The 230,686-nt window shown below is 40.7% G+C and carries 233 protein-coding genes, 1 other RNA gene, 1 pseudogene and 2 riboswitches (1 of these 237 running past the window's edge); of the genes and pseudogenes, 196 read left to right on the top strand and 39 right to left on the bottom strand.

Translation table 11 applies throughout. The features are described 5' to 3' along the window. Positions 1 to 118: 118 nt before the first annotated feature. From DFO73_RS08160 to DFO73_RS08080, 16 genes are all read left to right on the top strand, one after another. Complete coding sequence (locus tag DFO73_RS08160) at positions 119 to 538, top strand: hypothetical protein (protein ID WP_110064284.1); 420 nt, start codon at positions 119 to 121, stop codon at positions 536 to 538. 31 nt (positions 539 to 569) lie between these two features. After that, entirely contained in the window at positions 570 to 1,058 is a 489-nt protein-coding gene (locus DFO73_RS08155; protein WP_110064283.1) for a YpuI family protein, read from the top strand. Positions 1,059 to 1,374: 316 nt separating this feature from the next. Continuing rightward, complete coding sequence (locus DFO73_RS08150) at positions 1,375 to 2,265, top strand: superoxide dismutase (protein ID WP_110064282.1); 891 nt, start codon at positions 1,375 to 1,377, stop codon at positions 2,263 to 2,265. A gap of 328 nt (positions 2,266 to 2,593) precedes the next feature. Continuing rightward, a complete protein-coding gene (locus DFO73_RS08145; RefSeq protein WP_110064281.1) occupies positions 2,594 to 3,745 on the top strand; it encodes a D-alanyl-D-alanine carboxypeptidase family protein in 1,152 nt (383 codons plus the stop codon). Continuing rightward, positions 3,738 to 4,325, top strand: a complete 588-nt coding sequence (locus DFO73_RS08140; protein ID WP_110064280.1) for a nucleoside recognition domain-containing protein — start codon at positions 3,738 to 3,740, stop codon at positions 4,323 to 4,325. Before DFO73_RS08145 ends, DFO73_RS08140 begins: the two co-directional genes overlap by 8 nt. A 7-nt stretch (positions 4,326 to 4,332) precedes the next feature. Beyond that, positions 4,333 to 4,869: a spore maturation protein gene (locus DFO73_RS08135; protein WP_110064279.1), complete on the top strand. Its 537-nt coding sequence runs from the start codon at positions 4,333 to 4,335 to the stop codon at positions 4,867 to 4,869. Positions 4,870 to 5,125: 256 nt separating this feature from the next. Next, positions 5,126 to 5,851: a 23S rRNA pseudouridine(2605) synthase RluB gene (gene rluB / locus DFO73_RS08130; protein WP_110064278.1), complete on the top strand. Its 726-nt coding sequence runs from the start codon at positions 5,126 to 5,128 to the stop codon at positions 5,849 to 5,851. A 236-nt stretch (positions 5,852 to 6,087) separates the two neighbouring features. Further along, a complete protein-coding gene (gene resA / locus DFO73_RS08125; RefSeq protein ID WP_110064277.1) occupies positions 6,088 to 6,612 on the top strand; it encodes a thiol-disulfide oxidoreductase ResA in 525 nt (174 codons plus the stop codon). A 20-nt stretch (positions 6,613 to 6,632) separates the two neighbouring features. After that, positions 6,633 to 8,264, top strand: a complete 1,632-nt coding sequence (gene resB / locus DFO73_RS08120; RefSeq protein WP_110064276.1) for a cytochrome c biogenesis protein ResB — start codon at positions 6,633 to 6,635, stop codon at positions 8,262 to 8,264. A 12-nt stretch (positions 8,265 to 8,276) separates the two neighbouring features. Continuing rightward, a complete protein-coding gene (gene ccsB / locus DFO73_RS08115; RefSeq protein WP_110064275.1) occupies positions 8,277 to 9,458 on the top strand; it encodes a c-type cytochrome biogenesis protein CcsB in 1,182 nt (393 codons plus the stop codon). A 91-nt stretch (positions 9,459 to 9,549) separates the two neighbouring features. Beyond that, positions 9,550 to 10,266 carry a response regulator transcription factor gene (locus DFO73_RS08110; RefSeq protein WP_110064274.1) on the top strand — a complete coding sequence of 239 codons (717 nt, stop codon included), beginning with the start codon at positions 9,550 to 9,552 and terminating at the stop codon, positions 10,264 to 10,266. Next, positions 10,263 to 12,047, top strand: coding sequence for an ATP-binding protein (locus DFO73_RS08105; RefSeq protein ID WP_110064273.1), 1,785 nt, complete (start codon positions 10,263 to 10,265; stop codon positions 12,045 to 12,047). The genes DFO73_RS08110 and DFO73_RS08105 overlap by 4 nt, the downstream gene beginning before the upstream one ends. A gap of 197 nt (positions 12,048 to 12,244) precedes the next feature. Continuing rightward, entirely contained in the window at positions 12,245 to 12,796 is a 552-nt protein-coding gene (gene sigX / locus DFO73_RS08100; protein WP_110064272.1) for an RNA polymerase sigma factor SigX, read from the top strand. Further along, positions 12,771 to 14,036, top strand: a complete 1,266-nt coding sequence (locus DFO73_RS08095) for a hypothetical protein (protein ID WP_110064271.1) — start codon at positions 12,771 to 12,773, stop codon at positions 14,034 to 14,036. The genes sigX and DFO73_RS08095 overlap by 26 nt, the downstream gene beginning before the upstream one ends. 238 nt (positions 14,037 to 14,274) lie before the next feature. After that, positions 14,275 to 15,216 (top strand): M23 family metallopeptidase, encoded by a 942-nt coding sequence (locus DFO73_RS08090; protein ID WP_110064270.1) that lies wholly within the window; start codon positions 14,275 to 14,277, stop codon positions 15,214 to 15,216. Positions 15,217 to 15,699: 483 nt separating this feature from the next. After that, positions 15,700 to 15,865: riboswitch (FMN riboswitch) on the top strand. 161 nt (positions 15,866 to 16,026) lie between these two features. Beyond that, positions 16,027 to 16,611 carry an ECF transporter S component gene (locus tag DFO73_RS08080; RefSeq protein WP_110064268.1) on the top strand — a complete coding sequence of 195 codons (585 nt, stop codon included), beginning with the start codon at positions 16,027 to 16,029 and terminating at the stop codon, positions 16,609 to 16,611. A gap of 155 nt (positions 16,612 to 16,766) precedes the next feature. Here the strand turns inward: DFO73_RS08080 and DFO73_RS08075 are convergent, their stop codons facing one another. Continuing rightward, entirely contained in the window at positions 16,767 to 17,015 is a 249-nt protein-coding gene (locus tag DFO73_RS08075; RefSeq protein WP_026584182.1) for a ferredoxin, read from the bottom strand. A 296-nt stretch (positions 17,016 to 17,311) separates the two neighbouring features. Between DFO73_RS08075 and DFO73_RS08070 the strand changes: the two genes are divergently transcribed. From DFO73_RS08070 to DFO73_RS08050, 5 genes are all read left to right on the top strand, one after another. Beyond that, a complete protein-coding gene (locus tag DFO73_RS08070; protein WP_110064267.1) occupies positions 17,312 to 18,373 on the top strand; it encodes a helix-turn-helix domain-containing protein in 1,062 nt (353 codons plus the stop codon). Further along, complete coding sequence (locus DFO73_RS08065; RefSeq protein ID WP_110064266.1) at positions 18,370 to 19,869, top strand: RecQ family ATP-dependent DNA helicase; 1,500 nt, start codon at positions 18,370 to 18,372, stop codon at positions 19,867 to 19,869. Before DFO73_RS08070 ends, DFO73_RS08065 begins: the two co-directional genes overlap by 4 nt. A gap of 6 nt (positions 19,870 to 19,875) precedes the next feature. Next, the gene (locus DFO73_RS08060) at positions 19,876 to 20,499 is read left to right on the top strand and encodes a CPBP family intramembrane glutamic endopeptidase (protein ID WP_110064440.1); all 624 of its coding nucleotides are present in this window, start codon (positions 19,876 to 19,878) and stop codon (positions 20,497 to 20,499) included. 72 nt (positions 20,500 to 20,571) lie between these two features. Further along, positions 20,572 to 21,294, top strand: coding sequence for a LysM peptidoglycan-binding domain-containing protein (locus tag DFO73_RS08055; RefSeq protein ID WP_110064265.1), 723 nt, complete (start codon positions 20,572 to 20,574; stop codon positions 21,292 to 21,294). Between the two features lie 158 nt (positions 21,295 to 21,452). After that, entirely contained in the window at positions 21,453 to 21,911 is a 459-nt protein-coding gene (locus DFO73_RS08050; RefSeq protein WP_110064264.1) for a YpbF family protein, read from the top strand. Positions 21,912 to 21,959: 48 nt separating this feature from the next. Here the strand turns inward: DFO73_RS08050 and DFO73_RS08045 are convergent, their stop codons facing one another. The 3 genes from DFO73_RS08045 to DFO73_RS08035 all read right to left on the bottom strand — a co-directional run bounded on the left by DFO73_RS08045 (position 21,960) and on the right by DFO73_RS08035 (position 23,125). Then, the gene (locus DFO73_RS08045) at positions 21,960 to 22,529 is read right to left on the bottom strand and encodes a manganese catalase family protein (RefSeq protein ID WP_110064263.1); all 570 of its coding nucleotides are present in this window, start codon (positions 22,527 to 22,529) and stop codon (positions 21,960 to 21,962) included. 108 nt (positions 22,530 to 22,637) lie between these two features. After that, the gene (locus DFO73_RS08040; protein WP_110064262.1) at positions 22,638 to 22,898 is read right to left on the bottom strand and encodes a spore coat protein CotJB; all 261 of its coding nucleotides are present in this window, start codon (positions 22,896 to 22,898) and stop codon (positions 22,638 to 22,640) included. Then, complete coding sequence (locus DFO73_RS08035; RefSeq protein ID WP_110064261.1) at positions 22,895 to 23,125, bottom strand: spore coat associated protein CotJA; 231 nt, start codon at positions 23,123 to 23,125, stop codon at positions 22,895 to 22,897. The genes DFO73_RS08040 and DFO73_RS08035 overlap by 4 nt, the downstream gene beginning before the upstream one ends. A 145-nt stretch (positions 23,126 to 23,270) precedes the next feature. Between DFO73_RS08035 and DFO73_RS08030 the strand changes: the two genes are divergently transcribed. The 7 genes from DFO73_RS08030 to DFO73_RS08000 all read left to right on the top strand — a co-directional run bounded on the left by DFO73_RS08030 (position 23,271) and on the right by DFO73_RS08000 (position 29,629). Beyond that, positions 23,271 to 23,903: a CBS domain-containing protein gene (locus DFO73_RS08030; RefSeq protein WP_110064439.1), complete on the top strand. Its 633-nt coding sequence runs from the start codon at positions 23,271 to 23,273 to the stop codon at positions 23,901 to 23,903. A 60-nt stretch (positions 23,904 to 23,963) separates the two neighbouring features. After that, a complete protein-coding gene (locus tag DFO73_RS08025; protein ID WP_110064260.1) occupies positions 23,964 to 24,359 on the top strand; it encodes a hypothetical protein in 396 nt (131 codons plus the stop codon). A gap of 24 nt (positions 24,360 to 24,383) precedes the next feature. After that, entirely contained in the window at positions 24,384 to 25,154 is a 771-nt protein-coding gene (locus DFO73_RS08020) for a metallophosphoesterase (protein WP_110064259.1), read from the top strand. Between the two features lie 82 nt (positions 25,155 to 25,236). After that, positions 25,237 to 26,142, top strand: a complete 906-nt coding sequence (locus DFO73_RS08015) for a MerR family transcriptional regulator (RefSeq protein ID WP_110064258.1) — start codon at positions 25,237 to 25,239, stop codon at positions 26,140 to 26,142. Between the two features lie 128 nt (positions 26,143 to 26,270). Continuing rightward, a complete protein-coding gene (locus tag DFO73_RS08010; RefSeq protein WP_110064257.1) occupies positions 26,271 to 26,849 on the top strand; it encodes a genetic competence negative regulator in 579 nt (192 codons plus the stop codon). Positions 26,850 to 27,214: 365 nt separating this feature from the next. Beyond that, positions 27,215 to 28,489 carry a Glu/Leu/Phe/Val family dehydrogenase gene (locus DFO73_RS08005; protein WP_110064256.1) on the top strand — a complete coding sequence of 425 codons (1,275 nt, stop codon included), beginning with the start codon at positions 27,215 to 27,217 and terminating at the stop codon, positions 28,487 to 28,489. A gap of 159 nt (positions 28,490 to 28,648) precedes the next feature. Next, the gene (locus DFO73_RS08000; protein ID WP_110064255.1) at positions 28,649 to 29,629 is read left to right on the top strand and encodes a YpdA family putative bacillithiol disulfide reductase; all 981 of its coding nucleotides are present in this window, start codon (positions 28,649 to 28,651) and stop codon (positions 29,627 to 29,629) included. A 306-nt stretch (positions 29,630 to 29,935) separates the two neighbouring features. Here DFO73_RS08000 and DFO73_RS07995 read toward each other — a convergent pair whose 3' ends face one another. After that, entirely contained in the window at positions 29,936 to 30,904 is a 969-nt protein-coding gene (locus DFO73_RS07995; protein WP_110064254.1) for an asparaginase, read from the bottom strand. Between the two features lie 154 nt (positions 30,905 to 31,058). Between DFO73_RS07995 and prsW the strand changes: the two genes are divergently transcribed. The 9 genes from prsW to fni all read left to right on the top strand — a co-directional run bounded on the left by prsW (position 31,059) and on the right by fni (position 39,427). Then, positions 31,059 to 31,748 carry a glutamic-type intramembrane protease PrsW gene (prsW, locus tag DFO73_RS07990; protein ID WP_110064253.1) on the top strand — a complete coding sequence of 230 codons (690 nt, stop codon included), beginning with the start codon at positions 31,059 to 31,061 and terminating at the stop codon, positions 31,746 to 31,748. Positions 31,749 to 32,007: 259 nt separating this feature from the next. Continuing rightward, the gene (gene sleB, locus DFO73_RS07985; protein WP_110064252.1) at positions 32,008 to 32,838 is read left to right on the top strand and encodes a spore cortex-lytic enzyme; all 831 of its coding nucleotides are present in this window, start codon (positions 32,008 to 32,010) and stop codon (positions 32,836 to 32,838) included. 14 nt (positions 32,839 to 32,852) lie between these two features. Continuing rightward, on the top strand, positions 32,853 to 34,202 hold the full coding sequence (ypeB, locus tag DFO73_RS07980) for a germination protein YpeB (RefSeq protein WP_110064251.1): 1,350 nt from the start codon (positions 32,853 to 32,855) through the stop codon (positions 34,200 to 34,202). Between the two features lie 146 nt (positions 34,203 to 34,348). Continuing rightward, a complete protein-coding gene (locus DFO73_RS07975; protein WP_110064250.1) occupies positions 34,349 to 35,008 on the top strand; it encodes a flagellar brake protein in 660 nt (219 codons plus the stop codon). Positions 35,009 to 35,100: 92 nt separating this feature from the next. Beyond that, the gene (locus DFO73_RS07970; RefSeq protein ID WP_110064249.1) at positions 35,101 to 35,283 is read left to right on the top strand and encodes a YpfB family protein; all 183 of its coding nucleotides are present in this window, start codon (positions 35,101 to 35,103) and stop codon (positions 35,281 to 35,283) included. A 397-nt stretch (positions 35,284 to 35,680) separates the two neighbouring features. Beyond that, positions 35,681 to 36,361 carry a (d)CMP kinase gene (cmk, locus tag DFO73_RS07965; RefSeq protein WP_110064248.1) on the top strand — a complete coding sequence of 227 codons (681 nt, stop codon included), beginning with the start codon at positions 35,681 to 35,683 and terminating at the stop codon, positions 36,359 to 36,361. After that, positions 36,358 to 36,939, top strand: a complete 582-nt coding sequence (locus tag DFO73_RS07960; RefSeq protein WP_110064247.1) for a lysophospholipid acyltransferase family protein — start codon at positions 36,358 to 36,360, stop codon at positions 36,937 to 36,939. The genes cmk and DFO73_RS07960 overlap by 4 nt, the downstream gene beginning before the upstream one ends. 274 nt (positions 36,940 to 37,213) lie before the next feature. After that, positions 37,214 to 38,353 (top strand): 30S ribosomal protein S1, encoded by a 1,140-nt coding sequence (gene rpsA, locus DFO73_RS07955; protein WP_110064246.1) that lies wholly within the window; start codon positions 37,214 to 37,216, stop codon positions 38,351 to 38,353. A gap of 12 nt (positions 38,354 to 38,365) precedes the next feature. Beyond that, positions 38,366 to 39,427 (top strand): type 2 isopentenyl-diphosphate Delta-isomerase, encoded by a 1,062-nt coding sequence (gene fni, locus DFO73_RS07950; RefSeq protein ID WP_110064245.1) that lies wholly within the window; start codon positions 38,366 to 38,368, stop codon positions 39,425 to 39,427. A gap of 45 nt (positions 39,428 to 39,472) precedes the next feature. Here fni and DFO73_RS07945 read toward each other — a convergent pair whose 3' ends face one another. Continuing rightward, entirely contained in the window at positions 39,473 to 39,616 is a 144-nt protein-coding gene (locus DFO73_RS07945; RefSeq protein ID WP_110064244.1) for a YpzI family protein, read from the bottom strand. Between the two features lie 150 nt (positions 39,617 to 39,766). Between DFO73_RS07945 and DFO73_RS07940 the strand changes: the two genes are divergently transcribed. From DFO73_RS07940 to DFO73_RS07785, 32 genes are all read left to right on the top strand, one after another. Continuing rightward, positions 39,767 to 40,378 carry a YphA family membrane protein gene (locus tag DFO73_RS07940; RefSeq protein WP_110064243.1) on the top strand — a complete coding sequence of 204 codons (612 nt, stop codon included), beginning with the start codon at positions 39,767 to 39,769 and terminating at the stop codon, positions 40,376 to 40,378. Next, positions 40,371 to 41,258 carry a YIEGIA family protein gene (locus DFO73_RS07935; RefSeq protein ID WP_110064242.1) on the top strand — a complete coding sequence of 296 codons (888 nt, stop codon included), beginning with the start codon at positions 40,371 to 40,373 and terminating at the stop codon, positions 41,256 to 41,258. Before DFO73_RS07940 ends, DFO73_RS07935 begins: the two co-directional genes overlap by 8 nt. 5 nt (positions 41,259 to 41,263) lie before the next feature. Beyond that, on the top strand, positions 41,264 to 41,449 hold the full coding sequence (locus tag DFO73_RS07930) for a capping complex subunit for YIEGIA (RefSeq protein WP_110064241.1): 186 nt from the start codon (positions 41,264 to 41,266) through the stop codon (positions 41,447 to 41,449). A 243-nt stretch (positions 41,450 to 41,692) separates the two neighbouring features. Continuing rightward, on the top strand, positions 41,693 to 43,003 hold the full coding sequence (gene der, locus DFO73_RS07925) for a ribosome biogenesis GTPase Der (protein ID WP_110064240.1): 1,311 nt from the start codon (positions 41,693 to 41,695) through the stop codon (positions 43,001 to 43,003). Between the two features lie 142 nt (positions 43,004 to 43,145). Continuing rightward, positions 43,146 to 44,216: an NAD(P)H-dependent glycerol-3-phosphate dehydrogenase gene (locus DFO73_RS07920; protein WP_110064438.1), complete on the top strand. Its 1,071-nt coding sequence runs from the start codon at positions 43,146 to 43,148 to the stop codon at positions 44,214 to 44,216. A gap of 233 nt (positions 44,217 to 44,449) precedes the next feature. Then, complete coding sequence (locus DFO73_RS07915) at positions 44,450 to 44,653, top strand: DUF2768 domain-containing protein (protein ID WP_110064239.1); 204 nt, start codon at positions 44,450 to 44,452, stop codon at positions 44,651 to 44,653. Between the two features lie 25 nt (positions 44,654 to 44,678). After that, on the top strand, positions 44,679 to 45,392 hold the full coding sequence (locus DFO73_RS07910) for a hypothetical protein (protein ID WP_110064238.1): 714 nt from the start codon (positions 44,679 to 44,681) through the stop codon (positions 45,390 to 45,392). Positions 45,393 to 45,749: 357 nt separating this feature from the next. Further along, positions 45,750 to 47,228, top strand: coding sequence for a stage IV sporulation protein A (gene spoIVA / locus DFO73_RS07905; RefSeq protein ID WP_110064237.1), 1,479 nt, complete (start codon positions 45,750 to 45,752; stop codon positions 47,226 to 47,228). A gap of 503 nt (positions 47,229 to 47,731) precedes the next feature. Continuing rightward, on the top strand, positions 47,732 to 48,004 hold the full coding sequence (gene hbs, locus DFO73_RS07900) for a non-specific DNA-binding protein Hbs (RefSeq protein ID WP_009332755.1): 273 nt from the start codon (positions 47,732 to 47,734) through the stop codon (positions 48,002 to 48,004). A 379-nt stretch (positions 48,005 to 48,383) separates the two neighbouring features. Then, a complete protein-coding gene (folE, locus tag DFO73_RS07895; RefSeq protein ID WP_110064235.1) occupies positions 48,384 to 48,950 on the top strand; it encodes a GTP cyclohydrolase I FolE in 567 nt (188 codons plus the stop codon). A gap of 136 nt (positions 48,951 to 49,086) precedes the next feature. Continuing rightward, the gene (mtrB, locus tag DFO73_RS07890) at positions 49,087 to 49,323 is read left to right on the top strand and encodes a trp RNA-binding attenuation protein MtrB (RefSeq protein WP_053434574.1); all 237 of its coding nucleotides are present in this window, start codon (positions 49,087 to 49,089) and stop codon (positions 49,321 to 49,323) included. 316 nt (positions 49,324 to 49,639) lie between these two features. Then, positions 49,640 to 50,449 carry a heptaprenyl diphosphate synthase component 1 gene (locus DFO73_RS07885; RefSeq protein ID WP_110064234.1) on the top strand — a complete coding sequence of 270 codons (810 nt, stop codon included), beginning with the start codon at positions 49,640 to 49,642 and terminating at the stop codon, positions 50,447 to 50,449. Positions 50,450 to 50,452: 3 nt separating this feature from the next. After that, complete coding sequence (locus DFO73_RS07880) at positions 50,453 to 51,160, top strand: demethylmenaquinone methyltransferase (protein WP_110064233.1); 708 nt, start codon at positions 50,453 to 50,455, stop codon at positions 51,158 to 51,160. A 76-nt stretch (positions 51,161 to 51,236) separates the two neighbouring features. Beyond that, complete coding sequence (hepT, locus tag DFO73_RS07875) at positions 51,237 to 52,199, top strand: heptaprenyl diphosphate synthase component II (RefSeq protein ID WP_110064232.1); 963 nt, start codon at positions 51,237 to 51,239, stop codon at positions 52,197 to 52,199. Positions 52,200 to 52,655: 456 nt separating this feature from the next. Next, positions 52,656 to 53,102, top strand: a complete 447-nt coding sequence (ndk, locus tag DFO73_RS07870) for a nucleoside-diphosphate kinase (RefSeq protein ID WP_110064231.1) — start codon at positions 52,656 to 52,658, stop codon at positions 53,100 to 53,102. 128 nt (positions 53,103 to 53,230) lie between these two features. Then, positions 53,231 to 54,004 (top strand): CheR family methyltransferase, encoded by a 774-nt coding sequence (locus DFO73_RS07865; protein ID WP_110064230.1) that lies wholly within the window; start codon positions 53,231 to 53,233, stop codon positions 54,002 to 54,004. 333 nt (positions 54,005 to 54,337) lie between these two features. Further along, a complete protein-coding gene (gene aroC / locus DFO73_RS07860; protein ID WP_110064229.1) occupies positions 54,338 to 55,510 on the top strand; it encodes a chorismate synthase in 1,173 nt (390 codons plus the stop codon). Beyond that, complete coding sequence (aroB, locus tag DFO73_RS07855; RefSeq protein ID WP_110064228.1) at positions 55,510 to 56,595, top strand: 3-dehydroquinate synthase; 1,086 nt, start codon at positions 55,510 to 55,512, stop codon at positions 56,593 to 56,595. Before aroC ends, aroB begins: the two co-directional genes overlap by 1 nt. 82 nt (positions 56,596 to 56,677) lie before the next feature. Then, a complete protein-coding gene (gene aroH / locus DFO73_RS07850) occupies positions 56,678 to 57,052 on the top strand; it encodes a chorismate mutase (RefSeq protein WP_110064227.1) in 375 nt (124 codons plus the stop codon). A 248-nt stretch (positions 57,053 to 57,300) separates the two neighbouring features. Next, on the top strand, positions 57,301 to 58,401 hold the full coding sequence (hisC, locus tag DFO73_RS07845; RefSeq protein WP_110064226.1) for a histidinol-phosphate transaminase: 1,101 nt from the start codon (positions 57,301 to 57,303) through the stop codon (positions 58,399 to 58,401). Positions 58,402 to 58,522: 121 nt separating this feature from the next. Next, a complete protein-coding gene (locus tag DFO73_RS07840; protein WP_110064225.1) occupies positions 58,523 to 59,629 on the top strand; it encodes a prephenate dehydrogenase in 1,107 nt (368 codons plus the stop codon). 49 nt (positions 59,630 to 59,678) lie between these two features. Continuing rightward, positions 59,679 to 60,968: a 3-phosphoshikimate 1-carboxyvinyltransferase gene (gene aroA, locus DFO73_RS07835; protein WP_110064224.1), complete on the top strand. Its 1,290-nt coding sequence runs from the start codon at positions 59,679 to 59,681 to the stop codon at positions 60,966 to 60,968. A 115-nt stretch (positions 60,969 to 61,083) separates the two neighbouring features. Then, entirely contained in the window at positions 61,084 to 61,989 is a 906-nt protein-coding gene (locus DFO73_RS07830; protein WP_110064223.1) for a hypothetical protein, read from the top strand. A gap of 19 nt (positions 61,990 to 62,008) precedes the next feature. Then, positions 62,009 to 63,277 (top strand): tetratricopeptide repeat protein, encoded by a 1,269-nt coding sequence (locus DFO73_RS07825; protein WP_110064222.1) that lies wholly within the window; start codon positions 62,009 to 62,011, stop codon positions 63,275 to 63,277. 104 nt (positions 63,278 to 63,381) lie between these two features. After that, positions 63,382 to 63,927 carry a ReoY family proteolytic degradation factor gene (locus tag DFO73_RS07820; protein WP_110064221.1) on the top strand — a complete coding sequence of 182 codons (546 nt, stop codon included), beginning with the start codon at positions 63,382 to 63,384 and terminating at the stop codon, positions 63,925 to 63,927. Positions 63,928 to 64,074: 147 nt separating this feature from the next. After that, on the top strand, positions 64,075 to 64,539 hold the full coding sequence (locus DFO73_RS07815; protein ID WP_110064220.1) for a YpiF family protein: 465 nt from the start codon (positions 64,075 to 64,077) through the stop codon (positions 64,537 to 64,539). Positions 64,540 to 64,688: 149 nt separating this feature from the next. Next, positions 64,689 to 65,195, top strand: a complete 507-nt coding sequence (locus DFO73_RS07810) for a ubiquinol-cytochrome c reductase iron-sulfur subunit (protein WP_110064219.1) — start codon at positions 64,689 to 64,691, stop codon at positions 65,193 to 65,195. A gap of 3 nt (positions 65,196 to 65,198) precedes the next feature. Continuing rightward, positions 65,199 to 65,873, top strand: a complete 675-nt coding sequence (gene qcrB, locus DFO73_RS07805) for a menaquinol-cytochrome c reductase cytochrome b subunit (protein WP_009332736.1) — start codon at positions 65,199 to 65,201, stop codon at positions 65,871 to 65,873. A gap of 177 nt (positions 65,874 to 66,050) precedes the next feature. Continuing rightward, positions 66,051 to 66,818, top strand: a complete 768-nt coding sequence (locus DFO73_RS07800; protein WP_110064218.1) for a menaquinol-cytochrome c reductase cytochrome b/c subunit — start codon at positions 66,051 to 66,053, stop codon at positions 66,816 to 66,818. A gap of 122 nt (positions 66,819 to 66,940) precedes the next feature. Beyond that, positions 66,941 to 67,534: a DUF1405 domain-containing protein gene (locus DFO73_RS07795; RefSeq protein WP_110064217.1), complete on the top strand. Its 594-nt coding sequence runs from the start codon at positions 66,941 to 66,943 to the stop codon at positions 67,532 to 67,534. A 112-nt stretch (positions 67,535 to 67,646) separates the two neighbouring features. Then, positions 67,647 to 68,441 carry a sporulation protein YpjB gene (gene ypjB, locus DFO73_RS07790; RefSeq protein ID WP_110064216.1) on the top strand — a complete coding sequence of 265 codons (795 nt, stop codon included), beginning with the start codon at positions 67,647 to 67,649 and terminating at the stop codon, positions 68,439 to 68,441. Positions 68,442 to 68,623: 182 nt separating this feature from the next. Next, on the top strand, positions 68,624 to 69,304 hold the full coding sequence (locus DFO73_RS07785; protein WP_110064215.1) for a zinc metallopeptidase: 681 nt from the start codon (positions 68,624 to 68,626) through the stop codon (positions 69,302 to 69,304). A 90-nt stretch (positions 69,305 to 69,394) separates the two neighbouring features. On the opposite strand, the gene DFO73_RS07780 is transcribed toward DFO73_RS07785, so the two are convergent. Further along, positions 69,395 to 70,267, bottom strand: a complete 873-nt coding sequence (locus DFO73_RS07780) for a YitT family protein (protein ID WP_110064214.1) — start codon at positions 70,265 to 70,267, stop codon at positions 69,395 to 69,397. Positions 70,268 to 70,718: 451 nt separating this feature from the next. Between DFO73_RS07780 and DFO73_RS07775 the strand changes: the two genes are divergently transcribed. From DFO73_RS07775 to DFO73_RS07685, 19 genes are all read left to right on the top strand, one after another. Continuing rightward, a complete protein-coding gene (locus DFO73_RS07775) occupies positions 70,719 to 71,051 on the top strand; it encodes a nucleotide pyrophosphohydrolase (RefSeq protein ID WP_110064213.1) in 333 nt (110 codons plus the stop codon). 14 nt (positions 71,052 to 71,065) lie between these two features. Continuing rightward, positions 71,066 to 71,869, top strand: a complete 804-nt coding sequence (gene dapB, locus DFO73_RS07770) for a 4-hydroxy-tetrahydrodipicolinate reductase (RefSeq protein ID WP_110064212.1) — start codon at positions 71,066 to 71,068, stop codon at positions 71,867 to 71,869. A gap of 14 nt (positions 71,870 to 71,883) precedes the next feature. Beyond that, on the top strand, positions 71,884 to 72,309 hold the full coding sequence (gene mgsA, locus DFO73_RS07765; protein ID WP_110064211.1) for a methylglyoxal synthase: 426 nt from the start codon (positions 71,884 to 71,886) through the stop codon (positions 72,307 to 72,309). Beyond that, positions 72,296 to 73,012 carry a bacillithiol biosynthesis deacetylase BshB1 gene (bshB1, locus tag DFO73_RS07760; protein ID WP_110064210.1) on the top strand — a complete coding sequence of 239 codons (717 nt, stop codon included), beginning with the start codon at positions 72,296 to 72,298 and terminating at the stop codon, positions 73,010 to 73,012. The genes mgsA and bshB1 overlap by 14 nt, the downstream gene beginning before the upstream one ends. Continuing rightward, positions 73,009 to 74,154 carry an N-acetyl-alpha-D-glucosaminyl L-malate synthase BshA gene (bshA, locus tag DFO73_RS07755; protein ID WP_110064209.1) on the top strand — a complete coding sequence of 382 codons (1,146 nt, stop codon included), beginning with the start codon at positions 73,009 to 73,011 and terminating at the stop codon, positions 74,152 to 74,154. Before bshB1 ends, bshA begins: the two co-directional genes overlap by 4 nt. Next, a complete protein-coding gene (locus tag DFO73_RS07750) occupies positions 74,151 to 75,362 on the top strand; it encodes a CCA tRNA nucleotidyltransferase (protein WP_110064208.1) in 1,212 nt (403 codons plus the stop codon). The genes bshA and DFO73_RS07750 overlap by 4 nt, the downstream gene beginning before the upstream one ends. Continuing rightward, on the top strand, positions 75,335 to 76,318 hold the full coding sequence (locus DFO73_RS07745) for a biotin--[acetyl-CoA-carboxylase] ligase (protein WP_110064207.1): 984 nt from the start codon (positions 75,335 to 75,337) through the stop codon (positions 76,316 to 76,318). The genes DFO73_RS07750 and DFO73_RS07745 overlap by 28 nt, the downstream gene beginning before the upstream one ends. Before the next feature lie 463 nt (positions 76,319 to 76,781). Continuing rightward, a complete protein-coding gene (panB, locus tag DFO73_RS07740) occupies positions 76,782 to 77,618 on the top strand; it encodes a 3-methyl-2-oxobutanoate hydroxymethyltransferase (protein WP_110064206.1) in 837 nt (278 codons plus the stop codon). Continuing rightward, the gene (gene panC, locus DFO73_RS07735) at positions 77,615 to 78,472 is read left to right on the top strand and encodes a pantoate--beta-alanine ligase (protein WP_110064205.1); all 858 of its coding nucleotides are present in this window, start codon (positions 77,615 to 77,617) and stop codon (positions 78,470 to 78,472) included. Before panB ends, panC begins: the two co-directional genes overlap by 4 nt. A 12-nt stretch (positions 78,473 to 78,484) precedes the next feature. Further along, on the top strand, positions 78,485 to 78,868 hold the full coding sequence (gene panD / locus DFO73_RS07730) for an aspartate 1-decarboxylase (RefSeq protein WP_110064204.1): 384 nt from the start codon (positions 78,485 to 78,487) through the stop codon (positions 78,866 to 78,868). Between the two features lie 182 nt (positions 78,869 to 79,050). After that, complete coding sequence (gene dinG / locus DFO73_RS07725; RefSeq protein ID WP_110064203.1) at positions 79,051 to 81,855, top strand: ATP-dependent DNA helicase DinG; 2,805 nt, start codon at positions 79,051 to 79,053, stop codon at positions 81,853 to 81,855. 303 nt (positions 81,856 to 82,158) lie between these two features. Further along, the gene (locus tag DFO73_RS07720; protein WP_110064202.1) at positions 82,159 to 83,010 is read left to right on the top strand and encodes an ATP-dependent DNA helicase; all 852 of its coding nucleotides are present in this window, start codon (positions 82,159 to 82,161) and stop codon (positions 83,008 to 83,010) included. 263 nt (positions 83,011 to 83,273) lie between these two features. Beyond that, positions 83,274 to 83,444 (top strand): YpmA family protein, encoded by a 171-nt coding sequence (locus DFO73_RS07715; RefSeq protein WP_110064201.1) that lies wholly within the window; start codon positions 83,274 to 83,276, stop codon positions 83,442 to 83,444. Positions 83,445 to 83,460: 16 nt separating this feature from the next. Next, complete coding sequence (locus DFO73_RS07710; protein ID WP_110064200.1) at positions 83,461 to 83,934, top strand: cell wall elongation regulator TseB-like domain-containing protein; 474 nt, start codon at positions 83,461 to 83,463, stop codon at positions 83,932 to 83,934. 54 nt (positions 83,935 to 83,988) lie between these two features. After that, a complete protein-coding gene (locus tag DFO73_RS07705; RefSeq protein ID WP_110064199.1) occupies positions 83,989 to 85,179 on the top strand; it encodes a pyridoxal phosphate-dependent aminotransferase in 1,191 nt (396 codons plus the stop codon). Between the two features lie 173 nt (positions 85,180 to 85,352). Beyond that, positions 85,353 to 86,648 (top strand): asparagine--tRNA ligase, encoded by a 1,296-nt coding sequence (gene asnS / locus DFO73_RS07700; RefSeq protein WP_110064198.1) that lies wholly within the window; start codon positions 85,353 to 85,355, stop codon positions 86,646 to 86,648. A gap of 232 nt (positions 86,649 to 86,880) precedes the next feature. Continuing rightward, positions 86,881 to 87,591: a DnaD domain-containing protein gene (locus DFO73_RS07695; RefSeq protein WP_110064197.1), complete on the top strand. Its 711-nt coding sequence runs from the start codon at positions 86,881 to 86,883 to the stop codon at positions 87,589 to 87,591. Between the two features lie 50 nt (positions 87,592 to 87,641). Continuing rightward, complete coding sequence (nth, locus tag DFO73_RS07690; protein WP_110064196.1) at positions 87,642 to 88,301, top strand: endonuclease III; 660 nt, start codon at positions 87,642 to 87,644, stop codon at positions 88,299 to 88,301. Next, positions 88,294 to 88,827: a YpoC family protein gene (locus DFO73_RS07685; RefSeq protein ID WP_110064195.1), complete on the top strand. Its 534-nt coding sequence runs from the start codon at positions 88,294 to 88,296 to the stop codon at positions 88,825 to 88,827. The genes nth and DFO73_RS07685 overlap by 8 nt, the downstream gene beginning before the upstream one ends. Before the next feature lie 591 nt (positions 88,828 to 89,418). Here DFO73_RS07685 and DFO73_RS07680 read toward each other — a convergent pair. Both DFO73_RS07680 and recU read right to left on the bottom strand, forming a co-directional pair. Then, on the bottom strand, positions 89,419 to 92,112 hold the full coding sequence (locus DFO73_RS07680; protein ID WP_110064194.1) for a penicillin-binding protein 1A: 2,694 nt from the start codon (positions 92,110 to 92,112) through the stop codon (positions 89,419 to 89,421). Positions 92,113 to 92,153: 41 nt separating this feature from the next. Continuing rightward, positions 92,154 to 92,765, bottom strand: coding sequence for a Holliday junction resolvase RecU (gene recU / locus DFO73_RS07675; RefSeq protein ID WP_110064193.1), 612 nt, complete (start codon positions 92,763 to 92,765; stop codon positions 92,154 to 92,156). A gap of 298 nt (positions 92,766 to 93,063) precedes the next feature. On the opposite strand from recU, the gene DFO73_RS07670 reads away from it, so the two are divergent. From DFO73_RS07670 to DFO73_RS07660, 3 genes are all read left to right on the top strand, one after another. Continuing rightward, positions 93,064 to 94,056 carry a DUF2515 domain-containing protein gene (locus DFO73_RS07670; RefSeq protein WP_110064192.1) on the top strand — a complete coding sequence of 331 codons (993 nt, stop codon included), beginning with the start codon at positions 93,064 to 93,066 and terminating at the stop codon, positions 94,054 to 94,056. A gap of 394 nt (positions 94,057 to 94,450) precedes the next feature. Then, positions 94,451 to 94,714 (top strand): hypothetical protein, encoded by a 264-nt coding sequence (locus DFO73_RS07665; protein ID WP_110064191.1) that lies wholly within the window; start codon positions 94,451 to 94,453, stop codon positions 94,712 to 94,714. Positions 94,715 to 94,786: 72 nt separating this feature from the next. Then, complete coding sequence (locus tag DFO73_RS07660; RefSeq protein WP_110064190.1) at positions 94,787 to 95,164, top strand: YppE family protein; 378 nt, start codon at positions 94,787 to 94,789, stop codon at positions 95,162 to 95,164. A 19-nt stretch (positions 95,165 to 95,183) separates the two neighbouring features. On the opposite strand, the gene DFO73_RS07655 is transcribed toward DFO73_RS07660, so the two are convergent. Continuing rightward, the gene (locus DFO73_RS07655; RefSeq protein ID WP_110064189.1) at positions 95,184 to 95,399 is read right to left on the bottom strand and encodes a YppF family protein; all 216 of its coding nucleotides are present in this window, start codon (positions 95,397 to 95,399) and stop codon (positions 95,184 to 95,186) included. Positions 95,400 to 95,778: 379 nt separating this feature from the next. Here DFO73_RS07655 and DFO73_RS07650 point away from each other — a divergent pair, with 379 nt between their 5' ends. The 3 genes from DFO73_RS07650 (at position 95,779) to DFO73_RS07640 (ending at position 99,971) form a co-directional block, all read left to right on the top strand. After that, positions 95,779 to 96,402 (top strand): YppG family protein, encoded by a 624-nt coding sequence (locus tag DFO73_RS07650; RefSeq protein WP_110064188.1) that lies wholly within the window; start codon positions 95,779 to 95,781, stop codon positions 96,400 to 96,402. A gap of 301 nt (positions 96,403 to 96,703) precedes the next feature. Next, positions 96,704 to 97,567 (top strand): ABC transporter permease subunit, encoded by an 864-nt coding sequence (locus DFO73_RS07645; protein WP_110064187.1) that lies wholly within the window; start codon positions 96,704 to 96,706, stop codon positions 97,565 to 97,567. Next, positions 97,560 to 99,971, top strand: a complete 2,412-nt coding sequence (locus DFO73_RS07640) for an ABC transporter permease subunit (RefSeq protein WP_110064186.1) — start codon at positions 97,560 to 97,562, stop codon at positions 99,969 to 99,971. The genes DFO73_RS07645 and DFO73_RS07640 overlap by 8 nt, the downstream gene beginning before the upstream one ends. A gap of 152 nt (positions 99,972 to 100,123) precedes the next feature. Here the strand turns inward: DFO73_RS07640 and DFO73_RS07635 are convergent, their stop codons facing one another. Both DFO73_RS07635 and DFO73_RS07630 read right to left on the bottom strand, forming a co-directional pair. Next, positions 100,124 to 100,600: an Hsp20 family protein gene (locus DFO73_RS07635; RefSeq protein WP_110064185.1), complete on the bottom strand. Its 477-nt coding sequence runs from the start codon at positions 100,598 to 100,600 to the stop codon at positions 100,124 to 100,126. Positions 100,601 to 100,714: 114 nt separating this feature from the next. Next, positions 100,715 to 101,407 (bottom strand): Crp/Fnr family transcriptional regulator, encoded by a 693-nt coding sequence (locus DFO73_RS07630; RefSeq protein ID WP_110064184.1) that lies wholly within the window; start codon positions 101,405 to 101,407, stop codon positions 100,715 to 100,717. A gap of 337 nt (positions 101,408 to 101,744) precedes the next feature. Between DFO73_RS07630 and DFO73_RS07625 the strand changes: the two genes are divergently transcribed. The 9 genes from DFO73_RS07625 (at position 101,745) to DFO73_RS07590 (ending at position 111,699) form a co-directional block, all read left to right on the top strand. Next, positions 101,745 to 104,045 carry a DEAD/DEAH box helicase gene (locus tag DFO73_RS07625; protein ID WP_110064183.1) on the top strand — a complete coding sequence of 767 codons (2,301 nt, stop codon included), beginning with the start codon at positions 101,745 to 101,747 and terminating at the stop codon, positions 104,043 to 104,045. Next, positions 104,035 to 105,288: a ribonuclease H-like domain-containing protein gene (locus tag DFO73_RS07620; protein WP_110064182.1), complete on the top strand. Its 1,254-nt coding sequence runs from the start codon at positions 104,035 to 104,037 to the stop codon at positions 105,286 to 105,288. Before DFO73_RS07625 ends, DFO73_RS07620 begins: the two co-directional genes overlap by 11 nt. 348 nt (positions 105,289 to 105,636) lie before the next feature. After that, positions 105,637 to 106,023, top strand: coding sequence for a CotD family spore coat protein (locus DFO73_RS07615; protein ID WP_110064181.1), 387 nt, complete (start codon positions 105,637 to 105,639; stop codon positions 106,021 to 106,023). A gap of 186 nt (positions 106,024 to 106,209) precedes the next feature. Next, positions 106,210 to 106,779, top strand: a complete 570-nt coding sequence (locus DFO73_RS07610) for a DUF1273 domain-containing protein (protein ID WP_110064180.1) — start codon at positions 106,210 to 106,212, stop codon at positions 106,777 to 106,779. 77 nt (positions 106,780 to 106,856) lie between these two features. Further along, positions 106,857 to 107,156, top strand: a complete 300-nt coding sequence (gene gpsB / locus DFO73_RS07605) for a cell division regulator GpsB (RefSeq protein WP_110064179.1) — start codon at positions 106,857 to 106,859, stop codon at positions 107,154 to 107,156. Positions 107,157 to 107,237: 81 nt separating this feature from the next. Next, positions 107,238 to 107,627, top strand: an RNA gene (gene rnpB, locus DFO73_RS07600) — RNase P RNA component class B. A 502-nt stretch (positions 107,628 to 108,129) separates the two neighbouring features. Further along, positions 108,130 to 109,269 (top strand): THUMP domain-containing class I SAM-dependent RNA methyltransferase, encoded by a 1,140-nt coding sequence (locus DFO73_RS07595; protein WP_110064178.1) that lies wholly within the window; start codon positions 108,130 to 108,132, stop codon positions 109,267 to 109,269. 85 nt (positions 109,270 to 109,354) lie between these two features. Beyond that, a complete protein-coding gene (locus tag DFO73_RS28530; RefSeq protein ID WP_181395954.1) occupies positions 109,355 to 109,522 on the top strand; it encodes a hypothetical protein in 168 nt (55 codons plus the stop codon). A gap of 242 nt (positions 109,523 to 109,764) precedes the next feature. Next, positions 109,765 to 111,699: an ATP-dependent DNA helicase gene (locus tag DFO73_RS07590; protein WP_110064177.1), complete on the top strand. Its 1,935-nt coding sequence runs from the start codon at positions 109,765 to 109,767 to the stop codon at positions 111,697 to 111,699. 42 nt (positions 111,700 to 111,741) lie between these two features. On the opposite strand, the gene DFO73_RS07585 is transcribed toward DFO73_RS07590, so the two are convergent. Genes DFO73_RS07585 through DFO73_RS07565 form a run of 5 tightly spaced genes read right to left on the bottom strand, consistent with a single transcriptional unit; the run spans position 111,742 to position 114,468 of the window. Then, complete coding sequence (locus DFO73_RS07585; RefSeq protein WP_110064176.1) at positions 111,742 to 112,041, bottom strand: metal-sulfur cluster assembly factor; 300 nt, start codon at positions 112,039 to 112,041, stop codon at positions 111,742 to 111,744. A 12-nt stretch (positions 112,042 to 112,053) separates the two neighbouring features. Next, complete coding sequence (locus DFO73_RS07580) at positions 112,054 to 113,304, bottom strand: hypothetical protein (RefSeq protein WP_258309310.1); 1,251 nt, start codon at positions 113,302 to 113,304, stop codon at positions 112,054 to 112,056. 4 nt (positions 113,305 to 113,308) lie between these two features. After that, positions 113,309 to 113,515: a DUF2249 domain-containing protein gene (locus DFO73_RS07575; RefSeq protein WP_110064174.1), complete on the bottom strand. Its 207-nt coding sequence runs from the start codon at positions 113,513 to 113,515 to the stop codon at positions 113,309 to 113,311. Next, on the bottom strand, positions 113,512 to 113,754 hold the full coding sequence (locus DFO73_RS07570) for a DUF2249 domain-containing protein (RefSeq protein WP_110064173.1): 243 nt from the start codon (positions 113,752 to 113,754) through the stop codon (positions 113,512 to 113,514). Before DFO73_RS07570 ends, DFO73_RS07575 begins: the two co-directional genes overlap by 4 nt. A gap of 24 nt (positions 113,755 to 113,778) precedes the next feature. Next, positions 113,779 to 114,468 (bottom strand): Crp/Fnr family transcriptional regulator, encoded by a 690-nt coding sequence (locus DFO73_RS07565; RefSeq protein WP_110064172.1) that lies wholly within the window; start codon positions 114,466 to 114,468, stop codon positions 113,779 to 113,781. A gap of 215 nt (positions 114,469 to 114,683) precedes the next feature. Here DFO73_RS07565 and DFO73_RS07560 point away from each other — a divergent pair, with 215 nt between their 5' ends. Beyond that, positions 114,684 to 117,050, top strand: coding sequence for a nitric-oxide reductase large subunit (locus DFO73_RS07560; protein WP_110064171.1), 2,367 nt, complete (start codon positions 114,684 to 114,686; stop codon positions 117,048 to 117,050). A gap of 327 nt (positions 117,051 to 117,377) precedes the next feature. Here DFO73_RS07560 and DFO73_RS07555 read toward each other — a convergent pair whose 3' ends face one another. Then, positions 117,378 to 118,538 (bottom strand): MFS transporter, encoded by a 1,161-nt coding sequence (locus tag DFO73_RS07555; RefSeq protein ID WP_110064170.1) that lies wholly within the window; start codon positions 118,536 to 118,538, stop codon positions 117,378 to 117,380. Between the two features lie 171 nt (positions 118,539 to 118,709). On the opposite strand from DFO73_RS07555, the gene DFO73_RS07550 reads away from it, so the two are divergent. The 3 genes from DFO73_RS07550 (at position 118,710) to DFO73_RS07540 (ending at position 121,625) form a co-directional block, all read left to right on the top strand. After that, a complete protein-coding gene (locus DFO73_RS07550) occupies positions 118,710 to 118,943 on the top strand; it encodes a DUF2249 domain-containing protein (RefSeq protein ID WP_110064169.1) in 234 nt (77 codons plus the stop codon). A gap of 183 nt (positions 118,944 to 119,126) precedes the next feature. Then, positions 119,127 to 120,638, top strand: coding sequence for a carboxypeptidase M32 (locus DFO73_RS07545; protein WP_110064168.1), 1,512 nt, complete (start codon positions 119,127 to 119,129; stop codon positions 120,636 to 120,638). Positions 120,639 to 120,704: 66 nt separating this feature from the next. Then, a complete protein-coding gene (locus DFO73_RS07540; protein WP_110064167.1) occupies positions 120,705 to 121,625 on the top strand; it encodes a DMT family transporter in 921 nt (306 codons plus the stop codon). 50 nt (positions 121,626 to 121,675) lie between these two features. Here the strand turns inward: DFO73_RS07540 and DFO73_RS07535 are convergent, their stop codons facing one another. The 3 genes from DFO73_RS07535 to DFO73_RS07525 are packed head-to-tail and all read right to left on the bottom strand — an operon-like array spanning position 121,676 to position 123,980. Then, positions 121,676 to 123,331, bottom strand: a complete 1,656-nt coding sequence (locus DFO73_RS07535; protein ID WP_110064166.1) for a b(o/a)3-type cytochrome-c oxidase subunit 1 — start codon at positions 123,329 to 123,331, stop codon at positions 121,676 to 121,678. Then, a complete protein-coding gene (locus DFO73_RS07530) occupies positions 123,331 to 123,807 on the bottom strand; it encodes a cytochrome c oxidase subunit II (protein ID WP_110064165.1) in 477 nt (158 codons plus the stop codon). The genes DFO73_RS07535 and DFO73_RS07530 overlap by 1 nt, the downstream gene beginning before the upstream one ends. A 23-nt stretch (positions 123,808 to 123,830) precedes the next feature. After that, a complete protein-coding gene (locus DFO73_RS07525) occupies positions 123,831 to 123,980 on the bottom strand; it encodes a cytochrome c oxidase subunit 2A (protein WP_110064164.1) in 150 nt (49 codons plus the stop codon). Positions 123,981 to 124,352: 372 nt separating this feature from the next. Further along, a riboswitch (purine riboswitch) is annotated at positions 124,353 to 124,454 on the top strand. Positions 124,455 to 124,592: 138 nt separating this feature from the next. On the opposite strand from DFO73_RS07525, the gene DFO73_RS07520 reads away from it, so the two are divergent. The 12 genes from DFO73_RS07520 to DFO73_RS07470 all read left to right on the top strand — a co-directional run bounded on the left by DFO73_RS07520 (position 124,593) and on the right by DFO73_RS07470 (position 137,133). Further along, positions 124,593 to 125,195 (top strand): xanthine phosphoribosyltransferase, encoded by a 603-nt coding sequence (locus DFO73_RS07520; protein WP_110064163.1) that lies wholly within the window; start codon positions 124,593 to 124,595, stop codon positions 125,193 to 125,195. After that, positions 125,192 to 126,502: a nucleobase:cation symporter-2 family protein gene (locus tag DFO73_RS07515; protein WP_110064162.1), complete on the top strand. Its 1,311-nt coding sequence runs from the start codon at positions 125,192 to 125,194 to the stop codon at positions 126,500 to 126,502. The genes DFO73_RS07520 and DFO73_RS07515 overlap by 4 nt, the downstream gene beginning before the upstream one ends. A 111-nt stretch (positions 126,503 to 126,613) precedes the next feature. After that, complete coding sequence (locus DFO73_RS28525; RefSeq protein WP_181395953.1) at positions 126,614 to 126,760, top strand: hypothetical protein; 147 nt, start codon at positions 126,614 to 126,616, stop codon at positions 126,758 to 126,760. 76 nt (positions 126,761 to 126,836) lie between these two features. Beyond that, entirely contained in the window at positions 126,837 to 127,610 is a 774-nt protein-coding gene (locus tag DFO73_RS07510; RefSeq protein ID WP_110064161.1) for an SDR family NAD(P)-dependent oxidoreductase, read from the top strand. Between the two features lie 231 nt (positions 127,611 to 127,841). After that, complete coding sequence (locus DFO73_RS07505; protein WP_110064160.1) at positions 127,842 to 128,927, top strand: type III polyketide synthase; 1,086 nt, start codon at positions 127,842 to 127,844, stop codon at positions 128,925 to 128,927. A 4-nt stretch (positions 128,928 to 128,931) separates the two neighbouring features. Next, the gene (locus tag DFO73_RS07500) at positions 128,932 to 129,495 is read left to right on the top strand and encodes an isoprenylcysteine carboxyl methyltransferase family protein (protein WP_110064159.1); all 564 of its coding nucleotides are present in this window, start codon (positions 128,932 to 128,934) and stop codon (positions 129,493 to 129,495) included. Between the two features lie 390 nt (positions 129,496 to 129,885). Beyond that, positions 129,886 to 133,560, top strand: coding sequence for a dynamin family protein (locus tag DFO73_RS07495; RefSeq protein ID WP_110064158.1), 3,675 nt, complete (start codon positions 129,886 to 129,888; stop codon positions 133,558 to 133,560). Positions 133,561 to 133,585: 25 nt separating this feature from the next. Then, a complete protein-coding gene (locus tag DFO73_RS07490) occupies positions 133,586 to 134,335 on the top strand; it encodes a nucleotidyltransferase domain-containing protein (protein ID WP_110064157.1) in 750 nt (249 codons plus the stop codon). A 32-nt stretch (positions 134,336 to 134,367) separates the two neighbouring features. Further along, positions 134,368 to 134,559 carry a hypothetical protein gene (locus DFO73_RS07485; RefSeq protein ID WP_110064437.1) on the top strand — a complete coding sequence of 64 codons (192 nt, stop codon included), beginning with the start codon at positions 134,368 to 134,370 and terminating at the stop codon, positions 134,557 to 134,559. Beyond that, positions 134,556 to 135,392: a sulfurtransferase gene (locus DFO73_RS07480; RefSeq protein WP_110064156.1), complete on the top strand. Its 837-nt coding sequence runs from the start codon at positions 134,556 to 134,558 to the stop codon at positions 135,390 to 135,392. The genes DFO73_RS07485 and DFO73_RS07480 overlap by 4 nt, the downstream gene beginning before the upstream one ends. A 90-nt stretch (positions 135,393 to 135,482) precedes the next feature. Beyond that, positions 135,483 to 136,085 carry a hypothetical protein gene (locus tag DFO73_RS07475; protein WP_110064155.1) on the top strand — a complete coding sequence of 201 codons (603 nt, stop codon included), beginning with the start codon at positions 135,483 to 135,485 and terminating at the stop codon, positions 136,083 to 136,085. Positions 136,086 to 136,242: 157 nt separating this feature from the next. Next, positions 136,243 to 137,133: a 5'-3' exonuclease gene (locus DFO73_RS07470; protein WP_110064154.1), complete on the top strand. Its 891-nt coding sequence runs from the start codon at positions 136,243 to 136,245 to the stop codon at positions 137,131 to 137,133. Between the two features lie 137 nt (positions 137,134 to 137,270). On the opposite strand, the gene sspL is transcribed toward DFO73_RS07470, so the two are convergent. After that, the gene (gene sspL, locus DFO73_RS07465) at positions 137,271 to 137,408 is read right to left on the bottom strand and encodes a small, acid-soluble spore protein L (protein ID WP_026581140.1); all 138 of its coding nucleotides are present in this window, start codon (positions 137,406 to 137,408) and stop codon (positions 137,271 to 137,273) included. Positions 137,409 to 137,637: 229 nt separating this feature from the next. Here sspL and DFO73_RS07460 point away from each other — a divergent pair, with 229 nt between their 5' ends. Next, positions 137,638 to 138,099 (top strand): divergent PAP2 family protein, encoded by a 462-nt coding sequence (locus DFO73_RS07460; protein WP_110064153.1) that lies wholly within the window; start codon positions 137,638 to 137,640, stop codon positions 138,097 to 138,099. A gap of 151 nt (positions 138,100 to 138,250) precedes the next feature. Further along, a complete protein-coding gene (locus tag DFO73_RS07455) occupies positions 138,251 to 138,514 on the top strand; it encodes a DUF6123 family protein (RefSeq protein ID WP_110064152.1) in 264 nt (87 codons plus the stop codon). Between the two features lie 43 nt (positions 138,515 to 138,557). Here the strand turns inward: DFO73_RS07455 and DFO73_RS07450 are convergent, their stop codons facing one another. The 3 genes and pseudogenes from DFO73_RS07450 to DFO73_RS07440 form a co-directional block, all read right to left on the bottom strand. Further along, positions 138,558 to 139,478, bottom strand: a complete 921-nt coding sequence (locus DFO73_RS07450) for a DMT family transporter (RefSeq protein WP_110064151.1) — start codon at positions 139,476 to 139,478, stop codon at positions 138,558 to 138,560. 20 nt (positions 139,479 to 139,498) lie between these two features. After that, the gene (locus tag DFO73_RS07445) at positions 139,499 to 139,885 is read right to left on the bottom strand and encodes a reverse transcriptase-like protein (protein WP_110064150.1); all 387 of its coding nucleotides are present in this window, start codon (positions 139,883 to 139,885) and stop codon (positions 139,499 to 139,501) included. Between the two features lie 151 nt (positions 139,886 to 140,036). Next, positions 140,037 to 140,711, bottom strand: a pseudogene (locus DFO73_RS07440) (queuosine precursor transporter). A 186-nt stretch (positions 140,712 to 140,897) separates the two neighbouring features. Here DFO73_RS07440 and DFO73_RS07435 point away from each other — a divergent pair. Continuing rightward, a complete protein-coding gene (locus DFO73_RS07435; RefSeq protein ID WP_110064149.1) occupies positions 140,898 to 141,554 on the top strand; it encodes a ribonuclease H family protein in 657 nt (218 codons plus the stop codon). Between the two features lie 26 nt (positions 141,555 to 141,580). After that, entirely contained in the window at positions 141,581 to 141,757 is a 177-nt protein-coding gene (locus DFO73_RS07430; RefSeq protein WP_110064148.1) for a zinc-finger domain-containing protein, read from the top strand. Between the two features lie 67 nt (positions 141,758 to 141,824). On the opposite strand, the gene cspD is transcribed toward DFO73_RS07430, so the two are convergent. Beyond that, positions 141,825 to 142,025 (bottom strand): cold-shock protein CspD, encoded by a 201-nt coding sequence (gene cspD / locus DFO73_RS07425; protein WP_009332654.1) that lies wholly within the window; start codon positions 142,023 to 142,025, stop codon positions 141,825 to 141,827. 318 nt (positions 142,026 to 142,343) lie between these two features. Here cspD and DFO73_RS07420 point away from each other — a divergent pair, with 318 nt between their 5' ends. From DFO73_RS07420 to mntR, 4 genes are all read left to right on the top strand, one after another. Next, positions 142,344 to 142,634, top strand: a complete 291-nt coding sequence (locus DFO73_RS07420) for a hypothetical protein (protein ID WP_110064147.1) — start codon at positions 142,344 to 142,346, stop codon at positions 142,632 to 142,634. A 160-nt stretch (positions 142,635 to 142,794) separates the two neighbouring features. Continuing rightward, entirely contained in the window at positions 142,795 to 145,692 is a 2,898-nt protein-coding gene (gene pulA, locus DFO73_RS07415) for a type I pullulanase (RefSeq protein ID WP_110064436.1), read from the top strand. Between the two features lie 151 nt (positions 145,693 to 145,843). Next, positions 145,844 to 148,006 carry a DNA topoisomerase III gene (locus DFO73_RS07410; protein ID WP_110064146.1) on the top strand — a complete coding sequence of 721 codons (2,163 nt, stop codon included), beginning with the start codon at positions 145,844 to 145,846 and terminating at the stop codon, positions 148,004 to 148,006. A gap of 651 nt (positions 148,007 to 148,657) precedes the next feature. Beyond that, on the top strand, positions 148,658 to 149,083 hold the full coding sequence (gene mntR / locus DFO73_RS07405; RefSeq protein WP_110064145.1) for a transcriptional regulator MntR: 426 nt from the start codon (positions 148,658 to 148,660) through the stop codon (positions 149,081 to 149,083). A gap of 198 nt (positions 149,084 to 149,281) precedes the next feature. Here mntR and DFO73_RS07400 read toward each other — a convergent pair whose 3' ends face one another. Beyond that, entirely contained in the window at positions 149,282 to 149,500 is a 219-nt protein-coding gene (locus DFO73_RS07400; RefSeq protein ID WP_110064144.1) for a DUF3892 domain-containing protein, read from the bottom strand. Positions 149,501 to 149,652: 152 nt separating this feature from the next. Here DFO73_RS07400 and DFO73_RS07395 point away from each other — a divergent pair, with 152 nt between their 5' ends. After that, entirely contained in the window at positions 149,653 to 150,357 is a 705-nt protein-coding gene (locus tag DFO73_RS07395; protein ID WP_110064143.1) for a class I SAM-dependent methyltransferase, read from the top strand. Then, complete coding sequence (locus tag DFO73_RS07390) at positions 150,354 to 151,046, top strand: AIM24 family protein (protein ID WP_110064142.1); 693 nt, start codon at positions 150,354 to 150,356, stop codon at positions 151,044 to 151,046. The genes DFO73_RS07395 and DFO73_RS07390 overlap by 4 nt, the downstream gene beginning before the upstream one ends. A gap of 163 nt (positions 151,047 to 151,209) precedes the next feature. Here the strand turns inward: DFO73_RS07390 and metA are convergent, their stop codons facing one another. Continuing rightward, entirely contained in the window at positions 151,210 to 152,118 is a 909-nt protein-coding gene (gene metA / locus DFO73_RS07385) for a homoserine O-acetyltransferase MetA (protein ID WP_110064141.1), read from the bottom strand. A 181-nt stretch (positions 152,119 to 152,299) separates the two neighbouring features. Between metA and DFO73_RS07380 the strand changes: the two genes are divergently transcribed. The 11 genes from DFO73_RS07380 (at position 152,300) to DFO73_RS07325 (ending at position 168,604) form a co-directional block, all read left to right on the top strand. After that, positions 152,300 to 153,988 carry a formate--tetrahydrofolate ligase gene (locus tag DFO73_RS07380; protein WP_110064140.1) on the top strand — a complete coding sequence of 563 codons (1,689 nt, stop codon included), beginning with the start codon at positions 152,300 to 152,302 and terminating at the stop codon, positions 153,986 to 153,988. Positions 153,989 to 154,100: 112 nt separating this feature from the next. Next, entirely contained in the window at positions 154,101 to 154,634 is a 534-nt protein-coding gene (locus DFO73_RS07375; protein WP_110064139.1) for a hypothetical protein, read from the top strand. Between the two features lie 486 nt (positions 154,635 to 155,120). Next, a complete protein-coding gene (locus tag DFO73_RS07370; RefSeq protein ID WP_258309303.1) occupies positions 155,121 to 158,201 on the top strand; it encodes a GNAT family N-acetyltransferase in 3,081 nt (1,026 codons plus the stop codon). A gap of 11 nt (positions 158,202 to 158,212) precedes the next feature. Then, positions 158,213 to 159,067 (top strand): amidohydrolase family protein, encoded by an 855-nt coding sequence (locus DFO73_RS07365; protein WP_110064137.1) that lies wholly within the window; start codon positions 158,213 to 158,215, stop codon positions 159,065 to 159,067. Between the two features lie 100 nt (positions 159,068 to 159,167). Further along, complete coding sequence (locus tag DFO73_RS07360; RefSeq protein WP_110064136.1) at positions 159,168 to 160,016, top strand: DegV family protein; 849 nt, start codon at positions 159,168 to 159,170, stop codon at positions 160,014 to 160,016. 334 nt (positions 160,017 to 160,350) lie between these two features. Next, positions 160,351 to 160,998: an HD domain-containing protein gene (locus DFO73_RS07355; protein ID WP_110064135.1), complete on the top strand. Its 648-nt coding sequence runs from the start codon at positions 160,351 to 160,353 to the stop codon at positions 160,996 to 160,998. Further along, positions 160,995 to 162,875 carry an ABC-F family ATP-binding cassette domain-containing protein gene (locus tag DFO73_RS07350; RefSeq protein ID WP_110064134.1) on the top strand — a complete coding sequence of 627 codons (1,881 nt, stop codon included), beginning with the start codon at positions 160,995 to 160,997 and terminating at the stop codon, positions 162,873 to 162,875. The genes DFO73_RS07355 and DFO73_RS07350 overlap by 4 nt, the downstream gene beginning before the upstream one ends. Before the next feature lie 383 nt (positions 162,876 to 163,258). Next, a complete protein-coding gene (locus DFO73_RS07340) occupies positions 163,259 to 164,395 on the top strand; it encodes a conserved virulence factor C family protein (protein ID WP_110064132.1) in 1,137 nt (378 codons plus the stop codon). Between the two features lie 354 nt (positions 164,396 to 164,749). Further along, positions 164,750 to 166,420, top strand: a complete 1,671-nt coding sequence (gene ilvD, locus DFO73_RS07335; protein WP_110064435.1) for a dihydroxy-acid dehydratase — start codon at positions 164,750 to 164,752, stop codon at positions 166,418 to 166,420. 416 nt (positions 166,421 to 166,836) lie between these two features. Next, positions 166,837 to 167,271, top strand: coding sequence for a BrxA/BrxB family bacilliredoxin (locus DFO73_RS07330; protein WP_110064131.1), 435 nt, complete (start codon positions 166,837 to 166,839; stop codon positions 167,269 to 167,271). A 559-nt stretch (positions 167,272 to 167,830) separates the two neighbouring features. Beyond that, the gene (locus DFO73_RS07325; protein ID WP_110064130.1) at positions 167,831 to 168,604 is read left to right on the top strand and encodes a class I SAM-dependent methyltransferase; all 774 of its coding nucleotides are present in this window, start codon (positions 167,831 to 167,833) and stop codon (positions 168,602 to 168,604) included. A gap of 33 nt (positions 168,605 to 168,637) precedes the next feature. On the opposite strand, the gene DFO73_RS28520 is transcribed toward DFO73_RS07325, so the two are convergent. Continuing rightward, complete coding sequence (locus DFO73_RS28520; protein WP_181395952.1) at positions 168,638 to 168,799, bottom strand: hypothetical protein; 162 nt, start codon at positions 168,797 to 168,799, stop codon at positions 168,638 to 168,640. 122 nt (positions 168,800 to 168,921) lie between these two features. Here DFO73_RS28520 and DFO73_RS07320 point away from each other — a divergent pair, with 122 nt between their 5' ends. From DFO73_RS07320 to DFO73_RS07245, 15 genes are all read left to right on the top strand, one after another. Further along, a complete protein-coding gene (locus DFO73_RS07320; RefSeq protein WP_110064129.1) occupies positions 168,922 to 170,100 on the top strand; it encodes an LL-diaminopimelate aminotransferase in 1,179 nt (392 codons plus the stop codon). 22 nt (positions 170,101 to 170,122) lie between these two features. Next, complete coding sequence (locus tag DFO73_RS07315; protein WP_110064128.1) at positions 170,123 to 170,710, top strand: YpjP family protein; 588 nt, start codon at positions 170,123 to 170,125, stop codon at positions 170,708 to 170,710. A 110-nt stretch (positions 170,711 to 170,820) separates the two neighbouring features. Then, the gene (locus DFO73_RS07310) at positions 170,821 to 171,402 is read left to right on the top strand and encodes a TerD family protein (protein WP_110064127.1); all 582 of its coding nucleotides are present in this window, start codon (positions 170,821 to 170,823) and stop codon (positions 171,400 to 171,402) included. An 81-nt stretch (positions 171,403 to 171,483) separates the two neighbouring features. Next, complete coding sequence (locus DFO73_RS07305) at positions 171,484 to 172,254, top strand: TerC family protein (RefSeq protein WP_110064126.1); 771 nt, start codon at positions 171,484 to 171,486, stop codon at positions 172,252 to 172,254. Positions 172,255 to 172,390: 136 nt separating this feature from the next. Then, positions 172,391 to 173,602: an HpcH/HpaI aldolase/citrate lyase family protein gene (locus DFO73_RS07300; RefSeq protein WP_110064125.1), complete on the top strand. Its 1,212-nt coding sequence runs from the start codon at positions 172,391 to 172,393 to the stop codon at positions 173,600 to 173,602. Further along, entirely contained in the window at positions 173,529 to 174,905 is a 1,377-nt protein-coding gene (locus tag DFO73_RS07295; RefSeq protein WP_258309299.1) for a phosphoribosyltransferase family protein, read from the top strand. The genes DFO73_RS07300 and DFO73_RS07295 overlap by 74 nt, the downstream gene beginning before the upstream one ends. After that, entirely contained in the window at positions 174,883 to 176,016 is a 1,134-nt protein-coding gene (locus DFO73_RS07290) for a cysteine protease StiP family protein (protein ID WP_110064123.1), read from the top strand. The genes DFO73_RS07295 and DFO73_RS07290 overlap by 23 nt, the downstream gene beginning before the upstream one ends. Positions 176,017 to 176,018: 2 nt before the next feature. Further along, complete coding sequence (locus DFO73_RS07285; protein ID WP_258309351.1) at positions 176,019 to 176,813, top strand: hypothetical protein; 795 nt, start codon at positions 176,019 to 176,021, stop codon at positions 176,811 to 176,813. Positions 176,814 to 177,390: 577 nt separating this feature from the next. Beyond that, positions 177,391 to 179,034 carry a YceG family protein gene (locus DFO73_RS07275; protein ID WP_110064120.1) on the top strand — a complete coding sequence of 548 codons (1,644 nt, stop codon included), beginning with the start codon at positions 177,391 to 177,393 and terminating at the stop codon, positions 179,032 to 179,034. A gap of 2 nt (positions 179,035 to 179,036) precedes the next feature. Further along, positions 179,037 to 180,143: a toxic anion resistance protein gene (locus tag DFO73_RS07270; protein WP_110064119.1), complete on the top strand. Its 1,107-nt coding sequence runs from the start codon at positions 179,037 to 179,039 to the stop codon at positions 180,141 to 180,143. Between the two features lie 52 nt (positions 180,144 to 180,195). Then, positions 180,196 to 180,807: a TerD family protein gene (locus tag DFO73_RS07265; RefSeq protein ID WP_110064118.1), complete on the top strand. Its 612-nt coding sequence runs from the start codon at positions 180,196 to 180,198 to the stop codon at positions 180,805 to 180,807. Positions 180,808 to 181,066: 259 nt separating this feature from the next. Further along, positions 181,067 to 181,768 (top strand): anthrax toxin lethal factor-related metalloendopeptidase, encoded by a 702-nt coding sequence (locus DFO73_RS07260; protein WP_110064117.1) that lies wholly within the window; start codon positions 181,067 to 181,069, stop codon positions 181,766 to 181,768. Between the two features lie 135 nt (positions 181,769 to 181,903). Further along, a complete protein-coding gene (locus tag DFO73_RS07255) occupies positions 181,904 to 182,698 on the top strand; it encodes a thymidylate synthase (protein ID WP_110064116.1) in 795 nt (264 codons plus the stop codon). Next, positions 182,695 to 183,180 (top strand): dihydrofolate reductase, encoded by a 486-nt coding sequence (locus DFO73_RS07250; protein WP_110064115.1) that lies wholly within the window; start codon positions 182,695 to 182,697, stop codon positions 183,178 to 183,180. Before DFO73_RS07255 ends, DFO73_RS07250 begins: the two co-directional genes overlap by 4 nt. A gap of 451 nt (positions 183,181 to 183,631) precedes the next feature. Then, positions 183,632 to 184,363, top strand: a complete 732-nt coding sequence (locus DFO73_RS07245; RefSeq protein ID WP_110064114.1) for a lysophospholipid acyltransferase family protein — start codon at positions 183,632 to 183,634, stop codon at positions 184,361 to 184,363. Positions 184,364 to 184,424: 61 nt separating this feature from the next. Here DFO73_RS07245 and DFO73_RS07240 read toward each other — a convergent pair whose 3' ends face one another. Then, a complete protein-coding gene (locus DFO73_RS07240) occupies positions 184,425 to 184,661 on the bottom strand; it encodes a hypothetical protein (protein WP_110064113.1) in 237 nt (78 codons plus the stop codon). Positions 184,662 to 184,834: 173 nt separating this feature from the next. On the opposite strand from DFO73_RS07240, the gene ilvA reads away from it, so the two are divergent. The 9 genes from ilvA to DFO73_RS07190 all read left to right on the top strand — a co-directional run bounded on the left by ilvA (position 184,835) and on the right by DFO73_RS07190 (position 193,358). Next, on the top strand, positions 184,835 to 186,103 hold the full coding sequence (gene ilvA, locus DFO73_RS07235) for a threonine ammonia-lyase IlvA (protein ID WP_110064112.1): 1,269 nt from the start codon (positions 184,835 to 184,837) through the stop codon (positions 186,101 to 186,103). 147 nt (positions 186,104 to 186,250) lie between these two features. Continuing rightward, positions 186,251 to 186,442: a twin-arginine translocase TatA/TatE family subunit gene (locus DFO73_RS07230; protein ID WP_110064111.1), complete on the top strand. Its 192-nt coding sequence runs from the start codon at positions 186,251 to 186,253 to the stop codon at positions 186,440 to 186,442. 325 nt (positions 186,443 to 186,767) lie between these two features. After that, complete coding sequence (gene tatC, locus DFO73_RS07225) at positions 186,768 to 187,499, top strand: twin-arginine translocase subunit TatC (RefSeq protein ID WP_110064110.1); 732 nt, start codon at positions 186,768 to 186,770, stop codon at positions 187,497 to 187,499. A 321-nt stretch (positions 187,500 to 187,820) separates the two neighbouring features. Continuing rightward, positions 187,821 to 188,072 (top strand): DUF2535 family protein, encoded by a 252-nt coding sequence (locus DFO73_RS07215; protein WP_110064108.1) that lies wholly within the window; start codon positions 187,821 to 187,823, stop codon positions 188,070 to 188,072. A 169-nt stretch (positions 188,073 to 188,241) separates the two neighbouring features. Beyond that, on the top strand, positions 188,242 to 189,087 hold the full coding sequence (locus tag DFO73_RS07210; protein WP_110064107.1) for a DegV family protein: 846 nt from the start codon (positions 188,242 to 188,244) through the stop codon (positions 189,085 to 189,087). A 231-nt stretch (positions 189,088 to 189,318) separates the two neighbouring features. Further along, positions 189,319 to 190,935 carry a sensor histidine kinase gene (locus tag DFO73_RS07205; protein ID WP_110064106.1) on the top strand — a complete coding sequence of 539 codons (1,617 nt, stop codon included), beginning with the start codon at positions 189,319 to 189,321 and terminating at the stop codon, positions 190,933 to 190,935. 303 nt (positions 190,936 to 191,238) lie between these two features. Next, entirely contained in the window at positions 191,239 to 191,817 is a 579-nt protein-coding gene (locus DFO73_RS07200) for an SCO family protein (RefSeq protein ID WP_110064105.1), read from the top strand. 121 nt (positions 191,818 to 191,938) lie between these two features. Next, complete coding sequence (locus tag DFO73_RS07195) at positions 191,939 to 192,784, top strand: SGNH/GDSL hydrolase family protein (RefSeq protein ID WP_110064104.1); 846 nt, start codon at positions 191,939 to 191,941, stop codon at positions 192,782 to 192,784. Next, positions 192,774 to 193,358, top strand: coding sequence for a YpmS family protein (locus DFO73_RS07190; RefSeq protein WP_110064103.1), 585 nt, complete (start codon positions 192,774 to 192,776; stop codon positions 193,356 to 193,358). The genes DFO73_RS07195 and DFO73_RS07190 overlap by 11 nt, the downstream gene beginning before the upstream one ends. 75 nt (positions 193,359 to 193,433) lie before the next feature. On the opposite strand, the gene DFO73_RS07185 is transcribed toward DFO73_RS07190, so the two are convergent. Continuing rightward, positions 193,434 to 194,204 carry a DUF4397 domain-containing protein gene (locus tag DFO73_RS07185; protein ID WP_110064102.1) on the bottom strand — a complete coding sequence of 257 codons (771 nt, stop codon included), beginning with the start codon at positions 194,202 to 194,204 and terminating at the stop codon, positions 193,434 to 193,436. Positions 194,205 to 194,591: 387 nt separating this feature from the next. Here DFO73_RS07185 and rsgA point away from each other — a divergent pair, with 387 nt between their 5' ends. The 4 genes from rsgA to DFO73_RS07165 all read left to right on the top strand — a co-directional run bounded on the left by rsgA (position 194,592) and on the right by DFO73_RS07165 (position 197,281). Next, positions 194,592 to 195,650: a ribosome small subunit-dependent GTPase A gene (rsgA, locus tag DFO73_RS07180; protein ID WP_110064101.1), complete on the top strand. Its 1,059-nt coding sequence runs from the start codon at positions 194,592 to 194,594 to the stop codon at positions 195,648 to 195,650. A gap of 138 nt (positions 195,651 to 195,788) precedes the next feature. After that, positions 195,789 to 196,328 (top strand): peptide-methionine (S)-S-oxide reductase MsrA, encoded by a 540-nt coding sequence (gene msrA / locus DFO73_RS07175; RefSeq protein WP_110064100.1) that lies wholly within the window; start codon positions 195,789 to 195,791, stop codon positions 196,326 to 196,328. Continuing rightward, on the top strand, positions 196,325 to 196,765 hold the full coding sequence (msrB, locus tag DFO73_RS07170; protein ID WP_110064099.1) for a peptide-methionine (R)-S-oxide reductase MsrB: 441 nt from the start codon (positions 196,325 to 196,327) through the stop codon (positions 196,763 to 196,765). Before msrA ends, msrB begins: the two co-directional genes overlap by 4 nt. An 18-nt stretch (positions 196,766 to 196,783) precedes the next feature. After that, entirely contained in the window at positions 196,784 to 197,281 is a 498-nt protein-coding gene (locus tag DFO73_RS07165; RefSeq protein ID WP_110064098.1) for a PTS sugar transporter subunit IIA, read from the top strand. Positions 197,282 to 197,333: 52 nt separating this feature from the next. Here the strand turns inward: DFO73_RS07165 and DFO73_RS07160 are convergent, their stop codons facing one another. Further along, a complete protein-coding gene (locus tag DFO73_RS07160; protein ID WP_110064097.1) occupies positions 197,334 to 197,933 on the bottom strand; it encodes a DUF502 domain-containing protein in 600 nt (199 codons plus the stop codon). Between the two features lie 37 nt (positions 197,934 to 197,970). Beyond that, on the bottom strand, positions 197,971 to 199,062 hold the full coding sequence (locus DFO73_RS07155) for an SGNH/GDSL hydrolase family protein (protein ID WP_110064096.1): 1,092 nt from the start codon (positions 199,060 to 199,062) through the stop codon (positions 197,971 to 197,973). Between the two features lie 193 nt (positions 199,063 to 199,255). Here DFO73_RS07155 and DFO73_RS07150 point away from each other — a divergent pair, with 193 nt between their 5' ends. From DFO73_RS07150 to DFO73_RS07090, 13 genes are all read left to right on the top strand, one after another. Further along, the gene (locus DFO73_RS07150; RefSeq protein ID WP_110064095.1) at positions 199,256 to 199,417 is read left to right on the top strand and encodes a YjcZ family sporulation protein; all 162 of its coding nucleotides are present in this window, start codon (positions 199,256 to 199,258) and stop codon (positions 199,415 to 199,417) included. A gap of 395 nt (positions 199,418 to 199,812) precedes the next feature. After that, positions 199,813 to 201,279 carry an NAD(P)/FAD-dependent oxidoreductase gene (locus DFO73_RS07145; protein ID WP_110064094.1) on the top strand — a complete coding sequence of 489 codons (1,467 nt, stop codon included), beginning with the start codon at positions 199,813 to 199,815 and terminating at the stop codon, positions 201,277 to 201,279. A 540-nt stretch (positions 201,280 to 201,819) separates the two neighbouring features. Beyond that, positions 201,820 to 206,022: a tetratricopeptide repeat protein gene (locus DFO73_RS07140; RefSeq protein ID WP_181395951.1), complete on the top strand. Its 4,203-nt coding sequence runs from the start codon at positions 201,820 to 201,822 to the stop codon at positions 206,020 to 206,022. A 240-nt stretch (positions 206,023 to 206,262) separates the two neighbouring features. Continuing rightward, positions 206,263 to 207,639, top strand: coding sequence for an aspartate aminotransferase family protein (locus DFO73_RS07135; protein ID WP_110064434.1), 1,377 nt, complete (start codon positions 206,263 to 206,265; stop codon positions 207,637 to 207,639). Further along, positions 207,623 to 208,315, top strand: a complete 693-nt coding sequence (locus tag DFO73_RS07130) for a CoA transferase subunit A (protein WP_110064092.1) — start codon at positions 207,623 to 207,625, stop codon at positions 208,313 to 208,315. Before DFO73_RS07135 ends, DFO73_RS07130 begins: the two co-directional genes overlap by 17 nt. Beyond that, positions 208,300 to 208,962 carry a 3-oxoacid CoA-transferase subunit B gene (locus DFO73_RS07125; RefSeq protein ID WP_110064091.1) on the top strand — a complete coding sequence of 221 codons (663 nt, stop codon included), beginning with the start codon at positions 208,300 to 208,302 and terminating at the stop codon, positions 208,960 to 208,962. Before DFO73_RS07130 ends, DFO73_RS07125 begins: the two co-directional genes overlap by 16 nt. 54 nt (positions 208,963 to 209,016) lie before the next feature. Beyond that, positions 209,017 to 210,294, top strand: coding sequence for a peptidase (locus DFO73_RS07120; RefSeq protein WP_110064090.1), 1,278 nt, complete (start codon positions 209,017 to 209,019; stop codon positions 210,292 to 210,294). Between the two features lie 232 nt (positions 210,295 to 210,526). Continuing rightward, complete coding sequence (gene ablB, locus DFO73_RS07115) at positions 210,527 to 211,384, top strand: putative beta-lysine N-acetyltransferase (RefSeq protein WP_110064089.1); 858 nt, start codon at positions 210,527 to 210,529, stop codon at positions 211,382 to 211,384. A gap of 640 nt (positions 211,385 to 212,024) precedes the next feature. Then, the gene (locus DFO73_RS07110; protein ID WP_110064088.1) at positions 212,025 to 213,452 is read left to right on the top strand and encodes a sigma-54 interaction domain-containing protein; all 1,428 of its coding nucleotides are present in this window, start codon (positions 212,025 to 212,027) and stop codon (positions 213,450 to 213,452) included. A 195-nt stretch (positions 213,453 to 213,647) separates the two neighbouring features. Then, positions 213,648 to 215,078 (top strand): lysine 2,3-aminomutase, encoded by a 1,431-nt coding sequence (gene ablA / locus DFO73_RS07105; protein WP_110064087.1) that lies wholly within the window; start codon positions 213,648 to 213,650, stop codon positions 215,076 to 215,078. Positions 215,079 to 215,088: 10 nt separating this feature from the next. Then, positions 215,089 to 215,373 carry a YokU family protein gene (locus DFO73_RS07100; protein ID WP_110064086.1) on the top strand — a complete coding sequence of 95 codons (285 nt, stop codon included), beginning with the start codon at positions 215,089 to 215,091 and terminating at the stop codon, positions 215,371 to 215,373. Between the two features lie 387 nt (positions 215,374 to 215,760). Then, on the top strand, positions 215,761 to 215,982 hold the full coding sequence (locus tag DFO73_RS07095) for a YozE family protein (RefSeq protein ID WP_110064085.1): 222 nt from the start codon (positions 215,761 to 215,763) through the stop codon (positions 215,980 to 215,982). A 231-nt stretch (positions 215,983 to 216,213) separates the two neighbouring features. Beyond that, positions 216,214 to 216,909 (top strand): hypothetical protein, encoded by a 696-nt coding sequence (locus tag DFO73_RS07090; protein WP_110064084.1) that lies wholly within the window; start codon positions 216,214 to 216,216, stop codon positions 216,907 to 216,909. Positions 216,910 to 216,945: 36 nt separating this feature from the next. On the opposite strand, the gene DFO73_RS28515 is transcribed toward DFO73_RS07090, so the two are convergent. Continuing rightward, positions 216,946 to 217,110: a hypothetical protein gene (locus DFO73_RS28515; protein WP_181395950.1), complete on the bottom strand. Its 165-nt coding sequence runs from the start codon at positions 217,108 to 217,110 to the stop codon at positions 216,946 to 216,948. 194 nt (positions 217,111 to 217,304) lie between these two features. Between DFO73_RS28515 and DFO73_RS07085 the strand changes: the two genes are divergently transcribed. Beyond that, positions 217,305 to 217,478: a YozD family protein gene (locus DFO73_RS07085; RefSeq protein ID WP_009332582.1), complete on the top strand. Its 174-nt coding sequence runs from the start codon at positions 217,305 to 217,307 to the stop codon at positions 217,476 to 217,478. 415 nt (positions 217,479 to 217,893) lie between these two features. Then, a complete protein-coding gene (locus DFO73_RS07080) occupies positions 217,894 to 218,667 on the top strand; it encodes a sporulation protein (RefSeq protein WP_110064083.1) in 774 nt (257 codons plus the stop codon). 60 nt (positions 218,668 to 218,727) lie between these two features. Here DFO73_RS07080 and DFO73_RS07075 read toward each other — a convergent pair whose 3' ends face one another. Next, positions 218,728 to 219,597: a glycerophosphodiester phosphodiesterase gene (locus DFO73_RS07075; protein ID WP_258309295.1), complete on the bottom strand. Its 870-nt coding sequence runs from the start codon at positions 219,595 to 219,597 to the stop codon at positions 218,728 to 218,730. A gap of 352 nt (positions 219,598 to 219,949) precedes the next feature. Between DFO73_RS07075 and DFO73_RS07070 the strand changes: the two genes are divergently transcribed. Further along, positions 219,950 to 220,258 (top strand): YodL domain-containing protein, encoded by a 309-nt coding sequence (locus DFO73_RS07070; RefSeq protein WP_110064082.1) that lies wholly within the window; start codon positions 219,950 to 219,952, stop codon positions 220,256 to 220,258. A gap of 65 nt (positions 220,259 to 220,323) precedes the next feature. On the opposite strand, the gene DFO73_RS28510 is transcribed toward DFO73_RS07070, so the two are convergent. Both DFO73_RS28510 and DFO73_RS29205 read right to left on the bottom strand, forming a co-directional pair. Further along, entirely contained in the window at positions 220,324 to 220,473 is a 150-nt protein-coding gene (locus tag DFO73_RS28510; RefSeq protein ID WP_009332577.1) for a hypothetical protein, read from the bottom strand. A 14-nt stretch (positions 220,474 to 220,487) separates the two neighbouring features. Next, the gene (locus tag DFO73_RS29205) at positions 220,488 to 220,616 is read right to left on the bottom strand and encodes a hypothetical protein (protein ID WP_258309294.1); all 129 of its coding nucleotides are present in this window, start codon (positions 220,614 to 220,616) and stop codon (positions 220,488 to 220,490) included. Positions 220,617 to 220,768: 152 nt separating this feature from the next. Here DFO73_RS29205 and deoD point away from each other — a divergent pair, with 152 nt between their 5' ends. Both deoD and DFO73_RS07060 read left to right on the top strand, forming a co-directional pair. Then, positions 220,769 to 221,473: a purine-nucleoside phosphorylase gene (gene deoD, locus DFO73_RS07065; RefSeq protein ID WP_110064081.1), complete on the top strand. Its 705-nt coding sequence runs from the start codon at positions 220,769 to 220,771 to the stop codon at positions 221,471 to 221,473. Positions 221,474 to 221,674: 201 nt separating this feature from the next. Next, positions 221,675 to 222,565 (top strand): M15 family metallopeptidase, encoded by an 891-nt coding sequence (locus tag DFO73_RS07060; RefSeq protein ID WP_110064080.1) that lies wholly within the window; start codon positions 221,675 to 221,677, stop codon positions 222,563 to 222,565. 22 nt (positions 222,566 to 222,587) lie between these two features. Here the strand turns inward: DFO73_RS07060 and DFO73_RS07055 are convergent, their stop codons facing one another. Beyond that, complete coding sequence (locus DFO73_RS07055) at positions 222,588 to 222,833, bottom strand: hypothetical protein (protein WP_110064079.1); 246 nt, start codon at positions 222,831 to 222,833, stop codon at positions 222,588 to 222,590. 419 nt (positions 222,834 to 223,252) lie between these two features. On the opposite strand from DFO73_RS07055, the gene DFO73_RS29795 reads away from it, so the two are divergent. From DFO73_RS29795 to DFO73_RS07035, 4 genes are all read left to right on the top strand, one after another. Next, positions 223,253 to 223,411 carry a GNAT family N-acetyltransferase gene (locus tag DFO73_RS29795; RefSeq protein ID WP_110064432.1) on the top strand — a complete coding sequence of 53 codons (159 nt, stop codon included), beginning with the start codon at positions 223,253 to 223,255 and terminating at the stop codon, positions 223,409 to 223,411. Between the two features lie 409 nt (positions 223,412 to 223,820). Next, complete coding sequence (locus DFO73_RS07045) at positions 223,821 to 224,027, top strand: heavy-metal-associated domain-containing protein (RefSeq protein WP_110064078.1); 207 nt, start codon at positions 223,821 to 223,823, stop codon at positions 224,025 to 224,027. A gap of 180 nt (positions 224,028 to 224,207) precedes the next feature. After that, on the top strand, positions 224,208 to 225,704 hold the full coding sequence (locus DFO73_RS07040; RefSeq protein ID WP_110064077.1) for a S41 family peptidase: 1,497 nt from the start codon (positions 224,208 to 224,210) through the stop codon (positions 225,702 to 225,704). A gap of 135 nt (positions 225,705 to 225,839) precedes the next feature. Continuing rightward, positions 225,840 to 226,778 carry an LCP family protein gene (locus DFO73_RS07035; RefSeq protein WP_375137307.1) on the top strand — a complete coding sequence of 313 codons (939 nt, stop codon included), beginning with the start codon at positions 225,840 to 225,842 and terminating at the stop codon, positions 226,776 to 226,778. A 122-nt stretch (positions 226,779 to 226,900) separates the two neighbouring features. Here the strand turns inward: DFO73_RS07035 and DFO73_RS07030 are convergent, their stop codons facing one another. Then, the gene (locus DFO73_RS07030; RefSeq protein WP_110064075.1) at positions 226,901 to 227,515 is read right to left on the bottom strand and encodes a class I SAM-dependent methyltransferase; all 615 of its coding nucleotides are present in this window, start codon (positions 227,513 to 227,515) and stop codon (positions 226,901 to 226,903) included. A 116-nt stretch (positions 227,516 to 227,631) separates the two neighbouring features. On the opposite strand from DFO73_RS07030, the gene DFO73_RS07025 reads away from it, so the two are divergent. The 6 genes from DFO73_RS07025 to DFO73_RS07000 all read left to right on the top strand — a co-directional run. Next, positions 227,632 to 228,033, top strand: a complete 402-nt coding sequence (locus DFO73_RS07025) for a hypothetical protein (protein WP_110064074.1) — start codon at positions 227,632 to 227,634, stop codon at positions 228,031 to 228,033. Further along, on the top strand, positions 228,026 to 228,958 hold the full coding sequence (locus tag DFO73_RS07020; RefSeq protein WP_110064073.1) for a CobW family GTP-binding protein: 933 nt from the start codon (positions 228,026 to 228,028) through the stop codon (positions 228,956 to 228,958). The genes DFO73_RS07025 and DFO73_RS07020 overlap by 8 nt, the downstream gene beginning before the upstream one ends. Positions 228,959 to 229,039: 81 nt before the next feature. Continuing rightward, positions 229,040 to 229,204 (top strand): hypothetical protein, encoded by a 165-nt coding sequence (locus tag DFO73_RS28505; protein WP_181395949.1) that lies wholly within the window; start codon positions 229,040 to 229,042, stop codon positions 229,202 to 229,204. 105 nt (positions 229,205 to 229,309) lie between these two features. Then, complete coding sequence (locus DFO73_RS07015) at positions 229,310 to 229,624, top strand: hypothetical protein (protein ID WP_110064072.1); 315 nt, start codon at positions 229,310 to 229,312, stop codon at positions 229,622 to 229,624. Then, complete coding sequence (locus tag DFO73_RS07010) at positions 229,621 to 229,998, top strand: DUF2085 domain-containing protein (protein ID WP_110064071.1); 378 nt, start codon at positions 229,621 to 229,623, stop codon at positions 229,996 to 229,998. The genes DFO73_RS07015 and DFO73_RS07010 overlap by 4 nt, the downstream gene beginning before the upstream one ends. A 358-nt stretch (positions 229,999 to 230,356) precedes the next feature. Continuing rightward, a protein-coding gene (locus DFO73_RS07000) for a hypothetical protein (protein ID WP_110064069.1) crosses the window boundary here: on the top strand, positions 230,357 to 230,686 show its 5' end (the start). 507 nt of this gene lie beyond the right edge of the window; the window shows 330 of its 837 coding nt (coding positions 1–330); it begins with the start codon at positions 230,357 to 230,359; its stop codon lies off the right edge, out of view.

Raw genomic sequence — 230,686 nt, 5'->3', positions numbered from 1 at the left:
TTTCTGACACATTACAATGGAAGTATGGTAAAATAAACTTAAATTTTTCCCTTTTCTTTTCTAAATAGCTGTTATACATATTTTGTGAAAACCACCGAGGGAATTAGGAGGGTTTTACTTGCTAATTAAATATTGCAGGGGATACGAACTTGAAAAAGAAAAGCCGAACACATCTGAAGACTTCTTTAATCGAAGTGAAGTTGTGTTTGAAGAAGATGGACAGGAAAAGACCTTTCATGTTTTATATGTCCGCTTCTTTGAAGAATCCATGAATGAGTTTACACCATATGAGAGTGATCCGATCTTTGCTGCGGGTTCCAGAGAAGTGGAATTCAAGGATATTGTTGCACTTTCATGTTTATTAAAAAATCCGGGTTTCCGGCACCGCAAACGAATTTATATTAATTCAAAGGCTGACTTTGCATCCTATTTTCAGGATCTAGACTTTTCCAAGCTTCCCTCTATTTTTGAGGCACTGGAGAATAAAAAATCCTATGACATGCGATCTCCTTTAGAATTTATTATTCAACCGCAATAAAAGCCAGTGTACAAATATGGGGGTGTGGTAATTGGGAAATTCAATAGTTAAATCACAAATGGAAGATGTGAAAAATTTCCTCGGTAATAGCGTTAAAGTTTTTGAAGACTTTTTAAATAATACAACTATTAAGGACTTAGAGGCAGAAAAACAGGGAAATGTAGATTATTATAAGAGTATTCTATCCCATGTTAGAAAGCTGCTTGTCTTTTGTGAAGAAGGGCTCGATACATGCAATATTATTTCGAAAAGCGATCCTTTCCAAAAAGGCGCTGCAGAGAAAACTTTATATCGAATCTATCATCAATGCATTGAAGAGTTTTTCTCTCCTAAAAATGATGCATGGTTCGAGAATAGCCGTTCAGCTTATACAGGCAAAAACTCCATCCAGTTCCATGAGGAAGTTCCTGATAGCCTAAAAGCTGTTTTCCGTCAATTGGAAGGAGAGTTCCAAAGGATTAGGGAAGAGCTTGAATATTACGAAACAGATTACCGTACAAAAATGATTCAATCTAAATAGAAGTGTACAGAAAGAACAGCAGCCTGCTGTTCTTTTTTTGCGGTCTGGATTTTTGACGCATAAACCACTCAGTAGAGCCTGCGAGAAAAAGTGGTTGGAGGAAGGACAAACAAACAATAACGACGCAAAAAGCAAACTGGAACCGCTTAAATACAATTATGGACGCAAAACAAAACTGAAACCGGACTCATTTTAGGTTATTAAACTCAATTACCAAACCTCCACGTAGCCTTTCTTAATATTCCTAGGAAATCGTACAAACTTCCGTTCATACAAATAGAAAGGGAGCCAAATAAGGAATTGAGTGAGGGATTGTATGGGGAAAATGGAAGACTACATTAGCGAAGTGTCAAAATGGAACAAGGAGCTGAGAGGTTTTTTGGAATCAGAGGATGTTGATAAAAATAATGAACTTTGGCAGAGGCTGGATCATTTTACGGACATAATGGAAGGAATCACAGGCCCGCTTAATATTCAGGAATTGGAAAAAATTCAGGAACAGGTGGATGGGCTGCACTCTGACATGGAGAATTATTTTACAAATAGGCAGCGGGTTGGGAATGTCTATATGAACGAACCTTATATCGCTGCCGGCAAACATGTTCTGCCGCCCCTGCCTTATGACTATAAGGCACTGGAACCTCATATTTCAGGCGAAATCATGAAGCTCCATCATGACAAGCATCATCAATCCTATGTGGACGGATTAAATAAAGCGGAAAATATGCTGCAAACTGCAAGGGACAAAGGTGATTATAGTCTGGTAAAACACTGGTCCCGCGAACTGGCTTTTCATGGTTCAGGGCACTATCTCCATACGATTTTTTGGAATAACATGAGTCCAAAGGGAGGCGGGAAACCATCTGGGGCTTTATTGAAGGAGATCAATAAGTACTTTGGAAGCTTTGATCGGTTCAAGGCTCATTTTTCGGAGGCAGCAAAGCAGGTAGAAGGTGTAGGCTGGGCAATTCTTGTGTGGTCGCCAAGGGCCCGCAGGCTTGAAATTCTTCAGTCAGAAAGGCATATGCTCCTGACCCAATGGGATACGATTCCATTGCTTGTTTTGGATGTATGGGAGCATGCTTATTATCTTCAGTACAAAAACAATCGCGGCGATTATGTGAAGAACTGGTGGAATGTTGTGAACTGGAAGGATGTGGAGGACCGGTACCTGAAGGCATCAGAACTGAAATGGAAGCCATTTTGAATAAGTAAACGGGAAACAGAAAATACTGTTTCCCGTCTTTTTTTAAAAGCTATTTTGATTGATTGGAACGGACCGCCCGTGGAAAGCGAGCTTCCAGAGCGGAAATCAACAGATAAGGTCTTTGAAAAGAGGACAAGCTTATGTGTGCTTCAATAGCATCAGGGCAAGTTTTACTTAATAGTCATATCACTACTTGTCCTGCATAAACTTGTACAAACAAAAGAAAAGTACATCGGCATCCTTTTCAAGCAGCATTTTTATTATGCAATGGGTTTCCCGAGCTTTTCTGAGAAAATTGACATCCATAAAAGGAGACGGGGTTTGTGCAATGAAAATCTTACACAGGCTGATGGCCATAACGTTAGTTGCCGGATTGGCAATCATGAATATTCCGCAGAAGGCAGAAGCTTCTGTTTCAGTTAGTGCTCGAAGCGCTATATTAATGGAGCAGGATTCAGGGCGGATCCTTTTTGAGAAGGAAGCAAATAAAGTCAGAAGAATTGCGAGTATTACAAAAATCATGACTGCCATCCTGGCGATAGAATCCGGAAAGATGGATGAAATGGTTAAAGTCAGTGATCGGGCTGTAAGAGCTGAAGGTTCATCGATTTATCTGCAGCCGGGTGAAAAAATAAAGCTTGAGGACTTGGTATACGGACTTATGCTTCGTTCAGGGAATGATTCTGCAGTTGCCATTGCAGAGTATGTTGGCGGGAGCCTGGAAGGGTTTAGCTTTTTAATGAACCAAAAAGCAGAAGAAATTGGTATGAAAAATACCCATTTTGCCAATCCGCATGGACTGGATGACCATGAAGACCATTATTCAACAGCCTATGACATGGCCTTGTTAACAAGATACGCCATGAAAAATGAAATGTATCAACAGATTGCAGGTACGAAAGTGCACAGGGCTCCAAATCCGAATGAAAGCTGGGACAGAGTATGGAAAAACAAGAACAGGCTGTTGACAGAGTTATATGAGTATTGCACCGGCGGAAAGACAGGTTATACGAAACGGGCAAAGAGAACCCTTGTCACTACTGCTTCGAAAGGTAATTTGAACCTGATAGCTGTAACTTTAAATGGACCTGATGATTGGAACGACCATATCAATATGTATGAGACTGCATTTAAAAGTTACGATGTTGTAGAGGTTCTGCCCCAAGGGACTATTAAGGATATAGAAGATAGTTTTTATAAAAATAAAGTGTATTTGAAACAAGCATATACCTACCCAGTGACAAAAGAAGAAAAAAATCAGTTTGAAATTGACCTCAAGCTTCAAAAGCCAAAGGAGGAGTGGGAAGACAGCCGGGAAATACCGGAAGTTGTAGGACAGGCAACCGTCTATTTTGATAACCAGCCTGTAAAAAAACTTCCTATATACTATAAATTGGAAAAGGAAAACAAAGATAAGTCTCTATTAGACTATTTTAGAAGTCTGTTTACTTCCATCGCCGGAGTGAAGAAAAATGGTTAATATTATTTGGGTAATGCTGACTGCTATTGGAATCATTTTTGCGATGATTAATGGCACCATGAATGAAGTGAATGAAGCGATTTTTAATGGTGCAAAAGAAGCAGTCACATTATGTATCGGGTTGATCAGCATCCTTGTTTTTTGGCTTGGCATGATGAGAATTGCTGAAGATGCCGGACTGCTAAAAAAGCTGGCAGCCCTTTTCAGGCCGATTGTAAAAAAGCTTTTTCCAGAGGTGCCAAATGACCATCCGGCGATGGGATATATACTTTCCAATATGATGGCCAATATGTTTGGTCTTGGAAATGCTGCAACACCGCTCGGCATTAAAGCTATGGAGGAACTCAAAGAATTGAATGGGGGCAAAAATGAAGCGAGCAGGTCAATGATTACTTTTTTGGCTATCAATACTTCCAGCCTCACTTTAATACCTACAACCGTGATAGCGATCCGGATGAATTATAACTCCGCCTCTCCGACTGATATCGTGGGACCTACTTTAGTGGCTACCTTTTGCTCTACATTGGCGGCAATAATGATCGACCGTTATTTCTATTATCGAAGAACCCGTAAAGGATGAGGTAAAAATGGAGATCGTATCGGTTATCTCACTCTGGTTTATTCCAGTCTTAATAGGTTTTATATTACTTTATGGCACCTTTAAACAGGTTCCTACATATGAAAGCTTCGTAGAAGGCGGAAAAGAAGGCATTAAAATTGCGGTATCGATTATTCCTTTCCTCGTCGGCATGCTTGTAGCAATCTCGGTTTTCAGGGCGTCTGGAGCACTTGAATATTTTATGGATTTTATCAGACCAGGACTTGAAGCAATCGGAGTTCCTCCAGATATCGTGCCTCTGGCTATTATTCGTCCTATTTCCGGAACTGCTGCACTGGGGATGACCAGCGATTTAATAGCGGTCCATGGACCGGACTCTTTTGTTGGAAGGCTTGCTTCAGTCCTGCAGGGAAGCACTGATACGACCTTCTATGTATTAACCGTTTATTTTGGGGCGGTTGGAATCAAGAAAATGGGGGACGCTTTAAAAGTTGGCCTGCTTGCCGATTTGGCAGGTATCATTGCTGCAATCATTGTTGTAACGCTTGTGTTTGGAAGTGTATAAGATTCAGCTGCTTTCCTGGCCGGGGGATTTTTAGGAAATTAATAAGTTCTTAATAAATCAGTATTATAAAGAAGATACCTGCTGAAGGTATCTTCTTTGCTTTTGGACTCATATCCGAACTTCAGGCTAATACACCCTCGCTGCGAACTCATCTTATTTAATCATGGCTGCTTTGAAAACATGGCGAATTGTGTCATAATTCATTAGGAGTGAAAAAAGAATGAAAATCTGTTATTAAATCTATGAGGTGACATAAATGGAAAGATTGCAAAAAGTTATTGCCCATGCAGGGATTGCTTCACGAAGAAAAGCTGAGGAGCTTATGGCTGAGGGACGTGTAAAGGTAAACGGAAAAACAGTTAGAGAGTTGGGTGTAAAGGTGTCGGCATCAGATCGCATAGAAGTCGATGGAATCCCTGTAGAAAGGGAAGAGCCTGTTTACTATCTCCTTTATAAGCCGAGAGGTGTGATTTCAGCTGTATCCGATGATAAGGGAAGGAAAGTCGTCACAGATTACTTTGAAGGAATAAAACAAAGAATTTATCCTGTAGGAAGGCTGGATTATGATACATCAGGCCTCCTGGTTCTTACCAATGATGGTGAGTTTGCAAATCTGCTAATGCATCCAAGCAATGAAATCGAGAAGGTGTATGTTGCCAAGGTGAAAGGAATTCCGTCCAGGGAAAGTATTAAGAACCTTCAAAGAGGGGTTATTTTAGAAGATGGAAAAACAGCGCCTGCACGGACAAAGCTTTTATCAATGGACAAGAAAAAACAAACAGCCATTATTGAGATCAGCATTCATGAAGGGCGTAACCGCCAGGTAAGAAGAATGTTTGAAGCTATAGGGCATCCTGTTCTGAAGCTTAAAAGGGAAAGATATGGCTTTCTGACTTTGCAGGGATTATCAGCTGGTGATGCAAGGGAATTAACAGCACATGAGGTGAAACAGCTTCGTGCACTTGCGATGAAGAAAAAGTGATAAATAGCTGTCAGCTTCTGAAAAATTCATAGAAGTGTCACAGTTACTTACGATTGTTAACAATGTCGGGATGTTGAAAAATGATATAATAGTAAACAGCTGTGCAGGCAATTCATGATCTTAAATTGCTACATAGTAACCTGATAAATTGCTAATACTGAAGAAATTTGATTTTTTAGACTCCTTTTCCCGATTTGATTTAATCGTAAGGGGTTGGCTTTGGGAGGGAATTTTATATGAAAAAGAAGCGTCTGGTAATTAGAACGGTCATTCTGCTTGTCCTTGGTGCTGCCGTGGCATATACCTTATACGCTAATTTTACAAAAGATCAGGTGCAAAAGGTCGCTGTCGGAGAAAAAGCGCCTGACTTTGTTCTGACAGATATGGATGGGGAAAAACATCGGCTTTCGGATTATGAAGGGCAAGGGGTTTTCCTGAACTTCTGGGGAACATGGTGCAAGCCTTGTGAAAAAGAAATGCCATATATGAACAACCAATATAAACAATTTAAAGACCAGGGGGTTCAGGTTCTGGCTGTCAATGTAGGGGAAACCGACCTGGCAGTAAATAAATTTTCTGACCGTTACAACTTGTCGTTTCCAATTGTAACAGATAAGGATGGCCAGGTTCAATCAGCGTATGGGATTAATCCTCTTCCTGCCACTTTTCTTATTGATAAAGAAGGAAAGGTGATCAAGTATATAACAGGAGAGATGACGGAAGCGACGATTAAGGACTATATGGAACAGATTAAACCATAAGTTACGGGGAGTTTTTATATATGAAAGAAGTAAAATGCGACTGCGGCCATGTAAATCCGCATGGAACGGTTCTCTGTGAATCCTGCGGCAAGGTACTGGAAGAAAAAGAAAGAGATAAGAAACTTCTGGATATGCGATATGAAGGAAGTGCCCGCCGTTCGCAAACCTATAATAAAACGATTATTGATAAAATATGGAATTTCTTTTCATCCGTAAAAGTCGGGGTCTGGCTTATTGTAATTACGCTGGTTGCTTCAGCACTTGGCACGATCCTGCCCCAGGAAATGTATATTCCGCCAATTATGCCTGCTGCCGAGTATTACGAAGATCAGTATGGCTGGATAGGCAAGCTATACTATGATCTAGGATTCCATAATCTTTATAGCTCCTGGTGGTATCTTATTTTGATTGCCTCCATTGGAATATCGCTGGTAATATGCAGCCTTGACAGGGTTGTCCCTTTATACAGGGCTTTGAAGAAGCAGAGGGTCAGCCGGCACGAAAGCTATCTGCAGCGCCAAAGGGTTTTTGGAGTTTCAGAAGTAGAAGAAACAGACAAGGCTTTTTCAATGGCAAAAGAAAAATTAAAAGAAAAAAAATACAATATAAGAGAAGAAGATGGAAACCTTCTTGCCGAGAAAGGCCGTTTTTCAAGATGGGGCCCATATGTTAACCATGTTGGACTTATCATATTTCTAATAGGCGGAATGCTGCGTTTTGTTCCCGGCATGTATGTAGATAAAATTCTATGGATTCGGGAAGGCGAGACAAAGGTCATTCCTGAAACCAATGGAGAATACTACCTGAAGAATGATGCATTCATTCTTGAAGTGTACGATAAAGAGAAAGATAATGAAGTGTTTGGGGAAGCCATCGATAAAGCCGGTATGGTAGCCAAAAATTATCAGTCAAACGTCACTCTTTATAAAAAACAGGGTGATGCAGTTGCTGGGGAAGAGGCAGACCTAGAGAAAGTTAAGGACTATGAAATTAGAGTAAATGAGCCTCTTAAGTTTGATAAATTTGCCTTATACCAAGTGGATTACAAACTTAATGAATTAAATAAAATGTCTTTCGCCTTGACCAATAAACAGACGGGTGAAGAGTTTGGCGATTTAACAATTGATTTAAATGATCCAAAGGATGTTTATGATCTCGGAAATGGATATAAAACTGAAATTGTCAGCTATTTCCCTGACTTTGAATTTGATGAAAACGGGGAGCCGGTTACAAAATCAAGAATTCCAAATAATCCTGCCTTTGTTTTTAAGATGTTTACACCGGATAAGCCTGATGGTGAGATCAGTTTTGTTGCTATTAGGCAGACAATTGAGCCATTTGGCGATAATGAATACAAGATGGCATTTAAAGGAGTAGATACTAAGAATGTATCGGCTCTGACGGTCCGGAAAGATTTAACTCTGTGGATTATCGCATTGGGCGGTGCCATTTTCATGATTGGGGTTGCTCAGGGGTCTTACTGGAACCATCGCCGCATTTGGCTTCGCCGTGTTAATGGCGAAGTGTGGGTAGCCGGCCACACAAATAAAAACTGGCATGGACTTAAAAGGGAAATTGAAGCAGTTCTGGATGGAACCGGTATTAACGAACCTGAAGACCAGCTGCAAAATCAAAGTGAGAAGAAAAGCTAAGGAGGAATCGGAGTGGTTAATTTAAGCAGCAATTTACTATATACAGCTTTTATCCTCTATTTAATTGCTACTGTCTTTTTTGCTGGCTCCATTAAAGATAAGAAAAACCCTAAAAAAGGGCCAAACAAGTGGGCAACCCTCGGACTTTGGATTTCTATAATTGGTTTTATTGCCCAGCTTGGATACTTTATTACACGATGGATTGCTGCCGGGCACGCGCCAGTCAGCAACTTATTTGAATTTACAACATTCTTTGGAATGTCCCTTGTAGGTGCATTTATTGTTATCTACCTAATTTATAAAACACCAATTTTGGGAGTTTTTACGCTTCCGGTAGCATTGCTTATGATCGCGTATGCAAGCATGTTTCCAAGGGAAGTTTCACCGCTGATCCCGGCTTTGCAAAGTGACTGGCTCCATATACACGTCACAACTGCTGCCGTTGGGCAAGCAATTTTGGCTGTGAGTTTCGCAGCAGGAATTATTTATTTAGTAAAGTCTGTTGACCAAACCAAACAAAGCAAACAGAGATTCTGGCTTGAAGCTGTTATGTTCGGATTGGTTTGTACACTTGGCTTTGTCATCATCAGCTCAACCTTCTCGGCTATGGGCTATAAAGCAGAATTTAATTGGATCGATAAGAACGGGCAGGAAGCCGTTCTTGAATATCATATGCCTGCTTTAACAGGTCCGAATGAAGGGCAGCTCCTGACTAAAGGGAAATTTGAACCATTAGCGGAAATGCCAGCAATAATTAATGCAAAAAAATTAAATACGGTTATATGGTCATTGGCTTCAGGAATCATTCTATATCTGCTTTTAAGAGCGATTCTCCGAAAACGGGTTGGTGCAGCGCTACAGCCTCTTGCAAAAAATATCAATCTTGATTTAGTGGACGAGATTGGCTATCGTTCCGTATTAATCGGATTTCCGGTATTTACGCTCGGAGCACTGATTTTTGCCATGATATGGGCACAGATTGCCTGGACACGTTTTTGGGGATGGGATCCGAAGGAAGTATGGGCGCTTATTACGTTCCTATTCTATGCAGCTTATCTTCATCTACGCCTTTCTAAAGGCTGGCATGGCGAAAAGTCGGCCTGGCTTGCTGTAATAGGATTTATCATTATTATGTTCAATCTTGTTGCTGTTAACCTGGTCATTGCTGGTCTGCACTCCTATGCCGGATCATAATTGGAAAATATGAGCCTTCACTTCACTATAGTGAAGGCTTTATTTAAAACTTCATTTATTTCTTTATTAAATCATTTGGGGGATTTGTGAAATGAAAAACGAAGTAAAGATTTTAGTAGTGGATGATGAGGAAAGAATTCGCCGATTATTAAAAATGTATCTTGAACGCGAGAATTATACAATTGATGAAGCAGAAGATGGGAATCAGGCTTTATCAAAGGCATTGGCAAACGATTATGATGTCATTCTTCTTGACTTAATGATGCCTGGCAAGGACGGGATTGAAGTATGCAGGGATCTTAGAGAAAAAAAAGCTACTCCTGTTATCATGCTGACAGCCAAGGGTGAAGAGGTTAATCGTGTTCAGGGGTTTGAAGTAGGAACTGATGATTACATTGTAAAGCCGTTCAGTCCTAGGGAAGTTGTTTTGCGCGTAAAGGCCTTATTGCGCAGATCTTCGAAAACGACTTACCTTCAAACAGAAACCACAGCCAAAGATGTCATTGTGTTTCCGCATTTAACCATTGATAATGATGCCCACAGGGTATTGGCTGATGGGAAAGAAGTAAGTTTGACTCCAAAAGAATATGAATTGCTCTACTTTCTTGCAAAGGCACCGGATAAGGTCTTTGACCGTGAGCAGCTGTTAAAAGAAGTATGGCACTATGAATTCTTTGGGGATTTAAGAACAGTAGATACACATGTGAAACGCTTGCGTGAAAAGCTAAACAAAGTTTCCGAGCTGGCTGCCCGAATGATTGTGACAGTATGGGGCGTGGGCTATAAGTTCGAGGTTGTCAATGAATGATGCTCTGGCGGAGTGTAGTAGGTAAGCTTTGGGGTACAATTCTCTTATTGGTTTCCTTTGTACTGCTAATATTAACAGTGATGCTTCTGGAGTTTTTTGAGAATTACCATATAAATGAAACAGAAATAGGGCTGACCAATACAGCCCATAAAATTACCAGGATTTTGAAAGAGCATGACCGGGATGTTGGTTTGGAAATTTCCTGGGAGCTCGTTGATGATGTTACAAAAGTCGTCATCATTAATACGCCATCAGAATATTATTATTCTCCCAACCATACAGATTCATTAAAGCTTCCGGTTTCTTATTTGTTAGAGGAGAAAGACTTAAAAGAAGTCCTTACGAAAAATAAAACGGTTAAGAAAGTATCCTCCGTTAATCCCGAATATACGGATGCAGCCGCTGATGATGAAAGCAGGATTCTGATAATTGGTGTCCCGCTTGAGTTGGGTAACAGCAATGGAGCAGTCTTTATCTACCAGTCTATTGAGGTTATGCAGGAAACCACAAGATCAACAACAAAATTCATTTTGCTTGCTGCGGGTGTTGCGATCATCTTAACGACGATTTTTGCGTTTTTCTTATCAACAAGAATTAACGCCCCGCTCAGAAAGATGAAAGAGGCTGCTTTTGAGGTGGCGAGAGGGAAGTTTGATACAAAAGTTCCGATTCTAACAAATGATGAAATTGGTGAATTAGCTACTGCATTTAATCAAATGGGCAGGCAGCTGAAATTTAATATGAATGCCCTTAGCCAGGAAAAAGAACAGCTTGCAAGCATTCTAAGTGGTATGGCTGATGGTGTTATCACGTTTAATAGAGATGGTACCATTCTCATTACAAATCCTCCTGCAGAACGCTTTTTACAAAGCTGGTTCTACGAGCAGGATGAGGCAGATAAGAATACAGAGGCTGTTCCATCCAAAGTAATGGAGCTTTTTCAGCTGGCTGTTAACACGGAAAAAGAGCAGATCGGGGAAATCTCCATTCAAGGCCGTTCCTGGGTGATAATTGTAAGCCCTTTGTATAATAATAAGTTTATAAGAGGCGCTGTCGCAGTAATCAGGGATATGACGGAAGAACGGAAACTTGATAAACTCCGCAATGATTTCATTGCGAATGTTTCACATGAATTAAGGACGCCTATTTCCATGATGCAGGGATATAGTGAGGCAATCGTTGATGATATTGCCGGAACGGATGAAGAGAAAAAAGAAATGGCAAGTGTCATTTATGACGAATCCTTAAGAATGGGACGGCTTGTAAATGAACTTCTTGACCTCGCTAGAATGGAAGCGGGGCATATTCAACTGACAATGGAAGAAATTGAAGTGAATTCTTACCTGCAAAGGATCATCCGGAAATTTCAAGGCCTGGCAAAAGATAAAGATATCAGCCTTGATTTTGATTTGATGAGCAAAGAAACGTTTATACCTTTTGATCCGGACAGGATTGAACAGGTAATGACGAACCTGATCGATAATGCTATCCGCCACACACCAGAGAAAGGCGTAGTAAAAGTGACGGAACACAGTGACGAACGCGGGTTGTTTATTGAAGTCAAAGACTCAGGATCAGGCATACCTGAAGAAGATCTGCCATTTGTTTTTGAGCGCTTTTACAAAGCAGATAAAGCAAGGACCAGAGGGCGATCGGGAACCGGACTTGGACTGGCTATCGCAAAAAATATTATTGAGGCACACAAAGGCCATATCACCGTTCAAAGCAAGCTGGGACAAGGTACGACATTTTCTATTTTTATACCTCGAAATGAAGGATAAAATTGAGAAATGTGCCGATTCTTCTTGATTCACGGGAAACATTTGCAGATACAGTATATCATCTGAAAATTATATAGAATTCTTGGGGAAGGAGATATCCGAATTATCCTTCCTTTTTTTTATGAATAATAATATGATTAAATTGTAACTTTTTTTAGAAAGATAACGACTATTTAATTGAACGGGGAGGGGAATCCATGGACTCCGTTTTTGATGAACTTTATAAAAAATACCATCATGACGTATTTCAATTTCTTTTTTATATGGTCAAAAACAAGGAACTGGCTGAGGACCTGGTCCAAGAAGTCTATATAAGAGTATTAAAATCGTACGAACGTTTTGAAGGAAAAAGCAGCGAAAAAACATGGCTTTTTTCAATAGCACGCAATGTTGCCATAGATTCCTTCCGAAAACATAAAGGGTGGAAGCAAAGAATAATGGAAAAATTTGACTGGTCAATCCAGCAGGTAAAGGATGAGCTTCCCCTGCCTGAAGAAATCGCCATGCAAAGGGAAGAAATTCAGCTGATATACCGGTGCCTGGATTTATGTACAGTTGACCAGCGGCTGGTTATCATTATGAGATATATTCACGAACTTACCATTACAGAGACAGCCGATGCATTAGGCTGGACTGAAAGCAAAGTTAAGACAACTCAGCATAGAGCGTTAAAGGTTTTGAAAAAGTATATGGAAGACATAATGGTAAAGGAGGGGATGAATAATGAGGAAGTCAAAGTGGAGCGATGAGCAGCTGGAAGAATTTTTGAGCCAGATGCCAAAAATAAAAGATAACCGTGATCCAAGAGAAATCTATCAAAACATTGAAATGAAGTTCGGGAGACAAAAACAAAAAACATGGATCCTGCCTGCTGCAGCGGCGGCCGCTGCCTTGCTTCTATTTTTTATTCTTGCCCCAAGCCTTATGAATTGGCAGGAGTCTGCTGATAAATCAGTTGAGATTAAAGCCGATAAATCCTCATCATCTGCAGAGAGTGCCGGTGAAAATAACACTTTTGAAGCCAATGACGATAAGGCTGAATTAAAAGCAGAGGAAGAAATAGAAGAGAACAAAGCTGAACAATTTGATGATGTTTCTAAAAATGATGCGGAAAAAGAATCAAATGATCAATTAAGAATGCAATCTGTAGCTGCTGATACGAGTGCAACTGCTGTTTATGAGGAAGATTTGGCCGGGAAGGAAGTATTAACGTATGCTATTCCGGATCAGACTGCTCAAAACATCGTTCCGGTCAGTGTTCTGGTTGAAGAGGATCCCGCTAAATCCAAATTTGACTTATTCGAAGAGAACATGAGCAAGCTTACTGAAAAAGATTGGGGATTAGACGACTATTACCCTTTAAAAGCAAGCTTTGACTATGACGAGGAAAATAGAACATTAACAGTCGATGTCCCACAAAACCACCCTTACAGTATGTCATCTACTACTGAACAGCTGCTTGAAAAGGTGCTTGGAAATGTTATGCATAATCTAGATATAGAAAAGGTTAATTTGACAACCGAGGGACATGATGGCATTGAATTTAGCCATTTCGGATATAGAGAAAACTTTGTGCCGGAACAAGGGGCTGGAAACTTAATATATTATTTTCTGTATCCGAATGGAACGGAATCCAAGCCCTTCATGGTTCCACTGAGGGAAAAGCTTAATTCTATCAAAGATGCTCTAAAGGCTATGAAAGAGAACCGTGTTGAAGACAATTTGCAGGCATCCATTCCTGAAGATATCAATTTTGAAGCAGAGGAAATACAGGAACGGAAGCTGCTGATCCGCTTCGAAAATGAATCGGAAATTATTGATAATGAACCAACACTACATGCCATTGAAGCGATATTGCTGACTGCAAAGGAGTTTAACTTTGAGACAGTTAAGCTGGAAAATGCTGATGTTAATAAGATTGGCAACTTTGACCTTTCTAATGAATTAAAAGTGCCGGTTGCGGCAAATAAACGTGAATTGCCAAACTAAAAAGGCGGCCCAATGAGGCCGTCTTTAATTTTGGCAAACTACGAAATTTCCTCCTTTTGCATAAAAAACCACAGGCAGGAAGTATACTAACAAATGTGCTTTTGGAACCAAAATCCAGAATGTTTTTCGGTTCTAAAAAAGTACAAGCTGTCATAGGGTGAAAAAGAGGGCGGCTGAGGATATTCAGATGGCTCAAAATTCAGCTAGTGATTCAAGCTAACAATTTAGGAGGAAAAGAATGAGGGATTACATAAGACGTTTCTTTATTGCAGGGATAATGGCTCTTTGTGTCGGTCTATTATTTCTGGGAGGGAAGCATTCTAAAGCTGCAGAACTTAATGTTGAAGAGCTTACACAGGACTGGATGTGGCCTGCAGATGGGGTGATTTCAGATATTTTTGGGACAAGGCATGGCCATCATAAGGGAATCGATATTGCTGCCGAATCCGGCTCGCCAGTTTATTCAGTTGACTCTGGAATTGTATCAAAATCGTATTACTCGCAAACTTATGGACATGTTATTTTTATTAAGCACAGCAACCAAACGGAAACGGTTTATGCACATATGAACGAACGCTTGGCCGGCGAAGGGCAGCAAGTTAGTCAGGGCCAGAAAATAGGAACAATGGGGAGTACAGGTGACTCTTCCGGGGTGCATCTCCACTTTGAAATACATAAACGAGAATGGACAGTTGATAAAGAAAATGCGGTCGACCCTTTTGTCGCTTTTGGAAGGGAAGAAATTGGACAGCCCGTGTATGCAACATTAAATGAAGAAAGTGCGCATGAAGTATCCGCTCAATTATCTCAGCTTGGACCAGGGCAGACTCGAATACAGGACCACACATCTGCCAATGCTGAATTAGCTGAACCAGGTCATGGCGAAGAGGCGATACATATTGTGCAGCCGGGTGAAACACTATGGGGAATTGCAGCGGTGTATAATTTATCAGTTAACGAAATTGCGAGTGTGAATAATATTGAACAAAATAAAATTGTTTCTGGCCAAAAACTAAGAATTAAATTAGAAAACTATGAGCGATATGCTGTGAAAAAAGGTGACACCCTTACAGCCATTGCAAATAAATATAAAACTACTGCAGAATCAATCAAAGAAATAAACAAACTGGATGCGGATTTTCTTAAAGTTGGACAAGTGCTAATAATCCGCCAAAAATGAGTAGGTTTTGTTTGTGCGACTTTCCCACTTAAAAAACTGGTAAAAAACTTGGGGGGTAGGAAAAATACTGACAGATTATCATAATCTTGAATGGCACAAGAAGTCGCGAAGAACCTGCCATCGTCCGCGCGTAGTCACGTACAAAAGGGGTTTAAGAGCATAAAAGGCCTGAACCTTCGAGTAAAGCCTAATTTGTTAGGGAATATCTCAAAAATCCATAGAGCTTACGGGGATGGAATTACTTTGTTCGAATATAATTCACTTCCCCTCTTTCACAAAAAAACTTTTTCAAAATGAAAATCTATTGGCCGGTCAACATATAAAAGCAACGAACTTAAAGCAGGAAAACAACAAACTTAAAACGCTTAAAACTCTAAAAAGTTACAATCTCCTGAATGACTCCGCCTGCATTGTCACAGAAAGATATATCCCTTCCCATTACATCTTTTTTTCAGTATAATAAGAGATGTAAACATTAATACGGTCTATCTTCGGGGCAGGGTGAAATTCCCGACCGGCGGTGATGAGTTTATATGACTCTAAGCCCGCGAGCCTGAGAGTGAAGTTTTTCCATACTTTACGCTTTAATTGGGCAGGATTTGGTGCGATTCCAAAGCCGACAGTACAGTCTGGATGGGAGAAGATGGAGGTTCTGCAGACGTTCAAAAAATGCAGGTTTTGAACGTTTTTAAGCATGTCTTTGTAATTCTCCCTCAAGTGAATTGGCTTGAGGGGTTTTTATTGCTGAGACATTTGCTTTGCCGAACCTTTCTTCTATAGGAGAGATAGTCCTAAAAAGGAGAGAGGAACATGAAAAAACTTAATATTAAAGCTTTAGTATCAATCGGAATGCTTAGCAGTATTGCTTACATTTTAATGCTGCTGAATTTTCCAATCCCGCCATTTCCGCAATTTTTAATGATTGACTTCAGCGATATCCCTGCATTGATCGCAGCGTTAATCTTTGGTCCAGCGGCAGGAATTTTAGTTGAATTAATTAAAAATATCCTTGATTATTTTATGACAGGAAGCGCAACGGGAGTCCCTGTTGGCCATATTGCGAACTTTGCAGCTGGCATTTTGTTTGTCTTGCCAACCTACTATGTATACAATAAGCTGAACACAAAAAAAGGCATGACCTTTGGATTGGTCGTTGGCACAATGTTTATGGCTGTAATCATGAGTGTGCTAAATTATCTGATTATCCTGCCAGCCTATACCTTCTTCCTAAACTTCCCGGCAATGTCGGCACCGGAGATGCGAACGATGATCGTGACAGGTATTTTGCCATTTAACATTGTCAAAGGATTGCTTATCTCCATCGTATTCATGCTATTATTTACACGGATGGGAACTTGGTTGAACAAGCAGGCAACTTTTAAAAATGCAGCTTAATTAAATTATAAATATAAGAAGCAACGGCTATGTGTACCGTTGCTTTTTTGCTGTCTCCAAGCTGAACCCTCGCTATCAGATTCAGGGCAAATAAAAACTCCCTTTCATTCATGAAAGGGAGCAGTAGCTTAACATGGTAGAATATAATTGAAGATCTATTCGTATTTAAGCGGGTCGCCGTCAAAAGCATCGTCAGCTACTTTAATTGAATCAGTTGGGCATCCTTCGAAAGCATCCATCATATCATCAATTAATACATCCGGAATTTCAACGATTCCCTGGTTATCATCAAGGGTAACGAATGCAATGCCTTCGTCATCGTAATCATAAATGTCTGGTGCAGCTGCTCCACAAGCACCACATGCGATGCATGTTTCTTTGTCAACAATTGTATACTTTGCCATGAAAAAAAACCTCCCAAGATTTAAACAAATAATCTTCCATCATTTAGATGGTAACGCATTCCTCATATCTATTGTAAAACTGTATGGGCAACTTTTCAATAGAAAATGTATTGAGAATGCTTATCATAACTGGGTTTGAGCTTTAATTTACCCTAAAAAAATTATTTAAAACGATTTGCTTATTTCTTTCATGATAAAATGGAAAGGAACACAAATTGTCTTTATGTACATAATTCCTTAAAAGCATCAAGAAAGGTGCTTAAAAATAAAACCAGCAGCCAATAAGGTGAAAAAACATGGAAAGTTCTTATTTAAAAATAGTCATTTTATATTGTATAAAAGAACTGCAGGGCCAAAGGACGATTTATTCTATTCTGCACTTGTTAAATGGGAAAAAGTCTTCTCAAACGATCCAGGATGCCCACTTATTCCAATTAACCCGTCTTTTTAAAACATTTGGACAATTAACCCGATCAGAGCTTGAACAGCTTGCTGCAGAAATGGAAAACGCCAATTGGATTGGCCAGGATGAAAATGGCCATTTTGAATTAAGAGTAAATGGAGAGAAGTATTTGCAAAGTGCTCTATTAGAATACCCGATCCCATCTTCCTTAAACGGCTGGAAATACCATACGTCAACAGGCGTTCTTTGGGAGAGGATCTCACTCCTTGTACAGGTTATTTCGCATTTGAATTATAATCATGCAAAGTATCTTCCAATTCAAAGAAAGCGGAATGTACTATCTTGGCTTAAAGACTTTTTAAAAACATCTGGAGCTGACAGGAATGAACTTGGAATTCTTTTGAATAAAGAACTGCAGCACTGTCTCGGAAGTCTAAGTGATATTAATCCTGCTGTTCTAACCCTGAGGCTAACAGGCTATAATCATATTGGCCTTACCGCTGTGCAGGCTGCCAAGCAGCTGGGGGTAGGCCAGGATTATTATCACCATCAATTTCTTGGTGTACTCCATTATATGTTGGATTGCATTAAACACAGTCCTTCCCAATATCCTTTGCTGGGAAAACTGGTTTCTGGATCTGAGGATTCTGTTCCGCTAACTTTCTCAACGAAAAAAACTTACTCATTGCTAGACGAGGGCTTTGGTTTAGACGAAATAGCACGTATTAGAAATTTAAAAAAAAGTACAATAGAAGATCACGTAGTAGAAGTGGCTTTAAATATGAGCAGCTTTGATATCACACCGTATGTTGCGAATGCCAGGCAGAAATCAATTCTTGAGGCAGCAAATAGCTCTAAGTCACGGCAGCTAAAACAAATTCGTAAATTGGTGCCGGAAGCGGATTACTTTGAAATAAGATTAGTTTTGGCGAAGTTTGGAGAAGAAGAAAGATGAATTTAGAAACTATTTTACAAAAAACATATGGTTATACATCCTTCAGACCTGGCCAAAAAGAAATCATTGCAGCAGTGCTTTCCGGAAAAGATACTGTGGCCATGCTTCCCACAGGAACAGGCAAGTCTCTCTGCTATCAGCTTCCCGGATACTTGCTTGAAGGACAAGTAATTATCATATCTCCCTTGCTGTCCCTGATGCAGGACCAGGCAGAGCAGCTTATGCTAAACGGGGAGAAAAAGGTGATTGCTTTTAATTCATTTTTGACACATGAAGAAAAGAGACAATCGCTAATGAATTTAAGGCACTATAAATTTATCTTTATTTCACCGGAAATGCTTCATTTTGAAGCTGTATTGTCTCAGTTGAAGAAATTGAGGATTGCTTTATTTGTGGTGGATGAAGCGCACTGTATATCCCAATGGGGCTATGATTTCAGGCCTGATTATTTAAAACTTGGAGAAGTCAGAAAGAGGCTCGGAAATCCGCTTACATTAGCTTTAACGGCTACGGCTACTCCCGCGGTTAAGGAAGATATAAAAAAATCACTTGGCATAACAGAAGGCAGCGAATTTATTTATTCCGTTGACCGGCCCAATATCTCACTGTCAGTAGAAAGGTTAAATAGCTATCGGGATAAAATTGAAAGACTTGTTGAACTTACTGAAACCCTTGAGGGTCCTGGAATCATTTATTTCTCCAGCAAAAAAGTGGCGGAGCAGACTGCTGAGCTCCTTAGAGACAGTGGAGTTGGCAGTGTTATGGCTTACCATGGGGGAATGGACCAGGAAAGCAGGATTTTGGTACAGCAGCAATTTATACATGGACAGCTAGACCTAATTTGTGCAACCAGTGCATTTGGCATGGGGATTAATAAAGAGAATATTCGTTATGTCATTCATTTTCATATGCCGCTGCAGATTGAATCGTATTTGCAGGAAATTGGACGGGCCGGAAGAGATGGAAAGAAAAGTATTGCCATTCTCCTCTTTGCTCCTGGGGATGAACAGCTTCCCTACCAGCTCGCAGAAAGCGAATTGCCTGATGACGTGCAAATTGATTGGATAAGGGGATGGCTGGAGGTAAATCGGGAGGTTATGTCAAGTCTATCTCAATACGAAGAGCAAATCAGGCAGATATCTGGTTTAACAGACACACAATGGAGAGTTTTTGAAGACTTTTTTCAACGAAAAAGCAATCAAGGAATCCCCCTTGAACGGGTTGTGGAGGAGATCAAGGTCTATAATCAGAAAAGGCTTGAGTCAAAGAGGCAGAGTATTGAAGAAGTATATAGCTGGATTAGTATGAACGTATGCCGCCGAGAGCATATTCTATCTCATTTTAACGAGGAAAAAAAAGTGGCTATCCGAAACTGCTGTGATGTATGCGGTCTGGAACTAAACGCTTTTACAAAAAAGAGTAATAAAGAAAATCAGGAGAACCTGCTATATGATTGGAAGAATCATTTAGATGCGCTTCTGATTCCGGGTGAGTGAATGAAAATGAAAAAGAAGTATGCGGATATTATTAAGGGCCTGACTGACAAAGAACTGTTATTTCACCTCTATATGACGCAAATTCTGCTATTAATTATTTCTTTTATATTAGGTATTATATTATTTGATAGTCTGAGCGTTTTTTTAGATCTATTCAGGTGGAATGATGTTAATATCCTTTTGATTGGGGGGACTGCGGGAGCTGCTATTGTAGTTGTGGATCTAATCCTCATGAAGCTGCTTCCTCAATCCCTATATAATGATGGAGGGGTGAATGAAAGGATTTTCCGAAGCCGAAATCTATTGCATATAGCATTGATAGCGGCAGTAGTAGCCTTCAGTGAAGAACTGTTATTCAGGGGAGTCATTCAAACGCATTTTGGGCTGGCCGTTTCAAGCATTATCTTTGCACTTGTTCATTATAGATATTTATTTAATTGGTTTTTGTTTTTAAATATTATTACATTAAGCTTTTTTATAGGTTATATTTATCTTGTAACCGAAAATTTGCTTGTTACCATCGTTATGCATTTCCTGATTGATTTTTTATTGGGAGTCATTATCCGTAACCGCCATTCCAAAAATGCGAAAAGGAATGAACAGGACGGTAATGTGATACATAACGAATAGCAGATCCATTAATAAAAAAATTTATTTTAAAAAATAGCTTCTTATGAATATTATTACAGGAAGGGATGTTCCATGAATAAAGAAGGCCCTTACAGAGATCAGGCGGAACGGCTCCGTAAGAAGATTGATAGAAAGCAGGAATCGGACACGGGTGGATCAAAATCAGCTCTGCCGCCAAGGAGCAGGGTGCATCAGGAAAAGAGAAAAAAGAATAAATGGAAGCTTAAATATCCTGTCATCCGCTTGCTCGCTATGTTTTTTATCCTTCTTCCCATTACTATTTTCAGTATTTATAATTATTTGAGCAAAGAAAAAGGCATGGGTGCTGCAGAAGAAGCTGGAGCTATCGAGACAGGCTTTGAAACAGTTGGGTATGAGACAAACGATACTAATAAAGGGACTACGATAGAAGTAAGAAAAGATAATATAGCATCAGAATCAACAGAGCCTGAGAATTCTCCTGCACAGGGGGAAAGCACAGCCAATTCTGAAACACAAGCTTCTCAAAAGGAAGATTCAGAAGCTGAAGGTTCTGCAGCCCAGCCAGAGCAGGAAGAGCAGCCAAAAGAAGCAGAAAAATCTGTACCTGAAAAAGCGGCTGAACCCAAGAAGCAGGAAGAGCCCAAAACAGAAGGAAAAATCGTCTATCATACGGTTAAGCCAAAGGAAACAATTTTCAGAATAGCGATGACCTATTATAAGTCACAGGCTGGAATTGATATAATAAAGAAAGCCAATAACTTGCAGTCCAACGAAATCATGACTGGCCAGGTTTTGCAAATTCCACTGAATTAAGAGCAGGCAGGAGTGGACTTTAATTGTTTCGAGATTAGGTTTTAAAGGACAAAAACCTTTAATGAAGTTGTTTTTCACACTTTACATGCTTACTTCGCTCTCTTGTCATATAATGTTGTACAAGCTCATACATTATTATGAAAAGAGGAGGGAGAATCATGGAGGCGCCGATTAAAATGCTTGATGATCGAACAGACCAGGCTACACGAAAGATGCTTGAAAAAGTAGTGGAGAGAAAGCAAAAGTTTGATAAGTTCAAGTCATGGCATTTGGTTGCCATGTGGGCAACAGTGTTTATATCTTTCTTATATTTTTTCTATATTTACAAAACGGTTATGCAGCCTTTTTCGTATTCATTTGCCTCTATGTTTTCAGCCTTTGTCAACCAATCTGGTAATTTCTATTTGCTTGTTTTTACGGTTGGATTATATGGGCTAATGAATCTGCTGAGAGAAAAAAGAGAAAAAGCAGAAAAGGAATTTCACGCATTAAGATGTGAAATCATAGATAAGAGCAAGGATCTATGGAAAAAAGAAGAAGAATGGAAAAATCGGCATACCGTTTTCGAAATGATGAAAAAAAATTACGACATTAACCTCTACCATGAGAATAAATAATAAAAAGAAGCAGCCCGACTGCTTCTTTTTTAATTTTAAGTATAAAAGTTAGAAGAATTTCTTCTTATCCCGTTCTTCTTTAAGAATTTCTACTGCTTCCCTGAATCGCTGCGAATGGACGATTTCCCTTTCCCTTAAAAAGCGCAGGCCATCATTTAAATCCGGATCATCACTCATGTTAATGATCCACTGATAGGTTGCTCTTGCTTTTTCCTCTGCCGCTATATCTTCATATAAATCCGCAATCGGATCACCCTTGGCCTGAATATAAGTAGCTGTCCATGGTACACCGCCTGCATTTTCATAGAATAGTGCATTATCATGGTTTGCATAATGTGCGCCAAGACCCGCTGCTTTCATTTGTTCAGGTGTAGCATCCTTTGTTAATTTATAAACCATTGTTGCAATCATTTCCAAATGTGCAAATTCTTCAGTTCCTATATCTGTCAAAAGTCCGATTACTTTATCCGGTATTGTATAGCGCTGGTTTAAATATCTTAGAGCGGCAGCAAGTTCTCCGTCGGCACCGCCGTATTGTTCGATTAAAAACTTTGCCAGCTTCGGATTGCATGAGCTAACCCGGACTGGATATTGCAATTTTTTTTCATATACCCACATCTTTCTTCAACCCCTCCCTGAAATTCTGGCTTCGGCTAACGTTATCCATAGAAAAGAATATTTCCAGTTATCAGCGCCTCCGTTATGGAAGGCGCCAGCTTACAAATATTACACCTGCCAGGGCCATGGAGCGTCATCCCAATTCCAAGGATGACCAGAGTAGCTATGTCCGTATTGCATTAATGGGCCATATTTGCTTTCAATTGCATTTCTTAGTTTTTTACGTTCCTTCGCATAGTGGTTGAACTGCTTAATGGCTTCTGAATCATCGTTATGAGTGTCAAGATACAGAGTCAAGTCAACTAATACAAAATCGACTGCTTGCAGCTGTTCGAGAAGCTGGTAGTACTCTGCTGGCAATTGTTTCATGGCTGCTGCCCCTCCCTGGCCTTTTCATATGGGCTATACCAAGGGTCATAGAAAGCTTTCCATAAAGTGCCTGTTCGTAAGGCTTGCATTGGTGTAAATTGCTCAAGACCTGGCGGCTGGAACCCCATATATAGATTTGGAGGAGTTGAATATGATTTAACGGTAATCGGTTTACAAGGGTCAAAAGGGCTTACATAAGGATGCCAAGTTTTACGGAGTGTGTTCATGTTTAATCCCTCCTTATTTGTGCGTCATTGAATCTTATGAGAAATCCTTGGTTTTCATGTTAAATTTATTTAACAAAAAGAGGGGATAACGGAAGTGATGGCGAAATATAAGCGGGGTCTTATTAATTACTCTGAGGTGATGGCAATGTTTGTGAAAAGTATCATGATTCCAAAGCACACATGTTATACAGTTGATCAGGATGAAACATTGAAAAAAGCATTAGCAGTGCTTGAGGAGCATCAAATTGACGGGCTTCCAGTATTGGAGGGCGATAAATACGTCGGCATTATCACTAGATATGGAATATATGAGAACTTCTTTTCATCAGGAAAATTAAAAGAGGATTTTTTGGATGCAACGCTGGTTAAAGATATTGCCACACATCAGGAGAACTACCTTGAGGGAAATGAAATTTTCGAAAAAACTTTATTGGCCTTAAAGGACTTTCCTTTGCTTGCGGTTTTAGGAGAAAATCGAAAGTTTCTGGGTATAGTCACCAGATTTGATGTACTTGCACAATTCCAATCTGCATTTGGCACCAATCGTTCAGGTGTAAGGATCGCGTTTACATCTGTAGAAACGGAAGGGCGGATAGCAAGATTGGCAGAAATTGCCCACTACTTCCATGAACACATCATTTCCCTGGTAACTTTTGATGAAACAGATAAGCTGGTACGCCGGATTGTTATGAAAGTGGAGAAAAATAACAACCTGGATAAGTTCATTAGCAAGCTTGAAAAATCGGGCTTTCGCGTTCTCGACATTACAGAAGATTAATTTTGAAAATAGTCAACAAAACAAATCCTTCTCATACAATTTGTATAGGAGGGATTTTTTGTGTATTATCAATTACTGAAACTACTGACTGGCTTAATAAGCGGTTTTTTATTTATAAAGTTTTTTCCGGTCTCCATCCCGATGAGTATTTCAGATATGATTGTCATATTCGTACTGGAGCCGGGCGGTTTTTTTTTAGGCATGATTTTTTTTATTATTGCCTTTATTGCCAATGCAGAGATGATCAGAAGCGCCATAGAATTGACTGCATTGCTTGTAAAATATAAAAAAACACATTTCTTTGAACTTCTGCTGAGTTTATTAATTATCGGAAGCTTTTTTATTTTGTCTGCGATTTCTCTTTGGGAAACGATTGCCCTTTTCTGTTTTTCGGTAATCTATGGTATTATTTCTTTAGATTTTAAGAAACTGAAATTTGCTGAAGACTATGAATAGAGGCAATGTAGTGCAGGAGGAATTATGATTTATATAGCGGCTTTTGCCTTAATTGGCGGTGCGGGATTACTTATTTATATGCTCAAGGAGGCATTCGCGGATCGAATTATATATAAAGAGCTTTCTTTTTCCGAATTCCCGGAAAGCTTCGGAGAAGTAAAGCTTTTTTTTATTTCTGATATTCATAGGCGGCTGATTTCCGATAAGATAATTGCGGAGATTAAAGGGAAAGAACCGGATTTGGTGATTATCGGTGGAGACCTTATGGAAAAGGGAGTTCCTTTTGAAAAAGTGAAGAAAAACGTTTTATTGTTAATGGAAGTCGCACCTGTTTATTTTGTTTGGGGAAATAATGATTATGAAGTAGACTTTCACCAGCTCGATGCCCTTCTTTTGGAATGCGGTGTGAAAATCCTTGATAACACAGCACTTTCCTTTGAATCTCAGAAAGGGGATCGCTTTGTATTAATTGGAACAGACGATCTAAGCAAGGATAGGGAAAGACTGGATCTTGCTCTGGAAGATGCAGGAACAGGCGGCTTTCGGGTTTTAGTAAGCCATGATCCCAGAATCGCAAAACAGATAAAAAAAGAACACAACATTCACCTTGTGCTAAGCGGACACACGCATGGTGGCCAAATTCATATCTTAGGTTATAGCCCATATGAAAAGGGGCGGATCAAAAAGCTTCCCGAAACAACGATTCTGATAAGCAATGGATACGGAACAACTGGTGTGCCACTGCGTCTGGGCGCAAAGGCCGAAACTCATTTCATTACTCTAAAGAACAGCTGATCCATGATGTTATTCAAAACATATACAGAGTTTACACACTTATTGGTAACTTCTATAATCGGTAATGAATGGAGGGCTGAGCATGTCAAATGAAGAAGGAAAATACAATATTAAGGCAGTTTCAAGAATGCTCGGCATTCAGCCAGGTACTTTAAGAGCATGGGAAAGGCGTTATCAAATTGTTGCCCCTAAAAGAAATGAATCAGGCCACAGGCTCTATACAGAGGAACATGTAAGAATTTTAAAATGGCTGCTGATGAAGGTTAATCAGGGTTTTTCAATAAGCCAGGCCGTTTCTCTGCTGGAAAACAATGAACTGAATACAGAGCCCATTCAAATGGAAAAAGAAGGAGACAGGTCCAGTATCTTAGCAAATGAGCTGCTGGCGTCTCTTCTTCAATTTGATGAACCAAAAGCGCATGATTTGATCAACCAGGCGTTTAGTTTGTATACAATTGATAAAGTGCTTGTTGATATATTAGGCTTATTGCTTGTTAATATTGGCACTCTTTGGGAAAATGGCAAGATTACCAGCGCACATGAGCACTTTGCTTCGTCTATTTTAAGGTCAAGAATCGGAATGATCCTCCATTCTTTTCCGCATAATTCTGTTTTGCCAAAAGCGATAGCAGTATGCGGGCCCGGTGAGGCCCATGAGCTTGGCCTTCTGATATTCACTCTCTTTTTAAGGCGAAAGGGCTTTGAGGTGGTTTATCTTGGGACAAGCATTGCAGACGAAGATATCTATAAAGTAATTGATATTGTAAAGCCTAAGTTTTTATTTTTTTCCTGTACCATGAAGGCAAATGTATACGAAACCCTTAAACTGTCCGAGAGGCTGGTTGAATCTTATGGGACGCTCAATGTAGGGATTGGTGGATTCGCAATTGACAGCCTGACAGAAGAAGAAAAAAAGAAATATAAGGAATTTATTCCCGGAAGCTCAAAGGGTGAATGGGAAAAATGGATAAAAGAAAATTTATATTAAATTAAATGAGCCGGCACGTGTTGCCGGCTCATTTAATTTTTGGTCTTCATTTAGAAGGAGACGACTCACAAACTTCTTTTATCTTCATACACTAAACCAAAGAGTTGGTTCAGGGCAGGGGGCTTATTATGCGCTTAGAACGTTTGAATTATAATAAGATCAAAATCTTTCTTACATTAGACGATTTAACGGACAGGGGACTTACAAAGGAAGATGTCTGGAAAGACTCTTTAAAATGGCATCAGCTTTTCCATGAGATGCTCGAAGAAGCAAGTGAAGAATTTGGAGTTGACATTCAAGGAACAGTCGCTGTAGAAATTTTTTCAATGCAGGCTCAAGGAATGGTCATGATTGTAACGATGGAGGAGCAGCGGGATGATGAGCTCCTTGAGGATGGTTTTATTGAAATGCAAGTAACTGTTGATGGCAGTGAAGATATCTTGTTCGAATTTCAGGATTTTGAGGATGTAATTCAAATGGCCAAAAGGCTGAACCTTGTTCATATTGAGAACGGAAGCCTCTATTCCTATAAAGGACAATATTATTATTATGCCGCCGATATTTGCGGTGAAGATATCCATCGGGCAGTTGCCATATTAGCTGAATTCGGTAATCCCTCATTTGTCAGCATCCATCTCATTGAAGAATATGGCAAAATTATTATAAAAGACAAGGCTGTTAAAAAACTAGTGTGTTTTTTTTCATAAAATAAGAGGAGGGAAAGGTTCCTCCTCTTCCTTATTTTAAGGAATTTCTCTTAATTACTCATGAACAAAGTAAAAATTGGGTAAAACAATGTTAAGTTCATGCGCCGTAAAAGCCACCGAAAAAGCAGTTGACTTTCATGTATATCGGAGAATGAAAATAGATGTTTTCTTTGCCTATGAGCGGGAAAACATGTAATAAGAATAAACAGAAAATTCCTTTTAAAATCAGCAATGACAACGGTTTCATAAAAAAATCAAAAAATGCGGAAAAGTGTATTTTTCTTCTTGCATAAATTAGGCAAAGGTGTATACTATGTCATGGAAGCGGACAACTAATGAAAGTGATTTTTCTAGGAGGTTTACAAATGGTAGCCGAGAAAGGTACTGATTCAAATAAAGCTGAAAAACTAGATGTTTTAAAGTCGACACAAACTGTCATACATAAAGCTTTGGAAAAGTTGGGATATCCAGATGAAGTATTTGAACTTCTAAAAGAGCCAATTCGCATGATGACAGTGAAAATTCCTGTACGGATGGATGACGGAACAGTAAAAGTCTTTACTGGCTACCGGGCCCAGCATAATGATGCTGTTGGTCCTACTAAAGGCGGAATTCGTTTTCACCCGAATGTAACTGAAAAGGAAGTAAAGGCACTGTCTATTTGGATGAGCTTAAAATGCGGAATTGTCGATCTTCCATACGGAGGGGGCAAAGGCGGGATTGTCTGTGATCCGCGGGATATGTCCTTTGGAGAATTAGAACGATTAAGCCGGGGATACGTACGAGCCATCAGCCAAATTGTTGGCCCTACTAAAGATATTCCGGCACCTGATGTTTTTACAAATTCCCAAATTATGGCGTGGATGATGGATGAATACAGCCGGATTGATGAATTTAACTCACCTGGTTTCATTACCGGTAAACCTCTTGTACTTGGCGGTTCCCATGGCAGGGAATCTGCAACAGCTAAAGGCGTTACGATATGTATCCGTGAAGCTGCAAAGAAAAAGGGTATCAATTTGGAAGGTGCAAGAGTTGTAGTGCAGGGCTTTGGAAATGCAGGCAGCTTCTTGTCAAAGTTCATGCATGATGCTGGTGCGAAGGTGGTCGGCATTTCGGATGCATATGGCGGTTTGTACGATCCAAACGGTCTTGATATTGACTATCTTCTTGATCGCCGTGACAGCTTTGGTACTGTAACTAAACTTTTTAATGATACAATTACAAATAAAGAGCTGCTTGAACTTGAGTGCGATATCCTTGTTCCTGCTGCGATTGAAAACCAAATAACAGAAGAAAATGCCCATAACATCAGAGCCGGCATCGTTGTGGAAGCTGCCAATGGGCCAACTACCCTTCAAGCAACACAAATCCTCACAGAGAGAGGGATTTTACTTGTGCCTGATGTATTGGCATCTGCCGGAGGAGTAACGGTTTCTTACTTTGAATGGGTACAGAATAATCAGGGCTACTACTGGACAGAAGAAGAAGTGGAAGAAAAGCTAGAGAAGGTAATGGTTAAATCATTCGATAATATTTATCAGACAGCCCAGACACGCAGAGTGGATATGCGTTTAGCTGCTTATATGGTTGGTGTGCGGAAAATGGCGGAAGCCTCAAGATTCCGGGGCTGGATTTAAGAATAGAAGTCCCTTCTTATAGTAGATGGAAGTAATACATTTGAATAATCATAAAAAATCTCCTATCATAGATTGATGGGAGATTTTTTTACACAAAACATATAGTTATGGAAGTGTGACATTGCTTCCTTTGGTTTTGAACTAAGGAGTGAGAATATCTTGACAATAGACGCAATTATAGTTGGAGGTGGCCCGTGCGGATTGGCAGCAGCCATTGCCCTGCAGGAAATGGGCAAAAAACCGCTTGTTATCGAAAAAGGCAATATTGTAAATGCGGTTTACAACTATCCAACACACCAAACCTTTTTCAGCACCAGTGAAAAGCTTGAAATAGGTGGAGTACCCTTTATTACAGAAAACTATAAGCCAAAAAGAAATCAGGTGCTTACTTATTTCAGAGAAGTTGTGAAAAGAAAAGGGATTAAGATTAACGCGTATGAAAGAGTATTGGAGATAGCCAAAAAGGATGAGGGGGCTTTTGAAGTTAAAACTGATAAGGGCCAATATGCTGCAAAGTATGTAGTCATTGCTACAGGCTATTATGATCACCCGAATTTTATGGAAGTCCCAGGAGAAGGCTTGCCGAAAGTATACCACTATTTTAAGGAAGCCCATCCTTATTTTGATAAGGACGTAGCTGTCATTGGCGGAAAAAACTCCAGTGTGGATGCCGCAATTGAATTGGTTAAAGCTGGGGCAAGAGTGACAGTCATCTATAGGGGAAGGGACTATTCCCCGAGCATAAAACCTTGGATTTTGCCGGAGTTTGAAGCATTAGTCCGCAATGGGACTATTAAGATGGAATTTAATGCTCATGTGAAAGAAATTAGCGAGGATAAACTGACTTACACGAAAGAAAATCAGCAATATGAAATAAAAAATGATTTTGTGTTTGCGATGACAGGCTATCATCCTGATCATGAATTTTTAAAAAGTATGGGGATTCAGATTGATGAAGAAACAGGACGTCCTCTTTTCGACCCGGAAACAATGGAAACAAATATTCAGGGGATTTTTATTGCAGGTGTTATAGCAGCCGGCAATAACGCTAACGAAATCTTTATTGAAAATGGCCGCTTCCACGGTGGTTTCATAGCCCAGGCCATTAATGAAAAAGAAAACAAAGCAAAAAAAGGCTGACCCTTACTTGGGATCAGCCTTTTTAAATTTGGCTCTGTTAAAGCTTATCGTTGTTTTTTAGCACCCTGTTGATCGGTGCGGAAGGCACGAGCTCCTCGAAAATGCATTCGTATTTTCTTCGTGCGGTGTTTATTCGAGGATGCTTATTCAACGTCCTGCGGGAGTGCGGATCAAAAAACCCCGCAGGAGCAAAGCGACGAGGAGCGTCGGACCGCCCGCGTTCGCTGAGTGCCTCGTGCTGAAATCAACAGGCAAATTTAATAGAGCCTAAAACTTAAACACTAATCAGGTCATTTTCGCTTTGGTTTAAAGTTGAAAAATCTTTTCAATGCTTTGCTCGCTTTCAAGTCCAATCAGCAGCTTAATCCTGGCTTTTTGTCCGTTAAGGCCATTGGAAAAGATGACGCCCATTTCTTTAAGGTGCTTCCCGCCTCCATCATAACCGTAAACATCCTGGGCAATTCCATTAAAGCTTCTGGATACAAGAACAATTGGGATCTTTTTCTCGGTAAGTGCTTTAATACCCTTAATAGTAGCAGGAGGGAGGTTACCTTGTCCAAGTGCTTCAATGACTACTCCGTCGACATCCAAATCCCTAATCGCCAAAAGAAGGGAGGAATCCATCCCGGCGTGGGCCTTTATAAGGATGACATGTTTGGAAACATCTTTAATCTGATAATACTCTCTTTTTGTTGGTGCATGGTGAAATAATACGCCCCGTTTTGTGACGATTCCAATGGGGCCGTATTGCGGGCTTTGGAATGTTGAAACATTGCTAGTGTGTGTCTTAGTGACATTCTCAGCAGTATGGATTTCATCATTCAACACCACGAGGACACCTTTGTCTTTAGCTTCGTCACAAACAGCGACCCTGATGGAAGAGATAAGATTATACAAACCATCAGAACCAATTTCGTTGCTGGACCTCATCGCACCAGTAACAACAATTGGCAGAGACGTCTTAACAGTTAAGTCCAAAAAGTAGGCCGTTTCTTCCAGGGTATCTGTTCCATGTGTAATGACGACTCCGCATATATCTTCTTTTACAATGTATCCCTCAATAATTTCTTTCAGTTTAAGCATTTCCTTCGGTGTTATATGCGGTGAAGGAAGATGGAAGGGCTCTTCAATTAATAATTCTGCCAGAGATAAAAGTTCCTTTGTCTTTTCAGTTAAAGGATTGTAATCTGTTGGTTTTACAGAGCCTGTTGCGGCATCCTCGCTCATTGAAATGGTGCCGCCGGTATGAATAACAAGAATTTTTTTCTTCTCCATAATAATCCCCCGAATAATTGCATTTTTGTCTTTCTAATGGCATGAAAAATAAAAGGTAATCAAAGGTATTTCTTTTTCCAAAATTTGAATAATCATTTAAATTCTCTCTATATCATGATACGATTAAGAAAACAGATTGAAAAGAGGACAGCGCATGCTGGGTATATTATCTGCGGGCATCGCCCCTGGATTGGCATTATTAAGCTATTTTTATTTAAAAGATCAATATGAGTCTGAGCCTATCTCAATGGTATTTAAAACCTTTTTGTTTGGTGCTTTGCTCGTATTCCCCATCATGTTTATCCAATATGTTCTTGAAACAGAAAGTGTACTCCAATCAAGCCTGCTGGATGCTTTTCTTTCTTCCAGCCTTCTTGAGGAATTTTTTAAGTGGTTTATATTGTTCTATACGATCTATCAGCACATAACCTTTGATGAGCCTTATGATGGCATTGTATATGGTGCTTCTGTCTCACTTGGCTTTGCTACTGCGGAAAATATCTTTTATCTGCTGGCTCTGGGAGTCGAGCATGCAATTGGAAGGGCTCTGCTCCCTGTTTCCAGCCATGCTCTTTTTGGTGTCATCATGGGCTATTATATAGGAAAAGGAAAATTCACGGCAACTGCTACTAAAAAATGGATAGCCCTTTCGCTATTTGTACCCTTCCTCCTACATGGCATTTACGACTACATCTTAATTTCCCTTGAACATTGGATTTATATAATGTTCCCATTTATGATCTTCCTTTGGTGGCTTGGCCTTAGAAAGGTTAAGAAAGCAAGGGCACACAGTGTCAATCATATTGATAATCAATTGGATTTCCAGAAAACTCTCCATTCCTGATGGAGAGTTTTTTATTTTTAAGAATATGAAATTTGAACTTCGATAACTTTCTAGGTCCATAAGTAATGCTTTACCAGAAATTCCTTCGCACGACTAAAGCGGGAGCAATTTGGAGGAGGCGATTGGCTTGAGGGACCTTGTCGCCAGTATGCGGGCACCTTGCCTTTTATTATAAAAACCCTCAAGTTATTGAATAAAAAACCAAAGACTACAAAAAATAGGGTCAATGATAAAAGATGACTTTTGGAGGTTATAATCCATGAAAAAGAATTTTTTGGCAGCGAAGGCTTTACTCATAATCTCCCTTTGTGTCCTGGTAATTCCCATGAGCGGAAGTGTGGATAAAGCAAGCGCATTTTCCAATCAGGTTATCCAGCACGGAGCGGTAGGGGATGATGTTATTGAACTCCAATCCCGCCTGCAGTATTTAGGATTTTACAATGGAAAAATCGATGGTGTCTTTGGTTGGGGAACCTATTGGGCATTAAGAAACTTCCAGTATGAGTTTGGGCTTCCGATTGACGGGCTGGCTGGCCAGGAAACAAAAAATAAGCTCGTAAAGGCAACACAATATAATGAACAATATGTGAAAGAACAGATTAATAAAGGCAAAAAATTTACCCACTATGGCGGAGTGAATTTGGAACAGCAGAAAAAGCCACAAGGGGGAGCCGCAGCCCCCGGGCAGCAGGAGAAGCCGAAGCAGCCAACTGCAACAAACATGCCTAATGGCTTTTCTGAAAATGACATTCAGCTAATGGCCAACGCTGTATATGGTGAAGCAAGGGGTGAACCATATACAGGCCAGGTGGCGGTAGCAGCGGTTATTTTAAACCGGGTAAACAGTGCAACATTTCCAAATACAGTTTCGGGTGTAATATTTGAACCCCGGGCTTTCACGGCAGTTGCTGACGGACAAATATGGCTGACGCCAAATGAAAAAGCAAAGGAAGCTGTCCTTGATGCCATTAATGGCTGGGATCCAACCGGAAGCGCTCTTTATTATTTCAATCCTGATACCGCGACAAGCGGCTGGATCTGGACACGGCCGCAAATCAAGCGAATTGGCAAGCACATATTCTGTAAATAGAGGGGTGAAGAACTATGCTTAGAGGAATTCTAATTGTTGTACTTGCGTTGGGTGTCGCCGGCACTGCGTTTTGGGGATATCAGGAACATCGCGAGAAAAATGCAATTCTTATTAATGCTGAAAACAATTATCAAAGGGCATTCCATGATTTAACTTACCAGATTGACCTATTGCACGATAGAATCGGAACTACTTTGGCGATGAACTCCAGATCCTCTTTATCACCGGAACTGGCAGAGGTTTGGAGAGTAACGTCGGAAGCGCATTCAGATGTAGGTCAGCTGCCATTAGCGCTTCTTCCGTTTAACAAAACAGAAGAATTCCTGTCCAATATCGGAGATTTCAGTTATCGTACAGCGGTTAGAGACTTGGACAAGGAGCCTTTATCAGACAAGGAATACCAAACGCTTCAAAAACTATATAAGCAGGCTGCTGATGTACAGCAGGACCTACGAAAGGTCCAGCATATGGTTCTGGAAAAGAATCTCCGGTGGATGGATGTTGAAATGGCACTTGCATCTAATCAGGAAGCTGCTGACAATACAATTATTGATGGATTCAAGACGGTGGAAAAAAACGTTGAAAGTTATGGAGAAACAGACTTTGGCCCTGCTTTTGTAAATATGCAGAAGAAAGATGAGAATTTTAAATATTTAAAGGGCGATGAAATTTCGGAGGATGAAGCTGTCCGCATAGCCAAGAAATACGCAGCACTTGGAAATAATGTGAATATTAAAGTTACCGAAAACGGCAAAGGGTCTGACTACGGTTTTTTCAGTGTAAGCGTACAAAATAAGAAAACTAAAGAAGAAGCAGACATGGATATCACGAAAAAGGGCGGCTACCCGATTTGGTTTATACTGGACCGTGAAGTCGCACAGCAAAAAATTAGCCTCAACGAAGCAAGCAACAATGCAATAAAATTCCTTAAACAAAATGGCTTCCAGGATCTTGATTTGTTTGAAAGCGCTCAATATGACAACCTTGGGGTGTTTACCTTTGTTTCCAATCAAAATGGTGTAAGAATCTATCCGGATGCCATTCGTGTGAAAGTGGCACTTGATAATGGCAGAATGGCTGCTTTTTCAGCAGAGGATTATTTAAAGTCCCATCACCAGAGGGATATACCAGAACCTGCAATTTCCAAGGAAGAGGCAAGAACAAAAATTAATCCCCAGGTAAAAGTCATGGAAGACAGGCGGGCAGTTATCATGAATGATCTCAATCAGGAAGTTTCCTGCTATGAATTCCTTGGCACAATGGGTGAAGATACCTACAGGATTTATATTAATGCTGAAACAGGCCAAGAAGAGAAAGTAGAAAAGCTCAAAAATGCTGAACCAGTCTATGAAGATGTTGTGTAGAGAAAGCTGAAGAGGCTTTCTCTTTTTTTATTTATTTATAGGTCTTTTTGCTCATTTTTATAGTGAATTGCTGTTGCACGAATGTTTTAAAACATGTCATAATTAAATGACAAGATTATCCTTTTGAATAGGGAAGTGTAGCCAGCATGATAAAAATTGGAGAAGTACTAATATTGGAACTGAAGTATTCTGATAAATCAGAGAAGTATAAATGCAAGCTTGTCGAAAGGAAAGGAAGTAACCTTTATATTGATTATCCCATAAATCTGGAAACGAAAAAGACTGCTTTCCTGCTGGACGGAACTCAGCTAAAAGTAACTTTTATCGCAGCTGATGGTTCCGTTTACCTTTTTGAAAGCGAAGTCCTTGGCAGGGTAAAGCTTAAAATTCCTATGATGGTCATTTCATATCCAGGGAATGAACATTTAATGAAGGTTCAGCGCCGCCAGTTTGTCAGGATTGAAACGTCCGTTGACATAGCAGTACACCCGTTAAGAGACGAATTTACACCGTTTGTGTCTGTTACAGAAGATATCAGCGCAGGAGGTGCCGCAATTATTGCAGGCAAATCCTGTTCGTTAAAAGCGAATAGACAAATCCATACTTATTTTGTATTGCCTATGCAAAATGGTGAATCCCATTTTTTGAAGCTAAAAAGCAAGGTAATAAGAATCTCGGAAATTTGTAATGGAAAGTCCTTAATTTCCGTTCAGTTTTTGGATGTTAGTCCCCAAGACCGGCAATTGCTGCTGCGCTTTTGCTTTGACCGGCAATTGGCCATGAAGAAAAAAGGGCTTGAAATTTAAAGGGAAGGGAATATTTTTAATGCACTGCTCTCATAATAGTTGAAGAAGTCAAATAGACTTGAACTTATTTTTAACTATGGAGAGATGGCAATATGAAAGCGATAGAGAGGATTCTCTTAAAATTAATCATTGTGCAGTTTATTTTTTTGCTGATTACTCAATTATTCTTTCATCATATGAATGCGTTTCCTGAATTAAAGCAGCTGACACAATATGAGGGTGTTACGGACCAGAATTTTACTGAGCTGCTGGAAACGTTCAAGGAACATTACTAGCAGGCAGCCGCCTGCTTATTTTTTATTTTTAGGCTATGTTAAAGCTCAATGTTGATTTTAGCACACTGCTGATTGGAGCGGAAGGCGCGAAATCCTCGGAAATCCATTCGCATTTCCTTCGTGCAGTGGTTATTCGAGTATGTTCATTCAATGTCCTGCGGGAGTAGCGAGTCAAAGGAGACCCGGCAGGCCTATTGCTTGAGGAGCGTCGGACGCCTGGGGTTCGCTGAGCTTGCCTGAGCTTAAATCAACAGACATGTTTAACTAGCCTATTTTTAAGAGAATTGTTAATGGTTAAAAAAGCTGTATAATATGACCTGAAATCAACTTAATATGTTAAAATAAAGCTGAAGGAACCTGGTCTGAAAGAACCTGGCCAGGCAGTACAGGAGGAACTATGAACAGACAAATATCGATAGCAATAGATGGGCCTGCTGCTGCTGGCAAAAGTACAGTAGCCAAGATTGTGGCAGAAAAATTATCATACATTTACATAGATACGGGAGCCATGTATCGTGCCTTGACATATAAAGCCATTCAACAGCAGGCGAGCCTTGAAGATGAAGCAGCATTGATGGAAATATTGAACAGTACCACTATCGATTTGCAGCCTGGCACAGAAGGGCAAGTAATCTATTTGGACGGACAGGATGTGACCAATCAAATCAGGTCATCAGAAGTTACAAATTCCGTTTCGATTGTTTCAAGGCATAAGCTTGTAAGAGAAGAAATGGTATTAAGACAGCAAAGCTTCGCCCAAAATGGAGGAGTAGTAATGGACGGACGGGATATCGGAACACATGTCCTGCCTGGAGCAGAAGTAAAAGTATTCCTTTTGGCTTCAGTCGGTGAAAGAGCGATTCGCCGCCATACTGAAAATGTCCAAAAAGGTTATCCATCGGACCTTGAAAAGCTGAAGGAAGAAATTTCTCTGAGGGATAAGCTTGATTCAGAGCGCGAAGTTGCTCCATTAAAAAAAGCAGAAGATGCTGTAGAAATTGATACGACCTCACTATCAATTGTACAGGTAGTAGAAAAAATAATGGACCTGGCCTATGAAAGGATCGGATCAAAGTGAACCTCTATTCTTTTGCTAAAGCAGTTGTCTACGGTGCTTTAAAACCAGTTTACAGATTCGAAGTGATCGGAAGGGAGCACTTTCCTACTGATGGCGGGGTACTTCTATGTTCCAACCACATTGATAATCTCGATCCGCCCGTTGTAGGCATTAATGCACCGCGGCCTGTGCACTTTATGGCCAAGGAAGAGCTTTTTAAAGTGCCTGCTCTTGGTAAAATCTTGCCCCATCTTAATGCTTTTCCCGTCAAAAGGGGAATGAGTGACAGGGAAGCTCTAAGAAAAGGCCTTGGAACCTTAAAGGAAGGAAAGGTTTTAGGACTGTTTCCAGAGGGTACTAGAAGCAAGACGGGGCAATTGGGGAAGGGGCTGGCAGGTGCTGGATTCTTTGCCCTTAGATCCGAAGCGCATGTTGTGCCATGTGCTATCATTGGCCCATATAAACCCTTTTCCAAGCTGAAAGTAGTTTATGGAAAGCCTATTGAGATGAAAGAGCTTCGGGATCGGAAAGCTTCAGCGGAAGAAACGACCGAATTCATCATGGCAGAAATCAGTAAATTAATTGAGGAGCATTCCTAAACCTTCTTGCTTGACAAAAAACTTCTTTTGTAAGAAGTTAGTAAAAAGGCATTTTTTAAAAAGGCGAGAATATTCGAAAAAATAAAGAGGCTGTCCTTTGCTGACAATTCTCAAATTAGGGCAGAAAAGAGACATTCAACACAGTTGAAAATAGCCTGCATGAAAAAGCCATTCGAGTATTTCTGCTGCTGACACAGGGTTCTTGCCTGGATGGCAGGCAGTTGAATACAGATTAAAAATTTGAAAGCAGCCATTGGATTAAGGAGGAATACATATGTCAGAGGAAATGAACCAAGTAGAAGTCAAAAATTTTGAGGTTGGTGACAAGGTAAAGGGCCAAGTTACCAAAGTAGAAGAAAAGCAAGTCATTATTAACATTGCTGACAGCAAGCTGGATGGTATTATTCCGATCAGTGAGCTTTCAAGCCTTCATATTGAAAAAGCAAGTGATGCTGTTTCTGAAGGGGATGAGCTTGAGCTTGAAGTGTTAAAAGTGGAGGAAGAAGCACTTATACTTTCTAAACGTAAAGTAGACGCAGAAAAGTCCTGGGAAACACTGGAGAAGAAATTCAATGAAGGCGAAGTCTTTGAAGCTGAAATCAAAGATGTTGTAAAAGGCGGATTAGTTGTAGACTTGGGTGTGCGCGGATTTGTTCCTGCTTCCCTTGTAGAAGCTCATTTTGTTGAAGATTTTACTGATTATAAAGGCAAAACAATGACATTTAAAATTGTTGAGCTGGATAAAGAAAAGAATCGCCTGATTCTTTCCCATCGAGCTGTTATTGAAGAGGAAAAAGGCAAGCAAAAGCATCAGGTGCTTGAATCCCTTCAGGCAGGTCAGGTTCTGGATGGGACAGTCCAAAGAATCACAGACTTTGGCGCTTTCGTAGATATTGGAGGAATCGATGGCCTAGTCCATATTTCTCAGTTATCCTATGAGCATGTGGAAAAACCTTCCGATGTTGTAGAAGAAGGGCAAAAGGTTAAAGTTAAAGTATTAAGCGTGGATCGCGATAATGAGCGCATTTCCTTATCTATTAAGGAAACGCTGCCTGGGCCATGGGATAATATCAGTGAAAAGGCGCCTAAAGGAAGCACTCTTGTTGGTACAGTCAAAAGACTTGTCTCATACGGTGCATTTGTTGAAGTTTTCCCTGGAGTAGAAGGCCTTGTCCATATTTCGCAAATTGCCCATAAGCATATCGGCACCCCTCATGAAGTATTGAGGGAGGGACAGGAAGTTCAAGTAAAAGTACTTGATGTAAATGAGCAGGATCAGCGCTTGTCATTGAGTATTAAGGATCTTCAGGAAAAAGAAAATGAAGAAGTGACTGACTATGAACTTCCTGAGGAAACGAAAGGCTTCCAGCTTGGCGAAATGATTGGGGATCAGTTAAAGAATTTAAAAAAGTAATGGTGATAACTTGTGTCTAGATCAAAACGAAAATGGGACCACATTCAGTATGCTTTGGCAACAGGCCAGAGAAGCCTTACCGGTTTCGAGGATATAGCCTTTATCCACCAAAGTCTGCCTGATACTTTTCTGCATCAGGCTGATTTAGGCACTTCAGTTGGCGAACTTTCATTAAGTTCGCCAATTTTTATAAATGCGATGACTGGCGGCGGTGGAGATAGAACAATCCAAATAAACCGGGACCTTGCTTCTGCTGCCAAGACAGCAGGCTTGGCAATGGCGGTAGGATCTCAAATGTCCGCGCTGAAAGATCCGAATGAGGTGGAATCATACAGAGTGGTTAGAAAAGAAAATCCCAAAGGAATCATCTTCGGAAATTTAGGCAGTGAAGCCACAATCGATCAGGCGAAAGCAGCTGTTGATATGATAGAAGCAAACGCATTGCAAATTCATTTAAATGTCGTTCAAGAACTGACCATGCCTGAAGGAGATAGGGATTTTCGTGGAGCGTTGAAAAGGATTGAACAAATAGTTTTGCATTCTGAAGTTCCTGTGGTCGTGAAGGAAGTAGGCTTCGGAATGAATAAAGAAACCGTATCAATGCTGGCCTCTATTGGGGTATCGGCTGTAGACGTTGGAGGATTTGGCGGTACAAATTTTTCGCGCATTGAAAACGCAAGAAGAGATAGGCTTTTAAGTTTCTTTGATGAATGGGGAATCCCCACTGCTGTATCTATTGCTGAAGCTGTCATCCAGAAAGATGAAATCGCTGTAATTGCTTCTGGAGGCATTCAAACAAGCCTTGAAATAGCCAAAGTCCTTGCGCTAGGTGCCGGAGCTGCAGGCATGGCCGGTTATTTTTTAAAAGTTCTTATTAAAGAAGGGCTTGAACCATTAATAGAAGAAATAAACATTATACATAATGAATTAAAAATGATTATGACAGCGTTGGGGGCCTCAAATATCAGGCAGCTGCAGCAGGCTCCAGTCATCATTTCCGGAAAGACCCATCACTGGTTAAATGAACGAAACATTGATACAAAAGCATTCAGCCAGAGGATAATCCAAAAGTAAAGCTCTCGTCAAAGACGAGAGCTTTTTGTTGTCTAAGGATATATCTTAACTGTATTTTGAATCATTTAAGGATCTTGCTTCTTCGGGACTCTGCAGTTTGGAAGCTCCCGGGTAATGAAGCGCCTGATCGCGATCTGATTCCACTCTTCTGCTTTCTTTCAATTTCCTCTCCTGGCGGTCTTTGCCCATAATTACACACCTCCCTCTTCTTAAGATGAAGTCAGCTTTAAAGATTTATACAGAGCAAAGGCATTATCATTGCATTCCATTAAACCTTTTGAACTGGCAGGGTTAAAGTACATATCAAAAAGCCATAATGGAAATGATAGGAGGAAGAGGATGGAAGGGATAATTTTTTATTGGGTTTCATGGATATTTTGGATTATGGCGACTTTCTTTCTAGACCGAAAAAATAAGGATAGGGCCAAATTTTCGGCCTGGCTTCTGCTATTAATCATTTTATCACCCTATACTTTTAAAGTTTTTAATGTGGAAACAAGCACGGCAGGAGTTTATTTAATGGGGACTGTATACATATTAGCGAGCAGGCTGGAAAGATTAAAAAGGGCTTATTTTCTTTTTTGCGCTTTTATCATGATGATGGCATATGTGAGCTTTCATTTATTTGAACTGTTTGATCCTGTATGGGTAATATTTTCACGGAAGTGGATGCTGGCCTTTCTGCTGGTTTATATGGCTGTCCTCCTGCAGAAAAAAAGAGTGCTTCGCTTGCCTTTAATACTGCTTGGGGGAATTCAGGGGGAGGTTTTGTATGCTCTTATTCTTGAGCAATATTCCTTTCCTTATATAATCGGTTCTTTGGCCTTCTTTGATATTATGGCCCTCTCGGCTTCAATTGTGGCTGCTTGGAGTGCAATGCAATGGACCGCTTCTTATTTTGAAACGAACTTCAAACATTTTGAAAGGGAGAAGCAAAATTATCATGAGTGAATATACATACCCAATACTTTTTGGACTTGCAGTAGGTACCTTGACTCGTGTTTATATGCTTAGAACAGATTACCGGCAATATCCTACCTATTTGCATGGGAAAATCATACACGTTGCATTGGGATTTATTGCAGCTGGATTAGGCACTGTTGCAATTCCTTCCATAATGGAAGAACAATTTACCGCTGTAACTTTTCTGACGCTTGCAGCCTCTCAATTCAGGGAAGTAAGAAATATGGAAAGAAATACATTGACTGAACTGGACAGCTATGAATTGGTATCAAGAGGGAAACCGTATATAGAAGGCATAGCAATTGCTTTTGAAAGCAGAAATTATCTTGTTATCTTCACATCCTTAATATGTACGCTTGGTTATCTGCTTTTCAATATTTTGGGCGGACTTGCGGCAGCTATAATAGCCGTTGTTATTTCGAAATTGCTTATGTCAGGGGGAAGGCTGAAGGATATTGTTGATGTGGAATATGTTGAGCCTCGTTTTGATGGTGCAGGTTTGTATGTGGATAACATTTATATAATGAATATTGGACTCCCAGAAAGACAGGAGGAGGTACTTAGATATGGGATGGGCTTCATTTTAAAGCCCAAAAACTTTAATGCCAGGTCAACCATAGCTAATCTCGGGCAAAGACAGGCCATTTTGCATGATGTTTCAACCGCTTTGGGCGTTTATCGTGACTCGGGAACACCGGCTCTTGTGCCACTGGCGAAAAGAGACCTCGATGATGGGCGGGTAGGGGTTTTTGTATTGCCGCAGGAAAAGGATATCGATAAAGCTTTAAAAATTATCGGAGCGGTTCCAACCCTTGAGAACGCAATAAGGATGCCGTCTGAAAGGCATACGAATGGGAAAGGAAGTTAAGGCAAATGGTACTTGAAAAATACATACTTGCTGTTATTACAACAAATCCTTCCAAAGCACCTTCAGGAGCGGCAGTTTTTCATTGTGAAGATAAAAAAGAAATGGAGATTATAGCAGCCAATCTTGAAGCCATACTTGATGGAATTGCCCACGCTTTAACAGAAGAATTATACGTTATTGTTAAGCATTGAAGGTGTTTCCAAGTTTTTCATTGCTAGGAAGGTTTCTCTTTGTTAAAATATCTAAGTTAGACCCTTCTACCTTTGAGAAGGGTTTATTTTATAAATGTATAGCGGTATAGATGGTATGGTTTTTGAAAGTTACATCTAAATTAAGGACAGCCATCTTCTTGCTTAAAAAAGGAATAGACATTTCTAGAACAAAAATGGGATGTTGAAGCATATTAAGAATAAAGAATTGAAAGGGTGATGTTCATGGCAAAACCGGTTGTGGCTATTGTCGGGCGTCCAAACGTTGGAAAATCAACGATATTTAACAGAATTGTAGGAGAACGGATATCGATTGTCGAAGATATTCCTGGAGTAACAAGGGATCGGATTTATAGTTCGGCAGAATGGCTGACACATGATTTTAATATTATCGACACAGGTGGAATCGATATTGGTGATGAGCCATTCCTGGAACAAATCCGGCTTCAGGCTGAGATTGCCATAGATGAAGCAGATGTGATTATTTTTCTTGTAAATGGAAGAGAAGGAGTTACATCTGCAGACGAAGAAGTCGCAAAAATTTTATATAAAGCCAAAAAACCTGTTGTGCTGGGCGTAAATAAAATTGATAATCCGGAAATGAGAGATCTGATTTATGATTTTTATGCTCTCGGATTTGGGGAACCATTCCCTATTTCAGGATCGCACGGACTAGGGCTGGGGGACTTGCTGGATGAAGCAGCCAAACACTTTCCGAAACACGGACAGGGTGAATATGGTGAAGAAGTAATTAAGTTTTCATTAATCGGCCGTCCAAATGTCGGAAAATCGTCTTTGGTAAATGCCATCCTTGGGGAAGAACGTGTTATTGTCAGCAACATCGCAGGAACCACAAGGGATGCAATTGACTCCCAGCTGAAGGTTGACGGACAGGAATATGTCATTATTGATACTGCCGGAATGCGGAAAAAAGGAAAAGTTTATGAAACAACAGAAAAATACAGTGTTCTACGGGCATTGCGGGCAATTGAGCGTTCAGATGTCGTTCTGGTAGTCATTGATGGAGAAGAAGGCATTATTGAACAGGATAAGCGTATTGCCGGGTATGCGCACGAAGCAGGAAGAGCAGTTGTTATCGTAGTAAACAAATGGGATGCTGTCGAAAAAGATGAAAAAACAATGAAAGCTTTTGAACAAAATATTCGAGATCATTTTCAATTCCTCGACTATGCACCTATTGTTTTCCTTTCTGCAAAAACGAAGAAGCGGATCCATACGCTTATCCCAATGATTAACACAGCGAGTGAAAATCATGCACTGCGTGTAGAGACAAGCGTGCTGAATGATGTGATCATGGATGCTGTAGCGATGAATCCGACACCTACAGATAAGGGAAGGCGACTGAGAATTTATTACACTACACAGGTGGCGGTGAAGCCGCCAACCTTTGTAGTATTTGTAAATGATCCCGAGCTTCTTCATTTTTCATATGAACGTTTTCTTGAAAACAGGATAAGAGATGCTTTTGGTTTTGAAGGCACACCTATTAAGATATTTGCAAGGGAAAGAAAATAGCACGAAGGACAGATGTCTTTGTTTAAACAGAAAGCATAACATTAGGAGTATATCGGTACCTTTTATATGATCATACTTCGTATTGCTGACTGAGCCGGATGGTGTTTTGAAACATCCAAATAAATTAAAAGGCAGTGATCAAATGGAGCGGAAAAGAGAAAGTGTTGCAGTTGTAGGAGCGGGCAGCTGGGGAACAGCTTTGGCTATGGTCCTGGCCGATAATGGGCATGATGTTAGGCTTTGGGGCCATAATCCCGAGCAAATTGAAGAAATAAATACGCAGCATACCAATAAAAAATACTTATCAGAAATTCATCTGCCGGAAGAGATCAGAGGATATTCGTCACTTGAAGAGGCTTTATCCGGAACAGAAATCATGATATTGGCTGTACCAACAAAGGCAATTCGGGAAGTTCTCGGCAAAATTAGGGAAATCAGGACAGAGCCTATCATAATTGTTCATGTCAGCAAGGGAATTGAGCCAGACTCACTATTGCGGATTTCAGAAATGATTGAGGAAGAAATGCCCGAAAACCTTTTGGATAGTGTTGTAGTGCTTTCAGGTCCAAGCCATGCTGAAGAAGTAAGCCTGCGGCATCCGACTACTGTTACAGTTTCTTCAAAAAATATGAAAGCTGCTGAGAAAATTCAGGACTTGTTTATTAATAACAATTTTAGAGTGTATACGAACCCGGATATCATAGGAGTGGAAATTGGCGGTGCCCTTAAAAACATTATTGCACTTGCTGCAGGAATAACAGATGGTTTGGGGTATGGCGATAATGCAAAGGCTGCCCTAATTACTAGAGGGCTTGCAGAGATTGCCCGTCTTGGAATGAAGATGGGGGCCAGTCCGCTTACCTTCTCCGGATTGGCTGGTATAGGCGACTTGATCGTTACATGTACATCAGTCCATTCGCGCAATTGGAGAGCCGGCAATCTTCTTGGAAAAGGGCATAACCTTCACGAAGTACTTGATAATATGGGCATGGTTGTAGAAGGGGTAAGAACTACGAAAGCAGCCCATCAGCTTGCTAAAAAGTATGATGTAAAAATGCCAATTACAAATGTTCTTTATGATGTCTTATTTAATAATGTTAATGCCAAGGATGCAGTTGATCTTTTGATGGGACGAGGAAAAACACACGAAATGGAAGACCTTGCAAATGTCCTGGAGGATCAAAGAGGAAACAAAAATCAGGAAAATCTTTAATAATTGAAAAATATAGGCATTAGATGATGCGAGTTGGCAGGTTCCTGCATACAATGCAACGAAGCAAACTAGTGAAATGAACAGGGTGTTGGGTTATTTAGTCAACTGGCTGAGGTAAAGAATTGCCCCTTCTTTACCTCAGTTTTTTTATGCCTGAAACTTTGATGAGGAAAAGCTTTTAGATTTTTCCCATTGGTATGTTATAATACTTTTCGGAAAAGGGAGTTGATTAAATGTCACCGGCTTTAATGAAAATGTGGATATCACTGGCTTCAATGGGGTTTATGTTTTTATCTATAATTCTGATTTATCTTAGCCGCTTTAAACTGAAAGCTGGGATATTGAAGCTTATTACGGCAATTATTGCTTATATTTTGATGATCATAAGCGGAATTATTATTGTGCTTGTCGTGTTCAGCGGCCCGACAAGCAGCTAGCTATATTACATAAAGGGTTGATTAGATGAGAAAAGCATGTAACACATTCTTGCTACTTTTGCTTACAGGGATGGTCCTGACTGGCTGTATGTATCCTAAAGAGAAGCTATCCCAAAATCAGATAGCCTATAAGGACCAATTGCAGTCTGTCCAATCGGCTGTAGATCAGTACAGAGAAGATAATGACGGCCTTCTTCCGATCAAGACAAAGGATCAGACAACCCCAATTTATCAAAAGTATCCGATTGACTTTAAAAAGATTGCGCCTCAATATATGGCTGAGCCTCCTGGAAATGCATTTGAGTCTGGTGGCGTATTCCAATATGTGATAGTTGATGCAGAAACGGAACCGAAAGTAAAGATATTCGATTTGAGAATCGCAGAAACGATCAGGGACATTAATCTGAGGATTAAAGCACATGGTTTCCCGCCTTACAAAGAACAAATTGCTGATAATGTTTTTACAATGGATTTTAAAAAAATAGGATTTAAAGAAGATCCAAAAGCACTTAGCCCTTATAGCGGCCAAAACCTTCCGTTTGTTGTAACCGGCAATGCCGATGTATATGTTGATTACCGGATTGATCTCTATCAGGCGCTGAAGGAAAAGGAAAACAAGTATAAGCCTGGAGAAGATATCAGGGATATACTAGTTGAAGATTCTGCTTTTGTTCCCTCCTACTCTTTACCATATACAATAGATGATGAAACAAGTGAACCAATCTTTTTGGTGAAATAGTCATAACCTTTCTTCTGCAAAATATATTGTAGGAGAAGGGTTTTTTTTTATTATTATTTTTCATAAAGACACTCTTCAACCTGACCAATAGCATAAAGAAAAAGAAATAAAGCCGTAAAGGGAGTTATTAAATTCTAGAAAGGGAAATTTGGGATCGGCCAGCTGTCCATTCCACGCAGGATGGCCTGGAGAACTTCTTCGGCGGCCGGCGGGTGTGCTGAACTTTCCTGACAAGGGGGTAAAAATTTTAAAAAAACTGTCATAACAATGTAGGACAACATCATACACATATAATGTCCAAACATAATAGATAGGATAATATTATCCCACTAACTCTATGATTCGGGAGGGGATCACTTGGAAAAGGTTGATATTTTTAAAGATATTGCCGAAAGAACTGGCGGCGATATATATTTTGGAGTAGTTGGTGCAGTTCGCACCGGCAAATCCACATTTATAAAGAAATTTATGGAGCTTGTTGTATTGCCGAATATGGACAATGAAGCAGAACGTGCTCGCACTCAGGATGAACTTCCGCAAAGTGCTGCCGGCAAAACGATTATGACCACAGAACCGAAATTCGTGCCTAACCAGGCTGCTACGGTCCATGTGGCAGAAGGTCTGGATGTAAACATAAGACTGGTTGACTGTGTAGGCTATACAGTCCCTGGAGCTAAGGGATATGAAGATGAAAATGGCCCAAGAATGATCAATACACCTTGGTATGAAGAGCCGATCCCTTTCCATGAAGCTGCAGAGATAGGTACGAGAAAAGTTATTCAGGAGCACTCAACTATCGGCGTCGTGATTACGACAGATGGAACGATTGGCGAGATTCCGCGTGCCAATTATCTGGAGGCGGAAGCAAGGGTTATTGATGAACTGAAGGAAGTCGGTAAGCCTTTCATCATGATTATAAATAGCGTACAGCCTCACCATCCGAATACAGATGCGCTTAGAAATGAGCTTTCTGAGAAGTATGATATTCCTGTACTTGCCATGAGTGTAGAAGGCATGAGGGAAACGGATGTTATGAATGTAATGCGTGAAGCTCTATATGAATTCCCGGTGCTTGAAGTCAATGTAAACCTTCCAAGCTGGGTGATGGTGCTGCGTGAAGATCATTGGCTTCGTGAAAGCTATCAGGAAGCAGTAAAAGAAACTGTTAAAGACATTAAGAGGCTTAGAGATGTAGACCGTGTAGTCCATCAATTTAGCGACTTTGAGTTTATTGACCGTGCCGGACTTGCTGGCATTGAAATGGGGCAGGGTGTAGCAGAAATAGACTTGTACGCCCCGGATGATCTTTATGATGAAGTACTAAAAGAAATTGTCGGTGTGGAAATCCGCGGAAAAGACCATCTGCTTGAACTGATGCAGGAATTTGCCCATGCTAAAGCAGAATATGACCAAATCTCCGATGCTTTAAGAATGGTGAAGCAAACAGGCTATGGAATTGCCGCTCCATCCCTGGCTGATATGAGCCTTGATGAACCGGAAATCACACGCCATGGGTCACGCTTCGGAGTGCGTTTAAAAGCAGTAGCACCGTCTATCCATATGATTAAAGTTGATGTTGAATCCGAGTTTTCGCCGATTATCGGTACAGAGAAGCAAAGCGAAGAACTTGTCCGTTATCTGATGCAGGATTTTGAAGATGATCCACTATCCATCTGGAACTCTGATATCTTTGGTCGAAGCTTAAGCTCTATTGTGAGGGAAGGAATTCAGGCAAAGCTTTCACTAATGCCTGAGAATGCAAGGTATAAGCTTAAAGAAACTCTGGAAAGAATCATTAACGAAGGCTCTGGCGGATTAATAGCGATAATCCTTTAAATGAAGGCTCCTTTTGGAGTCTTTTTTTATTTTTAGAATATGTTAAAGTGCATTTTTGAAGTGCCTTGCTGGTTAGATCGTAAATCCTCATTCAAGTTTAACAGACATCATGGATGGAAAAGTTATCACTGATTTCAGGATTTAGCTATTAAAATTCCTTTTTTATGTTTATTAGAGCGCCTTTAGGGTAAGAAAAATAGGTCAACTTATTACAAATATGTTGCAAAGAAGAAAAGATTCCCATTAAATCATGAAATATTCTTGATAAGAGTAAATGATTGTGATAATCTTTTAACAGAATTACCGTTGTGGCGGCCGAAACCCTTATTATCAAAGGATTTTAGATAATTTATGGATTGAAATTTTTCTGTTCATAATTTATTATTAGGCTTGTTAAATAAAAACACGCCATAACGTATAGAATTCAGTAATTTTGTTTACAAATGAATGTAAGGATTCTTATTTTACTGGGTTTTATCGATATTTGGGAGGAGGTGAAAGGCATGAACAAGACAGAACTAATTAACGCAGTTGCTGAAGCTGGCGAACTTTCTAAAAAAGACGCAACTAAAGCAGTTGATGCTGTTTTCGATACAATCTTAGATGCTTTGAAAAATGGTGATAAGGTACAACTAATTGGTTTCGGAAACTTCGAGGTTCGCGAACGTGCTGCCCGTAAAGGACGTAACCCGCAAACTGGTGAAGAAATCGAAATCGCTGCAAGCAAAGTTCCTGCTTTCAAACCAGGCAAAGCGCTTAAAGATGCAGTTAAGTAATCTACATAGAGTGAAACATCATTCAGGGCAGGCATTATTCTGAACTGAATGTTAGTTGAACCAATCGGGCGTTAACCGGCAGTTTTTCCTTCTCATAGGAGGAATTACCTGCCGGTTAACAAGCGATAAAAGTGCTTGAAGCTTATGCTTGAGCTAAAAACCGCGATTCTTTCGCGGTTTTTTCTATTTTAAAATTAGGCTATGTGAAAGCTCAATGTTGATTTTAGGACCCTGTTGATTGGAGCGGAAATAACCAGGCAAGTTTAACAGACCCGGCTCATGCTCTATGCCATACAGTCTCTGCTTTGCGCAGCCCAAAGGGTTATGCTAATATGAACATATTATTAAACACAGTGTTATAGCATAGGAGGAAGCAATTATGGCAGACGTAAATCGTGCCCAGATAGAAGATGCGGTACGTTTAATATTAGAAGCAATCGGTGAAGATCCAAACCGGGAAGGGCTCCTTGATACACCAAAACGAGTAGCAAAAATGTATGAAGAAGTTTTTATGGGATTAAACCAGGATCCTAAAGAGTATTTTGAGACAGTATTTGGCGAAGATCATGAAGAACTTGTCCTGGTGAAGGATATTCCTTTTTATTCTATGTGCGAACATCACCTTGTGCCATTTTTCGGTGTAGCCCATGTCGCTTATATTCCAAGGAACGGAAGGGTAACTGGATTAAGTAAACTTGCCAGGGCTGTAGAGGCAGTAGCAAAAAGGCCGCAGCTTCAAGAACGCATTACATCCACAGTTGCTAACTCAATTCTCGAGAAGCTTGAGCCTCATGGTGTAATGGTCGTTGTAGAAGCGGAACATATGTGTATGACAATGCGGGGAGTTAAAAAGCCAGGTTCTAAAACCGTTACTTCCGCCGTTAGAGGTGTGTTTGCAAATGATGCAAGAGCACGGGCAGAGGTTCTTTCATTAATCAAACAATAAGCTTGGAAGCTAGACTAAAATATACGTTTCATTCTTAGAGAAGAATAAGAATTCGGAAAGGCTGAAAGATAACTACTTTTGGCCTTTTTTTGTAAGAAATTATTTTTGCCAAAATATATAGTAAAGGATGTTTTCAATGGAAAAGAAAAGTCCATCGGGAAATGATTATATAGTTATTAAAGCAAAAGAAGACGGTGTAAATGTCATTGGTTTAACGAGGGGTTCTGATACAAGATTTCATCATTCCGAAAAGCTGGATCAGGGTGAAGTTATGATTGCCCAATTCACAGAGCACACATCTGCTATAAAGGTGCGGGGAAATGCAAGGATTATGACCTGTTATGGTGAACTGGAAAGCGAAGCGAAAAAATAATAGTAAAAACGGACCTAATTGTTTTTCAAGATAATGTCCTGACATGTTTCTGTAATTTATGATATAATTGTCTCTGCTTAATTAATAATGCATTTGAAAACAAGATACCAGTAAAAAGGGCTTTTTTTTGCCCGATTTATATATATTTCATACTAAACGATTAATAGGTCAAAAATAGACTATATAATCTTTAAAGATAAATGTTTTAACAATTTTGATAAGGCTTCTCCTGTCTTTTTCCCTTTAGCTTGCATGCTCAGGGAGCAAGGAGGCTGCTGCGGGAAATAGAAAACTTAGGGGAAACAAGGGTGATTGCATGCATGACGTGAAGATTAAATTGGCAGATATTAAAGAACAGATTGAGAAAAAGGTACACCACCCTTATCTGCTCAGGTATATCGATTCTCCCGTAATAGACGAAGATAAGCTTCTGCTCTTAATTTCTATCCTGGATGAATTAAAACTTTCAGAAACTAGGGCAGAAAAATATGCCATAACGGCTATGCTTATCCAAATCGCCCTTGATACCCATGAACTTGTAATGAACGATGAGTCTGAAGGCGAAGACCTTAAACATAGACAGCTTACCGTCCTTGCAGGCGTGTATTACAGCGGCTTATATTATAAAATTCTTGCCGCATTCGATGATATTAACATGATTCGTGCACTGGCTGACGGGATTAAAGATGTGAATGAGCATAAGATATCCCTCTACCAGAAAGCCCCTGAGGCTGTTGACCACTTAATGAATACCGTCAAGAAGATTGAGGCGGCTCTCTTTGAAAAGTTGACGGATGCTTATTCCAAGACTGATTGGAAAGAGGTTGCATCCAATCTGCTATTTATTAAGCGGCTAATTGCCGAGAAAGAGCAATTTATTAAGAATGGCACTTCAATTGTCTTTGAAGCGCTGAAAAAGCTGACATTCCCAAAAGTGAAAGAGATGTCTGCTGAACAGCAAAACTATCTGCTTCTGATTTGTGACAGATATATTGACTTTTCCAGAAATCTGGTTGATCAATATCTGATGAAAATCCCTTTTGTAAACGAATTGTTAGAGCAGCGTATTCATTTCATCTTTAATCATAGTCAGTCTGTAGCTAAAACTTTTGTGGAAGAAGGGTAATGTATGCAGCAATCAAAAGAAGAGCGAGTTCATAGTGTATTTGAAAAGATTTATGGCAACTACGATAAAATGAATTCAGTTATTAGTTTTCAGCAGCATCTCAGATGGCGCAAGGATACAATGAAAAAAATGAATGTCCAAAAAGGCGCGAAGGCTCTTGATGTATGCTGCGGCACGGCCGATTGGTCAATTGCACTTGCTGAAGCTGTTGGTGAGAATGGACAAGTAGTCGGACTTGATTTCAGCAAAAATATGCTGAAAATCGGTGAGGAAAAAATTAAAGAACGGAAACTTGATCAAGTTGAACTTGTTCACGGAAATGCCATGGACCTGCCTTTTCCAGATAATTTCTTTGATTATGTAACCATCGGATTTGGGTTAAGGAATGTACCTGATTACATGCAGGTATTAAAAGAAATGCACCGTGTTGTAAAGCCTGGCGGAATAGCAGTGTGTCTGGAGACGTCACAGCCGACTATGTTCGGCTATAAACAAGCCTATTATCTCTACTTCCGTTTTATTATGCCTATGTTCGGCAAACTATTTGCCAAAAGCTTTAATGAGTATTCCTGGCTGCAGGAATCTGCAAGAGACTTTCCGGGAATGAAAGAACTGGCAGAAATGTTCGAGAAGGCTGGCTTTAAGAGTGTCACTTATAAGCCATATAGCGGCGGAGTGGCAGCTGTACACATTGGAACGAAACAAAAATAATAACTTGTTCTGAATGTTTCTCATTGCACAATGCAGAAAACAGCAGACGGGATTGATAAGCCGGGTGAGTTAGAAAATGAAATTAAAAATGATGTATTCATTTTTGAATTCAGATTTAAATGTGATAGAGGACGAGCTGGAGGAGACGATTAAAGCAGAGTCTCCTCTATTGCATCAGGCATCACTGCATTTACTGCAGGCCGGGGGAAAAAGAATTCGCCCAGTTTTTGTTTTGCTTGCAGCAAAGTTCGGAAATTACGATATAAATAATATTAAAAATGTGGCCGTATCGCTGGAGCTTATCCATATGGCATCTCTTGTACATGATGATGTCATTGATGATGCCGAATTACGCCGCGGCAAGCCGACAATCAAAGCGAAGTGGGACAACAAGATTGCCATGTATACAGGCGATTACATTTTCGCGCGTGCTCTTGAATTAATAACAAATGTTGAAAATCCGCATGCGCATAAAATCCTATCCCATACACTGGTTGAGCTATGTATAGGCGAAATCGAGCAAATCAAAGATAAGTATAATTACGACCAAAATGTAAGGACTTATTTCCGCAGAATCAAAAGAAAAACTGCGATGCTGATAGCTGTCAGCTGCCAATTGGGTGCCATTGCAGCCAATGTAGAAGACGAAATACATAAGAAGCTTTTCAAATTTGGTTATTTTGTCGGGATGTCATATCAAATTATTGATGATGTCCTGGACTTTGTCGGAACGGAAAAGGAACTCGGCAAACCTGCCGGAGGGGACCTTCACCAGGGCAATATAACACTTCCTGTCCTTTTTGCTATGGAGGATAGGGCCATCCGCGAGGAAATCATCAAAGTCCACGAAGGAACTAAGCGTTCGGATATTGAGGAAATCATAAAACTAGTCAAGAATTCTGGTGCAATCGAAAAATCTCTTCATATAAGCGACAAGTATCTGCAAAAGGCTTTGGAGGTTTTAGAGGAGCTTCCGCCATCAAAATCTAAGAAGGCTTTACGGGATATTGCCAAGTTTATTGGAAAAAGAAAGTTTTAAGAAGCAGGCCGGGGCACCTAATTCCTGCGAAGGTGCCCAGCAGTGCATGCTAGCTTTTCTTTGGCCCGTTTCCTTACACTGCATCTTAAAATTTGGCAGGGTAGTCGGGGAACATGCATTTTTCATACCCTATTTTATAAGCGCTTTCAAATTTCTGTTGCTAAATTGTCAAAACAATGTTAATATTTTCGTGGATTGTCAGAGAATGATAAAGTGAAACTTCCATTAGTGGAGATGTTTATCCCACTGATGGTAAGTTGAGGCCTGCGGGGTACGGGTCACTCAGACATTGCCACTGAATGTGGCGGTTGTAGTCTGAGTTCTTTAATTAGGGTTTTTACGGACAGTTGACCGCCACCCTCTGCCTCTCTGATTCTTCTGCCCTCTGATAGTGGGGTCTTACTGCCCGTTAATGCGGGATAAATCACTATACATACGTTTTAGGAGTGGAACTAAATGGAAAGAACATTTTTAATGGTTAAACCTGACGGGGTACAGCGCAATTTAATCGGTGAAATCGTTTCCCGTTTTGAAAAGAAAGGCTTCCAGCTTGTTGGCGGTAAGCTTATGAGCATTAGCAAAGAGCTTGCAGAAGAGCATTATGGTGAGCACAAAGAGCGCCCATTCTTCGGCGAACTGGTAGACTTTATCACTTCCGGCCCTGTTTTTGCTATGGTTTGGGAAGGCGAAAATGTTATTGCGACAGCTCGCCAAATGATGGGTTCAACGAATCCTAAAGATGCCGCTCCAGGGACGATCCGCGGAGACTTCGGCATCACTGTAGGGAAGAATGTAATCCATGGTTCAGATTCACCTGCAAGTGCAGAACGTGAAATTGGACTTTTCTTCAAAGAAGAGGAAAAAGTAGAATACACTAAATTAATGAATGAATGGATTAACTAATGCGAAAAAAGCACTTGTCCCTGACAAGTGCTTTTTTTGTAACCGAATACAACAAGCCCGGATAAAAGAGGCCGGGAAACTGCAAGGGTAAAATACGGTGATCACCGCTGTAAATTAAGGGGAAAAAGATGGATCAGGATTATCAGGAATTTATCATAAATATTAAACGAAAAACGGGGATTGATCTTTCACTATATAAAGAAACACAAATGAAAAGAAGGCTTATCTCTCTTTATGAGAAAAAGGGCTATAGATCATTTGGAGATTTTTATAGTGGCATAATCAGGGATCGGGAATTGATGAACGAATTTTTAGATCGGATGACCATTAATGTTTCCGAATTTTTCCGAAATGCGAAACGCTGGGAGGTGCTGGAAAACCAGATTCTCCCTGGGTTGCTTAAACAAAACAGGAATCTTAAGATTTGGAGTGCAGCCTGCTCGACGGGTGAAGAGCCTTATACGATAGCTATGATTTTATCTAGGTTTATGCCATTATCACAGATAAAGGTGTCCGCGACGGATATAGACGAAAACGCACTTGCGCGGGCCCGGATAGGCGTTTATCCTGAAAGATCTTTGAATGAAGTCCCTGAACCTATGAAACAAAAGTTCTTTAGCCGTGAAGGCAGTTTTTATAAAATATCTGAAGACATAAAGAAGGCAGTGTTGTTTAAAAAACAAAATCTGCTTGCTGATGAATTTGGCGGGCCCTATGATTTAATTGTGTGCAGGAATGTCTTAATTTATTTTACGGAAGAGGCAAAGGGTAGTATCTATCATAAATTCAGCAGTGCATTAAAAAAGGATGGAATATTCTTTGTAGGCAGCACTGAACAAATCTTTAATCCCGGGCGCTATCATTTGGAATCTGCTGAAACCTTCTTTTACAGAAAGTTTTAATAGAAAAGCCGGGTATGAGGATGATTTGCTGTCATCCTCTTATTTGATTTTGTTGAAATAATAGGAGTTTTAGTTCATTTATGAAATAATTTTTTGATTAACTCTTTTTGGACTCCGGCATGCGTTCCGAAAAACAGCCAAGGACGTTTCAATCATCCAGAGAGGGTCACAGCCCGACTATTTTTTGTAGTATGTTTCTTTACGTGTTAAAATGGCTCCATTCATAAGAAGAAATAAAATATTATAGAAATTTTCAAATTTTATCTATTCTTATATTTATCATTATGTTATATTGGTACATAATCCTTTAATGAGTTGAAGGGGGAAAGAGTTTTGAGATATCTTACATCTGGTGAATCACACGGACCGCAGCTGACCACTATAATTGAGGGGTTGCCTGCCGGAATGCCGCTGCTTGATTCCGATATAAATGAAGAATTGGCCCGACGCCAGAAAGGCTATGGCAGAGGCAGAAGGATGCAAATTGAAAAGGATACCGTCCAAATAAATGGCGGCATCAGGCATGGCTATACATTGGGGTCGCCAGTCGCCCTAGTGGTAGAGAATAATGACTGGAAGCACTGGACGAAGATTATGGGCCAGGAACCTCTAAATCCGGAAGATGAGGCAGAGGTAAAAAGGAAGATCTCCCGTCCTCGCCCAGGGCATGCAGATTTAAACGGAGCCCTTAAATATGGGCACAGGGATATGAGAAATGTACTTGAGCGATCTTCTGCAAGGGAAACTACAGTAAGAGTTGCAGCCGGAGCAGTAGCCAAAAAACTGTTATCTGAGCTTGGGATTCAGGTTGCAGCACATGTAATTGAAATAGGCGGAGTTGCTTCCTCAGTAAAAGAATATTCATCATTAGAAGAATTAAAAGAAATTACGGAAGAATCGCCGGTTCGCTGTCTTGACCCGGTTGCCGGGCAAAAGATGATGGAAGCGATTGACACTGCGAAAGAAAATGGTGACTCCATTGGCGGAGTTGTGGAAGTGATTGTTGAAGGAATGCCGCCTGGAGTTGGAAGCTATGTACACTATGACCGCAAACTTGATTCCAAGCTTGCAGGTGCAATGGTTAGCATTAATGCTTTTAAAGGCGTTGAATTCGGCATCGGATTTGAAGCAGCCAGAAAGCCGGGCAGTGAGGTTCATGATGAGATTGCATGGGATCCTGAAAGAGGCTATTACCGCAAATCAAATCGCCTTGGCGGCTTTGAAGGCGGCATGTCAACCGGAATGCCAATAGTTGTCAGAGGTGTGATGAAGCCGATCCCTACTTTATATAAACCTCTTCAAAGCGTAGACATTGAAACGAAAGAGCCGTTTTCCGCAAGCATTGAGCGTTCAGACAGCTGTGCTGTTCCGGCAGCGGCGGTTGTTGCAGAAAATGTTATCGCATGGGAACTTGCTGCGGCACTTGTAGATCAGTTTTACTCAGACAGGTTTGAGACATTAAAAGCAACGGTTGAAGAGCAAAGAAAATTTGCGAGGGAGTTTTAATGAAAAGTGTTTCTATCCAGACAGATACCAGAACGTATCCTGTTTTTATAGGATCTGGGGCAATTGACGGATTAAGCACATTTATTAAAGAGGCTTTTCCGTCCATGACAAATTTAATGGTTATTACAGATGAAACCGTTCGGAATTTCCACCTTCCTGCATTAGAATCTGAGCTTGAAAGCATTGATGCAAAAATTTGCACGGTTCCAAGCGGGGAAAAGGCAAAAACATTTGATGTGTATTATCAATGCTTAACTTTTGCTTTAGAACACAAGCTTGACAGGAAATCACTCATTTTGGCATTTGGCGGCGGAGCTGTCGGCGATTTGGGTGGTTTTGTCGCAGCCACATATATGAGAGGGATTCCTTTTATTCAAATTCCTACTACTATACTGGCCCATGATAGTGCAGTCGGAGGGAAAGTTGCAATTAATCATCCGTTAGGCAAAAACATGGTTGGGGCCTTTTATCAACCGTCTGCAGTGTTTTATGATTTGGATTTTCTTGGATCCTTGCCACTGAAAGAGAGACGTTCCGGCTTTGCGGAGGTGATCAAGCATAGCTTGATCCATGATATTCACTTCTACTTGAGTCTGAAGGAGCAGATTCATTCTCTTGAAAACATACCGAGTGCGGAATTGAGCACGATCCTTACAAAGGGAATAGAAATAAAGGGCGCCATAGTTGGTGAGGATGAAAAGGAGTCAGGAGTACGAGCTTTTCTAAACTTTGGACATACACTTGGCCATGCAATTGAAGCTGAAAAGGGCTATGGGGAATGGACACATGGAGAATCTGTTGCTGTTGGGATTATATTCGCTCTGGAATTAAGCAGGAAGGTATTTGGCTTAACATTCGAAATTGGCGAATTTAAAAACTGGCTTACTTCCCTTGGATATCAGGTTACCCTTCCCCAGGATCTATCACACCAAAGCCTGCTGGAACGCATGAAGCAGGATAAAAAATCAGAAGGCCAAAAAGTCAGGTTTGTTTTATTACAGGAAATAGGCAAGCCGGCATTATACGAAGTTTCTGATGAACTGCTGCTAAAGGAACTTGAAAGTTTTTCTAAAAAGCAAAGTTGACTTGAGCCTTGGGCTAAGAATAAGAGGCTTGAGCAGATAGGAAAGAAAGGCTCTATACCGTTTTTTAATGGAGGTGTTGCAAGTGATTCGAGGGGTAAGGGGAGCCGTCACCGTTGAAGAAAATAATGAAGCTGAGATTATTGAGGCAACCGGGATGCTTATAAGGGAAATGATACAAAAAAATAATATTGAAGCAGAAGATGTAGCGTCTGTATTTATTTCTGTTACGGAAGAACTGACTGCGGCCTTTCCGGCAAAGGCGATGAGGTCATTGGAAGGCTGGACCTATGTTCCTGTGATGTGCATGAGGGAAATACCGGTTGAAGGGTCTCTGCTCAAATGTATTCGAGTTATGATGCATGTTAATTCGGACTCTCCTCAGCAGAATATTCACCATGTTTATTTGCGTGACGCAGTCCAGCTTCGTCCTGATCTTAAAACAAGCCGCACATCATAAGACTCTCCCTAACGGGAGTTTTGTGATAAGAAGTTTACCTTTAGAATTTTAATAACTGTCTAGCTCCAGGCGCCATCGGCTCGAGGTCTTAAGTCAATCGCTTCTGAAGGTAAAGAACGCCTTCAGAAGCGCTCGTCTTAAGCTTGTCGCCGAAAGGCGGGCGCCTTGCGCTTTTCTGGTATATGAACATATCATTTTTTACTTTAATACGATAATAAGTAAAAGTAATTAATAAGAGGTGGAAATGTATGAAATGGAAGGAACAGCTTCTGAATTTAACTCCTTACCAGCCGGGAAAATCAATTGATCAAGTCAAAAAGGAATTTGGGCTGGATAAAATAGTGAAACTTGCTTCTAATGAAAATCCATTTGGGTGTTCGGAAAAAGTTCTTTTCACAGTGAATCAGTCCCCTTCATTTTTTGCGCTTTATCCAGATGGATATGCCACTGAATTGCGTTCTGTGCTGGCAAATCACTTGTCGGTCGAAGAAGAGCAGATCATTTTTGGAAATGGCTCCGATGAAATTATACAAATGATTTCAAGGGCCTTGCTTGGCCCCGATACAAACACCATTATGGCTGCGCCAACTTTCCCGCAATATAAGCATAATGCTGTCATAGAAGGTGCTGAAATCAGGGAGATTCCATTGGTGAATGGTGAACATGACCTTGATGCAATGCTGGCTGCTATCGATGAGAATACAGCTGTTGTATGGGTCTGCAGCCCTAATAATCCAACAGGAAACTATGTTAATGAATCTTCATTGCTATCTTTCCTGAAAGAAGTGCCTGAAGATATTTTGGTTGTCCTTGATGAGGCTTACTATGAATATGTAGTAGCCGATGACTATTATAAGGCACTTGATTTAATCAGCCAATTTGAAAACTTAATTGTACTGCGCACTTTTTCTAAAATTTACGGATTAGCCAGCCTTCGGGTGGGATATGGAATCGCAAATGCTGAAACAATTAGAGCTTTGGAGCCTGTCCGGGAGCCGTTTAATGTCAACAAGTTTGCTCAGGCGGCAGCAGCTGCAGCTATTGGCGACCAGCAGTTTATTGAAAGCTGCAGGCAAAAAAATCGTGAAGGTCTTGAACAATTTTATGCTTTTTGTAAGAAGCACGGACTTCAATACTTTCCGTCACAAGGAAACTTCATTTTAATCAATTTTAATGCTGATTCGAACGAAGTGTTTCAGTTCTTGCTTGAAAAGGGATATATCGTGCGTTCTGGAAAAGCACTTGGTTTCCCGTGTTTTGTCCGTGTGACAATTGGTTCCAGGGAGCAAAACGAAGGTGTCCTTGAAGCAATGGAACAATATCTGGTTAAACAGACAGCTGCGTTATAATATAAAAGGTCCGCAGAAATAGTCTGGTTAAATATTTTTGATATATTCCATAAATAGAAAAATCCTTCCATTCAGAGGCATCTACATGCCTCTGAATTATTTTTAAAAAGGCGGTGAGGGGATGAGAGGAAGAGTCTTTGTGATTGGCCTTGGGTTAATTGGCGGTTCCCTTGCATTGTCCATAAAAAGTACCCACAGGGAATCAGTCATTATTGGCTATGATTTAAATAAAGAGCAGTCCCGTCTGGCTGTAATGCTGGGCGTCGTTGATGAAATTGCCCTTTCGATTGAAGAGGGAGCTTCAGAAGCCGACCTGATTTTAATAGCTGCACCTGTAAAGGAAACAGAAAGAATCATACATATGTTAAAAGACTGCAAATTAAAGGGAAATGTTATCATATCGGATGCCGGCAGCACCAAAAAGGAGATTGTGGGCTGTGCCAAGGTTCTAAAAGAAAAAGGCATCACATTTATTGGCGGCCATCCAATGGCTGGATCCCATAAGAGCGGTGTAACGGCAGCCAAAGCTTTGTTGTTTGAGAATGCCTTTTATCTGCTGACACCTGACAAGCATATTTCAGATTATGAGATAGCCATACTAAAAGAATGGCTTTCAGGTACGAAAGCGAAGTTTTTAACCATTTCGCCGGAGGAACATGATTATATTACCGGAATAGTCAGCCATTTCCCTCATATGGTTGCCGCTTCCCTTGTCCATCAGGCGGAAAAAACGAGCCAAACCCAAACACTTATACCGAGATTGGCTGCAGGCGGTTTCAGGGATATTACGAGAATTGCTTCCAGCAGCCCTTCCATGTGGAGAGATATTCTGCTTCAGAATAAAGAAGTTCTTCTAATTTTGATGGAGGAATGGCAGGAAGAAATGGAGAAAGTAAAACAGATGCTGAACAAAGAAAACAGTGCTGGCATATTTGAATATTTTTCTCAGGCTAAAAGGTTCAGGGATGAATTGCCACAAAAAGAAAAAGGCGCAATTCCGGCATTTTATGATCTATTTGTCGATGTTCCCGATTACCCTGGTGTCATTTCCGAGATTACGGGATATCTGGCGAAGGAAGAAATCAGCATTACAAATATAAGGATCCTGGAAACAAGAGAAGAAATATATGGAGTCCTTGTAATCAGTTTTCAAACGGAAGAGGACCGTGGACGTGCAATTAATTGTATAGAGCAATATACTAGCTATGAAACAACCATTGGCCTATAAAGAGGAGAAGGACATTGTCTTCTTTAAATCAGTTTAAAAGGGTGATAATATGAATCCAGCAAAGCTGAATACAAATATACAAGGATTAAGGGGAGAAATAGCTGTACCTGGGGATAAATCCATTTCCCATCGATCCATTATGTTTGGAGCGATTGCAAAAGGAAAGACCAATATAACCAATTTTTTATTGGGCGAAGATTGTTTAAGTACCATTGCCTGTTTCCGAAAGCTTGGTGTATACATTGAACAGGAAGACCATCAGGTCACAGTAAGCGGCAGAGGGCTAGAAGGCCTTCAGGAGCCAGCGGATATTTTGGATGTCGGGAATTCCGGTACGACAATCCGGCTTCTGATGGGAATCCTTGCTGGCCGTCCTTTTCATTCAGTGCTTGTCGGTGACCAGTCCATTGGGAAAAGGCCAATGACAAGAGTGGCCAAACCGTTAAGCTTATTCGGTGCGCAAATAAACGGCAGAAAGAATGGCGAGTATACGCCCCTTTCGGTTCAGGGCGGACAATTGGAGGGAATCACTTATGAGCTGCCTGTTGCAAGTGCACAGGTTAAATCATCGCTGCTTTTCGCTGGCATGCAGGCCAGCGGTGAAACTGTTATAATCGAGCCCGTAAAGACCCGTGATCATACGGAAAGAATGATCAGGCAGTTCGGCGGGGAAATACAAACTGACGGCCGCACAATCCACATTCAGGGCGGCCAATCATTAACAGGAACTGATATTCATGTTCCTGGTGATATATCCTCTGCTGCCTTCTTCCTTGTTGCAGGAGCAATTGTACCCGGAAGTGAAATCAGATTGAAAAACGTCGGATTAAACCCGACAAGAACTGGCATTATTGACGTGATGCATAGAATGGGGGCAGAAATCATCGTAGAACCTTATGAAAACGGATCGTCAGAGCCTGCCGGGGATATTACCATAAAAACATCAGCCCTTAAAGGAACAGTTATTGAGGGAGATCTTATTCCACGCCTAATTGATGAAATTCCCGTTATTGCCCTGCTGGCTACACAAGCAGAAGGGGATACGGTCATTAAAGATGCAGAGGAACTCAAAGTAAAGGAAACCAATCGGATTGATACGGTTGTCAATGAACTTTCAAAGCTTGGGGCCAACATTGTTGCCACTGAAGATGGGATGATAGTCAAAGGGAAATCTTCGTTCTCAGGGGGGAATGTTTCCAGCCATGGGGACCATAGAATAGGCATGATGCTTGCAGTTGCATCAGCCATTTCCAGCGGTGAAGTCCATTTAGATCAAAAGGAAGCTATATCCGTTTCTTATCCTTCGTTTTTTGAGCATTTGGAAAGCCTTATTAAATAAGCGGATGACCAATAATTAGAAAAAGGGCTGTTCTCTGCAGCTCTTTTTCTATTGAATAGTCATATTTTCTGTAAAAATGCATAGCTTGTCATAAGACCGTTTAGAGGGTGGTTTTATGACTTATATAATTGAGAATGCAAATATTTTAAAGGAAGACAAGCTGAAGAGGGTATCACTTCTAGTCAAGAAAAATGAAATTTCTTTGATGCAGCCTGAACTGAAAAGGTTTCAATTTACCAGAATGAATGCAGATCCATTTATCATGACTTCAGGTTTTATTGTTCTGGATACAGCTATTCCTTTGGAAAAGCCTTTTTCCGAGCTGAAGGACTATTTTGTCAGGGAGTTCATACTTAAAGGATGTACGGCTTTCCTTACTGCTGCTTCTGTTAAGCATGAATACTCCATGAAGAGTGATATTAAAGGCCTTAGGGCACGTTTGTTAAGCAGTCCGATTGATTATATTATTGGAGTAAGGATTCCAGTTCGTCTGCTGACACCTTCTTTTATGAGAAAGTGCAAGAGGGAGAGAGTGCCAGTTGTCTTCGTTGAAGTTACGGATGAGCAGGAGCTGGAAAAACTTCCTTGGGGATGGATACGTGAATCCATGTTTCCTTATAATTGCCCGCTTGCTCCTGTTTTTCTAGGCAGGAATGGGAAGGAGAAAAGCAGAATTAAAACAGTATGGGACAGATTTATGAAAGAACAGAAAATTCCTTCCATGCCGGACGAGCTGAAAGAGCATGAACCTCTTTCCCGAACAATTCTTTCCAAGACTGGAATCTATCCTTTAAAGGGCAATATTCAGCAGGGCGGCGAGATTACCTATAATTTATACTTAAAGCCAAGCGAAGGCCTTACCATTGAAGAATCGGAGCTGTTTCATTATCATAAAGATAAACTTGCTGTCACTGTCCATAGAGGAAAAGTTGTCCGGGCGGGACAAGAAATTGTTTTTCGTTCCGGTTCTGGCGAGCATGTTAAAATCAATACACCCGCTTACTTTAAAATAGCAGATTAGCATTCGAAAGGAATTTAGTATGGATAAAGTAAATAAAATCATTACTCTTTTAGAAAACGGTCAACATGAAGAAGCATTGGAGAGCTACCAGCAAATCTTGCTTGACGGTTCGCATGAGGAGAGGTTCCTGCTGGCAGAAGAATTATTCCAATATGGTTTCCTGGAAGAAGCAAAAACGCTATATGAACGCCTCCTTGAAGCTTACCCGGAAGAGGGAGAACTGCTTGTATTATTGGCGGAGACACATATTGATCTGGGAAATGAGGGGGAAGCCATCCTCGTCCTTGAAAGAATAAGTGAGCAAGATCCCAGTTATCCGCAGTCATTACTCTTGCTAGCCGATCTTTATCAGATGGACGGCTTATTCGAGGTAAGTGAACAAAAACTGCTAAAAGCCAAAAATATACTTCCCGATGAGGTTATTGTGGATTTTGCCTTAGGAGAGCTCTATGCTGAACAAGGAAAATTTCTTGAAGCCATCCGGGTTTATGAAAAGGTTCTAGAAAAAGAGGAAATCATTGCAGGCATTAATGTAAACCAAAGAATGGCAGATGTCCTTAGCGCTGGGGGAGCCTTTGAAGAAGGACTCCCATACTACGAAAAAGCGCTGGAGGATAAACTGGAAATCAATACGCTCTTCAGTTATGCCTTTACAGCACTTCAGGCTGGCTATAACCAGACAGCTATCGAAAAATTTACCGAGTTAAAAGAGCTTGATCCTGAATATCATTCCCTGTATCTATATCTTGCCCAGGCTCATGAGCGTGAAGAAGATGCTGCTAAGGGACTAGAAGCAGTAAGAGAAGGCATTAAGCAGGATGAATTCAATAAGGAACTATTCTTTTACGGAGGAAAATTGGCTCTGAAGAATGGTGATCAAAAAGAAGCTGAAGATATGTTCAGGCAGGCTCTCGCGCTTGATCCTGAATATATTCAGGCTGCCAATATATTAAATAAACTTCTGCTTCAGCAGGAAAGATATGATGATGTAATCGAAATTGCAAATATGATGAATGACCTTAATGAAGAAGAGCCGCAGCTTTTATGGGACGCTGCTATTGCCTATCAAAATATAGAAGAATATTCAAAGGCATTAAACAAATACCAGCTTGCATATACTTTCTTTAAACAGCAGCCTGATTTTCTTTCCGAATATGGATATTTTTTAATTGAGGAAGGAAAAAGGGAAGAGGCTGCCGAAATTTTTAATACATTAATCAAACTGGAACCAGGCAATGAAGAGTATCAGGATGTTCTGCAAAGGCTTACGGATGATTTTCTTGCTTAAATAAGGAAGCCTGCCAAAAAGGAGAATTCCTCCCAATGGAGGGCTGACTTATTGAAAACTCAGTTTTGGCCAAATTTGTTTATAAGCAGAGGAGGGAATCAAAAATGGCGACCCCTGTATCTGTCAACGAGAAGAAAGACTTTATACGCTGGTTTTTAAATCATTATCAGCTGAAAAGAAGGGAATGTGTCTGGATCCTCAATTATTTGATGAGCCATGACCAGCTGATGGAAAAAGTGCATTTTGTGGAGCAGGCACAGTATTGCCCGCGCGGCTTGATTATGTCCACCCATTGTGTGGACGAAGTTCCATTCCGTTTTTACAAAGAGAATGTCATGACAACAGATGCTGAGAAATCGTTCCATGATATCAGGTTAAATCGTGATGAGGAAATTTACATCCAGCTTAATTTCCACGCTTCCAACAAGGCTCATCAGTATGCTGCAGTTATGGAAGAAAATCCTTTTATGCCAAAGAGCCTGCAGATCAGCGAAAAGGATCGGCTGATCGCTGAAAGGTTCCTGGCTGAAAGCCTGGAGAAATTTAGAAGGGAAAAGCTTCTTGAGCTAATTGATGAAGCGCTGGATAAACAGGATAAAAAAGCATTCAGTATCTTAACCCAGCAGTTAAATAAATTGGAAACAACCTAAGCCTTGCTTTTTAAAAAGCAAGGCTCTTATTTTTTATCGGTGATATGAATAGCCAGCCTCCAGCTAGAATTAGGATTTTCTGATTTGTAGCATAGCAAGGGATAATGATATATTAAATAGGTAAAATACTGTAATGGAGTGAATTTAATGAAGTGGATTTCACAGGACATGGATATGTTCCTGAAAGAAAAACAATATGTAGATACTGCTGTACTGCCCTTGCTTCCGGTTTCATTCGGCGATGATATAAAACAGTCAGTCGCAATGACTGAATTTATATCTCTCCTCAGCGTCCAGCTTGAACGGCAATTTAGGGGCCGTCTTATTATGCTTCCTGGATATGCTTATTTGAAATCAGCTTCAGAGGACAAGCTTGTCAGCGGATTAGGCGAATGGGAAGAAGAGCTGAAATCCGAAGGTTTTAAGCATATATTCCATTTAACCTCGGACAGCATGTGGAAGGCGCTTGAAGACCGTTTGGAGGGTGGGTTAATATGGCTGCCATCCCTGCCTCTTGAGCATATGGATGAAAACTATAAGAATTCCATTTTGGAAGACCAGGTGAAACAGCTTCTGACCTTATTTGTACAAAAGTGGCAAAATGGTGAATAGCGTGAATTTTAAGTCACTCTGTTGACATGTTTCGCCACAGGATTATATTGACCTTACATAAAGATTGATATATCATTGTTATGTCCTAGTTTTATATTGTGTTGAATATTGTCCGTTGGACTTAACTTCATAATAGAGGGGGGAAAAGTATGAGCAAAAATCGAGTTTCTAGACGTCAATTCCTAAACTATACACTTACTGGTGTAGGCGGTTTCATGGCAGCTGGTATGCTAATGCCGATGGTTCGATTTGCGGTTGATCCGGTATTGCAGGCAGCTGGCGAAAGTGATTTTATTCCAACAAAGCAAAAAATGGCTGAAATTACCGAAACTCCGACAAGGGTTGATTACACTTATGAGCAGCAGGATGCATGGTACACATCCGAAGTTACCGGCACTGCGTGGGTTTATAAGGATGAAAAGGGTGAAGTTGTTGCATTGTCTCCAGTTTGTAAGCATTTAGGATGCGTAGTTGACTGGAACACTGACAAATCAAATCCTGATCATTTCTATTGCCCTTGCCATGGCGGCCTTTATACAAAGGATGGGACAAACGTTCCAGGTACACCGCCGGTTGCACCGCTTGATGTATATCCTTACACAGAAAAAGACGGCTTTTTGTATTTAGGCAAGGCTGAACCGCGAAAGGAGGCGTAATAATTGTTAAACAAAATTTATGATTGGGTAGATGAGCGTTTAGATATTACGCCGATCTGGCGGGATATTGCTGACCATGAAGTGCCTGAGCATGTAAACCCTGCGCATCATTTCTCTGCGTTTGTTTACTGTTTTGGCGGTCTGACGTTCTTCGTTACTGTAATTCAAATCTTATCCGGTATGTTCCTGACAATGTACTATGTTCCGGATATTAAAAACGCATGGGAATCCGTGTATTATCTACAAAACCATGTTGCATTCGGACAAATTGTCCGCGGAATGCACCACTGGGGAGCTAGTTTGGTAATCGTAATGATGTTCCTACATACGTTACGTGTTTTCTTCCAGGGAGCTTACAAGAAGCCCCGTGAATTAAACTGGATCGTCGGAGTGCTTATTTTCTTCATTATGCTTGCACTTGGACTAACTGGTTACTTATTGCCATGGGATATGAAGGCCCTATTTGCAACAAAAGTAACAATCCAGATCGTAGAATCAACTCCATTGATTGGAGAATATTTAAAAATACTTATTGCCGGTCATTCTGATATTGTCGGCGCACAAACCATCACCCGTTTCTTTGCAATCCATGTATTCTTCCTTCCGGCTGCACTATTCGGGTTAATGGCTGCCCACTTTATTATGATCCGTAAACAAGGTATTTCCGGACCGTTGTAAGATAAACGAAAAGCGGAGAGCGCCCGCTTATCGGCGACAAGCTTAATACAAGCGCTTGCGAAGGCGCTTTTTCTTCAGAAGTGATTGGCTTAATACCTCAAGCCGATGGGGCTCGTAGCTAGACAACTTTAAAAATGAAATACTACCTACTTATAAAAAAGGAGGGGAAATCGCCCAATGCATCGTGGTAAAGGTATGAAATTCGTAGGTGACTCTCGTGTTCCTGCTGAACGCAAACCGAATATTCCGAAAGACTATTCGGAATATCCAGGTAAAACAGAGGCATTCTGGCCAAACTTCCTATTAAAGGAATGGATGGTGGGAGCTGTTTTCCTAATCGGTTTCCTCAGTTTGACTATTGCGCATGAGCCGCCATTGGAAAAAATTGCTGACCCAAGTGATACAGCTTATATCCCGCTGCCAGACTGGTACTTCTTGTTCTTATACCAGCTTCTGAAATATAGCTATGCATCCGGACCTTATAATGCAATTGGTGCGTTCATTATTCCAGGTCTTGCATTTGGAGCATTAATGCTTGCTCCATTCCTTGACCGCGGACCTGAACGCCGTCCATCTAAGCGTCCTTTAGCTACTGGCTTTATGCTGTTGGCATTAGCCGGTATCACTTATTTAACATGGGAATCTGTAGCGCACCATGACTGGGAGGCTGCAGCTGAACAAGGTAAGATTGTAGCTGAAGTAGAATTTGACAAAGAAGACGAAGGCTATAAAATTTTTGAAGCCAATGGCTGTATTTCCTGCCATGGTGGAGACCTTCAGGGTGGTGCAGGTTCACCTGCCCTTGTTGACACTGGATTAACACCTGAAGAAGTTGCAGACATTGCCAAGAACGGTAAAGGTGCGATGCCTGCTGGTATGTTTAAAGGCACTGATGAAGAACTTCAAAAATTGGCTGAGTTTATCTCTGGCCTTGAAAGCAAATAATTATAAAGAAGCTGGCATCTGCCAGCTTCTTTTTTATGCTCTATAGAGGCTGCTCTTTTTTATAAAAGGCACACTATGGTAAAATAATGAAAAAATGATGTATACAGAGAAGGGGAGCAAATATGAAGTGGATTTATCCTTTATTGGGCAGCAGAGCCGTTTTGATGCTGCTGCTGATTATCAACACGGCAGGGACAATTTATGGGTACATATGGTACAAATGGCAGCTGGTGGACACGCCTGCTTTATTCCTGGCTTTTGTCCCCGATAGCCCGACAGCCAGCTTGTTTTTTGTGTTTGTCCTGATTGCCTTTTTAATGGGCAAGAATTGGCCTTTGCTTGAAGCCCTGGCTATTGTTACGCTGGTTAAATACGGAATTTGGGCTGTAGTCATGAATTTGCTAGTCTTTCAGGTGACTGGCGAATTAGATCCTGCTGCCCTTATGCTTATCTTTTCGCATGGAGCTATGGCCATTCAAGGTGTGCTATACGCACCTTTTTACCGGTTTAAAACCTGGCATCTGGTTATAACTGGAATATGGACACTCCATAACGATGTGATTGATTATGTCTTTTTTATGCTCCCCCGATATCCAATTTTGAACTTGTATACACCTCAAATAGGCTATTTTACATTTTGGCTGAGTATCTTCTCATTGGGTGCTGCATATTATTTAGTATTAAAAAAGAATCGGTTTAGCCTGGATATTGTATAGTAGTTGCAAAAAACCTTTCGTAAAAATATTATGGCTGCCCATAATAATTTATGGTCTAACCTTGTCCTCTTTTTCATACATATCTAATAGTAATTTGAGGGGGGACAAGTTAATGAGGCAGAAATTGATCGCAGTCTTAGTTTTTATTCTTATGTTAATGCCCGGACAAGGTTTTGCGGATAAGACCTCACACATAGATAAATTAGACAAGCTATCTGATGAAGCGCTGCAAATGGTTAAGCTTCACAGATACGGAGATGCCAAGAAGCTTCTTGAATATTTCTCAGAGCAATTCGTGGCTGTTAACGGGAAGGAAAGGCCGTTCACGATGGATGAGCTGCGTATCGTTACGGTTTCACATAATGATGCTGTACAAGCTACCGTAAATGCATCCATGAGCCATGATGAAAGGCTGAATAACGTGACAAAATTCCGGCTGGTTATGGATGCGATTTCATCTAATTATCAGCCTTTATGGACAGAAATGGAAAAGCCTATTATGACCGTTTTTGGGGATGTTAAGGAAGCGGCCTATAGCGGAAATAATGAAAATTTCCATTCGAATTTGAATTCCTTTTTATCATTATACGAGGTTATTTATCCAAGCATGAAAATAGATGTGGATGCTGAACGGGTTCAAAAATTGAATGCCCGCATTAATTTTATTGATCATTATCGACCGCAGGTTCTAACTCAGCAGGCAAGCCAGCAGGAGCTTGAGGCATTAGAAAGTGATCTGCAGACAATCTTTGATGAAATGACAGAAGATGAAGCAGACCCTTCCCTTTGGTGGGTGATTATTTCGACAGGGAGCATTATCATCCTTACATTATCTTACGTCGGTTGGAGAAAATATAAGGGAGATAAGGCAAGACAGAAAAATCGTTCCAGAGAGCTAAAAGATTGACTGTGATGGTTCGCGCAAAATACAATTTTTTTTAAATTCTGGCAGCCTCGGCAAAGAATTTAACGATGCCCGTTTTGTAAACAGAGAATAAGGGAAAAGATTAGAAAGTGGATTATTCCTTAAAAATGGGTACAATTGTGCTGATGCAGGACACCATGAGCAGCTTGATAGGAGGTAAAAGAATGGGAGGATATCTCATTTATTTTGCGATTATTATTATTGTCCCACTATGGGCGCAAATGAAAGTAAAGGGAGCTTATAGCAAGTATTCAAAAGTCCCTTCTTCAACCCAAATGAGAGGTAATGAAGTAGCAAGAAAGATATTGGACGCCAATGGGTTATATCAAGTAGGAGTTGAAGAAACCCGCGGACATTTAACAGACCACTATGATCCGCGATCAAAGACTGTTAGGCTCTCAGCCACAAATTATCATGGTCATTCTGTGGCAGCAGCCGCAATAGCTGCCCATGAAGTAGGGCATGCAATACAGGATCATCAGGAGTACGCGTTCTTGCGTTTCCGACATGCATTGGTGCCAGTAGCAAACCTTGGTTCAAACTTTTCCTGGATTTTAATTATGATTGGGTTTTTTGCAGGAATGAGCGGCATGGTTTTATTGGGAATTATTTTCATGGCAGCAGCTGTAGTCTTCCAGGTTATTACGCTGCCGGTGGAATATAATGCTTCAAACCGGGCGATGGACCAGGTTGTTTCCCTGGGGATTATTAGAAATGATGAGGAAAGGGAAACTAAAAAGGTATTGAATGCAGCTGCATTGACCTATGTAGCGGCAGCAGCGGTTGCTGTACTGGAATTGCTTCGATTAATACTTATATACACAGGAATGACAAGATCTGAGTAGGGAGCTGGCTTTCAGAAAGCCGGCTTTTTATTTTATTTTATCCAATAGAAAAAGATGCTCCTATCCCGGAGCACCTTATGCTTTTAATCTTTACCGCTCAACAGGCTTTTTGTTTTCATCCAATGTGAAGCCTTCCCCTAGAACATCATGTACAACAGTAACAGATACAAACGCATGGGGGTCAACGGAAGTTATGACGTTTTTAAGCCGGACAATTTCATTTCTCCCAACAACACAATATAGAACTTCCCGGTCTTTTTTTGTAAAAGAGCCGTGGCCTTTTAAAACGGTGACCCCCCTGTCCATTTCCTTCATAATTTTCTCAGCAATCGCATCATTGAATTCGGATATAATCATGGCTCCTCTTGCTGCATAAGCGCCTTCTTGCATAAAATCAATAACTTTGGCACCGACAAAAACAGCGACAAGGGTGTACATGGCTTCGCGATAGTTTAAATAAGTTATTAACGAAAGGGCAATAACAAAGAAGTCAAAAATGAACATCGTTTTGCCCATGCTAACCCCTGCGTATTTATGGGTGAGCCTAGCGATGATATCCACTCCGCCTGTCGTTCCGCCATACCTGAAAATAGTGCCCAGGCCAATCCCGATAAAAACACCTGCAAATAGGGCAGCCAGAGTCAAATCCTCATTTAACGGCATATCAATTTGGTACCGCTGGAAAATCCACAAGAACACAGAGACACCGACTGTTCCTATAATAGTGTATAGAAAAACATTCCTTCCAAGCAGCTTCCATCCGATAAAAAAGAGGGGTATGTTTAATAACAAGTTCGTGTAGGAAGGATCCCATTTGAAAAGAAAAAAAAGCAGCAGGGTGATTCCGGTGAACCCGCCTTCAGCTAAATTGTTTTGCATATTAAAATGAACGAGGCCAAATGAAAAAATGGCTGCTCCCAGCAAAATAAAAAAGATATTTTTAAATTTTAATCCATAAAGCATATTATCCCTCCATTACCTAAATATCTCATATCCAAAGCGTATCTAATTATATAAGATACAGATTATAAGAGCAATAAGGCGAAGATACAGGGAGGATAATACGGGCAATAAGAAATATTTTTAATTGGCTATGTTTAAGCCCATTTTTGATTTTGGCACTATGTTGAATAGAGCGGAATGCGCGAGATCCTCGAAAATGCATTCGCATTTTCTTCGTGCGGTGTTTTTCTGGGATGCATATTCAAAGTCATGCGGGAAAAAGCGAGTCAAGGGGAGACCCTTCAGGCTCGTCATGCGTTGAGGCGGCTCCCCGGCCGCCTGGAGCGGAAATCAACAGGTAAATTTAATAGAGCTTTTAATTAAAAATATTTGTAATGATGCTAAGCTTTAGCTAACATGAAAAGTGGAAATCTCCGTTTAAAAAACGCAAGTTAAAGCTGAGGTGAAATAAATGCAAACAAGAAAAACGATGAAAGAGCTTCAAACAGAGGTAGATACATACATAAGCCAGTTTAAAGAAGGATACTTTAGTCCGTTGGCAATGCTGGCAAGGCTGTCCGAAGAGCTTGGTGAGCTATCTAGGGAAGTAAACCATCATTACGGTGAAAAACCGAAAAAATCCACTGAAGAAGAAAAGGCAATAGAAGAAGAGCTTGGAGATATGCTTTTTGTTCTAATATGCTTTGCCAATTCGCTTAACATCGATTTAGAAGAAGCACACGACCGGGTTATGAAGAAATTTAATACACGCGATAAAGACCGTTGGACAAGAATCGAAGAATAGAGGGAGAGATTCAAATGGATAAAATCAAAGTTGTAATAGCCGGACCGCGTGGAAGAATGGGAAGGGAAGCTGTTCAGCTTGTTAAAAGAACTGATAATTATGAATTAGCAGCTGTAATTGATCATAAAAATGGAGGAGGCCATCTTGGCGACTTTGATGGATTTTCAGAGTTTGTCCAAATTCCTGTATATACAGATATAGCAGTCTGCTTTCAAGAGATCGAACCAGATGTATTAATTGACCTGACAACTCCAGAAGTGGGAATGGACCATACGAAAATAGCACTTGAGCATGGGGTTAGGCCAGTAGTTGGAACAACAGGCTTTACTAAAGAAAACCTGCAAGAGCTTGAGGCGCTTTGCCATGACAAGGGACTTGGCTGCATTATTGCTCCTAACTTTGCTCTTGGCGCTGTATTAATGATGAAATTCTCACAAATGGCAGGCAGATACTTTAACGATGTTGAGATTATAGAACTTCACCATGATCAAAAGTTGGATGCTCCTTCCGGTACAGCTGTTAAAACAGCTGAAATGATTGTGGATGTCAGAGAGCAAAAACAGCAGGGCCATCCAAATGAAAAAGAAACAATCCCTGGCGCCAGAGGTGCCAACCTTGATGGAATGCACATCCACTCTGTGCGTTTGCCTGGGCTAATTGCTCATCAGCAAGTTATGTTCGGATCTGAAGGACAAACATTAACCATCCGCCACGATTCCTATAACCGTGCTTCTTTTATGTCTGGGGTAAAGCTGGCAGTGGATACTGTTCTAAAAATAGATACACTCGTATACGGACTTGAAAATATTATGGAATAGAAAGGGGTGCCAACATGAATATTGCTCTAATTGCCCATGATAAGAAAAAGGATGATATTGTGCGTTTTGCTATCGCCTATAAGTCTATACTTGAAGAGCATACCCTTTATGCAACCGGAACAACTGGTTCAAGGATAATGAAGGAAACAGGATTGGAAATCCATCGTTTCCAGTCTGGCCCCCTGGGCGGTGATCAAGAGATCGGTGCCTTAATTGCCAATAATAAAATGGATGTTGTGTTCTTCTTTAGAGATCCGCTTACTGTTCAGCCTCATGAGCCAGATGTTTCCGCGCTGGTTCGTCTGTGCGACGTATATGCTGTTCCATTGGCTACCAATATGGGTACTGCCGAGATATTAATTAAAGGCCTTGAACGGGGCGATATATCCTGGCGGAAAATTGTAGGCGAAGAAAAAGGTGACATGAATGAACCACGATGATCTGGATATCCTGGCATTTGGCGCACATGCTGATGATGTTGAAATTGGCATGGGCGGCATGATTGCCAAGTATGTATCATACGGAAAAAGGATAGGGATATGCGACCTTACAAGAGCTGAGCTATCCTCAAACGGAACAGTCGATATCCGTAAAGAAGAAGCCAGGAAAGCAGCGGATATATTAGGAGTTGGCATTAGAGAGACTCTTAATCTGCCTGACAGGGGATTATATTTTAATCAGGAATACATAACCAAAATCGCGGAAGTGATCCGTAAATACCGGCCATCTCTCGTTTTTGCTCCCTATATGGAGGATAGGCATCCGGATCATGGGCATTGTGCCCGCCTGGTTGAGGAGGCTATCTTTTCAGCAGGAATCAAAAAATTTGAAACAGAGGGCACCTATCCTCCCCACAAGGTGAAAAACCTGTACTTTTACATGATTAATGGCTTCCATACTCCTGACTTCTTGGTTGACATCTCATCTTTCATTGATAAAAAAATAGCCAGCCTTGAGGCTTATGAAAGTCAATTTGTTAAAAGCCCGGAGTCATACGAAACACCTTTGGTCAACGGTTATATTGAAACCGTCCAGGCCAGGGAAAGCCTTTTTGGAAAACAGGCTGGGGTTCAATACGCAGAAGGCTTTAAAGTGAATAAACCTCTGCTCTTAAATATGGACTTATTTGGTGAGGAATTATGAGCAAGAAACTGAAGATAGGAATCACCTGTTATCCGACAGTGGGCGGATCAGGCGTTGTGGCAACCGAATTGGGCAAAATGCTTGCTGAAAAGGGACATGAGATTCACTTTATTTCATCGAGCCTGCCTTTCCGGTTAAAGAGAATGTACCATAATATTTTTTATCATCAAGTGGATGTAAACCAATACTCGGTATTTCAATATGCTCCTTATGATATTGCCCTTGCCAGCAAAATGGCAGAAGTAATAAAAAGAGAGGATCTTGATTTAGTTCACGTCCATTATGCGATTCCGCACGCTGTTTGTGCTATATTAGCGAAGCAGATGAGCGGGAAGGATATTAAAATTGTGACTACCCTTCATGGAACGGATATTACTGTACTTGGATACGATCCGTCACTCACTGATGCCATCCGTTTCGGAATCGAAAAGTCTGATGGGGTTACCGCCGTATCCAATGCCTTAATTTCTCAAACTTATGACTTGATAAAACCTGATAAACCGATTAAAGCGGTTTATAACTTTATAGATGAAAGAGTTTACCGGAAAACGGATTCAGATTATCTTAAAGAGGAGTACGGCATTAGGCCGGAAGAGAAAGTTATCATTCATGTATCGAATTTCCGCAACGTAAAAAGAGTGCCTGATGTTATTAAAGCTTTTGCAAAAATAGCAAAAGAAATTCCTGCAAAGCTGCTTCTTGTCGGAGACGGTCCGGAGATGACTGTCATATGTCAGCTTGTTAATGATTTGAAGCTTAAAGGCAATGTCTTGTTTCTGGGTAAACAGGATAATCTTGAAGAGCTTTATAGCATCAGCGACCTCATGCTATTGCTATCTGAAAAAGAAAGCTTTGGACTTGTTGCCTTGGAAGCAATGGCTTGCGGAGTTCCATGTATCGGTACAAATGTTGGCGGCATCCCTGAAGTAATAGACGATGGAGCAACCGGGTATGTTTGCGGGCTTGGGGATATTGATGAAATCTCCCAAAAAGCGATAAATCTCCTTAAGGATGCAAATCTTCACCGCAAGTTTTCTGCACAATCCATTTCGCTTGCACAAGAAGTTTTTAGTGCAGAACGAATTGTTTTCCAATATGAAGAGTTCTATTACGAGCTGCTAAAGAATGGTGATCTTTCATGAAAGAAGCGTTTCGCCAAGCAATTCCCGTATTAAATAAAATTGAGTCTGCCGGTTATGAGGCCTATTTTGTTGGGGGTTCGGTCAGGGATTTTCTGCTGGACAAAGAAATTGCCGATGTCGATATTGCCACCTCGGCTACTCCTGAGGAATTGAAATCTATATTTTCAAAGACTCTTGATGTAGGAATCGAGCATGGGACGGTTGTTGTCCTGTTTAATGGCATTCCTTATGAAGTTACTACCTTTAGGACTGAAGCTGAGTACCTGGATTTTAGAAGGCCGTCTGAAGTCCACTTTATCAGGTCTCTGGAAGAGGATCTAAAAAGAAGGGATTTCACTATGAATGCCATTGCGATGGATAGGCATGGGAAGTTTATAGACCCTTTTGGGGGAAAGAAGGCTATTGAGGAAAGGGTTATCAGAACAGTTGGAAATCCTGATGAAAGGTTTACGGAAGATGCCCTCAGAATGATGAGGGCAGTCCGCTTTTTTAGCCAGCTTTCGTTTGAAATTGAGAAATCAACCTATGAGGCTTTATCATCACTTGCTCATTTGCTTGAAAAAATTGCAGTGGAGCGCAAGCTGGCTGAATTCGAAAAGCTTTTGGCTGGAAGGAACCGCATGATGGCTCTTAAAATAGTTGGTGAAACCGGGTTATATAAGTATCTTCCACAGATGACAGCATTCCAGAGGCAGCTTTGCAGCTCAGCAAATTATCATGCAGAGGGACTGACAGGAGAAGAAATGTGGGGTTTCCTTACTTGCCTTTTTGATATAGACCAAGCAAGCGCTGAGTCCTTTTTTAAAAGCTGGAATTTACCTGTAAAGAAAACAAGAAAGATATTATCAATCTTAAAATGGATCCGGTATAGATCTGATAATGAATGGGATGCCTATTCTCTTTATCAGGCAGGGCGGGAATCTTCATTAAGCGCCGAAAGGATACACAATGTACTGCAGCATACGGAGTTAAAAAGAAATACAGACAATCTCATGGAACTATATAATAGCTTGCCGATCAAGCAGCGAAGCGAGCTGCAGCTTACAGGAAATGATTTGATGAACTGGTTTGGCAAACCTCCTGGTGCATGGATCAAAGCCGATCTTAAAAAAGCGGAAAATGCCGTGTTAAAGGGCGAATTAAAAAATAGCAATGAATCCATAAGGGAGTGGCTCATGAAGTGCAATCAGAACTTAGGAAAAAATTGATTGATGCTTTTACGAACAGCAAAGAGGAATATTTATCAGGACAGCATTTGGCAGATTTGGTCGGTTGTTCACGAACTGCGGTGTGGAAGCATATCGAGGAACTGAGAAAGGAAGGCTTTGAGCTGGAAGCTGTGCGAAGAAAAGGCTATCGGATTACAAAAACGCCGGAAAAGGTGACCCCTGATGAAATCAGGCTGGGTTTAAAAACCGAAACGCTCGGCCGTAATATTCATCACGAAGAGAGTATTGATTCCACCCAGAAAATTGCCCATCGCCTGGCATATGAAGGTTCACCCGAGGGAACGGTGGTCATTGCGGAAGAACAGCTTTCAGGCAGGGGAAGAATGGATAGGAGATGGCATTCCCCAAAATCTACAGGAGTATGGATGAGTGTCATTCTAAGGCCAAATATTCCGCCTCCGAAAGCTCCCCAGCTTACCTTGATCACTGCCGTAGCTGTCGTGCAGGCGATTGAAGAGCTTACTGGTTTGACTCCGCAAATTAAATGGCCAAATGATATTTTAATGAACGGCAAAAAGGTAACAGGAATCCTGACGGAGCTTCAGGCGGATGCGGATAGGATTATTTCAATCATAATTGGTATAGGAATCAATGTTAACCAGCAATTGGCTGATTATCCAGATGAGCTTAAAAACATTGCTACTTCTTTATCAATTGAAAAAGGGGAAAAGCTTTCAAGAGCTGACCTGATTAAAATCCTTCTTGGTAAATTGGAGAACCTTTATAAACTTTACCTGGATAAAGGCTTCTACCCAATCAAGCTATTATGGGAGAGCTACGCTGTCAGCATCGGAAAGAACCTCACTGCCAGGACGATTACTGGCAGCATCTATGGAAAGGCCCTTGGAATTACCGATGATGGCGTCCTGATGATTGAAGATAGCAATGGAAAAGTCCATCACGTATACTCTGCAGACATTGAGCTGGATTCCTAATTATAAGGCAATGTTAAAGCTCATCGTTGATAGTAGCACCCTATTGAGTGGAGCGGAAGGCGCGAGACTCCAGCGGGAGAAGTGAGTCAAAGGGAGACCCCGCAGGTGTAGAGCGCCGAGGAGGCTCCCGAACCGCCCGCGGTTCGCTGAGTGCCTGGAACGGAAATCAACAGGCAAGTTTAACAGAGCTATAAAAATTTTTATAGCCAATTCTTTCTTCTTTTTGCTATACTTTTTTTATGGGCAGTATCCTTTAAAGAACTGCACCTTTAAAGTATTAACCTAAACGAATAGATATCTGCCTAGATCCAAAAATGGACCGGGACAGAGGGATGAACGATTATAATGAGCTATTACAAGATCCTTCTGCCTTCAGAAGGGTTTTTTTGTGGTTGGAGCAGCATGCTGCTGTGTACTCATTGGGAAAGTTTTATCTCCTCTTCCTAAAAAAGGAGGACGAAAGATGAAGCAAACAACTGATTTTCTAAAGATGAAACAATGTGAAGAAAAAATTGTAATGCTCACAGCTTATGACTATCCGGCTGCCAAACAGGCAGAAAATGCTGAGGTAGATATGATTCTTGTCGGGGATTCACTTGGTATGGTCGTTTTAGGCTATGATTCAACGGTTCCTGTCACAATGGAAGACATGATCCATCACGGCAAGGCTGTCAAAAGGGGAGCAAAAGATACATTTATTGTTATAGATATGCCATTCATGAGCTATCATTTATCCATTAAAGATACACTTATTAATGGAGCAAGGCTCATTCAGGAAACAGGTGCACATGCTGTCAAGCTTGAAGGCGGAGATGAAGTGGCTGAACAAATTAGGTCATTAACAAAGGCTGGCATTCCTGTAGTTGCGCATTTGGGCTTAACTCCACAATCTGCAGGGGTTTTAGGAGGATACAAGGTCCAGGGGAAAAATGCTGAAGCTGCCAGAAAGTTAATGGAGGATGCAAAGGAATGTGAAAAAGCGGGTGCTTTCGCTGTAGTCTTGGAGTGCGTTCCTAAACAGCTGGGAAAGCAGATTACTAAGGAGTTAACAATACCAACTATTGGGATAGGCGCCGGCCAGGATACAGATGGCCAAGTTCTTGTTTATCATGATGTTTTGGGATACGGAGTTGATCGCGTTCCTAAATTTGTAAAACAATATCAGAATTTAAATCCTGTTATCCAGGATAGTTTATCCGCTTATTCTGCTGAGGTAAAGAACGGATCTTTCCCTGAAAATAGCCATTCTTTCACTATGAAAGAAGAAGAACTGCTTAGCTTGTATGGAGGAAAAGTATGAGAACGATTACTACAGTAAGAGAAATGCAAATGATAGCATTGCGGCTTAAGCGGGAAGGAAAGTCAATTGGATTCGTTCCCACAATGGGGTATTTGCATGAAGGCCATCTTTCTTTATTAAAAGCTGCTAGAAAAGAAAATGATGTGACAGTACTAAGCATTTTTGTGAACCCGCTGCAATTTGGACCTAAAGAAGATCTAGCCACATATCCAAGAGACTTTGACCGAGACAGCAAATTGGCCGAGCAAGAAAGGAATGACTTTATTTTTTATCCTTCCGCAGATGAAATGTATCCTGGCACTCTCTCTGTGACTGCAAGAGTGCAGGATCGGACCGATGTATTATGCGGCAAATCCCGCCCGGGACACTTCGATGGTGTCGCAACGGTTCTTACAAAGCTTTTTAATATCATTCAGCCTGATAAGGTTTATTTTGGAATGAAGGATGCCCAGCAGGTAGCTGTAGTAGGTGGCCTTGTAAAGGATTTTAACTTCCCTGTGGAAATAGTGGCCGTAGGAACAGTTAGAGAAGCTGATGGCTTGGCCAAGAGCTCCAGGAACATCAATCTTCTTCCTGCAGAACGAGTGGAGGCTCCCGCACTAAACCAAAGCCTTAAAATCGCAGAATCCAAGATTATTGAGGGAGAAGAGGATCCTCTGGAAATTATTGCGCAAGTCAGGGGACATATTGAGAAAAATACTACTGGCCATATTGATTATGTCGAGATTCTTTCCTATCCGGATCTTAAGGAACTGGACCGTCTGGAAGGAACGATCATTATTGCTATTGCTGTTAAATTTACCAAAGTCCGGCTGATTGATAACGTTATTATTACGATAAATAAAGGGAGTTAAGGGGGAACCAGCATGTTTCGCACCATGATGAATGGAAAAATCCATCGTGCAACTGTAACGGAAGCAAATTTAAATTATGTAGGCAGCATCACCATTGATACAGATATTATTGAGGCAGTAGGAATGGCACCCAACGAAAAGGTCCAGATCGTCAATAATAATAACGGTGCACGCTTCGAAACGTATATCATCCCTGGTGAAAGAGGCAGCGGCGTTATCTGTGTGAATGGTGCAGCAGCCCGTCTTGTTCAGGAAGGGGATATTGTGATTATAATCTCTTATGCACTTGTTCCTGATGATAAGGTACCTTACCATGAACCTAAAGTGGCTATTATGGACAGAAACAATCGAATTGCAGATATGATCCATGCCGAGCCAGAAAGTACAGTTCTATAGAAAATTTAAAAAAGTGCTGATTCGAAATGCCGGATCAGTGCTTTTTATTTAAGCTGCATAGGGCATGAGTGAATAAGGGCTTAGTTCGTGTGGAAGAAAAGTAATGAGCAGAAAGCTATTTGCCTTTTTCTTTTTCCGTTTTTGTGATACCGTTTGAATGACTGAATGTAGAGGTGTATGCCATGGGTAATAAATATGTTGTAGTTGACTTGGAAACAACCGGAAACGCCCCGAAAAAGGGCGATAAAATAATACAATTTGCTGCTGTGGTGATCGAAAACGGAAAAATTAAAGAGGAATATTCCTCATATGTAAACCCTGAGCAGCCGATTCCCCCTTTTATTGAAGAATTGACAGGACTGTCGGATGACATGGTGGAAGATGCACCCCTGTTCTCTGAAATTGCCCCAAAAGTGCTGACTTTACTGGAAGGTGCATTTTTTGTTGCACACAATGTGCTATTTGATTTGTCGTTCTTGCAGGAAGAATTGTTGGAGGCAGGCTATAACGGGTTTTACGGTCCGGTTCTTGACACAGTAGAAATGTCACGGATTCTTTTTCCAACTGCGGATAGCTTCAAGTTATCAGATCTTGCACACCGTGAAGGGCTGAACCATGAACGGCCGCACCAGGCAGATAGCGATGCTTATGTAACTGCAGAGCTCTTGTTGATTCTGTTAAAGAAGCTTGAATACCTCCCGTTTAAAACACTTGAACTGCTGCATAAGCTTTCGGGGGGACTAAAAAGTGACCTTGATATTCTGCTTGACGAACTCATTTTAATTAAAGAAAGCAAAATTGAAAATTTGCCTGACTTTATTGAAATACATAGAGGAATCGCATTGAAAAAAGGGGTGATGCTCCAATACCCTGATAGCCTTACAGGTACCGGGTATCCCTTTGGTATTGAGGAAAAGCAGGAAATGTTTATGAAAGCTTTTCCCTCCTATGAAATAAGACAAGGCCAGTTTAAGATGATGGATGCCGTCTACGGAGCGTTCAATGATAAAAAACATGCTTTAATCGAAGCAGGTACAGGCGTTGGAAAATCGTTGGCATACCTTGTTCCATCAGCAATTTACGGTAAGGAAAACGGCAAAACAGTCATTATTAGTACATATACAACGCAGCTGCAGGAACAGTTGTTAAAAAAGGACATCCCGCTGCTGCAAAAAATGCTGCCATTCCCGGTCAAAGCTGTTTTGCTGAAGGGAAGAAGCCATTATATCAGCCTGGCCAAATTTGTTCAGACCTTAAGGGATGATGAAGAAGATAATTATGATACGATTCTAAGTAAAATGCAGATTCTCGTCTGGTTACTGGAGACGGATACAGGGGATATTGACGAATTGAACCTTTCAAGTGGCGGCATGATTTACTGGAGCAAAATCAAGAATGATGAAACAGCTTTTTTGCAGGATAAATCATGGATATCCAGGGACTTCTATCTAAAAGCGAGGAAGGAAGCACAAAGTGCGGATATTATCATTACCAACCATTCATTGCTCCTAACCGATCTGGTAGCCCCAAGCGTCATTTTGCCTAAATTCAGCCATGTGGTTATAGATGAGGGCCATCATTTCGTGAAAGCATCCGGTAAACATTTTGGCCATAAGCTTGATTATTTAACGGTACGTTTGCTTCTTGGCCAAATAGGATTGTTTGAACAAAAACAGCTCTTTTATAAGCTTGAAAAACTGGTTGAAGAAAAAGCAGGGAGCCCGGAGGATATGATTCATTCCTTTGAAATTAATCAGCTTATAGTGGATCTCTTTCATGAAATGGATGAATTATTTAAAGTTATTGGGATTTATGCGAAAAAATATTCAAAAGCAAAGAAGAGCAGTACCCGTTTAACTGTCCGATTTATAAACGGAGGCAGTGACAAAGAGTCAAAAGCTGTTATAGCTTGTGCAGAGCGATTTGGTTTTCTCCTAAGAGACCTAATGGAAGCTATAGAAAAGCGGGTTATGCTTGTCGGACAGATAAAGGCTTCCTTGACACTGGAGGAAAAGGCACTTATGGAGGAGGTAGCCTCCATACTTGAGGACTTGAAAGATTTGAATGAAAACGTAAAACATATTTTTCAAATGCCTTTATCCCAATTTGTTGTTTGGATTGAAATGGATACGCGTTCAGCCCAAAATGCCACAACGGTTTTCGCTCAGCCCGTAACAGTGTCAAATTACCTTAAGGAACAATTTTTTAGTGAAAAGGAAAGTGCCGTCTTTACATCGGCCACTTTGTCTGTAAAAGATTCCTTTCATTTTATCCTTAATGAACTTGGACTTGAAGAGCAGGAGTGCACCCTGGAACAAATTCCATCGCCATTTAATTATCAGGAACAGGTCAAACTGCTGATACCTGGAGATCTGCCGGAAGTGAATGCTGTACCGCTGGAGGAATACGTTGCCTCCATATCGGAGCACATTATCTCTATTGCTGAAGCCACAAAAGGCAGGATGCTAATTCTGTTTACCTCTCATGAGATGCTTAGGAGAACTTATGAACTTATAAGGGAATCAGGGTTTCTGGAGGATTATGCTGTGATTGCCCAGGGCATTACGAGCGGCAGCCGATCAAGACTTACAAGGAATTTTCAGCGTTTTGATAAAGCGATTCTTTTGGGAACAAGCAGCTTTTGGGAAGGAGTGGACATCCCTGGTGAGGATCTATCTTGCCTTGTGATTGTCAGACTGCCTTTTTCCCCGCCGGATGAACCAATGGTACAGGCAAAAAATGAACAAATCAAAAGTGAGGGAGGGAACCCATTTTCCTCCTATTCATTGCCTGAAGCTGTAATCCGGTTTAAACAAGGTGTTGGAAGGCTAATCAGAACAAGCTCGGATAGAGGGTTTATAGTTGTTTTTGATCGAAGAATCGTCACCACAAAATACGGAAAGGCATTCCTGGATTCCATCCCGCCTATACCAATTCAAAAAAGCAATATTGATGAAATTGTCGAATTAATTTATACTTGGCTATAAAATATGTGTTGAGGCGGCTGAACCTATTGTGTGAAAGCTTCAAAAAAGCGTCGCTAAAGAGGAGCTTAGCCCGATGAGGATGCATATCAATTAAGAATTCCATCATAAAATCGAATAATTTGCAGCCTATTTTATGAACATTGGCAAAGACCCTTTGAAGCAGGATAAATTCGCATGAATAACACATTCTATATTTGTTGGGAAGTTAATTAAGTAAGGTGGAACTGACTTTGTTGAAAGGTTCACGCTTATGCTATATATGCCCGCTTCCGTTTTTGTTCATAGGGTAGGAGGAATGAATAGATGAAAGTGTTGTTCGCCTTTTTGCTGATGTTTACTAATTGGTATTACATACCGAAGGACTCACCTGCAGTTCCGGTTAAAGTGGAAAGCATTGATCTAAAACTTAAAAACGATGAGCTCGCTATTACTTTTTTTTCTTTATCCGATGGAGAAGCATCCTTGATCCACCATGGCAATGATCAAAATATCCTGATCAACACTGGAGGACCGGGGACTGAACCTGAATTAAAAAAGCTTCTGCAGCTTTATAGGACAAATCAGATATCGACAATTATTCTAACAGATGAGGATCTCTACAATGAGTCAAGCCTCGCCTGGCTAATAAAAGAATATGATGTGAAGCAGGTTATAGCTGGGGAACCCATTGCTTCTCAATTAAAAGAAGGAAAAGCTGATTTAAGCGATATTAATATTCATGTCTGGAGCCATGATACTAAACAGCAGCTTCTTCCCGGACTTCATACTGAAGTTCTTTTTGAAGGGATTGAAACTGGGGACGGAATGGATGTTTCTTTTACTTTCGCAAGACATCGGATTCTATTCATGAATTCAACTAGTGACAAAGCAAAAGAAGTGTTTATGAAGAAGGATTTATCCAATGTCAATATCGTAAAACTTCCTGCCTTTGGCAAGGAAGGATCCATTTCAGAACAGATGGTTAAACATATGGATCCGCAGATTGCCATCTTGTTTCATAAATCATCAATAAAACCGGCTTCTGATTTATTCGGACTGTTAAATGATGCATGGGTTGATGTATATTATACAAGGAAGCATGGAACTGTCACCATCAAATTTACAGATATTAACTATGAAGTCATTACGATTTTCCAGGAAGAGGAATATAAATAGTACAGTTAGTGCTGTATAAGGACCTCCAGGAAATTCTCTTCCTGGAGATTCTTTATGAGGCATTTATTCTGTAATGAAAAAGGCTGCGCTAAGAGCGCAGCATTACGTGGTGGACTAGAAGAAAATTTGTATTTGTTTTGATACAAGGAAACATATTCTGCTGTTATACTGTTATAGAGTGTATTTCTTTGTAAGTATATTTTAACCTAAAGGGTAAGGTATATAAGTTACAAATATTGTAGAGGCTGAGGAGGAATTCCAGAATGGAAAGCAAAATTGAGGTTTTATCTACAGTTAAAATCCAGCAGAGCCCGGATCTGTATAAAGTTGTTGATGCACTAAACAGAACCTTGAAGGAAAAAGACCTGATGTTCGGCTTGGCGCTTGATCAGGAAGACCAAAATAAAGCGATTTTTACCATTTATCGTACATAAAAAGAGTGATTAAAAAATGAAAAAAGCTTTAATAGCCGTACTAGTTCTGTTTGTTATTTGCATGGGTGCAGGCACCTGGATATATTTTAACAGCATGAAGCCAGTAAAAACGGCCGAAGCAAAAGCTGTGGAGCTTGCAAAAATGGAAACAGATCTTACTGAAATTGAAGATTTCCATTTATACCACGGCACTGAAACCTACTATGTAATCGAAGGCAAGAATGCTGAAGGAACCAACATATTTGTGTGGGTTCCTGAGAAAAAAGGAAAAATAGTTATGCGAAGACAATCTGATGGAATATCCAGCCAGGAAGCCATTAACAGGCTTAAACAGGAAAAAAATCCTGCTGAAATTATGTCCGTGCGCCTCGGTATGGAGAAAAATATTCCATTATGGGAAATTCATTATCGTTCCAAAGGTGATTTAATAAATTATTATTATATAGATTTTAAAACAGGAGAATGGCTGAAAAAAATCGAAAACCTGTAAGCCGAAGCTAATTAAAGCCTCGATCGGCGTCAGGAAAAAACGGGAGGAAGCACAATGGAGTTTCAACTGGCACAACGAGTTAAAGCATTAACACCATCAACAACCTTAGCAATTACTGCGAAAGCAAAGGAATTAAAATCCCAGGGACATGATGTCATCGGATTGGGAGCCGGGGAACCAGATTTTAATACCCCTCAGCATATCATTGATGCTGCAGTCCAATCCATGAATGAAGGACATACAAAATATACCCCTTCTGCAGGGCTTCCAGCTTTAAAGAAAGAAATCGCAGCCAAGTTTAAAAAGGACCAGGGCCTTGATTACGACTCTTCAGAAATTATCGTTACAAGCGGGGCAAAACATGGCTTGTATACCCTTTTCCAGGTATTGCTTAACGAAGGGGATGAAGTAATCATCCCGATTCCATACTGGGTTAGTTACCCTGAGCAAGTTAAACTTGCTGGCGGAGTGCCGGTTTATGCAGAGGGAAAAGAGGAAAATGAATATAAGATTACACCGGAACAGCTATCTGAAAGCATCACAGATAGAACAAAAGCAGTGATTATCAATTCGCCAAGCAATCCAACAGGAATGCTTTATTCTGAAGATGAATTAAAGGCATTGGGAGACGTTTGCCTAAAGCATAATGTCTTAATAATTTCAGATGAAATATATGAGAAATTGGTATATGGCGGCCATAAGCATACTTCCATTGCAGAGCTTTCACCAGAACTGAAAGAGCAAACTATTATTATCAATGGGGTATCCAAGTCGCATTCCATGACAGGTTGGAGAATTGGCTACGCTGCAGGAAATAAGGAAATCATTAAAGCGATGACCAATCTTGCCAGCCATAGCACATCGAACCCGACAACAACAGCACAATACGGATCCATTGCGGCTTATGCTGGCCCGCAGGATATGCTTGCAGAAATGCGGGAAGCTTTTGAGCATCGCTTAAACATCATATATGATAAGTTAATTAAAGTTCCAGGCTTTACTTGTGTTAAACCTCAAGGAGCATTTTATTTATTTCCAAATGTACAAAAGGCTGCCGAACTGACAGGCTTTGAAAATGTTGATGACTTTGCAAAAGCTCTTTTGGAAGAAGCGATGGTTGCTGTAATTCCGGGCTCGGGCTTTGGGTCTCCTGAAAATATCCGTTTATCCTATGCAACCTCTCTTGATTTGCTTGAAAAAGCAGTTGAACGTATGCATAGCTTTGTTGAAAAGAATATGAAGTAATACTTGTTTGCTGGAGTGCCGGATGATATCCGGCCTTCTTCTATGTTATCTAATGAAAAATATCATTATCCATCTCGTAAATTTCTCTATTATTGCTTGTCAGAGGGCTGGAAGGTATAATATATAGCGATACATAAGAAGTGATTGCTTAGATTTTTTGGAGGGAACATAAATTGACAAAAACAACAATTTCTCAAGTTCATAAATATGTTGACCAGGAAGTTACCATTGGAGCCTGGATTGCCAATAAGCGCTCAAGCGGAAAGATTGCTTTTTTGCAGCTTCGTGATGGAACAGGATTTATTCAGGGGGTAGTCGTGAAGGCTGAAGTCCCTGATGAAGTATTCCAGGGAGCAAAGTCAGTGACACAGGAATCTTCCGTATATGTTACTGGCAAGGTTCAAACAGATGAGCGTTCGCCTTTTGGCTACGAGCTCCTTGTTACCGGGCTTGAAGTCATTCATCAGGCTGTGGATTACCCAATTACTCCAAAAGAGCATGGAACTGAGTTCTTAATGGATAACCGCCATTTATGGCTGCGCTCCCGCCGCCAGCATGCGGTAATGAAAATTAGAAATGAAATTATCCGTGCAACTTATGAATTCTTCAATGAGCAGGGATTCTCCAAGGTAGACCCGCCAATTTTAACAGGGAGTGCACCGGAAGGAACTTCAGAGCTTTTTGCGACTAAATATTTTGATGAAGATGCCTATTTATCACAAAGTGGACAGCTTTATATGGAAGCTGCTGCTATGGCGCTTGGAAAAGTATTTTCATTTGGGCCGACTTTCCGTGCTGAAAAATCCAAAACACGCCGCCATTTGATTGAATTCTGGATGATTGAGCCTGAGATGGCTTTTCATGAATTCGAAGATAACCTTAAAGTCCAGGAAGAATATGTATCGCACATTGTACAATCCGTTTTGAAAAATTGTGCAATTGAACTTAAGACGCTTGGCCGTGATACAGACAAGCTTGAAAAGATCACAGCTCCATTCCCGCGCATCACATATGACGAAGCTATTAAATTCCTTCAGGAAAAAGGCTTTGATGATATCCAGTGGGGTGATGATTTCGGTGCTCCGCATGAGACGGCTATTGCTGAAAGCTATGAAAAGCCAGTCTTTATTACGCATTATCCAACCTCCCTAAAGCCTTTCTATATGCAGCCTGATCCTTCAAGGGAAGATGTTGTATTATGTGCAGACTTGATTGCTCCTGAAGGCTATGGAGAAATAATTGGGGGTTCTGAGCGTATCCATGACTATGATCTTCTTAAGAAGCGCCTGGAGGAGCATAATTTGGAAATGGATGCATACAAATGGTATCTTGAACTGCGCCAGTACGGTTCCGTACCGCATTCCGGATTCGGCCTTGGCCTTGAAAGAACTGTTGCCTGGATCAGCGGAGTGGAGCATGTACGTGAAACCATCCCATTCCCTCGTTTGCTGAACCGTTTATATCCATAATGTAACTGCCCGTAAACCCGGAAAAATGTATATTAATTACAGTGAAAAATCCGCCTTCCGCGGATTTTTTGCTTCTTGCAATATCGAAAGAACATTCTGAAGTTGAGATGGCCGGTCAGCTGGTCTATTAAGTTTTGCCAGTAGTCAAGATAAAATTTCATGGAAAACTTACCGGTAATTCTCCTCACTTTAGCACTTATGTTCATGATATACTGAAAAGGAGGTGTCACGAATGTCAAAAAACAGTTTATTGAAATGGCTTCAGGAAGGGAATATTTCAATTCCTGGAGTACTGTTAACCCAATACAAAGAAATGAATCTAAATGAACATGAACTCGTTTTATTACTTCATGTAATTTCCTTTATTGAACATGGGAATGAGTTTCCCACCCCAGTTGAATTATCTTCCCGCATGACTATATCTGTTGCAGAATGTACGGAGATGCTAAGAAAATTAATTCAAAAAGGTTACATTGAGATTAAAGACAGCTATTCAGCTGATGGCATCCGTTTTGAAAAATACCATCTTGATCCGCTTTGGGAGAAGCTCATTGACCAATTTCTTCTTAGCGGCAAAAAGGAAGAAGCGGTTAAGCTGCAGCAAGACGAAACAGACTTGTATACATGCTTTGAAAGGGAGTTCGGCAGGCCGCTTTCACCGTTTGAATGCGAGACACTTGCACTATGGATGGACGATGACCACCATAATCCCCACATAATCAAAGCGGCACTAAGAGAATCTGTCCTGTCCGGAAAGCTAAACTTCAGATATATAGACAGAATATTATTTGAATGGAAAAAGAACGGCATCAAGACAATTGAGCAAGCAAAAAGCTACGGAAAAAAGTTTAGGCAAAACCAATCTCAGCAAAGAAATAAAAAAGAAGATATGCCTTCTCAGACAGCGAAGTCAGTTCCTTTTTACAATTGGCTTGAACAGTAAACAAATTTTAAACTGCTGGAAAAATAGACAAACAGTAAGTGGTGATTTCTTTGTTAAATAAAACACAAATTCGATATTGCCTAGATACGATGGGAGAAATGTTCCCGCAAGCACACTGTGAATTAAATCATTCCAATCCATTTGAACTTGTAATAGCAGTCGCACTGTCTGCCCAATGTACAGATGTGCTGGTAAATAAGGTGACAAGAAATCTCTTTAAAAAATATAAAACTCCTCAGGACTATCTTGAGGTTCCCATAGAAGAGCTGCAGGAGGATATCCGTTCAATTGGCCTATATCGGAATAAAGCAAAAAACATTCAAAAACTTTGCCGGTTGCTCCTTGATGAATATAATGGAGCAGTGCCCCGGGACAGGGATGAGCTGACAAAGCTGCCGGGTGTTGGCCGTAAAACTGCAAATGTAGTTGTGTCTGTCGCATACGGTGTCCCAGCTATTGCAGTTGATACTCACGTAGAACGTGTCAGCAAAAGGCTTGGTTTTTGCCGCTGGAAGGACTCCGTACTGGAAGTGGAGAAAACATTAATGAAAAAGGTGCCAATGGATGAGTGGTCCGTGACCCATCATCGCATGATCTTCTTTGGAAGGTACCATTGCAAGGCACAAAATCCGCAATGTGAAATCTGCCCTCTTCTCGACCTATGCAGGGAAGGAAAAAAGAGGATGAAGGGGAAGCAAGAAAATGAATAGTCAGCTAATCATCCCCCTTTCTGCTAAGCTTTGCCACCCTATATTCAATAAGCCGGAAGATGGGATTACAGCAGATGAATCAATGCTGAAAACGCAGTACATTCACCCTCTATTTCTGTATGAAGCTGCGTATTACGCCGGGATGGAAGCTTTAAAGCCTTGGGAAAAAAAAGAAAAGTGCATCCGTGTGCTGCTGGAGGAATGGAAAGAACATAAAAGGCTTCTTGATGAGCATTTCGGAAATCGAAACCAAAAAGCTGCCGAAGATCCAATGAAAACAGCAATTGGGTTATTTCTGCAGCTATTATTCTGGACAAACGGCAAGCCTGTTGATTTTCAGGAGGAGTTGGGGGATTTAAAGATAAAGCCGGTTAACCTTAAGGAAAGACTCAATTTTATATTAAAGAGTCCAGCTTTATACCATGCCTATATCCAGTTGTCCGTACTAGTGGCTGAAATGGAAAAGCACTATATAAAGCATATTACATTGGAAAATATAAAGAAGAAAGCGCCTGAAAAAAAATAGGCGCTTTTTTATTTAAATGTTTTTAATAGAGCTTTGTGTAATCAAAGAAAGCAGAGTCCCTAAAGCAAAAATGCGTCAAATAATGTGACAAATCTTCTTGGAAATACGTCATTGTAAAACCCTAATGCCTCGTGTTCAAGTACTTACGCGTTATTATAGTCCAGGATTTCGTTTAAAAAGATAAATACGTCAAATCAACCTCGGAATTGCGTCTTTGCCAAACCTTAATTCGTCGTTATAGACCAGTGTTGCTCCCTAAAGTATAAATGCGTTAATCAGCCCGCCCCCAACAAGAAATCTTGCGCGCAAAACCATGAATCTCGCGTCAAACATAGAACCGCGTACAAACCAGAGAAGCCGGAGAGAAAAGGGGTTCCACCCACACGCAAATCGAGAGAGCCCGCGCGTAAACACCGGAACTGCAAAAAAATCAAATAAGCGAAACGGATTGAAGTCGCTCAGTAATTGGGTATCATCCGGACTCAAATCAGGAAATCCCGTTCGTAAACGCCGGATTCAGCAAACAACATCTAATCACACTCAACATCAAAAAAGCTGACTCATATTCGAGTCAGCTTTTTTTGATTTACTTTAATTGTTAGAACTTGATCCAGTCCCTGAGCCACTGGAGCCAGTTCCAGAACCAGAGTTGCTGTTGGTTCCAGATCCAGAGCCTCCAGTATTGCCGCCTGTGCCGTCTCCAGTGCCTGTTCCGGTACCGGTGCCGCCATCTCCAGTCCCGTCACCGTCACCTTCACCATCTCCGGTACCTTCACCTTCACCTTCTCCGTCACCTTGACCTTCTTCATTTCCGCCACCTTCTTCAGAACCGCCGTCATCCTGGTTACCGCCCTGATCGCCGTCTTGGCTATCCTGGCCTTCTTCACCGGTATTGTCCTGTTCTTCTCCTTCAGCATCTTCTTCCTCAATCATGCTTGGATCAGGGATTTCAACCTTGACAGATGCAGGATCACTTTGCTGGTCTCCTCGAATGGCTGTTACTTTAAAGGTGTACACAGCTCCCGGTTGCGGGTTGGCAACCTTTAAGCCTTTTTCAGAAGTGACGCTCAGCTGCTGGTCACCACCTTCATTCACTGATACGGTTATTTCAAATTGAGTGCCTTCTGCATCTTCTGGATATTCCCAAGTCAGTGTTATTTCATTTGTTGCCTGGTCATAGCTTGCTCCCAGGTTGGAAGGGGAGTCCAGTTTATCAAATTTCTTGGATACTTCTGTTGGAGCATTTCCTTTTACAGCATATTCATAAATAATCTGGTCCTTTGGTGTGAATTGGCTTGCTCGTTTAGCAGGGTTGCTGCCTTTCTCTATCGCTACCTTTTCCACAGTCTTAGGAACTTTGAAGTCTGCTGTTTCTTTGCCCTGGGACACATGTGCCATTAAATTGCTAAACAGCTTTTGGGCAATTTTTTGGTCAGCTCCAGCGTTTATATAATTCTTTCTATCTTGATATCCCGTCCAAATAGCCGCTGTATAGTTGGTCGTATAACCAGCAAACCAGGCATCCGGCACGGCACCGTCTGGAACTCCAAATTCTTGTTCTTGTTCTTTAGAATAATTCGTAGTCCCGGTTTTTCCCGCAACAGGGAGGCCGGGAACGTCAGCCAATCTGCCAGTTCCATATGAAGATTTCACAACACTCTTCAGCATGTCACTGATCATGAATGCTGTGTAATCCTTCATGACAACTTCTGATTCAGGTTTCAAATCAAGTTTTGTTCCATCACGCATTTCAATTTGTTTAACTGCGTGTGGCTCCGTGTAAAAACCATTGTTACCAAAAGCGCTATAAGCTCCTGCAACTTGCATGGAAGAAACCTCATAAGCACCGATTGAATAGGATTCATACATTTCATCCATTGGAATACCTAGCTTTTTAGTGAATTCGAGTGCTTTATCAGTTCCTACTTCCTGTAAAGTTTTCAGGGCTGGTATATTCCGTGAACGTGCGAGCGCTTCACGCATGGACATTGGGCCCATATGTCTTCCATCCCAGTTATTGATTTCTGTTCCGCCAGTATACGTATGAGGTTCATCCACAATTGTATGGTAGGTACCCCATTTTAAATACTCAATTGCAGGGCCGTAATCGACAATTGGCTTAAAAGTTGAACCCGCATGTCTCTTTTGGTCCACGGCGAAGTTGAACCCGCGTTTGACTTTCTGGTTTCGTCCTCCGCCGATCGCCCTGATTTCGCCTGTTTTAGTATCAAGCAGGGTGATGCCGGCCTGGAATTCTTCATCTGGATATTCCACAACTTCATTTGTATTTAAAATCGTTTCAACATGCTTCTGGGCATTGGGATCCAGGGTTGTATAAATTTTTAATCCATCAGAATAAGGATCGAGATCCGGGTACTTCTTTTCTACTTCATCTAACACAACATCTATAAAAGCATCATATTTTGATTCATCAGTTTCCCTTTTTTCTTCTGCAACGAGAGTGGATTCAACAGGCACTTTTTGCGCTGCTTCCATTTCCTCCTTTGATATGAAACCATGCTGATTCATAAGTGAAAGCACAATATTTCTCCGTTTTTCTGCTTTCTCAGGATAATCAAATGGATTGTAGTTGTTGGGACTTTGCGGCATGCCTGCCAAAAGGGCAGCTTCATGCAGCTTCAACTCATCTAATTCTTTATCAAAAAAAATCTTTGATGCTGTTAGGACCCCATGGCCTTCTGACATGTATATTTTGTTGACATACATTTCGAAAATTTCCTGTTTTGTATACTTTCGCTCAAGCTGGAAGGAAAGCCATGCTTCCTGTGCTTTCCTGCTAAGTGTTTTATCATTATTTAAGAATGAGTTCTTGACTACCTGCTGCGTAATCGTACTGGCTCCTTCTGAACCAAATCCACGTGTTACGTTGGCGATAACTGCCCCGCCTAATCGAATTAAGTCCATCCCATTGTGTTTATAAAAACGGACATCCTCAGTTGCCAAAAAGGCATTCTCAACAAGTTTGGGTATATCTTCATAGGCAACATAATCACGGTTTTCAGAGCCTACATCTACAATGAAATTGTTTTCCATATCATAAATTTGCGAAGAAATCGGATCCTTCAATAGCTTCTCATCAAGCTTGGGAGCATCCTTAACCATGAAAGCAAAAGCGCCAGCACCTAAAAGCATTCCAGCGATTCCAAGAGCAATTAAAATGAGAAAAATGCGTTTAAAAGTACCTGAAGCTTTTTTCTTGCCCTTATTTTTAGGCTTGGATTGCTGTTTGCGGCGCTCCTCTCTTGATTGATATTTTTCTGCCATATATATGTTCATCCTTTCTGACAATCAGACTGAAAAAATTATTAGTTAAGGTTATAAAGATAATCTATTATCTTAATATAGTCAATTCTGGGCTGAAATCCAAGCGGAATGTGATGCCCGCGGCTTTCGATTTCTGCCTTGGTAATGGATTTTCTTCCTCCATCTTTCATTCTCTTCCAGTAGGAGAGCAAGTAATGCGCCTCTAAGAGATATACTTCTTCAGTTGATGAAAAACGAAGAATTACAAAGCATACTCCTTTTTGGGCTAATACCTCCTCCATATGCTTAACTTGGTGTTCATGAAAGTTTTTAAGCGGAAAAGAGGTGGTATTTTGAGTTTCCTTGGCTTCAAAATCAATATATTTTCCTTTATAAACACCATTATAATCTGTTGTTGATGCTTGTTTAAAATATGCCTCTTTGATTACGGCAGCGCTTCTCTTTGGATAATCCACTTGTACAATTTGGACAGGTGTAGGCTTTTTATGGATTGAAGCTATTCCGTGTTCCAAATAGAACTCATTTGTTTCATTAATATCTTCCTCCAGAGTCATCCCGCGATTGCTGTAGGACCATTTTTTCTCTGCTTTTATTGTTTTTGTACTTTTTGCAGCAGGGACATATCTCCTGCCATTCGGATAATGAAAATTCATGCAGTCACCCCGTTTTAAACTACTCCCTATCATAACAAAAGTCAGCAATCTTTGGTTGAATAAAAAGTTCTAATTAACAAACGCTAAGTTAAACTTCCATCATTGGGTCCATTTCCCGCCTATGGTTAGGCTCATAAAACGAAGTCACTAACATATTCAAATTACGATGCGGCGTTATTTAGTTTATTTTCAACGAATCGGGTCTTTACGGGCAGTTTCAGTGACTTAGTTTCAGCTCGATAAAGTTTTAAGCTGTTAATCTTCGTTAATATCTATTCATTTCCTGAGGTGAAATGCAATGCTTTTCCCTGGAAAATATACCCTTCCGCGTTTTGCAGAAAATGAGCAATTTTTAATAGAGCACATTAACAAAATGACGGCAAAAAATAATATTGATAATATCTCCAGGACAGATGCCTATTTGGATTTTTACAAGGAGCACCCGGAAATATGCTGGTCTTTCCTTGCCTCCATGGTGTCACGAAACGCGGGATGGAATATGTGCGATCTTGAAGGCAGCTGCCTTCCAAAACTTATTGGGAAGCAGGTGAGGGATATACTTTACCTCACTTATGAAAGAGCCAATTGGATGATCTTTCAGGACGCTTATCCTCAATTGCTCCTCTATCATTATTCGACGAAAATGAATCGGCCAATGTTTCATTTATTAAAAACTTTTCATGTTTCTTCATTTATGGAACGGGAATGGATGCATTTCTGGGGTGAAGGAAATAAAAAGAGGTTACTAATTTCACTTATTATCAACGAACAGAATGTTATTCAAAAGCCCGTGATGGAGCACCCTGTTTATAAAAATAAAGTTTTTCATTCAGTGCTTTTTTTCTTTCAGGATTATTTTCATTTTAGCTCGGTTATTTTCCCTACATGTAATGGTGAATTATACGGAGCCAGTGTAAACGGCTTTAGGTCCGTATCTAAAAGGATAGATCTGGGAAAAAGACTAGCTGAAATTTTGTTTGATCCTGGTTATTATAAGGCTATTTATGATTTCGCATCCACTACAATTCATACTGGCTCAAGGCACGATTATGAAAAATATTTTAAGAGGAGGACACCAAGAAATACTCCTTTCCTACGCTGTACATACCCTATAATTACCCATCACATTCATCAATTTAATGATTGGTCTGCAAAAAAGCGAATTAGGAAAGAATGGCAAAAAGAAACAGTAAGTCAAAGACATCCCGTCCATATAACAGAGTGGTATTTGCACAAGCAAAAGCAGCTGAAAGCAATGGCATGGTTAGGGAATCTGTTTTATTCCAAATAAAAAAGCAAGGAATTTTCCTTGCTTTTCAGATTTAGATTCTTATGTTGATGGACGGTCAGGGCCTTCAAGTTTCTTATTTCCATAGCCTGTCTTTGTTTCTTCCATTTTCTTGGGTTGAACCTTATTTTGTTTTTCTTTTTTTGCCATTAGTAAACACCTCCGATATATAGTTTGTTCAATGGCTTTATTTTCATTCCTTGGCGGATGTCGAAACTAAGAATTTTTCATGCAAATTAGTACTTTCTTTGGCGAATCTCTTCTAGTTTTGTCAGCCATGAAGGAAACCTCATTCCCAGAGAGAAATTATGTAGGCACACAGCAAAAAAACATCATTGCTACCAGAATAAATTAGGTGATGAAGAAAGCTTGGAGAAAAGAATGGGGAGGTTTTTACATGCAAGGGAAAATCGTTGAAAAAAGAGAATTGCTTGCTATGCTGACAGAAATATATGATCAGCTTGAGGAGCTTGAAAGCGTTCTGGAATCAAATTTATCAGGCCTTCGCCAAAACTGGTATGAAGATCAGACAGATAAAATAACAGTCTGTGGAAATAAACTCGAAACGATTGAAAATGAACTAACAGCCTTCTCCGAAACTAAGTCTGAGACAGACAATGCTAAAGGATCCAAAAGCATGCAGCTTGAACTTGGCTTTTAAGTGAAATAAAATAGCAATAACATTCAGTAGCTAATTTATAATAGCTACTTTTATTTTTGGAGCTGATGATCAATGGATAATGAACTAGAACTGCTGCAATTAACAGAACAGTTAGTGATATATGTACAAGCCTCGGATGACAAGTATAAAAGAGTAAAGGACTCAGGGGAAAAGGCTGACTTCTACAATGAAGTGAAGCCTTTTGCAGATGAAGTTAAAGCCATAAATGATAGGTGGAAGAAAAAAGCAGTGGAGTGGGTTAATAGGCTTAAGCCGAAAAATCTTTATTCTCAGCAAATCGACTCGGCTTCAGAGCATATCGAAATGGTGTCCATTCAGGCATTTTTCCCGGAAACAAGCAAAACAAGATTCATAAATTATGTAAACTCAGCAATGTATGTGTTAAAACAATTAATAGGTTTACTGACAGAAGAAAAGAGGGGAACCTAATCGGTTCTCCTCTTTGACTTTAAACATTAATTGAATCATGGAGGGAGCTATCTTTATAGCTTTCCGGAACAGCTGCTCCTTGAGCTTCGAGCTCACGAACAAGATTGCGATAATCTGTACTGGAAATTTCATTATGGATATATGCCTTTTTGGCAAAATCCAATAACTCATTAACATTTTCAGGAGTATACTCCCGTAATTGCTGAAACTTCTTTTTTAGTTCGTGAACATTCATTTGATAATGCCTCCTCTTAAATATTGATTCAGGAAGAAAAGCTTCCTCGCAGTACCGTGGACATGAATAAGGGGACAAGAAATAGTTTGTTTTTTTATATCCTAACATGAAAAATAATTTTTCATCGTTTTTAAAAAAATCAAACTTCCGACACATTTCTGCATGGTTAGACAAAACAGGAAAGCGCTTCCGATATTATTAATTCATCGGCAGGCACTCATAATAATTTTGATGAGATGGAAGTACATTGAAGATGGCTTTTCACACTCTGGGCATGTATTACATATATTGTATTGATGAAGGGGAGTTAGGCGATATACCTATACGATAACTAATGAATACCTTACATTTATTATTGTAATAAGGAGGGTGTTTGCCCATGTTTGGCCGAAAAATAAATAGAGCCAGCCATTTCCAGCCATACGGGCACTGGAACCAGTTTTCTTCCAGTGATCCATTCTATTTGGGAATGAATGGCCAACACTATATGAGGCAACAGCCAATGCATGATTATCAGGGTTCATCGGGGCAATGGAATCCTTACTATGCACCATATGGAGTTACCTTCCAGCAGCCCTACCCTGGACAATATCCGATGAAGGATGCACAGCCAAATTTTGTCCCTAACCCATATCTGATGCAGGATGCACAGTCAAGTTATAGCCCTAATCCTTATCCTTTACAGGGCTATGAGTCCCATTATTACCCTGCTCAAGCCTCACAAAATCCCAGCATCTTTCAAAATCCATTAGAATCTGAAGATTATGGAACTAATTCCAAGCAGCAGCAGCCCGTACCTCCTTACCCGTATATGAATCCGTATCCTAAACAGTCATTCATACCAAAACAGCCTTCAGGAGTCCAGACGATCATGAATTCATTTAAAGCACAGGATGGCTCACTGGATCTCAATAAAATGGTGGATACAGCCGGCCAAATGATGAATGCTGTAACACAGGTCTCATCGATGGTAAAAGGGCTGGGTGGCATATTTAAAGTTTAGATCAGAAGGCCATTCTGGCCTTTTTTTTATTGTGATGAAAAATCAGACTTGAAAAAAGATTGAATATATTTGAAAATAGAATAGCCGGTCTATTTATAGCATTGACTATGTTCATGCGTATTGTTTACTTCGGCACTATATTGACTTGAGCAAAAACAGAAGACAACACTTACAGAGATAGTGCATTCAATAGAATATATCAAAACACCCAGTAAAAAACTCATATTCTTTACAGCATTAACAAAATTTAGATAAAGATGAAAAAAAGAAAAATGACTAGAAGTTATCAAGGGGGGATATTATGGTTCGAGCTGTACAGCAAATATTTATTGTATTTGTTTTAATATTACTTCTTGCAGCTTTGCCGAAAATCGTTTCAGTAGATTCGATCGAGGGAGGCCTAGAATGGAATTTTGGCAGCCTGCCCGAGATTTATGGTGATTTTATCACGGAAATAAGCCATGGGAGCCTTGGATCCTATCAGCTGGGCAGGCAAACCCGGCCGATAGCAGAGGATATCGGAGATAATTTTTTAACCAGTTTACAAATTGTTCTAACTGGTGTTATTTCAGCAGTATTCATTAGCCTGATATTTGGTGTATTTATAAGCAGGCTCCGGCCAACGAAGATCTTTGGCATGATTTTAAATATCCTAGCAGCAATCCCTGATTTCATTATCATCGTCATGTCGATGATTCTTGCGGTAAAAGTATATAAAGTGACGGGGATAAGAGTGATTTCACTAAGGCCAGATGGGGGCGCACTTAACACCTGGTTCCCAACTATGCTTGTGGCTATTGCCCCTACGTTATATTTGTTTAAGCTCGTATCGGTAAAGTACTATCAAACAAGCAGTGAAGATTATATTAAAACGGCTGTTGCAAAGGGTATGGGTTTTAGTTACATAAATTTCCAGCACATCTATAAAAATTTAGAGCCTTTCATTAAAGCTGAGCTTGTTAAAGTAATTTCTCTGGCGATCGGCAATTTATTTATTATTGAATACATAATGAATGTCTCTGGAATTACAAAGTTTGTTTTCCAAAGCCATGAAGTTCAGCCAATTGCAATTGGATTATTTGCCATGCTTTTAATATCTTTTATTGTCTATGTTTCAATTAGGCTATTATTCTATCTGTTTAAACGGGGTTTTATTTATGAATAGGCTGTTAAAGGTAAATTACTCATTATATATTGGGACCTTTCTGGTCACGGTATTGCTTTTTTTCTGTATTTTTGGTCCAATGCTTGCTCAGCATTCATTGACATCGACACTTGAAACGCAGTATACAAATGGAAAAGTGCTGGCGCCGCCGATGGAGCCTTTTGAATCGCACTCCTACCCTCTAGGCACCGACAAATGGGGATATGATCTAATGTCCATGATACTGAATGGGCTTCGATATACGGTCTATATAGCTGCAGCCGTCACCGCCATAAAAATGTTAGTTGGAACAATTATCGGCTTGTATTTTGGAACCTTGAAAAAAACTCCGGGATGGATGATTGCTTTCGAAAGTGCATGGAGCTATGTCCCTCTTTTTTTAATTCTATATTTTTTTCTATCGCCGATTAGCTTTAACAGTTCCATAGAAACCAGTACACTTATTGGCTATTTCATAATTATAGCGTCGGTAATCAGTATTCCTAGTATTGTTTCGTCAGTAAGACTTAAAACAGCCGAGTTATATCAATCCGTCTATATTGATGCTGGAAGGGTACTCGGGGCAAGCAAACACCGACTCATATGGAAGCACATCTTTCCGCAATTAAAGGAATCTTTTTTAGTCATGTTTATTCTGGAGATTGTCTATGTAATTGCCCTTATGGGACAGCTTGCTCTTATGAATATTTTTGTAGGCGGTACGATCATGAGATATGATCCGATCATCTATCTATCTGTCACAAAAGAACTGGCTGGCCTCGTAGGCCAGGCAAGAGGGAATATTTATGGAAGCACTCATATTCTGCTTGTACCGTTAATTGTTCTTTTATTTACGACTGCATCCTTTAGCCTGCTTGCCAATGGGTTGAAAAATCGTTTTCAATCCAACTACCAGCGAACACCGTGGATTAAGACTGGGCATGAGCCCCAGGTGCTTCCAACGAGGAAGCAATATGGTGCAAAGCGAGGTTTTTGGACACTTTCCACTCCCAAAGTCTTTCTAGGTGTGCTGGTAATTGCATTTGCTGGCGCAGGTATTTATGTGACAGCTACAAAGGACAGGGATATAGGTGTCAAAAGCGGCAGCCAGGCTGAATACACCCTTGATTTGAAAATGGATGCAAACGGGATCTTTTCAGCCGAAGCGGATATCCAATTAAAAAACAAATCGGACGAGGAATGGGAAGAACTTGTATTTTACTTTATCCCCAATGTCTTTAAAAAGGGACATCCATTCGAATCCATTGAAGGAACCTCTGAATCAGAAATCCAAGAAGTAACCTTGAACGGGCAGAAAACGGAGTATACATTACAGGACGATACTTTAACAATCCCTGTTAGTGAAGGAATGGCAGATAGGGCTAAACACAGAATAAACATAAAGTATGGCTTTACAGTGCCTGAAAAAGGCAGCCGTTTTTCAACGGTAATCCCAAACCACTATCTTGCTCAATGGTATCCCATGGCAGCGGTTTACCAAAATGGCAAGTGGAATAAAGAGCCTTATAAAGAGGGGCTGGAAACCTTCCATACAGGCTTCTCCGATTTCAAAGTTTCATACAAATTGCCTGATGGATATTCATTGGTTTCAACTGCCGAAAAGGATCCTGAAGCGGAAAAAAATGAAGGCACCGTTAAAGCAGAGAGAGTCAGGGAATTTTTCATTGCTGTCATGAAGGATATGGATATGTATGAAACGGAAGCTGAGGACGGTGTGAAAATTCGATTGTTTACGAGAAATAATCATAACAAAGATCCGGCTGCTTCCCTCGAACTCGCCCGAAAAGCACTGTCTTTTTATCAGGAGAACATAGGGGAGTATCCCCATAACCAGCTTGATATTGTTCTGGATGAGGGCCAGTTTATGGAGTATCCCGGAATCGTAACCATCAACCCTTACATAGGGGATAAACGATTTTATGATATATCCATCGTTCATGAAATTGCCCATCAATATTTTTATGGAGTGGTAGCTAATGATCCCTATCACCATGCTTGGGTTGATGAAGGTATGACCGAGTTTGCCGCATCTATGTATTATTACGCTGGTGAAAATCAGCCCGAACCGCAGGCGTTTGGAATCTCCCATTATCGAATGGAGACAATTGAGGAAGAAGGACTTGGCAGACAGTATTCCAATGTCCCTCTTGATAAGGTAAAACATACTGGCTATATATATGGCCAGCCAGCCTTGGAAATCTATAAGCTGATCCAGGAAAAGTACAGACAAAAGGGCGAAACACCTAAGGAAGTGGGTATGCAGTATCTATCCGATTATTATCAAAAGTTCCGTTATAAAGAGGTAGATACACAGGAATTTATCCGGTTTACCAAAGACTACTTCAGCGTTCCGACAGGCTATTTTAATAACTGGCTGGATACCTCAAATAAAACAAGCAGTTAAACGTTTATTTCCGGTCAGTTTGATTGTCTATAAAATTAAATTGCATAACAGAAAAACAAGCAGTCTATTACTCTGCTTGTTTTGTTTACCCAGACAATATAAAAGAACTTAATAGAAGAGGCTTCTCAGCTTCATTATGGCAGTGGTCGGGTTCAGATTTCATCAATAAGTATTGTTTTTCCCTGCTGTTTTGGCACTGTAATCTGCAGCAGTCCATTTTGGTAAACCGCTTTTACTTTTTTTTCATTTACCGGCTGTGGAAGGGGAATTGTACGGCTGGAGCGCTGAAGGCTTTGCTGTCTTCTGAAGATCTTTCTGTTCTCATCCTCTTCCGTTACCATTTCAGCAGATTTAACAGATATCGTAATATAATTGTCCAGGATATCGATTTGGATTTGCTCTTTGTTTATTCCCGGGAGCTCTGCAGTAATGATATGTTCTTTCTCTGTTTCTGCAACATCCACATGGAAGGAAGAAGCATAAGGGAAGGGGTTCTTAAAAAAATCATCCATTGTCTGTAGAAACCCTTTCACCGGCTTTTCATGAAATAGCTGATTCATGGACTTCATTAAATCGCCAAACGGCTCGTTTCTGTCCTTTTCTCTTTCTCTCTTCTTTGGATCTTCCATAACATGCATCCCCTCTCATACAGGATTATTCATCATATCGTATGCTGCCCAATGGGTGAATGTTCCTGATGGAAAAGGCAATTGAAGGATAAAAAAACCGCTTAGATGCGGTTTTTAAAAAATTTCTTCAAGTAGTTGATCAGGCTTAATGATTAAATGCCCATCCTTATCTGTTTCAATTAATTTATTTTTTTTCATCTTTGTTAGTGTTCTGCTGACAGTTTCTCTTGTGGTGCCTATCATATTGGCAAGATCCTTATTTGTAAAATCGCCCTTTAGGATGAAGGAACCTTCTTCGAGCTCCTGTCCATGCATTTTGGCAAGCCGTATCAGCAGCTTAATTATTTGCTCATAAGTAGTATTTAAAATCTGTGCCTCTAATCTTTCTTGCAGATCAACAATTTTTTCGCCAAGTACCTTAAATACTTTGATGCATAATTCAGGGTTTTCGATGAGAACTTTCTCAAACTGAGCAATTGGGACCACAACAAGCTGGGCGTTTTCAAGCACTTCGGAAAAAGCAGGATATCCGCCCTTCCGGAAAAAGCCTACATGCGGGAACATCTCGCCTTTGGTCAAAATCGCTACAATTTGCTCTTTTCCGTTAATATCACTTTTATATATCTTAACTCTGCCGCTATTAATAAAATAAACATTTTCCAAAGGATCATCCTGGAGAAAAACATGGCTTCCTTTGTTCCATCCCCTTGATATTGAAACCTCAACAACTTTATCAAGTTCTTCATCGTTAAGTTCCCGAAAAAGGGAGAATTGAGAAAGAACTTTCTTAATTTCTGCAGCTTTCATAATCCACCTCATGCTTCCCGTTCTAATAAGCTTATTGTAACAAAAAAACATGAAAAAGTTTTATACACATTTATATAAATAAAGTCTTGTCTGGCATTTTCAGAAGAGGATGAGTTTTCCTTGGCTGGCCTTATAAAAAACGGCTCGCATAGATATGCGAGCCGGCAGCAAGGAAAAGGGTTATATATATCTAATCTTCTATACGTAAAAGGATCCTTTTAAGCCAAAAAAAGAATGTTAGTTAAATAGATTTCCAGTAAAAGTTAATGGAATTTACGAGTTTCTTCTGTTAGAACGAACGTTTATTCGCTAGAATAAGGATATGAGGTGAAAAAAGATGAAAGTACGCAAAAATCTGCCTGAAATAATGCAGGAACTCATTTCTGAACACCATTACAAAGAAAATATCGTTCATTGGCATACAATTGAGGAAAAAGAAGCAAAAACAGCGGAGCTTCCTGATGACATTCATTCATCCTTAAAGGATGCGTTGTTAAAGAGAGGGATTACGAGGCTTTATACTCACCAAAAAACCTCTTACCAAACTGCGATGAAGGGGCAAAGCCTTGTAGCGGTTACACCGACTGCCTCCGGTAAAACACTGTGCTATAACCTTCCTGTGCTTCAAACGATTGTGGATAATCAAAACGCGCGGGCTCTTTATATGTTTCCGACAAAAGCACTGGCACAGGATCAAAAAAGTGAAATCAATGAAATTATTCAGGAATCGGGATTGAATATAAATAGCTATACATATGATGGAGATACCCCAGCCAACATCCGGCAAAAGGTACGGAGGGCTGGCCATGTGGTCATTACAAATCCAGATATGCTGCATTCGGCAATATTGCCCCATCATACAAAATGGGTTTCTTTGTTTGAGAATCTTAAATACGTAGTAATTGACGAACTCCATATTTACAGAGGAGTATTCGGAAGCCATGTGGCAAATGTAATTCGCCGTCTAAGGAGAATTTGCCGGTTCTATGGAAGTGATCCGATTTTTATATGTACTTCTGCGACAATTGCAAACCCGCTTGAGCTTGCAGAGAAGCTAACGGAAAAGCCGGTCAAACTGGTCGATAATAATGGGGCACCAAGCGGGAAAAAGCATTTTGTTTTTTACAATCCGCCTATTGTCAATAAACCGCTGAATATCAGGAGGAGTGCCACCCTGGAGGCGAGAAAGCTTGCAGGGGAGCTCCTGAAAAATAAAATACAGACCATTGTGTTTGCAAGAAGCCGGGTCAGGGTTGAGATTCTGCTGTCCTATCTGCAGGAACTTGTCAAACATAAGCTTGGCCCTAAAGCCATTCGAGGCTACAGGGGTGGCTATCTGCCAACCGAAAGGCGCGAAATTGAAAAAGGGCTTCGGTCAGGGGATATATATGGTGTTGTAAGTACTAATGCCCTAGAGCTTGGTGTGGATATAGGACAGCTTCAGGTATGTGTCATGACCGGATATCCGGGTACGATTGCCAGCTCCTGGCAGCAGGCTGGGCGTGCAGGAAGAAGGCATGACGAATCGCTTGTCATCATGGTTGCAAGCTCAAGCCCACTGGATCAATACGTCATCCAAAACCCTGATTACTTTTTTAATAAAAGCCCTGAGACTGCGCGAATAAACCCGGACAACCTCATTATTTTAGTGGATCATATCAAATGTGCAGCCTATGAGCTTCCATTTAATGTTGGAGAGCGTTTTGGCACTTTTGAAACGGAAGAGGTTCTGGAATACCTGGAAGAGGAAAGAGTTCTCCATCAAAATGGAGATAAATTCTACTGGATGAATGACTCTTTTCCTGCCCATAATATCAGTCTCCGTTCAGCTTCCCAGGAGAATGTGGTCATTATTGACCAGTCTGATGTAGCCAATGTAAAGGTAATAGGCGAAATGGATCGTTTTTCTGCGATGACCCTTCTTCATGAAGAAGCCATCTATCTCCATCAAGGGACACAATTTCAAGTAGAAATGCTGGACTGGGAAGAGAAAAAAGCCTTCGTCCGCGAGGTGGATGTCGACTATTTCACAGATGCGAACCTGGCAGTTGAACTGAAGGTCCTCGAACAGGATAAATCAAGGATTTCTTCCATTGGCGAGATAGGATTTGGAGATGTAAGTGTTGTGGCGATGGCAACAATTTTTAAAAAAATAAAGTTTGAAACTCACGAAAATATAGGGTCCGGTCCAATAACGCTGCCTGAAGAGGAGCTCCACACAAGCTCAACCTGGTTATCCTTAAAGGAAGAATCCTTAAAGTTTAGACAGGATCGGCTTGAGCAGGGCCTTATTGGAACAGCGCATGCGCTTAAGCATATTGTCCCTCTGTTTGTTATGTGCGACCCGCAGGACGTTCATGTGGTACCTCAAGTAAAGGCTGCCCATAATGAAAAACCGACGATCTTTTTCTATGACCGGTACCCTGGCGGCGTGGGTTTAAGCGAGAAGATATTTGGGGGAGTTGAACACATTATGCATGAAACCATGGAAATGGTCAGCAGATGTTTTTGTGAACATGGCTGCCCTTCCTGCATTGGTACGGATACTTCCTCTGAAACAGCAAAAAAAGATGTGCTTAGGATTCTTGCCTCCTTTAAAAATGCGGCAAGCAGTGAAGGTGATAACATTGTCCATTAAAAATAAGCTGAACAGGCTAAAAAGTCACCTTGGCACTCACAATAGCATTAAGCCTGCTCCTATTAAGAAAGAGGAACCCAGTATAGAAGTGCCTTATAAAGAGGATTGGGAAAAGGATGGCGTCTATCCATTTTACTTTGAAGATTCCTATTGCCTTGTAAGGGAGAAGGAATATAGTCTCGATCAAAAGCATGGCATTTATTCATTTGGCCAATTTGCTGCCGCAGTGGAGGCATGGAATTCTTCAAGTATCAGGCACCCGCTGTCTGCCGCCGGCCATGATCCGGAAAATATTTTTTTCTTTGATACAGAGACAACAGGCTTGGGTGGAGGGGCTGGGAATTCTATTTTTCTTCTCGGACAAGCCAGCCTTAAAGGAAATAAAGTAAAATTAAAGCAGCATATTCTCCCGCATCCAGGTGCCGAGATTCCTTTATATAAGAGCTTTCTCGAAAGTATTGATTATTCGACGATGGTGACCTATAACGGGAAAGCTTTCGACTGGCCCCAGGTTAAAACGAGGCATACCCTGATTAGGGAACATGTACCAAAACTGCCTCCATTCGGGCATTTTGATTTATACCATGCTGCAAGGAGAATGTGGAAGCATAAGCTTGAGAGAATAAAGCTGACGGCAGTTGAAAAAGATGTTTTGGGTATTGAACGAAAAGATGATATTCCAGGCTTTCTCGCTCCCATGATTTATTTTGACTTCGTTGAAAGGAAAAACCCTGAAGGCATGCTCGGGATTATTAAACATAACGAAATTGATATTTTATCACTGATCAGCTTATATACACATCTATCTTTTCAAATATTGCGGCTTGACGATAGGCAAACGCCCCGCGAGGTTTTTGAGGTAGGTCGATGGCTTTCTTCATTGGGAGAATCAACAGAAGCAAAAACAGCATTCAATAAAATTTCCGATGGCGAAACCCAAGAAGCCCTGGAAGCAAGATTTGCATTGGCGTTTGAGCATAAGAAACATAAAAACTGGGCTGAAGCGGCAAGATTATGGAAAAGCATAGCAGACAGAGGCAGCCTGAAATCAAAGCTGATTTCTTGCATTGAGCTGGCTAAAATCTACGAACATCGTTTGAAAGATATCGACCAGGCAATTGTATTTGCAGAAAAAGCCCTAGAGCTATACGGAAAAACCTCTGGAAAAGAAAAGGAAAAAATAAGTATAAAAGAGGAAGAACTTGAAAAGAGGCTTGAACGCCTGAACAGAAAAAGCATTTAATTGATTACAATTTTATTTGTAACAAAATTTTAATAATCCAGACAAAAAAATCCACTATTTCCTAGTTGTCTGTACCTCTTGTAAGCGGTAAAATAAGTAGCTGTGTGGTACTTTTTTAGGAATAATATATAGTGAGGCTGGTAATATGTATAAAGCAATTTTAGTTTTATTCTTCCTTGTAATTTTCACTACAGCAATCGTTTTTTCCAACTTAAAAGACAGTTTTTACAGTATGCTCTAAACAAAAACCTATAAATCTAAGCTAAATTAGGTATTTTCATTAGTACAAGAATCCCCTTTCTTACATAGGTTGTTAATGTAAATACAATTTAGAAAGGGGATCTTTACATGCATTGCAGACCAAGACCATCGCAGGTTATGCCTGCTGTTGTTCATCCGACAAAATGCTGTGTGACTCATTCGTTCCAAAACGTAGTGGTTCCGCACATTCATCCTACACATCATACACATGTAAACCACACTAATTATGAGAATCAGCATTCTTATCCTCATACCCAATCAGTTGTGAATGAGGTTACAACCTCCAATGTAAATGTGGGGCCAAGACCAGGTGTAGCAGGAGCATATAGTCCAGGAATGGGACCAGGATTTGGAGGTCCGGGACCTGGGATGGGAATGGGCCCTGGTTACGGTGGCCCAGGAACAGGAGTAGCTGGAGCTTCAACTGGCCCGGGAATGGGACCTAAGCAAGGGCCAAGTTTTTACGGAAGATAAAGAACAAGGGCTATATGCCCTTGTTCTTTATATTATGGTTCTGTATAAATCAATAACGTACAGAACTATATTTTTTATTGGAAAAATTATCAGTTTAAGCGCATACTATAAGAATAAACTTCTTTGGAGGAAAACACCCAGCACAAATAAATTATTAGCCAGAAATGTTTTAAGGAGTTTTGCATCTTGTCTAAAGTAGCAGTTGTTTCAGGGTATAAACCATTTGAGGTTGGAATATTCAAGAACGATGATCCCGCGGTCGGTTACATAAAAACTGCAATAAAGAAAAGTTTGCTTTCTTTGCTTGACGATGGGCTGGAATGGGTAATCATCAGCGGCCAGCTTGGAACAGAGCTATGGGCTGCTGAAGTTGTTTTTGACCTTCAGCTGGAAGGGTACTCGGAACTGAAGCTTGCAGTCATTACTCCTTTTTTGGAACAGGAGGCATCATGGAAGGAAACTAATAAAGAATGGTATGAATCCATACTTGTGCAGGCTGATTTTGTTGACTCCGTATCCCGGAAACCATATGAAAACCCGCAGCAGTTCAGGCTTAAAAATCATTTTCTTGTTAATAAAAGCGATGTGCTCCTTCTATTTTATGATTCGGAAAAAGAGGGCAGTCCCAAATATCTATATGAAACCGCCCAAAAATATGAAGAAGAAAATGAATATGAAATTAGACTAATCACCTTTTATGATTTACAATTGATTGTAGAGGAAGAACAATTGTCACAGCGAGATATGTTTGAATAGCGCATTGATAAATTGACAAAAGTTTATATTTTTGAAAAAATAATAATGATGATTGGCGATATACCGAGGTGAGTGTAATGCTATCCGATAAAATTAAATTAACGGCAAAAGATATTTTGGAAAAAGAGTTTAAAACAGCTATGCGCGGTTATAAACCTGAGGATGTAGATAAATTTTTAGACTTGGTTATAAAAGACTATGAAGCATTCCATCAGGAAATTGAAGATCTTCAGCAGGAAAATATGAGATTAAAGAAGCAGGTTGAAGAAGCTTCACGCCGGCCAGCCGCACAAACTGCCGGCACAACTAATTTTGACATTTTAAAAAGATTGTCCAACCTGGAAAAGCACGTTTTTGGCAGCAAGTTGTATGATTGACAGGGATTCTCAGTTTTTCCTATTTAAAACCATTGCTATTTCAACAGAGATTTCATATAATAATCTTTGTGATCATTAATAGCGTTCGGGTAATCGCTGCAATATGTTTTCATATTGTAGAGGAAAGTCCATGCTCGCACAGGCTGAGATGCTTGTAGTGTTCGTGCCTAGCGAATTCATAAGCTAGGGCAGTCGGGCGTATGCTCGGCTGACGGCAGGGAAAATGCCTAAGTCCTTCGGGATATGGCATGAATACCTTGAAAGTGCCACAGTGACGTAGCCTTTTCAGAAATGAAAAGGGTGGAACGAGGTAAACCCCGCGAGCGAGAAACCCAAATGATGGTAGGGGCACTTTCCCTGAGGAAATGAACAACGGGAAGGACAGGCAAACGCCTGTAGATAGATGATTACCACCTGAGTACGAGACATTAGTCGCTTGCAGTACTATGGTACAAAACATGGCTTACAGAACGTTATTAGTGAGACAGTATGAGTGTTATATATTCAAGCTCTCCTTTTTAAGGAGAGCTTTTTTATTTAACCAGCTGAATGATAGTAAGGTATACAGACAGCTTATTGTGTAGCGTTAGCAAATAATTGCTTTACCCCGTTTTTGTCCAACCAAGGGGGGAATGCACGAATCCCACCGCTGATTACGTTGATAAAAGGAAATAAATGTGCCGTTAAACGATAATTGCGTCGTCGCAGGCTGATTATACGATCAAGCAATGGGGAAATGCGTCAATTCCATCGCCGAATGCACAATCCAAGTAAAAATTATGTTGTTGAAATTATTTGCTCCGTTCCAGCAAACAAATGCTTACCATACTAATCTATATGGTCCACGGTCAGCACCAGGTGCCTCCATTGCGGTCACGCGAATAAACATATATACTTTATATGATAATCACATATACTAATTCCTTAATAGTGTACATATCAGAAGAACAATTTTTAAAGTAAGGGTGAAATTATGTCTAAATATGATTTGATCGCAACGACCGCAATGGGTCTTGAAGCTTTGGCAGCGAAAGAAGTGCGAGATCTAGGATATGAGTGCGAAGTTGAAAACGGGAGGATTACTTTCAAGGGAGATGAAACGGCTATTGTCCGTTCTAACTTATGGTTAAGAACAGCAGACAGAGTCCGGATAAAAGTAGGCGAATTCAAAGCAACAAGCTTTGATGAGCTTTTTGAAAAAACAAAATCTCTGCCTTGGGAAAATTACATGCCGGAAAACGCCGAGTTTCCCGTTTCGGGCAAATCTGTAAAATCGAAACTTTTTTCTGTTTCTGATTGCCAGGCCATTGTTAAGAAAGCAATTGTGGAACGGATAAGAACGAAATATAAAAAAACAGGCTGGCTTGAAGAGAATGGGCCTCTATTTAAAATAGAAGTGGCACTTCATAAAGATGTGGCATTATTGACGATTGATGCCAGCGGAAGCGGTCTGCATAAACGGGGATACCGTGCTGGCCAGGGGGAAGCACCGCTGAAGGAAACTCTTGCAGCCGCTTTGGTGATGCTGACAAATTGGACTCCGGACAAGCCGTTCGTGGATCCTTTCTGCGGATCCGGCACGATTCCAATTGAAGCTGCATTGATCGGCCAAAATATTGCACCTGGTTTTAATCGTGAATTTATATCAGAAGCATGGCACTGGATTCCTGAAAAAGTCTGGGAGGATGCCAGATACGAAGCTGAGGATTTGGCAAATTATGATCAGCCTCTGGATATCGCCGGAGCCGATATTGATCACAGAATGGTGAAAATAGCCGAAGAGAACGCTTTTGAAGCCGGCTTGGGAGAACTCATTAATTTTAAACAAATGCAGGTAAGAGATTTCACGACCACTAAGGAATATGGAGTGATTGTCGGAAATCCGCCCTATGGCGAAAGACTTGGAGAGAAGGCGGCTGTGCAGAGAATGTATGCCGAAATGGGCAAAGCCTTTGCCCCTCTTGATACATGGTCGATCTATATCATGACCTCTGATGAAGAATTTGAGACTCATTTTGGAAAACCTGCAACGAAGAAACGCAAGCTCTTTAACGGTTTTATCCGGACCGATTATTATCAGTATTGGGGCAAAAGGCCGCCAAGAAACAAATAAGCTTTTCCTTTTAGAAGCCAAAAAGCATAAAACCTCCTGTTTTTGAATAGACTATACTTATCTAATTCTGTCAGGAGGGATGGCAATGAAGCATTCAAATATTGATTTTCATAAAATTTCACAGGCGCTGAACGGAACAATGGAAGCAATTCAAGGAGAAGGTGATTCTTCGGCTGAGGCTCTGGAGAGTCTTAGAAATGCGCAGGACGAACTGCAGCAGGCATTGTCATTTTCTATGTCTCGCATTAACTAAAGAATAAAACATGAAGAACGGCAGGGGCTGGCTGTAAAAGCACCCCTGCTTTTTTTTGAATTTCCGACGGGAAACTACCCACTATCTTGGAATGGTATTATTCTTGACAGTTGCCATATTTGCGATAAAATTGTATGATGTTCATTTGTTTATAAACAGCAAAAAATTGAAATAATGATATAACCGCAATAACGGCGTCAGCAATATTAGACGCTTTAACTTTTTATTTACGGAGGGGTATCATGTCTAACCGAATGCCTTTTGCCGTGTCCAAGAGCGAATCTTTTTACGAGAAGTTAAGCGAGTGGATCGGGGATGTTTTTTACGATATATTGCCTGAAGCAGGTTTTGAAATACGGGATGAGCAAATATTTATGGCTTTTCAGCTTGAAAAAGCTTTTAAAGACAAGAAGGTTATTTTTGCAGAAGCAGGTGTGGGAACTGGGAAGACGATTGTTTATTTACTATATGCAATCAGCTATGCAAGGTACATAAATAAGCCGGCCATTATCGCATGCGCGGATGAAACATTGATCGAGCAGCTTGTTAAAAAGGAAGGCGATATTGCGAAGCTTGAAAAAGCATTGGGGTTGAATATCGATGTAAGGCTGGCTAAATCGCGCGATCAATACTTATGCTTAAATAAGCTGGACAAGCTTGTGGCAAACGATGTTCATGATCATTATAACCGCATTTTTGATGAGCTTCCTGACTTTGTCCAAACTGGTTCCTCTATGCAAAAATTTGAGAGGTATGGTGATCGTAAGGATTATCCAGACTTGCCAGATGAGCATTGGGCAAATGTTGCATGGGACTCAATACAGGATTGTTTTACTTGTGAAAAACGCCACCGCTGCGGCCAAACCTTGCATCGGGAATATTACCGGAGTGCGAATGACTTGATTATTTGTTCACATGATTTTTACATGGAACACATTTGGACAAAGGAATCTAGAAAAAGGGAAGGACAGCTGCCGCTGCTTCCGGAAAGTTCTTGTGTTGTTTTCGATGAGGGGCATTTACTGGAATATGCCTCCCAGAAGGCACTAACCTATCGCTTCACTGAGCAAATACTTGAATCTCTGTTAACAAGGCTGATGGCGAATGATGTACGGGAAAAAACCTTGAATATCATTGAAGATGCTATTTACCAAAATGAGCATTTCTTCTTAACGCTTGCAATGTCTGTTTCCGCAGAAACAGGCTCAGACAAGAAAGCTATTGAAAAAACGGCTGATGTCATGCGAGAAGGAAGAAAGCTGCAGGATTTAATAAGCAGCCTTGAAGAGGAACTGGTTTTTGAAAGTGAAATGTATGTCATTAACGACTATGATTTAAAAATCGTCGAAGAATACCTTGAGCAAATCTCATACTCACTGTCCCTGTTCCTTAAAGATTTAAAGGGAATTACTTGGTTTGAAGACCATAATGGTGAAAGAACCCTGGTGATAATGCCTAGAATGGTCGAGGATATTATGAGGGAGGAAGTTTTTTCACAGAACAAGCCTTTTGTTTTCTCATCGGCAACATTGTCTGAAAATAAATCGTTTGATTATATGGCCAAAAGTCTTGGTGTGAATGAATATTTATCCTTCACAGTAGAATCTCCTTTTGACTATGAAGAAAACATGTCCATTAGCATGCCGGAATTTGCAGAGGATGAAGCAGCTGAAAAAATGGAATATACGATTGGGCAAATCAGGAAATCTGAAGGACGAGCTTTGGTGCTGTTCACAAATCGTTCAGATTTGGCAGAATTTAAAGCTTATGCTGCCGGTAAAATGGATGTCCCGTTCTTTTTCGAAGGAGATGCGGAAATCAGCACACTGGTGTCAAACTTCCAAAATGACGAGCAATCTGTTCTATGCTCCGTTAACTTATGGGAAGGTCTCGACATACCGGGAAGATCTCTGGAAAACGTGATTATTTTTGGTCTGCCGTTCCCTCCGCATGATCCGGTATTTACTGCAAAGAGAGAAGGGGCAGCCGATCCATTCAGGGAGGTTGATCTGCCATATATGATCTTAAGATTAAGACAGGGAATTGGAAGGTTAATCAGAACCCATGAAGATAAAGGTACTGTTCATATTTTAGTAAATGAAAATGAAAACCCCGAAGTGCTTGAGATGATTAAAAAGGTTTTGCCGACGAAAGCTTCCTTAAGCAAACAGATATAAAATAAAAGAAGTGCCCAAGAATTTTGGGCGCTTTTTTTCATTTTATCCCCTTAAGAGTCTATTTCCTTCAGGCGTCATATTTTCAGGTGTCCATGCAGGCTCCCAGACCAGATTAACATCAACAGAAGAAAATTCCTCCAGCTCTTCGATGCAGTATTTTACGCCGCTGACTATACTGTCATGTAGCGGACAGCCAGGTGTTGTAAGGGTCATCGTTATTAAAGCTTTGCCATCTTCAGGGAAGTCCACTTCATAAATGAGCCCCAAATCAACTACATTTATATTAAGCTCCGGATCCATTACTCTTTTTAAGTTAGTTAGCACTAAATCTTTTAAGTTCATGGAAATCTCCTCCTATTTTTTAATAACTGTTATAATCAAAAAACTGAAACTAAGGCATGCACCCAACACCATCATCTGGCTAGTTAAGAATAAGACGTTGTTTTCAAATATGATGGAAGCCGTCACACCCAAGACACCCAGGATAAGGATAGAGAGAACAGGGATCGAGGCTTTGTCATCCATCATATCTTTAAGTGAAGGTACACTCCGTTTGCCGATTTCCTTGCTGTATTTCCATGTCCACCATAGAAAAGGAACAATTTTAAATAGATAGCCGAAGATGCTTAAAGCCACCCAAAGCATCAGGTATGCAAAAATTAAGAATCCTGCAGTGTTTTCAAAATTGCCAAAAAGCGAGTTTGCGAAGGCTGCATAATGGATCATTAATCCGGCAGGAATTGCAAGCAGAGCAAAACGGAAGGAATAATCAAGTTTCTTCTTTATTCTTTTCTTTAAGATTTGCTGCAAATGCCAGGCAAAGCAAGTGAACCCGCCCGCAAGAACGAGCAATCCTGCAGTGAAAAGCAAATTCTGTTCTGCAAATAATGCGATAAATGACAGCGCTAATCCCGCTCCATAAAAGGCAAAAACATATTTCGCCGGCTTCATGCTATAACCATGAGACAAGGAAAACATCGGCACCATTTTATAGGAAAAACCAAAGATTAATAGTGTAAACCAGCCTGCTGTCCCAAGAAGCAAATGGCTTTTAAAGATAGCTTGGTAGTGATCAGAAGCATAGCCGGTCTTCATGCTGATTACCATCGTAATGCCCAGTAAGATTGTTGTGAACAAGGTGGCCAGGGCGGTTCCCACAAAGAGAGTCAGTACATTGGGCTTTGCTTGTTTTTTTAATGTCATCAGCATTTGCAGCAGGAACATCATAATCCCTGTTAATGTAATAAGGCCAGGCAGCAGGGCATCCTGCGGGCTGTAAAAGAGGACATGGGCAAAATACAGGATGCCAAAAGCTGTTATTCCAAATTGGATGAACCCGAATTTTTCATTCCATATTGGTGTTAGAAAGGCCACCGGAACAAGCTGATACATGGCTCCCATTGCCGCCATTAACGCCCATCCCAATACAAATAGGTGGGCAGCCGACCAGATTCCCGGTACTCGGAATTGGCCTTTAATAATGAAGTCTCCCTGAAAAAGTATAAAGAAAAGGGATCCGATTAAACTAAACATGCTGAATAATATAAATGAAAAAGGGAGTTTAATATTCGTTTCACTTTTTGTATTTGTAAGCAATGGGATCACCTGCTTATTTCTTAATTTCTATTAAAAAACTTCCATCATTTTGTTCAGTGGTTTCATGCTCGTAACCCAATTCATCCAGCTGTTCATAAAGAAACATTGGGCGCCTGTCATTGATAATTAATAAGGTTTTATCGCCGGAAAGGCTTTCAAGGGCTGCAAGAGTCCTCATCATTGGCTGGGGTGGCTCAAGTCCCCGGTTATCCAGTTTCATAATGATTCACTCCTCTTGGTAAAAGTTATTTTCCAATGCTTTTTTTCAATCTCTTCAGCTTTGTGTTCAAAACCCTTTGCTTTTAACACTCCAAAAAGAGGCACAGGCTTAAAGGGGGTATGCAGAATAAAGACATCATTCGAATCAAGCTCTGTTATGGCAGTCATTATTTTCTGGAACGGTTCCAGTTTATTTTTTAAATCCTCTCTTACATCAAGCTCAACTATTTTATTCTCCATTGTTAATCCTCCTTATAGAAATTCCTAAATAATTTGTTCTTTCAGCTGGCTGCGGTCGATTAAGAAATAACCTGATTCATCTGTTGCAAGATAACCCTTTTTCTTTAGATGGTTAATGGTTCTGCTTACGGTTTCTCTAGAAGTGCCAATCATATTGGCAAGCTCTCTGTTTGTAAAGTGGGTGGTGATCTTATAGACCTCATCGGCTTTTACGCCATTGGTTTTGCAAAGCCTTAATAAAAGCATGATGATTTGTTCATGTGTATTATGGAGAATTTGTTCCTCAAGCCGATTCTGTAAATCAATAATCTTTTCACCAAGCACTTTAAAGAGTTTTATGCAAAGTTCAGGGTAAGAAATAAGAATTTGTTCAAAGCGGTCAATTGGAATTGCAGCCAGCTGTGCTTCCTCCATAATTTCTGCATGTGCCGGATATAGGCCCTTTCTAAAGAAGCCTGCATGCGGAAACATCTCACCAGCTTCCAGAACTGAAACGATTTGTTCCCTCCCGGACAAGTCAGTTTTATATATTTTTACTTTGCCTGAATGAAGAAAAAATACCCGATCCAGAGGATCACCCTGCATAAATACATACATCTTTTGTTTATAGAAACGTGTCTGGGCTATTTCAACAATTGGAGACAGCTCTTCTCTATTGAGTTCTTTAAATAAAGGAACACTGCCTATCCTCTTTTCAATCTCCTCTTTTCTCAATTAGATCACCTTCCAGTACGATTACGTCTATTTGCTCTCAGTTTAACAGCTGTAGCTATTGCAATAAGTGAGCTGCATCATATAGAAAGAAATTTTATGATTCTCTTTCTCAAATAGTGTGAAAAATCACAGCCTATTAATGAGGTTTCTCACAAAAACACTTTAAAAAGAGTAATAGAATCAAAGAGTACTCAAACAGAAAGGAAGCGAAAACAATGGAAGTCAACCGTGGTACACCTATTAATAAAGTGGTGAAAAGAAATAAAAATGCACTATTAAAATCCATTCTTATTTTCACCATAATTGCCAGCTTTACAGTTCTCTTGATGGGAGGTTATTGGATCTTTAAGGAGCAGGCCCCACGGCCGCTTGAGGTAACAAATGAAAAGGGAGAGGTTATTCTTACAAAGGAAACGATCATGGGAGGCCAGGCGGTTTTCCAGAAGTACGGATTGATGGATTATGGTACTGTGCTTGGCCATGGTTCCTATATGGGTCCGGACTACACAGCTGAAGCCTTAACCGTTTACACCGAGGGCATGCAGGATTTTAGGGCTGAAGAAAAATTTGGAAAGCCGTTTGATGAGATTACCGGTGAGGAACAAACCGTAATTAGGGACCTGGTAAAAAGAGAAATGCGGGAAAATAGATACGACCCTGATTCAGATACAATGGTGATAACAGCTGCACAGGTATATGGGTATGAAAAAGTAGGAGAGTTCTATCGAAAAGTCTTTACCGAGGGTGACGGGTGGGGATTAAAAGCGGAATTAATCAAGGAAGAACATATGCCTGCTGAGGAAAGAGCTTATGTTGCTTCAGGAGACCAAATCCAGCAGATTTCTGATTTCTTTTTCTGGACAGCATGGCTTTCCAGTACGGAACGAATTAATGATGATATTACTTATACGAATAACTGGCCTTACTACGAGGATGCAGGCAATGAAATGTCCTTCTCTGCCATTTGGTGGAGCGGTGCAAGTGTTACAGTACTGATTCTGTTTGTCGGGCTTATCCTGTTTGTATTTTACCGCTATCATTTGGGAATGGAAGAGGCATATAGAGACGGAAATTTCCCTCGAATTGATTTAGCGAAACTTCCGGTAACTTCTTCTCAATTAAAGTCCGGAAAGTATTTCTTAATTGTAACTGTTCTATTTTTTGTCCAGGCCATGTTTGGTGCATTGCTTGCCCACTATTATGTCGAACCTGACAGCTTCTTTGGCATCAAGTGGATCCATGATATTCTTCCATTCAATATTGCTAAAGGCTACCATCTGCAGCTTGCCATCTTCTGGATTGCAACAGCTTGGCTCGGCATGGGTATTTTTGTTGCACCATTAGTAGGCGGACATGAACCGAAAAAGCAAGGACTTCTTGTTGATATCCTGTTCTGGGCACTTGTTGTCCTAGTTGGGGGAAGCATGATAGGCCAATGGCTTGGAGCAAATGGTTACTTAGGAAACAAGTGGTTCCTGCTCGGACATCAGGGGTGGGAATATTTGGAGCTTGGCCGTTTATGGCAGGGAGTTTTGGCTGCAGGAATGTTAATCTGGCTGTTCATTGTATACCGTGGAATTAAGAGCGGGTTAAAGCGCGAGAATGATAAAGGCGGTTTGATTCACCTTTTATTCTACGCAGCGATAGCTGTACCATTTTTCTACCTGTTCGCGTTTTTAATGAATCCGGATACGAGCTTTACCTTTGCCGATTACTGGCGCTGGTGGATCATTCACCTGTGGGTAGAAGGTATTTTTGAGGTATTCGCTGTGGTAGTTATTGGATTCCTATTAGTACAAATGAAGCTTGTAACTAAGAGCTCAACTGTTAAAGCTCTTTACTTCCAGCTAATTTTGCTGCTTGGCAGCGGTGTTATTGGCATAGGACACCATTACTATTACAATGGCTCTTCTGAAATTTGGATCGGCTTGGGAGCAGTATTCTCAGCACTTGAAGTTATTCCATTGACTCTTTTGATTCTTGAAGCATATGACCAATATAAAATGATGAGAGATGGCGGTGTAGACTTTCCTTATAAAGCTACTTTCTGGTTCTTGATTTCTGTAGCAATCTGGAACCTGGTTGGTGCGGGAGTATTAGGCTTCCTGATTAATCTGCCAGCTGTCAGCTTCCTTGAGCATGGGCAATTCCTAACCCCGGCACATGGTCACGGAGCCATGATGGGTGTATACGGCATGTTTGCAATAGCAGTATTGCTTTACTCTTTACGAAATATTGTCAAACCGGAGAAATGGAACGACAAATGGCTAAAATTCAGCTGCATCATGCTGAATGTGGGGCTTGCTGGAATGGTTTTTGCTTCCCTGCTTCCAGTCGGATTCCTGCAAATGAAAGAAGCTTATGTGAACGGCTATGCTGCTTCACGCTCAGCAGACTTTTTAAAGCAGGATATTATCCAATCTTTATTAACTTTAAGATCCGTGCCGGATACCATCTTCCTTGTTGGTGTTGTTGCACTAGTGCTTTTCTCAATAAAGGCTATGTTCAATCTGCGTAAAGTAACTCATAAGGAAATTGAACCTCTTCCTGTTAGAGATCTTAGCACCGATGATGATGAATAAGAAAAGCGCAGGCACCCTTACCCATCAACGGAGCGTGGTGGACTGAGGCCCACAGGACAATGATTTATCGTAGAAGAGGTGAGGGAAGCACGTCGAGTCGATAGGGTGCCCAAGCTAGACAGTTATCAAAGTTTAGAGATATAAACTCTGTTATAAGCATAAAGAAGAATCCGCAGATAGTCACTCTGCGGATTTTTCCCTTTCCTCCGAACAATCAAAACAGATGGTTTCGTTATTTTCGGTGTATATCCCGTTGAAAAAGCCGTCCAGGCAATACAGCTGTTTACCGCAAACGCAGCAGCTGCCTATTAATTCTCTCATATTCATTCACTCCTGGCTTTTTAAAAATGATGTGCTGTTTTTCCTAAAATAAAGGTGCATGGCACAAACGGTAAACAGTAAGACTACTGCAGCTATAGCAAATCCATCTCTAAATGATACGCCCAATACACCCAAAAATGTGGAACCCGCAACAACACCTAACGAAAAGAATGCATAAAAGAGTCCAAATGCCTTTCCTCTTGTTTTTTCTGTCGTATATTTTGCAATAAGAGCATTAATTGAAGGGAATAGCAGGGCAAACCCTGTACCATATAGGACCATACAGAAAAACATATAGGCAAGAGAAGAAGCTGAACTCAGAAGAATAAGTGCCATGCCTATAATAATCATGCCTGTCATCATTGTGTTTTGGTGCTTATACTTATCGAAGATTTTATTGATAGGCAAAAGAAAAATAAGGATAGCAGTCATTCCAAAGGTACTTAACAAAATTCCGCTGAAAATAGAATTGAATTGCAGGTTCTCAACCTGTAAGGGCAGAAGATAGGCAAGTGTTCCCTGTGCAAACATAAGCGAAAAAGCTCCGGCATAGCTTACAGCAAGCATCGGTTCCTTCATTAAAGGCAAAAGTCTCTCTGAATGGGCATCAGTCCGCTTCGCTTCTTCATTGCGCTTTGATGTCAAAAAAGTAAAAGCAAAGACAGCGCTGCTGATCATTGTTGCGGCAATAATTAGAAATACCCAATCTACGCTGTATTTGGAGGCGACAACAGCACCAAATGCAGGCCCCATTATGGCTGAGCTTCCTACGGCCGCACCTGATAAAGCCATCGCTTTGCCTTGTTTATTTGATTTTCCGCGGTTTGCGATGACTGTGAATGCTGCTGGAACAAGAAAGCCTCCGAACAGGCCATGGAGAAATCTGATGGCAATTAATTGCATCGGGGTACCAACAAGTGGGTACAGCACCAAAATGGATCCTGTTAAAGCAAGTCCCGATACCAGGACATTTTTTGCACCGCTTTTATCAATCCAATAACCGGCCAAAACATTGCCGATCATATTCGAAAATGAATACATACCGACAATTAATCCAATAAAAGCTGGTGACGGACTAATAGACTTGGCAAAGGGACTCATGATGGGCAGCTGTGAAAATGTATCTATAAAAGCCACAATTACAATGAAGAAAATAAAATATCTCATACTAACTCTCTTCCTGGGAATAGTTCACTTTACACCATTATAACTCTTTAACTAGAAGGTTAAAAAGAAAAACGGTAAATATCATAGGATAGCTGTGATACGGTTCACTAATCTTTTAGACCTGCCCCATTAAAATAAAAGTGTAAAGAAAAGAACAGGAGGGAGAAAGATATGAGAGAATTTGCCCGAACGGTCATTGCCCCTGACTATCCGCCAAAAGATAAGCATCCAGTTATTTTCAGCACATTTGATTCACTAAAAGAGGGAGAATTTATGCAGATAGTCAACGACCACGACCCTCGTCCTCTTCGGTATCAGTTTATGATGGAACGAGAAGATCAATTCACTTGGGCGTATATTGAAGAGGGCCCGGAAACGTGGAGAGTAGCAATAGGCAAAAAATAAAAAAATTATTGAAAGCATTCCCCTGAAAGGCAGGCACCAGCTATAACGGTGCCTGTTTTTTCTTTTTTCAGATAAGCTGAGTAATGCAAAAATATAAGAATGAAAGAATTAGAAAATGAAGACTGCCTTTTCAGAAAAATGTGATAAAATGGTTTTGTATTAGATTAAGAGGGGTGAAGAATTGTGACAGAAGCACTAAAAGAGACAGAACGCCAATTCATGGATTATGTAAAAAAAATGACTGCATATAATGAAGCATTATCCCTAATGTTTTGGGATCTTCGCACAGGGGCTCCGAAACAGGGAGTGGAACAGCGCTCTGAGGTAATCGGAATGATTTCTTCAGAAGTGTTCAGGATGTCAACTTCACAGGAAATGGCAGCATACATAGCAAAGCTTTCAGGCAAGGGAAATCTTTCGGAAGTAACCTTGAAGACCCTGGAAGAATGCAAAAAAGATTACGATCGGAACAAAAAAATCCCTGCAGAAGAATACAAGGAATATGTCATTCTTCAGTCCAAAGCGGAAAGCATCTGGGAAGAGGCAAAGGCGAACTCTGAATTTGATATGTTCCGCCCATACCTGGAAAAGCTTGTAGATATGAACAAACGTTTCGTTGGTTATTGGGGATATGAAGGAAATAAATATAATACACTATTGGACATGTATGAGCCTGGTGTTACAGTTGAAACGCTTGATAAGGTTTTCGGGCAATTACGCGAAAAAATTGTACCGCTTGTCCAGCAAATTTCAGAGTCTCAGAACAAGCCGGAAACAAGCTTTTTATTTGAACATTTCGCTAAGGATAAACAACGGGGCTTCAGCCTTGAAATTCTAAAGCAAATGGGCTATAACTTCAAAGCAGGGCGCCTTGATGAAACCGTCCACCCTTTTGCTATTGGTTTAAACCCTGGTGACGTCCGTGTAACGACAAAGTATGATGAAGAGGACTTTCGTACTGCTGTATTTGGCACCATCCATGAAGGAGGCCATGCGTTATATGAGCAGAACATTTCTGCTGATCTTGTGGGGACTCCATTATGTACAGGAACATCAATGGGAATCCATGAATCTCAGTCTCTATTCTACGAAAACTTTGTCGGACGCCACTATTCATTCTGGAAAAAGAATTATCAGCTCCTTAAAGAATATGCAAGCGGACAATTTGATGAAGTGTCTTTAGATGGGTTCTATCGTGCGATTAATGAATCCAAGCCATCATTGATCCGTATTGAAGCAGATGAATTAACGTATCCGCTTCATATCATTATCCGATATGAAATTGAAAAAGGCTTATTTAATGACGAGATTGAAGTCAAAGATCTTCCTAAGATCTGGAACGAAAAGTATGAACAATACCTTGGCGTAAAGCCTGAAAACGATGCACAGGGCGTTCTTCAGGATGTTCATTGGGCAGGCGGAAGCTTCGGCTATTTCCCTTCCTATGCTCTGGGCTATATGTATGCAGCACAGCTGAAAAATAGCATATTAAAGGATTTGCCTGACTATGATAAACTGGTTGAAGAAGGAAACCTGTTGCCAATCAAGGAATGGTTTACAAAAAATGTACACCACTACGGCAAAATGAAAAAACCGCTGGAAATTTTAAATGATGTAACAGGCGAAGGTCTTAATGCACAATATCTGGTTGATTATCTGTATGATAAGTACGGAAAAGTGTACCAGTTGAACTAAAATAACCTTTAAAAATATTAAGAGGGTGGCACTTGTGCCATCCTCCTTATTCATGGAGAGTAAATTATGAAGAGAATATTCCCATATTTAATGATTGCCTTTGGAGCAAGCCTTTGGGGGATTATCGCCATTTTCGTTAAGGGATTGGGAGAATACGGATTTACGGCTATGGAAATTGTTGCAATAAGAGTAATCTCTGCTGCGTTTTTCCTAATTATGATTGGCTTCGCGCGCTATAGAAACCAGCTAAAGCTGAAAACCCCGGTGGACATTCGGCTTTTTGCAGGAACCGGTATTTTAAGCATTGTATTTTTTAATTTCTGTTATTTTACAACGATAAATCAGATCAATGTTTCGATGGCGGTCATTCTGCTCTACACAGCTCCTGCATTTGTTACTGTTATGTCCTTCCTGTTTTTAAAGGAGAAGGTGGATATTAAAAAAATTGCCGCAGTGGCTGGTACAATTATGGGTTGTATTCTTATTGCGGGACTGACCGCAGGAGACAGCAAAATTACATTCCTGGGAATCTTGACCGGGTTAGGATCAGGTCTCGGTTATGCACTTTATACCATTTTTGGCAAATTTGCATTAAGAAAATACAATCCTTTTACGATAACGCTTTATACTTTTCTGGTCGCAGCAGCGGCTCTAATTCCAGTGACCCGATTATGGACAAAAGCTGAACTATTTCTATCTGCAGATGTTTTGCTGCTCAGTATTGGCTTAGGTTCTATTCCAACTGTTCTGGCATACTTTGTATACACATGGGGCCTTGAGCAGACAGAGGGAAGCAAAGCGGCTGTAATTGCGACGGTTGAACCGGTTGTTGCGATGCTATTGGGAGTTTCTCTTTATGGTGAAAGCCTCGGTATCATACAAATTGCCGGTGCACTTTTAATACTTAGCTCGGTTGTTATTGTAAACCTTCCTTCAAAAAGAAAAAACACTGGCATTATTTCCGAATCACAAAAACTGGAACATTAAAAATCTCCGATCCTGAGGGACCGGAGATTTTTTCATATACTCTTGCCTATTTACCAGAGCTTATATCCTTTAGCCCCGGGAGGAGCGTTTTGAATTAAGTCAATAAATGGAATGGTGTAAGCAAACAGAATCAGTACAAACGTAATTCCCAGCCATAGTTTCCAGTTTTCAAATACCATTGGAGCTTTTTCAGCCTTATCTGCCGCTTCTCCGACAGGAAATTCCTGTTCTCCTTTAGGTGCAAAGAAAGCTAGATTAATAAAGATGTAAAGCATTAAGATGATGCCAAGGAATAGGATGGAACCGCCAATCGCCTGGGCAACTTGATATGGAATCCATTCTGCGGCCTGTGCTGCTCCGCCGTACTCAGAGTAAGATGAACGGCGTGGAGCGCCAAGCAATCCGGCAGCATGCATGGCACCTGACATGAAAGTCATGCCAATGGACCAAATGACAGCCTGGATGATGCCTAATTTATTCATAGCTTTTGTTAGTTTGCGGCCAGTCAAATGCGGTATAAGCCAATAGGAAACTCCAAAGAATGTTAGTACAACGGATGTTGCTACAGTTAAATGAAAGTGTCCTGTAACCCAGATCGTATTATGGACTACCTGGTTCATCTGGTGGGAGGCATTAACGATACCGCCGGCACCAGCAGGAATAAATGTTACCATTCCGATGAATGGAACGACAAAGCGTGCATCGCCCCAAGGCAATTTCTTCAGCCAGCCAAATAATCTTGTTGCACCTTTTGCACGTCCAAAACTTTCAAACGATGCAAATAAGGAAAAGGCAGTCATAAGAGACGGAATAACAACAAGGAATGTCAAAATAACCTGTAAAAACTTCCATGCTGGATCGATTCCTGGTTCCATTAATTGATGGTGAAAACCAACCGGGATAGAGAACAGCAGGAATAAAATAAAGGACATACGTGCCAATGAATCAGAGAAAATCTTTCCGCCGATGACTTTTGGGATAACAACATACCAGGCCATATAGGCAGGCAATAGCCAGAAATATACAAGCGGATGTCCGAAGTACCAGAATAATGTCCGGCTGACTCCGATATTAACGGTTTCAACAATGCCCAATGACCAAGGCAGCAATTGGAATAGAACAGTTGATGCAACACCAATTGTTGCGACTATCCACATCATTGTATTAACAAGAGACATAAATGTTAGAAGAGGGCTTGGCTGTCCTGGATTTTTTCTTCTCCATTCAGCGTATTTCATGATAATGGCCGCGCCATCAACCCAGCTTCCCACAATCACCAGTGTCAGGCCAATGTAATACAATGCATGTGCCTGAAGCGGGGCATAAAAGGTATAAAGCACAGTTGCTTCATTTAAGAGAATCATGGCTGCGGCAAGAACAGTTCCTGCTGTCATCACCCAAAAGCCGACCCAGCCTGTTATACGCTGCTTTTTCGTAAAGGTGCCTGATGTTTTACTTGTTGCAGCGAGCTGGAAGCCCATAATAAAGAATGTAGTAAGTACAAGTCCTAATACAACACCGTGAACCGTAAGAATTTGGTAATAGCCGATTCCTGCAGGAAGTTCGAATTTTCCAGAACGAACGAGAGTCTGCAATAAACCTGCCAAACCTCCTATTGCCAAAGCAGTAAAGGCTACATAAAAGTGAGCCATTGCCAATTTGCCGTCACGGCGGTCTACTTTTAGATTATCTGCAGGGTTAAACATTATTTCACCACCTCAATTTTAGATGACATCATGTGGTGTCCAACACCGCAATATTCATTACAAACAATTAAGTATTCACCTGTTTTATCAAATGTTGTAATATGTTCGCTGATATATCCAGGTTCCAGCATCATATTGATATTGGAGCCCGCTACTTCGAATCCATGGACAACGTCTTTTGTTGTAGCAATAATTTTAACTTTTGCTCCATAAGGAACCTCTACGGAAGCAGGGCTATAGGAAAATGCGGATGCTACAAAAACTAATTCATAATCCCAGTCTTTACCCTCAACTTTTTTCAATCCAGGCTCATTGAATGGAGCGGTAGTATCAACCTTTTCAGGGTCAATTGTTGCTAAACAGCTTGGCGGCTGGTTCCCTAGATAAAATGCGCTGACACCCAACACTGTTAAAAAAACCAGAAGTGATCCGATTCCAAAGATGAGCCAGGCTTTTTCAAACTTATGCATATGCATGGCTTTTTTCCCCTTTCTATCTTTTAAAAGCGACTGACAAATAATAAGTAAACGCCTACCCATGTAATTACTAGGAAGAATCCTAATAAGAAAACGGAAGCTAACGTTCCCTTTAAGGAAGAGCTATCCTCTATTTCAGTTTTTGTTTTGCGGCTGAGTTCCGTTTTCGCCATTTTCTTTCACTCCCTTCGAAAAATTAGAAAAAGTAAATGATTACAGTTTCATAATACAAGACATTTAGGAAGATTCTAGATGCTTTCCGTGAGTTCACAAATTGTTCATTCGTTACTTAACTACTATGGTAATAGTGAAAAATTGATTTTACAGTGATATATGTCACAAAAACTAAGCTGGAAATGTGAAAAAAATGTGAAGGTTAACTTAGGTCTTCTGTAGGGGTATAAAACTTTGCAAATGATTAACCTTGAACTAACACAGAATAAATAAAATGATTAAATGGCGAACGATTTATATGTTAAATTTAATTAAGTTCGTTTTTTAGCTTATTTTTGGGTTGAATAAATGATGGGTGATGTTATAATGTTTATAAATTAATAACATTCACTCATATAATCGCAGGAATATGGCCTGCAAGTTTCTACCGGGTTACCGTAAATGATCCGACTATGAGTGAGCAATGTACGGGGTTGGATTCCACCTCTAATTGCCTGCAGCTTAGTTTTTCATTAGCCTGAAGGCCATTGCTTCACTCATTTTTATGTTGTGGATGCATGGTCTTTGGGCTTTTTGTGTTTTAAGGCTCTTATTTACAGAGGGGGAAAAAAATGAAACTGCTTATTGAAAAAATAAAGAACGAAGGGATTGTCTTATCATCGTCAGTACTGAAGGTAGACTCCTTCCTGAACCACCAGATAGATCCGCTGCTTATGCAAGAGGTTGGAAAAGAATTTGCTGAACGATTTGCTGACAGCGGGATTACAAGGATACTGACCATTGAATCTTCCGGAATTGCCCCTGCTGTTATGGCCGGGCTTCAATTGAAAGTTCCGGTTGTTTTTGCCCGAAAAAGAAAATCTTTGACTCTCGTAAATGATCTGATTACAGCTTCTGTCTATTCTTTTACAAAGCAAGAAACCAGTGAAATTTCTGTGTCCAAGAAGTATCTTGATGAAAAGGATAAAGTGTTAATCATTGATGATTTTCTTGCAAACGGACAAGCTGCTCTGGGACTCGCAGAAATAGCAGAGAAAGCAAATGCTTCGATTGCAGGAATTGGGATTGTTATAGAAAAAGGGTTTCAGGATGGCGGCCGTCTGCTTCGGGAAAAGGGCTACAGAGTAGAATCTTTGGCAATTCTTGACTCGCTTGAAAACGGTATGGTCAACTTTGAAAATTCATCAGAGAAAATGGAGGAACTAACGAGATGAACCAGAATCCGATCAAAATTGCTTCACTCGGTATTCAGCATGTGCTGGCAATGTACGCGGGCGCGGTTATTGTCCCGCTAATAGTAGGGGGAGCCCTTGGCTTAACAGGAGAACAGCTTACCTATTTAGTTTCAATTGATATTTTCATGTGCGGGATTGCAACCCTCCTTCAAGTTTGGCGCAATAAATTCTTTGGAATTGGCCTTCCAGTTGTCCTGGGATGTACCTTCACTGCTGTAGGACCTATGATCGCTATTGGAGGCCAATACGGAATATCTGCCATCTATGGCTCCATTCTTATCTCAGGAATTTTTGTTGTAGCTATTTCTAAGTATTTTGGTAAGCTTGTCAGATTTTTTCCGCCAGTTGTTACCGGGTCTGTGGTAACGATTATTGGAATTACGTTAATCCCCGTAGCGATGAATAATATGGCTGGGGGCCAGGGAAGTCCGGATTTTGGTTCTCTGCCTAACATTGCGCTGGCATTTGGAACATTGCTGTTCATTATTATGCTGTTCCGTTTCTTTAAAGGGTTTATTCGTGCCATTGCCATTTTACTGGGATTGGCTGCAGGAACAATTGTTGCTTATTTTATGGGAATGGTGAATTTTTCAGAAGTTGGAAAGGCTTCCTGGTTCCACATGCCGGCTCCATTCTATTTTGGCTTGCCTACTTTTGAAGTGACTGCCATTTTGACAATGATTCTGGTTGCAATGGTTAGTTTAGTAGAATCGACGGGAGTTTACTTTGCGCTCGGTGACATTTGTGATGAGAAACTTGAGGAAAAGGACCTTTCAAATGGCTACCGTGCTGAAGGGCTTGCCATTATCTTTGGAGCTGTTTTTAATGCATTTCCTTATACAACGTATTCACAAAATGTCGGGCTCCTTCAGCTGTCAGGGGTAAAAACAAAGAATGTTATTTATACAGCAGGTGCATTCCTTGTACTGCTAGGACTGGTGCCGAAAATTGGAGCATTAACTACCATTATTCCAACACCGGTACTTGGAGGGGCGATGGTTGCCATGTTCGGAATGGTTGTTGCCTATGGAATTAAAATGCTAAGCAAAGTGGAGTTTTCATCTCAGGAGAATCTATTAATCATTGCCTGCTCTGTCGGAATGGGATTGGGAGTGACTGCTGTTCCGGAATTATTTGCCCAGATGCCTTCCAACATTAGAATATTGACGGATAACGGGATTGTGGCAGGAAGCATGACGGCCATTATTTTAAATCTTGTATTTAATGTGTTTAAAGGAAATAAGCAGGTTCAGCCAGCTTCTTTCACGGAGCAGAAGGTATCTTAATTCATAGCAATTGTATTCACAATAAAACCGGCAATCAATATAATATTCTATCGGGATATTTTTCAAAATTCCCGACGCTGTTGTTCTTCACAGGAAAGCGAGTGGATTGGAATGGAAAAGTATTATTGCGACCATTGCCGGCTTTTATATAATGAAGAAGAAATTTGTGAGGCATGCGGATTGCTTGTTACGAAGAAGATTTATATCGAAGTTCAAAAACATCAAAAAAATCAAAATCAATTTGGGGCATCGGAATAATCCGATGCCATTTTTGTGTGAAAAAGTTTTATTATGCTAAAATAAAATTAATTTTCAGACAAAGGATTGATAAAATATGTATTTACCAACATTTCGCCTGGATGGCCAAAAAGCCATTGTTACAGGTGCTGGAAGAGGAATTGGGAGAGCTTTGGCCATTGGTCTGGCAGAAGCAGGAGCAGATGTTGCTCTATTATCCAGAACGGTTTCTGACTTAGAGGAGACGGCTGGTATTATACAAACTATGGGCAGAAAGGCTTTAGTAATCCAAACGGATGTAACAAAAAGGGAAAATGTACATAATGCGGTTCAAAAGGTGGCTGCCGAATGGAATGAAATTAATATCTTAATAAATAATGCAGGTATGAATATCCGTTCGAAGGCATTGGATGTTACGGATGAAGAGTGGCAAACCATTATGGATACTAATCTTAAATCAGCGTTTATGATGTCACAGGAAACCGCAAAGGTTATGAGGAAAAAGAATACACCTGGAAGAATCATTACAATTGCGTCTGTTGCTGGACATGTAGCCTTAAGAACTGGAGTTGTTTATGCTGCAACCAAAGCGGCTTTAATCCAAATGACTAAAGTCCTCGCCATGGAATGGGGAGCCCATAATATCAATGTTAATGCCATCGGGCCATGGTATTTTAAGACCCCTCTGACTGAAACATTATTGGCTGATCAAGAATACATAAAAGATATCCTGGCTGTTACTCCCCTAAAAAGGGTAGGAGGGCTGGAAGAACTGGTTGGTCCTGCGGTTTTCCTTTCTTCCTCTGCCGGCAGCTATGTCACTGGCCAAACCTTATTTGTGGATGGCGGCATGACTATACACGGATTCTAAACACATACTTTAAATTGGAAAAGATTTAGTAATGCTATCAATTCGAGCATTCATATATAATAAAGATGCACAACAACTCCTTCAAAACACATTGCTCCCTCCAATCCGGAGGGAGCTTTTTTTATTTTTCCAGTTTCAAATAGAGTCTGTTAGGTTACATACATAAAAGGTTAAGCATAATCTGCATTTATTTGGAAAAATTAAGAGAAAGCATGAGAAGGAGCGTCATGAATGCCAGCGATCGTATCAGTTGCAGAAGCTGTACCTGCACATGTGCTAAGACAGGAACAGGTAATGGATTTTGCGAGAGATTTATTTTCAGAATCCTTTAAGGATATTGAACGACTTTTAAAAGCTTTCCATAACGGACAAATTGAAAAGCGCCATTTTGCAAAGGGCCTGGAATGGTTTAAGGCAGACAAATCGTTTGAAGAAAGAAATAATGCGTATATTGACAAAGCTATTGAGTTAGGTATAAAAGCGATCAAAAATTGTTTAAGTAGCGAAACGTTTCTTAAGAAGCAAATTCCTTATGAAGAGATTGACGCGATCTTTACGATTTCAAGTTCAGGCATCGCCACACCAAGCATTGAAGCAAGAATCATGAATATGCTCTCCTTTTCGGAACACACAAAGCGAATTCCAATTTGGGGTTTAGGCTGTGCGGGCGGCGCTTCAGGTCTTTCGAGAGCTTATGAATATTGCCTTGCTTTCCCTAAGGCAAAGGTTTTGGTTTTATCGATTGAATTATGCAGTTTGACATTCCAGCGTAACGACCGATCAAAAAGTAATTTAATCGGCACATCCCTTTTTGCAGATGGAGTAGCATGTGCACTTTTAACGGGTGATGCTGTTAAAAGGGAAGATTTTCAGAAGCAGGCGGCCATTCCCCGTATATTGGCAACTCAATCCACAACGATGCGTGATTCTTTGGATGTGATGGGCTGGGAAGTGAAAGATGAGGGCTTATATGTCGTTTTCTCAAAGGACATACCTGCTATTATAGAAAGCTGGCTAAAACCGAATGTATCGGAATTTTTGCAGAGGGAGGGAATAAAAATGGAAGAAGTGAACCATTTTGTTGCCCATCCCGGTGGAAAAAAGGTCATCGAAGCCTATCAAACTGCTCTGCAGTTTGATCCGGCAATGACGAAAATATCACTTGAGATTTTGAGAGAATATGGAAATATGTCATCGGCGACCATCCTGTATGTTCTAAAAAGATTTATGGAATTCGGCCAGCAGGGAGAAACCGGGCTTGCAACTGCACTCGGACCGGGATTTAGTTCGGAATTGCTGCTTTTGGAGTGGGAGTAAAAACATGTTATTTTTCTTATTTATTACCATAATCATTTTACAGCGTGTATTTGAGCTTGTGGTTGCCAAAAATAATGAAAGATGGATGAAAGAGCGTGGAGCGCTGGAGTTTGGCCATCGGCATTACCCGTGGATTGTATTGACGCATGTCCTCTTTTTTGTCAGCTATATCTTTGAAGTATTATTTTTTGAAAAAGGCCTGTCGCGTTTATGGCCAATGCTCCTCCTTCTATTTGTGATCACTCAGGCAGGAAGAATGTGGGCTCTGTTTTCTCTTGGCCGATTTTGGAATACAAAAATTATTGTCCTGCCAGGTGCAAAGGTCGTAAAAAGGGGACCATATCAATTTATAAAGCACCCTAATTATGCGATTGTAGCAGCGGAGTTTTTGGTGATTCCCTTAATGTTTCAGGCTTATATTACAGCGATTGTCTTTACGTTGCTGAACATTTTGATCCTGTCCATCAGAATACCGGCTGAAGAAAAAGCACTTAGGGAGCTAACTGAATACGAAGATGCTTTTTTGAGGATCAGGCCAGAACCTGATAAAGATATTAAAAAAGTTTGATAATTTTATGACCCCTATTGAAAATGATTATCGTTCGTGATAAAATTCTAATTGAAGTTGAAAATTATTCTCAATATCATTCCAATAGGAAAGGTGTTGCTACATATGACAATCGTTTTCGTTGCCGGTACAATCGCGGCGTACTCACTAGTTATGAAACATGTCTTAAATAACGTTGCAAAACCACACACAAGATAAATATTATTGAATTGTTTGAAACCAGGCGCCTGCCTGGTTTTTGTTTTGTTAGAAATGATAACCTTATTATGATAAGCGGATTTTTAACAAGAAATATTAGAAAAATCAAAGAATAAGGACTCCCGTATAGGAAAACGCACGAAAATCATTTAAAATAGGTAGTAAATTGAAGTTACAAGGGGATAAATGTAAATGGCTAAAACGGCAATGCAACCAGGATTACAACAAACTGAATTATTGAACAAAATTACCGCTTTATATACATATGCCAAAGAAAATCAGGATGGGCAGACGGCTGAAAGGGCAAAAGATCTGGCGTTAAAGCTAAAAGACCAGGAATTCGCCATTGCCTTCTGCGGGCATTTTTCAGCGGGTAAATCGAGCATGATTAACAAACTCGCGGGAGAGAACCTCCTGCCGTCATCACCGATTCCAACCAGTGCTAATCTGGTAAAAGTTAAATCCGGAGAAGAGGATTACGCAAAAGTTATATTTAAGGAAGGGAAGCCAAGACTGTATCCTGCGCCATATGATTACGGGCAAGTAAAGTCTTATTGCAAGGATGGCGATTTGATCCAAACCATTGAGATCAGCCATTCCAAAACAAGTTTGCCAAAAAAGGCAGTCATTATGGATACACCGGGAATCGATTCAACGGATGATGCTCATAGAATTGCTACAGAATCTGCTTTGCATTTGGCTGATCTTGTTTTTTATGTAATGGATTATAATCATGTCCAGTCCGAATTGAATTTCCTTTTTACAAAAGAACTCACGGCTGCAGGCAAAGAAGTTTATCTTGTCATCAATCAAATAGATAAGCACCGGGATGAGGAACTAAGCTTTGAGCACTTCAAGAAAAGTGTGAAAGACTCATTTGCTTCCTGGGGAGTGAGGCCTGCGCGGATTTTCTACACTTCTTTAAAAGATGAAAACCATAAAGAAAATGAGTTCTACACACTTCAGCATTTTATTAATGAGAGTATTGCTAACCGTGAGGAACTCCTGCCTGTTTCCGTCTTCAACTCTCTGAAGAAGCTTACAGAGGACCATCTTAAATTTCTGAATGAATCAAATGCAGCAGAAAGGGAGAAATGGGAAGAAAAACTGGCTGAACTTGAACAGCAGGAACGGGATCAGCTTCCCATTAAATTGGCAAATATAGAAACTGAATTAAAGAAGCTGAAAAATTCTATAGATACAGCGGATATCGAGGTTAGCGACAAAATCGATGAGATATTGAAAAACGCTTATCTAATGCCTTTCCAGACTAGAGAACTGGCTGAGTCCTACCTAGAGTCCCGCCAGCCAGAGTTTAAAGTCGGCCTTTTTTTCAGCAAACAGAAAACAGAGCAGGAAAGGAAGGCAAGACTTGAACGTTTTTATCAGGACTTTTCCGAAAAAGTCAAGTCTCAATTGGAATGGCATTTAAAGGAGCTGTTTCTGCAGCAATTCAAACAGCATGGTATTCACGATCCTGGCTTATTGGCACAAGCCCAGGGATTCAGAATGCACTTTGAGCCTGAACTTTTAGCCGAAACGGTGAAGACTGGCGCTATGGTTTCAGGCGATTATGTGCTGCAGTATACCAATGATACGGCCGAAGCTGTTAAAAGAGTAGCAAAGAACAATGCAGCTGTTTTAAAAGAAGCACTTCTGGCTGCCTTAGAGGATAAAATCAGGCATGAGCAGGCAAAGCTTCAAAAAGACCTCCTCCAACTGAAAAATTATGCCGAAGCAATAAATGCGTTAAATTCAATTGGTGAAAAAATCCAAACAGCAGCAAGCCAAATGGAGGCATACCTAGCAGGAGAATTTTCCTATAAAGAGTTTCAAGAGAAAGCCAAAGTTCTTACTGCAGAGCATGTTGAAGATGCTGAAGTTGTTTTCCTGCAAAAAGGGCAGGAAGAGCAGGAAGAGCAGGAAGAGCAGTTAATGGAGCCGAAACACAATGAAGAACAGGACATTGCTGAACATGCTGCACCTTCGGTTTCTGTGCAGCCTGTTATTGATAAGCTTACCTTTACCGCTCAGGCTGTTAAGGATTTGCCTGGCTTCAGAAAGCTTTCCGGAGACTTGGCCGAAAAAGCAGCAAGGCTTGAGAGCAAAGAATTCACTGTTGCACTGTTCGGAGCTTTCAGTGCTGGGAAATCTTCCTTTGCGAATGCTTTAATCGGCGAAAAGCTGCTGCCTGTTTCCCCAAACCCGACAACAGCAGCAATCAATAAGATAAAGCCTGTTTCCAGTGAGAATACACACGGAACAGTTCTTGTAAAGGTCAAGGATTCCGATTCTATCTTTAACGATGTAAATCATTCTTTAAGAGTCTTTGACTATACAGCCAGCAGTTTTGACGAAGCAGCTGCAGCTATAAGCAAAATAACTGGTGACAACCAGGATTTCGATGCGAATGAAAAGACTCATTTTGCTTTTCTAAATGCTTTTTTGCATGGGTATAATTCGTTCCATGATTTGCTTGGGAACACAATTAAAGCTGATCTGGAAGAATTTAAGGATTATGTTGCCAATGAGGAAAAATCATGCTTCGTGGAAACGATCGAAGTATATTATGATTGCGAGTTGACCAGGCAGGGAATCACACTAGTTGACACCCCTGGTGCGGATTCCATTAATGCAAGACATACAGGCGTTGCGTTTGAATATATTAAAAACTCCGATGCTATTCTTTTTGTAACCTATTATAATCATGCCTTCTCGAAAGCAGACAGGGAGTTTCTTATTCAATTGGGACGGGTGAAAGATACCTTTGCCCTCGATAAAATGTTCTTTATCGTCAATGCTATTGATCTTGCGGATAACGAGGAAGAAAAAGAGTCAGTGCTAGATTATGTGGAAGACCAGTTGGTGCAATACGGTATCCGCCGACCTCATTTATTTGGGGTATCCAGCCTTCAAGCTCTGTCTGAAAAAATAGATAGAAGCAAAGAAGAAACATCCAATATCAGCTCCTTTGAAAAATGCTTTTATTCGTTTATCAATCAAGATTTACTGAACATCTCTATCTCATCTGCAGAAACAGAATGGAAACGTTTATTAGGCCAGTTAAGATCTTATATTTCCTCTTCCCAGGAAAACAAAGACGTAAGAGTTCAAAAGCTGAAGATGCTGAAAGAAGAACATAAAACAATTTCAGGCCTTATACGGAAACAAAATCCTGAATTGCTGTCTCAAAGGCTTGAACAGGAAACAGATGAGCTTGTTTTTTATATCAAGCAAAGAGTATTTTTGCGTTTTGGGGATTTTATTAAGGAGGCTTTCAACCCGGCACTTTTAAAGGATGACGGCAGGAATTTAAAGAAGATGCTGAAAGCAGCGCTTGATGATTTTCTTGCCAGCTTCGGATTTGATTTTGCCCAGGAGCTCCGTGCGACAACCCTAAGGCTTGAAACTTATATTGCCAGGCTTCTCGGGCAGCAGCAGGAGACTATTTCGAAATCAGCAGCTAATGTGAACAGTGATTTGTCTTTTAGTTTATATGAGCCAACCGCATTGGATGGAATAGAATTTGAACCTGCTTTTTCAAACGAGGATCATACACAGTTTAAAAAAGCTTTATCATATTTCAAAAACCCGAAATCTTTCTTTGAGAAAAATGAGCGGAAGCAGTTGGCGGATGAGCTTGAGAATAGCTTGCAGGAACCGGCTGAGCGTTATTTGCAGGCTGAAAGTGCAAGGTTAAAATTCCATTACAACAGCCTGCTAAAGAAAGAATTTGAGCGACTGCTCGATTCACTCATTGAGCAGGTCAATGAATACTACGAAGGAATTACCGCTGCTTTAAAAGATGATTTCCCAATTGAAGAACTGAAAGAAATTGAGAGGGAAATTGCCCAATACGAGAAATAATATTTGAAAGGTTGCTGCATTTCTCATGGAAAAATGGCTGTGGGCTACAGAAGAAAAGTATAATATCGATATCCTTTTTGCATGTGAAGCAGGGAGCAGGGCCTGGGGTACAGATGATGCGGAATCAGACTATGATATCCGCTTCATATACAAACACAGGGACTTAAAGACTTACCTTTCCCTTGAACGTGCAAAGGAGGTTATCGACACAGATATTCCTTTTGATGCGCATGGCTGGGATATTTTCAAAGCATTTGGCCTGATGAAAAAGTCAAACCCAAGTATTTACGAATGGGCATATTCACCCGTTATATACCGGGACAAGGAACAATTTTCTGTAAAGCTAAAGAGAATAGTAGAAGGCGAATTTTCACAATATAAATTATTTCTGCATTACAGCCAGCTCCTGTCCCGAAATTTAAAGGAAGCTGCCAAGAAAGAAACAATCACAGAGAAAAAGCAGAAATTGCTTATACAGGCAGTGAGAGCTTTTTTAATCGCAAAACAGATACTCGTTACTGATCATTTGGATGGCCATTTTCTTTTCAAAGGGCTTTTTCTAATCAAGGAAGAAAATGATTTCACACATTTTTATCGGGAGCTTGCAGAAGAAAAACAATATGGAGGCCTTATTGATGGGGATTATGCTGACACTATGATTGGCAGACTGGAGAAAGAAAAAGAGGCAATGATAGCGGCAGCTGACAGATTGAATAAAGGCAGCAGCCAGGTAACGTCCCTAAATAAATGGCTTTGGGAGCTGCTTGGGATATAGGCATAATGTCTGAAATCGAAAAAGGGAGAGCTATGGAGAAGAATTCTTTTCATGCATGCGCTACCTGTGTTAACTTCAATACTCAAAAGCGCAAAGATGGAATGTATTATTTTTGCAGCAGGCTTGGCTATGAAACGAAACCTGACTATCAATTTAACTGCTGGACTCCAAAGGAACAAGTAGTCCGGCTGATGGAAAAAAGAAAAGGGGAGAACCTGGGATGAAGTATGTAATCGAAAAAGAATGGCTTTTAAACAAACTTGACGATCCAAATGTAAGAATCGCGGATTGCCGGTTTAAACTGGGCTCGCCTGATGAAGGACGCAGCCTGTATGCTTTAAACCATATTCCAAATGCTGTCTATTTTGATCTTGAGAAAGATCTTTCTGGCCAGGTTAAAAAACATGGAGGAAGGCATCCACTGCCAAAGCTGGATCAGCTTAAACATGCACTTGAGAAGGCGGGAATCAGCCGGGAAACAACAGTTGTTGCCTATGATGGAGGGGAAGGGGCTTTTGCTTCACGGTTCTGGTGGCTGCTCCGCTATCTGGGACATAAAGAAGTCTTTATCTTAAACGGCGGATATAAAGAATGGGTTGGCAGCAAATATCCCGTAAATAATGAAATACCAAGCTTCAAATCTGCTGATTTTAACATTGAGCTTCAGCCTGAAATTTTTGCTCCTTATGAAGAGGTTAAAAGTCTGTCAGAAAACACTGATGCGGCTGTATTAATCGATTCAAGAGAAGCCAAACGGTACTTGGGGCTTGAAGAGCCAATCGACAAAAAAGCAGGGCACATTCCAGGGGCAATCAATAAAGTTTGGCTTGAGACTTATGAAAATGGCATATTTAAAGAAATTGCGGAACAGGAGAGAAGGTTTGCAGAAATCGATAAAAACAAGCCAGTGATCGTCTATTGCGGATCAGGGGTCACTGCAGCGCCCAATTTCCTTGCTTTAAAGGAAGCCGGATACAGCAATGTAAAGTTATATGCGGGAAGCTTTAGTGATTGGATATCATATGACGAAAATAAAATTGAAACTGTCGAAAAATAGAGAAATCCCTTCTAAAAAAGGGATTTTTTTACTGTAGGAAATGTTATATAATTTAAAAGGTTTGATATGTTTAGATAATGGAGGTCTTAAATGAATACTTCAGGTTATACCATAACGAAAAAGCAAAAAACCGATATTAATCAAATATTGGTGACAACGGCTATAATTCTTATTCTTTCTGCCATCTTTGTTCCTATTTTTCTTCTGACTCCCTTTCAGACGTATATGTATAGGCCAGCAGGAACCTGGGTATTTGAAGCGCCTAAATCCGCTTATTTAACATTTAGTTTTGCACTTGTAGCGATAGCGATTTTTATGATTGCGGGTGTTTGGCTTCACAGTGCAGAGAAGTTCGGCAAGCTTGGAAAAACAATCATCGGCATCGGACTTTTTTCTTCGCTGGCCACATTAATACTCAGCTTTGACTATTACCATTACATCGATGAAACCGGAGTTCACTATAATCAATTATTCAGTTTGGAAGAGAGGCACTACGAGTGGTCAGAGATTAAACAAGCGAGGCAAACGGTCAAAAATGAAATGGGCATTATGTCAGATGATAAACTGATCTTTACCTTTAAAGATGGAACAACTTATTCCTATCTTTTGAATGATAATATACGCAAGGCTAGAAACGCGACTTATTTTGAACTTGAAGAGCATGGAGTTGAACTAATTAGGGAAACAGAATAATTCCTGTAAAACTTTTCAAGAGAATGCCGGAGATACCCATGTTATAATAGTAGTTACCGCAGATTAATGGCCCAATAAGTTCAATTAACCATCAAAGGGAAAAAAACATTCCCTCCGATGAAAGTTTCACTAATGATTATAACCGGGAGGCGAAGAAATGAACGAAAACAAACCTTCACTGCTGCTTGTAGACGGGATGGCGCTTTTATTCAGAGCCTATTTTGCCACCGCCGTTTCCGGCCAGTTTATGATAAATTCAAAAGGAATTCCAACAAATGGAGTCTACGGTTTTGTAAAACACTTTTTAACTGCAGTCTCATCTTTCAGCCCTACACATGTGGCTGTCTGCTGGGATATGGGAAGCAAAACCTTCCGTACAGAAATGTTTGATGGATATAAAGCAAATCGCCCTGAGGCTCCCATTGAGCTTGTGCCCCAATTTGATCTTGTAAAGGAAGTTGTCGAAGCCTTTGATGTTCCCAATATTGGATTAGAGGGATATGAAGCCGATGATTGTATTGGAACTATTGCGAAAACAGCGAGCCAGGAAGCAGAAGTGCTAATTCTTACTGGCGACCAGGATATCCTGCAGCTTTTGGATGATAATATTTCTGTTATTTTATTGCAAAAGGGCTACGGCAATTACCTGGTTCATACAACCGAAACCTTCTATGAAGAAAAAGGCATTACACCAAAGCAGATGATCGACTTAAAAGCCTTCATGGGCGATACTAGCGATAATTATCCTGGTGTAAAGGGGATTGGTGAAAAAACCGCATTAAAGTTGCTGCAGCAGTATGAGCATATTGAAGGCGTCCTTGAAAACCTGGAGCAGCTGACAAAAGGGCAGCGTACCAAAATTGAACAGGATCTAGAGATGCTCCACCTAAGCAGGCAGCTTGCTGAAATAAAATGCGATGTGCCCGTTGAATGTCCACTAGATCTGGCCCAATTTATTTTGAACCGTGAAAAGGTAATCGAAAAATTCACCGAAATCGAATTCCGCGGCCTTCACCGCTTTCTTGATCTGAAAAAAGAATATGCTTAAAATGCGAACTCCAGACTGCGGCCTGGAGTTTTGTTTTTGATGTACGCTATAAAGAAGGGGCCGCGTGTTAACTGGTATTCACGCATAAACCTCAAACTTCAGCGATAAACCGCCTTCAACAGGCGGCCATATCTTCATTATTTTGTATTTTTCTTTTTCGCAGCATTCTCCAGCTTGCTCTTCGGCTCTTCTGCAAATTCCGCATCCTGCCCGTATCCTTGAGGGTTTACGCCAGGAGCTTTCTTTCCTCTGTTTGTATGTCCATTTTTGCTCAAGTGATTCACCTCCCTTAAATAATCATTTACCGATTTTGATAACCTTATTATTGTTTAAGTCTTTGTGTTTTAATCATCTCTATGCAGGGTACAATTTAGCAACTGATGCTGCATGCTTTCCCTCAAATATGCTGGTTTTATTTCACAATGACATTAAGCTCTAATCAGCATTTTCTGGAGGAATAATAACAATCTGCATACTTCACAATATAAAAGAGGTGAATCTGAAATGAATAAAGGAGTTTATATAGCTCTGTTAAGTATAGGACTGGCACAAGGGCTGAAGATTCCTATCCATTATGTAAAAGAAGGGGAGCTTCGTCCGGATTTATTTTTCCAGACAGGCGGCATGCCGAGTTCCCATTCGGCAGGTGTTTCTTCCTTAACGACTTTTATTGCATTAAAGCGCGGAGTTCCGACTGTTGACTTTGCTCTGTCGCTTGTATACGGTTTAATCGTTATGTATGATGCCCAGGGAATCAGGCGCCAGACCGGTGAGCTTACGTTAAAGGTAAACAGCCTTGGCGAGCTGGTTGATAAGATCCATAAAGATGAGACAGTAAAATTTGAAGAGGAAGGTCCCAAAAAGCTAAAAGAGATGCTCGGCCATCAGCCTGCTGAGGTTTTAGGAGGAGCTCTTCTGGGAGTGCTTACAGGTACGCTTGGCTATCTTCTTACAAAGAAAAAATAATTAGACACGACATAACGTGAAGCCGCCTTCAATTCAAATTCCAAAGATGGACAATCCCTGCCTGCATTTTGCAGAAAAAGGTAGATAATTGTCGAAAAATCAGGTAAGATTTAGGAGAAAGTAAAGGGAGCAGGGGAAGAGGGTAAGGTTTGTGAAGACAGTTGAAGAATATTTGCATTTTTTGCAAAGTAAAGGTTTTCAATTACGGGAAGACGCAATTGGCTTCATTTACTTTGGCAAAAATTATACAAATGCTTCAGATGAGCTTGCAAATGCGGCCATTGAATTAACGTTAAAAGCACAGAAATCATTTGACGGGAGTTTTTACGTATCATTACTGGAAACACTGGTTTCAAATGAGATCAGCAGCAGGCGAGAAGCTGTAAAGTTTGTAAAAGAAAAACTGATTATCTAAAAAGGCGTGTCACTTGAGAACACGCCTTTTGCTTTGCTGCCAATCAGGAAGCCGCTTTTTTCTTCAATATAAAAAAATTTTTTTTGGCAGGGATTTCTGCAAAAACCATGCCTGCAAAAATAAGGAGACAGCCAATCACTGCACTATAAGATAACCTTTCGTTTGCCCATATAAATCCGGTTGCTGCTGCAAAAACGGGTTCCATTGCAAAAATGAGGGCAACCCTTGTCGGTGTTGTATATTTCTGAAAAGTTGTCTGGGCAAAGAAAGCAATGGCAGTTGCAAAAAGAGATGTCACAATAAGAGCTCCCAGCACATTAGATTGAAACAAAATTTCAGGCTGGAATGCCTGCTGCCAATTCTCAGTGAAAAGTGCAAAAATCATCGACAACAGAGCAACAGTGGCTACCTGGATGACAGTCAACAGCAGGGCAGGATATTTGCTGCTGTATTTTCCCGTAAAAATAATGTGAAGGGCAAAACCAACAGCACATATGAATACGAGCGCATCTCCAATATTCAGCGAGACTTTATCTGTCATTGTAAGCAGGTATAGTCCAACAGTTGCAATTGAGACTCCTGTAACGGCATTAATTCCCGGTTTGATTTTTAATAGCATGAAAGAAAATACGGGAACCATTACTACGCTTAAACCGGTAATGAACCCAGCTTTAGATGAAGTAGTGTGCAGCAGGCCCACTGTCTGGAAAGCATAGCCGACAAATAAAAAAAGACCCATAATGACCCCTGAAGCCAGCAGATTCTTATCCAGAAGCTTCAGCTGTTTTTTTTCGAAAAGAACTAGCCATCCTCCGAGCAGAACGGCTGCAAGGAAAAAGCGAACACCATTAAAGGAGTATGGTTCCAAAAATGCTATGGCATTTTGCACGAGTACAAAGGTAGATCCCCAAACTAACGCAACGAGCAAGAGGCTTATATCCGCGAATATTGTAGATCTGTTCATTAATTATCTTCCCCTTTCGTTTAAATGTTGCGGATGGCTGCCCGGGCTAATTCATCAGCTGCTTTATTTTCCGAACTAGGCACCCATTTCATGAAGAATAAATCAAATTGCCTTGTGAGCTTCAATGCTTCTTCAAGCAAGGGGGCAAATTTTTTATTTTTTACAAATTCCTTTTCTACTGCACGATTGACGAGCTGTGAGTCTGTACGGAAGGATACAATTTTATAACCCTTTTCAATACATATTTCCAGGGCCTTTAAAAATGCACGGTACTCTGCTTCATGATTCTCCATTTCGCCTAAAGGAATCGAGTAGCGCTCAACTTCTCCATTATTTTTTATAAAAATTCCTGCACCGCTTGGTCCAGGGTTGCCGGCACTCGCACCATCAATATATACTTCAATCATTGCTCTGCCTCCTGTTATTCAACTGGTATTGCAAGGAGTGAGTTTCACTTTATTTAATACTGCAATAGGGTAAACTAAATGTAGTTTATCATAAAAATCCTTTATATAGCAGAAAAAGGATACCATTTTGGCATCCTTCAATCATTTGGGCTTATTTTACCGGAAACCGTTTGGCCATATATCCAAATGGGGTATCAAGTATAGCTATTAAAAATTTAAGGACATACGTCGTGAAGAATATTTGAATCCAATCCTCCATTGGAAATACGCCAAGGAAAGCAATGCTGGTAAAAATCAGCGTATCTAATAATTGGCTTATCATAGTGCTGTCATTATTCCTAATCCAGAATTGGTTTTCTTTTGGAAATTTCTTTTTCAAATAGGTAAAGATATAAACATCGGTCAATTGGCTGACTAAATAGGCAGCCAGGCTTCCTGCAGCGATCCGCGGCAGGATGGAAAAAATGGTGCTAAGAGCTTCCTGGGCAAAATCCGTTTCATGCGGTTTAAACAATAGTACCATCTGCATGATGAGGGTCATTGCCAAAAGTGTATAGAAACCAAGCTAAACTGCTTTTTTTGCTTCGTCTTTCCCGTACTTTTCATTCAGTATATCCGTAACAAGAAAGGCGGTTCCGTACATGGCGTTCCCCAGGGTTGCAGTCAGGCCAAACATTTCAACTGTTTTAACTACTTGAAGATTGGCCATTACAGTGGAAAAGCCAATCCATACGAACAAGCCGGTTTTTCCAAAAAGGCGGTACATGGCTAGAACTAATATAAAATTGATAAGGGCAAAGAGCAATCCAAACCATTCATTAAACATCGTATACCTCCTAGTTTTGATAATGCGGGAGTTTCCGAACCGCAGGGTCTATTTGATTGTCATTGACCATTATACCTTGAAATATACTCAGTTAGTACTAGAATGAGAAAAGAATCAGAAATTCAACTATTGCGAACCGTTCTAAAAAGGTGACCAGCTAAAAAAGTATAGAAAGGCTGAAAATAAATGAAATATAAAGTGGAATGGAAATATAAACTAAAAGGGAATGAAGATGTTCATTTTACTTCAGACTGGATTGACGGGGAAACGGCTTTGCAAGTAGGAGAGGATATAGAAAGGTCCGGCAAGGGAAAAGAAGTTATCTACTATGATGAAATTGGCACATCATGGAGTACCAAGGAAATGAGGAAGCTTTTAACGGAAGTAGAAGAGGATCCGCATGATATTACCGTATTTTTTGATGGCGGGTTCAATAAAGAAACAAACCAGGCAGGACTTGGGGCAGTGATTTACTTTAAACAGGGCAAAAAGAAATACCGTATACGGGCAAATGAGCTTTTTGATGAAATGGATAATAATAATGAAGCAGAGTATGCTGCCATTTATTTTACAGTAAACCTTCTTGAGGAGATGGGTGTTCATCATATGACCTGTGAGTTCAAGGGAGATTCCCAGGTCGTCCTGAAACAGCTTGAAGGTGATTGGCCATGTTATGAAGAAAACCTTAATCGCTGGCTTGACCGGATTGAAGAAAAGATTAAAAAGCTTGGAATTCTTCCAAGATATACACCAATTCCGCGTAACGGGAACAAAGAAGCGGATAAGTTGGCTGGCCAGGCTCTTGAAGGGAAATTCATTAATAGCAGAATGCAGATCATATAAATGGAAACAAGGAAGGCGTGAAAAATTTGAGCAGAAAGGAAATATTCAATGAAGTGGAGGAACTGATGGCCAACTATTGCAAAGGCTGTTTTCTTCATAAACACCACAAAGAGGAAAAAGGACGCAGATATGCCCATCGATTTTGCATAACTGAATGCACGGTTGGTGAAAAAATTAAATTGATTGGAAGCAAGCTGAGCTGACTTCTGGGCGGTTTGCGGACAAAATAAAAGGCTGGCAGATGCCAGCCTTATTATTGTTATATTTGAATTATAGTTTTACAACGTTTGCAGCTTGAGGTCCGCGGTTTCCTTCAACGATTTCAAAAGAAACTTCTTGGCCTTCTTCTAAAGATTTGAAACCTTCGCCTTGGATAGCAGTGAAGTGTACAAATACATCGTCTCCGCCTTCAACTTCGATGAAGCCGAAACCTTTTTCGTTATTGAACCATTTTACTTTACCGTTTTGCATGTTTAATTTTCCTCCTAAGCCTTTCAAGACACTTCAGGTGCCTTAGATGAATATTACCATCTAACAAAATATAGAGCAGATATTTTTTGAAATAACGGAAATATATTCTGTTAAATGATGATTATAATATACACGAATGGGCACTTTCCGTCAAGGAATACAAGCGTATTTTTACAAAAAACAATAAAATATTTTAAATATTTAAAAATCTGTGCTCAATTTTAAGATTTTCAATATTTTATCAGTGTTTTTGATATCATATTTAATTGTTTTTTTCATATTTATTATTAATTATATTGTTTCTTAAAGGGTGAGGAAATGTACCGGTTTTCCATTGAGAATCAGGATTGGATTTTGAGGTTTTCACCCAATATCCAAATTGAAGCGGAAGAAAAGCAGGCCATAATCAGTTCAATCCTTCAGCTTGGCAGCGAGCTCCCTTTTTTTTCGCATGGAGATTCATTTATCATTATGAATGACCTATTAGGCATCATCGTATTTAATGTTGAAAAAATCCCGTCGATGATTTTAACTGTCTCCAACATTGTCACAGAAAATAAATGGTACATCCAGAAGAACCTTACAATAAAACCGTACAAGAAAAACTGATCGGCGAAAGCCGATTTTTTATTGGGCCCTCCATTGCAAAAAAGCCAAAGCCCTGAGTCTTTCGCCTTATGCAAACGCTTTCCTTAATGGTTTAAAATAAGTTTGAAGGAATCTATTAAAATAAAAGAGGAGGGGCAAAGTGAAAGGACTTAAACAGTTTATGTTCATGGCCATAGCAATCATTATGGTCACATCCAATTTTTTATCCACATTTATGCAAACGTTTGCATCGGCAGAAAGCACAACAGCAAGCGGTCCCGTAACTAGTATTACTATTCATTATCAGCCTGCCGAAGGAGATACGAAGGACTGGAATTTATGGATATGGCCAAAAGACGGTGACGGACAGGCTTTTGAATTTACGGGAGAAGATGAGTTTGGGCTAGTAGCCGAAGTTGACCTGCAAGGGAGCTACAATGAGGTCGGATTTATCGTTCGTACAGATAGCTGGGAAAAAGATGGAGGAGACCGATTCATTGACGTCCAAAGCGGCAATAACGAAGTCTGGGTAAAAGGAGGCGACGAAAATACATATACATCACCTCCAGACGGCGAATACCGTAACTTTCCATCTTTTGAAAAGGTAAAAGTGAAGCTTCATTATTTCCGCTATGATGGGAATTATGAAGGCTGGAATTTATGGACATGGCCATATGATGGAGAGGGTAAGAGAGTAGACTTTACATCTGAGGATGCTTTTGGAAAAGTTGCTGAATTTGAACTGGAGAAACCAGAAGGAATGACGAAGGCTGGATTTATTGTAAGGAAAAGTGCAGACGGAAATGATTGGGCCATGAAGGAATTCGGTGACCGTTACATTACAAAGTTTGATGAAGAGGGGAACGCTGAAATCTGGATTGTACAAGGCACAGAAAGGATTTACTATAATCCTGCCTATATTGATACGAACCCAAGAATTTTAGATGCCGCAATGGATGGCTTTAACCAAATAACACTGGAAACCAATTTTCCTTTCGAGTGGAGAAAATGGGATTCACAATTAAAAATCGAGAACGCAGTTATTAAAGAAGTTGTTCCTTTTGATGGAAATGAAGATAAAGAATTCACTAATAAGGTAAAAGTGATAACCGAAAATAAACTGGATTTCAACCTCCCCTATCGTGTTTTCATGAATTCATTTGGAGAAGCTGACGTTACGATTGGCAAGGTTGTAAGGTCAGCTGAATTTGATGAAGCGTTCTATTATGATGGCGAACTGGGAAATCAGTATTCCAAGGAAAAGACTTCCTTCAGGCTTTGGGCTCCTACTGCCAGTGAAGCAGTATTAGTTATGTATGATAGCTGGGATGACCAAACCGGTGAAGAACTGCCTCTGGAAAAAGGGGAAAAAGGCACATGGTCAACAGTTATGGCTGGAGATCAGAATGGGTTGATTTACAATTATAAAGTTAAGATCGGCGGAGAATGGACGGAAGCGACAGATCCATATGTCCGTTCAGTTACGGTGAATGGCGACAGGGGAGTTGTTATGGATTTAGATTCAACAGACCCGGACAACTGGAACAGCCGCAAGCCTAAATTAACAAATCCTGAGGATTCTATTATTTATGAAGTCCATGTCAGGGATTTATCGATTCATAAAGACAGCGGCATCCACAATAAAGGGAAATTCCTTGGAGCAGCAGAGAAAAATACCGTAAATTCTGATGGTGTGAAGACGGGCTTAAATCATATTAAGGATCTAGGTGTAACACATGTTCAATTCCTGCCAATCTATGATTATCGTACAGTAGATGAAACGAAGCTCGATGAACCTCAATTTAACTGGGGATATGATCCGAAAAACTATAATGTTCCGGAAGGTTCCTATTCTACTGATCCATACAATCCTGCTGCTCGAATTAAGGAACTTAAGACGATGGTCCAGGAGCTGCATAATCATCAGCTGCGTGTTGTAATGGATGTGGTTTACAACCATGTATTTGCTGTAAATGAGTCAAGCTTCCACAAGCTGGTTCCTGGCTATTACTTCCGATACAACGAAGATGGAACACTGGCAAATGGCACAGGCGTAGGCAATGATACTGCTTCTGAAAGAAAAATGGTTCAAAAGTTTATTGTTGACTCTGTCATTTATTGGGCAAAGGAATATAATTTGGATGGATTCCGCTTTGATTTGATGGGGATCCATGATAGTAAAACAATGAATGCAGTCAGGGATGCATTGGATGAGATTGATCCTTCTATTATCATCATTGGAGAGGGATGGGATTTAAACACTCCTCTTTCAGCTGAGGTGAAGGCCAATCAGAAAAATGCAGAGGATATGCCTGGCATCGGCCATTTCAATGATGGCATCCGCGATGGCTTAAAGGGCAGTGTATTTAATGAACTTGATAAAGGTTTTGTAAACGGCAAAGAAGGCATGGAGGAATTCGTTCAGCAGGGAATCGCAGCGGGAATGGATTATCCTGAAACAATGGCCACGTATAAAGATCCTGAACAAGTAGTCACATACGTTGAGGCTCATGACAACCACACTCTTTGGGATAAGCTTGAACTAACCAACCCAAATGCTACAGAAGAAGAGAGAAAGAAAATGCATAAATTGGCTTCCTCCATTATTTTGACATCCCAGGGCGTTAGCTTTGTCCATGCAGGGCAGGAATTTATGCGGACAAAATATGGAGATCATAACAGCTACAAGTCGCCTGATAGTATCAACCAGCTTGACTGGGGCCGCCGGGCTGATTTTAGCAAAGAAGTGGGCTATTTCAAAGGGCTGGTTACTCTTCGCAAGTATTACAAATCATTTAGAATGACAACAGCAGAAGATATTCAGTCACACCTTAAGTTTCTGGACGCTCCGGAAAATACAGTAGCGTACAGCCTGGAAGCAGCAGCATTCAACGATAAAGCCAAAGAGATTGTTGTTGTCCATAACGGCAATCAAGAGTCTGTGGAAATCACGCTCCATGGCAATGGCCCATGGCATTTGCTCGCAGATGGCAATCAGGCAGGTGTAAAGACACTTAAAGTGTACCGCTCAAAAACCATCGAAGTTCCAGCTTTAACAAGCTTTGTACTGAAAAGATAAGCGGCGATAAGGAGAATCCCTTTAGGGGGTTCTTCTTTTGTTTTGAAAAAATTTTCCCCAGTAAAAGTATTTTTGCTCTCTTTGCCAAATTTTTAGGTTAATATTAAAATAGAAATCTATATTTTGTTTTATTACGCAAGGGAGCTAAATTATGAAACTGATTATTGCGGAGAAACCCGACCAGGGATTAACGCTGGCTTCTATTTTTAAGATGAAGAAACATCAGGGATATATTGAAATCTTCCCAAATGATATATTTCCCCAAGGAGCATATGTAACCTGGGCGGTAGGGCACCTATGCCAGCTTTCTGCTCCTGAAAAATATGATAGGGAATGGAAAAAATGGTCGCTTAACGCCTTGCCCATAATCCCTGAGCAGTTCCAATACGAAGTCACAAAAGATAAATCAAAGCAATTTAATATTATAAAACAGCTTCTTTCGAATCCAAGTCTGACAGAAGTCATCCATGCGGGTGATGCAGGACGTGAGGGTGAGCTTATCATCCGGAATATCCTAAGGCTAACAGGGTCGAGAGTGCCAATGAAAAGGCTGTGGATCTCTTCATTAACGCCTAAAGCAATCAGAGAAGGATTCCTTGCTCTCCTTGATGAAGGCGATACGCGTAATCTCTATTATGAAGCCTATACGAGAGCGTGTGCTGACTGGGTCGTTGGAATGAATGCATCGCGCCTGTATAGCCTGCTTCTTCAGCAGCAGGGCTTTTCAGATGTTTTTTCAGTAGGAAGGGTTCAGACTCCAACACTTGCCTTAATTGTAAAAAGAGAAAATGAGATTCAAAATTTTGTATCCGAACCATTTTGGGAGGTTACAGCCCAATTTAATATGGACGGAAAAAAATATACGGGCAAGTGGGAAAACGATGGCGAAACAAGAATTAAAACAAAGGAGCTCGCCGAAAAAATTGCGGCTTTTTGCCAGAATAAAGATGCTCAAGTAGATGAGGTTCAAGCAGAAAAGAAAGAGTTCCTGCCGCCGATGCTTTATAACTTATCTGCATTGCAGGCTGAAGCAAACCGCCGATTTAAATTCCCCCCAAAAAAGACGCTTGACGTCTTGCAGAAGCTATATCAAAAAGGTATTGTATCCTATCCGCGATCCGATTCAAGGCATGTGACAGAGGGTGAAGCGGAAATGTTCCCAGAAATCCTCAGGAAAATGGAAGCGAAGGAAGAGTACAAGGAATTTTTTCCTCTGCCTGTTAGCTCGATTCTGCAAAATAAACGGTATGTAAATGATAAAAAGGTTACTGACCACTATGCAATCATTCCGACCGAGCAAGTACCTGACCTGCAAAAATTATCATCGGATGAAAAAATTCTTTATGACCTTATTACAAGGAGCTTAATTGCTGCCCATTATGGCAAAGCTGTAACGGAATATACAACCATTAAAACTCTCGTTGGTGGCAGAGCTTTATTTTTATCAAAAGGAAAAGTACAGCTGGAAGAAGGCTGGAGAAAAGTGATTCCGCAGCAGGAGAAGGAAAATGAACCTGTTCTGCCTTTATTGCAGGCAGGCGATAAGGGTACTGTGGTTAAGTCTGATGTTAAGGAAAGCAAAACACAGCCGCCAAAGCGCTATACAGAGGGACAGCTGATTACACTTATGAAAACAGCTGGAAAGCAAATCGAAGATAAAGAACTTGAAAAAGTATTGATGAAAACGGAAGGCCTTGGTACAGAAGCCACAAGGGCCGGAATTATTACAATGCTTAAAGACCGCAAATATATTGATATTAAAAAGAACCTGGTTTATGCAAATTCCAAAGCAAAAATCCTGATAGAAGCCATTGGCTCTGAAATACTGGCTTCCCCGGAGATGACAGCAAAATGGGAGAAGCGGCTTAAGGATATATCAGATGGAGCGGCTTCGCCAAAACAGTTCATGGACCAAACGAATAAAATGGTTACCCATCTTATTGATGCCTCAGTTAATAATGCAGGAAAATGGACATTCTCCGAAGAAGATAAAGAAGGCTTTATTCCAGGAAAGTTCAAACAAAAAAGAGCGGTCAATTTGGGGCAATGCAAGCTATGCGATGGAAAAGTTGTTGATAAAGGCAGCTTTTACGGATGCTCCAACTACAATAAGACCAAATGCGGTTTTACCATTTCAAAAAAAATTATGGGTAAGTCCATTACGCAAAAAATTCTTAAGCAGCTTTTAAAAGACGGAGAGACAGAGGTAGTGGACGGCTTTACAAGCAAAGGAAAAGATAAAACCTTTTCTGCTAAATTATCATGGGATGGACAAGAAAACAGAATTAAATTTGTTTTCCCGCAAAAGGCCTAAATTTGGCTGTCTGTGACATATTGCCTTGTCTCCCGTTATCAACTGTAGTAAAATCGTTAAAGTCTTATGTTAAAGCTTGATGCTGATTTTGGCACTCTGTTGATTAGAGCGGAATGCGCGAGACTCCTCGAAAAAATGCATTCGCATTTCCTTTGGAAGTTCCGGGAAGCTTATTCATTGTCCCGGGAAAAAGCGTACACAAGAGAGACCACACGAAGGCGGAACGCCAAGAAGCGTGAGAAGCCCGCGGTTCGCTGAGTGCCTGCAGCGGAAATCAGCACTCGAGTTTAATAAAGCCTTTTCTTAAAGTATATAAAGTGAACAGGACGCTCTGCGCTGTTCTAATACAATATGAAGATATAACTTAGAACTTCGAAAACTGTCTAGCTCCAGCGCCTACCCCCTCGAGGTCACAAGCCAATCCTCCCAAAAAGGCAAAGAACGCCTTCCCGGAGGCTCGTCTTGTGCTTGTCGGGGGTGGGCAAGGCGCTTGCGCTTTTTAAAAATGTTGTCTAGCTCCGAGCGCCATCGGCTCGAGGTCTTAAGCCAATCGCTTCTGAAGGCAAAGAACGCCTTCTGCCAGCGATTGTCTTAAGCTGATCGCCGATAGGCAGGCGCTCTGCGCTTTTCTATGTGGCAGGAGGTTGCGAAATGCCAACACCAAGTATGGAAGATTATATAGAACAAATATATATGTTAATTGAAGACAAGGGCTATGCCCGGGTTTCCGATATTGCCGAAGCCTTGTCGGTACATCCTTCTTCTGTAACAAAAATGGTTCAAAAGCTTGATAAAGACGAATATCTTGTATATGAAAAATACAGGGGGCTGATTTTGACGCCTAAAGGCAAGAAAATCGGCAAAAGGCTGGTTTACCGCCACGAACTTCTGGAACAGCTCCTTCGCATTATTGGAGTGAAAGAAGAAAATATTTATGAAGATGTTGAAGGGATCGAACACCACCTTAGCTGGGATGCTATTGACCGGGTTGGTGACTTAGTGCAGTTTTTTGAAGAAGATGATAATCGCATTGAAGTTTTGAGAGATATTCAAAGGAAAAATGAAGAAGAGCAATAAAAAAAACCTGACCGGGGCAAGACCCCGCGGTCAGGTTTTTTTGACTATCAACGTCCAGAGGGAGAAGCGAGTCAAAGGGAGACACCGTTAGGCGCAGTGCGCCGAGAAGTGTCGGGCCACCCGGAAAGCTGAAATCCTCGAACGGAAATCAACTGATCGGCTAAAAAGAGTCTTCTCATTTAGAGGAATGAAAAGTCCCTAGTAGAAGCTTGGAAACTCATCAAACGAAGAAGAGGCAGCTGGGATCATGGACATAGAACCATCCTCTTCTTCAGCTACATGTATGCCTTCAATTAACCCCTCTTCAGCCTCCAGCATAGCTTTTCGATACGAAATGATCCTCCCTGAGGAGGTTTGGAAAGAAAGGATTTCTCCATTATGGTTTCGATGGACTGCTACGAGCTGTTCTCCGTTCATTGAATAATTCTCCTTTAATTGTTTTCTATCAATATTGTTGACATGCCAGCAGTTTTATAATCAAAGGATTTTTTGCGGAAGCCAGCGAATTAAAAATAATGGAACTTTTTTTGGGAAAAAACGTAAGTAAAGTTACTGACGGAGGGGATAGGATGAAAACATTTAACTGGTCTGCAGAAGCTGAGAAGCTTTGGGATGAAAATTCGGAATCCTGGAATTCCAAAAGCCGTGAAATGTGGGAAGAAGGAAGCAGAAAAGATATTGTTTCCTTTTTTGAAAAGTATGTAAACAAAGGTTCAAGGGTATGTGACCTTGGGTGCGGAGATGGCTATGGTTCTTATAAGCTCGCTTTGGCAGGCTATAAGGTGACAGGAATCGATGTGTCCGAGGAAATGATACATAAAGCAAAAGCACTAAATGCTGATACCTGTGCTGAATTTAATAAAGGTGATATTTCCTGCCTTTCCTTTGAGGAGAATTCCATTGATGCTGTTCTTGCCATCAATTCACTCGAATGGACAGAAAGCCCCCTTGATGTTTTGAAAGAAATGCAAAGAATTGTCAAGCCGGAGGGAAGGGCATGCATCGGCATTCTGGGGCCTACCGCCGCTCCGCGTGTAAACAGCTACCGCCGCCTATATAACGAAAAAGTTATATGCAATACGATGATGCCCTGGGAATTTGAAGCACTTGCACAAGAAAACGGCTGGGTGAAAATTGGTGAACTCGGTGTCTATAAAAAAGCATCAGATCACCTGTCAAAAGGATCACTGCCAGTCAATTTGAAACAGTCATTGTCTTTTATGTGGGTCTTTATGCTCGAAAATATGAAGAAGAAAGGAATGGGCGAAGAATGAGCCGTTACTCGATTGAGGAGTTCGTAAACCAGACAAAGCAGCAGGATAAAGGTGAAGGATTATTTGAACTGGAAACACCAAGAATGCTTGAGGTTAATTTAACCAATCAAGTGTGGGCAAAAGCCGGAGGGATGGTCTCCTATCGCGGACAAATTAAGTTTGAACGCGAAGGAATTCTGGAGCATGGATTAGGCAAAATGTTTAAAAAGGCGCTCACCGGAGAAGGCACTTCTCTCATGAAAGCAACAGGCAATGGAAAGCTATATCTTGCTGACCAAGGGAAGAAAATATCTATCTTGAATCTCGATGGCAATTCTATTTTTGTAAACGGCAACGACCTGCTGGCATTTGAGTCTTCCATCAAATGGGATATAAAACTGATGAAAAGAATGGCCGGAATGATTGCCGGAGGCTTGTTCAATGTACGTCTGGAAGGCTCCGGAATGGTCGCCATCACCTCACATTATGAACCGTTAACCTTGATGGTAACACCGGATAACCCGGTATATACGGACCCGAATGCTACGGTTGCCTGGTCAGGAACATTGGAACCTGAATTTGTAACAGATATCTCATTTAAAACCTTTTTGGGCAGAGGAAGCGGTGAATCAATCCAAATGAAATTTTCCGGAAACGGTTTCGTCGTTGTCCAGCCGTTTGAAGAAGTATATTACGCACAGCAGTCATAAGAAAAGCCGGTTTTGCGAGGGAAACCTCTTCAAAACCGGCTTTTTTTGATGTTAGCTAAACATGTTTTATTGTTTTATTCGCAAAACGTCATATTTGCCATTGAAAATCGAACCCCAAGCACCAAACTTACCGAACAAAAACCCGGCAAAGCAGGGTTCAAAATTAATCCCACTCGAAAGGGGTTTCCTGATAAACATAGTAGTTCAGCCAGTTTGAAAATAATAAATGGGCATGCGAGCGCCACTTGTTAAAGGGTTCCCTGCCTGGATTGTCATTTGGGAAGTAGTGTTTTGGCATAGGCACCTGAAGGCCTCTGCTTCTGTCCCTCCTGTATTCTTCAGCAAGAGTTGCAGCTTCATATTCCAAATGGCCGGTTATCATGATCTGTTTGCCGCCATTGGCGCTCATAATGAAAGGGCCGGCTTCTTCAGAGGAAGATAGCAGTTTTACTTCAGGATGCTTGAGTAATTCTTCTTTATAGACGTCAGTATGGCGTGAATGAGGAGCGAGGAAAATGTCATCAAATCCTCTTAGCAGCTTCTCGGTTCTGTCATGAACTTCATGCGCATAAATGCCGGAGCATTTTTCCGGCAGCTCGTATTTGCCGATTCCGAAGTGATAAAATAGCGCTGCCTGTGCACCCCAGCAAATATGCAGGGTAGAGGTAACATTAGTTTTCGTCCACGCCATAATCTCGGTAAGTTCCTCCCAGTAATCCACATGCTCAAAGTCAAGGAGCTCTACAGGAGCGCCTGTAACAATCATACCGTCGAACTTTCGATTTTTAATCTGGGCAAAGGTTGTATAAAACTGCTCCAAATGCATTGGGCTTGTATTTTTTGACTGATGGGTGGCAGTTTTTAAAAATGAAATGTTAACCTGAAGGGGAGTGTTTCCCAGAAGCCTCAATAGGTGTGCTTCCGTTTTTTCTTTTTCAGGCATCAAGTTTAAAATAAGAATATTTAAAGGACGGATATCCTGATTCCTGGCTCGGTCCTCATCCATCACGAAAATATTTTCTTCCTCTAAGATTTCCCTGGCCGGAAGCAGCTTAGGAATTTTAATTGGCAAGTGATCATCTCCCTGGACAAAATTTCAATTAAACTTATTATAAAGACGATTCATAATTGTAGCAATGCTTTAGTGTGCGAAAATCTCAAAAATATCAAAAGTAACAGGAAATTAATCCTTGCAGGAATGGTACAATATATCTGTAAGAAACCTATACATATTGGATTCTAGGGGGATAAAAATGAATGTGAAACCGGTTGTAAAGTCAGACATTGAAATCGCTCAAGCATCAACAATGAAACCTATCAAAGAAATCGCTGAAAAAATCGGGCTTCAGGATGATGATCTCGAGCTTTTCGGTAAGTATAAAGCGAAATTATCATCTGAGACTTTAAAAAAACTCAGGACGAAGGAAAGCGGAAAAATAATCCTGGTCACTTCGATTAATCCTACACCTGCAGGGGAGGGGAAATCCACTGTAACCGTTGGTCTTGGTGATGCTTTTAACCGGCTCGGCAAAAAAGCAATGGTTGCCATGAGAGAGCCTTCCCTGGGACCTACGATGGGAATTAAGGGAGGAGCAACCGGCGGCGGCTATTCGCAAGTCCTGCCAATGGAAGATATAAATCTTCACTTTACAGGTGACCTCCATGCCATAACAACAGCCAATAATGCGCTGGCGGCTCTGATCGATAACCATCTTCAGCAGGGAAATCAGCTGAACATTGATCAGAGAAGAATTGTGTGGAAACGCGCACTTGATTTGAATGATAGAGCTTTACGAAAAATCGTAATTGGGCTGGGCGGGCCTGTGCAGGGTGTTCCCCGTGAGGATGGCTTTGATATTACCGTTGCTTCAGAAATTATGGCGGTTTTATGCCTTGCATCCGATCTTAAGAACTTAAAGGAAAGACTCGGAAAAATGGTCATTGCCTATAATTATGAAAAACAGCCGGTTACAGTGGCTGACCTTGGTGTCGAAGGCGCCCTTACGTTGCTTTTAAAAGAAGCGGTAAAACCAAATCTGGTCCAAACAATCGAGCATACGCCAGCATTAATCCATGGCGGCCCGTTTGCAAATATTGCACATGGATGCAACAGCGTCATTGCCACGGCTGCAGCATCCAAGCTAGCTGACTATGTAGTAACAGAAGCCGGCTTTGGCGCTGACCTTGGTGCTGAAAAGTTTCTGAATATCAAAGCCAGAACAGAAGGGATTGACCCGGAAGCGGTAGTCATAGTAGCTACAATAAGAGCCTTGAAAATGCATGGCGGTGTGGCAAAGACTGAGCTGGGCAGAGAAGATACAAAAGCTCTCACTGCAGGATTCTCCAATTTAAAGAAGCATGTTGAGACCATTGAAAGCTTTGGGCTCCCATACGTTGTCGCCATTAACCGGTTTATTTCCGACAGCGAGAATGAAGTGAATACACTTAAGGATTTATGCAATCAGGGCAGCATTCCTGTTGCGCTGACAGAGGTTTGGGAAAAAGGCGGGGAAGGCGGCATCGAGCTTGCAGGCAAGCTGCTGGAAATTTTAGAGGGAAAAGAGGCGCAATTCAATCACTTATATGATCTTTCGCTTCCGCTCGAAGAAAAAATCCAAACGATTGCCCAGAAAGTTTATGGAGCAGATAAAGTTGAGTACTCAACTAAAGCCAAAAAACAAATCAGGGATTTTGAAAGCTATGGCTGGGGCTGTCTGCCGATTTGCATGGCTAAAACGCAGTATTCCCTATCAGATGATCCGGCAAAGCTGGGAAGGCCGTCCAATTTTACAATCACTATCAGGGAGCTTAAGCCTTCCATCGGAGCTGGATTCATTGTCGCCCTTACCGGAGATGTCATGACAATGCCTGGACTGCCTAAAGCGCCTGCAGCCATGAATATGGACGTAGACGATGACGGTAATGCACTTGGTTTATTTTAGAAAGAAATTTATTAAGTTTATACTTTGATAACTGTCTAGCTTCAGCGCCTGCCCCTCGAGTGCCGGGGGTGACCAAGTCGCTTGCGCTTTTCTTGTAAGGGAGGTTCTGCACATGTTTGACCCTACTGCCTTTGAAAATATGAAGGTTGTGATGGATGGCGGCTTTTATGATCGTGACCTTAGCGGAGAGATTAGAATCATAGACCGAAATGATTTCTTAAACTCTGCCAAAATGTCCCGCAGGTACGAGGTTGCTTTTACAGAAAATGTTGAAGGGCAAAAGGATATCAGCTGTACCTTTATAATGGAGGCTGGCCTCGAAAATCTGGCTGCTGAGCTTTTGCCTGAAGCAAAATCAGAAAAGCTGGCAGGTTGCCAGGTATTTGTAAAGTTTACAATTAAGCAAAAAAATGACTCTCAGCTCTTTCAAGAAACACGTGAAATTTTGAGAGATATTTGGGGAAGAGAGAGAATCATAAAACAGGTTGTAAAATTCAATCCGGAGGATATTAGTAATCTAATTGAAGCTGAATCTGTTGTTCATTTCAACCGGCTTATATACGAAGAACAAATTGATGATCTTTCCGATATGATCGCCTATATGATTGCTTCCTTGCAGGCTTTGAAAAACATTAGACATTCATAATCCCAGTTTTTTTAGGCTGTGTTAAAGCCAATTGTTGACTTTGTTGATTGGAGCTGGGGGTTGAGATCCTCGCAAATGTATTCGTATTTCCTTCGTGCTGTGTTTATTTGATGATGATTATTCAAAGTCCTGCGGAAAAAGTGTACCCAAGGGAGACCCCGCATGCGCAGAACGCCGAGGAGTGTCGGAAGCCCGCGGAATGCGAGTACCTGCAGCGAAAATCAACACAAAAGTTTAACAGAGCATTTATATAAAATAGGCAAAGACGTCTTGCTCATAACAGAGTGAGGCGTTTTTTTATTAAAACTGTACTGAAAATTCAAAATTATATTTACAGCCACACGCTCTAACTAATACGATTAAGAAGGAATGGCAAAACATTCCTGAAAATACATTAAAGGAGGAGAAAGAAATGGTTAAAGAATCTGTTATTAACAAGGAAAAGGAAGAGGAAAGACAAGACGTAACCTAGTCAAGGAGGACAAAATGATGGTCCAAAGTACGGACACGATTAAAATTACAGAGTATAATGAGGGCCTTGCAGCAGGTATCGCAAAAATGTGGAACCTTAGCCGCGATAGCTGGGGCGGCGATACAAGCGTCATGACTGAAGAACAGGTGAAAACGAAGGAAGCCAATAACGGCAATATTGCTTTATATTTAGCCATAAACGGCGAAGAGGTAGTCGGTTACTGCGGACTATCAGAGTATAAGGAGGATACAGGTTCATTATATATCCCGCTTCTGAATGTGAGACCTGATTATCATGGCCGAAAAATAGGAAAGCTGCTTGTTTTGAAAGCGCTTCAAAGAACAGTGGAATTGGGTTGGCCTCGTCTGGATTTATATACATGGCCAGGGAATGTGAAGGCTGTTCCGCTTTATAAAAAATGCGGGTTTTTCTGGGAGGACAGAGACGATACAACACATTTAATGAATTTTATCCCGGCGGTCCAACAAACTCCGCTATTAAAATCTCTTCTTAAAGACTTTGATTGGTATAAGGACAATGTGGGAAAAATTGAGGTTAAGCCGGATGGGGTCAAGGAAAATGGCTTTACTTTTTATGAGTATGGATGGAAAAACGAAAAGGCCTATGCACGCGTTAGGTTTGAAAAAACCGGCAGGGGAATCAGTTTAATAGAGACAGAGGATTATTTTCTTGAACTATCCATGAACAGCCATGAAGCAATAGAATATGAAACCGGGACTTTCGAACTGAAGTTTGTGAATAAAACCGGTAAACCCGTTTCGTTTAGAGCAAAAGGAGACAACCAAGGCAGAATAGAGGCAACTTTTGATTATGAGATGCTAGTCGAAAACGAGGCTGTTATTGCAGAACAGTTAATTGTTCATGAAGGAGAAGAACCAAGTGTATGGAAAACCCATCCTTACTTGGCGGTAAAGGTTTGGGTCGATGGAGAAGAATGTGAGCTGCGCCTTGGTTTGCTTCCCAGGCAGCCTGCCAAAATAACCGGCGGTGCAAAAGGAAACCTGCGTTTTCTAAATCAGGAAGCGGAACTGGAGCTTGAAGTGGAAAATAGCCTTAAAGAGGATGCTATATTTCACCTGTTTTTTCAGGAGGATGAGCATGTTTCATTAAATCAGTATGATTATGATATTAAACTTCTCAAGAATGAACGGAAGCTTATAAAAGTACCATTCATCGTGAAAAAGTACGGCTTTTATCAGCCTGAGATCAATATTCTGGCGAGGAAAAATGATGGAGATGAGCTGACTTTTAAAAGCAAAGCAGTGGGTGTTCCGCTTAAGAATTTTGGGCAGAAGTTCGGCGGAGAGTCAAAAGAGTATTGGTATATCTGTAATGGGATCTGCCAGGCAAATATCCGGAAATTGGATTATAAAATAACTGCTGGCCGGAACGAAAATGTAAATCAGCATTTCGCCTTTTTCGTTCCTAAGCTGGGCAGGCCATACTCAACCGAATTTTCAAAAGCAAAACCCGAAAGCGTACAGTGGTTCACAGATGATTCAGCGATAACCTTCAAACTGGTTTTCAGGTCAAAAGATTTCCCTGGAATCCTAGTCTCTATGTATACGTCGCTATATGGCGAAGGGATCGTGAAAACATGGGCTGAACTGAACAATGAAGGGGAAACACTTTTTGATAATCTTTCTTTCAATCAGCCTCTATATCATGAGAAGCATCATACCTATTTCCCTCTGGAGAATGAAGTGGTAGAGTACTCGAGTGTCAAAGATCTTGAATTCGGAGAGATTTCTGCAAGCAGCCTGACGGAAAATTGGTATTTCTCCAAGCATGAAGGAGAACCAATTGGGTTTTGCTGGCCGAAAAAAGCCAAAGCCAACCCGGATGGCTGGCAGTTTTATTATGAAAATGAAGTGGGATGTCTAAAACCTGGAGAAAGGGTGAAATTGGAACCAGCCTATTTATCAGTTGGCGCATTTCAATCATGGGAGGAACTGCAGGCTTTTGCCAATATGGCCAATCAAATGGAAAAGAAGATTGTGCAGAATGAAAAATCCTTCATTGTAAATGGAGGAAATCCTGTGGCAGCCGGTTTGGAAAAAGTGCCGGTCACCTTGAAAACACACCGTTCAAGCTATCTGGACGGCACTATCGGTCTTTTCCTAAATGATAATAAAAAACGATCCGTAAATGTAGAACAAAAAGAGGAAATGAAAGAGTATTCAGCGAATTTGCCTATTGCAGGGGCAATCCCTCTTTCAATTGTGAAGGCTGATATCCAAATGGACAGTGAGAGAAAACAGCTAAGTGATCTGCTTCTTGTACCTTCGGGTGATGTTCGTACGTTTACGGAAAAACAGGGTGGTAACACTGTTTATATGATGGACAATGGAATCATCCGTTTGAAAGCAGCACCGAGTTTTTATCCCGGGCTTTTTTCGCTGGCCTATCAGGAGCGGGAATGGCTTGATACTTCCTTCCCTGAGAAAGTCGCGAAAGGCTGGTGGAACCCATGGGCAGGCGGCATGAAGACCGTCCCTTCGCAAATGAGTGTGTTTTCTCTATTAAAAGAGGAAACTGCTGCAGAATTTACAAGCATTAAGGACTTGTATGGAAATGAGTGGGCAGCACTTACCCTCCAAACAAAAGTTACCCATCATTCACTATGGAAAGGCCTTGATTACACACAGTTTTTTGCACTGCTGCCAGGGGTGCCGGTCATTGCCCATTGGGTAAAAGTGGCTGATTCAGGCGGAAAAACCTTCATTAATGAAAAATGGATAACAGATCTATTCTTGTCAGGCGGTTCTTTAACAGACCTTACTCTAACAGTCCTCGATAAAGGTACTCAGTCAAACTATCAAGCTGGAATTGAGGAGCAATCGTTCACGATGGAAGATGGCGCTTATATTTCAAAATGCCATGGACATGGAAGAATGTATGTGGCAGGGAGTAAAGATAGTATATTCCTTGGTGCATATATGAACAAAGAAGCCTTCCAGATTATTTCTGAACGGAAAGCAGTCCTTTTGGCGAAACCGGGATATCTTTTATTTGACGGAAGAAGTATCAGGGGAACAAGCCTGAAAAGTCTGCACAATTTAGAATTCCACTAAAAGGAGAAAGTATGAAAGTCATAGATGCACATATTCATTTTTCCGATATTAAGTCATTTCATCAAACAGCGAAAGAGCTGTCCTTTGTTGATTACTCATTTAAAGGACATCAAGGAGAGTTCCAAAAAGCGAATGTAGTTCTCAGCATTGCGATGGGGCTAACGGAAACAGATCAAATGGGCTTTCCTGATTACGGAGCCAGGACACCCATGTGCCTTGACCTTGATAAAGCTATACCGGATAATATCGTTTACTGCCCGGGCATAAACCCTTATGATTTAAATGAAGAATCACTTAATAGATTGGAGAGGGAGCTGCAAAAGCCAAAGGTAGTAGGGATTAAAATTTATTTAGGCTATTACCCTTTCTATGCATATGATGAGGTCTATGAGCCAGTGTATGCCCTTGCGGGAAAATATAGTGTTCCAGTTGTTTTTCACACCGGTGATACTTATTCTGAAAGAGGGCTGCTGAAATATTCCCATCCTTTGGCAATTGACGAAGTTGCAGTAAGACACCGGAATGTTAATTTCATGATGGCCCATTTTGGGGATCCCTGGACCTTGACAGGAGCCGAAATCATTTACAAAAATTCCAATGTCTATGCAGACCTATCCGGTTTGATTGTCGGAACGGAAAAAGAGCTGAAAAAACGCAGTGAAGATCGATTTTTAGATCATCTAAGGCATGCCCTGGTTTTTGCCGATTCTTATGATAAATTGCTGTTTGGGACCGATTGGCCGCTTGCACCTGTTGGGCCATATATTGATTTCATCAAAGGGCTTATCCCAGAGGAACATCATGCCGATGTTTTTTACAACACCGCATTAAGGGTTTTTCCAAAAATTAAGCCATTCCTGCCATAATGAACCGAGGCTGGGGTGAATGAAATATTTCGCTGCCAGCCTTTCAAATAGTCTTATTTACATACATGCATGAATAAATAATTAAAAAGGGGGCGCTTAAATGGCGAAAGTTGCGTGGGTAACCGATAGTACCGCATTTTTAAATGAAGATTTAAGGAATCATCCTGATTTGTACCAGATACCAATGACAATCATTATGGATGGCAAAGAATATACCGATGGTGTTGATTTAACCTCTGAGGAGCTTTATGCGCGTCTAAAGACCCTGGAAACTCCCCCAAAAACATCTCAGCCTGCGATAGGGGCTTTTCAGGATTTATATGAAAAGCTGAAGGAAAACTATGATTATATTATTGCTGTACTTGTATCCGCAAAGCTGAGCGGGACAGTTTCATCAAGTGAGCAGGCATCTCAGCTGGTTGATATACAGGTGTATAGTGTAGATTCCAAAATTCTATCATACCCTTTAACCAGAATGATTTTAAAAGGGATGGAATGGACAGAAACAGGAATGGAAGTTGAAGACGTTATAAAAAAGCTTGAGATGCTGCGGGATACAGGTGAAACCTATGTGCTGATCGGAAGCCTGGAACAGCTTCATAGAAGCGGAAGGATGTCAGGCGTCCAATTTTTCCTGGGAAGCATGCTAAATGTAAAACCGATTATCTCTGTCCATGATGGAGAGCTTAGTGTCAGGGAAAAGGCTAGAAGCGAGAAAAAGGCAAAAGACAAAATTGTAAAGCTGCTTAGGAGCGCGCATGAAAAGAAACCGCTAAAAGAGGTTTTTATTCTATACGGCTTGCATCCTGCAGAAGCAGAAGAGTGGAAAGAAGAGCTTCAGGGAGAATTTCCGAATATTAAATTCGGATGCTATTCTTTGGGGGCTACAATCGGCGTGCACGCAGGGGAAAACACACTCGGAGTTAGCTGGTTAAATGGCCTGGACTGAGTGAGACCGGTGGAAATATAAAACTGTTTAATAAAAACCTGGTTCAGAGAGATCTTTTTTAAATGGTTTCTGGGGCCAGTTTTTTATGTTTGCTGCCTAGATTAATCGGATTATTCGCTAATTCTCATGATTTGTTTGCTAAATTTAATTTTTATTCGCAAGTTATGCCTGAATATTCGCTAGATTCTGCTGTTTGTTCGCTAATTTTCCAGTTTTATTCGTTATGTTCAAATTTCGTCCTTACAAGTCTAAGGATATGGAATAACCTTGCCAATGTTTCTTTTTCTCGACTAGTGTTAAAATGGACAGTGGAGTTTGAAAGCAGGTGAAATAGATGAATGAAAGAATCATACATATAACAGAAAATTTTATCCGGGATACACTAGGAGAAGATTCAACCGGGCATGATTGGTATCATATCGAACGGGTGCGAAAAAATGCACTTTATATAGCAGAAAAAGAACAGAGGGGCGATCTGTTTATTATTGAGATGGCAGCACTGCTTCACGATATTCCTGATGAGAAGCTGAATGCATCAAAAGAGGCAGGGGATAAGAAGCTTTCCGATTTCCTGCAGGTCTTGGAAATACAAGAAGCAGACAAAACTAGAATCAATGAAATTATTTATTCTGTTTCCTTCAAAGGCGGAAAAAAGACGGAGCTTTTAAGCCCGGAAGCAGAAATCGTCCAGGATGCGGACAGGCTTGATGCTATCGGAGCTGTAGGGATTGCGAGAGCTTTTGCTTATGGAGGCAAGAAAGGGCAGGCAATTTATGACCCAGGCCTAGAAACCAGAAATGAAATGACAGAAGAGGAATACCGGCATGGAAAGTCATCATCCATCAACCATTTTTATGAAAAACTCTTAAAGATAAAAGAAAGACTGAATACAGATACAGCAATAAAAATGGCAGAAGAGCGCCACCAGTTTATGGAGAAATATTTGCAGCAATTTTACAAAGAATGGAATGGTCTAGCATGAAAATGATCTCTGTGGAGAATGTAACAAAAACCTATGGGGAAAAAGAACTTTTTAACAATATTTCTTTTACAATCTCTGAAAAAGAAAGAGTAGGCCTTATCGGTGTAAATGGGACAGGGAAATCTTCACTGTTGAAGGTTATTGCCGGAATTGACCAGCCAGACTCGGGTGAAATTGTTACTCCGAAGGATTATGCAATTTCCTATTCTGCCCAGCAGCCAGAACTAAATTATGAGCTGACAGTACTGGAGCAAGTTTTTGCCGGTGATGCCCCAATCCTTGTATTGCAGAGAGACTATGAACTGGCTCTTTTGAAGCTTAATCAAAGTCCCGAAGATTCAGCTATACAGGAAAGGCTTTTTGAGCTTCAAAAGAGAATGGATACGCTGGATGCCTGGGAAGTGAACACAGATGCAAAAACGATTTTAACAAAGCTGGGAATTGAAGATTTCAGCAAAAAAATCGGAGAACTATCAGGCGGGCAAAAGAAAAGGGTAGCTCTTGCACAGGTGCTGATCCAATCACCTGACTTATTGATTCTTGATGAGCCTACAAATCATCTCGACTTTGAATCCGTCAAGTGGCTTGAAGAATATCTAGGGCGATACAGGGGAGCACTTCTTCTCGTAACCCATGATCGTTATTTCCTTGATCGGGTGACAAATAGAATGTTTGAACTCGAAGGCGGAAATCTTTACAGTTACAAAGGCAACTATGCTGCATTTTTGGAAGCAAAGGCAATAAGAGAAGAAAATGAGGCTGCTACTGTCGAAAAGCAAAAAAACCTCTTCAGAAGAGAACTCGAATGGATCAGAAGAGGGGCAAAAGCAAGAACTACGAAACAAAAAGCCAGAATCCAGCGGTTCGAAGTACTTGATAGCCAGCTCGCCTCTGTCAAATCTTCTGAAAAGCTTGATATGTCATTAAGTGGCAGCCGGCTTGGAAAACAAGTATTTGAATTGGAGTCAGCTTCAAAAAGCTACAGCGGCCAGGTGATATTGGATAAGTTCGACCTCTTGGTAAAACCGGGAGACAGGATTGGAATCATTGGCCGGAACGGAACCGGAAAATCCACGCTTCTTAACATCCTGGCAGGTAAGATTCCGCTTGACTCCGGTGAACGAATCATTGGCCAAACAGTGAAAATTGCTTACTACACGCAGGAAAGCGAAGATATGGATGAAAATAAACGTATGATCGAATATTTGAAGGAAACTGCCGAGGTAGTGGAAACCTCAGATGGGAAAACCATATCTGCCGCCCAAATGCTGGAACGGTTCCTGTTTCCTTCTTTTACGCATGGAACTCCTATAAGAAAGCTTTCAGGAGGAGAAAAGCGCAGGCTGTATCTCTTGAAAATCTTAATGTCTGAGCCAAATGTTCTGCTGCTCGATGAGCCAACCAATAACCTTGATACCCAAACATTAACGGTTCTTGAAGATTATTTGGAGGATTTCCCGGGAGTAGTCATCACGGTATCCCATGACCGTTATTTCCTTGACAAAGTTGCTGATCAGCTCCTTGTCTTAAAAGGCGAAGGAAAAATCGATTCTTTCTATGGAAATTACAGTGAATTTCTTGAAAAAGAGAGCTCGAAGCCCGTACAGGAAAATGTACCTGCTGCTGAAAAGCCAAAAGAAACCAAGCCGAAAAAGAAGAAAATGACTTATATGGAGAAAAAGGAATGGGAAGAAATCGATGGCAAAATTGAAAAAGTCGAAAGCAGGTTAGAAGTGATCGCTTCCGAAATGGCCAAAATAGGGAGCGACTTTGAAAAAGCGCAGAGACTAATGGAAGAAGAAGCGAAATTAAATGATGAGCTTGAGCACTTAATTGAAAGGTGGAGCTACCTTTCAGAAGCAGCAGAAAATGAATAAGCAGTCAGATAAGAGGCTCGGGGCAAACGCTCCGGGTTTTTGGCATTTCTAATAGGTTCAGTTAAACGCGTCTGCTGATTTCTGCTCCAGTCACTCAGCGAACCGCGGGAGGTCCGACGCTCCTCAGCGTGACGCCTGGGAGGGCTCCCTTTGACTTGCATTTCCCGCAGGACTTTGAATAAGCATCCCCGAATACTCACCGCAAGGAAATGCGAAGGCATTTTCGAGGATCTCGTGCCTCCCGCTCCAATCAACAGGGTGCCAAAATCAACAATGAACTTTAACATAGCCTTCTAATAAAGGCTCATGAAATGCTGCTCGATTTTTCTTATGTTAAAATAAAACTAGTTACCAACGTGAAAATACTAAAAAGGGTGATACTTTTGAAGATAAAGGCAATTGAACCAACACCAAGTCCCAATACCATGAAAGTTATTCTTGATGAAGAACTTCCAATGGGAAAAAGCAATAATTATAAAAAGGATAAAAGTGAAGGAGCTCCAAAGGTTATTCTGGATATCCTCCAAATAGAAGGGGTAAAAGGCGTTTACCATGTTGCAGACTTTCTGGCAGTTGAAAGAAATGCCAAATATGACTGGAAAGAGCTATTGCCTCAAGTCCGATCGGCTTTTGGTGAAGATGTAGAAAATGAAAACAGCGCCGAAACAGGCATTGATGAGCACTTTGGAGAAGTGCAAGTCCTCGTTCAAATGTATAAAGGAATCCCGATGCAGATAAAGCTAACCGATGGTACGGAAGAAAAGCGATTTGGCCTGCCTGAAAACTTTATTAAAACAGTGTCAGAAGCTCAAGATCCCGCGGATAATGTTGTGATGGTCCGGAAGTGGAAGGAATTCGGCGTCCGTTATGGAGACTTTGAACAAGTCGGCCATGATATTGTTGATGAGCTTATGGCAGCCTATCCAGAGGGAAGACTCCAAGCACTAGTCCAAATAGCTAAAAGTCCCGAAAAAACAGAGGAAAAGCATGCCCGTCCTCGTTTAAAACTTTCGATTGAAGACCTTGACTCTCCTGATTGGCGAGTCCGCTATCAAAAACTTGAACAAATGGATGATCCTACCGTTGATGATCTGCCTGTTCTGGAAAAAGCCCTGAATGATGAAAAAGCTTCGATTAGAAGGCTTGCAACAGTTTACCTTGGCATGATAGAAGATAAAAAAGTCCTTCCGCTCCTATATAAAGCATTAAAGGATAAAACGGTAACAGTAAGGCGTACTGCGGGAGACTGTTTGTCTGATTTAGGCTTTGAAGAGGCGATGGATGCCATGAAGGAAGCACTGCAGGATAACAGCAAGCTTGTCCGCTGGCGTGCAGCCATGTTCCTTTACGAAGTGGGAGATGAGAGTGCCCTTCCTGCACTCAAAGCTGCTGAGGGTGATTCAGAGTTTGAAGTTAGCATGCAAATCAAACTGGCAATTGAAAGAATCGAACACGGAGAAGAAGCAAAGGGTTCAGTTTGGAAGCAAATGACTGAATCGCGAAAGCAAGGACAAGAATAACAAATATAAAGACCGCTCATTAGGCCACAGCCGCGAGCGGTCTTTATATTTGTAAATGAATCGTTCAAACTTCTGTTGCGAAAGCGAGCTATTAATCTTAATTCTCGGGTTCGATTCCAATTTGTCCTGCATACTTTTATGTCTATGTCAAATTTACCTCTTACACGCACTGCTGTTTTACCCTTTTAAAGTAAAAAAATAAATTAAATTTGTAAAAATTATTGAAATTGTTAGAAAAAAGGTCTATATTGTAAAGAAAATATTTGGGAGGATCATTAATCAACAATCCCATAGAATAATAGATTTTCAATCTAGGGTAAATTGGAGGTTTTACATACTATGTCTGACACACAGATGAGAAGTGACATGATTAAAAAAGGAACGGACCGCGCCCCGCACCGCAGCTTATTGCGTGCTGCCGGCGTAAAGGAAGAAGATTTTGGGAAACCATTTATTGCAGTGTGCAACTCCTATATAGATATCGTTCCAGGACATGTCCATTTGCAGGAATTCGGAAAAATCGTTAAAGAAGCCATCCGCGAAGCGGGCGGTGTCCCGTTTGAATTTAATACAATCGGGGTTGACGATGGGATTGCAATGGGACATATCGGAATGCGTTATTCCCTGCCAAGCCGTGAAATAATAGCTGATTCACTGGAAACAGTCGTTTCTGCACATTGGTTCGATGGAATGGTTTGTATTCCGAACTGTGACAAAATTACACCAGGCATGATGATGGGCGCTCTGCGCGTCAATATTCCTACTGTTTTTGTCAGCGGAGGTCCAATGAAAGCCGGAGTAGATTCAAGCGGCAAGCCTTTATCCTTAAGCTCTGTATTTGAGGGAGTCGGTGCCTATGAGTCTGGGAAAATTGATGAACAAAAGCTGCAGGAAATCGAACAGGTTGCTTGCCCGACTTGCGGGTCATGCTCCGGAATGTTCACTGCCAACTCCATGAACTGCCTCGCTGAAGGCCTTGGTCTTGCATTACCTGGAAACGGGACGATTCTGGCTGTATCAGAAGAGCGAAAAGAGTTTGTCAAGCGCTCTGCCAAGCAATTAATGGAGCTTATCAAAAAAGATATTAAGCCTCGCGATATTGTCACAATCGATGCGATCGATAACGCGTTTGCTTTGGATATGGCGATGGGCGGCTCAACCAACACAGTACTTCACACTCTGGCCTTGGCACATGAAGCCGAAATTGATTACCCAATTGAACGCATTAATGAAATTGCCAACCGGGTGCCGCACCTTGCGAAGATTGCACCTGCTTCGGATTATCATATTGAAGATGTGCATAATGCTGGAGGTGTCAGCGCCATCATCAATGAATTGCTTAAAAAGCCTGATGCCTTAAATGGTGACTGTCTGACCGTAACAGGAAATCCGCTGCGCGAGAATGTTGCCGGCAGCGAGATTTTGGATAAGAATGTGATCCGTCCATTGGATAATCCGCACTCCGAGCGCGGCGGACTCGCTGTATTATTCGGAAACCTGGCGCCGCAAGGTTCCATCATTAAAGTCGGTGCAGTTGATGAGTCTGTCGGCGGCTATCATAGAGGACCTGCTATTTGCTTTGATTCTCAGGAGGATGCTCTTTCCGGAATCATTACCGGCAAAGTACAGGAAGGCCATGTTGTCGTCATTCGCTATGAAGGCCCTAAAGGTGGGCCGGGTATGCCTGAAATGCTTGCCCCTACTTCCCAGATTGTCGGCCGGGGTCTTGGTGCGAAAGTTGGCCTGATCACAGATGGCAGATTCTCCGGTGCATCCCGCGGCATCAGTATCGGACACATTTCTCCTGAAGCAGCAGAAGGCGGCCCGATTGCTTTTGTTAAAAACGGAGACATCATTGAGCTTGATTTAAACAATCGAACGATCAACCTGGAAATTTCCGATGAAGAATTTGAAAACCGGAAAGCTAATTGGAAAGGTTTTGAGCCAAAGGTTAAGAGAGGCTACCTGGCACGTTACTCCAAGCTTGTTACCAATGCCAGCACAGGCGGCGTGATGAAAGTTTAAGATATTAAAGAAGCCAGTCTTTTGTGACTGGCTTTTTTGCTGTAAAAAACCCTGGCCGATAAATTGCCTTGGTTGGCCGTTAAAACTGCATATTTGGCCGATAAATGTATTGATTAGGCCGATAAATAGGCATGATCGGCCGATAAGACCGTAAAGCAGGCAAGATTTTAGACTTTTTTAAGCTGATTCAACGTTAAAAACTCTCTAACTGCTCTTTTTTTAAAAGTTTTTATTATCAAAATCGGTGAAAAGGTACCTCATCAGGCGGATTTTGCTCAAAAATACTTAAACAGCAGGATCATAGTTGAAGCAATTTTAATAGCTTAAAAGGGAGCCTTGAAAAATTGCATTAACGTCCATGATTATAGTATGCTTACTGTACAAAATGCAGTAGCAGTAGAAGGAGGCAATAATTTATGTCGATGGCGTATGAAGAATACATGAAGCAAATGGTTAAGCCAATGCGCGAAGAGCTTGTACAGGCAGGGTTTAAAGAGCTGACAACTCCTGAAGAAGTAGAACAGTTTATGGAAGGTCTTGAAGGTACAGCACTTGTTGTGGTTAATTCTGTTTGCGGCTGTGCAGCAGGACTAGCGCGTCCGGCAGCAACACAGGCAGTTTTAAGAAGCGAAAAGAAACCGGATCATTTAGTAACTGTTTTTGCAGGGCAGGATAAAGAAGCAACTGCAAAAATGCGCGAATACTTCGAGGGATATGAGCCTTCATCTCCTTCAATGGCCTTATTAAAAGGGAAGGAAGTTGTTCACTTCATTCACCGCTATGATATTGAAGACCATCCGATGGAAGCTATTATGGAAAATCTTCTGGCCGCGTTTGAAGCCAACTGCTGATTCGTATAGGATTAAATAGTTTTTTTAGGAAGAGGGGTGTCGGCCGGCACCCTTTTCTTTGTAATTTTAAGTAAAAGCTTTTTGATAACTTTTGCACTCCGTTGATTGGAGCGAAGGGAGCGAGACTCTCGAAAATGCATTCGCATTTCTTTGTACGGTCTTTATTTGAGGATGCTTATTCACAGTCGAGCGGGAAAAGCGGATCCCACAGGCTTAGTGCTTGAGGAGCGTCGGACCGCCCGCGGTTCACTGAGTTTCTTAGGCGGAAATCAACAGACAAGTTTTACAGGGGCATCCATCTTTATAAAAGGCTGTTTTCGTAAAGTTTGTTGCTTTTTGGCGGCAAACTTAGCTTCACCAACTGAGTTGATTGTAGCGGGGGTACTTGACTCCGGCGGAAGAGAGGGAAGTGGGAGACCCTACAGGCGAAGCCGAGGAGACTCCCATCCTCCCCGCGGGTTCGCTGAGTGCCTGTAGGGGAAATCTACGGGCAAAGTTCATAAGCAAAAACAACAATCTATTAGAAAAAGCCTTATAAAAAAAGAGCCGGGAGAACGTGATGATTATTACAACAGCAGGGCGGACTAATCAGGAAATGAAGGAAAGTGCCAGAAGGGTTGCTGTCGAATTGGGTGCAGAATATATTGAAAGAAATAAAAGGTCTGTGGGAGCTATTCAGAAACAAGTCCAGGATGATTGTATTATAGTGGGAAAGGAACGCCTTGAGCTTTTTCCATTGGGAGAAAACCAGCCATTCTTTTTCCATCCCAATTCAGCGATGTTCAGAATTAAGCGGCTGTTAAAGGGAGAAAGTGACCCTTTTCTTCAGGCAGCCCGCCTTGAGAGAGGAAAAAGCATGCTGGACTGTACGCTTGGACTTGCTTCTGACAGCATTGTGGCGAGCTATACTGTTGGAAGAGAAGGAGAGGTAACAGGATTGGAGGGCAGCCGTTACCTTGCTTATCTAGTAGGAAAGGGGCTGGGACAATGGGGATCCGGTTTGGAATCAATGGACCATGCAATGAGGAGAATCAATGTTAAATCCACAAGCTCTTTTCCTTATTTAAAAATGCTTCCTGATAATAGTTATGATGTAGTCTATTTTGATCCGATGTTCGAAGAAAAAATTCTTGAATCGGATGGAATCAAAGCCCTTAGCCGATTTGCTGTATATGGAGACCTGTCGGAGGAATTAATTTTTCAGGCAAAAAGAGTTGCCAAAGAAAGAGTTGTTTTGAAAGACCATTTTAGAAGCTCCAGATTTGAGCAATATGGCTTCAGTGTTAATAAAAGAAAAACATCCAAATTTCATTTCGGTGTCATTGAAAAATGAAAAAGGTGCCGCAGTATTTCGGCACCTTCACAGTTAATCTGCAATGGCCAGATAAACAAAATAAGCCATCAGCAGCAGGCTTGCAATCACAAAGACAAGAGACCAATCCATTCTGATTTCCCCCTTTTTCCTTTTCTGGACTCGTATAAAACGATTTGTTCCTATTATTCCCGCTTTATTGCTTTGTAATCCCATAATACTTTTTTTCACTATATAACTATTGTTTTAGCTGCCAAAAAATGAAATCAATTTTCATTTACTCCAAAAAGGAGTATAATAGAAAAAGAGAAAAGAGATACATAGTGAGGAACGATATAATGAATTTTTCCATCTCAAAAAGAATGTCATCTTTTCAGGAAAGTGTGTTTGCGGAGCTGGCGCAAATTAAGAATTCTAAACTTTCAGACGGAATTCCGATGATTGACCTTAGCATTGGAAGCCCTGATTTGCCGCCACCAAGTTTTATTACAGATGAATTGGCTAAAAGTTCGCTGAATCCGGATTTATACGGCTATTCTTTAATGGGGACAAATGAGTTCCATTCCGCGGTTTGTGACTATTATAAGAGTAACTTTGGGGTGTCCCTTGATCCTGATTCCGAGGTGCTTCTGTTGATGGGTTCCCAGGATGGACTTGTACATTTGCCTATGGTTCTCTGTGATCCCAATGACTATATTCTTGTACCAGATCCGGGATATACAGCCTATGCTGCAGGTGCAGGCATGGCTGGAGCTCAAATGTATTCCATGCCGCTGAAAAAGGAAAATAAATTTCTTCCTGATCTGGGTAAAATTCCTGAGGAGATCCTTCTTAAAACAAAGTTAATGATATTGAATTTTCCGGGTAACCCTGTTCCCGCAATGGCGACGGAGGAATTTTACCTTCAAGCCATTTGTCTTGCTAAAAAGTATAACTTTGTTATTTTGCACGACTTCGCTTATTCGGAGCTTTACTATGAACACAAGCCGCTAAGTTTTTTGTCTGTAGAAGGGGCCCTGGAAGTCGGACTGGAAATGAATTCCCTGTCCAAAAGCTTTAACATGGCTGGCTGCCGGGTAGCTTATGCGGCCGGAAATAATCAGCTGATCACAATGCTGGCTAAATTCAAATCCAATTTGGATTATGGAGTATTTCTGCCGGTCCAGGCTGCAGCTTCTAAAGCGTTAAGAGATCAATCGGGCTTCTTAAACAGTTTGAGGGATATTTACAGGACCAGAAGAGATGTTTTGGCAGATGGTTTAAATCAAATCGGCTGGAATGTCAGCAAGCCCGAGGGCTCTATGTTTTTATGGGCAGAGGTGCCTGCTCCATACAAGTCCAAGGAATTTGCAATTGAACTAATTAACCGGGCGAATGTTGTGGTAACACCAGGCAATGCATTCGGCAGCTGGGGAGAAGGGTATGTACGAATCGCTCTCGTTCAGCCTGAAGAAGTCTTGAAGCAGGCTGCAGCCAATATCGGGAAAAGCGGTATATTGAAAAAAGTCCTTGCTTAAAAGGGAAAAGGGGATGAAAAGAATGCCAAAATGGCTGAGAAAATCCTTTTTTGTGCTGGTAACCATTTTAACCTTTGGCATGGTTACACCATCTCAGGCCTTGCTCTATGAAAATACGAACCAGTTAAAGGCTTCCAAAGCATCAGATGTTGAAAATACAGGTGGAAGTGCAGCATCTTCTTCGGAAGAAGACAAGTTTATTGATAAAGAAGTCTTTATCAGGCAGATGGTCAAAGAAGCAGAGCTGCAGTCATATGAAAAATTCGGAACAAAAATTGGCCCGATTATTGAAGATGAGTTCAATGAAGTTATTCTTCCGAAAATCGAAAAAGCGATACAGGACGTTGCCGTTCAATTTCCTGAAGAAAGCCTGGCCTGCTTAATGGTAACTGAAACTCCTGGAGGAGGGGTATCTGAAAAGATCTTCCATATCGCCAATAGCCAAACCAATGAAGACGTGATCCGCTTCCATGTAAGAAGGGATCATCCGCCTCAGCAGGGTTATTGGTTTAATTTCCATTATCATACACACCATGACAACTTCCAGGCTCATCACGAATTAGGTGCAATTTATTGGGACAAAAATACTCCTCCGAAATGGATGAGTTAAAAGATTGAAATAAATTTCATATTATGAAAAAATAATTTTATGGATTTTGAAACTTTCCATAATATCTACCGTATATACATTTATTCTATTTAATGGAGGTTTGATTTGAAATGGCAGTAAGCTTATCAAAAGGGCAAAAGGTTGATTTAACAAAGACAAACCCGGGAATGACGAAAGTAGTAGTCGGTCTTGGCTGGGACACGAACAAATATGATGGCGGCAACGACTTTGACTTGGATTCTTCCGTCTTTCTTCTTGGAGATAATGGAAAAGTAACCTCTGAAAGCGATTTTGTTTTTTATAACAACACAACAGGTGCTGGCGGAGCTGTTGTACATACTGGCGATAACCGTACAGGTGAAGGAGATGGCGATGACGAGCAGGTGAATATTGACTTGGCGAATGTACCTGCAAGCGTTCAGCGCATTACTTTTACTATTACGATTCATGATGGGGAAGCGCGCAACCAAAACTTTGGCCAGGTTTCTAATTCATATGTAAGAATCTTAAATGAGGATTCTGGTGAAGAATTGATCCGTTATGATCTTGGTGAAGATTTCTCCATTGAAACAGCACTTGTAGTAGGTGAATTATACAGACATAATGGAGAATGGAAATTCAGTGCAATTGGCAGCGGATATCAGGGCGGCCTTGCTGCATTGGCAAAAGATTTTGGTTTACAGGTAGGATAATTAAGAGTTATAGTTGCTTAATAAGGCTCGGCAATGCCGGGTCTTTTATGCGGACAAATACATGGGGGGAATAATACAAGAATGGAAGTTTTAGAGGCAATTCTGAATACTTATGCCGCATTTTTTGACTGGGAGATGTGGGTAGAGGCTTTATCCAATCCTGTTAACTGGGGGTTAATTGGTACACTAGTTATTATGGAAGGCCTTTTGTCAGCAGATAACGCATTGGTTCTTGCGGTTATGGTTAAACATTTGCCGGAGGAAAAACGAAAAAAGGCTTTATTCTATGGTTTGCTAGGTGCTTATATTTTCCGTTTCATTGCAATCGGAATTGGTGTATACCTCATTGAATTTTGGTGGGTTAAAATTATTGGTGCGGGTTACCTGGCCTGGTTATCCATCAAGTACTTTATAGACAAGAAAAAGGGTCTGGGTGAAGAGGATGAAGATATTGAAGGCATCAATCAGAAAGGCCTGCTAATCCGTTTATTCGGCACTTTCTGGGGAACAGTTGCAGCGGTTGAGCTGATGGATATTGCTTTCTCTGTAGACAGTGTCCTGGCTGCTTTTGGCATAAGCCAGGAAATTTGGGTTCTTCTTTTAGGCGGTATGCTGGGCGTATTGATGATGCGTGGAGTTGCTGGAGTTTTCCTGAAGCTTATTGATAGAATACCTGAACTTGAGACTGCTGCTTATGTATTAATTTTAATTATCGCAGCGAAGATGCTTTTAGGCGTATTTGGTGTTCATGTAGAACATGTTCATTTCTTTATCCTTCTGCTTGTTGTGTTTGCAGGAACATTCGTTGTCCACTACAGAAACAAGAAGAAAGAACAAGAAACTGCAAATTAATCTTAAACAATTATAACCAACTATCAGCAAAAGGGATCAGACACATGTCCGCTCCCTTTCTTTTTATCCTTTTTTGCATAAAAGGGGTAAATTGTAATGGCTTTTTGCCCACAAAAGAAAGAATGGAGCTGCAAAAATGAGACTATTTTCCGATCTCCCGGATGAAAAAATAAAACAGGTTTTCTATAAAAAACCTGGATATTTTAATAAAAGATCCGATAGGGAATTGCTGGCATATGCATTGGGGGCAACCTTATATATGCCAGCAACGAGGCCGAATATCCATCAGGATCTGCTCTCAAAAAAGCATTCAGGCCTGACTTCCATGGTCATTTGCCTGGAGGATGCCATAGGAGATGATGAGGTTGAAAGGGCAGAAGAACTGCTGTCTTCAGAACTGGAAAGCCTGAGTATTGATTTGGCGAAAGGCCTTTGCCATGAAGATGACCTCCCATTAATTTTTGTGAGAATCAGAAGCTATAAGCAGCTCCTCAGAATGAAAAACAGAATCCCAAATGGTTTGCATCTCTTAACAGGACTCGTGCTGCCCAAGTTTTCTCCAGCAGAGGGGAGCAGAATATTAAGCGAAATCGAAAACCTCAATGACAGTGGTTATTGCTTATATGCAATGCCGATCCTGGAGACAAAACAGATCATTCAAAAGGAAACTAGGCTTGAGGAACTCATTGGCATTAAAAAGGTTCTGGACAGGCACGAGGATTTAATACTTAATGTCAGGATTGGAGCTACTGACTTCAGCGGCCTGTACGGTATCCGCAGAAACTCTGATACAACAGTTTACGATATCGCTGTCATAAGGGATTGTATTTCCGATATCATTAATGTATTTTTGCGTGCTGACAGCCCGTACGTTATCTCTGGTCCTGTATGGGAATATTTCTCGTCGAAGGAACGCCTTCTTAAGCCTCAGATCAGGCAGACACCTTTCCGTGAACGGCTGGGTCAGGATGGTATCAAAATGCGCACAGATTTGATTGACATGCATATGGACGGGTTAATCAGGGAGATAGCCATGGATATCTCAAATGGCCTGACTGGCAAAACCATTATTCATCCTACCCATATCAGGCCTGTACAGGCTCTTAATACTGTGACGCTTGAAGAGTATCTGGACGCGAAAAGCATTGTGTATCAGGCAGATGGAAAAACAGGTGTTATGAAAAGCTCTTACCAAAATAAAATGAATGAAATTAAGCCTCATTTGTATTGGGCTGAAAAAATATTGTTGAAATCTGAAATTTACGGGGTGCTGCATGAGGAATACACATACATTGACATTCTCCAAAACGAAACATTCACTTCAGATCCTCAACTCGTTAAGCGTTGAGATCGATATTACGGATAATCCATATGAAATTCCTGCAGAGGACTTTTTTATCATGGCGGCGAGGATTAATAAAAAAAGGTCCTTTTTGTTTGTCAGCAAAGTTCTCGGGAAGCATATTCCGATTAATCCGCAGATCGGCCTTTTGACTGGCGAACTGCTTGCCAACCGTTATATGGAAAAGGTTAAGAATAAGGAGACAGGAAAAAACGCTGAGCTTCTTTCTGCATTTAGGAACGGTGCAGGGGCTTTTAATGGAAGTCCATTTATTGATGACGAAGAAAGACCGGTTATTATTGGGTTTGCAGAAACAGCAACCGCGCTTGGACATGCTTTTTTCCAATCGTTTAAAAAAGCGGATTTCTTTCATACTACGAGAGAGCAGCTGGTGGATAAGGATCCTGTTATTACATTCGAAGAAGAGCATTCACATGCTACTTCACACCGCTGCTATATCGATGAAAGCCTTTTAGATAATAAAAGGGAAATTATCCTTGTAGATGATGAAATGACTACCGGAAAAACAGCTATTAATATTATCAAGTCCATTCATGCCAGATTTCCTAGAAAAGTATATACAATTGTATCTATTTTGGACTGGCGTTCTGAAAAAGATCAGAAGGGCTTTGATGATTTGGAAAAGGAATTGGGCATTATTATTCATAGTGTCTCACTTTTAAAAGGGAGAATTCGTGTTGAAGGTTCGCCAGATGTAAGTGAAAATCAGGCAGAACCTCGAACAGAAGAAGATTCTGCGGTAATTTCATATATTCATATAAACAAAGAATTTCCGAACCTGCTAAATCAGGTTGCCGGACCATCTATTACTCTAGGTGGAGATATTAGGCATGTACCTTATCTAAAGGAATCCGGCCGGTTTGGATTGGATGCGGATGGCCAAACCAGGTTAAATCAGTCACTTAAGGAGATTGGGCGCTGTCTTTCAAGTAAACGGGATGGGCAGAACACATTATGCTTGGGAACAGGAGAGTTTATGTATATCCCGATGAAACTCGCTTCTTTAATGGGAGAAGGTATTAAGTTCCATTCAACGACCCGGAGCCCGATTTTTGTAAAGAATGAAGGAAATTACGGTGCTCAATTTGGTTTTTCTTTCCCAAATCCTGAAGACCTGGATATGGCACAGTTTGTTTATAACATTCCTGAAGGATGCTATGATGAGGTATTTCTGTTTTTTGAAAGAGAGACAGCAAGTAGTGCACTTGAACCTCTCATCAGAAATATAAAGAAATACATTAAGCATATTAAGATCGTTTTCTTCAATGGAGGTGAATCAATTGACTAGAGCTGCAGATCAAAAGAATCAATTTGGTTCATATAGTGAGAGTGATGTCGTTTTTTTATTAAAGGATTTAAGCAGCTTTTCTCTTGAGGGAACAATTGAGCAAAGGGAAAAAAATATTCAGTCCGGCCAGCATTACAGTGAAACACTGCCAATTGAGTACCAGCCTCCCGAAAATTACCTTAGCATTTTCAGGGAAACACTTGTAGAGTACAAACGAAAAGTAGCCTTGTGCACGGGCATTGTTTCTGAACAGATATGGAGACTAAAAGGTGAAAATACGGTTTTAGTTTCACTAGCAAGAGCAGGTACGCCGGTTGGCATTTTAATAAAACGGTATCTTTCTGAAATCTATGGGGTAAACCTGCCGCATTACAGCATATCAATTATCCGGGACAGGGGAATTGACGAAAACGCAATTAAACATATTTTAAAAACTCACCCCGGAAAAAATATACAATTTGTTGACGGCTGGACGGGAAAAGGGGCTATTTCGATAGAATTGACCAAGGCTTGCAAGGGGTTCTATGAAACTCACGGTGTTTTGCTGGACGATACATTGGCCGTCCTTGCAGATCCTGGGCATTGCACAACTCTTTATGGGACCAGGGAAGACTTTTTAATCCCAAGTGCCTGCCTAAACTCGACAGTTTCCGGGCTGGTAAGCAGAACTGTTTTAAATAATAACTTAATCGGTCCTAGTGATTTTCATGGTGCCAAATATTATAAAGAGCTGGAGAGTGCGGATGTTTCGAATGAATATCTTTCAGCTGTAGGAAATGAGTTTCAATCCATTAAGCAAGAAGCTGCAGAAAGAGCGGCAGTCCTAATGGAAAACCCAGGGGAAGCAACCTTTCAGGGAATGGAAGAGATCCGGGAAATTAAAGAAGAATTTAAAATTGAATCGATTAATTTTGTAAAGCCTGGTGTTGGGGAGACAACTAGGGTTCTTCTCAGAAGGCTTCCTTGGAAAATTCTGATGAAAGACCCGGAGAGTCCCTATGTCCGCCATATTGTAATGCTGGCCGTGGAGCGCAATGTTGAGATTATCCAATATCCCAACATGAGTTACACCTGCTGCGGATTAATTAAAAAGGCGGGGAAAGAACAGTGATAATGTTTGCATCGGATTTGGACAGAACACTTATTTATTCTGACAGGGCACTCGCTGATTTAGGACATCCCGGCAGAGGCAGCTTAGTAGGGGTTGAGCGCAAAGACGGACAGGAAATTGCCTTCATGACAAAGCAGGCACACGGGAAATTAAAAGAGATCTGTTCTCAAATGCTCTTTGTTCCTGTTACTACAAGAACTTACGAACAATTTAACCGGGTATTTATTTTTCAGGAAGATATTCCGGTACCTTACGCTATTACATCGAATGGGGCAAATATTCATTTTCATGGGAACCCGATGGAGGAATGGGCGGCAATTGTCCGGGATCGTTTAAAGACCGAGTGTGCCATTTTTGAGGATATGGTAGAAAAAACGAAAGGATATGAGTTGAACGGGACCCTTAAAGCAGCTGATAACCTTTTCTTTTATTATATTTTGAGCGAGAAAATAACAAGTGAAGCCAAGGGCATTTTAAGCAGTATGGCTGAATCCTTTGGTTGGAAAGTTTCCCTGCAGGGCCGAAAGCTTTATTTTATGCCTAACCCAATATGTAAAGGCGAGGCAGTGAAGTTTATCAAGGACCGGGAAGGGATAAGCTCTGTTTATGGAGCGGGGGATTCAGTGCTTGACCATGATTTTCTGCAGTTTTGCGATTATCCGTATGTGCCAAACCATGGGGAGCTTGTCAAATACAGCTCACTTTGCCTTCCATATAAAATTTCCAAAAACAGGGGAGTTAAAGCCGGTGAAGAAATTCTTGCTGACATATTGAACAATATTAAGCAAAAAATTTAATCCGGCTGGTCCCCCAGCCACTTTTTTAAAACTAAAAACAAGCAGAAGCCAAACGTATTAGCCCCTATAAATATTAAACTGCCAATAGCGAGGGATTGATGCAGCGAAAAAGTAAGCATTGCCAGAAGAAAAGACCAAAAAAAGACGTCCAAGAAAACAAAAGAACTTGAGCACAAAACATTTTTAATGATATCCAAATCATCTTCCATACCTCGATATCTTGCTCTTCCAAAAAGCAGCCTCATACTAACTCACCTTCTTCTGCGGGGTACTCCAATTTATGCTGGGACGGGAATAAAGGTGAAAACGGCCATTTGGAGGGTCTGGAAATAAAACTTTAACTTACCAGGAATCAATGATTATTTAGCTAAAATGAAACTTTTTTCTCTGTTACTTCGTAGAAGAAAGTAAATCTAATTTAGAAAAAGCTTACATACCTATGATATGATGGTAATAAGTTTACATATTTCAGCCGGCTTTTATTTAAGCCAGCACGGGCGCTTTGGTGGAAAGGCGCTGATTTACTAGTTTTAAATAATGTTAAGCCATCTTTCGCTCATAGAGGGAAGGGATATAAATGAACCCATCATATAGTCAAATTAAAGCTCACATGCTGCAGGTTACATATGAAAACTGGCTTTCACAGCTGAAACAGCCCAATCATGAGAGGGAGAATTTTTCTGAGGAACAGCACATACTCCATGTCGGACAAATTGTTGCCCGATTTCTCGGAATTCCTTTGGACGAAGACGATTATTATAATCGCCTGTTCGACCTTATCCACACAGAGGGTGCTGGCCTGTTGCTTTTAAGTGAAGACCATCTTGATAAAACAATAAACAATCAGCAATTTCAAGCGATCCAAAAGGTACTGAATATTAACCGAGAGCAAAATTTATCCATAAACCGATTTGCTGCTTTTCTTGATGGCGAACAGCTTCTGATGAAATCGCCAGTACCTTCCTTGCACAGAAAAATAAGAGAAGCAATGATCAAAATGCTGCAGCTGTTTTCTGAAAGTGAACCGGATGGTTTGAAGAATCAGGAAATTCGCCGGGTACTGGTCGATGTCATAAAGTGGTCCTTCAACCATCTTGGACAAGAGATAGCGGAAACTGATCCCGAAAATGCCATGCCTAAAATCCTATGGTTCGGCGATGGGAAAAAGAGCCATTTATATTTTTTGTACTACTTGCTAAGTCTTGGATGCGACATTATATATTTTTCTCCATCCGGCGAGGACCTTCTTGCAAAAGTGGGTACAGACATCCAGGAGTCATTTGTCCATCATTATCCAGAGAAGAAGAAGCCCGAGCCTTTTCCGAAAGAAAAGAGGAGAAGGAGCGCAACAGTTGCCTACAGAGCATCAAGGGAAATAGAAACCATCCTGAACCATGAGGGCTCCGGATTGTATAAACCATGGCAGCTCCGGGATTATACACCTTCTTCTGTCACATTAAAAACCACCTATGATGAATTATTTATTTTAATAAAAGAGAAGGCCATGATCCGGCCCAGTTTTGAAGTGAAAGAAGGGCGGGTCATCATTCCTTCGGTTTTTGCGAAAATTCAAGGTTTAAGCAAAAACCGGAAGGAGTACTGGGATCGGATCCAAACAATAAGCCAGTATGAGCAAAGTTTATTGATCAGAAGGTTCCCTTTTACAAACAGCGTTAATAATGATTTTCGTTTCCATTACCGAAGTGCCTTGGACAGTGAAGGGCTGCTTGATCCTGAAAAAATGGCGGGTGCCCACTATTGGAAATATCAGCATCTGCCTACCGGGCTGCAAAACGGAATAGCGATGGCAATAAGAAATATTTGTGCCCGTCCATATTTAAAGCCCCTCCCCCAAGAATCGGAAGAGGAGCTGAAAATTTATCTCTTTACCCAAAGCATGCAGATTCCTCCAAGCATATTAAAGCTAATGCAGCAATTTGATTATTCTCAGGACGTTCCAAAGATCATTCTATACAACAATGAGCTGAATGGGACCATGGTAAGAACCGACGCAGCACTTCTATTGCTCCTAAATCAATTCGGGCTGGATATTGTGTTATATAATCCCCCCGGACATAACGATATTGAAAATTTCATTGCCGAAGGTCTATATGATGTCCACTGGCTGGAGGATGTTGTTTTTGAACAGGAATTTAAAGAGCCTTCTTTTCTGAAGAAGGTCCTCTTTCAAGGATTATTAAAAAATTTAAAGGGTGATTGAAAATGAATCCGACTCAGCAAACAGATTTAAATTTAACAACCCAGGTTCAGGATGACAAATTAACTGAAAATAAGGTGTCTGAAATTAAGCTGGCATTAAGGCAGGAGCCCGAAGTGCAAAATTTGGCCAGATCCATTGATGAGAGGGACCAGATTCAGATCCTGGAATTCGGTAAAGAGCCTGCTGTCCAAATCTCCCGCTTTTCTGATCAAATTTTAAGCAATATGCGATCCACGAAAGTAGAAGATTCTGGTGAGCTATTAAAGCAGCTTGGCAAGATTATGGACAAATTCGATAAAAAGGATTTTGAGCAAGGTTCTAAAGGGCTATTTGGAAAGCTTTTCAAGCGTGGAGAAAAAATGATTGAGAAGCTTTTTGGAAAATATCAGACAATGGGACAGGAAATTGACAAAGTCTATGTTGAAATTTCCAAATACCAAAATGAAATGGTAGATTCCACTACCATGCTGGAACAAATGTATGAGCAGAATTACCAGTACTATTTAACGCTTGAGAAGTACGCTGTTGCCGGGCAAATGAAAGCTGATGAACTTAAGGCCAATCAGCTTTCACAGCTTGAAGCCCGGGCTGCCCAAGGCGATCAAATGGCATCCATGCAGCTTGATACTTTAAGAAACGCCATTGAGCTGCTGGAACAAAGAGTTTACGATCTTGAAATGGCAAAGATGGTTGCCCTGCAAACAGCACCGCAAATTCGTCTCCTGCAAAGAGGGAATACAAAGCTAATTGGAAAAATTAATTCAGCATTTGTTACGACCATTCCAATCTTTAAGAACGGCCTTATCCAGGCAGTTGCCGCAAAAAGGCAAAAGCTTGTTGCAGATTCTATGAGCGAGCTTGATAGAAGGACCAACGAAATGCTTGTGCGCAATGCCCAAAACATTTCAAACCAAAGTGCAGATATCGCACGTCTGGCTGGCGGCCCAAGCATTAAGATCGAGACAATTGAGGAATCCTGGAATATTATCATGAAGGGCATGCAGGAGACAAAATCAATCGAAGAAGAAAACAAGCGCTTGCGACAAGAAGGTACGAGAAGGCTTGAGCAGCTTCAGGAAAATTTTAAAAAAATGAAGCAGCAAGGTTAACCTGACTGCTCATTTTGATAAATAGAAAATATATTAATGAGGTGGAATTGTTATGGCAATTAACTTGCAAAAAGGACAGCGCGTCGACTTAACAAAAGGAAATCCAGGACTTTCTAAAATAATGGTAGGATTGGGCTGGGATCCTGTTCAAAACCGCGGAGGCGGCGGGCTTCTTGGATCACTATTTGGCGGAGGCGGCGGTGCGAACATCGACTGCGACGCTTCTGTTATTATGCTTGGTGAAAATGGGAAGCTAAGAAACAACAGTGACGTCATTTATTTTGGAAACTTAAGAAGCGGAGACGGAAGTGTCCAGCATACGGGAGATAATCTCACCGGAGATGGAGACGGCGATGACGAACAGGTAATGATTGATCTAAGCAGAGTGCCAGCACATATCCACAAGATGGTTTTTGTTGTAAACATTTATGATAGCGTAAAAAGGAAGCAGCATTTCGGAATGATTCAAAATGCCTTTATTCGTGTTGTAAATTCTTCCAACAAACAGGAATTGATCCATTACAACCTCACAGATGACTATAGCGGAAAAACTAGTTTGATTGTTGGAGAGATTTACCGTCATGGAAGTGATTGGAAGTTTGCTGCTGTTGGAACTGGCACGGCATCACCAGGACTTTCCGATGTTGTTCGTTCATATACTTAATAATATCTAAATAATATAACTTAAAAGGACCCGCTATTCAGCCGGGTCCTTTTTGAATTTTCGCTTAATTTTCCCATGATTTGTTTCCTTCAAATTGATTCTTCATATGTTATAATTTTAATAGAGTATTAGGACGTTAATCATAGAAAATTCATTCGATTTTTCTCCTTGCAGGCAGTTACCTGAACCTTCTTAACATCCCGCAAAGCCCTGTTGCTCATATTTTATACATCTTAGAATTGCAGAAGGGATAATGATAATGCGTAAAATGGTCCTTACTTTTACTATAATGATTGTTTCCCTTGCACTTTTAGGGAATTCACAGGCTGCCCTTGGCGGCATAAAACTTAAAGACTATCCTCAATCATCCAAACTTAAAGAATCTCTCATTCTAAATTCGCCAGATCTGCTGGGCGATATTTTTATTTTGCCTTTGGAGGCTTTTGATGAAGCCGAGGCTTCAAATATGATTTCAAGAGTGGACAATCTGCCTGCTTCGCTGCTATCAAAAATTGAGGATGAAGGTATCTCCGTTAAATTATTTGTTGGGAAATTGACCGATAACCCCACTGCCCAGCATCTTGAGGGAGTAATCCCCAGGGGCTATAAAAGCGATACAACCTGGGATGATGTGCCTGGCATAGGGGGGGCTAAAACGGTCCTCGTAAAAATCGGCTTCAGTGAAAAGGGAAAAGGCCATGGGTCCATTAACCTGGAGCTGCATGAACTTGCCCATTCAATAGACCGGCACGTTTATAACGGCATCCGTTATAACCAAAAATTTCTTGCCGTGTGGAAAGCAGAGAAGTCCAAGCTATTTCCTGGACAAAGTTATTTTTTAACATTCCCAGAGGAATACTTCGCTGAAGCCTTTGCGATGTATTTTACCGGGGGAGAGTCACGAAAAATATTAAGGGCAAATGCACCGAAAACATATGACTTTATAAAAAATTTAAAATAAGTTTTCCCCTGTTTACATGCAGGGGCTTCTTTGTTTGCAGACTATTCAATATTAATTCATTATATGTAACTGCTAGTTTTTTTCGTTAAGTTTCCGTACAATAGCATTAAGCATTTTAAAAAAGGTTGGGTTGAAATGAAACAGTATTTGGAGCTTTGTAAGCATGTGTTAGAAAATGGAACAAAAAAAGAGGACCGGACGGGTACCGGCACAATCAGTACCTTTGGTTACCAGATGCGTTTTAACCTGCAAGATGGTTTTCCGCTGGTTACAACGAAAAAATTGCATTTAAGATCCATTATCCATGAGTTGCTTTGGTTTTTAAATGGCGATACAAATGTCAAGTACCTTCAGGAAAATGGCGTGCGAATTTGGAATGAATGGGCTGACGAAGAAGGCAATCTCGGGCCGGTTTATGGCCATCAGTGGAGATCTTGGACTGGTGCTGATGGAAATACAGTTGATCAGATCAGCGGCCTGATTGAACAGATTAAAACAAACCCGGATTCCAGAAGAATGATTGTTAACGCCTGGAATGTTGGTGAGCTTGATAAAATGGCTTTGCCTCCGTGCCACTGCATGTTCCAGTTTTATGTTGCAGACGGTAAGCTTTCATGCCAGCTTTACCAAAGATCGGCGGACGTATTTCTTGGCGTGCCGTTTAATATTGCATCCTATTCTTTGCTGACGATGATGGTTGCCCAGGTTTGCGATCTGGAGCCTGGTGAATTCGTCCATACCTTCGGCGATGTGCATATCTACCAGAATCATATTGAGCAGGTGAATCTGCAGCTTAGCCGCGACCCTCGCTCTCTTCCAAAACTGATTATTAATCCTGCAGTTAAGGATATCTTCGGCTTTAAATATGACGATTTCCAACTTGAAGGATATGAACCCCATCCACATATTAAAGGGGTTGTCAGTGTATGATCTCTTTAATGTGGGCGATGGATGAAAATCGCGTAATTGGAAATGACAATAAACTTCCCTGGCATTTGCCTGAGGACTTAAAGTTTTTTAAAAGAACTACTATGGGGCACCCAATTGCAATGGGACGCAAAACCTGGGATTCAATCGGAAGGCCGCTTCCAGGAAGGGAAAACATTGTGATTACCCGTAACCAAACCTTTACGTGCGAAGGCTGTACAGTTTTAAATTCAATTGAAGAATTGCTTAAATACAGCGGGGAGAAAGAGGATGAGATTTTTGTCATTGGCGGTGCAGAGATTTTTAAGGCCATTCTTCCCGCAGCTGATCGGCTATATTTAACGATGATTTATGATCAATTTGAAGGGGATACATTTTTCCCGGAATTAGATATGGCAGATTGGGAACTCATTACAAAGGAAAAGGGTCTTAAGGACGAAAAAAATCCATATGAGTATGAATTTCTTATTTATAAAAGAATTTAACTCTTAAAGCAGCTCTCAAGCGGGCTGCTTTTATTTATTTTGTAGCTCTGTTAAACTTGCCTGTTGATTCCCCTAAAAGAAGCTCAGCGAACCGCGGGCGTCCTACGCTCCTCGGTGTCCAGCGCCTGTGGGGTCTCCCTTTGACTCGCTTCTCCCGCAGGACTATGGAAGAGCTTCCTCGAATAAACACTTCACGAAGGAAATGGGAATACATCGCGGAGTCTCGTGCCTTCCGCTCTAATCAACAGAGTGCCAAAATCAACAATGAGCTTTAACATACTTATTTTGTAGGAGAATCTACGTGGCTGAATGAAATTAATGGTTAATTAAGGGCAGTTTGCCTTGGTAGAGAATAAACCGCTGTATGATGCTGTACAGCAAAGTTTCAATCATAAGTTAAAGAAAATTTATTATTATATAATGAGAGACGTCTGAACATCAGGAGGTTGTAATGCTTCGATTGATTATTTTTTTTCTTTATATGGGCGGATACCTGACTTATAGTCTGCCTGCTTTGTCTCGCATGAAAAAGCTGGACCCAATAATGCCCGTGGAAAAACGTGATAAGATTATCCACAATGTACCGCAGAGGTGGGCCCGAACGGTTATGAAAATATCAGGTTCAAAAGTTAATGTATCCGGACAGGAATATATTCCAGATGGACCTGTTGTTATGGTTTGCAATCATGAAGGCGATTTTGATATTCCAGCTCTTCTCGCTTCCATTGAAAAGCCCTTTGGGTTCATTTCCAAGGTGGAAGTAAAAAAAGCTCCAATTATCTCTTCATGGATGAAAGTCATGAATTGTGTTTTCATTGACCGCAGGAATCGCCAAAGTGCTATAAAGTCCCTTAGGGAAGGTGCTGAATTTTTGAGGCAGGGTCATTCTCTTGTTATTTTCCCGGAAGGAACCAGAAGTAAAGGAGGGCCAGTAGCTCCTTTCAAAGTAGGCGGTTTCCGTCTTGCTCAGGATGCAGGTGTGCCGATTGTTCCTATTTCAATAAAGGGGACTGCAGATGTATTTGAAAAGAACGGAAGGCTTATTAAACCTGCGCCAATAGATATTTGCGTATGCCCGCCTGTCAATCCCAAAATTGTCAAAGAAAAGGATGCGAGGCTTCTTGCTCATGATGTGAGAGAGATTATTTGCAGCAGTTTGTCCGAAAAGAGAATTGCTTCATAATTGGAAAAGGCCCCAATTTTCAGGGGCCTTTTCATTTAAGCTTTCTTTATTGCGTTTTGTACTAAAGGTTAGGATTGATCAGATAATCGGTTAGCTTTTGGATCATCCCATGATACTCACTTGGATCGCAAAACTCTTCCGCTGAGAAATTCGTTTTAACCCAATGTATTAACTCATTGGCGCTATTAAAATACTCACCGCTCGTGTCGCTCTTTCGAATCATGTATCTTCCATTGTCCTCATCCAATGTAACTTCTACCGGCAAAGCACTATCCAGACTGCATAAAGAAAACTCCATACCTGCACCCCTTTTAAAATATGAATTAACTTTTGCTTATTATATGTTAGTTTCCTTTGATTCTATCCATAAAAGAATTCGAAAAATGTAAATTTTAAAAAAATGAGATTGAAATCATGATTTCACATGGTATAATGTACAAATTAATAACTTGTAAAGAAGAGGGTGGCAAAATGGAACAAAAGGTAATGACAAAGAAATGGGTGCAGTTGGAAGATATTTTGATTGCATACCAGCAGCTTAAGGATATTGTTGCCCATACGCCTTTACAGAAAAATGAACGGCTATCTGAAAAATATGGGTGCAATGTTTATTTGAAAAGAGAAGATTTGCAGCATGTCCGCTCATTTAAATTAAGAGGTGCCTACTATAAAGTTAAATCCTTAAATGCAGCAGAACTTGAAAACGGCGTTGTCTGTGCCAGTGCGGGAAACCACGCACAGGGAGTTGCATATGCCTGCAGGCACCTTGGCGTCCAAGGGAAAATTTTTATGCCGGCAACGACGCCTAGACAAAAAGTAAGCCAGGTGGAGCTATTCGGCAGGGACTCCGTTGAAATTATCCTCGTAGGTGATACCTTTGATGATTCCTATCATGAAGCTATAAAATGTGCTGAGGCGGAAAGCAGAGCTTTTATACATCCATTTGATGATGAAATGGTGATTGCCGGACAGGGTACCGTAGCAGTTGAACTGCTGAATGACTGCGAGGAACCTGTGGATTATGTTTTTGCCAGCATTGGCGGAGGCGGTTTGATGGCAGGCTTAAGCACTTACATAAAAAGCATTTCCCCGGAAACGCAGATGATCGGAGTAGAGCCTGCAGGGGCTCCATCAATGAGCGAGTCAATCAGAACCCAAACAGTGGCTCCGTTGGATGAGATTGATAAATTTGTAGATGGTGCAGCGGTCAAGTGTGTGGGTGAAAAAACCTATGAAATTTGCTATGAACTCGTAGATGATATTTTCATGGTTCCTGAAGGAAAAGTGTGTACCACCATTCTTGAATTATACAATGAGCATGCGATTGTCGCTGAGCCGGCTGGAGCAATGCCGATCGCGGCCTTGGATTTGTGCAGGGAACAAATTAGAGGAAAAAACGTCGTCTGTGTAATCAGCGGCGGAAATAACGATATTGGGCGCATGCAGGAAATTAAAGAAAGGTCCTTGCTGTACGAAGGCCTACTTTACCACTTTATTGTTAATTTTCCGCAGCGTGCCGGAGCGTTAAGGGAGTTCCTTGATGAGGTGCTCGGTCCAACGGATGATATTACCCGTTTTGAATACACAAAGAAAAATAATAAAGAAAACGGGCCTGCACTTGTTGGTATAGAACTAAAGCATAAAGAAGACTATAGTGATCTAATTTTAAGAATGAATAAAAAAGGCTTCTCCTATACTGAGATAAACAAGGATAGCAACCTTTTCCATTTGCTTGTGTAAGTACCCTCGCTGCAAGTAGGTGAGTGAAGGTAAAATATTTTTTTGTGAATTTAATATGAACTTTTTTCTGTATCTGCGACATTTTCCTTGAAAAATACTATAATCAATGTAGATTTACAACAATGTATTTTAAAGGGGATTTACTGCATGCTTTCAAATATCGGTGTTCCAGGGTTGATTTTAATTCTTGTTTTGGCCCTTATTATTTTTGGACCAAAAAAGCTGCCGGAAATCGGTCGTGCTTTTGGGGAAACCTTAAGGGAATTTAAGAAATCAACTCGTGACCTGACTAGTGATGTAATGGAAGAGCTTGAAGATGATACAAAGAATAAGGTGTGAGGAATTACTTCTTGCGCCTTTTTTTTATTATAGGCAGAATTAATCCTTAATGTTTATTTTGGCACCCTGTTGATTGGAGCGAAGGCACGAGATCCTCGAAAATACATTCGCATTTTTTTCGTGCGATGTTTTTTCAAGAATTACTCCAGGGGGAAAAGCCAGTCAAAGGGGGACCCCGCAGGCGCAGGACGCCAGGATCCCGGGACCCGCCCGAGGTTCGCTGAGCACCTGGAGCGGTAACCAGCAGGCTAGTCAAAAGAGCCTTATTATAAGTAAATAAAGGCTGGGCCAGAGCCCGGCTTCATTAAATTGGCAGGAGAACAATATGGAAGATAAAGAGCTTAATTTAGTCGATCACCTGGATGAATTGAGGAAAAGGCTAATCATAGCAGCATCAGCATTTATTGTATTCTTCATTGCAGGTTTCGTATTTGTAAAAGATATTTATCAGTGGCTTGTAAAAGACTTGGATGTTAAATTAATTGTCCTGGGCCCCAGTGATATAATCTGGGTGTATTTTATGCTTGTGACTGTCATAGCGGTAGCAGGGACTATACCGGTCTTGGCTTTTCAAATTTGGCTTTTTGTAAAGCCTGCTCTAACCACGGCTGAACGAAGAATTTCACTTTCTTATGTACCGGCGCTTTTCATATTATTTATTGCAGGCTTATGCTTTGGATATTTTGTTATTTTTCCTACAGTCCTAAGTTTCCTTGTCGAATTGGGAGGAGAAATGTTTGAGGCCAATTTCACAGCGGATAAATATTTTCGTTTTGTCCTTCATATGACCCTGCCTTTTGGGATATTGTTTGAGCTGCCGGTAATCATTATGTTCCTGACTTCTCTCGGGATTATTAATCCATATGTGCTGACAAAAATAAGGAAATATGCTTATTTTGTTCTTATTTTTATATCTGTTGTTATTTCTCCACCGGATTTTATGTCTGATATTCTTGTAACAATCCCTTTGCTGCTTCTGTATGAAATCAGTATAAACTTATCTAAGATTGTTTATAAACGAAAGCTGAGGAGAGATCAACGCTTTGTTAAAGCCTAATGATTTTGGCACTTTGCTGATAGGAGCAGAAGGTGCGAGATCCTCGAAAATGCATCTGCATCTCTTTCGTGCGGTATTAATTCAAGGATGCTTAATTAAAGTCCTGCGGGAGTGCGGAATCAAAGGGAGACCCCGCATGCGCAAGGCACTGAGGGGCATCGGATCGCCCGAGGTTCGCTGAGCACCTGAAGCGGAAATCAACAGGCAAGGTTAATAGAGCCATTTTTTATAAAAAAATTAGTAAGCCAGCATATTCAGACACATTTCGAGCCATAATTGGGGTATAATATAAACAAACGGGTGAAAAAGAGGATTGATATTTTGCTATTCAAAAGCCTAGAGTTCAAAAATGCTGTTGGACAGAAGGTAAAAATCGTAGAAATTCCTGTATTGGAGAAAGATAGCCATTATTATTTTATGATCCAAGTCCGTTTACAAACTTTTATTACCACCGTATATGGCAATGGAAAAACAAACAGAAGCCACTCATTCAGAGAGTATCTAAAAAGAGTTTTGAAATGGCCAGTATATGAAGAAATCTTTAAAACTCCAGAATTAAAGAATAACGCCTAACATTTTGGGTACCGGCAGCCGCCGGTACTCTTTTATTATGGATTTTGGTTTAAGCAATTCAGGGAGACAAGTATCTTATTCGATTGCTTGTTTTGTGTTTCGCTTTATTTGTATATTGCTTAAATGTATAATATGAACTAATTGTTAATGCTAGGGATGTGAAGGTGCAATGGGTAAAATTAAAATTGTTACAGATTCTACAGCGGATCTGTCGAATGAAATAATTGAAAAATATGATATTGAAGTCGTTCCACTATCTATCCATATTGAAGGAAATACATATTTAGACCGGGTTGATATTACCCCATCTGAGTTTATGGGGAAAATGAAAGCAGCAAATGAGCTTCCAAAAAGCTCACAGCCTCCTGCTGGAGCATTTGTAGAGGTATACGACCGATTTGGAGAAGAAGGATATGAGATTCTTTCTATACATATGACTGGCGGGATGAGCGGCACAGTCCAGTCAGCTGAAAGCGCGGCTGGAATGTCAGCTGCAAAGGTAAAAGTAGTAGATTCAAGATATATTTCCAAAGCACTGGCCTTTCAGGTAATGGAAGCAGCCAGATTGGCCAAGAAAGGAAAGAGTGTGGAAGAAATTGTTGAGCGCCTGGAGACAATTCGTGAGAATACAAAATTATTTGTAGTGGTGGACACTCTTGAAAACCTTGTAAAAGGGGGGAGAATTGGCAAAGGCAAAGCTATGATTGGTTCTTTGCTGAATATAAAGCCAATTGCATCCCTTGAAGGGGGCGTCTATACACCGGTTACGAAGGTAAGAAGCCATACTCAGGTTGCAAAATATTTGGCTAAGCAATTTGCCGAGGATGTTAAGGGAAAAGCAATTAAGGGCGTAGGCCTCGTACATGCAGAAGGTTACGGGCTTGCTTCCAAGCTGAAAAAGATGGTTGAAGAAATATCTGGATATGAACCCATTGAAATAGAAGAAACAACGCCTATTATCAGCACGCATACTGGTCCTGGGGCAATTGGCTTTATGTATTATTTGGAGGATTAAATATGGACGCATGGTTTCCTTTATGAGACCATGCTATTTTTATTTTAGATGCTTCTCCTTTGGCTGCCGGCTAATAATCGTGGTTGAAAAACCTGTATTTAAATAGTTATTACATATGAGTCATTGTAAGCAATTCTTAAAACTTTTTATAAATAAAAGGTATTCTTTCAAGTTTTGCCGAAAAAGGTTAGTTAGCTATTTACAATTTTGAAGGATTCGGTGACTGCTTTTATGAAAGATCAAATCAAAAACCTGCCTTTATTCAGAAAAGTGCTGTTATTCTCCTTTCTTATAACATTCCTGGTTACGGTGTTAACAGCGGGTATCAGCTTCATGGTTGAAACCAGACAAATGGAGGAACAGCTTTCAAACAGAGTAGCTGAAATGGCCTCTCTGTGGAGCTCTGTTATTTCTAATGATGATGTTGAAAAAGTAAAGGAGTTTCAAGATCCTGAACATCCTGCCTATAAAAGGCTGGAACATATTATTTCTTTGGTAGATGAAAAAGCATCCTTTTCTAATGCTTCCCTGTTTATGCCTGAAAAAAGTCAGGAATGGTCAGTGATGTACCTGGCAACTTCAAAAAGACAAAAAAATATGGGGTTGGAACCTTTTTCCTATTATTCAGCAGGAGAGGCTTTTTTGGAGGGGTTTTCTGAAGCAGTTAGCCAAAATAAAACGGCATACAGCAAAGTTTATCGCGATCAATATGGAATGTGGATTTCCGCCTTTGCCCCCATAACGGATCCGCAGGGCAATATTACTGCAATTCTGTGTATTGATATTAATGCAACAGTGATAGACTCATTTCAAAAAGATTTGGCTTTGTATTTGTCCGGGTTCTTTTTAGCCATTATTATCCTTGTCTATTTTATTCTAAGACGGGGGCTAAAGAAGGTTCTAGAGCCGATCAATGATATAATCTCAGGATTTAAAGAAGTGAGCAGCGGAAACTTTAACGTGAAGCTAAAGCCATCAAATCAGTCGGAATTAGGGGTTCTTTCTGAAAGATTTAACTTTATGACAAACCAGTTGTCCATTCTTTTTGAGCGATTGTCGGCGACTTCGGAACAATTTGGGTCAGTTCAGAGGAACATGGCTTCTTCACACCGGTTTGAGGAAGCCATTGGCGAAATGGAACACATCATGGAAAAAACAAAAATCCTTAAGGAGCTGCAGAGAGCAGAAAAGATGAATGCAATCGGCCAGCTTGCTGCATCGGTCGCCCATGAGATCAGGAACCCAATGACTGTGGTTAAAGGTTTTCTGCAAATCTTTTTGTCAAAGGACCAAATGAGCGAAGAAGAACGTATGTACATTAGACTAATGATTGATGAGATGGAGAGGGCTGAGACAATTATTAATAACTATCTATCCCTCGCTAAACCAGATTTGGATCAAGTCGAGGACCTTGATGCGGCAGAACTTGCGTCCAAAGTGATGGACTTAATGAATTCTTATGCAATGATGTCTAAAAACATCTCTGTAGCTTCTCAAATTTCAGAAGGAGTTTACATTAGGGGGAACACGAGTGAGTTAAAGCAAGTGCTGATTAATATTTATAAAAATGGCATAGAAGCGATGAAAGAAGGAGGAAGTTTAGCTCTATCTGTTTATCAGGATGGACAGTATGGCGTTTTTGAAATAAGTGATTCAGGAATAGGAATGACAAAAGAGGAATTGGAAAGATTGGGTACAGCCTTTTATTCTTTAAAGGAAAAGGGAACAGGAATGGGCCTTCTTGTTTGTTACCAGATAATTGAAAGAATGAAAGGGCGAATAGAGGTTGACAGCGAAAAAGGAAAAGGAACGGTTTTTAGAATATACATTCCTATTGCCAATGGTTAATGACAATACATAAGATCTTCTATGAGATTATGACAAACCACAAGACAAGAACACCCTAACCCCTAGGGTGTTTTTTATGCTTATTTAATTCAGAAGTAATAAGAGGGAAGCAGGTGACAAAAAAAGAGTAGAGGAAGTATATAAAAATGCAACCTTTGAAACAAAAGTGGAAAATACGCTTGTCAGAACAGTTGTAATAGACTAAATGCAAATTGTGTTCACAGGTTTGTCACATGTATTTCTTTCTTCTTTCATGAATATTTGCTAAAATTAGCTTCGTAACTAATTAAAGCAGGTGAATTTATGAAATTACGAGTATTGGCAATGATTTGCTTAGCTGTTATACTGCTTCTTTCAGCATGTGGACAAAGTGGGATCAAGGACGCGCTAAACTGGGAGCTCGCCGATTTTACTTATACAAATCAGGAGAATAAGGAATTCGGCTTAAAGGACCTTGAAGGTAAAGTATGGGTAGCAGACTTTATTTTTACAAATTGTGAAGATGTATGTATGCCGATGACAGCCAACATGAAAAAGCTTCAGCAGCTGGCTGAAGAAGAAGGCATTGAAAATATTGAATTTGTTTCTTTTAGTGTTGACCCAAAAGTCGATACACCTGAAGTGCTGAAGGATTATGGTTCCCAATATAGTGCAGATTTCAGCAACTGGCATTTTTTAACCGGTTATAAGCAGGAAGAAATAGAGAAGTATGCGATGGATAACTTTAAAACGATTGTGAAAAAACCGCAAACTGGCGATCAGGTGATACATGGAACAGACTTTTACTTAGTCGACCAGGAAGGCAATGTAATGAAATACTATACTGGACTTGCGGAAATTCCTTTAGATGAGATCATCAGGGATATCAAAGCCTTACAATAGACCTTTTAAGAAGGTCTATTTTCTTTTTCGTCCAAAAAGCTTCAAACTTAAAAGAGGTTTGTTTTTTTCAAATAAGAGGCACATGTTATAATATGAATGACTTAATGGGGCAGGTGATAAAATGATTAAAAAATTCACCTTCATCTTTTTTAGCTTGTTGCTGCTGGTTTCCTGCAGTTTTAGTCCATTAACCAATAAGGATATAGTTCATCCTGGTAAACAATCCGAGTTAACAGCAAAAGAACAAATTCCAATGGAATTCTTTCCAAGGAATCTTACGATTGCAGCTGTCGGTGATTCATTAACACAAGGCGTTGGTGACAGCACTGAACGGGGCGGTTATGTGCCTTATCTCGAAGATCTATTGGAACAGGATAAAAGTGTTCAAGATGCAGCTTTTTATAATTTTGGTGTTAGAGGCAATCGTTCGGATCAATTATTGAAAAAATTGGAGACTGATGAAGTAAAAGATGTTGTGAAAAACGCAGACGTAGTTATTATAACCATTGGCGGCAATGATGTTATGAAAGTAGTGCGTGAAAATTTTTCAAATCTAAAAATGAAAGCTTTCGCAAAGGAAAAGAAAAATTATGAAAAAAATTTAACGGATGTTTTAAATACAATAAAAGAGGTAAACCCAAATATTAAGATAGTTTTAATAGGGTTATATAACCCTTTCTTGAAGTGGTTTTCAGAAATTAGGGAAATTACCGATATTCTTGAAGACTGGAACAGTACAAGCCGAGCCATATTGGCCATGTATCCAGGAACCTATTTTGTTGAAATAGATGATCTTTTCCAAAATACGCAGGAAAATCTTCTATTTACCGACTATTTTCATCCCAATGACAAAGGGTATGAATTAATAGCAGAGCGTGTCCATGAAACCCTGACAAAAGAGGTTTTAAAGGACCTGTCTTATAAAAGGGAAACAGCTGGAAATGGAGAGAGTGTAATTGAAAGATAACAAGTGGAAAAAACTCTTTTTGGTTTTGCTGGCGATCAATGCAATTATTATTATTCTTTTGCTAATTTTTATTAGCTTGCCAGTTGAAGATGAAGAATATATAGCAAACGAAGTTAATGAGGGTAATTATGTACCTTTTAATATTCAAGCTAATAAAGAGGATCTCAATAGGGTAATCAACCACTATCTTGAAAAAGAAGGGCTGACCGGAGGAGCGATTGACTATAAAGTGCTGCTAAATGACGAGGTAGACTTATATGGTTCCATTCCATTTTTCAGCCAGGATCTGCAAATGAAACTATCATTCGAACCTGAAGCGCTGGAAAACGGGGATGTGGTTCTTCAGCAAAAATCAATATCCGTTGGGCAGATGAATCTGCCTGTCTCACATGTTCTGAAATTGGTCAGGGATCGCTATAAACTTCCCGAAGGGGTAACCATTCAGCCGAAGGAAGAAAGAATTTACGTATCACTGCAACAAATGAAGCTAAAAAGTGATGTAAAAGTAAAAGTTGATGAATTTAATTTAAAACAGGATGATATCCGATTTACGCTACTAGTTCCTGTAAAATAAACGGCATGAAAAAGGAATCCTTTCAGTTTGAGAGGATTCCTTTTTTATTATGCCTACTGCCAATTTTAATCAGCATCAGTTTGGAAGAATGATTGCTTCTAATTCTGGCTCCTTTGCTACTAAGCCCACTGCCAATATAGTATATACCTGATCTGCCTTAAATTGGACACGCGGTATGGACAAGGCAACATTGGAGGTACCTGCTATTCTCGCTTCTAAATCCACAGTCATTGGGGTTAAAGCAAGATATTTGCTAGCCTGCCGGAACGATATGTTCGGAAAAATCACATCCCGGTTTTTTACTGCAATATCAACGGCCGGGGCATCCGGTGAAAGGTGGACAAACCTGATTTTCGTTTCTCCGGATGGTACAGCTGGATGATCTTCCAAAATGACAAGCTTTAATTTGGCGGCATTTCCTGCGGCAGCAACTGTGTATATTTTTCCTGATTCAACTGTAACCTTTCTGCTTAAAACAGTCGAAACCATATTTCCTGCCGGATAAATATCAACCTGGTATCTGCCTGCTGGCAACGATAGATAATCACTTGCTTCTTTATATGGGAAATCCCTTAATATTCTTGTGCCATTTACATAAATATCAACTGGGCCTGCATCAGGTGATGTATGGACTATCCGTACTTTAGCTGCTTTTTGCTGGGTTTCTTCTCCTGAAGGTGTCATATTATTGGTGCGCATCATATGCATAGCATAGTTAAGGCAGTTCAGATGTTTTTGATAATAGGCTATATGTTTAGCTGGATTTAAATATTTAAAGTATTGTGCTAAAAGGTCATACTTAGCTGCTTTTTGAAAATACCATTGCTGGTTTCTATTTTTAGCCATACTCCTCGCTCCTATCTCCATTCCTTATTTCAATAACATATGTGCTTTTTTGGGTTGATGCCACAACTCGATGCAGAGCTCTCATGATTTTCTGAATGAATCAGAAAGTTAAATAAAGGCTTTACATTTGGCGTTATCTTCCATATAATAAAAACAAATAAACGAAAGCGGGTGATGTGCTATGAAAAAAGGAATTCTTATTTATACGTTCATTGTAGATAATTCAGGCACAGCCCAAACGGAATTCGTTTAATCGAGCGAGAACTCTAGTGTACTCTATGCTTATTAAACCATGGGCTGCTGGCCTATGGTTTATTTTGTTTGCGAAAATATGGAAATGGAATTAAGAGTGCCTTCCAAATAACAATAAGCATGGAGGAACAAACCTTGACCATTTATAAATTTGGATTTGATGACTATTTTAAAGAAGCATTTTCAGCATATGAACAAAACGGGTATCAAATTGGCCGGGTTGCCTTAGAGCATAAAAGGATGTACCGTGTTTGGACGGAAAATGGGGAATCGCTTTGTGAAGTAACGGGCAAATTTTCATTTGAGGCTGCTGTGAGAGAAGATTACCCGGCAGTTGGTGATTGGGTCGTAATAAAGGAAAGGGCAGGAGAACAGCGCGGGTCAATTCATGCTGTTCTTCCAAGGAAAAGCAAGTTTTCAAGAAAATCTGCCGGATTAAGTACTGAAGAACAAATTGTTGCCGCCAACATAGATACCATTTTTCTTGTTAACTCTCTTAACGAGGATCTAAATTTAAGAAGGTTGGAAAGATATTTGCTATTATCCTGGGAGAGTGGAGCTAACCCTGTCATTGTCCTGACAAAGGCAGATCTTTGCGGCAATCTGCAGGAAAAACTTGCTGAGGTAGAAAGTATTGCAATGGGAGTGCCTGTTGTTTCAATCAGTGTAGTTGAAGAGAAGGGAATCGAAGGCTTAAAGCCGTTTCTTTCACCAGGTAAAACAATAGCATTACTTGGTTCATCAGGCGTAGGAAAGTCGACACTCACAAATTACCTGCGTGGGCAGGAAAAGCAAAAGGTACAGGATATTCGGGAGAACGATGACAAGGGAAAACACACGACTACCCACCGCGAACTCGTTCTGCTCCCTGAAGGTTCGGTTCTGATTGACACACCCGGAATGAGGGAGCTTCAACTGTGGGAAAGCGAAGGAGGACTCGCGGAAAGCTTTGCTGATATCGAAGCAGCTGCGGAAAACTGCAAATTCAGGGATTGTACGCATGAAAATGAACCCGGATGTGCTGTAATTCTGCAAATTGAGGAAGGCATCCTTCCCCGGGAACGTCTTAACAGCTATAAAAAGCTTCTGAAGGAGCTTGCTTATTTGGATAGAAAACAGGATAAGCGCGCCCAGTCCGAGGAACGCAGGCGCTGGAAAAAAATAAACGCCGGCGTAAAACGTAAAAGAGTATAAAAATTCAGAAACCTCTTCATCGAAGGGGTTTCTTTTGCATATGAAAGATATTTTCATTAATCTTATGTATATGGCGTAAAATCATCTTATAAAGGGAAAAAGTAAAAGGTAGAGAAGTGCCGGAAAGAGGTGGACAGAATGGGAGATAAACAATACGAAGCAGCAACATTTGCAGGCGGCTGCTTTTGGTGTATGGTGAAGCCATTTGATGAACAGCCCGGAATCAAGGAAGTGATATCCGGCTATACCGGAGGAACTGTGAAGAATCCTACCTACCAGGAAGTGTGTTCAGAGACAACTGGCCATTATGAAGCAGTCCAAATCGTGTTTGATCCCCAGGTTTTTCCTTACGAAAAGCTCCTGGAATTGTATTGGCAGCAGATAGATCCTACAGATGAGGGCGGCCAGTTTTACGATCGAGGCCAGTCCTACCAGACAGCCATTTTCTATCACAATGAAAACCAAAAACAGCTGGCAGAGGAATCGAAGCAGAAGCTGCAGGAAAATGGTCCTTTTACAAAACCGATTGTGACAAAGATCCTTCCGGCTTCTGACTTTTACCCTGCAGAAGATTATCACCAGCATTACTACAAAAAGAATCCGGGAAGGTACGAAGCATATCAGACCGGATCTGGAAGAAAGGCCTTTATAAAGGCGCATTGGGGTGAAAGCAAATGAAGAGCAATAAAGAGGATTTGAAGCAGAAACTGAATCCCATGCAGTATGATGTAACTCAGAATAATGGGACAGAGCCGCCATTCCGCAATGAATATTGGAATGAATTTAAAGATGGAATATATGTGGATATTGTATCAGGAAAACCTCTATTCAGCTCAAAGGATAAATATGATGCAGGTTGCGGATGGCCGAGCTTCACAAAGCCTATCGAAGAGGAAGAAATCCTGGAAAAAGAAGATCGGAGCCATTTCATGGTGAGGACAGAAGTCAGAAGCAAAACAGCAGATTCACACCTTGGCCATGTTTTTGATGATGGGCCGGGACCTGTTGGCCTGCGTTACTGTATTAATTCAGCTGCGCTTAGGTTTATTCCGAAGGAGAAACTGGAGGAAGAAGGCTACAAAGAATATCTGAAATTATTTGATGGGGCAAACTAAGAATTGGAAGGTGTTTTTATGTTTAAGAAATTATTTGGCAAAAAAGAAACAGTAAAAGCTTTGGAAGTTAAGGCTGCTTTAACAGGTACAGCCGTTAACCTTGAAGAAGTTCCGGATCCCGTGTTTGCTGAAAAAATGATGGGGGATGGCATGGCAATTGAACCTTCGGAAGGGGTAGTTGTTTCACCCGTAAATGGAGAGGTTGTGCAAGTATTCCCGACAAAACATGCCATTGGAATCCGTGCTGAGAATGGCGCAGAAATTTTAATTCATATCGGCCTCGAAACGGTCTCCATGAAAGGGGAAGGATTTGAGACGCATGTTTCTGAAGGCTCAAAGGTTAATGAAGGTGACAGGCTCGTAACGTTTGATTTAGAGCTTGTAAAAGAAAAAGCAAAAAGCACGGTCACACCTATTATCGTGACAAATGGAGACCAGATTGCATCTCTTGAGAAAAATGCTCCAGGCAACGTAACCAGAGGTTCTTCTCCAATCATGAAAATTACAGCAAAGTAATAAGCGAAGCCGCCTTAAATGGGCGGCTTTATTTTAGTATTTTGCCTATTGCTTACATGGAATGTTCCTTCACTGGATTTCCCTTTGATGTCATGCCGCCAGAGAGAATAAACTTCATGGCGTTTTCTGGTTTGACATCAATGATCTCCACTTGCTCTTTCGGTATCAGAAAGGTAAAGCCCGCTACCTGGAAGGTTTGGGGCACATATACAGCAATATATTCCTTTAGCGGGTGATAGAAATCCTCCAGCGATTCGGATGTAATGAACCCAAGGCTCTTCATTTCAGTTCCGGGTATCGTAACAAGTGCTACTTTTGAGAATGACTTTTTTTCGCCCAAAAATGAATGGACAGTATCCTTAATAACCGAGTAAATCGTTTTTACAAGCGGTATTTTTTCCAGGAGACGATCAACAACTTTAATAATGGAACCGGTAATAAATTTTGTGGAAAGCCAACCTAAAAGAGTGATCAGAATTAAAGTGGCCAAAAGCCCAACACCTGGAATATAATCATCTTTCAGATAGTTTCTTAGGACATTCCCCATTAGGCTATCCAAAAATAAGAATGTTTTAATAACTACAAAAATAGCCAAAAAAATGGGCACAATGGTTAAGATCCCATTAATAAAATTCTTTAATAAGCTTTTCATTGCTTTATTACTCCTCTTTCAATTAAGAAAAATTTATCTATTCTGCTTTTGTCAGGATGGAAGAGATTTGAATGACAGGATCCTCTAAGCTGTTATTGACTGATTTTTCACCTGACACAATAAACTTTACATGATGGGGGCCATTTTCGAGGCTGCTTGTAATATATTGATATCTTTCTTTTGTTAAAGGCCACCATGCAGAAAGCGAGGTAACAAAAACTTCATCTATAAAAACATCCATCTTGCCGCCCATTTCGCTTCTGATCATAGTTACTCCCAAAAACGGGCCAGAAAATTCATATTCCAGGCTGTCACCAGCTTTGTGGCTTTGCCAAATGCCGTCTTTGTGAATAAAAGAACCGGATATTTCAGTAACATGAGCAATCGAAGCCATTTCAAAATCGGTATTCTCATTAATTGGAGCAGATAAAACAGCCGTAACTGCTTTATTTGCGACTAATTCTTTTATCCTCTTATATAATGTATCTGCATAAACTTGATAGCCCGCATCATTTGGATGAACCATATCCTTTGTCAGGTCCTCGGCAGGCAATCCTGATTGTTCAAAGGGCTCTCTCATATCAATATTTTTTGCTCCATAATGATGTGAAATAGTTGCTATGGCCTGAGCAAACGACTCGTTATCAAGCGGGCTTTCAGTTATTGTAATAATTTCTGTATCAGGATAAAGCTGTTTAGTCTTCCGGATCAGTCCTTCATAAAAATATGAAAACTGCTCTGCGTCCATATATTTGCGGTCGTTTTCCCCAAAGACTATAAACGTTAAATCGATTTTGCCTAAATGCTTGGATTGCTGCAGCTTGTAAAAACCTTCAAACGCCGTTGCGCCGCTTTGTACTAATGAATGCCGCTTGGCTTTAATGCCATATTCTTTTTTCAAAAAACGCTCAAGCCGGGAAAACCATGCTGTTGACTTTGAAGTTGCGCCTGAACCTCGGCCGATGCTATCTCCAATAATGAGATAATTGATATTCTCTTTAGCGGTCAATTTTTCATAAACATTTGTAGGATTGGCTCCTTCTACTTTAGATATGCTATCAAATAATTGATACAAACCATAGATAAAAATGGTGATAAAAAAATATATGCCAATATTCCTTTTTTTCATTGGTTTGAATCCCCCTATTTTTATACATTTCTCTTATTATTATCGTACCCTAATAATGCCTATGGTGAAAAGCTTAAATATGAGGTAAAGCGTTTTTTTATTAAAAATGGGCGAAAGCACATACGGGTCAAGTCCCTGGCACATACATTAATATTGAAAATGCCCAAGAAATCTTGTTGAGGAGTGATTGTTAATGTATAAAGGTGCAGTTGCTGGTGCAGGTTACGACCCATGTTATCCTGGTTACGGATATCCTGTAGCAGGTGCTTATTCCGGCGGACACGGCTTTGCGTTAATCGTCGTATTGTTCATTTTATTAATTATCATCGGAGCATGCTGCTGCGGCAAATGGTAATATAATGGATTTAAAGAGGGCTGTCCTGAAGGGGCAGCCCTCTTTATTTTGTGCATAGAGCGGGAGGTGCATTCGGAATTGAGAGCTAAAATTCGCGGGTAACTGGGGAAACTCCGCGCGTAAAGGTCTTGAACCTGCGCACAAAAAAGGGAACTCCTCGTATAAACGAAAGATCGCGCATAACGGGGAATCTCTGAGCGCAAAAATCTCGAAACCGCACGCATACACGTATTTATCTGAATTTAGGGAATTGAACGGAAAATCCTTTAAAACCGAACATTACTCATTTATAATAAAAATATAGTTCGTAAAATAATTGACCGATTAAGTTATATTTGATATAGTTACCCGTGGTTAAAGAAATAAACGAAAAATGCGTCTGGGGGAATGGGACGATGAAAACAAATTATGATGTAATTATTGTCGGCGCCGGGCCGGCGGGGATATTTACTTGCTATGAGCTAACGCTGAAAATGCCTGAAGCTAATATCTTATTAATTGATAAAGGCCATGATATATATAGAAGAAATTGTCCGATTTTACAGAAGAAAATTGAGAAATGCCCGCCAGCTGCAGGGAGAAAAGAGTTTGCAGGATGCCTGCCAGCATGTTCTATCACAAATGGCTTTGGCGGAGCAGGGGCTTATTCAGACGGGAAATTCAATATTACAAGTGAATTCGGCGGATGGATGACCGATTATCTCCCTGATTCCCAGGTTGTTGAATTGATAAAATATGTAGATGAAATTAATCTGCAGCACGGGGCGACTGAAAGCATTACCGATCCGATGACTGATGAAGTGAGAGATATCGAGCGCCGCGGCTATGCAGCAGGCCTTAAGCTTCTTCGTGCCCAGGTGAGACATTTAGGGACAGAGCAGAACCTTGAAATATTAAAAAGTATATATGAATATCTTCGCGTAAAAATTGATATGTCCTACAAGACTGAGGTTGAAGATCTAATCACAGAAAAAACAGCAGGTGGCCATCAGATTGTGGGTGTAAAGCTGAAAGCAGGAAACGAAATCCATGCAGAAAAAGTGGTTGTTGCACCTGGAAGAGACGGTTCTGTCTGGCTTGCGAACCTTCTTAAGTCACGCCGTTTAAAAATGATCAATAACCAGGTGGATATTGGTGTTCGTGTTGAAACATCCAATATTGTCATGGAAGAGATAAATAAGCATCTTTACGAGGGGAAATTCACCTTTAACACTTCAGTTGGCACAAGAGTTCGGACTTTCTGCAGCAACCCATCCGGCCACGTTGTAGTAGAGAATCACTCGGGAATTATGCTTGCCAACGGGCACGCCTATAAAGATCCAAAGCTAGGAAGCGGGAATACAAACTTTGCGCTGCTTGTTTCCCATACCTTCTCTGAGCCTTTCGATAAGCCGAATGAATACGCACACGAAATTTCCAGGCTTGCGAACAGCCTTTCAAATGGCGGTATCATCGTTCAGAAGTATGGCGATATTTTAAAAGGCAGAAGATCGACAGAGAAAAGGATTAAAGAAGGCTTCCTGGAACCGACTTTAAAGGAGGCTGTACCAGGAGATTTAGGTCTGGTGCTTCCATACAATACAATGAAAAGCCTTGTAGAAATGACAGAGGCGTTAAATCATGTAACACCTGGACTTGCATCCGAGCATACACTTTTCTACGGTGTTGAAGCTAAATTTTATTCTGCCCGCCCGAAGTTAAACGACCGCTTTGAAACAGAGATCAGCGGCCTTTATGTCGGCGGAGACGGTGCAGGAATAACAAGAGGGCTTGCGCAGGCAGGTGCTTGCGGAGTTTGGATAGCAAGAGATATCGTTGAAAAAACAAGGAATGCCCCAAGGAGGGAACCTTTAACTGTATAAGAATAAGTAAAGGCCTTGCTGCAAAGCAGGCCTTTTTGCTATGGTGTGATAACCGTGATTTCTCTATCATCTTATCTTTGATAAAGGCTGTTTTCGTAAAGTTTGTTGCTTTTTGAAGGTAAACTTAGTTTAACAAACTGAGTTGATTGTAGTGGAGGGCACTTGATCCTCGAAAATGCATCCGCATTTTCTTCGTGCGGTGTTTATTCAAGGATGATTATTCAATGTCCTGCGGGAAGTGAGGGAAGTGTGAGACCCCACAGGCGAAGCCGAGGAGGCTCACATCCGCTCCCCGCGGAAACAATGTGAATTTTGGCTATGTTCATCCTTTCGCCACCATCCCGAATGGAGGAAAAGCACAAATCTCAGCTCAAGGATCGGATACGGAAATATGGATAGAACAAAAATAAGTGTAGCCCGGACAGTAATGTCGGGGCCTTTTTAATCCTTTATTTATGTCAAAAAAATACAACCATTTCCTGTAGTATTTTGCTGTAAATCTTTGTATGATATTTCTAACATATCCAAATGAGGTGCAGGATGGAAATCATCAATGAGCTAAAAAGATTGGTAGAAAACAGGGGATTTATAAAAGCACTTAGTGTTTTATCCAAAGAATTGGACGAGATAAAAAAATTAAAGCTTTCGGATATAAAAAGGAGATTGGCGGAAATCTCTTCGGTTGGAGATTTTCAGTTGCTTATTCAATTATTTGACCGGGGGATGATGTACCAATACAGCGGATTCCTTACTCGATATGCACATCGCAGGTACAACACGTTTCAAACAGCAGTTTGGTATTGCGAGGAGTTGAATGACAGCGGAAAAGCATTGGAAGCTGATGAGATCATTTCTGAATATTTGAGTGAACAATCAGAAGATTCAGAGCTGGAAGTAAGGGCCATTTTTACAAAGATTCATAGCCTTTTGGAGATGAAAAGAACGATGGAAGCGGAAAAGTGGCTTGCTGAAATGGAGGCTATTGCCAAGAAGCCAATATGGGATAAATTAGGTTTTTATTACCTGCAGACTGGTGATCGGGCTAAAGCGGAAATGTTTTTAAAGAAAGGTCTGAAGGAACAGGAACGCGGCCATGTTTGCTATCTTTTGCTTTCCGATTTATATGCAGCAAATGGAGAGCCGGAAAAATCCCTGAGCATGATAATAGAAGGAATTGTGCAGCATCCAGAAGCCCCGGCCCTGCATATGGAACTGATCCGCCGATACAGAGATGCCGGCTTAATGGATGAAATGCTTTCAGTAATGGACCAGCTTGATAGCCTTGTTCCCTCTCACAGCTATAAACAATATTTTGAACATCTTAGGACTCTTTCTTTTTATCAAAAAAATGATCTTAAAAATCTGATGGAATATGCGGCTGAAAAGAAACTGAAGGATAGTCCCTTTTCACTAAAGAATCCAATCAATTATGAAGGGGCGGTAAAGCAGCTTGGTATCAAGCCTGTTATTCAGAAAAGCAATTATTGTGTCCCTGCCAGTTTTGAAATGCTCTATTCTTATTACGGGAATAAAGCAAATCAGGATGAAATTGCCGAACATATTTTTGATGTATCAGGTTCCAAGCTTTCAGCCTCTGTTGACTATCTTGAAAAAGAAGGCTTTGCCTGCCGGTTTTTTACAGGGAGTGAAAAACGATATAAAGCTTTACTGCAAAAAGGTATCCCCATCATACTGAGCGTCGACTTTGAGCATTCATCCCATGTCCAATTAATGACCGGATTTGATGACCGTTTTGCTTTTTATATGGTTCAGGATCCAAATTTTCTTGAAACTATTTACGTTAGCTATGAAGAATTTCCAAAGCTTCATATAAATACAAGCTTTTTGTCAATTGCAGCAGTTCCTATGGAAAGGGAAGACGAGCTGAACTTCTTAGATATCGGGGAAGACCAGTATTATAGGGAACTTCACTCCCTATCAGAAAAAGTTGAAGAGGATGAAAAGGAAAACACACCGATTATTGCCGATTTCTTAGCCTCTAATATAAACGAGCCTTATACGCTTATTTATGCGGTAAAATATTTCTCTGGCGCTGCGTATAAGGAATTTATTATTAATTGTGCTGAAAAACTGCTGGCCAACCATCCAGAGTCTGACTTTTTTAAACTACATGCAGCTCAGGCTTATATCCGCTTACAGGAAATGGATAGGGCAGAGAGGGTATTATCGATGGTTGAAAGAAAAACTTTTAGCCCTTTATATCAGTTTTTGCTGGGAAGGATCCATCTTTATAAAGATAAATACGAATCTGCTATCTATTTATTCAGAAAATCCTTGCAGCTTGACCCTGATCAATTCTATATATGGAGTTATGTTGCTTTATGCTTCCTTTATAAGGCCGAGCCCGAAAAGGCAAAGGAAATTTCCGAAATTGCCATGGCATTTCATGAGCCTGACCGCTTTATTAGGGTCAACCATGCTTTAATTCTTTCCGATTTGGATATGACCACAGAAGCCCGCTTAATTTACGACCAATTGCTGCGGGAAGATAAAGGTGATGCACATGTATGGTACGAGAGAGCAAAACTCGACCAAATAGAAGGAAAGCTGCGCAAGGCTGAGAGAGGGTTTATCATTTCGGCCCGCTTGGAACCGGAAATCCCTTACCCATATTTGGCTCTCGCCGATTTGTATGAAGATAACTCGGAAGACAAAACCCGAGCTGAAGAAATCTTAACTAAAGGCAAGAAGCTTGCTAGAAGCCCTCAGCTTCTTATTCGTTTAGGTGACTTTTACAAGGATCATGAGGAATTTGAAAAAGCAGAGCAAGTTTACGCCTCTTGCATAAATCACTATCCGGAAGAGATTTTCGCATATCTTGGTTATGCATTTGTCCTTTCAGAAATAAAGAGACCAGATAGCGCAGCTGAATTTTTAAGAATCCATGCTGGACGTTTTGGAAGGGATAGTGAGTTTTTGATTAATGGCGGAAAGCTGTTTGCTGATTGGGCTGCGGAATCAGAAAACATCGGCCTGCTGGAGGAGGGAGTGTCCTTAATAGAAAGAGGTTTTGACTATATTGATCAAAATCTGGATGAGGCCCTTGAACTCTATGTGAATATCCTGGAAGAGACACCATTTATAGAGCGAGGCATATCCTTCCTTAAAGCCAAAGCAGAGGCAGAAAAAGATCAAACTGAGTATCTTTGCTATGCAGGGACTTTATATGAAAGCACTGGCCAGTATGGAGAGGCAATTCGTATTTACGAAAAGGCCATTAGGATACATGAAACTGGTTTTCCGTATTACAGGCTTGGAGAAACTTATTTTAAACTTGAGCAATTCGAACGCGCTCTTGAAGCACTGAATCAAAGTATAGTACTTAATCCCAATGCAGAAGGAGCATACACCAGGCTTGCGCAGATATATGGGATACTAGGAGATGAAAAGCAGGAAGCTGCCTATATGCTTCGGCTGCTCGATATTGCTCCTCTTCAAGTTAATGTTGAATATTTAACAAGCCTGATTGGCAGTGAAGGTCTTAGTGAATTTATAGAAAAAATGCACCAAAAAAAAGGCGAAGTTCTTGAAACATGGAGGCTGGACAGCCTGGCATACGCCTATGGTGCAGCAGGTGACAGTAAAGAGGAAGAAAGATGCCTGCAGGAAGCTTTGAAGCTGGATCCAGACTTGTCTGAGGTAAAACATCATTATTCAAAGTTTTTCATTAAGAAAAAGAAAAATAAAGAAGCAAGACGTTTGCTGGAAGAATTAATTCAAGAAAACTGGGAAGACGAAGATTTATATGAGACTTTAATTGTCCTATTTGCAGAGACTAAAAAACTTTTTCAGCTTCCCATATTCCTGGCTAAGGTTAGATCAGAAAAGAGTGAAAAAAGCCGGGTGTTTCACATGGCAGCACAAGCCGTGGACCAGTATGCAAGCGGCATAGATTGGGAGAATGAGCAAAGGCCTTCCCTCTTCGGAAGGGTTGTTCAAAAAATGAGAGATAAAACAAGGCAAATTACCTTATATGGGGTAATTATTGATCTATATGAATTATCGATCAAACATGATCCTACGAACAAGAGTGCCCCGGTTGGCCTGGCAAGGTTCTATGAATCTGTCAATTTAGAGGAGGATGCAAAGAAGGTATTAAATACTTCTCTTGATAGAGGATGGGATTTCCTAACAGCCTACCAGCTTGTCCAGCTGCATCTATCCGGCGGCAGTGATCCTCTCGAGAATGCAGCAGAGGTAAATAAAGCTATAAAGCTGCTGGATGCCTGTCTTGAAGAAAATCCTGGCGATACCCATCTTAAGCTTTTAAAGGCGATTGCTTATACACAAAGAATGAGATTTACCCAAGCAGAAGAGCTTTTCACTAAAATTATTATGGAGAATCCCTATGAGAGTGAGGCACATTTTAGATACGGTAATCTTTTAAATACAAGAAGGAGATATGAAGAAGCGATAGCAGTTATGGAGGAAGGTCTAAAAATCCATCCAAAAGATTCTTCACTTTTTATTGAAATGGCCATCTCTTATCATAAAATGAACAACGTTGGAAAATCCCTTCAGCTTATGGATGAAGTGCTTGCTATAGATCCGGACCTATTAGTGGCAAGATATAATAAAGCATGTTATCTATCGATCTTAAACCGGCTTGTAGAAGCTGAAGCAGAACTGGGATATGTATTTGCCCATGACGGAGATGGATTTTTTCATGAACTTGCAGAAGAAGACAATGACCTTATTAATTTGAAAAAAAGCATGATCTAAATATTCTTTCAGCCACCCTTGTGTGGCTGTTTTTTTTGCCTTCCTGAGCATATTTCATTTTGGGGATATCAGCATTCTTTAAGAAAGATTTAATAAGTCATTTCATACAATTTAATATATTGGCCAAAAACACAGGATAAGAGTTTTAAGCCAGGAAGCTGTTTGGCTGTTAAGCCAGCAGCAGAAACAGGTAAGCCGCAGGCAATTTCGCATTTCTTTAGGGTGGAGGGAGTATTCTTAATGGACCAGTCGAATTTAATTAAGCCGATGCTTGATGCACAATATCCGGTGATTGATTACGGCAAGGGCGTCTATTTATATGATACCGATGGAAAGGAATACTTGGATGCATCATCTGGCGCAATTACCGCGAATATCGGACATGGTGTAAAAGAGATTATTGATGCGATGCATGAACAGGCAAAGAAAATCTCCTTTGTGTACCGTTCTCAATTTACAAGTGAGGCAGCAGAAAAGCTTGCCTGTAAAATAGCCGAATTATCGATTGGTGATTTAAATTGGAGTTTCTTTGTGAACAGCGGTTCAGAGGCCACAGAAACAGCTATGAAAATTGCAATTCAATACTGGCAGGAAAAAGGGACTCAAACAAAAACAAAGGTTCTCTCAAGGTGGATGAGCTATCATGGCATCACCCTTGGAGCATTATCGATGTCAGGACATACCGGAAGAAGGGCGCGTTTCATCCCGCTTCTTGAGGACTTTCCTGTCATCCACCCTCCATATTGCTACAGATGCCCCTATAATCTCGAAGCGCCTGATTGCGGCTATTTATGTGCACATGAACTGGAAACAGTAATCAAACGTTTAGGTGCGGAGAACATTGCTGCATTTATTGCAGAGCCAGTTATTGGTGCTGCGGGGGGAGCTATTGCCCCTCCCAAGGACTACTACAAGGTTATTAAAGAAATATGTGATCGTAACGAAATTTTATTTATAGCTGATGAGGTTATGACCGGATTTGGCAGAACGGGTACGATGCTTGCTTCGGAACAATGGAATGTTAAACCTGATATAGTCGCGCTTGGAAAGGGAATGGGGGCGGGGTATGCCCCGATTGCCGCTGCCCTAGTCAGTGATAAGGTTATGGAGCCGATTTTGGAAGGATCCAAAAGCATCATGAGCGGCCATACATTAAGCGCCAACCCTCAATCCTGTGCAGTTTCGCTCGCTGTTTTGGAATATATCGATAAAAATAAAATCATTCCTGAAGTGGAAAGCAAAGGAGTATATCTAAAAAACAAACTGCTAAACCAGCAGACCAGGTTTCCTTTTATCGGTGATGTAAGAGGAAAAGGCCTGATGGTCGGGCTTGAATTTGTAAAAAATCCTGCCACGAAAGAGCCTTTTTCAAGAGAACTGGCCATGACTCAAAGAATAATACAGAAGGCACAGGATCAGGGGCTGCTTATTTACCCTGCGGGTGCAGGTATAAATGGAATAAACGGGGATGCGATCCTGATTGCGCCGCCACTGACTATAACAAAAAGAGAAATTGATGATCTGGTGAAGCGCCTTGAAACAACGCTGCAGTTTTTTTCGGAGAAATATTTGAACCTTGCTGAGGAAGAGGCTGAGAAGAATGGAGAACATTTTTAATAAAATTATCGATATTGAGGCAGCAATGGAACATTTTTATGATGGGATGACAATTATGTTTGGCGGTTTCGGTGGAATTGGTACACCTCCGACCATTATTGACGGCATTTTGGAAAAAGGGATAAAAGACTTAACTTTGATCGGAAATGATTCTGGTTTTCCTCATATTGGCATTGGAAAGGTAGTGAGCCAGGGAAAAGCTAAAAAAATGATAGCCTCCCATATTGGTTCGAATCCGGTTGCAGGACAGTTAATGACAGATGGAAAAATGGATGTGGAATTTTCGCCGCAAGGAATACTCGCAGAGAGAATTCGTGCGGGTGGAGCTGGTATTCCTGCTATTCTTTCTGATATCGGCATGGATAACGACATCGTAACAGGCGATAAACAGAGATGCATATTGAATGGAAAAGAATATCTGGTTGAGACAGCTTTAACGGCGGAAATATCCATTGTTTTTGCTAAAAAGGCCGATCCATATGGGAACTTGATTTATGACAAGAGTGCCAGAAATACCAATCCGCTTGTAGCGATGGCTGGAAATATGACCATTGCAGAAGTAGAAGAGATTGTCCCGCTTGGAAGCCTTGAACCTGATGAAATTATAACGCCTGGCGTTTTTGTCGATTATATTGTCCCTTCAAAAGGAGTGAACTGGAAATGGGCATGGGAGTAGAAGTCAGGAACCGTATAGCAAAGCGTGCTGCAGAGGAAATAAAGAATGGAATGATTGTCAATCTTGGCATAGGGATCCCTTCGCTGGTTCCGAATCATTTGCCTGAAACTACGAAAGTTATGTTTCATGCTGAAAATGGCATTACAGGGATGGGACCCAGCCCGGAGAAAGGAAAGGAAGACGAAAATCTCTGCAATGCCGGCGGTTTTCCAGTCTCAGCAGTGAAGGGGGCATCTTACTGTGATAGTGCGGTTGCCTTTGGAATGATCCGAAAGGGAAGGGTGGATATGACCATTCTCGGGTCCTTACAGGTAAGTGAAAAGGGAGATTTGGCCAACTGGATCGTGCCTGGCAAAAAAGTGCCAGGGATGGGTGGGGCAATGGAGCTCGCACAGAAAGCAAAAAAAGTCATTGTCTTAATGAACCAGACAGACAAGCACGGAAATTCAAAAATAGTGAAGGAGTGCACACTTCCTCTCACATCGGCCAATTGTGTTGACATGATTATAACGGATATGGCGGTTTTTCAAAAATTCGATGAAGGTCTGAAATTAATGGAATTATTCGCGCCTCATTCTGTTACCGAAGTAAGGGCTAAAACGGGATGCGGCTTTACGATCGCTGAAAATATAAGAGTAATTGGTTAATATACTTTGCAAACTTCATAGGGTTAGGGATTTGGGATAAGGGAGTGGTTATGTATGGAAGTGCAACAAAAAATCAAACAATGGCTCGAAGAAAACAAACAAAGGGGAGTGAGGATTCTTCAGCAGCTTGTTCAGGAAGGCAGTACCCGAGGAAATGAAAGCAGTGCCCAGGCTGTGATTATTGAAAAATGCCGGAAACTGGGACTAACCCTCGATATTTGGGAGATTGGAAAGGACGCTCTGATCAAACATCCGGCCTTTTCCTCGGACAGAAAGGATTTTTCCGGAAATCCCAATGTAGTTGCAACCTTGAAAGGAACAGGGGGAGGGAGATCCCTAATCCTGAATGGGCATATTGATGTTGTGCCTGAAGGGAACAGGAATGATTGGGAAGATGATCCCTTTAGCGGAAGGATCGAAGATGGCAAGCTTTACGGGCGGGGGTCAACCGATATGAAAGGCGGCACTGTCTCACTTCTGCTTGCAATGGAAGCCATTATCTCCTTAGACATTAAGCTTAAAGGAGATGTGATTTTTCAAAGTGTCATAGAAGAGGAAAGTGGCGGAGCAGGAACCCTGGCTGCTGTCCTGCGGGGATATAAAGCTGATGGGGCGATTATACCTGAGCCTACTAATATGAAGATCTTCCCAAAACAGCAAGGATCCATGTGGTTCAGGATAACAGTCAAAGGCAGATCTGCTCATGGAGGCACCCGTTATGAAGGAGTTAACGCAATAGAAAAAGCAATGGTTGCTATGACAAAGCTGCAAGATCTGGAGAAAGCGAGAAACCTCAAAATAACAGATCCTCTATATAGCAAAATTCCAATACCGATTCCTATTAATATTGGAAAAATAAATAGCGGCGAATGGCCTTCTTCAGTTCCTGATATAGCGGTAATTGAAGGGAGGATGGGCGTTGCTCCGGACGAAGATATGAAATCGGCTGAAAAAGAGCTGGAGTTATGCATGAAGAAAGCCGCTGAAAAAGATGACTGGCTCAAAAAGAATCCTCCTCAAGTCGAATGGTTCGGCGGGCGTTGGATTCCCGGGAACCTGGAAGAAAATCACCCTCTTATGTCAGTTCTCTCGGAATCCTTTGAAGCAGTAAAAGGCAAGCAGCCTGTAGTTGAAGCATCACCGTGGGGAACGGATGGCGGAATTTTATCCAGGATAGGAGATACCCCTGTTGTTGTGTTTGGCCCTGGTGTAACGGAAGCGGCCCATGATGTAAATGAGTATATTCCCATTCAGGAAGTGTTTGATGCCGCTGAAATTATTGCTTTAGCTATTATGGACTGGTGCGGAACTGAAAGTGATCGGAACAATTAAACACGGCAAATGAAATCGGAAGTGCTTTTAATGATAAATGCTTGGAACTTCCTTTAAAAATTTTGCAGTTGGCCGGTAAATGCTTCCGTTTGGCCGGTATTTTAGTGAATTCGGCCGGTAAATCCGACATTTTGGCCGGTAAAATGAAGGAATTGGCCGGTAAATCCTTTTGAACCTTATACTGCCTGGCCGAATGGCCGGGCAATTTTATTAAAAAAGGGGGTCTAGATAAATGAATAGTAATGCTTCCATTAAAACGGTTAAAAAAGAGAATTTTTCAGCCGAACTGTATATTGATCCTTTCAATAAACGGCTAAGAGTGGACAATTATTTAGGAAATCTGCAGGAAGCGATCCGTGAGGCAGAAGCAGTCGCAAAGGCACAGCAGAGTGAGAAATTAATATTAAGAGGAAGAGCGGAGAATTATGCTTCCCTGCTGGCCCATGGATTTCAGTGCGAGGCAATCATTGACGGTTATTTCCTTGGATCTGACCAATATTTCTTCTGCAAATATTATTCGGATGAAAGAAGGATAAGCGGGCATTGGATTGCTGAAGATAGTATCGTTAAAAATGTTTTGGCCGTTGAAAGAAACAGGGACGTAATTCTGCCTCCTGTCGAATACAAGATGAAAAAAATAACACAGGTGGATGCTGAAAAGCTTGCCGCCCTTTATCGAAAAGTATTTCAAATTTATCCTACACCCCTCCATGATCCCGCATATATTAAAAAAACAATTCAAGAAGGCACCATTTATTATGCATTTCAGTATGGACATGATCTGGTCAGCGCTGCTTCAGCAGAAGTAAATCTTTTTTATAAAAATGCAGAATTAACAGACTGTGCTACGCTTCCTTCCCATCGGAAACACGGCCTAATGAAAATCCTGCTTGAAAAATTGGAAGAAGAATTGCAGTCGCAGGGAATCTATTGTGCCTACTCCATTGCAAGAGCCCTGTCATTTGGAATGAATGCGGTCCTGCATCAGCTTGGGTATATGTATCGGGGCCGTCTTCTAAATAACTGCTATATTTTCGATAAACTTGAAAATATGAATGTGTGGGTAAAGGACTTAGCTGCTTCGCATTGAAAAACTTGCCTCCCCTAAAGGATGTCAAAGGATTTTAATTTACTAATGTGGTAGTTAATCCCGTTTATTAACGATGAAAAAGGTGGCATCTCTGGAGAAAAGGTAGTTAATCCAGCTGATTAACGACGAAAAAGGGTTCGGCCTTCAAGAAAAGGTAGTTAATCCAGGTGATTAACGACGAAAAAGGGTTCGGCCTTCAAGAAAAGGTAGTTAATCCAGCTGATTAACGACGAAAAAGGGTTCGGCCTTCAAGAAAAGGTAGCTAATCCAGCTGATTAACGACGAAAAAGGGTTCGGCCTTCGAGAAAAGGTAGTTAATCCAGGTGATTAACGACGAAAAAGGATGTGGCCTTCGAAAAAAGGTAGTTAATCCAGGTGATTTACGACGAAAAAGGATGTGGCCTTCGAAAAAAGGTAGTTAATCCAGGTGATTTACGACGAAAAAGGATGCGGCCCTCAAGAAAAGGTAGTCAACCCAGCTTTACCGACGCCACTTAGTCTTTTACAAAATGTGAAGTGTAACAGACCTTCTTCAAAAGAGTACCCTGCCATAATCAATAAAGTGCCAGAATTCCGGCACCATTATGACAAGTTTTCGGCACCCCCTCATATACATATACATGTAGGGGAGGGGATCATGATGTCCGAAACACAAGCTATGTCAAAGGAAGTTCTGGCTGCTATTTTAAAGGGAATCGATGAAGGGATCCATGTTGTGGATTTGGATGGGAATACCATTTTTTATAATGAAATTGCTGCTAAGCATGATGGTTTGAACATTTCCGAAGTTCTGGGCAAATCAGTCCTGAACGTTTTCCCATCATTGGATGAAGAGACAAGCACGCTATTAAAAGTAATCAAAACCAAAAAACCGATATACAATCAAACACAATCGTATGTTAATGTGCATGGCGTTCAAATTGAGACGATCAACACAACATTGCCGATCCTGATAAATGGCAAAGTAGCCGGAGCCGTTGAGATTGCAAAAGATTATTCAAGACTGAAGCTTCTCTCGGAAAGCCTGCTTGATTTGCGGAAAAAAATAAAAAAGCCTTCGAAAAAGACTAACAATATTAACACTGTCCAATACACCTTGGAAAGTCTTCTTACGATTAACAAGGAAATGCAAAAAATAAAAAATGAAGCAGCTAAACTGGCAAAGTCAGGCTCTCCCATTCTTGTATTTGGAGAAAGCGGATGCGGAAAAGAGTTATTTGTCCAAGGGATCCACCATGCATCGTCAAGGAACAATGGCCCTTTCATTGCCCAAAATTGCGCAGCTATTCCGGAGTCACTTCTGGAAAGTATATTGTTCGGGACTGCAAAAGGGAGCTATACCGGTGCTGTAGACAGGCCTGGATTATTTGAACTGGCGGATGGCGGCACACTTTTTCTGGATGAAATCCATGCGATGCCTATTGAGCTTCAGGCTAAACTTCTCAGGGTACTTGAAGATGGGATGGTAAGAAGAGTAGGCAGCCCGAAAAGCTGCAAGGTGAATGTGAGGGTGATTGCGGCCATGAATATCCATCCCGGTGATGCCCTTGAAAAAAGGAAAATCAGGACGGATTTATTTTACCGCTTGAACGTCCTCACATTCGGTCTGCTGCCATTAAGGGAAAGAGTAGAGGATATTGAATTCCTTTCTATGCATTTTATAAAGCAATTTAACCGGGCTTTTAATAAAAATGTTAAAGGCAGCGATAATGAGGTAAATCAATTCTTCAAAGGCTACAGCTGGCCGGGAAATGTTCGGGAACTAAAGCATACAATCGAGTACATGATGAATGTATGCGAGAAAGACCTTCTGGAGGGAGAAGATTTGCCAGTCATGATGAAGCAGCAAATACAAACGCATAAAAAAAACCTGCCAGCCAGGGGGCTATCATTAAAGACGAACTTGGAGGGTCTTGAAAAAGAACTAATTGAAAATGCCCTTAAGCAAACAGATGGAAATATAAAAAGGGCGGCAAAGCTATTGGAAGTTCCCCGGCAAACACTTCAATATAAGCTATCCAAGTATAAAATCAGGATTCATGAGATCAAAGCCCAGCCATTAGCTTAAATGAATAAAACCATCAAAGTGCCGAATAATCGGCATTTTTTTATGTTTTTGAAAACCCGCTCCAATAAAATATCCGCCAAAACATAAACAATCTTCCACTCCAGCCCCTTTTTCCAGGGATACTATAAAAATTCTTTAACTTGGCACACTTCTTGCAAGATAACTAGATAAGAATCTGTTACAGGGGGAATATGAATGAAAAACTTTTTATATAAACCAGATCGGCACTGGAAGGATATAGAGCTATGGAAGGATGTAACGGAGGAGCAGTGGAATGATTGGCTCTGGCAGCTGACAAACACGATTCGCACTGCTGATGATCTTGAAAAAGTCATTAATCTTACGCCTGAAGAGGAAGAAGGAGTAAGGATTTCAACTAAAACCATTCCGTTAAACATTACACCTTACTACGCATCCCTTATGAACCCGGATGATCCGCGCTGTCCGGTCCGAATGCAGTCCGTCCCAATCTCAAAGGAAATTTATAAAACAAAATATGATCTCGAAGATCCGTTGCACGAGGATGAAGATTCGCCGGTACCAGGGCTTACTCACCGCTATCCTGACCGTGTTTTATTCCTGGTGACAAACCAATGCTCGATGTATTGCCGCTACTGTACAAGAAGAAGATTCTCCGGGCAAATTGGCATGGGGGTACCGAAAAAACAGCTTGATGCAGCAATTGATTATATCCGAAATGCACCCCAGGTGAGGGATGTTCTAATTTCCGGCGGTGACGGCCTATTAATCAATGACAATATTCTTGAATACATTTTGAAAAATTTGCGGGAAATTGACCATGTCGAAATCATCAGAATCGGAACAAGAGCCCCGGTGGTGTTTCCGCAGAGAATCACTGAAAACCTCTGCAATATTTTGAAAAAGTATCATCCGGTTTGGTTAAATACTCATTTTAATACATCCATCGAAATTACCGAAGATTCCAAGAGGGCATGTGAAATGCTCGCCAATGCAGGGGTGCCGGTTGGAAACCAATCTGTCATCCTCGCCGGAATCAACGACAGTGTGCCAATTATGAAAAAGCTTATGCATGATCTTGTAAAGATTCGAGTTCGGCCTTATTACATTTATCAATGTGATCTTTCTGAAGGAATCGGCCATTTCCGTGCGCCTGTTTCAAAAGGACTTGAAATCATCGAAGGCTTAAGGGGCCATACTTCCGGCTATGCTGTTCCGACTTTTGTTGTCGATGCACCTGGAGGCGGAGGAAAAATTTCGCTTCAGCCGAATTATTTAATCTCACAAAGTGCTGACAAAGTGGTGCTCCGCAACTTTGAAGGCGTTATCACCACATATCCGGAACCGGAAAGTTATGTGCCTGGCCGGGCAGAAGGATATTTTAAAGAAATCTATCCGGATATGGATGAGAAAAGATCGAATGTTGGTATAGCCGCTTTGATTAATGACCAGCAATTTAACCTTGTCCCAGAAGGACTTGCAAGACTGGACCGCCGTGAAAAATATGAAAGCGACCCGTCACACAGTTCATTAAAAGATAAACGTGACAAACGGGATGAATTAAAGGATAAGAAATTTAAAGCCCAGCAGACAAAGCGGGATCCGAAAGATATAAGCGATGCAGAGCCGTCATCGGCAAAGGAATAGGAGGCTAAGGATGCAAAGTAAATGTGCTTGGTGTGAAAGCAAAAATATTTGTGATAGCAAGGAAACCGTCTATTGGGAGCTCCCGGATGGAACCCGGGCCATTCAAATTAATGACACACCTTCAACTGTCTGCAATGAATGTGACATGGTGTATCAGTCTGATGATCTCGTAAAGGAAATTGAGGATCAATTGTTTTTAATCGACACGAAAAAAATTGGAAAAGAAATTAGTTACACAAAGCTGATGGAGCAGCCGCGGCTGCTGAAAAGAAACTATTTTGATTTTACTTCATAGGAGAAAAATCACAGTCAGGGAATAATTCACAGTCTTTTCACCTGTTCGTCACAAACCTCAGCTTCCCATTATTTATAATAGGCTAGATGGTATGCAGCATTCATAGATAGTTACAGGAGAAGCGTGTCAAAGGGAGACCCCGCAGACGCGAATGCGCCGTGGAGCGTCGAACCGCTCGCGGTTCGCTGAGCGTCTGGAGCGAAAATCAACAGGCAAGATTAACAAAACCAATTTATTAAGCAATAACTAAAGCAACCCGGAATACCGGATTGCTTTTTTTCTGCTGAAAATTCTCCCACGAGTAGACGCATCCAAGGGGATTAGCTTATAGTAGTAGATAAAATACTGAAGGAACCAAATTGAATAAATATAGAGGAAGGCGTTATTATGTCCAAAACCTTTTATCATTTTTTAATGAAGTACAGGCATCCTGAACCAAGGGATAGCATCAGCCATTTTGCCAACCATGCATATGAGGACCACAGTTTTCCAAAAACATCCTATGATTATGATGAAATCAGCTCTTACCTGGAATTGAACGGAACCTATATGGAAAGCATGTCTGTCTTTGATGAAGCATGGCAATTGTATGTGCATTCTGAAAGCTGATGGTCCAATAAATTTGATCCTCAAGTTCTTAAATGTCTTGCGGTTTTGAAACACTCCTGCACAGGAGTGTTTTTTAGTATAAAAATTTATAGCTGTGGATTCAGACAACTGACCAGCTCTGGCACAGCGCTTTTCTGTTCGATTGTGATGAACGTACGGACGATTTTCAGGAAAAGTGCATATACTATTGTATTCAATACTCACGACTCAGTCATTGAGAGGATGGAGGACATGAGCAAAAGGAAAAAACCAAAGTACAAAATCGGTGATACAGTCGTGATCACTATTTATGGTACAGTCGGTAAAGTGACGGATGTAAAGTGGCTTGATGATATGTACGTCTATGAAGTCAATAAAAGTGAAGGTCTCTATATGGAATCCAGCCTTCAAATGCTGTCTGAGTATGAAGGTGAGATCATGGAAAAGGAGCATATTGATATCGAATATAAATACTTTTTTGGCGACCTTGTCCAGGTTAAGGGGTATGGTTCGGATCTTTTTAAAATAGTAGGCTTCAGGACGGAGATTTGGAGATACAAAGAGGATGCATGGGAAGATGTAATTTATGAGCTTTCCAGAATTAATGACGGAGAATGGCTTGAGGCGGGGGAAGAAGAATTGACCCTCGTTGCAGATGCCGAAAGTGCGGATGCCTTTATTCAAAAATTAGGCCTGCTTTATATGATTAACAAGAAAGAAAAGCTTCCTGAATTAAAGGAAACGGCCAATTCATTCCGCAAATCTGAAAAAGAACTGCTTGAAGGAATAAAAGAAAGAAAAGTGCTGATTGATGGTTTGCTTGATATATATAATGATTATCGCATTCTTTATGAAATGTTTCATGATGATGAGTATAAGCATATCATGCGCGTCATACTCAGAAAGCTGAAGCACCTTGCCAATAATGATGGAAAAAGCACCGTTTAATTCAATGAAAGTTATTAAGCAAGCGCGTTAATACTGCTAGTAAAACCTGGACATCAAAATATAAACCATAAACGGAATGCCAAACCAAACAACAAGCTTGTACCATCCGTTTAATAGCTTGCCATATAAGCTAATAATCGAGCTTTCTTCGTTATTTACATCTTCTTTTATTAGAGCGGCTAGTCTGGATATACTGGACATTTTAGTTTCCTCCCCAAGAACATTTTTTTTAAGAACATCATTTTAAGCTGCTTATCCCATATGTATGTCCTAAATAAGAAAAAATGCCAAAGAATAATTATTTTATATTCAAATAAAGAATAAGACTTTTCTGACAGTTGTTCTGCATGAATTAAGAGAGAGCATCATACATTTTGTACAAAGGGGGCGATGCTGTGAAGGAAATAGAGGTCGTGATTGATACGGAGGAAATTGCTGAATTTTTCTTTCATGAGCTGGCAAAAAGGGGATATGTGCCTACTGAAGGAGAATTGGATGAACTCGCAGATATAACGTTTGAGTACTTACTGCAAAAATGCATCATCGATGAGGAAATCGAAGACGACTAATATAGAAAAAATGACGAGGAAAGGCGCTCGTCATTTTTTTGCGCGGGAAGGGGCGGAGCAGCTGCATGGAATAGATTGCTAATCATACATAAGTTAGGCCAGTTTTGGCAGAAGGACTATTTAATCTCCATTCGAAAGAAGCCAGCCAGAAGAAAAATTAAAGGAATCAATACAGCAGAGAAACAAAAAGGGTATAAAAGAAAATGCCTTTTCGGCAATTGAAAAAAATTTATGGGCAACCCTCCGGAAAAGTGAAACTTTCTTTTTCTAAAAACGTATATCTTTATGAAAGAACTTCTTTGTATATATAAAGTAGAAGCCGCCTGAAAAGTTTAAAAAAAGTTGGCGGCAAGGAAGGTGAAACTTCCTTGCAAAGAGAAATTTAAAAATATAATCATACTAGGGAGAGAAGAACATGTCATTTTTTAACAAGGTCTTGGCAAGTGTGGGAATTGGATCTGCAAAAGTGGATACCAAGCTTGAAAGAGATACTGTTACTCCAGGAGAAGCTTTAAAGGGTGTTGTTGAAATTACAGGCGGTAATACCGAACAGAAAATAGACGATATTTATCTTTCATTGAATACAACTTATATAAAGGAATCAGATGATAAAAAGTATACAGTCTCAGGGTTGATTGACCGTTTCAGGCTGGCGGAATCTTTTACCCTTGCTGCAAATGAGCGTAAGGAAATTCCGTTTACCTTTAATTTGCCTTCTGATACCCCGTTATCTTTTGGCAAGACGAAAATATGGGTTGCCACTGGGCTGGATATTAAAAATGCGGTGGACCCAACAGATCAGGATTTTATCAGAGTGGTTCCCAATCCGTTAATGGATTCGGTTTTAAACGCTGTATCCAATATGGGATTCCGTTTACGGGAAGCTGAATGCGAGCAGGCTCCGAACCGTCTTCGCCACAGGCTTCCATTTATACAGGAGTTTGAATTTGTGCCGGTATCCGGGCCTTTTAGAGGCCGCCTTGATGAATTGGAAGTTGTATTTTTCCCTCAGCCAAGCGGAGAGACAGAAATACTTATTCAGGTAGACCGCAAAGCAAGAGGGCTCGGCGGATTCCTGGCAGAAGCGCTTGAAATGGATGAAACTTATGTCCGTTTTACAGTAACAAATGGAGATATCCCTTATATGCAGCAAAAGCTTCAATCGATGATAGCAAAATATGCCAATTGATAGTTTGTGACAAATAGAAACGATGGGGAGTGCCCATCGTTTTTTTTATTCTGTAAAAAATTAAGTCAGCAAGGTTTTTAGAAAATCCTGTCCTTTTAAAAATGGAGTGATTAACGCATACAGCCTTGAGTGCGGCAGCCTTTTCTCTTCGTCAGAGATTATTCCATGAACGCCGAGCCGCTGCATATCTGCAAATTGGTATTGTTTTTTTATGGTCCAGGAGTATATGTCATATCCGAATAACTCAGCTTGTGTTATGAAGGATTTGGAGAGTAAAAGATGGTGGACAGATAGAAAAGAGGCGAATTGGCGGTAGGAAGCCAAATGAAACATATCCAGCTGCTTGCTTAGCAGTATGCCTGCCGGTATGTCTGGAGCAAGCTGGTGAAATTTTTTCATTTCATTCACATGGAAGGATTGGACTTTGATGTTTTTTACGAGTTGCCCGTTTTTTTTGTAGCTCATTAACATCTCGGCAAGGACTTCAGTCATGCCAGGCTGATTTTCCGGAGCTTTCATTTCAATCAATAATCCGACTTTTCCGGTAAAGCGATCTAATACCTCATTAAGAAGTGGAACTTTTTCCCCCGCAAATTCAGGGGAAAACCACGAACCAGCGTCAAGTTTTTTTATTTCTTCAACAGTCAGATCTCCAATAAACCCTTCCCCGTCCGTAGTCCTTTGAAGGTCTGCATCATGAATGACAACTAGGTGTCCGTCTTTGCTGAACCTCACATCCAGCTCAATATAATCAAACCCTAAATCGACTGCCTTTTCAAAGGATGCTATTGTATTTTCCGGCGCATAAGTGGACGCTCCCCTATGGGCTATGGATTGAAAGGGCATGAGAGGCTGAAAAAAGTAAGAAAATGACGTTAAAAGCAGACCGATAATGATTGAAAACAAGCATGGCTTTTTAGAAACCCTCAATTTTCATCACCCCTATAAAAGTCTTTTGTATATACTATGCGGGGTGGACTCGTTTGAAAGCGGTTTCATCATAAAAATTTTCGTGAATCGACAAAACTAGAACTTTTTTGATGAAGGAAACGACAAGAAAAATGGCTAATTAAACAATAAAAATACTTTATGTATGTTAGTAGTACTAGATTTTGCATGCAGTGATGAGAAGAATGGTTGCAATAGAGTTTTCATAAAGCCGAAAATTTTTGGAGGAGGGGCAGGATGGTCGCCATAGAACATTTCATCAGGAAATCTTCATAACCAAAAGAAGTGTTCAAAGAGTTAAAGGGTGATACCACAAAACTGAGGGGGATGACATATGCTAAAGGAATTAACCAGGATCAGAAGAAAAGAGTATGATGTGACGATTTTCCAAACACCCGAGTTTAGGGAGAAAAAGGGGTTTCAGCAAGTTTACCGCTTGAATGTCGAGGGATCAACACATGAGGAATGCCTTGATTCTGTTTTTAGAAGATTTAATGTCCCTGACCGGATCCCAATTGACTTTAATGGCCGATTTATTTCAACGGGAGACATTCTTTATATTGATGAAGGCCGGAGAGGACAGTTTTATTATCAGCTAAAGCCGGGCGGCTGGGAGGAAATAAATCGTATACATATTCGATAATACATAATTTAAACGGGAGGAGAGCGGGGAGCTCTCCTCTTTAAGTTTCCAAAAAATAAACTTCTTTATTCTGTTATGTTGGACCCAGGGCTGTTTTTGCGTTTATTGGCCGTATATTCTTTACCATGGGCTTCCTGTTCGGCAATGATTGCTTCTGCAGGGATATGGTTATTTTTCTTTGGTGAGTTTATGCGGTTACGATGCTTTTTGCCCATCACAATCCCTCCCTTTATCTATTGCTTTTTGTTTTGACTGTTTTGGATGTATGTGGCTCAGTATTTGCTCTTGATGATGGAGTTGTTTCATTGGCATGCTGTACTGCTTGTCTGAGTTTTTTGCTCATCCCTTTTTGTGGCATGATTACAACCTCCTTTGGAAAAGCTATTGATAGCTTTCCCGTATGGGGAAAAAACATGCCTTTGCTTAATTGTTTCTAAGTCATGCCACATATGGTATAGTGTGACTTGAAAGCAGTTTCAGAGGCTTCAGAACGAATTGGAGGTTTGATATATGAGTGTACATATTGGTGCAAAAGAGAATGAAATTGCAGAAACGGTCCTTCTTCCAGGAGATCCTTTGCGTGCAAAATATATTGCAGAAACATTTCTAGAAAATGCTGAATGCTATAATGAGGTCCGCAACATGTTTGGCTATACAGGAACATATAAAGGAAAACGCATTTCTGTACAAGGGACAGGGATGGGGGTACCTTCGATTTCTATATATATTAATGAATTAATGCAAAGCTATAATGTCCAGAACCTAATCAGAGTTGGAACCTGCGGTGCGATCCAAAAGGATGTAAAAGTCCGCGATGTTATTCTGGCGATGAGCTCTTCCACGGATTCACAAATGAACAGGCTTACTTTCGGAGGAGTGGATTTTGCGCCAACAGCTAACTTCGACCTGCTGAAAAAAGCTTATGATGCTGGTGTGGAAAAAGGGTTAAACCTTAAGGTCGGAAATGTTTTCACAGCTGATATGTTCTATAATGACAACGCCGAACTTGAAAAATGGGCTAAATATCAAATTCTTGCCATTGAAATGGAAACAGCTGCGCTTTACACGCTTGCTGCGAAGTTTGACCGCAAGGCTTTATCCGTCCTGACAGTAAGCGACCATATCTTAACTGGCGAAGAAACAACAGCTGAAGAAAGACAAACGACTTTCAATGAAATGATTGAAGTTGCACTCGAGGCGGCTATTAAGGAATAAGCACTGAAAAACTGGTTCAAAATAATGAGCCAGTTTTTTTATTATTTCAATTAAATTGGAATTCATTTGGCGATGATTATTAATTGAATGATTAATGCAGGCTCTGTGCCGTTTGTCCTGTTTTTTTCAGAGGGATGGAATAGTTGACGAGTAGTGTTAAAATAGTAATGTTGCAAAGAAATTTGAAGATAGGTGAAATGAATGAAAAAGATTTTATTATTAGCGGGAACGCTTAGCCTGTTTCTCTCTGGCTGCAGCCAACTGGATCCATATATGGATAAAGTAAAGCCGCTAATCGAAAAAGTACCTTTCCTGCAGGAAGATAAGAGTATGGAGGACAACCAGGGGAAAGAAGAATCTCCACAAGAGGCAGAGAATAATACTGATAAGGCTTCCGGGGATGCCGGCACAGATAACAATAATGAACCTCCTGCCGAAAAGGATCCTCTTTCATTGGAAGCTTCGTACTTCAATGATGTTAAAGTAGTTAACGGGAAAAATGTAATCCAAAACCCCGAGAACGTTATGGTTCTTGTGAATAAGCAATTCAGCCTTCCAGATGGCTATGAACCTTCTCAATTGGTTATACCGGATGTTTCCTTTTCATACGGTGATTTAGATTTGGAAAAAAGCTATTTGCGCCAGGATGCTGCAGTTGCTTTAGAAAAGCTTTTTAAAGAAGCACAGCAAAACGGAGTTGAACTATTTGCCGTTTCAGGATACCGCTCTTTTGATCGGCAGACCCAGGTATTTGAGGCAGAAGTAAGCAGAGTCGGGGAAGAAAAAGCTGTGCAGGCAGTAGCCTTTCCAGGGAGCAGTGAACACCAGACAGGTCTATCAATGGATATTTCCAGCCGAAGCGCCAAATTGGAGTTGTCTGAAAAATTCGGAGAAACAAAGGAAGGAAAGTGGCTTGCTGAAAATGCTCACCGCTACGGATTCATTCTCCGATATCCAAAAGGAAAAGAAAGCATTACTGGGTACAAATATGAGCCTTGGCATTTCCGCTATGTCGGCGCTGATGCAGCTGCAGTCATTTATGAAAAGAAGTGGACGCTTGAAGAATACTTTAATATCGTAAAGAAAATTTAGAGGCCTGATTTAAGGCCTCTTTTCAATTTCCTTTTTGCTTTTGGCCTTTTTGGCCTGTTTGAAAAAAATAAATGATTGCCAGAATAAAAGGAACGGCAGGAAGAAACATTAGGTAGCGGAGGCCGTTCTCTGCACCTGATAAGTAGAAAGCCAAGGGAAGCAGGAGGATGCTGCTGAAAAATGCAAGCTTCCACGACTGATTCATTATACCGGCAATCAGGCTGATAAGAGAAAGGGCAAAGCTAAGCCATAATAAGGCGGTTATCATATGTGATCACTCCTTTAAAATAGAAAGGCTGGAACTCATGAGGTTTGCAGCGGGCTGCTGAAAGGGAAACGGAGAAGGCGGGCGGGCCATTTGAAAAAGCAGGTCATATAATAAAATATGTTTATACTGGCAAAACAATTAATCTTTTATTTTTCTTGATATTTCCATAAAGATGGCTAAACTCAAAGAAAGTCGGTCAAAATGAGGGATTATAGTGATTTTTCTTAAAGAACTTACAGTTGGATTTGCTGAAAAAATCCTGGAGTTTGAAAAGGAAAACAGTATTTAAACAGTTTGTTCCTTCCCACGGTAAAGGGTACTATTCAAAGAGTCGATCATCTCGTCTATTCTGGAAATGGGGGTAATCAAGGAACGATGATGAGTATTATTTGTATTTGTTAATAAATAAAAAACGGTAAATTGCCGGATGTATCAATATTTATAATATTGATCGTGAAACATTAGAAGAAGAGATCGGCTACCGGATTGCGCAAAAGTTTAAAGGTACCGGTTATGCGTCCGAAGCAGTGAGATTAATCAGCAGACAAGCGAAAAAGGTTCTCGGCTTAAAATGCTGAAGGCTCTTACCTTGGCTTTTAATAGAGCATCAAGCCGAGCTTTGAAGAAAAACGGATTTCAAGAAGGGAAAATACTTGAAAAACATCTGCTCTTTAATCATGTGAAGCATGATGCAAAGGTTTTTTATAAGAAACTGGATTATGTATTATGAAAATCGTCATAGCACCACCCTTAGAAATATGGTAGTTTATCAAATGGAATAACGTCGAAATAAGGCCCACCCTAAGAAAAAGGTAGTTAATCACCCACCCATCCAAAGACAATTCCTTCAATACTTGCCGCTAATCAATTTACCATTTATGCGAACATGCGAACATGCAGCTGCGTAAAAACCAGATTATGTTTATCCTCTCCGTCTATTGAGGTAATAATATATTAAGGTTAACTGGCAAGAAGGAGGCGTTGATTTTGGAAAAGGTTTCATTAAAGGTTGTGGGCATGACTTGCAGCCATTGTGAGGAAGCGGTCAAAAATGCACTAATGTCTGTTGATGGTGTGGCAAGTGTCTCAGTTGCTTTCCATGATGAACAGGTTGAAGTGGAGTATGATCCAGAAAAAGCAGCAAAGGAAAACCTAATAAATGCAGTCGAGGATCAAGGCTATGGAGTAGCCTGATATAGAAAGCGCTTAGCTAATTTCGCTAAGCGCTCTTTTAAGGCATGGCGGCATAATAGAATTTCATATCCAGACAAGGGAACAATTTTAAGAAATGGGTTTAGTGCATTTTTCTTTGTTATTTTTTCGATAAAAATGTTATTCTAATCATTAAGGATTGTACATAGTAATTTTACGGTCATGAAAGTGGTGAAGAGTTTGCAAAATGAGGATTTAAACAAAGGAACATCTGAAACTCCGGATAAAAACAACTCCGGTTTTATCCGCATGAAAAAGTTTCATTTTGTTATGCTGCTGTTTTTTATCGTCTTTTTATCAGCGGGCATTACTACATTTGCCCTTGCATTTGGAGATGAGAAAGCAGTAGATGTAGGAACCAGTGAGAGAAGGGAATTCGATAAGCTTTATACAGCTTATGATACGCTTAAAGCAAACTATTTCCAGGAAGTAGACCAGGAAAACCTTATAAACGGTGCTATCAACGGGATGCTTGAAGCTCTGGATGATCCTTATTCGGATTATATGGATGAGGAGGAAGCGAAAAGCTTCCATCAAAGCATCTCATCCTCTTTTGAGGGAATCGGTGCTGAAATTCAGGAGCAGGAAGGCTATATTGTGATTGTTTCGCCATTAAAAGGCTCCCCAGCAGAGAAAGCAGGACTTAGACCGAATGACAAGGTTCTGTCAGTAGATGGAAAGAGTCTGCAGGGGATGAGTTCAACAGAAGCAGTGATGCTGATCAGAGGTGAAAAAGGCACAAAGGTTGAACTTGCTGTTCAGCGCCCTGGTGTGGATGAACCAATGAATATCTCCATTACGCGCGATACAATCCCGCTTGAAACCGTGTATGGCGAAATGCTGGAGGATGGAATTGCAAAGGTGCAAATTACCACCTTCTCAGAAAATACCTCTAAAGAACTTGTTGAGACTCTGAATGAGCTGCAGCAGCAAGGAATGAAAGGCTTAATCCTTGATTTGAGACAAAATCCAGGCGGCTTGCTGGATCAAGCAGTTAAAATTTCAAGTCTATTCGTGCCTGAAGGTGAAATCTTATTCCAGATTGAGGATCGCAATGGCAACAGAGAAGAAGTTAAATCAACAAAGGAAGAAAACCCTAATATTCCTTTAGTTGTTGTCATCGATAAAGGAAGCGCTAGTGCATCAGAAATTTTGGCCGCAGCTGTCAATGAATCAGCGGATGTTCCGCTTGTTGGGGAAAAATCGTTCGGGAAAGGAACGGTCCAGCGTGCACAGGATTTCTCCGATGGCTCCAACATGAAGTTTACTACAGAAAAATGGCTTACACCTGACGGCAATTGGATTCATAAAAAGGGAATAACTCCTGACCATAAAGTATCCTTGCCGGAATATGCAACATTGCCATTTATTAATCCTGATACAGAATTAAAGCTTTCTTCTTCTTCTAATCAGGTTAAAGCAGCACAGCAAATGCTGAAGGCACTTGGATATAAACCTGGCAGAGAAGATGGTTTCTTCGATGAAAAGACAGAGCAGGCCGTTAAAAAATTCCAGGCTGCTGAAAAACTTGAAGAAACTGGAGTGTTAGCAGGACAGTCTACAATCAAGCTGATGGAAAGACTTCGTGAGAAAATCGACGAAAATGATACACAAATTCAAAAAGCTGCTGATATTTTAAAAAAGCAAATCGATTCTTAATGAAAAAGCTCTCCAATTTTTGGAGGGCTTTTTTTGTATGAAATCATGTATTGCTTCTATAGAAAATGGGTATATAAAGCAATTTTCTTTCCAACAATGATACTATACTTAAACTATGAGCATTAATTCACAGGGGTGACTAACTTGAAGAAAATTTTGATTGTATTTATGCTTGCTGCAGCAATCCTTTCTGGCTGTACTTCTTTCCTCCAAAAAGAAAATTCTAAAGAGCTTTCTGAAAATAGCCAGCCGGAAAATATTTCTGAAGAAATAAATCAGGGTAAGAATCCTTTTAAAATTGCAAATGAAACCAGAAACTTTTTATTAATCGGTGTTGATAGCCGGGGAGAAGAAGATTCCCGTTCTGACGCGATCTTGCTTGCCAGGTATGAGCCTTCAGGAGATACGATCAAATTGGTCTCCCTGATGAGGGACAGCTACGTAAAAATTCCTGACTATTCCTACACCTTTAGCAAGCTTAACCATGCCTACTATATGGGCGGCAAGGAATTATTAAAAGAAACGATTGAAAAAAACTTTGGCGTGCCAATTGACCATACTGCAGTCATTGATTTTCAAGGCTTCATAAAGATGCTGGATGCCATTGCACCAGATGGAATTGAAGTAAACGTAACCTCTGCAATGATTGAGGATATGGGGCTGGAGCTTGAACCAGGGAAACAAAAACTCAAGGGGAGCGATCTATTATCCTATGTCAGGTTTCGACATGACGGGGAAAGTGACTTTGGAAGAGTGGACAGACAGCAGGAAATTTTAATCTCACTGAAGGACCAGGTCATGAACGAATTCTCTTCGCCAGCTGGCATTGCCCGATTTCCGGATGTTGTAAGCCAGGCAATGAAATATGTTGAAACCGATATAAAGCTTGATGAAGCTCTGTCTATCGGTGCCTCCTTCCTGATGAATCCTGTAACTGAAATCGAAACACTGAGAGTCCCTGTTTCAGACAGCTACGAAAATAAAACCTATGAGCATGCAGGAGCGGTTCTTCAAATAAACTTTGAGGAAAATACAGAAGCCCTTAAGCAATTTCTTGAGGCTGAAAAAAAGTAACGAAAAAAGAAATAAAAGGTGGCATTAATAGACGAAAAAACGGATTCCGACAAGTTTATATACAAAAAGATGAGGGAGGTCTGTTTGACAAACAGGCTAAAGGGGAGCTTGCAGGCTCCTCTTTATCTTTTTCTGCAAACAGCAATACCTATCGGATAATGTTTACCTTCTCTTTTAGGTTCAATAAGAACACTTCGCTGATAATAAAATTCCGTGTCCCCATACGGTTCAAACAGCTCAATAAATTCCTCTTCGGTCAGCTGGTGAATATGAAAAGGTTCCCTGGTTGGCTTGCCCCTGCCTGCTCCGAAAGGAGTGGACAAAATAAGGATACCTCCAGGCTTCAGCATTTTAAAAAGATTATCAAGGAATGCTTCTTCAGTTTCAAGATGTTCAATGGTTTCGAAACTTGTTATAACATCAAAAAGCCCAAGATCTTCAAATAGTTTCTCATCTGCTGCGTCTGCTTTCACATATTTGACATGAGGATGATAATGGTGGTGCCTGGCATATTTCAATGTTTCTTCATCAATATCCACAGCAATAATTTCATGTATTTCTTCCTTTTTCGATTTAGCCATAATCTTAGAGCCATAACCCGTACCGCAGGCAATATCGAGGACTCTTCCTTTTGCGTAGTAGAGGGAAAAATAATAACGTGCCAAATGTTCGAGCAGCATGCCATTCGTTATCGGCAATTCCTCTGGAATAATTCTTTCTCCGGTATTTTCCAGCATTTCAATACACCATCCTTAATAAGGTGATTATAACAAATATGCCTTATGGTTTGTACGTACTGATAAAATCATATAAAATGTCTCATTAGACAGGATAGCTATAAAGAGGTGATCCTTTGAAACAAATAGTAGATCTTCATGACCAAACACGGGATAAGATAGCCTATATAGAAGAAGAATGTGAAAAGCTGGCGAAAAAACTTCATAATAAGTATAAACAAGACTTCCAAACTGTAAACGAATATCTTGTTGTAGATCTAGTAAGGAGCATTAAAGGAAGAAGTGCTGCCAATAATGATGTTTTTACATTTGATTATGAATCTTCTCTGGAAGTTGGGATCGAGACGGAAGAAGATTATTTTCCAAACGCCTACATTCCTATTTGGAAATGTAAGCAGGAAATGTTTCAGCCGGTAGGATATTTAACAGATTTAACTATGGATTCGATCGAGAAAAAAATGAAAGTTATGATTGAAGAAATGCTGTCAGAACGTGAAGAAGGGGAAAAACATGAATAAAACAGAAATATTTATACTATCCGGTTTTCTGGGAAGCGGAAAAACCACACTGCTTAAACAGCTGCTGGAAGATGAAAAAAAACAAGGCAGAAAAGTTGCAGTCATGATGAACGAGCTCGGGAAAGTATCAATTGACTCAGACTCGGTGGATGAAGATGTTCCGCTGAAGGAGCTTCTTGACGGCTGCATATGCTGTACGATTTCAGATAAGCTGGAGGCACAGCTTCAGGAACTTCTTACAGTTGAAAAACCGGAAGTCATTTACATTGAAACAACAGGGGCTGCGCATCCGGTTGAAGTTCTCGATAGCATACTTTCACCGCTTTTTGCAGACCGCATGATTGTAAAGGGGATTATATCTGTAGTAGACGGTCCAAGATGGCTTAATCGAAAGTCGTTAAGTCCACAGGTACAGCAGCTATTAATTGAGCAAGTCAGGCATGCAGACTTAATTGTTTTAAATAAGGCTGATGCGCTCACAGAAGCAGAACAAGCCCTGCTCACAATGGAGATACAAGCTTTAAACAGCCATGCATTTAATATATTAACATCATACTCCAAGGTCGCTATGAAGCAGATCAGAGGGATGTCCCCGGGGGAGAAGAAAGATTCAGCCCATTCGCATGTTTTTTCGGATTTAAAGTTAAGCACATATGTTTACCAGTTTCAAAATCCTGTGAACCAGTCTGACTTTGAAGACTTTCTTAAAAGCCTTCCTGATACAGTCTACAGAATTAAAGGATACTTAAAATTGCATCCATCACACTATCCTTTTTTATTTCAGTTCTCTTATGGTATGCCCCTGTATATGCAGGAAAATATCAATATGCCGCTGAATATAGTCTTCATTGGAGAAAATTTGGATTGGGACATAATCGAACAGCAGCTTCTTGCACTTGAGAAAAAGGCAACGGAAAGCCTTTAAAGCTGGACTTTTCTTGCTCTTTGTTTATCGAAAAAGCATCCGGGTATACTTTCATTAAATATGATAAAGGAGATGGTTAAGATGCCATGGTCCAAGAATGATTACCCGGCAGCAATGAAAAATCTAGATCCAGAGGTCCGTGACAAAGCAATTGAAATTGCAAACGCCTTGCTTGAAGACGGATATGAAGATGGAAGAGCCATTCCAATTGCTATAGACAAAGCAAAAGAAACAGTAAAAGACTAAGAAAACCGGCCTTATGCAAATTGGCCGGTTTTTTCGTTTGAAAGATTTAAATTTACGCTTTGAAATCATGGTAAAATGTAGAAAAAGGATAGGCTGGGGAGTGCTATGGTTTTTATAGGATTGGCTGCAGGGTTAATACTGCTGATGGCAGGAATGGTTGGATTGTCTTTATCAGAAGCGGGAAATGAATATGCTATTAGCGGATTGCTTTTACTTATAGGAATGGCTTTGATTGTATATGTTGTTTACTATTACAGGAAGCGTAATAAAGAGAAAAAAGGCAAGGATGATGATTGCTGTGAATTCTCCTTTAGTTATTTGGATTGCCCTGCAAGCTTTCATTCAGGGAAAAGCAAAGGCAGCAGCCTACTTGATTGTGATTCCACTGACTGTGACTGCACGCCGGGGTGCGGAAATTGATTAAAGAATTTTTTAAAGATATGCTATTCCTAAAATTCATGCCCTGCCATCGGAAACCTGAAAGGTCCATGCATTTCCGGGGAAGGCAATTTCCAATTTGTTATCGGTGCATGTTTATACTGGCCGGCTATACGGCAATCATACCGTTTGCCTTTTATGCGGAAGCATTTTCTTCTCCAGCATTCATTATTGGAGGAATTCTCCTCAATATCCCGATGCTTCTGGATGGTTTTACCCAGATTAAAAAGTGGAGAGTCAGCAATAACCTTGTTAGAAGCCTAACAGGGTTACTAAGCGGAGTGGGTATGTCAATCATTATCATTTCGCTTGCTGTTAATTTGGTGCAATTTATTTTTAACATTAGGCTGCTTTAAAGCTCAATGTTGAGTTTATACTTTGCTGATTGGAGCGGAAGGTCCGAATTCTTCGAAGAAGCATTCGCATTTTCCTCGTGCGGTGTTTATTGGAGGAAGCTTATTCAATGTCCTGCGGGAGTGCGGGTCCAAGGGAGACCCCACAGGCTTAATGCTTGAGGAGGCTCCCGGATCGCCCGCGTTCTATGAGCTTCTTGAGCGGAAATCAACAGGTAAAGTTAACAGAGCCTAATATTAACTATTCAATCGTATCTGGTTCAGGTACGATTTTTTTCGGTTCAATGAATGAAGTTAGCAGGATTTTGGGAAACTTCTTTATATAAAGCTGAGCTTAAAAAAATAAAAATGAGTGGAGCTAATGAAAACTTTTAAAGCAATAGTGTTGGCCATCATTATCCTATCTGCGTATGGTTCATCTGTGTTTGCAGAGGAAGAGGGGGTAAGCTTTCAAATTGAAATGCTTCCCTGGGAAAAGGTTAATGGAATTCTGCCGAAATTCAGCAAATTTACGGTTCTGGATGTTGAAACAGGCAAAAAATTTAAAGTCCAAAGGAGAGCAGGGAGCCATCATGCTGATGTGCAGCCATTAACTGCCAAAGAAACGAAGATTATGAAAAGCATTTATGGAGGAAAATGGAGCTGGAAGAGGCGCGCCATTATTGTTATCCATGGTGATCAATGGATTGCT

Source organism: Cytobacillus oceanisediminis (assembly GCF_003182355.1).
Lineage (GTDB): Bacteria > Bacillota > Bacilli > Bacillales > Cytobacillaceae > Cytobacillus > Cytobacillus oceanisediminis_A.
This window is presented reverse-complemented; position numbering and strand designations above follow the sequence as displayed.

Excerpts from the sequence above, each read along its gene's own strand:
- DFO73_RS08150 (WP_110064282.1), top strand. The coding sequence starts at position 1,375 with ATGGGGAAAATGGAAGACTACATTAGCGAAGTGTCAAAATGGAACAAG.
- DFO73_RS08145 (WP_110064281.1), top strand. The coding sequence starts at position 2,594 with ATGAAAATCTTACACAGGCTGATGGCCATAACGTTAGTTGCCGGATTG.
- DFO73_RS08140 (WP_110064280.1), top strand. The coding sequence starts at position 3,738 with ATGGTTAATATTATTTGGGTAATGCTGACTGCTATTGGAATCATTTTT.
- DFO73_RS08135 (WP_110064279.1), top strand. The coding sequence starts at position 4,333 with ATGGAGATCGTATCGGTTATCTCACTCTGGTTTATTCCAGTCTTAATA.
- rluB (WP_110064278.1), top strand. The coding sequence starts at position 5,126 with ATGGAAAGATTGCAAAAAGTTATTGCCCATGCAGGGATTGCTTCACGA.
- resA (WP_110064277.1), top strand. The coding sequence starts at position 6,088 with ATGAAAAAGAAGCGTCTGGTAATTAGAACGGTCATTCTGCTTGTCCTT.
- resB (WP_110064276.1), top strand. The coding sequence starts at position 6,633 with ATGAAAGAAGTAAAATGCGACTGCGGCCATGTAAATCCGCATGGAACG.
- DFO73_RS08110 (WP_110064274.1), top strand. The coding sequence starts at position 9,550 with ATGAAAAACGAAGTAAAGATTTTAGTAGTGGATGATGAGGAAAGAATT.
- DFO73_RS08105 (WP_110064273.1), top strand. The coding sequence starts at position 10,263 with ATGATGCTCTGGCGGAGTGTAGTAGGTAAGCTTTGGGGTACAATTCTC.
- sigX (WP_110064272.1), top strand. The coding sequence starts at position 12,245 with ATGGACTCCGTTTTTGATGAACTTTATAAAAAATACCATCATGACGTA.
- DFO73_RS08095 (WP_110064271.1), top strand. The coding sequence starts at position 12,771 with ATGAGGAAGTCAAAGTGGAGCGATGAGCAGCTGGAAGAATTTTTGAGC.
- DFO73_RS08090 (WP_110064270.1), top strand. The coding sequence starts at position 14,275 with ATGAGGGATTACATAAGACGTTTCTTTATTGCAGGGATAATGGCTCTT.
- DFO73_RS08080 (WP_110064268.1), top strand. The coding sequence starts at position 16,027 with ATGAAAAAACTTAATATTAAAGCTTTAGTATCAATCGGAATGCTTAGC.
- DFO73_RS08075 (WP_026584182.1), bottom strand. The coding sequence starts at position 17,015 with ATGGCAAAGTATACAATTGTTGACAAAGAAACATGCATCGCATGTGGT.
- DFO73_RS08070 (WP_110064267.1), top strand. The coding sequence starts at position 17,312 with ATGGAAAGTTCTTATTTAAAAATAGTCATTTTATATTGTATAAAAGAA.
- DFO73_RS08065 (WP_110064266.1), top strand. The coding sequence starts at position 18,370 with ATGAATTTAGAAACTATTTTACAAAAAACATATGGTTATACATCCTTC.
- DFO73_RS08060 (WP_110064440.1), top strand. The coding sequence starts at position 19,876 with ATGAAAAAGAAGTATGCGGATATTATTAAGGGCCTGACTGACAAAGAA.
- DFO73_RS08055 (WP_110064265.1), top strand. The coding sequence starts at position 20,572 with ATGAATAAAGAAGGCCCTTACAGAGATCAGGCGGAACGGCTCCGTAAG.
- DFO73_RS08050 (WP_110064264.1), top strand. The coding sequence starts at position 21,453 with ATGGAGGCGCCGATTAAAATGCTTGATGATCGAACAGACCAGGCTACA.
- DFO73_RS08045 (WP_110064263.1), bottom strand. The coding sequence starts at position 22,529 with ATGTGGGTATATGAAAAAAAATTGCAATATCCAGTCCGGGTTAGCTCA.
- DFO73_RS08040 (WP_110064262.1), bottom strand. The coding sequence starts at position 22,898 with ATGAAACAATTGCCAGCAGAGTACTACCAGCTTCTCGAACAGCTGCAA.
- DFO73_RS08035 (WP_110064261.1), bottom strand. The coding sequence starts at position 23,125 with ATGAACACACTCCGTAAAACTTGGCATCCTTATGTAAGCCCTTTTGAC.
- DFO73_RS08030 (WP_110064439.1), top strand. The coding sequence starts at position 23,271 with ATGTTTGTGAAAAGTATCATGATTCCAAAGCACACATGTTATACAGTT.
- DFO73_RS08020 (WP_110064259.1), top strand. The coding sequence starts at position 24,384 with ATGATTTATATAGCGGCTTTTGCCTTAATTGGCGGTGCGGGATTACTT.
- DFO73_RS08015 (WP_110064258.1), top strand. The coding sequence starts at position 25,237 with ATGTCAAATGAAGAAGGAAAATACAATATTAAGGCAGTTTCAAGAATG.
- DFO73_RS08010 (WP_110064257.1), top strand. The coding sequence starts at position 26,271 with ATGCGCTTAGAACGTTTGAATTATAATAAGATCAAAATCTTTCTTACA.
- DFO73_RS08005 (WP_110064256.1), top strand. The coding sequence starts at position 27,215 with ATGGTAGCCGAGAAAGGTACTGATTCAAATAAAGCTGAAAAACTAGAT.
- DFO73_RS07995 (WP_110064254.1), bottom strand. The coding sequence starts at position 30,904 with ATGGAGAAGAAAAAAATTCTTGTTATTCATACCGGCGGCACCATTTCA.
- prsW (WP_110064253.1), top strand. The coding sequence starts at position 31,059 with ATGCTGGGTATATTATCTGCGGGCATCGCCCCTGGATTGGCATTATTA.
- sleB (WP_110064252.1), top strand. The coding sequence starts at position 32,008 with ATGAAAAAGAATTTTTTGGCAGCGAAGGCTTTACTCATAATCTCCCTT.
- ypeB (WP_110064251.1), top strand. The coding sequence starts at position 32,853 with ATGCTTAGAGGAATTCTAATTGTTGTACTTGCGTTGGGTGTCGCCGGC.
- DFO73_RS07975 (WP_110064250.1), top strand. The coding sequence starts at position 34,349 with ATGATAAAAATTGGAGAAGTACTAATATTGGAACTGAAGTATTCTGAT.
- DFO73_RS07970 (WP_110064249.1), top strand. The coding sequence starts at position 35,101 with ATGAAAGCGATAGAGAGGATTCTCTTAAAATTAATCATTGTGCAGTTT.
- cmk (WP_110064248.1), top strand. The coding sequence starts at position 35,681 with ATGAACAGACAAATATCGATAGCAATAGATGGGCCTGCTGCTGCTGGC.
- rpsA (WP_110064246.1), top strand. The coding sequence starts at position 37,214 with ATGTCAGAGGAAATGAACCAAGTAGAAGTCAAAAATTTTGAGGTTGGT.
- DFO73_RS07945 (WP_110064244.1), bottom strand. The coding sequence starts at position 39,616 with ATGGGCAAAGACCGCCAGGAGAGGAAATTGAAAGAAAGCAGAAGAGTG.
- DFO73_RS07940 (WP_110064243.1), top strand. The coding sequence starts at position 39,767 with ATGGAAGGGATAATTTTTTATTGGGTTTCATGGATATTTTGGATTATG.
- DFO73_RS07935 (WP_110064242.1), top strand. The coding sequence starts at position 40,371 with ATGAGTGAATATACATACCCAATACTTTTTGGACTTGCAGTAGGTACC.
- DFO73_RS07930 (WP_110064241.1), top strand. The coding sequence starts at position 41,264 with ATGGTACTTGAAAAATACATACTTGCTGTTATTACAACAAATCCTTCC.
- der (WP_110064240.1), top strand. The coding sequence starts at position 41,693 with ATGGCAAAACCGGTTGTGGCTATTGTCGGGCGTCCAAACGTTGGAAAA.
- DFO73_RS07920 (WP_110064438.1), top strand. The coding sequence starts at position 43,146 with ATGGAGCGGAAAAGAGAAAGTGTTGCAGTTGTAGGAGCGGGCAGCTGG.
- DFO73_RS07915 (WP_110064239.1), top strand. The coding sequence starts at position 44,450 with ATGTCACCGGCTTTAATGAAAATGTGGATATCACTGGCTTCAATGGGG.
- DFO73_RS07910 (WP_110064238.1), top strand. The coding sequence starts at position 44,679 with ATGAGAAAAGCATGTAACACATTCTTGCTACTTTTGCTTACAGGGATG.
- hbs (WP_009332755.1), top strand. The coding sequence starts at position 47,732 with ATGAACAAGACAGAACTAATTAACGCAGTTGCTGAAGCTGGCGAACTT.
- folE (WP_110064235.1), top strand. The coding sequence starts at position 48,384 with ATGGCAGACGTAAATCGTGCCCAGATAGAAGATGCGGTACGTTTAATA.
- mtrB (WP_053434574.1), top strand. The coding sequence starts at position 49,087 with ATGGAAAAGAAAAGTCCATCGGGAAATGATTATATAGTTATTAAAGCA.
- DFO73_RS07885 (WP_110064234.1), top strand. The coding sequence starts at position 49,640 with ATGCATGACGTGAAGATTAAATTGGCAGATATTAAAGAACAGATTGAG.
- DFO73_RS07880 (WP_110064233.1), top strand. The coding sequence starts at position 50,453 with ATGCAGCAATCAAAAGAAGAGCGAGTTCATAGTGTATTTGAAAAGATT.
- hepT (WP_110064232.1), top strand. The coding sequence starts at position 51,237 with ATGAAATTAAAAATGATGTATTCATTTTTGAATTCAGATTTAAATGTG.
- ndk (WP_110064231.1), top strand. The coding sequence starts at position 52,656 with ATGGAAAGAACATTTTTAATGGTTAAACCTGACGGGGTACAGCGCAAT.
- DFO73_RS07865 (WP_110064230.1), top strand. The coding sequence starts at position 53,231 with ATGGATCAGGATTATCAGGAATTTATCATAAATATTAAACGAAAAACG.
- aroB (WP_110064228.1), top strand. The coding sequence starts at position 55,510 with ATGAAAAGTGTTTCTATCCAGACAGATACCAGAACGTATCCTGTTTTT.
- hisC (WP_110064226.1), top strand. The coding sequence starts at position 57,301 with ATGAAATGGAAGGAACAGCTTCTGAATTTAACTCCTTACCAGCCGGGA.
- DFO73_RS07840 (WP_110064225.1), top strand. The coding sequence starts at position 58,523 with ATGAGAGGAAGAGTCTTTGTGATTGGCCTTGGGTTAATTGGCGGTTCC.
- aroA (WP_110064224.1), top strand. The coding sequence starts at position 59,679 with ATGAATCCAGCAAAGCTGAATACAAATATACAAGGATTAAGGGGAGAA.
- DFO73_RS07830 (WP_110064223.1), top strand. The coding sequence starts at position 61,084 with ATGACTTATATAATTGAGAATGCAAATATTTTAAAGGAAGACAAGCTG.
- DFO73_RS07825 (WP_110064222.1), top strand. The coding sequence starts at position 62,009 with ATGGATAAAGTAAATAAAATCATTACTCTTTTAGAAAACGGTCAACAT.
- DFO73_RS07820 (WP_110064221.1), top strand. The coding sequence starts at position 63,382 with ATGGCGACCCCTGTATCTGTCAACGAGAAGAAAGACTTTATACGCTGG.
- DFO73_RS07815 (WP_110064220.1), top strand. The coding sequence starts at position 64,075 with ATGAAGTGGATTTCACAGGACATGGATATGTTCCTGAAAGAAAAACAA.
- DFO73_RS07810 (WP_110064219.1), top strand. The coding sequence starts at position 64,689 with ATGAGCAAAAATCGAGTTTCTAGACGTCAATTCCTAAACTATACACTT.
- DFO73_RS07800 (WP_110064218.1), top strand. The coding sequence starts at position 66,051 with ATGCATCGTGGTAAAGGTATGAAATTCGTAGGTGACTCTCGTGTTCCT.
- DFO73_RS07795 (WP_110064217.1), top strand. The coding sequence starts at position 66,941 with ATGAAGTGGATTTATCCTTTATTGGGCAGCAGAGCCGTTTTGATGCTG.
- ypjB (WP_110064216.1), top strand. The coding sequence starts at position 67,647 with ATGAGGCAGAAATTGATCGCAGTCTTAGTTTTTATTCTTATGTTAATG.
- DFO73_RS07785 (WP_110064215.1), top strand. The coding sequence starts at position 68,624 with ATGGGAGGATATCTCATTTATTTTGCGATTATTATTATTGTCCCACTA.
- DFO73_RS07780 (WP_110064214.1), bottom strand. The coding sequence starts at position 70,267 with ATGCTTTATGGATTAAAATTTAAAAATATCTTTTTTATTTTGCTGGGA.
- DFO73_RS07775 (WP_110064213.1), top strand. The coding sequence starts at position 70,719 with ATGCAAACAAGAAAAACGATGAAAGAGCTTCAAACAGAGGTAGATACA.
- dapB (WP_110064212.1), top strand. The coding sequence starts at position 71,066 with ATGGATAAAATCAAAGTTGTAATAGCCGGACCGCGTGGAAGAATGGGA.
- mgsA (WP_110064211.1), top strand. The coding sequence starts at position 71,884 with ATGAATATTGCTCTAATTGCCCATGATAAGAAAAAGGATGATATTGTG.
- bshB1 (WP_110064210.1), top strand. The coding sequence starts at position 72,296 with ATGAACCACGATGATCTGGATATCCTGGCATTTGGCGCACATGCTGAT.
- bshA (WP_110064209.1), top strand. The coding sequence starts at position 73,009 with ATGAGCAAGAAACTGAAGATAGGAATCACCTGTTATCCGACAGTGGGC.
- DFO73_RS07750 (WP_110064208.1), top strand. The coding sequence starts at position 74,151 with ATGAAAGAAGCGTTTCGCCAAGCAATTCCCGTATTAAATAAAATTGAG.
- panB (WP_110064206.1), top strand. The coding sequence starts at position 76,782 with ATGAAGCAAACAACTGATTTTCTAAAGATGAAACAATGTGAAGAAAAA.
- panC (WP_110064205.1), top strand. The coding sequence starts at position 77,615 with ATGAGAACGATTACTACAGTAAGAGAAATGCAAATGATAGCATTGCGG.
- panD (WP_110064204.1), top strand. The coding sequence starts at position 78,485 with ATGTTTCGCACCATGATGAATGGAAAAATCCATCGTGCAACTGTAACG.
- dinG (WP_110064203.1), top strand. The coding sequence starts at position 79,051 with ATGGGTAATAAATATGTTGTAGTTGACTTGGAAACAACCGGAAACGCC.
- DFO73_RS07720 (WP_110064202.1), top strand. The coding sequence starts at position 82,159 with ATGAAAGTGTTGTTCGCCTTTTTGCTGATGTTTACTAATTGGTATTAC.
- DFO73_RS07715 (WP_110064201.1), top strand. The coding sequence starts at position 83,274 with ATGGAAAGCAAAATTGAGGTTTTATCTACAGTTAAAATCCAGCAGAGC.
- DFO73_RS07710 (WP_110064200.1), top strand. The coding sequence starts at position 83,461 with ATGAAAAAAGCTTTAATAGCCGTACTAGTTCTGTTTGTTATTTGCATG.
- DFO73_RS07705 (WP_110064199.1), top strand. The coding sequence starts at position 83,989 with ATGGAGTTTCAACTGGCACAACGAGTTAAAGCATTAACACCATCAACA.
- DFO73_RS07695 (WP_110064197.1), top strand. The coding sequence starts at position 86,881 with ATGTCAAAAAACAGTTTATTGAAATGGCTTCAGGAAGGGAATATTTCA.
- DFO73_RS07685 (WP_110064195.1), top strand. The coding sequence starts at position 88,294 with ATGAATAGTCAGCTAATCATCCCCCTTTCTGCTAAGCTTTGCCACCCT.
- DFO73_RS07680 (WP_110064194.1), bottom strand. The coding sequence starts at position 92,112 with ATGGCAGAAAAATATCAATCAAGAGAGGAGCGCCGCAAACAGCAATCC.
- recU (WP_110064193.1), bottom strand. The coding sequence starts at position 92,765 with ATGAATTTTCATTATCCGAATGGCAGGAGATATGTCCCTGCTGCAAAA.
- DFO73_RS07670 (WP_110064192.1), top strand. The coding sequence starts at position 93,064 with ATGCTTTTCCCTGGAAAATATACCCTTCCGCGTTTTGCAGAAAATGAG.
- DFO73_RS07665 (WP_110064191.1), top strand. The coding sequence starts at position 94,451 with ATGCAAGGGAAAATCGTTGAAAAAAGAGAATTGCTTGCTATGCTGACA.
- DFO73_RS07660 (WP_110064190.1), top strand. The coding sequence starts at position 94,787 with ATGGATAATGAACTAGAACTGCTGCAATTAACAGAACAGTTAGTGATA.
- DFO73_RS07655 (WP_110064189.1), bottom strand. The coding sequence starts at position 95,399 with ATGAATGTTCACGAACTAAAAAAGAAGTTTCAGCAATTACGGGAGTAT.
- DFO73_RS07650 (WP_110064188.1), top strand. The coding sequence starts at position 95,779 with ATGTTTGGCCGAAAAATAAATAGAGCCAGCCATTTCCAGCCATACGGG.
- DFO73_RS07645 (WP_110064187.1), top strand. The coding sequence starts at position 96,704 with ATGGTTCGAGCTGTACAGCAAATATTTATTGTATTTGTTTTAATATTA.
- DFO73_RS07640 (WP_110064186.1), top strand. The coding sequence starts at position 97,560 with ATGAATAGGCTGTTAAAGGTAAATTACTCATTATATATTGGGACCTTT.
- DFO73_RS07635 (WP_110064185.1), bottom strand. The coding sequence starts at position 100,600 with ATGGAAGATCCAAAGAAGAGAGAAAGAGAAAAGGACAGAAACGAGCCG.
- DFO73_RS07630 (WP_110064184.1), bottom strand. The coding sequence starts at position 101,407 with ATGAAAGCTGCAGAAATTAAGAAAGTTCTTTCTCAATTCTCCCTTTTT.
- DFO73_RS07625 (WP_110064183.1), top strand. The coding sequence starts at position 101,745 with ATGAAAGTACGCAAAAATCTGCCTGAAATAATGCAGGAACTCATTTCT.
- DFO73_RS07615 (WP_110064181.1), top strand. The coding sequence starts at position 105,637 with ATGCATTGCAGACCAAGACCATCGCAGGTTATGCCTGCTGTTGTTCAT.
- gpsB (WP_110064179.1), top strand. The coding sequence starts at position 106,857 with ATGCTATCCGATAAAATTAAATTAACGGCAAAAGATATTTTGGAAAAA.
- DFO73_RS07595 (WP_110064178.1), top strand. The coding sequence starts at position 108,130 with ATGTCTAAATATGATTTGATCGCAACGACCGCAATGGGTCTTGAAGCT.
- DFO73_RS28530 (WP_181395954.1), top strand. The coding sequence starts at position 109,355 with ATGAAGCATTCAAATATTGATTTTCATAAAATTTCACAGGCGCTGAAC.
- DFO73_RS07590 (WP_110064177.1), top strand. The coding sequence starts at position 109,765 with ATGTCTAACCGAATGCCTTTTGCCGTGTCCAAGAGCGAATCTTTTTAC.
- DFO73_RS07585 (WP_110064176.1), bottom strand. The coding sequence starts at position 112,041 with ATGAACTTAAAAGATTTAGTGCTAACTAACTTAAAAAGAGTAATGGAT.
- DFO73_RS07575 (WP_110064174.1), bottom strand. The coding sequence starts at position 113,515 with ATGAAACTGGATAACCGGGGACTTGAGCCACCCCAGCCAATGATGAGG.
- DFO73_RS07570 (WP_110064173.1), bottom strand. The coding sequence starts at position 113,754 with ATGGAGAATAAAATAGTTGAGCTTGATGTAAGAGAGGATTTAAAAAAT.
- DFO73_RS07560 (WP_110064171.1), top strand. The coding sequence starts at position 114,684 with ATGGAAGTCAACCGTGGTACACCTATTAATAAAGTGGTGAAAAGAAAT.
- DFO73_RS07555 (WP_110064170.1), bottom strand. The coding sequence starts at position 118,538 with ATGAGATATTTTATTTTCTTCATTGTAATTGTGGCTTTTATAGATACA.
- DFO73_RS07550 (WP_110064169.1), top strand. The coding sequence starts at position 118,710 with ATGAGAGAATTTGCCCGAACGGTCATTGCCCCTGACTATCCGCCAAAA.
- DFO73_RS07540 (WP_110064167.1), top strand. The coding sequence starts at position 120,705 with ATGAAGAGAATATTCCCATATTTAATGATTGCCTTTGGAGCAAGCCTT.
- DFO73_RS07535 (WP_110064166.1), bottom strand. The coding sequence starts at position 123,331 with ATGTTTAACCCTGCAGATAATCTAAAAGTAGACCGCCGTGACGGCAAA.
- DFO73_RS07530 (WP_110064165.1), bottom strand. The coding sequence starts at position 123,807 with ATGCATATGCATAAGTTTGAAAAAGCCTGGCTCATCTTTGGAATCGGA.
- DFO73_RS07525 (WP_110064164.1), bottom strand. The coding sequence starts at position 123,980 with ATGGCGAAAACGGAACTCAGCCGCAAAACAAAAACTGAAATAGAGGAT.
- DFO73_RS07520 (WP_110064163.1), top strand. The coding sequence starts at position 124,593 with ATGAAACTGCTTATTGAAAAAATAAAGAACGAAGGGATTGTCTTATCA.
- DFO73_RS07515 (WP_110064162.1), top strand. The coding sequence starts at position 125,192 with ATGAACCAGAATCCGATCAAAATTGCTTCACTCGGTATTCAGCATGTG.
- DFO73_RS28525 (WP_181395953.1), top strand. The coding sequence starts at position 126,614 with ATGGAAAAGTATTATTGCGACCATTGCCGGCTTTTATATAATGAAGAA.
- DFO73_RS07510 (WP_110064161.1), top strand. The coding sequence starts at position 126,837 with ATGTATTTACCAACATTTCGCCTGGATGGCCAAAAAGCCATTGTTACA.
- DFO73_RS07505 (WP_110064160.1), top strand. The coding sequence starts at position 127,842 with ATGCCAGCGATCGTATCAGTTGCAGAAGCTGTACCTGCACATGTGCTA.
- DFO73_RS07500 (WP_110064159.1), top strand. The coding sequence starts at position 128,932 with ATGTTATTTTTCTTATTTATTACCATAATCATTTTACAGCGTGTATTT.
- DFO73_RS07495 (WP_110064158.1), top strand. The coding sequence starts at position 129,886 with ATGGCTAAAACGGCAATGCAACCAGGATTACAACAAACTGAATTATTG.
- DFO73_RS07490 (WP_110064157.1), top strand. The coding sequence starts at position 133,586 with ATGGAAAAATGGCTGTGGGCTACAGAAGAAAAGTATAATATCGATATC.
- DFO73_RS07485 (WP_110064437.1), top strand. The coding sequence starts at position 134,368 with ATGGAGAAGAATTCTTTTCATGCATGCGCTACCTGTGTTAACTTCAAT.
- DFO73_RS07480 (WP_110064156.1), top strand. The coding sequence starts at position 134,556 with ATGAAGTATGTAATCGAAAAAGAATGGCTTTTAAACAAACTTGACGAT.
- DFO73_RS07475 (WP_110064155.1), top strand. The coding sequence starts at position 135,483 with ATGAATACTTCAGGTTATACCATAACGAAAAAGCAAAAAACCGATATT.
- DFO73_RS07470 (WP_110064154.1), top strand. The coding sequence starts at position 136,243 with ATGAACGAAAACAAACCTTCACTGCTGCTTGTAGACGGGATGGCGCTT.
- DFO73_RS07460 (WP_110064153.1), top strand. The coding sequence starts at position 137,638 with ATGAATAAAGGAGTTTATATAGCTCTGTTAAGTATAGGACTGGCACAA.
- DFO73_RS07450 (WP_110064151.1), bottom strand. The coding sequence starts at position 139,478 with ATGAACAGATCTACAATATTCGCGGATATAAGCCTCTTGCTCGTTGCG.
- DFO73_RS07445 (WP_110064150.1), bottom strand. The coding sequence starts at position 139,885 with ATGATTGAAGTATATATTGATGGTGCGAGTGCCGGCAACCCTGGACCA.
- DFO73_RS07435 (WP_110064149.1), top strand. The coding sequence starts at position 140,898 with ATGAAATATAAAGTGGAATGGAAATATAAACTAAAAGGGAATGAAGAT.
- cspD (WP_009332654.1), bottom strand. The coding sequence starts at position 142,025 with ATGCAAAACGGTAAAGTAAAATGGTTCAATAACGAAAAAGGTTTCGGC.
- DFO73_RS07420 (WP_110064147.1), top strand. The coding sequence starts at position 142,344 with ATGTACCGGTTTTCCATTGAGAATCAGGATTGGATTTTGAGGTTTTCA.
- pulA (WP_110064436.1), top strand. The coding sequence starts at position 142,795 with ATGTTCATGGCCATAGCAATCATTATGGTCACATCCAATTTTTTATCC.
- DFO73_RS07410 (WP_110064146.1), top strand. The coding sequence starts at position 145,844 with ATGAAACTGATTATTGCGGAGAAACCCGACCAGGGATTAACGCTGGCT.
- mntR (WP_110064145.1), top strand. The coding sequence starts at position 148,658 with ATGCCAACACCAAGTATGGAAGATTATATAGAACAAATATATATGTTA.
- DFO73_RS07400 (WP_110064144.1), bottom strand. The coding sequence starts at position 149,500 with ATGAACGGAGAACAGCTCGTAGCAGTCCATCGAAACCATAATGGAGAA.
- DFO73_RS07395 (WP_110064143.1), top strand. The coding sequence starts at position 149,653 with ATGAAAACATTTAACTGGTCTGCAGAAGCTGAGAAGCTTTGGGATGAA.
- DFO73_RS07390 (WP_110064142.1), top strand. The coding sequence starts at position 150,354 with ATGAGCCGTTACTCGATTGAGGAGTTCGTAAACCAGACAAAGCAGCAG.
- DFO73_RS07380 (WP_110064140.1), top strand. The coding sequence starts at position 152,300 with ATGAATGTGAAACCGGTTGTAAAGTCAGACATTGAAATCGCTCAAGCA.
- DFO73_RS07375 (WP_110064139.1), top strand. The coding sequence starts at position 154,101 with ATGTTTGACCCTACTGCCTTTGAAAATATGAAGGTTGTGATGGATGGC.
- DFO73_RS07370 (WP_258309303.1), top strand. The coding sequence starts at position 155,121 with ATGATGGTCCAAAGTACGGACACGATTAAAATTACAGAGTATAATGAG.
- DFO73_RS07365 (WP_110064137.1), top strand. The coding sequence starts at position 158,213 with ATGAAAGTCATAGATGCACATATTCATTTTTCCGATATTAAGTCATTT.
- DFO73_RS07360 (WP_110064136.1), top strand. The coding sequence starts at position 159,168 with ATGGCGAAAGTTGCGTGGGTAACCGATAGTACCGCATTTTTAAATGAA.
- DFO73_RS07355 (WP_110064135.1), top strand. The coding sequence starts at position 160,351 with ATGAATGAAAGAATCATACATATAACAGAAAATTTTATCCGGGATACA.
- DFO73_RS07350 (WP_110064134.1), top strand. The coding sequence starts at position 160,995 with ATGAAAATGATCTCTGTGGAGAATGTAACAAAAACCTATGGGGAAAAA.
- ilvD (WP_110064435.1), top strand. The coding sequence starts at position 164,750 with ATGAGAAGTGACATGATTAAAAAAGGAACGGACCGCGCCCCGCACCGC.
- DFO73_RS07330 (WP_110064131.1), top strand. The coding sequence starts at position 166,837 with ATGTCGATGGCGTATGAAGAATACATGAAGCAAATGGTTAAGCCAATG.
- DFO73_RS07325 (WP_110064130.1), top strand. The coding sequence starts at position 167,831 with ATGATTATTACAACAGCAGGGCGGACTAATCAGGAAATGAAGGAAAGT.
- DFO73_RS28520 (WP_181395952.1), bottom strand. The coding sequence starts at position 168,799 with ATGGGATTACAAAGCAATAAAGCGGGAATAATAGGAACAAATCGTTTT.
- DFO73_RS07320 (WP_110064129.1), top strand. The coding sequence starts at position 168,922 with ATGAATTTTTCCATCTCAAAAAGAATGTCATCTTTTCAGGAAAGTGTG.
- DFO73_RS07315 (WP_110064128.1), top strand. The coding sequence starts at position 170,123 with ATGCCAAAATGGCTGAGAAAATCCTTTTTTGTGCTGGTAACCATTTTA.
- DFO73_RS07310 (WP_110064127.1), top strand. The coding sequence starts at position 170,821 with ATGGCAGTAAGCTTATCAAAAGGGCAAAAGGTTGATTTAACAAAGACA.
- DFO73_RS07305 (WP_110064126.1), top strand. The coding sequence starts at position 171,484 with ATGGAAGTTTTAGAGGCAATTCTGAATACTTATGCCGCATTTTTTGAC.
- DFO73_RS07300 (WP_110064125.1), top strand. The coding sequence starts at position 172,391 with ATGAGACTATTTTCCGATCTCCCGGATGAAAAAATAAAACAGGTTTTC.
- DFO73_RS07295 (WP_258309299.1), top strand. The coding sequence starts at position 173,529 with ATGAGGAATACACATACATTGACATTCTCCAAAACGAAACATTCACTT.
- DFO73_RS07290 (WP_110064123.1), top strand. The coding sequence starts at position 174,883 with ATGGAGGTGAATCAATTGACTAGAGCTGCAGATCAAAAGAATCAATTT.
- DFO73_RS07285 (WP_258309351.1), top strand. The coding sequence starts at position 176,019 with ATGTTTGCATCGGATTTGGACAGAACACTTATTTATTCTGACAGGGCA.
- DFO73_RS07275 (WP_110064120.1), top strand. The coding sequence starts at position 177,391 with ATGAACCCATCATATAGTCAAATTAAAGCTCACATGCTGCAGGTTACA.
- DFO73_RS07270 (WP_110064119.1), top strand. The coding sequence starts at position 179,037 with ATGAATCCGACTCAGCAAACAGATTTAAATTTAACAACCCAGGTTCAG.
- DFO73_RS07265 (WP_110064118.1), top strand. The coding sequence starts at position 180,196 with ATGGCAATTAACTTGCAAAAAGGACAGCGCGTCGACTTAACAAAAGGA.
- DFO73_RS07260 (WP_110064117.1), top strand. The coding sequence starts at position 181,067 with ATGCGTAAAATGGTCCTTACTTTTACTATAATGATTGTTTCCCTTGCA.
- DFO73_RS07255 (WP_110064116.1), top strand. The coding sequence starts at position 181,904 with ATGAAACAGTATTTGGAGCTTTGTAAGCATGTGTTAGAAAATGGAACA.
- DFO73_RS07250 (WP_110064115.1), top strand. The coding sequence starts at position 182,695 with ATGATCTCTTTAATGTGGGCGATGGATGAAAATCGCGTAATTGGAAAT.
- DFO73_RS07245 (WP_110064114.1), top strand. The coding sequence starts at position 183,632 with ATGCTTCGATTGATTATTTTTTTTCTTTATATGGGCGGATACCTGACT.
- DFO73_RS07240 (WP_110064113.1), bottom strand. The coding sequence starts at position 184,661 with ATGGAGTTTTCTTTATGCAGTCTGGATAGTGCTTTGCCGGTAGAAGTT.
- ilvA (WP_110064112.1), top strand. The coding sequence starts at position 184,835 with ATGGAACAAAAGGTAATGACAAAGAAATGGGTGCAGTTGGAAGATATT.
- DFO73_RS07230 (WP_110064111.1), top strand. The coding sequence starts at position 186,251 with ATGCTTTCAAATATCGGTGTTCCAGGGTTGATTTTAATTCTTGTTTTG.
- tatC (WP_110064110.1), top strand. The coding sequence starts at position 186,768 with ATGGAAGATAAAGAGCTTAATTTAGTCGATCACCTGGATGAATTGAGG.
- DFO73_RS07210 (WP_110064107.1), top strand. The coding sequence starts at position 188,242 with ATGGGTAAAATTAAAATTGTTACAGATTCTACAGCGGATCTGTCGAAT.
- DFO73_RS07205 (WP_110064106.1), top strand. The coding sequence starts at position 189,319 with ATGAAAGATCAAATCAAAAACCTGCCTTTATTCAGAAAAGTGCTGTTA.
- DFO73_RS07200 (WP_110064105.1), top strand. The coding sequence starts at position 191,239 with ATGAAATTACGAGTATTGGCAATGATTTGCTTAGCTGTTATACTGCTT.
- DFO73_RS07195 (WP_110064104.1), top strand. The coding sequence starts at position 191,939 with ATGATTAAAAAATTCACCTTCATCTTTTTTAGCTTGTTGCTGCTGGTT.
- DFO73_RS07185 (WP_110064102.1), bottom strand. The coding sequence starts at position 194,204 with ATGGCTAAAAATAGAAACCAGCAATGGTATTTTCAAAAAGCAGCTAAG.
- msrA (WP_110064100.1), top strand. The coding sequence starts at position 195,789 with ATGGGAGATAAACAATACGAAGCAGCAACATTTGCAGGCGGCTGCTTT.
- msrB (WP_110064099.1), top strand. The coding sequence starts at position 196,325 with ATGAAGAGCAATAAAGAGGATTTGAAGCAGAAACTGAATCCCATGCAG.
- DFO73_RS07165 (WP_110064098.1), top strand. The coding sequence starts at position 196,784 with ATGTTTAAGAAATTATTTGGCAAAAAAGAAACAGTAAAAGCTTTGGAA.
- DFO73_RS07160 (WP_110064097.1), bottom strand. The coding sequence starts at position 197,933 with ATGAAAAGCTTATTAAAGAATTTTATTAATGGGATCTTAACCATTGTG.
- DFO73_RS07155 (WP_110064096.1), bottom strand. The coding sequence starts at position 199,062 with ATGAAAAAAAGGAATATTGGCATATATTTTTTTATCACCATTTTTATC.
- DFO73_RS07150 (WP_110064095.1), top strand. The coding sequence starts at position 199,256 with ATGTATAAAGGTGCAGTTGCTGGTGCAGGTTACGACCCATGTTATCCT.
- DFO73_RS07145 (WP_110064094.1), top strand. The coding sequence starts at position 199,813 with ATGAAAACAAATTATGATGTAATTATTGTCGGCGCCGGGCCGGCGGGG.
- DFO73_RS07140 (WP_181395951.1), top strand. The coding sequence starts at position 201,820 with ATGGAAATCATCAATGAGCTAAAAAGATTGGTAGAAAACAGGGGATTT.
- DFO73_RS07135 (WP_110064434.1), top strand. The coding sequence starts at position 206,263 with ATGGACCAGTCGAATTTAATTAAGCCGATGCTTGATGCACAATATCCG.
- DFO73_RS07130 (WP_110064092.1), top strand. The coding sequence starts at position 207,623 with ATGGAGAACATTTTTAATAAAATTATCGATATTGAGGCAGCAATGGAA.
- DFO73_RS07125 (WP_110064091.1), top strand. The coding sequence starts at position 208,300 with ATGGGCATGGGAGTAGAAGTCAGGAACCGTATAGCAAAGCGTGCTGCA.
- DFO73_RS07120 (WP_110064090.1), top strand. The coding sequence starts at position 209,017 with ATGGAAGTGCAACAAAAAATCAAACAATGGCTCGAAGAAAACAAACAA.
- ablB (WP_110064089.1), top strand. The coding sequence starts at position 210,527 with ATGAATAGTAATGCTTCCATTAAAACGGTTAAAAAAGAGAATTTTTCA.
- DFO73_RS07110 (WP_110064088.1), top strand. The coding sequence starts at position 212,025 with ATGTCCGAAACACAAGCTATGTCAAAGGAAGTTCTGGCTGCTATTTTA.
- ablA (WP_110064087.1), top strand. The coding sequence starts at position 213,648 with ATGAAAAACTTTTTATATAAACCAGATCGGCACTGGAAGGATATAGAG.
- DFO73_RS07100 (WP_110064086.1), top strand. The coding sequence starts at position 215,089 with ATGCAAAGTAAATGTGCTTGGTGTGAAAGCAAAAATATTTGTGATAGC.
- DFO73_RS07095 (WP_110064085.1), top strand. The coding sequence starts at position 215,761 with ATGTCCAAAACCTTTTATCATTTTTTAATGAAGTACAGGCATCCTGAA.
- DFO73_RS07090 (WP_110064084.1), top strand. The coding sequence starts at position 216,214 with ATGAGCAAAAGGAAAAAACCAAAGTACAAAATCGGTGATACAGTCGTG.
- DFO73_RS28515 (WP_181395950.1), bottom strand. The coding sequence starts at position 217,110 with ATGTCCAGTATATCCAGACTAGCCGCTCTAATAAAAGAAGATGTAAAT.
- DFO73_RS07080 (WP_110064083.1), top strand. The coding sequence starts at position 217,894 with ATGTCATTTTTTAACAAGGTCTTGGCAAGTGTGGGAATTGGATCTGCA.
- DFO73_RS07070 (WP_110064082.1), top strand. The coding sequence starts at position 219,950 with ATGCTAAAGGAATTAACCAGGATCAGAAGAAAAGAGTATGATGTGACG.
- DFO73_RS28510 (WP_009332577.1), bottom strand. The coding sequence starts at position 220,473 with ATGGGCAAAAAGCATCGTAACCGCATAAACTCACCAAAGAAAAATAAC.
- DFO73_RS29205 (WP_258309294.1), bottom strand. The coding sequence starts at position 220,616 with ATGCCACAAAAAGGGATGAGCAAAAAACTCAGACAAGCAGTACAGCAT.
- deoD (WP_110064081.1), top strand. The coding sequence starts at position 220,769 with ATGAGTGTACATATTGGTGCAAAAGAGAATGAAATTGCAGAAACGGTC.
- DFO73_RS07060 (WP_110064080.1), top strand. The coding sequence starts at position 221,675 with ATGAAAAAGATTTTATTATTAGCGGGAACGCTTAGCCTGTTTCTCTCT.
- DFO73_RS07055 (WP_110064079.1), bottom strand. The coding sequence starts at position 222,833 with ATGATAACCGCCTTATTATGGCTTAGCTTTGCCCTTTCTCTTATCAGC.
- DFO73_RS07040 (WP_110064077.1), top strand. The coding sequence starts at position 224,208 with ATGAAAGTGGTGAAGAGTTTGCAAAATGAGGATTTAAACAAAGGAACA.
- DFO73_RS07030 (WP_110064075.1), bottom strand. The coding sequence starts at position 227,515 with ATGCTGGAAAATACCGGAGAAAGAATTATTCCAGAGGAATTGCCGATA.
- DFO73_RS07020 (WP_110064073.1), top strand. The coding sequence starts at position 228,026 with ATGAATAAAACAGAAATATTTATACTATCCGGTTTTCTGGGAAGCGGA.
- DFO73_RS28505 (WP_181395949.1), top strand. The coding sequence starts at position 229,040 with ATGCCATGGTCCAAGAATGATTACCCGGCAGCAATGAAAAATCTAGAT.
- DFO73_RS07015 (WP_110064072.1), top strand. The coding sequence starts at position 229,310 with ATGGTTTTTATAGGATTGGCTGCAGGGTTAATACTGCTGATGGCAGGA.